Here is a 230686-nt window from a genome sequence, read left to right on the forward strand (position 1 = left end):
GGCCGAGGTCGACGTATTCGTCGCGGCTGATCGCGCGGCGTGGGAAACGGTTCCACTGAGGATCGCGAAGGGTGTCGAGCAACTCGAGACGCCTACTCCGGACGGTCGCAAGAGTCTGGAACTGATTGCCGGACTCGCCACGTTGCGTAAGCCGGTGCAGAGCCCGGACCAGCTCGTGCACGGCGATCTGTTCGGAACAGTCTTGTTCTCGGGCAGTATGGCGCCCGGAATCACCGACATCACGCCGTACTGGCGGCCGGCTGCGTGGGCCGCCGCCGTCGCCGTGGTCGACGCGATCTCGTGGGGCGGGGCCGACGAGGCACTGGTCGGCCGGTGGGAAGATCTCCCCGAGTGGCCGCAGATGCTTCTACGTGCGGTGATGTTCAGGTTGGCAGTTCATGTTCTGCATCCCCGCTCGACGGCGGATGCGTTCCCGGGGTTGGCCCGAACGTCCGACATCGTGCGCTTGCTGCTCTAGATCGGGGCGTCGGTACCGAAGTCCGAGACCAGGCCCTCGAACAATTCGCGTGCGGCGTTCGAGGCGGCCACGGTGTTCCCGTCGACGACAGCGTTGACGAGGTTCGCGTGCTGCGAGTGAAATCCCTCACCGGTCGCGTCGATGTGCTGTTGGATCGTGGTCTCGATGACCGGGAGCAGGGAATCGTAGAACTCCAGGTAGACCTCGTTGTGGCTGGCCGCGACGATAGCTCGGTGCAGGGCGACGTCAGCGGTGGTGGCGGCGTCGACGTCCTGACCCTCCCACGAAGCGGTGCGAAGCGCGAGTAACCGCGTCAGTTCGGCGATGTCGTCTTCGGTTCGCCGTGCGGCGGCGAGGGTGGCCGCGGTGATGTCGAGTGCGCGCCGAAGTTCGAGTACATCCCGCTGGTGGGCGCCGGCAAAGTAGTTCCCCAGAGTGCCGCCGAGGTCGGAGACAGCAACGACGTAGGTGCCCGATCCCTGACGACGTTCCAGCATTCCGGCGTGAACGAGCGCCTGGACCGCCTCGCGCACGGTATTGCGACCGGTGCCGGTCAGCTCCGACAGTTCCGGTTCGGTGGGGATCTTGGAACCGATCGGCCAGGTTCCGCTTCGGATCTCGTTGCGGAGTTGTTCGGTGACCTGCGAGATGAGACTTGCGCGTCGAACGGGTTGCACGTGGTTGTTTCCTCGGGTCCGGGTTAGTGGTGTGAATGTGACGTTAGATTACCGCGCTTGTGCGAGTTCGTCCGGTCATCCTATGATTTGCCGGTGACTGCTCAACTGGAGAGAACCGAAACCCGCTCGTTGATACAAGGCCGTGTGCTCGTCTTCGCAGCGATTGCGATGTCTGCGCTCGTACTTCGACTTGCGGTGACCTCGTTCTCGCCCTTGGCGGCCGAGATTCGCGACGAGATCGGCTTCTCCGCCTCGATCGTCGGTGTCTTCGGCATGGTTCCGACCGCAATGTTCGCCATCTTCGGTCTCATCACTCCCGCCATCGCGAAACGTATCGGGCTCGAGCGAACGGCCCTCGTCGCGATGCTCATGGCCGGCGTCGGAATGCTGTTGCGTGCCATGATGTCTCAGACGTGGTCGTTGTTGGCCCTCTCGGCTCTGGCACTCGCAGGCATGGGAATCGGCAATGTCGTCATCCCGCCGTTGGTCAAGCGGTACTTCTCGGATCGCCTCGCCACCATGAGTTCGGTCTACATCGTGGCCGTGCAGATCGGCACCATCGTCCCGGCGTTCGTCGCAGTCCCGGTTGCCGACGCCTTCGGTTGGCGGTTCTCGATCGGCTGGTGGTCCGCCTTCGGATTCGCCGCAGCAGTGCCGTGGTTGATCACCCTCGCTCGCTCGCGCAAGGCACGCGCGAATGAAGCCGGGACCACCGACAATGCATCGGATTCGGTTGCAGCAGTAGCAGAACAGCCACGTGGTCAGGTCTGGCGTTCGCCCGTGGCCTGGGGTATGGCCGGTATGTTCGGCATGACCTCACTGATCACGTATTCGATGTTCACGTGGATTCCCTCGATCCTTCGTGATGCCGGCGCCAGTGACGCCTTCGGCGGAACGATGGTCGGCATGTTCTCGGTGATCGGACTCGTCGCAGCTTTCGGCGCACCGACGCTGTGCGCCCGCATGGCCAACCCGTTCCCCGTCGTGATCGCGTGCGCCGTCTGTTACCTCGTCGGAATGGGTGGACTCTACTTCGCCCCCATGGCCGCGCCGATCGTGTGGGTTGTGGTCCTGGGCCTCGGTCCGAGCACGTTCCCGATGTCGCTCACGCTGATCAATCTGCGGACGCGTTCGCATATCGGTTCCTCCGCGCTGTCCGGCTTCACCCAGGGCATCGGTTACTCCGTTGCCTGCCTCGGCCCGCTCCTGTTCGGCGTTTTTCACGACGTGTCCGGTGGATACGCTGCGCCGTTCGGCCTGCTCGTCGTTGCTGTGATCGTGGTGCTTCTGGGCGCCTACCAGGCATGTAAGCCTCGGATGCTCGAGGATTCCTGGCACGCACCGGCGAAGAACTAGCTCACACCCGGGTTCGTCACCGGGTGAGGATCAATTGACTTCGCGGTCATCGCGCGCAGCACCGGCGCAATAACCGTTTTCTACCTTTGGGTCTCCAACATATTCAGGAGGCCCTGGTGAGTCATTACATCGAGCATTGGGATGCAGAGGACGTCGACGCCTGGGAATCCGGCGGCAAGGACATCGCGAAGCGGAACCTGATCTGGTCAGTGGTGGCCGAGCACGTCGGCTTCTCGATCTGGTCGATCTGGTCCGTGATGGTGTTGTTCATGCCGACGGATATCTACGGCATCGACGCGGCCGGAAAGTTCTTCCTCGTCGCAGTTCCCACACTTGTCGGGTCGGTCCTCCGTATTCCCTACACGGTTGCCACCGCACGGTTCGGCGGTCGTAACTGGACCGTCATGAGTGCGCTGTTCCTCTTCGTACCAACACTTCTCACGCTCTACCTGATGATGAACCCGGGTGCTTCGTACACCACGTTCATGTTGGTAGCGGCCACGGCCGGTATCGGCGGCGGCAACTTCGCGTCGTCGATGACCAACATCAATGCCTTCTACCCGCAGCGACTCAAGGGCTGGGCGCTCGGTCTCAACGCCGGCGGCGGCAACATCGGTGTGCCGATGATCCAGCTGATCGGTCTGCTGGTGATCGCCACCGTCGGCAACCGCGCTCCGTGGATCGTCTGCGCCGTCTATCTCGTGTTCATCGCGGCCGCTGCCGTCGGTGCTGCGCTGTTCATGGACAACCTGGGTAACCAGAAGTCGGACCTGCGCTCGATGGCCAAGGCACTGAAGTTCTCCGAGTCGTGGGTGATCAGCTTCCTGTACATCGGTACGTTCGGTTCCTTCATCGGATTCAGCTTCGCCTTCGGTCAGGTTCTGCAGATCAACTTCCTCGCCGGTGGTGCAACTCCGGCCGCAGCGGCGCTGCATGCAGCACAGATCGCCTTCATCGGACCGCTCCTCGGTTCGATCGCTCGGCCCCTCGGCGGCAAACTGGCAGACCGCATCGGCGGCGGCAAGATCACGATGTGGACGTTTGTCGCCATGGCATTCGCTGCATCGATCCTCGTGACGGCCGGAACGATGGACGACAACACCGCGGGCGTCGCCAGCGCCGGAATCATGGTGACGTTCGTTCTCGGATTCATTGCCCTGTTCCTGCTCTCCGGGATCGGAAACGGATCCGTCTACAAGATGATCCCGGCGATCTTCGAGGCGAAGGCTCAGAGCTTCGACCACATGGATCGAAGCGAGAAGGCAACGTGGTCGCGCAGTATCTCCGGCGCTCTCATCGGATTTGCCGGTGCGGTAGGTGGTTTGGGTGGCGTCGGCATCAACCTGGTGCTGCGCGCGTCGTACAGCAGCCCCGCGAAGTCGGCGACCATGGCGTTCTGGGTGTTCCTGGCCTTCTACATCGCCTGCATCGCAGTCACCTGGTTCGTCTTCCTACGTAAGCCGTCGACGCTGACCACAGACGTCGACGAGGCGAAGGTCGCAGTCACGGCGTGAGCGGTCCGCGGAATCTCAGAACTATCTCGTACCTCAGGAAGTAGGCGTGATGAGCAAGTCGGTTGTTGTCATCGGACACGGAATGGTCGGACACCGATTCGTCGAGGCACTGCGTTCGCGCGACGAAGCGAACACCTGGTCGGTGACCGTACTCTGCGACGAGCAGTACGCAGCGTACGACCGAGTCGGGCTGTCCTCGTACGTCGGAGCGTGGGACCCCAAGGAATTGGCACTGGCCGGCAACGATTACGTCGGTGACGGCCTGGTCGATCTTCGGGTGGGGGAAGGCGCGCTCTCGATCGACAAAGATGCACGCACCGTCACGACGACCACCGGCGACACGATCTCCTACGACGCTCTGGTGATGGCGACCGGTTCGTATCCGTTCGTGCCTCCCGTGCCGGGACACGACGGCGACGGATGTTTCGTCTACCGCACCCTCGACGACCTCGACGGTATCCGGGCCGCCGCCGAGAAGGCAGGTCCTGGCGCTGTCGGCGTCGTGGTCGGCGGTGGCCTTCTCGGACTCGAGGCCGCAAATGCTCTCTCGCTCATGGGAATGACGGCACACGTCGTCGAGCACAATGCGCGTCTGATGCCGATGCAGGTCGACGAGGGCGGCGGCGCACTGCTCGCTCGGCTCGTCACCGAACTCGGGCTCACTGTTCACACCGGAGTCGGGACGGCGGGAATTTCGCAGGCCGACAACGGAATCGTGGTCGAGCTGTCCGACGGCTCCACCATTGACGCGTCGCTGCTCGTCTTCTCGGCCGGAGTACGTCCGCGTGATCAGTTGGCTCGCGACGCCGGTATCGCTGTGGGTGAGCGCGGCGGCATCCTGACCGACCTCGGCTGTGTGACGTCGGACGAGAACGTCTATGCCGTCGGCGAATGTGCTGCGGTGGAAGGCCGTTGCTACGGTCTGGTCGCTCCCGGTTACACGACGGCCGAGATCGTGGCCGATCGTCTGCTCGGCGGCGCCGCGGATTTCCCGGGCGCCGACATGTCCACCAAACTCAAGCTCATGGGCGTGGACGTCGCCAGTTTCGGTGACGCGATGGCGACCTCACCGGGCGCTCTCGAAGTTGTCCTCAGCGACGCGTCCAAGGGGACGTACGCGAAGCTCGTGGTCTCCGATGACGCGAAGATCCTGCTCGGCGGCATTCTTGTCGGTGACGCATCGGCCTACGCGTCACTGCGCCCGCTGGTCGGTCGCGAACTACCCGGTGACCCGGCGACATTGATCTCGCCTGCGGGGGAGAAGCCGGGTGCAGGCTCGCTGCCCGACGACGCCGAGGTGTGCTCGTGCAACGCGGTGACGAAGGGCGCCATCTGCGGCGCAATCGCGGCCGGTGCCTGCGACATCGCTTCGGTGAAGGCGTGCACCAGTGCCGGAACCACCTGTGGCGGTTGCCTTCCCACCGTCAAGCAGCTGCTGGCTGATTCCGGCGTCGTGATGTCGAAGGCACTGTGCGAGCACTTCGCGCAGTCGAGGGCCGAGCTGTTCCAGATCGTGCAGTCGACGCAGACCAGAACCTTCTCGGCGCTGATCGCCAAGTACGGCAAGGGCGCAGGCTGCGACATCTGCAAGCCCGTAGTCGCGTCGATTCTGGCATCGACGGACTCCGATCACATCCTGCACCGCCAGCAGGCGTCGTTGCAGGACACCAACGATCACTTCCTCGCGAACATCCAGAAGAACGGTACGTACTCCGTGGTGCCTCGGATGCCTGGCGGCGAGGTGACGGGTGAGCAGCTCATCGTCATCGGCGAGGTGGCGCGTGACTTCGGCTTGTACACGAAGGTGACCGGCGGTCAGCGCATCGACCTGTTCGGTGCCCGCGTCGAACAGTTGCCCGCGATCTGGAAGCGTCTTGTCGACGCCGGGATGGAATCAGGCCAGGCGTACGGCAAATCGCTCCGGACGGTCAAGAGCTGTGTCGGTTCGAGTTGGTGCCGCTACGGTGTCCAGGATTCCGTGGGTATGGCCGTCGACCTCGAGAACCGCTACCGCGGTCTGCGCTCGCCGCACAAGATCAAGTTCGGCGTCTCGGGTTGTGCGCGTGAATGCGCCGAAGCGCGAGGCAAGGACGTCGGCGTCATCGCGACGGAGAACGGTTGGAATCTGTACGTAGGCGGCAACGGCGGACAGTCGCCCAAACACGCTCAGCTGCTCGCCGGAGGCCTCGACGACGCGACGTTGGTCAAGTACATCGACCGCTACCTCATGTTCTACATCCGAACCGCCGATCGCCTCCAGCGCACGGCGCCGTGGGTCGAATCACTCGAAGGCGGACTCGATCATCTCAAGGCCGTGATTTGTGAAGACAGCCTGGGAATCGGTGAGGAACTCGAGGCGCTGATGGCCAAGCACGTCGAGGGGTACCAGGACGAATGGGCTGGTGTGCTGGGTGATCCGGAGAAACTGTCGAGGTTCGTCTCGTTCGTCAACGCACCGGAAGAAGCCGACCCGACGGTTGTGTTCGACGAGACCGGAGTGCGCAAGGTTCCGGTCCTGATGGGCATGCCGAGCATCCCCACGCGCCGGTAATAGTCGCGTAACCCGTGGGAAACACGGGATCCGTAGAAACGTAGACAAGAACCCGCGCGACGTTGTCGCCGGATCGACAGGAGGACTTCGATGAGTGTCATCGATGCGCAGATCGCCAAGCTGGATTCGGATCGACTCGAATGGACGTCGGCCTGCCCGCTGAGCCATCTGATCCCTGGGCGCGGGGTCGCCGTGCTTCTTCGCGGCGGCGAGCAGGTGGCACTGTTCCTGCTGGAGGACGGCACACTCCGGGCCGTCAGCAACTTCGATCCGTACGGCCGCGCCGCGGTGATGTCTCGCGGACTCGTCGGCGACCGGGACGGTGAACCGATCGTCGTTTCGCCGCTGCTCAAGCAGGCATTCTCACTGGTCGACGGCAGAGCGCTGGACGACTCCGCGGTCGCCCTGCCGGTTTACGGGGTTCGCGTGTGGGCCGGAGTGGTGCAGGTCCACAGCCTGCAGATGCAGGGCGTTCGCTCGACTGTCCACGATGCAGTCTCGTGAGTGACGACATGCCGTTGGCTGGATTCACGGTAGGTATCACCGCTTCGCGCCGCGCCGAGGAGTTCGCGACGTTGCTGACCCGCCGGGGAGCGGATGTCGTTCACGCTCCGGCGATTCGAATCATCCCGCTCGCCGACGACCGTGAGCTCGAAAGGGTGACACAGCAGATCATCTCGGATCCTCCCGAGGTGGTCGTCGCCACCACCGGCATCGGGTTCCGTGGCTGGTTGGAAGCCGCCGACGGATGGGGCGAAGCCGAAAGTCTCGGCTCTGCGCTCGGTTCGGCTCGTCTGCTCGCGCGTGGGCCGAAGGCCAAGGGAGCAATCCGCGCGGCCGACCTTCGTGAAGAATGGTCACCGGCATCCGAGTCTTCCGCCGAAGTGCTCGAACATCTTCTTGCAGAAGGTGTCTCGGGAAAAAGAATCGCTGTGCAACTGCATGGCGCGACCACCGAGTGGGAGCCGATTCCCGACTTCTGTCAGGTGCTGCGCGAGGCCGGCGCCGAGGTCATCGCGGTTCCTGTCTATCGGTGGGAACCGCCGGAGGACCCTACGCTGCTCGACCGGATGATCGACGCCATCGCGTCAGCCGGAATCGACGCCGTCAGTTTCACGAGTGCGCCGGCCGTTGCGTCGATGCTGATGCGCGCCGACAAGACCGGGGATCTCGGCGACATGCTCGAGGCCATGCGAGGTCCGGTGGCGGCCATGTGCGTCGGCCCGGTCACCTCGGCGCCGCTCGAAGCGTTGAATGTACCGACCACAGCCCCGGCGCGGGCACGCCTGGGAGCGCTCGCGCGGCACATCGTCGACGAACTCCCGCAGCGAGCCAACAAGATTCAAGCCGGTGAACACGAAATCAGTATTCGTGGGGGGTGCGTCGTCGTGGACGGCGAAGTGAAGCAATTGCCCCCCGCTGCGATGTCGTTGATCCGCACACTCGGGGCCAGTCCCGGCCGGGTCGTCTCCCGCGACGAACTCCTTGCCTCCCTTCCCGGTGGCGGCGGAGACACTCACGCCGTCGAGACCGCCGTCGCCCGGTTGCGTGCGTGCCTCGGCGCCCCCAAAGCCGTTCAGACCGTGGTCAAGCGGGGCTATCGACTTGCCCTCGATCCCGGTGACTACATACAGAATCCAGGTGACTATGCAACGCGATGACGATGTCCTCGTACTGGTAGCTCACGGCACGCGTAGTGCACGTGGCGTGGAAATGGTTGCCGCCCTGGCCGAAGCAGTCGGCAAGCGCGTCGGACGCACGCGCGTTGCCTTTGTCGATGTGCTCGGCCCGTCACCTTCGGAAGTCCTCCGGGACACTCCGGGGCGAGCGATTCTCGTACCGGCCTTCTTGGCGTCCGGCTACCACGTCCACACCGATGTTCGACGCGAAGTGGCGATCAGTGAGCACCCGACTGTGACTGTGACGCCCGCCCTCGGACCTGATCCAGCGCTTGCACGCGTGCTGCTCCGACGCTTGACCGAAGCGGGGTGGAATCCGGGTGACGCGATTGTGCTTGCGGCCGCCGGGTCCTCCGATGCGCGGGCGCTGCGAGACGTCGAGCGTGCCGCGCTGATGCTCGCCGAAGCGGCGGAGATCCGGGTGGACATCGGATACATCGCGACCGGGGAACCGAAGGTAGCCGATGTTGTTGCAGCAGCACGCGTTCGCGGCACGAAGCGAGTGTTCGTCGCCTCGTACCTCCTCGCGCACGGACTGTTCCACGAGCGGTTGCACGCGGCAGGAGCCGACGGTGTCACCGAACCACTCGGTGTCGACCAAGGAGTGGTGGACCTTGTCGTGAATCGGTATGAGAGTGCGCGAGGGGAACTAGTATCGCTGCATGACGTCTCACTCCATGACACCGACGTATGCCGACCTGGTCGCAGCAGTTCGTGAATCCGACGTCAAGGCACAGGCTCTCGTCGGTGCACTGACCGAAGAGCAAGCCCGTGAGTCGTCCGGGCTACCCGGTTGGAGCCGGGGACACGTCGTCACACACATGTCGCGCAACGCCGACGCGCTGTGCAGATTTGTTGCCGGTGTGCACAGCGGCGAGTCGGGGGAGATGTACCCCGGGGGACCCGACGCGCGCAATGCCGCAATCGAGGAAGGCGCCGATCGCCCGGCCGAGTTGTTGGCACTCGACTACCGCTTCTCGGGAACGAGGCTGGTCGACGCATTGGCTGACCTGCCGACGGATCGGCTGGACACTCCGGTTGCGTGGCGCAAACCTGTCACCGCATTCGATCTACCGATCCTGCGCTGGAACGAGATCGAGATTCACCTGATCGACCTCGACATCGGTTACACCTGCCACGACTGGCCCGCCGAATTCGTGGAATTCACTCTCGCCAGTCAATTGGGCGCATTGGAGACGGCTGTCCCGGGTGTACGAGTTCCTTCGCTGTCCGACGCGGAGACCTTGGCCTGGTTGGTCGGGAGGCCGACGAGAGTGGGGCTGCCTACCCTCCCGGCCTGGCCGTTCTGACAGTCGTTCCGAGATCCAGCCGTGTCGAGGATTAGAACAGGGTGGGGGAGCTGACGTCGTTGCGTGCTTGGGCCAACCGCGCACTCCACCTTTTCACCAACCACATCTCGACGATCTCGGGTTGGGTGCCGGCCGCATAGGCCCAACTGTCGAGGAGTTCGCAGTACCGGCGGTAGCGGCGTGTCGTGAAGCCGGTGACGGAAGGATCCTCGAGCCAGCCCTCGTGGATGAGCGTCGAGACGCCGTACTGGTCGATCATCTGAGCGCGTCGGCCCTCGTCCTGCACGCCTACCGCCCACATGAAAGCGGCCATCAGCGATACCCCGACACCGGGGGTGAGCGGCCAGCCCGACCAGGTGTCGCGTCGGACTACCGGCATGGACTTGTTTTTCGAACAGTGATCGAGAATGGCTGTGATCTGGGTCAGCGGATCCTCGTCCTCGCGGTGATGCGGATTGAAGACGTTGGGGAATCTCCGCGTGAACCGTCTGCTCTCGTGCGAGCCCTGCCAGGCCGCACAGAGAAACAGCAGTCCGAGACCGTCATGCTCGGCGACGACGAGATCGCTCGACGGGCGAAGGTCGTTGCGTTGAACGATGGCTCGGCCTTCGGTGATCACTTTGCCGTCGAGATCACGCCCGCGCAGGCTGATGGTGTGGCCGGCGTCCTTCAAGTGTGCGTTCCACCAATCCAGGTCGACGGTGGCTTCGTCGTCGAGGACGTGCAGTGGAAAGGTGCGCGAGCGGCACCACTCGACCAATGCGTCCGGCGGTTCGAATCCTTCGTCGACACGATTCATGGCGCGATGATCCCACGAGTCTCCGACAGTAATTCGTGCGACGCGCAGTCCACCGGGATGGAACCGGACACTCGCGGTACGCTCCGCTCATGAAACTCGCGTCCTCGCAGGTGCGGTCGGCGCTGTGGACGGTAGCGATCGCCTTGACGGCCGCGAGTCTGAGCGGGTGTATCGGTGCCGTCGATCGGATGGATTTCGACAACCAGATGCGTGAACGTGGTGGTGGGCTGACGTCGGAGTTGGTGCGGGACGGATTCGACAGCCTCGCACACAGTTACGGTGTCGACGCAGTGTCGGTGACCAGCGTCGACATCAGCCCGATCGAGACGCTCGGGGTCACCGTTCGAGACCCCGGGAAGCCGTCACAGCTCGACCGGTTCTCTTTCGACGGCGTCATTCTCGGCGAGCCGAGTCCCGTGCAAGTCAGCGTCACCGACGACCTCGATGCTCGATCGTTCACGCTGGATCAAGTGCCGGCATTGTCGAATGTCGAGAAGTTGGTCGACGACGCGCTGGCGAGCAGCGGTGTCGACGACGGTGAAGTCACCGGGATCTCGGTCTCTCGCACCGCGGCGATACACGCTTCCGTGATGGTGGAATCCCCACGCTCGCGGGTGCTGGTGGTCTTCGAGCCTGACGGCACACCTTATCTGGTGCAGCCGCTGTGAGCCGCCGTATCGCTCCGTTGCTGATCTCCGTAGTGGTGATCGTGGTCGTGGGAATCTTTGCCGCACTGCTGTCTTCGGTGATCTGGCCCGGCCAGGTGGCTCACCTGGCGCCGATCTTCTGTGAAGATCCCACATCGAGCGCGATGGTCGTCTCGGATACCTTTACCGACGGCGACGGCACGTCCACCAATTTCACGCTGTATTGCGTCGGACCGCGTGGTCAGACCGTCGATGCCGGGTGGCTGCTGCCGTTCTTGGTGCTGTGGGGCGCGTATTCCCTGGTGCTCGCGATAGTTGTCGGCGTGATCGGGATGGCGGAGGTCAACCGGCGTAGGCGCCGAAACGACTGACCCGATCAGCGGGGGAGGACAACCACTTCGGCGAGGGCACCGTCTTGCGCGTGCGCCGGAACGAGAGCAAACGCGGAGCGCCCGATCAACCCCGCCAGGTGTGCAGTACGTACAGAGGGATCGGCGCGCCAGCGGCCGTCGGTGGATTGTGTGACCGGCAACAGGCGTACCGCATCGGAACTCACCGCAGCAGCGTTCTCGATGATGCCGAGCAGTGGCGGAGGCGTCTCGCTCCCGGTCAGGGCGGCCACGACGGTAGGCAGCATCGTCAACAGGGTGGTCACCGCGGCGTACGGGTTGCCGGGGAGGCCGAGAACCACCCGGCCACTGGGCAGGACCGCCGTTATCTGAGATCCGCCCGGGCGCGAGGCGACTCGCCCGACAATCGTGCGAGCGCCGAGTCGATCGAGCGCACTGCGCATTTCGTCGGCAGCGCCGCCACCCGTCGCACCGATGACGACAAGCAGGTCCTGTTCGGTCGCATCAGCCAGTACACGCTCGAAACTGTCGGCCGTGTCGCGCAAGTGCGAATTCGACACGCACCGTACGCCGTTGCGTTCGAGCAGGTAGGGGAGAATCCCGCCTACGGAGTCGCGAGTCTGACCTTCCCGCAGTGGGCCGGTCCGGCGGATCTCGTCGCCGGTGACTACGACGCGTGCCCGGACCGGGCCACGGACGAGGGCGTCGAATACCTCGCCACTGGCAGCAGCGGAGATTACCGCCGGAGTCACCGCGGTACCGGTCGGAGCGATCGTGAATCCGGTGCCCCAGTCTTCTCCTCGTGGGCGAGCGTCGTTGCGGTGCGGCGCATCCGGTAGTCGACGCAGGGTTCGAGACGGTGCGTCGACAGACAGGTACTCGTCACGAATCACCGAGGTAGCGCCGGCAGGTAGGTGAGCTCCCGTGGCAATGCGGATCGCTTCGCCTTCGCGGAGGTCGAGTTGCCCGTCGGCGCCCGCGATGCGGATCTCGGTGCGCACCCGCCACGGACCATCGCCGGAGACGGCGTACCCGTCCATCGCCGAAACGTCTGACCTGGGGAGATCACCCAGGGCGACGAGAGGCTGCGCGAGCGTTGCTCCGAGACTGTCGGCGAGATCGGCCCGGTGCGGGGTTAGCGGAGTCAAGGCATTCGTGATGACGATGCGGGCTTGCTCGATCGTCAGGCGGGGATGGCTTCTCGCGCGATCGATGTCCGCCGGCGTGTCGCAGTCGGTGGTACCCGCCACGCGTAGGGTCGAGAACGGCTCGGTGGCAAGCGCTTTCATCGGTTGATTCTCGAGCCCCGAACTCCGGCGCAGAGCAGCGAGGCGTTGTCGGAGTTCGCGAAGGGTCCACGCGGAGAACAGGAATTGGGTTCGGTTGTTCTCGTCCACCGCACACGTCACCGGATTGTCGGTCGATGTCGCAGCGATCAGCGCGTCGACCGATCCGGCCTCGACGTACGGCAGGTCGGATGCCAGCACCACCACCACGGCGTTCTCGGGTAACCGGGTCGCGGACAACCCGGCCCAGATCGCCTCGACAGGGCCGGCGCCGGCCGGAGATTCCTGGGTCTGGGTGATGTGTGCAGCAAGTTCAGGTCGATGCGGGCCGACCACGACGACGGCGTCGAGATGCGCCGTCGCTGACAGCGCGATGTCGAGGAGTCTGCGGCCGTGCACGATCAGGCCGGGTTTGTCGACGCCGCCCATTCGGGTCCCGCGACCACCCGCCAGAATGACGGCGGCGGTGGGCGGCGTGGTGGTCATGTCTCCATGCTGCCCCATGGCATGGGCGACGACGACCGGTGACACGGGATCAGAAGTGATACCGAGCTTTCTTCAGGTCGATTCGACCGTCCTTGATCGGTACTCCTTCGAGTTCGAGCTTGGCGATCTGACGATGAGCCAGGTGTGCCGACGGTTTACCGGAGGCGCCGAGCACCCGGTGCCACGGCAAGTCGGCAGAGTCCGTCCGCATGATCCACCCGACCGTGCGAGCGCTGGAAAGTCCTGCGGCTTCGGCTATGTCGCCGTACGTCGCCACGAAACCGGCGGGAATCGAGGCGATGAGCCGCCTCACCTCTTCGATCTGCTCTTCCGTGGTGGTTGCCATCGTTGCCTCGTCAGAGCACTGTTCGGACGAGGTCTGCCACCTCGTCGGCCCGCACGTGCGGGACCATGTGGTCGCAGTCGAATTCGACGCTGGTGAGATTTTCACCGAGGTGTTCGGTCAAGGCTGCTCGGAACTCGTCGGTGACGTACGGCGGCTGAACCTTCATCGCCTGAACCAGCACGGTGGGCATCGACGACGGGGGCAGCACGATCGGGCGGGCAAGTTCTCCCCACGCGGTGACGACGGCCGGTGTGGACAGGCGCCAGTTGACGCGCCCGTTGCCCAGTCGGATCAGGTGCTCGGCCATCTCGACGTCGAGGTCCTGGGTGGGAACCTCACCCCACGAGCCGTGAATCTTCTCCGAGTACGCCTCGGCGGCATCGGTGTAATCCGGTGAGCCGATTGTGAGTTCGGCCACTTCCTGCATGAAATTCGGATCCAAGCCGATCGCCGGATCGAGCAGGACGAGACCACGAACGCGTTCCGGTGCGGTGGCAGCGAGGTGCAGCGCCAGCATTCCGCCGAACGAATGCGCGAGAATCACCACCGGTCCGGTGGCATGTTCGTCGAGTGTCTCCAGCAAGCTCGCCACGTGGGATTCGAGGTTCCACGGGGGAGCCCAGGTCGAGCGCCCGTGACCGCGTAGATCGGGCGAGATCCAGCGTGCTTCGGGCAGTTGGTTCTCGGCCATCGACTGCCATCGTCGACCGTGACCCGTCAGGCCGTGCAGCGAGAGGATCTCAGGCGCCCCGGCGGGTCCGTAGAGATACGTATGGAGTGCAGACACACGAGCAATCATGCCGGATGCAGGCGATGTGTGAGTTGTCGGTGCGCTCTGGTGGAATGCCTGGGTGAGTGAGACGGCAACACGCAGCAAAGTGACCATTCCGCGGGCGCGGTTGGTGCACCGAACTGCGCCGTCTCGGACACCCCGAACATGGGACGAAGGGACGGCCCGGCTGTTCGCGCCGCCGTCCGAGGATCCGTTCCAGCTCGCGTTCGGCCCTGCTTCATTCGGCTCGGCGGACGCCTGGAATCCCTGGCAGGTACTCGGCAGCCCCGGAACCGGCAAGACGTCCCTTCTCGTGGATCTGGCGGTGCAGAGGATCTCCGGTGGCGAAGACCCCGAATCGGTCCTGGTGCTGACGCAATCCCGTCGGGCTGCGACGCAGGTTCGTGAGCAGATCACAGCCGGATTGCTGGGGTACGAACAGGAACGCGGACCGCAGGCAACCCGTGAGCCGCTGGTACGCACCGTTCACTCCTACGCCTTTGCCGTGCTGCGGCTCCAAGCCGCCGCACACGGCAACGCGCCGCCACGATTGATCACCGGTGCCGAGCAGGACTCGGTACTGCGCGAGATGTTGCGTGGGGACATCGAGGACGGCGCACTGCGCTGGCCCGAGCGCCTGCGTCCTGCGCTGGGTTTGAACGGTTTTGCCGTCGAACTCAGAGACTTGATGCTGCGCGCCAACGAGCGCGGGCTCGGTCCCGAAGATCTGGTCAAGCTCGGCAAGAAGCGCGGCCGCCCCGAGTGGGTGGCGGCCGGCCGCTTCGCCGAGGCTTACGAGCAGGGTGTGCTGCTGCGTGGCAGCGTGGGCGTCGAGGCCCCGGAGGCCACGGCGCCGGCACTCGACGCGGCTGAGTTGATCGGTGCGGCGTTGACGGCGTTCGCCACCGATCCCGAGCTCCTTCGCTCCGAGCGCGCCCGTATCCGGCACCTCTTGGTCGACGATGCACAGCATCTGGATCCGCAGGCGGCGCAACTGGTTCGACTGATCGGCACCGGCACTGCGGGCACGGTCGTAGCCGGCGATCCCGATCAGTCGGTCTTCGGATTCCGCGGTGCTGATTCGGCTTTTCTACTCGAACTCGCCGAGCGCGGAGACGAGCGCCAAGTCATCCTGCCCACCACGTTTCGCAACAATGCCGACGTCGCGTCGATTGCGGCCAAGATCGCTGCGCGACTGCCCGGCAACCTCGCTCACCGCATCGCGGTTCCGTCCGATCTCACCGATGAGGACCCGGGACGGGCGTCGGTGCGTGTTCTCGGTACGACGGCCAAGGAAGCGGCAGTCGTCGCAGATACCTTGCGCCGGGCGCATCTGCTGGACGGGATTGCGTGGTCCGACATGGCGGTTGTCGTGCGCTCGGTCCCACGCACCCTTGCCCCGCTACGGCGAGCTCTGCTCGCAGCGGGGGTACCCGTGACGACTGCTGCCACCGAGTTGCCGCTCGCCCGGCAACACGGAGTGTCCGGCCTGCTGCTGGTCCTCCGGGCGCTCGGCGGCGATCACTTCACCGGCGACGACGCCCTGGCCCTGATGGCCGGCCCCATCGGCGGCGCCGAACCGGTCACCCTGCGCCGGCTGCGTCGTGGTCTGCGCCGCGTCGAGTTGGCGTCGGGAAGTGATCGGGATTCGTCGGAGTTGTTGCGGCTCATCCTGATCGACGAGGATCGCGCGCAGTCCAAGCGGCTCATGGGCAAACTGACGGACGTCGAGGCTGCTGCGCTGAATCGCGTGCTGTCGGTCCTTCGCAAGGCCCGAGTACCGCTCGAGCGAGGTCTCGGGGTCGAGGAAGTTCTGTGGGCTGCCTGGCAGGCGACGGGCCTCGAACGGCGCTGGGCGGCTGCGTCGGCGCGCGGGGGATCGATCGGCTCACAAGCCGATCGCGACCTCGACGCCGTAGTCGCGCTCTTCGACGCCGCGGCCAACTACGTCGACCGGCTGCCGCGTTCGCAACTCGCCGGCTTCGTCGACTACTTGACCAGCCAGGAGATACCGACCGACTCGCGGAGCCGATCGGTCATCGCTCCCGACGCCGTCACCGTGGTCAGCGCTCACGCCGCAGCGGGGCGCGAATGGGCGGTCGTGGCGGTGGCGGGTGTGCAGGAGGGGCTCTGGCCGAGTTTGCGGGCACGCGGCTCGCTGCTGCGTACTGAAGCACTGATCGACCTGGTCAACGGAGTCTCTGACGGCAGTGACTCGGCCGCCGAACGACTCTCTCGAACCGCGCCGCTGCTGGCCGAGGAACGCCGGTTGTTCCTTGTCGCCTGTAGCCGTGCTCGTCGCCGCCTGCTGATCACCGCGGTCGAGTCGGCTTCGGGTGACACCGATCTGGTGCCTTCGCGTTTCGTGGACGAGTTGATCCGTGGCGACGCGTATTCGGATGATCCGACGTCCGATCTCGACGTCGTTGCACCCGAGACCGGGGATACCCGGGTTCTGTCGCTGCCCGCGCTGGTCGCACAGCTTCGCAGTGTGGTGTGTGATCCCGACATCGCGCATTTCGACCCCGAGAAGCATTCCCGTGCAGCTCGCCAGTTGGCGCGTCTGGCTGCCGCCGGAGTACGAGGCGCGCATCCGGATCAGTGGTATGGCACAGCAGAGCCGAGCACCGCGGCTCCCATGTGGCAACCCGAGGACGGACCGGTGTCACTCTCGCCGTCCACCATCGAGCTTCTCGAAACATGCCCGCTCCGATGGGTGTTCGAGCGTCATGGCGGCAGCGACGGAGACAATACTCACGCGATCGCCGGCACTCTCGTCCATACCCTGGTCCAGGCGCTGGCCGGTAGGATTCCGCCGGACCAGGTCGAGAAGGCACTCGAAAATGCTTGGGAATCGATAGACCTGGGATCGCAGTGGTATTCGCGCCGCGAGCTCAATCGAACTCGGGAGATGCTGGCGACGTTCACCGCCTGGATGAATGCAACTCGCGGTGAACTGACCGAAGTCGGCGTCGAGGTCGCGGTCGAGGGGGTCCTCGAACCGCGCGAAGAAGGAGCGCCCGCGGTCAAGCTTCGCGGCCGGATCGACCGGCTCGAGCGCGACACCGAAGGTCGTCCGGTGGTTGTCGACGTCAAGACTGCGCGAAACCCCGTCAGTAACGAGGCCGCGCAATCTCACGCGCAGTTGGCGGCGTACCAGGTCGCAGCGGCCGAAGGTGCGATTGCAGGCGAACCGGCTACACAACCCGGCGGTGCACGCCTGGTATTCGTGGCCAAGTCCAACAAGAAAGACGGTGCGGCGCAGCGAGTTCAGCCGCCGCTGACTGCCGAGGCCGTCGAGATGTGGCGAGACGTCATTCACAATGCTGCGGCAGCGACGCAGGGACCCGAATACCTGGCCCGCGTCAACGACGGATGTAGACATTGCCCGGTGCGGTCGAGTTGCCCGGCACACGACGAGGGACGACAGGTGAGTAACTAAGTGGCTGCCGCAACGCCCAAGGCACGCCGACCGAAGATCGACCCTGTCGACCTGGCGGTTGCGCTCGGTCAGCACCCGCCGACGCCCGAGCAGGCGGCAGTGATCGCCGCACCGCTCGGTCCGACGTTGGTGGTCGCCGGTGCCGGTGCCGGTAAGACCGAAACGATGGCTGCTCGCGTCGTGTGGCTGGTGGCCAACGGATTCGTCGATCCCGAGGCGGTTCTGGGCCTCACCTTCACGCGTAAAGCGGCGCAACAGCTCACCTCGCGAATCCGCAAGCGCTTGGCGCGGCTGGCGGGTTCGGACGTTCTGCGGGCACTCGACCCCACCGGCGGAGTGCGTTCCCGGATTCTGGCCGGCGAACCCGAAGTCAGTACCTACCACGCGTACGCGGGACGGTTGCTGTCCGAACACGGACTCCTCTTGCCCATCGAGCCCTCGGCGACGCTGTTGTCGGAGACCGAACTGTGGCAGGTTGCGCACCGCGTCGTGAGCGGTTGGGACAGCGATCTGGACACCGACAAGAATCCTGGGTCCATCACCGAAACCGTCCTGGCCCTTTCCGGTCAGTTGGCGGAGCATCTGGTCGATCCCGAGCAGCTGCTCGAGGCACACACCGAGTTGGACAAGCTGATCCACACTCTGCCTGCCGGCCCGAAACAGCGGGGTGGACCGAGCAAAGAGCTCTTGAATTACCTTGACGTGCAACATAAGCGCATCGAGCTGTTGCCTCTCGTCGCCCGGCTGGCTGAGACGCTGCGGCGTGAAGGCGCTTTGGATTTCGGCAGCCAGATGTCACTGTCGGCCCGGGTCGCCTCCGAACATCCGGAGGTCGGGCAGACCGAGCGTGAGCGCTTTCGGGTAGTTCTTCTCGACGAGTACCAGGACACCGGTCACGCGCAGCGAGTGTTGTTGTCCTCGTTGTTCGGTGGGGGAGCCGACGGCCGCTTGGCGTTGACGGCCGTCGGTGATCCGATGCAGTCGATCTACGGTTGGCGCGGCGCGTCGGCGGCCAACCTGCCGCGGTTCGCAACCGACTTCCCGCTTGCCAACGGAAAACCGGCTCCGACACTCGAACTGCTCACCAGTTGGCGTAACCCGCCGGAGGCTCTCGAGCTGGCCAACCTGTCTTCGGCGCCGTTGCGTCGACGCGGCGTGGCTGTCAGCACTCTTCGTGCGCGGCCCGGAGCCGTCGCCGGAGACGTTCGACTGGCGTTGCTGGGCGACGTCGAACAGGAACGCCAGTGGGTGGCGGAGAAGATCGCCGAAGAATACGAGGCGGCACGTGCCGAAGACCGCCCGACGCCCACGGCGGCTGTGTTGATCCGCCGGAATGCCGATGCTGCCCCGCTGGCCGAGGCCTTGCGGTCCAAGGGTCTGCCGGTCGAAGTGGTCGGACTCGGTGGGCTCCTGCATACACCCGAGGTGGCTGACGTGATCGCCATGCTCCGGGTGGTCGCCGATCCGCTCGCGGGCAGCGCTGCCGTTCGGCTGCTCACCGGCGCGCGATGGCAGCTCGGCGCGAAAGACCTCGCGGCACTCTCTGAACGCTCCCGCGAACTTGCCATCTCCGCGGGATACGGAACGGCGGGTGCGGTCACCGACGCCGAGGCGCTCACCTCGGCGGTCCACGATGCTCTGCCCGGGGAGAACGCCGAGCAAGCAGGATTGGTCGACTCGATCTCCGATCCAGGCCCGGCAGAACGCTATTCGGCTCTCGGGTACACACGCATCAACGCGATAGCGGCAGAGTTGGCGTCGTTGCGCGAACGTATCGGCCAGCCGCTCACCGAATTGGTGGCGGAGGTCGAGCGGGTGCTCGGGATCGGAATCGAGGCGGGCGCGCGGACCCGAGTCGGCGTCGTCGGGACCGCGGGCCGCGAGCATCTCGACGCATTTGCCGACGTTGTCGCTAACTACGCGACGCGTCCAACGGCCAATCTGACCGGGATGCTGGCTTTCTTCGCGGCAGCCGAACAGATCGAAAAGGGCCTCACGCCAGGCGAAGTGGAGGTGGCGCCGGATCGGGTCCAGATCTTGACCGTGCACTCGGCGAAAGGGCTCGAATGGGAAGTGGTGGCGATCCCGCATGTCAGCGACGGGGTTTTCCCCTCGTCCACAGCGTCCGGATCATGGCTCGGGGCGCTCGCCGAACTGCCACCGTCGTTGCGCGGTGACCGGGCCGTCGACGCGGATTCGGCGGACGGTGTGCCCGTGCTCGACCTCGAAGAGCTGTACAACCGCAAGGACCTCGAGAACGCCATCACGGCGCACAAGAAGGCGCTGTCCAACCGTCGACTGGACGAGGATCGGCGGTTGTTCTACGTCGCGCTGACCAGAACCGAACGGGCGCTGTTCATCTCGGCTCACCACTGGGCGGAATCCGGTTCGGAACCGAAGGGGCCTTCGGAGTTCCTGGACGAGCTGCAGCAGATGGTCACTGCCGAAAACGATCCCGCTGAGGAAGACTCGCACCGTGCGATCGGCGTCGTGGAGGAATGGGCACCGGCCCCGGAACCCGACACCGAGAACCCGTTGGCCTCCACGCCCCGAACCGCGCAGTGGCCGCCAGATCCGCTGGGTGCGCGCCGCGGCGCCGTCGAGGCCGGAGCCGCGAGCGTCCTGTCCGCTCTCGCATCGCTGCCGAACGACAGCGAGGAGACGGAAGAACCGGAGGACGATCCGGAGAACTGGGCCTCGGACGTCGACGTGCTCCTGGCCGAGCGTGAAGCCCGGGCGAACGCGCGTGCCGAAGTGATTCTCCCGGCGCAGCTTTCGGTGACTCAACTCGTCGACCTCAAGGCAGATCCGGACGAACTCGCGGCACGGCTTCGTAGGCCACTGCCGTACCCACCGAATCCGCTCGCTCGGCGAGGCACGGCTTTTCACGCCTGGATCGAGCGAAGGTTCGGTGCGACCCGGCTGTTGGATCTCGACGAGCTACCAGGCGCCGCGGATACCGGCGCGGGGCCCGAGACCGATCTGGTGAAGCTTCAGGATGCGTTCCTGCGGTCCCCGTGGGCCAATCGCAGTCCGATCGAAGTGGAGGTTCCCTTCGAAACATCCATTGCCGGAACGGTTTTGCGAGGTCGGATCGATGCGGTGTTCGCCGATCCCGACGGCGGGTGGACGGTGATCGACTGGAAGACCGGTGCCGAACCGTCGGCCGCCAACGAGGACGCTGTTGTGATGCAGTTGGCCGCGTACCGGGTGGCCTGGGCCGAATTGATGTCGGCCAGAGCTCGTTCGGCCGGGCGCAACGAACAGTTTCCGGCCGACAAGGTGCGGGCGGCGTTTCACTACGTTCGATCGGGTCGCACCATCGCCCCCGAGAACCTGCCGGACGGTGAGGCTCTCGCTCGCCTCATCCGAACGGCAGGCGCGCAAGATTAGCTTGCGTTTCGACGAGCCTTGAGTGCTTCGGTCACCAGCGGAACCTGCAGGGGGAGACGTGCGATCGAACCGATCTTCTGCGGTGTGGACGTCTTCGGGCTTCGGCACCAGTCGATCGCCATCTGGATGTTGGCGGGGAACACGGCAACAAAGAGCGCGGCGGCAAGGCCCGCGCCGAGCTTGCGGGTCTTCGGCACGGCCAAGGCAGCGCCGATCGCCAGTTCCGCGACGCCCGACACCTGGGTGTAGGTGCGCGCTTGGCCGGGAAGCTGGCGGGGAACGGTGCTGTCGAAGAAGGAAGGCGCTACGAAATGCATGGTGCCGGCGCCGAGTAGGAGGGCCGACAAGCGAAGAGCTGCTGCTTGGCCGGGAGTGGACGTCGAACTGGTGAAAGGCATTTGCCCAGCCTGCCTCACGGTGGACCTTCTTGCCAGTATCGGCGCCCACAACCGGTGCGCTAATGGGCGCCCGAGTTCCGAAGTCGATCTTCGAGGGTTACGCTGCCTGCCGATGTCCGTGTAGGTATTTCGTAAATTCGAGTGAGAGAGTCGATGTATGGCCGGTAAGCTCCGGGCGCGTTTGACCAGGTCGGAAGCATTGACCGATCAGCCTGACTTCGCCCTTGTCGGGGTGCTGCGCATTCCCCAGCTACAGACCAGCCCGGCGCGGGCCATCTACAAGCGAGTTCTCATCGCTCTCGGTGCTCTCGCCGCCGCCGTCTTGATCGTGTACATCGATCGCGCCGGATACCGCGACGCGCAGGACAACGAGCTTTCGCTGCTCGACTGCATCTACTATGCGACGGTTTCGCTTTCGACCACCGGCTACGGCGACATCACTCCGTTCACGCCGTCGGCGCGCCTGGTCAACGTCCTGTTGATCACGCCACTTCGAATCTTCTTCTTGATCGTGTTGGTCGGAACCACACTTTCAGCTCTGACCGAGAGTTCGCGTCAGGCGTTCAAAATTCAGCGTTGGAGGCAGCACGTGCGTAATCACACCGTCGTCGTCGGATACGGGACCAAGGGGCGGACGGCAATCGAAGCAATGCTCGGTGACGGAGTACCGGCGTCGGAGATCGTGGTCGTGGACACCGATCAGACCGTCCTCGATTCCGCGGCGAGCAAGGGCCTGGTGACGGTGTTCGGTTCGGCGACGAAATCGGACGTACTTCGCTTGGCCGGCGCACAGAACGCGTCGTCGATCATCGTGGCCACGAATCGTGACGACACCGCCGTTCTGGTAACCCTGACTGCGAGGGAAATCGCACCCAAAGCGAAGATTGCCGCGGCCATCCGTGAAGCCGACAACGCGCATCTGCTGCGTCAGTCCGGTGCGGACTCCGTCGTCGTCTCCTCGGAGACGGCAGGTCGGCTCCTCGGCATCGCGACCACGACGCCGACTGTCGTGGAGATGATCGAAGACCTTCTGACTCCGGAAGCCGGATTCGCGATCGCCGAGCGCGCAGTCGAGCGCGACGAGGTCGGCGGCTCTCCGCGTCATCTCTCCGACATCGTGCTCGGCGTCGTTCGCGACGGCCGCCTGGTTCGCGTCGGTTCGCCCGAGGTGGACGCTGTCGAGGAGAACGATCGCCTGCTGTACATCCGCCGCGTCACGAACTGAGTGTTACCGAGCTTCGTGCGCGCAGTAATGTCGTGAGCGTGAACGACTTCCAGCTGACCGAAACACCGCTGCTCTCACGCTCGAGCGTCGGCCGCGCCGAGGAATTGCGGTCGGACGCCGCTGCACTGACGACGGGTTGGGCGGATGCGCTGCTCCTTCGTGTGAATTCACGGGGGCAGGTCAAGGTGTCGCCGGAAGGTCAATTGGTCTTCGCCGAGGCAACCGAGTTGGGGCCCGAGCCGGTGCGCGGCGCGGTGTTCCTGGGAATTCGGGAGAATCGCCACGTCTGGGCGGTGCGAGTGTCGCTGCTGGCCGGCACGTTGTCCGAACTGCGGATGCTCGGCGGAACACTCGACGACGCGGACGCCGGCTTGTTGACCGGTGCCGTCGCGATCCTCAACTGGCACGACAGTGCCGGATTCAGCGCTATCGACGGCGCACCGAGTGAACCCACCATGTCCGGTTGGTCACGCATTTCCACGTCCACCGGTCACGAGGAGTTTCCCCGAACGGATCCGGCGGTCATCTGCCTGGTGCACGACGGCGGCGATCGAGTTCTACTCGCGCGTCAGCCGACCTGGCCGCAGCGACGTTTCTCGATTCTCGCGGGATTCGTCGAGGCCGGTGAGTCTCTCGAAACCTGCGTTGTCCGCGAGATCAAGGAAGAAGTCGGTATCGACGTGCACAGCGTGCGATACCTCGGGAGCCAGCCCTGGCCGTTCCCTCGATCAGTCATGTTGGGCTTCGCCGCAATCGGCGACCCCGCCGCTCCGCTTCTGTTCGCGGACGGCGAGATCGCCGAGGGCACCTGGTTCACGAAGGACGAGGTGCGTTCCGCTCTCGAACTCGGCGACTGGGGTTCGGAAGCGGACGCGCCACTGCTGCTGCCCGGGTCGATCTCCATCGCTCGCGGAATGCTCGAGAGCTGGGTCAAGTAAGAGCCGGGTCAAGTAGCAGCCGGAGAAGATCTACAGACCCAGGGCCTGCTTGACCTGGTTGAGCGACGGGTTGGTCGCGACGCTGCCGTCTCCGTACTTCACGGTCGGAACGACGTGATTGCCACCGTTGACGCTGCCGACGAAATCGGCTGCCGCCGGATCGTTCTCGATGTCGATCTCGGTGTACTCGATCCCCGACGCATTGAGCTGCGTCTTGAGGCGGCGGCAGTAGCCGCACCACGTGGTCGAGTAGATGGTCAGGGCAGGCGCATTTTCGGTAGAAGTCACGGCCGATATAACACCACGACCGTGAGCGTTGTTCCGTATCGGGCCGTGTTCTCTTGCCCACATACCGTCGGGCGCGGCGTTCGGAGTGTCGGAACGTCCTGCCATGATGGTCCCCATGCCTGCGGACACCGGACTGGATCCAGAACAATCGGCCGCCGTGCTCGCGCCACGCGGCCCGGTGTGCGTCCTCGCGGGCGCTGGAACAGGCAAAACCCGAACAATCACGCGCCGGATCGCTCATCTGGTTGCCGACGGTCATGTGTCGGCCGGGCAGGTGCTTGCCGTGACATTCACCGCGCGTGCGGCCGGGGAAATGCGCGGGCGTCTTCGTGAGCTCGGCGTCGGTGGGAGTGGGCCGCAGGTGCAGGCTCGTACCTTCCACGCGGCCGCCCTCCGGCAACTGAAGTACTTCTGGCCGCAGGTGGTCGGCGACACGCCGTGGCGTCTGCTCGATCGAAAGTTCGCGGTCGTGAGCAGTGCCGCGGCCCGGGTGGGACTGTCCACCAGCACGGAAAGCGTCCGCGACCTCGCCAGTGAAATCGAATGGTCCAAGGCGTCGCTGATCGCGCCGGAGGACTACCCACGCGCGATAGCCAAGATTCGTCGCGAGGCGCCGGTCGATGCTGCCAAGGTGGCCCAGGTCTACGCGGCATACGAAGAACTGAAGGCTCGCGGCCAGGACGGCATGCTCCTCGATTTCGACGATCTCCTCCTTCACACAGCGGCTGCGCTCGAAGAGCATTCGACGGTTGCCGACGAGTTCCGCGAGCGGTATCGATGCTTCGTGGTCGACGAGTATCAGGACGTCACCCCGCTGCAGCAGCGCGTGCTCGACGCGTGGCTGGGGGACCGCGACGACCTGACCGTGGTGGGCGATGCAAATCAGACCATCTACTCCTTCACCGGCGCCACCCCGAACTATCTGTTGGACTTCTCCCGGAAGTTCCCCGAAGCGACCGTCGTTCGGCTCGAACGGGACTACCGCTCCACCCCTGAGGTCGTGTCGTTGGCCAACCGTGTGATCGGTGCGGCGCGCGGGCGGATCGCCGGGACGCGCCTGCAGTTGATCGGGCAACGAGCACCGGGCCCTGAACCGGAGTTCATGGAGTTCGACGACGAGCCGGCCGAGGCACTCGGGGTTGCGCGGGCGATCAAACGGCTGATCGCGGCAGGCACCCCCGCCGCCGAGATCGCTGTTCTGTACCGGATCAATGCTCAGTCCGAGGCGCACGAGCAGGCACTCACCAAGCTCGGCATCCCGTTCCAGGTGCGTGGCGGCGAGGGCTTCTTCACTCGCACCGAGGTTCGTCAGGCGGTGGCGGCGCTGCGTCAGGCTGCCGGACGAGACGACCTCCCCGAAGGCGCAGACAACGGCGAAGCACTGGTTTCACTGGTTCGTGCTGTACTCGCACCACTCGGTCTGACCAATGAAGAACCTTCGGGCACCCAGGCCCGCGAGCGCTGGGCGTCGCTCTCGGCTCTCGTGGCGCTGACCGAAGAACAACTCGTCCACGAACCCGAACTGTCGCTCACCGGGCTTCTACAAGAGCTCACAGCCCGAGCCGAGGCGCGGCACCCACCGACCGTGCAGGGCGTGACGTTGGCTTCGCTTCACGCCGCCAAGGGCCTCGAATGGGATGCGGTGTTCCTGGTCGGCCTCAATGACGGCACGCTGCCGATCCAACACGTTCTCGGCGACGCCAATTCGGGCGCCGACGACGTCGCCGTGGAGGAGGAGCGCCGGCTTCTGTACGTGGGGGTTACTCGCGCCCGCGAGCATCTGCAGTTGTCGTGGGCATTGGCTCGCAACGAGGGTGGCCGCAAGTCCCGTCGCCGGTCGAGGTTCCTCAACGGGCTCATTCCCGAGGACTCACCGGCTTCACGCGTAGCCGCGCCGTCATCGGGGAACAAGAAGCGTCCGCGTTGCCGAGTCTGCGGCAAACCGTTGATCGGGACGTCGGCGACAATGCTCGGACGCTGCGAGAAGTGCCCGTCCAATGTCGACCTGGAATTGCTCGAACATCTCAAGGCTTGGCGTCTGGACAAATCCCGAGAACTCAAAGTTCCGGCTTATGTCGTCTTCAGCGACAACACGCTGATGGCTATTGCCGAACAACGACCACAAGACAATCGTGGACTGGTCTCGATTCCCGGAATCGGGCCGAAGAAACTCGACAATTTCGGCGAAGACGTACTAGCTGTCATTCGCGGTGAACTGCGAGCGGCAACACTCGATATCTGACAACACATCCGAATCGACAACCGTGAGTTGCATAACCGCAGGTCAAAAATAGGTTGTGCAGATTCGACGGATTCTCTACTCTGGTTTTCAGTGTTACGGGGCAACCTGTGCGCAGAAACTATCCGGACCGACACGAAATGGAGGTGGCAAAAAAATGACGAACTTGATCTCTTACGAAGCGTGCGCAAGCGCAAAGTTCGCTGTTGCCGCCCCCATGCTGCCGCGTGCAGCGGGATGGGCGCAGCATGCGTTCCGCCTGCGCCCTCAAGCAGCAGCAAAGAAAGCAGCTGTCGAGTCCGTGTTCTTAAGCCATCGAGGTATTCCTCGGTAGGACACATCCGTTCACTTACGGCCACGGACCCGCAGCCCCTGCGGACCGTGGCCTTTGTGTTGGATACTCCTCTTGATCTGGTTTCCGACTCGGCTCAGGTTCGCACCCATCGAACCCATATCGTGCGACACAGTTTCGCATCCGAGCACTAGGAGACCGAGTTGTCTGCCCAGACAATCCGCGTGGAATCCGAAAACTCCACCACTGCAGTAACTTCCACCGACGTCACTTCGGCTGCAGTCACGTTCATCGAGGCCGCGTCCACCCGCCGCGACCTGCCGTGCCGGGCATCCAACCCCGATCTCTGGTTCGCCGAAGCTCCGGCCGAACTCGAGCAGGCCAAGGCACTGTGCGCGCAGTGCCCCATCCGTTCCCGTTGTCTCAGTGCGGCTCTCGACCGCGCCGAGCCATGGGGGGTGTGGGGAGGCGAGATCCTCGATCAGGGGGCCGTCATAGCGCGCAAGAGACCGAGAGGGCGCCCACGCAAGCAACTTGTGTGCGCGTGAGAGCCCTGTTCGGCGGAGCCGGTGTCTTATTCGGCGGAGCCGGTTTCATCCAGAACCGGCTCCGCGAACCCTGGCAACCAGCGAGTCAGGATTTCCATGTACGGGGCATATGCGTCCAACTGGGCGCATATGCCGACCGAACCGAGAAGAACACGAAAGATCATCAAATACTCGGCCGGAAGGTTGAGTGCACGGGCCGTTCGGAACTGCGCACTGTTGAAGTCAGTGGCAGTTCCGGCGGCCTTTTGCAGCCACGCTCGAGTGAAGTGAAATGACTCGGTCTGGATCGGGTCGGTGAATGGTCGCAGGTAATCCGCGATCTCCTTGTCGGTCACTGTGCGTCCAGGAATCACGAAACCGTTGGCGCGCAACAACTCCGTCAATTCGTCGAATTGTTCCTCGACCGCCAAGCGCACCATCGTGCCGAGAACCCGCGGCAGCCCGTTCGGGAACGGCGCAGCAGCACCGAAGTCGATGACGCCGAGTCGACCGTCTTCGAGAAGCATGAAGTTGCCGGGGTGCGGGTCACAGTGGAGCAAGCCGACACGGGCCGGAGACGCGAAGTGGAATTCGGCGAGCAGTGCACCGGCAGCATTGCGCTGCTCCGGCGTTCCGCTCTCGATGATTCTGGTCAGCGGGGTTGCCGTCATCCATTCGGTCACGACCACTTTCGGCGCGCTCGCCACGACGTGCGGGATCACGAACTGCGGATCGCCGTCGAACTCTTTGGCAAAAGCTCGCTGATTGTTCGCCTCGATCCGATAGTCGAGTTCTTCCTCCGTGCGAGCGGTGAACTCCTCGATCACGGGCCGCACATCGACCCCCGGCATGACCGAACCGAACAGGCCGGCAAATCTGCCCAAGGTCTTGAGATCGGCGCGCAGAGCTTCGTCGGCGCCGGGGTACTGAACCTTCACGGCCACGTCGCGGCCGTCGGCCCAGACCGCTCGGTGAACCTGCCCGATGCTGGCCGACGCAGTCGGTTCGTCGTCGAACGACTGGAATCGGTCACGCCACTTGGTTCCGAGTTGCTGGTCGAGCATCTTGTGTACTTGCTTTGTCGGCAGTGGCGGGGCGGCGGCCTGAAGCTTGTTCAGCGACTCGCGGTACGGCTCCGCGAATTCCTCCGGAATTGCCGCCTCCATGACGCTGAGCGCTTGGCCCAGCTTCATCGCGCCGCCCTTGAGTTCGCCCAGCACCGCGAACAGTTGCTCGGCGGCCTTCGCGCTCAACTGCGCGTCGATCTCGCCTTTGTCGCCGCCGGCGAGCTTGCGTCCGAAGCCCATGGCGGCGCGACCAGCCATCCCCAAGGGGATGCTCGCGAGTTTGGCAGTACGGGCAGAACTCTTGCGTGGGATCTCGGACACCACACCATCATGTCTGACTGGGGCGTCCTTTGCCCGAAACAGGTGCCAGGTATTGGCAACTGCAGGATATTTGCCGAGGCCAGCGCCTCGTTGTGATCCGATACGGACGCAGCGCGATCTCGAGCGTCGACGACAGACTGGCCGCAGTAGCCGCACTGGGCAGGTCCTCGACACCGGGTAGGTCCAGGGCACCGAGAGTCGCGTCGATCTCGGCCAGGGCGAGCGCGACACTTGCATGGATCATCGCTGATTCCGCGTGACCCGCGCTGCCGAGTAGCTGCGCGGACAGATGAAGCCAATGAGGGTCGAGTTCGGATCGGATTATGTCGGCACACCGCAGGCAACTCGACCGACCAGGCAGGACCAGAGGGCCGACCACGCCGTTACCGTCCCGGATGCGGACGGAAAGGTGGGGGAGTCCGCAGCGAACGAGATCGCTCACCAAACGTGGATCGGTGACGACGTCGTCGGCCAGGACCACCAGTTGCTCGTTCCACGAGCGCACGACATCGGTGTTGCGATACCCGCGCGAGCGGCGCGTGCTGACCCCGCCGCTGACCAGTGCGCGCTCGACGGCGTCCGAGAGTGGACCGACGCCGTGGATCCGGACCGTCGCGGTGTTTCTGCGGGCAGTGTGGACGAAACCGGAATCGGCGAGTTGCGCGAGAAACTGCTCCGTCACCGACGTGGGAATCCCGCGCCTCGACGCTTCCCAGAGGATGGCCGCGCGGGATTTCGAGCCGTCCATCGTGCGCAGGATCGACTTCACCGCGCGAGCATCGACCCCGGCAGGCAGCGTCAGCAGGACGGCACGTCCGGGTGTCCATCCCAGCTGCAGTCGCCCGTCCGGGCGCGACAGAACAGCGATCCGCGGGTCCCATCGGGGTCCCGCGGATCGCTGTGAAGTGCTGTTCTGTGTGGCGTCTTGTTGCCTGTCACCGGTCATCGTTCGATGCTGGCATGGCGTACGTCCCGCGAGTCTGCCTCAGCGGCAGTTATCCACAGGCCGTCATCGTGGCTGATCTGCGAAAATGTGTCACGAAGAGATTACTTGTCTTCGTCGTCCTCGCGGGTCTTGTCCATCGCTTCCTCGGCCGCACGCTCTTTTGCCAGGACGGCTTCGAGCTGGGCGATCGGGTCGTCGAAATTGCCGGTGTCGCCGCCGCCGAGGACACGGGCGACAAACCCGTCCGGTGCGTCGAGATCGCTCGAATCAGGCATCAGGTCGGGATGTGACCAGACGCCGTCGCGAGTATCCATACCGGCTTCCGCGGTGAGCTTCTGCCACAATCCGGCCGCTTCGCGGACCTTGCGAGGACGAAGTTCGAGTCCGACCAGTGTCGCAAAGGTCTGTTCGGCGGGGCCGCCGGTGGCACGGCGACGACGCAACGTCTCGCTCATCGCGGCAACACCGGGCAGTCGCTCGCCGAGTGCGGCGGTGACGACCGTCTCGACCCAGCCCTCGACCAGCGCAAGCAGTGTCTCGAGACGTTCGAGAGCAGCCTTCTGCTCCGGAGTGTTCTGCGGCTCGAACGTGCCCTGCTGCATCAGCGCCTCGAGCTTGCTCGGATCGGTGAGAGCAGACGGGTCGAGGTCCTTGGCAAACTCTTCCATCGCCGAGAAGTCCATCGTGATCCCGCGGGCGTACTCCTCGACTGTGGCGAGAACACGCTGGCGCAGCCACGGAACGTGACTGTAGAGGCGCTGATGGGCCGCTTCACGTGCGGCGAGGAACACGAGAACTTCCTGATGCGGCTGTTCGAGACCCTCACTGAACGCCTGAACCGCAGCGGGGAGAAGGGCCGCGGTGCCTTCGGGTCCGAGGGGCAAGCCGATGTCAGTGGAGGAGAGCACCTCGGTGGACAGTTGGCCGAGCGCCTGGCCCAATTGCGAGCCGAACGCGAGTCCACCCATCTGGCCGAGCATCCCCAGCATCGGGCCCGCCATCTGCTGCGCTTCGGCGGGAAGTCCTTGGACCCACATGCCCGCTACCTTCTCGGCCACCGGATCGCAGAGTCGCTTCCACGTGTCGATCGTGTTGTCGAGCCAGTCGTTGGGAGTCCAGGCGAGAGTGCGGCTCGCTCCGGCCGGGAGCGTTGTCGCGGCGTCCAGCCACATCTCGGCCAGGTGCGCGGCGTCGGCGATCGCCTTGACGTTGCCCTCGGTGATCGGTGTGACCGATCCGATCTGTTGGCGTGCCAGCTTCTTGGCGATGTCGTAGTTGACCGGGCCGGACGTACCGCCCTGGCCCATCGACGAGCCCATTCCACTCAGCATCTGCCCGAACTGGGTGAGCATCTGGCCGAGTTGAGCCGGATCGAATCCCTCACCGCCCGCGCCGAACCCGAACGGCATGTCACCACCCCCGAACGGATTGCCACCCGCCGCGTTCTTGTCGCGATCGGGATCGTCGTCGGAGTTGGAGAAGCCGAACGGCATATTGCTCATACCTCAACGGTACAAGGCTCGAGCGGTCGGAGTCGCCCTCCGAGTCACGCTGACGGCGAACACGCGCGGCGCTCAGGCGGTGCGATCGGTGCTCCGGTGCCTTCGCGCTTTACTCTGGATCAGGTGAATCGACGGATAGTGACGCTCTTGGCCGCACTCGCACCCATCGTCGTGTTGGGAGTCGTCGGAACAATGGTCACTGTTCCTTATGTCGCACTCGGTCCGGGCCCCACCTTCAACACGCTCGGCGACGTCGACGGTAAGCCCGTCGTCGACATCCAGGGGACCGAGGTCGATCCCACCGACGGCAACCTCAACATGACAACGGTGTCGGTTCGCGACGGCCTCAACATCTTCGAAGCGTTCGGGCTGTGGGCGAGTGGCAGCAACGGACTCGTCCCACGCTCGGAGATCTATCCGCCCGAGAAGTCGAAGGAAGAGATCCAGCAGGCCAACACCGCCGATTTCCAGCAGTCCGAGGACAGTGCCGAGTTGGCTGCACTGCACTTTCTCGGCAAGCCGGTGGCACTCACTGTGTCCAAGGTGACTCCGGACGGCCCCGCTGCGGGTGCCCTGCAAGAGGGCGACGTCCTGGTCAAGATCGGCGACACTCCGGTATCCACCATCACCGGCGTTCAGGACACGGTCGGTGAGATCGCGCCCGGCACCGCGATCGATGTCACTGTCCTTCGTGAGGGTGTGGAGACCGTTGTGCCGGTCACGGTCGGGGCGCGGCCCAACAAGCCCGAATCGGGTTACCTCGGCGTCACGCCGAACGAGGTCCCGGACGTTCCCTTCACCGTGCAGTTCAATCTCGCCGACATCGGCGGTCCCTCTGCCGGACTGATGTTCACACTCGCCTTGGTCGACAAGCTGACTCCGGGGGAGCTCAACGGCGGAAAGTTCGTGGCCGGGACGGGCACCATCGACTCCGCCGGCGAAGTCGGTCCGATCGGCGGCATTCGGTACAAGTTGATCGCCGCCTCCGAAGCCGGTGCGGAGACCTTCCTCGTACCGGCCCAGAACTGTGACGAGGCGAAACAGAATGCGCCGGACGGGCTTCGACTCGTCAAGGTCGACAACCTGCCCGGCGCAGTGGACTCACTCGAGAGTCTCAACACGGGCGGCGACGCACCCCGCTGCTGAAAGCTGTTTGCAGAAGAGAGAGTCCGTCAGTCTTCTTCGACCTCGTCGAGCGTCGCGTACAGCGCGTGCACGAGGTGAGGTGCAAGACCGTCGTAGGTGAGCAGTTCCAAGTCGCCGTACGGTTCCGCATCCTCGTCGGGACGCATCTGTAGAAGCGACAGCGAAGGACCGTCACGCAGCACGCCGACGAACAGTCGCGCTTCGCGTCGATCGGGATGCGCGTTGGCAGTCAGTCGAGCGACCTCGTCCGCCGCGTGCTGATCGGTCAACACCGGCGCTGTCGCGTGATCGAGATCCGATTCCGCCTCGGGCGGCAGGACGACGATCTCCTGCACCAGGATGCAGCCCTGCACCGACTCGGGCCAATGCGTCGTAGCCAGAAACTCGTCGAGTGCGCGAGAACCGCCGATGATGTCCTCGGGAAGCGATTCCTGTTCGATCGGTGTGTATTCGGCGCCCTCGGCGAGTTGGTCGAGCAGTCCGGGCTCGGCCGCGGCGAGCATCTCGGTGGGCACCAACGCGTACAGCTTCGGCGGTTGATCCCAGCCTTCGGCGTCGATGTGGTCGACAACTTCATGAACGCACCGGGCGAGGGCACTCGGTGATCTGCTCATATTCTCTTCACTCACACGTTCATCCTCCCACCTTCTGTCCGGGTCCCCGCTCTCCGTGTTGTCAACCCGTGACCGTTGTTACGTAGAGTGGTCGGAAACGGCCAAGTCCACTCGGGCGTGGCCGCAGTGATCGATGCAATCGGTTGCGACGCCACGGCGTCGCCAAATCTTGGAGCGTGGCACGTGGGCATGCGGCCCCCCGCAGGTTTACCCTCTCTGTCCAGACGCAGTCGAATCTTGTTGGTGGTGGCTGTCGTAGTGGCGGCCTTGCTGCTCGTGGGGCCGCGACTGATCGGCATGTACACGGACTGGTTGTGGTTCGGTGAAGTCGGCTTCCGTGGTGTGTTCACCAAGGTTCTGCTGACGCGATTCGTTCTCTTCCTCGTCGTCGGAATTGTCGTCGGAGCCATCGTGTGGCTCGCGATGCTTCTCGCGTACCGCGCGCGTCCGGTGTTCGTCCCGGTTTCCGGACCCAATGATCCGATCGCGCGCTACCGCACCACCGTCATGTCGCGGCTTCGTCTGTTCGGCGTGATCATTCCGGTGGCGATCGGCGTCTTGTCCGGTCTCATCGCGCAGGCAAACTGGGTCACCATCCAGTTGTTCCTCAACGGCCAGGCTTTCGGTATCACCGATCCGCAGTTCAACATGGACGTCAGCTTCTACACGTTCGATCTGCCGTTCTACCGTTTCGTGTTGAACTGGTTGTTCGTCTCGATCCTGCTGGCCTTCGTGGCAAATCTGATCACCCACTACGTTTTCGGTGGAATCAAATTGGCCGGACGGGCGGGGACGTTCACGACCGCCGCTCGTGTGCAGTTGGCCATCCTGGCGGGAACTTTCGTACTGCTCAAGGCCGTCGCCTACTGGCTCGATCGCTACTCGTTGCTTTCCAGCGGCCGTAAAGAGCCCACGTTCACCGGCCCGGGTTACACGGACATCATGGCTGTGCTCCCGGCAAAGCTGATATTGATGTCCATCGCGATCATCTGTGCCTTGGCGTTCTTTGCGGCGATCTTCACCCGCGACCTCCGTATCCCGGCTATGGCTGTTGCTCTGCTGGTTCTCTCGTCGGTGCTCGTCGGCGCAGTCTGGCCGATGATCGTCGAGCAGTTCTCCGTCAAGCCCAACGCGGCGGACAAGGAGAGCACGTACATCGAGCGGAACATCGCGGCTACCAGGCAGGCCTATGGAATCACGGACGACAAGGTCACCTATCAGCCTTACTCAGGTGACGGTGACGCGGTTCCGCGCGAAGTGCCGGCAGATGTCACCACTATTGCCAATGCTCGACTTCTCGACCCGAACATTCTGTCGCCCACCTTCACTCAGCAGCAACAGCGTCAGAACTTCTACGGGTTCCCACCCTCGCTCGACATCGATCGTTACGACATCGACGGAGAGATGCGCGACTACATCGTGGCGGCGCGTGAGATCTCACCGAACAACCTGCAGGGAAACCAGACGGACTGGATCAACAAGCACACCGTTTATACGCACGGTGACGGCTTGGTGGCCGCTCCGGCGAACAAGATCACTGCGCCGGTCCTCGACCCGACGAAGGACAACGCCAACAACAACAATGCGGGCTACCCGATCTACACGGTCAGCGACATCGCCTCGCAGGACGCGGGAACACAGGTCATCAAGGTCGATCAGCCGCGCATTTACTACGGCGAGGTCATCGGTCAAGGCGCTGACGATTACGCAATCGTCGGTGGTGCGGGTGGTTCGGAAGCTCGCGAGTACGACACCGAGCAGACCAAGTACACCTACACCGGTTCCGGTGGCGTCTCGATCGGAAACTGGGTCAATCGTCTGGCTTTCGCGGCGAAGTACACGGAGAGGAACATTCTCTTCTCGGGTGCCGTCGGTTCGGATTCCAAGATCATCTACAACCGTGATCCTCGCGATCGCGTCGGTCAGGTTGCTCCGTGGTTGACCACTGACGGAGATGCCTACCCGGCAGCAGTCGACGGCAAGATCGTCTGGATCGTCGATGCGTACACCACACTGGAGAACTATCCGTACGCACAGCGCAGTTCACTGGACGGACTGGTCGCGGACAGTGTGGATGCGACGACCGGCCGCTTGCTGCCTAAGAAGGAAGTGTCGTACATCCGCAACTCGGTCAAGGCAACCGTTGATGCCTACGACGGCACCGTGACGCTCTATCAGGTCGACGACAACGACCCGGTTCTCAATGCGTGGAAGGGCGTGTTCCCGGACACGGTCAAGCCACAGAGTGACATCTCGGACGATCTGCGGGCACACTTCCGCTACCCAGAAGACCTGTTCAAGGTCCAGCGAGAAATGTTGGCGAAGTACCACGTCGACAATCCGACCGAGTTCTTCACCAACAATGCTTTCTGGTCGGTGCCCAACGAGCCGACGGTCGAGAATTCGAAGGAGAACGAACCGCCTTACTACGTGATGGTGGGGGACCAGGAAACCGGCGCGCCGTCGTTCCGGCTCACAAGTCCGATGGTGGGATTCCAGCGAGACTTCCTGTCGGCCTACATCACCGTGAATTCGGATCCGAAGGACTACGGCAAGATCACTGTCCTGCAGTTGCCCGTCAACAAACAGACGCAGGGTCCGTCACAGTCGCAGAACTCGATGATCTCGGATGCTCGTGTGGGCTCGGAGAAGGCACTGCTGGAGAGAACCAACACGATTCGATACGGCAACCAGTTGGCCCTGCCGATCGCTGAGGGTGGAATTCTCTACGTCGAACCCATGTATACCGAGCGAAGTAACACGACGACCTCGTTCCCACAGCTCTCCCGAGTCCTCGTGAGTTACCAGGAGTCTGCGAAGGCAGGCAGCAGGGTTCGTGTCGGATACGCATCCACGTTGGCCGAGGCACTTGATCAGGTCTTCGACAATGGTGGAGCCGCCGGCGCTGCCACGGCACCGGGTGGAACTGCCACGACGGAACCGCCGGCGGGAACCGAGACCACCCCCGCACCGACGGCGCCGACGACGCCTACAGGTCCGGCATCATCGGAAGATGTGTCGAAGGCTCTGGCAGAGGTCAACGCTGCCATGGATGCGCTGAAGTCCGCGCAACAGAACGGTGACTTCAGTGGTTACGGAGCTGCGCTGGATCGTCTGCAGAAGGCGGTAGACGCTTACCAGGCGCTGCCGCCCAGCTAGTCGACATCGTTCGTGAGTCACAGAAGGCCCACCATCCGATCGGATGGTGGGCCTTCTTGTGTGCTCAGGGTGAAGCTGTGCGAGCTGAATCAGCGCAGTGCAGCAACGATCGGTGCGTTGGCATCGGCGAGCTGCTGGAACTGTGCGGCGAAGCCGTACTGGCCGGCGAGGTCACGAGCGGTGTCGTAAGCCTGCTGTGCGGCGGGCTTGAGCTCGGCCGGAATCTCGATGGCGGGAGCAACTGCTGGTGCCTCGGCGACGGGAGCCGGTGCTGCGGCGGGAGCCTCTTCGACTGCAGGCTCGCTCGCGACGGTCAGACGCTGGCCGCAGACGGGCCATGCGCCGGGGCCCTGGCTCTGCAGGGTGTTCTCGGCGACGCGGATCTGCTCTTCCTTGGAAGCGTTGGCCGGCGAGCCGGTGCCACCGTTGGCGGTCCAGGTGCTCTGCGAGAACTGCAGGCCGCCGTAATAGCCGTTTCCGGTGTTGATGTTCCAGTCGCCACCGCTCTCGCACTGTGCGACGCCGTCCCAGTTGTGGGTGGCTGCGGAAGCGGTGCCGGTGCTCATGGTGAGGGGCACTGCGACAAGTGCGCCGGCTACTGCCAATGTGCCGAATGCACGCTTGCTGATGCTGGTGTACGTCATGTCGGGGTAAATCCTCTCCGCGCTTGCTGACATCGGCGGGCCTGCGGGTCGCGGTGATGCTGACTTCCCGGGCGCTTGTCTCTCCGTGCCTCTGCCCCTCGAAGGTTTCGGGGGTTCCGATCCCGCGGGGCAGAGTCGAGCAGCGGCGGGTCGGCGTTCGCCCGGTTGATTCGGGCCGGGACCGACCGTACGGGAGCGCTGAACGAGGGTCGATTCGCGATTTTCCGGACTGCCCGGTCGGCTCTTGTAGGCGAATTTTGCAGTTTGCGCTGGTAGGGCCGTTCCGATGCGGTTTCGAGGTGTGTTCGTTACATACCTGTTATGTGTTGATCCTCACGAGTATTTTGTGAACCCAGTCACTCGAATTTGTGACTTTCAGGCGTGTATTTCGCTCCAGCGCAGGCGATTTGCGTTCCGTTCATCTGCTCGTGTAACTTTGTCCATGCATCGCGGGGTGGAGCAGCTCGGTAGCTCGCTGGGCTCATAACCCAGAGGTCGCAGGTTCAAATCCTGTCCCCGCTACTAGAAAAGGACCGCCGCACTGGATTCCAGTGCGGCGGTCCTTTTTTGCGTGCGTCCGTCGTAGGGTTGCGACGTGCGATTTTCGACGGTGCCCGTGTCTTCGGCAGTGACCGCTTTTCTCGTGACGGCTGCGTTGGTGCTCTCTGGTGGCATTGCCACCGCCGGTGGAGGGGGCGCGACAGGGAAACGCGTGGTCTTCATCGTTCCGGGCCAGCAGCTGTACAGCTCAGGCGAGGCACATCAGGCGCCTTACCGCGCCCTCGACGGGGCACTGAAGGATGCGGGCTACGAGACGCACTTCGTCGATGCTCCCGGCAAAACGATTGCCGCAGATGCCGAACTGATAGCCGAGGCGATTCGTACCTACGCCGCTGACGCCACATATGTCGGCGTGGTCGCGCACAGCGCCGGCGGACTGAGTGCCCGGTACTACGCGAAGTTCCTCGGTGGCTCCGACACCGTGGATTCATTGGTCGCTATCGGAGCGCCGCAATACGGCAGCCCCGGTGGCTGCGTGCAAGGCCCTGTCGACGGTTACGACACCTGCATGTTCTCCGAGGTTCTGACCAAGCTGAACTCAGGTGAGGACACTCCTGGTTCCGCCTACTATTCGGTGGTACAGAGCTCGGGTGAGTGGGCGGACGGTCGGTTGGACGGGGGCCAGTGCCGGGTGTACATCGATGGCGTTCCCGGTGCCGGAACCGGAGCAGACCACCTCACCGAACTCGAGCATCCAGAGGTGCTCTCGGGAACGATCAGTGCGCTGGGACGCGACTGTGTCGGTTCGTTCGTGGACGAGAGCGACGGCGACATCGCCTGGCCGGACACGTTGTTCCCGTCATTTCGGTGAGGCTTCAGGTCCGGGTTGTTCGGACGAGTAGCCCGGCTACGTGTGCGCTCGCGGCAGTTCTGGCTCCCAAGGCGTCACCCGATTCGATGGCCGCGACTATACGAGCGTGCTCGGTGACAGCGATCCGCCGATTGAGCTCGAGGCTCCACATGTCCGAACGGAAGAGATGTGATTGTCCGTCCAGGCGGTGAAGGGCTTCACTGAGCGGGTGATTGCACGCAGTCTCACGAATCAAGGTGTGGAACTCGAGGTCCAGCTTCGAATCCCGACGCTGATCCGGCGGGCTCTCGAGAAGTTCGCGTTGCTCCTGCACCATCTTGTTCAGCTGTGACACGGTTTCGTGGGTGGCATTGGCAGTCGCGTTGAACGCCGCGAGACCGTCGAGAACCTCACGCACCTCGAAGACCGCGCGCAGCGACTCTGCGTCCAGTGAATCAACTTTTGCACCCGCATTTCGGGTGTGGACGGCGATGCCCTCGTAGATCAACTGCTGCACGGCCTCGCGGACCGGCGTTCGACTGACATTGAGTTTGCTCGCCAGTGCGGGAACACTCAGTGGTGTCCCCGGCGCCAACTCTCCCGAAAAGATCAGTTCGCGAAGCGTTTCGTGCACGGACTCGGTGAGTAAAGCTCGTTCGGTGGTGGTCATCTTGTCCTCATTTCGATCCTGCACGATCTCGACCGTACCCGGGAGCGCTATCCAGCGGCGCGCACTCGGTCAGCGCTGCGACTGTCGACCTCGGACTTCATCGCGCCTTTCAGTCCGGCCACTTTGGCCGCGATGTTCTCAGCGATCGTGATCGGCGGGTATCCCACTTCGCCCGGTGCGAGAGTCCCTGGCAGTGCTTCGATGACGGCGTCGTGGTTTCCGTCGAAAAAGAATGCAGCAGAGCGACGTCGGATGATCTGACCATCGACGACAGGTGGATCGACTCGGTGCACCGTCGAGCGCCATCGGTCGTTCGTCCAGCGTGCCATCGCGTCGCCGAGGTTGATCAAGAGTGCGCCGTCGGCAGGTTGGACGTCGTGCCATACGCCATCGGCACTCAGAACTTGAAGGCCCGGAACTTGATCTGCCCACAGGATGGTCAAGATTCCGAAGTCGGTGTGAGCGCCCATTCCCGTCATGTCGCCGGAGATGCGGATCTCACCCTCGGGCAGTGCGTAGTTGTTCATCTTCATCGCGTCGATCGAATGGTCGAGCATCGAATCGAAGTACCCGGGCTGCAATCCGAGGGTGTCGGTAAAGGCGCACATCAGGATTCGTGCCAAGCCCTGTGCATGACGGAAATACTCTTCGATGGCCGGTCGGAATCCGGGCGCGGCCACGGGCCAGGTGTTGGCGGCGTAGCTGGACTCGGGCAGGTCGACGCCCGGATAGTCGCTCACCTGCGTGCCCACGACTATCGCTTCGTAGAAATCGTTCATCTGGTTCGCAGAGGCGACGCCCAGGCTCATGCTGAGTGATTCCGACTTCGGTGGTGAGTAGCCACGGTTCTCGGACGAGGGACGGCGATAGTTGTTCTTCACCGTCAGTGGGAGAGCAAAGAATTCGTCGAGAGCGTCGGCCAGTCCGTCGGTCACCGATCGTGGAATGCCGTGTCCGACAATCTGTATGAATCCGACCTCCCGGCACGCACGATCGAGTTGGGCTGCGACCTCCGCGCAGGCAGTGCTGTTGGTTGCGTTCGCAACCGCTGCCTCGCCGCGGAGGTACGGGGTGATATCGATCGTAGGAATGTCGAAGACAGGAATTTCGTGGGTCATTTAAAGTCCTTGCGGCCGGACGTGTGCCACTTGCCGACGAGCACACGTGAGAGGAATCCAAAGGCAGAGAAGACGAGGACGCCGAACACCGACGCGATCACGATCGCGGCGATCAGATCCTCGGACTGAAGGCGGCTTCGGTAGACGTCGAGCAGGGTTCCGATCCCGGGTTGTCCTTTGGCGAAGAACATGTCGCCGATGATGGCACCGACCACAACGAGGCCGGAGGCGGTGCGAATGCCGGTGAGAATGGCCGGCATTGCCGCTCGCAGTTCGAGTTTCACCAGTCGATCCCACCGTGACGCTCGTCCGAGGGTGAAGAGTTCGTGCAATCCGCGATCGACCGACTGTAATCCGAAGTGTGTGTTGGTGATGATCGGGAAGGCTGCGATGAGAACACACACCAGAGTACGAGCGGTCATGCCGTAGCCGAACCAGAGGCCGATGAGGGGCACGATGGCAAGGATGGGAATGACTTGCAGAACAACGGCGTACGGATAGACGATCCGCTCGATCCACTTGGCTTGGCTCATCAACACGCCGGTTCCGACGCCGACTGCCACTGCGACGACGAAGCCGACCAGTGCAACCTGCGCCGTCACGGCGAGGGCTTCGAGCATGGGAGAGAGATGTTTCCAGTCGAGCAGCGACTTGGTCAGCACCTGACTCGGGGGCGGGAGGAGAAACCGGCGTTCGGGGGAGAGGACAAGGTAGCTGACGATCGACCACGCTGCGACCGCGCCGGCAAGTGAGAGCAACGGATAGAGCACCAGGGCGCCGAGCGCTCTCATTCGAGAGGACCGTCGAGGCTGTACCTCGGCTTGGCTCGTTGTCGCAGAATCGGGGCGAACAACGGTAGGGCGTGTGGCGTTTTCTCGTTGAACTGCAAGAACTTCGGTCATCGTAGGCTCCCGTGCAGACTGGCCGAGATCTCGGCGACGTATTCGGTGTATCGGGCGTCGTAGCGCAGTTCCGGGCTACGCGGGTACGGGAAATCGATGTCCACGACCGAATGGATTCGTCCAGGCCGGGCGGTCATGACGACCACCTTGTTTGCGAGGTAGACGGCCTCGGATACCGAGTGCGTGATGAACATCGAGGTGAATCCCTTTTCGGTGTAGAGCCTTTGGAGCTCTACCTGCATCTCCAGTCGTGTCATTTCGTCGAGCGCACCAAAAGGTTCGTCGAGCAGCATCACAGCAGGTGCGAGAGTGAGCGCTCGCGCCAAAGAGACGCGCATCTTCATTCCGCCTGACAACGCATTGGGCAGTTGTTTCGCGAAGTCCGCAAGTCCCACTGCGCGAATTGCCTCGTCGGCGCGCAATTTTCGCGCTGCTTTGTCGCCGCCACCGAGTTCGGCGGATAGTTCGACGTTGGCCTGCACGGTTCGCCAGGGGAGGAGAGTCGGCTCCTGGAAGATGAAGCCAACTGATTCGGTGTCGAGGGCAACCGCTCCGCTGGTCGGTCGCTCGAGGCCGGCCGCCATGCGCAACAAAGTCGACTTGCCACAGCCGGAGGGCCCGACCACGGCGACGAAGTCTCCTCGCTCCACGTCCAGATCGATGCCGTCCAGCGCGACAGTGCCGGTATCGAACTTCTTGACGACGTCGGAAAAGACCATCTGCATCGGCGCGGTGAGCTTGCGAGCGTCGGCATCCTGCATCGTGTTCGCGAGTTCCATCTGAGCCTCCGGTTCGATAATGCATGCAAAAGTTCTTCAAGTTGTAGGAACTATCTTGAATTGCATGTATGTCGCCTAGATTGCTGAATGTAAATGTGAGGTGACATTGCAGGTGAAGGTCGAACTACGGCGTGCGTTACCTGATGGAAACAACAAGTGCATTGCATGTAATCCAAGTGCTGCAGAGTGTGCTCATCGGATCACCCTGCTTGGTTCGCCCACATCCCAATTGTTTTCACGAAGGAGACGCTGTGTGTTCAAACCGCAAGATGCATTCCAATCGCAGAAGTGTGGGAGCGGCGGGCGCGGCACTGGCCTTGTGTGCAGCCATCGGATTGACTGCGTGCAGCTCCAGTGAGGCTGAGACGGCCAAGGCTGAATCTCTCGAACCAGCTGCTGAGGCTCAGAACCTGGCGGGTCTCTGTCCGGAAAACGTTGTGGTTCAACTCCAATGGCAGCCACAGTCGGATATGGGAGCGCTCTTCGAGATGCTCGGTCCCGGCTATTCGGTCGACACCGACGACAAGTCCGTCAGTGGGACTCTCGTCGCCGAAGGGAAGGACACCGGAGTCGGCCTGACCTTGCGGGCCGGGGGACCGGCAATCGGGTTCCAATCCGTCAGCTCCCAGATGTACGTCGACGATTCCATCACTCTCGGCTTGGTGCACGGCGATCAGGTGATCGCGGCCGCGGCAAGTCAGCCCGTTGTTGCCGTCACGCCATTGCTCAAATACAGTCCGGCAATCCTCATGTGGGACAAAGAGTCGCATCCGGACTGGACGAGTGTTGCCGACATCGGCAAGTCCGACGCGAGTGTCGTCGTTTCCAAAGAGCAACTCTTTCCGCAGTGGCTCGTTGCGAAAGGACTACTGAAGCAGTCTCAGCTCGACACGAGCTACGACGGAGCTCCCTCACGATTTGTCGGTGACCCGACCATCGCTCAGCAAGGATTCGCGAATTCGGAACCGTACACGTACGAGAAGGAGACGCCGGCGTGGGAGAAGCCGGTTTCCTATGACCTGCTGAAAGATTCGGGTTTCGACATCTACGCGTCCAATGTTTCCGTTCGTGCCGACAAGGTCGAGACACTCTCGCCGTGTTTGAGCAAGCTGGTTCCGATCATTCAGCAGGCCACCGCGGACTACATCACTGCGCCGGATACGGCGAATGCTGCCATTGTCGACGTCGTCTCGCAGGACGTGTCGTTCTCTCCCTACACCGAGGGTGAAGCAGCGTTCAGTGCCCAGCTCCTGAAAGAGAAAGGCCTGATCGCGAACGAGGCAGACGGATCTGTCGGCACGTTCGACATGACGCGAGTCGCCCACACCGTCGAAGAACTGAAGCCCATCCTGAACTCCGGGGGTGCGGCGATACCGCAGTCACTGACTGCTGAAGAGATCTACACCGACAAATTCACCGATCGGTCCATCGGAATCCGCTGAAGGAGCTGACAGCAAATGACGTACGACATGACAGAACTCAACCGCGAGACTCGCATGGGTGGCCTGGGCACGGAGACCACCGACCGCGAGGTCCGAAGAATCGATCTCTCGGATTTCGAGAACCGGCGAAGCGAGATCGCCGAGGAGTTGTGGTCGGCAGCGACCGACATCGGATTCTTTCAAATCGTCAATCACGGAATCGATCTGGACCAGGTCCGCGAGGCTTTCGCGGCGGCCGAGCGATTCTTTGCACTGCCCACTGAGGTCAAAGCGCAGTATCCGCTCAAGAAGGGTTTCAACTCCGGCTGGGAGAGCATGACGCAGGTGCGTCCCTCCATCGGAACACCTGATCAGAAAGAGTCCTACCAGGTGACCCGCCCGCATATGGGTGATCTGTGGCCCACTGCAGACGAATTGGGCGGATTCCGCGAAACGATCCTGGACTTCGAAGCCAAGTGCTGGGGCATTGCGATGGACCTGCTCTCGTGCTTCGCCGAGAAGCTGGGATTCGAACGAGACTTCTTCACCAGGGCACATGACCCGTCGGTGGACACCTACCAGAGCACACTGCGACTACTCCACTACTTCCCCCTTGCCGCCGACGCAGATGTCGAAGGGATGTGGCGTGCCGGAGCACACACCGATTTCGATTGCCTGACATTGCTTTTCCAGCGTGACGGTCAGGGCGGGTTGCAACTGTGCCCGGGCAAGGAGATGGACACCCAGGAATGGACGTCGGTGGTGCCGGCCGAGGAAGCGATCACCTGCAACATCGGCGACATGCTGATGAGATGGAGTGATGACGTCCTGCCGTCGAATTTTCATCGAGTCAAGAGTCCCGGAGTCACCGACTATCGGGGAGCCCGCTACAGCCTCGCGTTCTTCGCTCAGGCGAACCGCGACGTGACCATCGAGGGCCCAGCGGGCAAGTACCCGCCGATCACTGCCGAGAACTACATCGACCAGCGAGTACGCGCGAACTTCGCGCGTTGATCCGTATCCGTTCCGTCACACACTTTCAGGAGAACTGGCGATGACTACCGTGCCCAAGAACATGACCGACGCGATCATCCGGGACGTGACGTTGTACAGCGGCGGGCAATGGCTGACCGGCCGTGACGTCGTCGTCTCGAATGGGGTGGTCGAATCGATCGAGAAGTCGACCGGCACTGCCACACCTGGAGGTGTGGACGGATCGGGGGCGTATCTGATCCCTGGGTTCGTCAACACCCATACGCACCTTCAGCAGTCACTGATGCGTGGCATAGCCGAAGGGACACCGCTTCTCGAATGGCTACTCGCGGTCGCAGAAGAGTCGGTTCAGATCACGCCGGAGCGCGCATACGCGGCATCTGTCGCAGCCTCGCTGGAGGCATTGCGCAGCGGTACGACGACCCTGGTCGAACACATGTGGCCGCACCCGTCCAGCGAGGTTCACGATGCCGTGATCCGGGCGTTGCACGACACCGGAATTCGAGCCGTGCTGGGACGCGGAACCGCAGACCGGGCGGACAAGACGAGGAAGTGGGGCTTCGATCCGCGGCTCATGCAACCACTCGGAGATGTTCTCGCACATACGGATCAGATGATGCGCGACGTTGCCGGTTCCCGCGTCGACGTGGCGGTCGCGGTACCGAACCCGCGTTCGCTGACCCCGGAGGGGATGTCGGAAGTGCGTGAGTTCGCGCAGGCTCGCGACCTGACGGTCTCGATTCACCTGCTCGAGACGCAGACCGACAACACGATGTGTACCGAACACGCGGGCGTGAACGCGGTCGACTACCTGGATTCCCATGGGTTTTTGTGGGACCGGGTGCTGGCGGTCCACTGCGTGGAACTAGACGACCGTGGTCAGAAGGTGCTGGCGGAGCGCGGCGTCGGAGTGTCGTACAACCCCGTCAGCAACATGCGCCTCGGTAGCGGAATCGCGCCCGTCCCGAGTTTCCTCGACGCGGGGATCGCGGTGGGGTTGGGTGTGGACGGCGCAGCCAGCAACGACACTCAGGACATGCTCGAGACGCTGCGCACCGGTGCCTATGTCCAGCGAGCCGCGCGCGGCCGCGCCGACCTGTTCGGCTTCGAGGCCATGATCGACATCGCATCCGGCGGTGCAAACGCAGCACTCGGTCTGCCGGCCAGGTCTGGCGGGATCTCCGTGGGCGATCCCGCCGACCTCACCATGATTCGGTTCGAACGTGACTTCGGCTGCCTCCCGGTGCGAGATCCGGGCGCGTCCATTCTCACGACGGGCAGTCGTCAGATCGTGGACACGGTGTTCGTTGCAGGCGAGGTCGTGCTCCGCGACGGGCACTCCACGCGCGTCGACGAGGCGGAATTGATCCGGACGCTCAGCGCTATGTGACCGTGCTCAGCCTTCGCTGATCTCCATCTCGATCAGGACGCGGCGCAACAGCTTTCCGGTGGCGTTGCGGGGAAGCTCGTCGATGAAGACGATCTCGCGGGGAACCTTGTAGCGCGCCAGATTCGACCGGACGTGATCCTTCAATTCCTCGGAGTTCTGGTCGGCGCCGTGAGCGACGACGACAAACGCTCGCAGGCGGTGACCGAAGTCGGCGTCCTCGACTCCGATGACTGCCGCTTCCAGGACGTCCTCGCGGTCGGCGAGCAAGTTCTCGACTTCGAGCGGGTAGACGTTCTCGCCACCGGAAACGATCATGTCGTCGTCGCGGCCGTCGACGAAGAGGAGGCCGTTGGCGTCGAAATGTCCGACGTCGCCGGTCGAGAGGAGTCCGTCGATACGTTCCTTGTCACGCCCGTCGGTGTATCCCTCGAAGCTCAGTCCGCTCGCGACGAAGATCCTGCCGATCGTGTGTGGGGTGGTGATCTTCTTGTTGTTCTCGTCGAAAAGTTCGACGTGGCACGTCACCGGGGCTCGACCGGCGGTTCCCGGAGCGATGGTCAGATCCTCGGGTGTTGCGACCGTGGCCACTGCGACCTCGGTGGATCCGTACAGGTTGTAGAGGACGTACCCGAACGAGGCCGTGACTCGCTTGCACAGGTCGGGTGAGAGTGACGACCCTGCCGAGAAGATGATCTTCAGGTTCGACGTGTCGTACTGGGACAGCACTTCGGGACCGAGGTCGATGATGCGAGTGAGCATCGTCGGGACCACGACCAGACTGTCGCACTTGTACTGGGCGACAAGCTTGATCGTGTTCTCCGGATCGAACTTTCGATGCATGACGACGGTCTGGCCGAGTGCCAATGCGAGAGCGAACTGCGAGACGCCGGTTCCGTGGAAGGCGGGGGCCGCCATCATCATGGTTTGTCCGCGGCGCAACGGCACGCGGTCGAGGAATTGCGCCGACGCGAGAGGGGAGGTGTGGCCACGCGGCGCACCCTTGGGAGTTCCCGTAGTCCCGCTGGTGAGGAGGACGAAACCACCGTTCTTCTCGGGTGCCGGCACCGACGACGTGGTGCGTCCGGCGATGGCCTCGTCGAGAGTCGCTGCCGTGGAACCGTCAGCGGCCGTGCCCTCTGGCCAGGAACGATAGACGACGACGTCGTCCGGCAAGGCATCGGCGATGTCCGCGAACTCGTCGTCGTAGACGAAGGCGACCACCTTCTCCCGCGCGGCGACGTCCACGAGTTGGGGCCGTGCGAAGCCCGTGTTCATGAGAACGAGCTTTGTTCCGTTCTTCGCTGCCGCCAGCATGGTCAGGACCAAGCCTCGATGGTTACGGCACATCGCACCCATGACGGAGTCGGACGTGATGCCGTCGGCCTGCCACGCCCGGACCAACGCGTTGCTCTGACGCTCGAGCTCGGCATAGGTGATGGGTCCGCGTTCGTCGATGATAGCCACCGCGTCGTAGCCGCTCTCGGCGTGTGCATGGACCGGCCCGGCAAAGGGTCCGTACTTGTCCACGGCTGCAATGGATTTGAGCCCGCGATCGAGGCGAGGGAACGGGACGAGTCCAGCTCGGATCATGACCCCCGCCGCGCCGATGGTGTCAGTGACCTTGGTGACCAATCCGGGCATACGTGAACCTCTTCCGAGCGTCGTTGTAGGACTGATTACACACTAATGGGCAATCAGGTTTCGGTGGTGAAGTTTCACGATGGCGACCGAGCAGTCCGCCCCGCCACCTCGAAAGGTGGCGGGGCGGAGTGTGTCGGGATCGGGTCTGTGCGACCGTCACTTCAATTCGACCGTCACTTCAGTTCGGCGGACGACTTTCCGAGCAGGCGGCGTGCGACGATCAGCTGCTGGATCTGCTGGGTGCCCTCGAAGATGTCGAGAATCTTCGAGTCGCGGCCCCACTTCTCGAGCAACGGGCGTTGCGAGTAGCCGTAGGTGCCGGCCAACTCGACTGCCTTGAGCGTCACGTCGGTGCCGGTGCGGCCGGCCTTCGCCTTGGACATGGACGCTTCGAGCGAGTTCGGCTTCTTGTTGTCCGCCATCCACGCCGCGCGCAGAGACAGCAGGTACGCGGCCTCCCAATCGGCTTCCAAACGGATGAACTCGGCTGCAGCTGCATGCTGGTTGTAGACCGGTGTGTCGTAGGAGATCTCGACACCGGCTTCGGTCAGGATGCCGCGCAGTTCTTCGAGAGCTGCGCGTCCGACGCCGACAGCCATGGCTGCAACGAGGGGCCGGGTGTTGTCGAACGTCTGCATGACGCCGGCAAAGCCCTGCTCCACGTTGACCTCCGGGCTGCCGAGGATGTTGTCCGCGGGAATGCGGCAATCCTGGAGCAGGAGTACTGCGGTGTCGGAGGCCTTGATGCCCAGCTTGTGCTCGAGACGAGCAACGCTCAGGCCCGGTGCGTCACGCGGAACGACGAACGACTTGATGGCCGCTCGACCCTTCGACTTGTCGACCGACGCCCACACGACGATGTGCGTCGAACGCTCACCGGCGGTGACGAAGATCTTCTCGCCGTTGAGAACCCACTCGTCGCCGTCGAGAACGGCGGTGGTGGTCACTGCGGCGGAGTCGGAACCGAAACTCGGTTCGGTGATGGCCATCGAGGCCCACACCTTGCCGAAACGTTCGAGCTGTTCGTCGGTGGACACTGCGGCGATAGCGGCGTTGCCGAGCCCCTGGTAGGGGATCGAGAGCATGAGTCCTACGTCGCCCCAAGATGTTTCGAGCGAGTTGAGGAGCGCAGACATGTTGCCGCCGTTGGCGTTGCCGCCCTTGGCGCTCGCGTCTGACCGTCCGCCGCTGGCACCGCCGATGTCTCCACCGGAATCGGAGAGACCTTCGACCATGGCGGCCATGGTGTCGAGCTCGACGGGGTACTCGTGCTCAGCAAGATCGTACTTACGTGAGATGGGTCGGAAGATCTGCGCCGCGACCTGATGTGCCTGGTTCGCTGATGCTTTGAGCTTCTTGGGAAGTTCGAGGTTGATCATCGTGGTTCTCCTGGAAGTTCAGCGGCGTCAGATGAGGACGATGCCCTCGGCAACGCCGATGGCACGGAGGTCGCGGTACCAGCGCTCGACCGGGTGTTCCTTGGTGAACCCGTGTCCACCGAGGAGTTGCACACCGTCGAGGCCGATCTGCATGCCCTTCTCGGAAGCCAGCTTCCGGGCCAGAGCGGATTCGCGAGCGAAGGACAAGCCCTGCTCGGCGCGGGAAGCGCCGCGAAGCGTGACCAGACGCAGTCCGTCGAGTTCGATGCCGATGTTCGCGACCATGAAGGCCACGGCCTGGCGGTGGCTGATCGGCTCGCCGAACGCTTCGCGCTCGTTGACGTACGGAATCACGTAGTCGAGAACTGCCTGGCTGGTTCCGACGGCCATGGACGCCCAACCGAGGCGGGCCAGGCGAATCGCGTCGGCGTATTCGGCCTTGCGCTGCTCGGCGTCACCGTCGCCGAGCAGTGCGGACTCCGACACAGCGACATCGGTGAGGATCAGGCGACCCAGGCCTGCGGCGCGCAGTCCCATGCTGGGATCTGCTTCGACGACGAGTCCCTTGGTGTCGGATTCGACGATGAAGAAGGACGGCTTGCCGTCGAGTTCTGCGGCGATGACGAAGAGTTCGGACGTAGCGGCGGCGGGCACCAAGCTCTTGACGCCGTTGAGCTTGTAGCCGCTGGGGGAGCGCACTGCCTTGGTCTGCAGGGCAAACGGATCGAACAGTGCGCGTGGTTCGTTGACCACCACTGCTGCGCCGGGGACCTGCTCGCCGGTGAAGGCCGGAAGGTAGGTCTTCTGCTGCGCGTCGGTGCCCCACTGCGTCAGTGCGACTGCCACACCGCTCGGTGCGAGGATCGGAAGTGCAAGTCCCATGTCTCCGTGCGCAAGTGCCTCGGCAACAAGAGAATTGGTGACTGCGCCGCGATCGGCGGCTGCTCCGTCGAGTTCTTCGGGAACGTTGATCAGCGTGATACCGAGCTCGGCCGCGCGCTTGGAGAGATCGGCGGGGGCCTGCGCTGCGCCGTCGGCGTCGTGCGCTGCGGGACGCAGGATCTCGGCCGCGAACTCGCGCACGGTCTCGACGATCATCTTCTGGTCGTCGTCGGGGGTCAGATCGAAGTAGTCGGCGTTCTTGCTCGGGTTGTCGGGCAGGCGCTTGGGTGCGCCGTTGCCCGAGACCTTCTGGAATCCTCGAGTGGCGGCACCCAGGGTTTTGAAGCCCGTCTTGGTGCCCTCGTAGGTCACGCGATCGATGGTCTGACGCAGATTGAACTTCTCGGCCAGTTCCGAACCGGTGATCTTGGTAAGCACACGCATGGCTGCGCCCATGGCGTCGCGTTTGATCGGGTTCAGGCCGACGGCGGACGTGTCGCGGGGCGCACCCTTGGCGCCGCCGCGCTGCGCGCCCGATTCGCTGCGCTGAGCGCTCTTGTCGGGGGCAACACTGTCTTGCTTGGTCATGATCACCAGCTGTTTCTCGGTGTTGGGGCGTTGGACGATCCCTATCTTACTCATCAGTAAGGTCTGTTGTCGAGAAACCGCGAAATGATGCGCGTCATAGGCTCGAGGGGTGAACCGGACAGAGGTGCCAGATCGGATACAGCGGTACGTGCGCTACACGCCGTTGGTGGTGGTCCCGTGCCTGTTGATCGCCAGCACGTATCCGGGGGAGTATCGAGTTCCCCTCACCTACTGGATTCTGTCGATGCTGTCGGCGCTCGCCTTCGCTGTCGGCCGTCGATGGCCGGTCTTCGCGTCCCTGGTCATCTCGGCGCTCGCCGTTCCGATGTTCGTCGCCGACGCCTGGGGGCTGTCCGAGCTTGTTCCGTATCTCGGGGCGGTCGCCGTCGTCGACGTCACGATGCGGGCCGAGCGTAGAGAAATGGTTGCCGTATCGGCAGCAGGATGGTGCGGTTCGGTGCTCGCGGGGATCTGGTTCGAATCTCACGAAGCGTTCTGGTCTGTCACGACGGCTGTGAAAGTGCTTGCGTACGTGGGGTTGCCACTGCTGCTCGGGCTGTATCTACGCTCGCAGCGTGAATTGGCCGCGAACAATCTTGCGCAGACCCGCGCTGCGGAGCGCAGTGCGCTCGCCCGCGAACTGCACGACCTGGTTGCGCACCACATGGCATCGATCGTCCTGAGAATCGGCGTGGCTCAACATGTCTTGGCGCCCCAGGACGAGGCCGTGCGTGAGGTCCTCGCGGATGTGCGTGGGACTGCGTCCGATGCGCTGGCCGATATCCGTCGCCTCCTGGTCGCACTTCGTGATCCTTCGCTCGGTGAGGTCGCTCTGGTCGAGCCGGATGCCGTCGAGGCGGAAATCGAGGCGGCGATAGATCGTGTGCGTGCGGCGGGTTTCGAGGTGCAGGCAGTCTTCGATGCCCAGGAGAATGTCGAGTCAGGCGCAGCCGATCTCGACGCGATCGGGAGGCTGACGTTGTTGCGGGTGATTCAGGAATCACTGACCAACGTCATGAAGCACGGCGACAAGAAGGGGCTGGTATCGGTCTCGGTCGGTCGCGAAGACAACCGGGTGCATGTCAGGGTTGTCAACGACGTCGAGGGATCGCCTCGGAGTGCAGGTCATGGCCTGGTGGGAATGCAGGAGCGTGCGGAGTTGGTCGGCGGCGAGATGACCGCCGGCACCAACAGTGACGGGAAATGGGAAGTGCACGTGAGTATTCCACTCGTTGTCTCGGGCGATGTCTCGTGATCAGCGTGCTGATCGTCGACGACCAGCGACTTGTGCGCGCCGGTTTGCGGATGCTGTGCGCGGCAGCCGAGGACATGACCGTGGCCGGTGAGGCGTCGAACGGCGTCGAGGCGGTAGCGCTCGCTGCAGAATTGGATCCCGACGTGATTCTGATGGACTTGAGAATGCCCGGGCTGGACGGGATCGGCGCCACGCAGCAGATCGTCAAGGCCGGTCGTCGAGCGCGCATTCTCGTGCTGACCACCTTCGACGACGACGATCATCTGTATCCCGCACTCGCCGCGGGGGCTTCGGGATTCTTCGTCAAGGACACCGAACCCGCCGAGTTGCTCGGTGCCATTCGGCGGATCGCCGAGGGCGAGATGGTGTTCACTCCGGAACTTCTCCGCCGCGTTGTGGATCGAGCGGTGATCGGTGGTATCGCAGACACTGCTGTGACGGACAAGGTTCCGTTGACCGATCGCGAATCGCAGGTCCTCGCACTGGTGGCAGAAGGGAAGAGCAATCAGGAGATCGCGGACACGCTGCATCTCGGTGTGACCACGGTGAAGACGCACGTGGCGAACCTGATGTCGAAGACCGGTTGCGACAATCGGGTTCGCCTCGCCGTGTACCACTTGCAGAACTTTCAGTGACCGGAGTGCGAACCAGACGAAGGCATCGGCATGTCCATCGGCATGTCCATCTGCATCGGAGCCGCCTTCTGCCCCGGTTCGAGGACGAGGAATTGGCCCATCATCCCTTGGTCCTCGTGCATCAGCAGGTGGCAGTGGAACATGTACGGGAAGGTGGGATCGGTGTACTCGGACCACTGCAGCGCGACGCGAATCCTACTGCCCGGTGGTGTGTAAACAGTGTCCTTGAGTCCTCGTAAGTGAGGCGGAGGAGTGCGACCGTCGACGTCGAGGATCTGGAACTGTACGTCGTGGACATGGAAATTGTGTGGCCAGTTGTCCTTGTTGGTGATCGTCCACACCTCGGTCGCGCCGACCTCGGCCTCGAAGTCGATGCGGTTCATGTCCATTCGTTGCCCGTTGATCATGTACCACTGCAGATCGAAGGTTCGGGAAACGCTTGCCTTCGACGGATCGAGACGCGGCAGGGCGGCCAACTGAGCCGGGAGACTCGACCGTGACGCGCGGCTGGCGACCCCCCGCAGCTCGACGATGTCGAAGCGGTCGTTCATGCCGAAGTTCTCTGCGTCGGAGGCGCTCACGCCGCCGCCGTCCTCGATCGGGAACGACACAAGTGTGGTCGTCGCGCCGGGGTCGACGCGAACCACGATCTCGGCTCGTTCGCCGGGGCTGAGCTGAATCCGCTTGATCGGAATCGGTGATTCGAGCAGTCCGCCGTCGGTGGCGATCAGATCGAACGTCCGGTCGTCGGGGAACCCCAGGTTGTAGAGACGGCCGGAGGAGCCGTTCAGAATGCGCAACCGGACGACCCCGGTGGTGACGTCGAGGTAGGCGTCGGAGATGCCGTTGGTGACGATCGTGTCGCCGAGCAGGCCGATGTCGGTCGGATCTGATTCGTCGAAATTGCCGTCGGCGAGGAATCGACGGTCCTGGATTATCAGCGGAACATCGTCGACACCATAGGTTTTGGGGATGTCCAATGCCCGCGTGTCGGCATCGTCGATCAGGAACAGTCCGGCGAGACCGCGCTGCACGTGCCGCTCGGTGGATCCGTGCGGGTGTGGGTGATACCAGAGCGTCGACGCCGGCTGACCGATCGTCCACGCCGGTTCCCAGCGTCCGCCGGCTTCGATGGTCTGGTGCGGGCCACCGTCGTATCTGGCGGGCAGATGCATGCCGTGCCAATGGACGGTCGTGGGCTCTGCCAGTGTGTTGTCGATCGTGAATGCGACAGATTCTCCGCGTTCGGCGCGGACGGTCGGCCCCAGAATGGATCCGTTGAAACCCCAAGTGTCGGTGAGTTTTCCCGCGACGATCTCGGTGGTTCCGGTACCGGCACGAAGTGTGAAATGGCGAACACCTGCGTCGTCGACGGTGGATTCGGCAAGCGGCGGAATCGGTAGCGGACGCGAAGTTCCGGCCACCGCCAGCGTGACGCTCTTCGCTGCCGGGTCGGCGCCGCAGCCCACCGCGAGCCCGAGGGGCGCGGCGGCCAGACCGAACAGAATCGTGCGCCTGGAAATCCGGTTCATCGTTCTCCTGGAAGTAGTGCGTGATCAACTACTTCCAGTCAACGGGTCGAGATGTCGTGCCGAATCCTGCCGACGGGCCTGACGGGACTCCTCCCCCGGACCCTTGCGACGGGTGGGATGTTCTGGTACGCGGTTGGTTACCTCAGGCGAGCAAGTACGTCCTCGTGCAGCAGTCCGTTGGTGGCGACCGCGCTCCCGCCGTGCGGACCCGCGCCGCCGTCCAGATCGGTGAACGCGCCGCCGGCCTCACGGACCAATACGTCGAGCGCTGCCAGATCCCACAGGGAAACCTCGGGTTCGGCAGCAATGTCGACGGCACCCTCGGCCACGAGGCAGTAGGAGAAGAAGTCCCCATAACCGCGCACGCGCCACACATGGTCGGTGAGTTCGACGAACTGATCGCGAATTCCGCGGTCCTTCCACCCGGAGAGGCTCGAGAAGCTCAGGCTCGCTGATTCGCTACGGTCGACGGCGGATACCCGGATCGCCCGCGCGTCACCGTCCCCGAAGGACGTGTGAGCGCCCAAACCTGTTGCCGCCCACCATCGCCGATTCAGTGCGGGTGCGCTCACGACGCCCACAACCGGGACACCGTCCTCGAGCAAGCTGATCAGCGTGGCCCACACCGGCACGTTGCGGACGAAGTTCTTGGTCCCGTCGATGGGGTCGACGACCCACTGCCTGCCCTCGAAGACTGCGTCGCCGCCGAATTCTTCCCCCAGAACGGAATCTGCAGGGCGATGCTCACCGAGCGTCGCGCGCACTGCTCGCTCGACAGCCAGGTCGGCGTCGGAGACGGGGGTGAGGTCCGGCTTGTCGTCCACTCGAAGATCGAGTGCGCCGAAGCGGGCGCGAGTGATCGCGTCAGCCTCGTCGGCGATACGGAGGGCGAGTGCGAGGTCAGATGCGCGATCGGTCACGGGTACACAACCTACCGGCTCAATCGGGGAGAACCTCGTTCAGCTTTCCGGTGGCGACGTCGAAGACGAATCCGCGTAGGGAGGTCGTCGCGGTGACGAACGGACTGTTCTCGATACGCTTCAAAGACTGACGAACGTCCTCGTCGATGTCCGGGAACGATTCGGCAGCCCAGTTGGGTTTGATGCCGATCTCGTCCTGGATGGATCGCTTGAAGTCGTCGTCGGTGAACGTCAGCATCCCGCAGTCGGTGTGGTGGATGAGGATGATCTCGGTGGTTCCCAGCAGACGCTGGCTGATGGCCAGGGAGCGGATTTCGTCGTCGGTGACGACTCCACCCGCATTGCGGATGACGTGCGATTCACCTTCCTTGATTCCCAGCACCCGATAGACGTCGAGACGGGCGTCCATGCACGCGAGAACGGCAACGTGTCGGCTGGGTGGGAGGGGGAGCGGTCCGGTGAACTGCTCGGCGTAGGCGGCGTTGTTCTGCAGGTATTCGTCGGTGACAGTCATCGTTCCAGTAGGTTCCCTCGGAGGGACGTTGGCAAGGCTTCCAGTCCCGGTGATCCCAATACGTGACGGACGGGGCGAGCCGAGAGGGTGACGCACGGCAGAGCCCAGGTCGGCACCCGGTAGCCTTGAGAACCGTGCATCCCGACGTAATTGCAGACCTGAACGCCCTCGACACCACCCTTCGCACCTGCGAATCGGTTGTGGACGTCGAGGAGCTGCGCCGACGCATCGACGAGCTCGAGCACCAGGCAGCCGACCCGGGTCTGTGGAACGACCAGGAACACGCCCAGCAGGTCACCAGCCAGCTCTCCCACGCTCAGGCCGAACTGCGCCGGATCGTGGCACTGCGCGAGCGACTCGACGAGATGCCGATCCTCTACGAACTGGCAGAAGACGAGGGCCCTGACGCAGTGGCCGATGCCGACGCCGAACGGGCCAGCCTGCGTGACGACATCGCGGCGATGGAAGTCAAGACCATGCTCTCGGGCGAGTACGACGAGCGCGACGCACTCATCAACATCCGCTCGGGTGCCGGCGGTATCGACGCTGCCGACTGGGCCGAGATGCTCATGCGTATGTACATCCGCTGGGCGGAGAAGCACGACTACGGCGTCGAGGTCTACGACACGTCGTACGCCGAAGAGGCCGGACTCAAGAGCGCGACGTTCGCGATCAAGGGCCCGTACACGTACGGCACGCTGTCCGTCGAGATGGGCACCCACCGGCTCGTTCGCATCAGCCCCTTCGACAACCAGGGGCGTCGCCAGACGTCGTTCGCCGAGGTCGAGGTCCTGCCGGTCGTCGAGACCACCGACCACATCGAGATCAACGAGAACGACATCCGCGTCGACGTCTACCGCTCGTCCGGTCCCGGTGGACAGTCCGTGAACACGACGGACTCCGCTGTTCGACTCACACACATCCCGACCGGAATCGTCGTCACCTGTCAGAACGAGAAGTCGCAGCTCCAGAACAAGGTGTCGGCGATGCGCGTCCTGCAGGCCAAGCTGCTCGCGGTCAAGCGTCAGGAAGAGCGCGCCGAGATGGATGCGCTCAAGGGCGACAGCGGCAGCTCGTGGGGTAACCAGATGCGCTCCTACGTTCTGCATCCGTACCAGATGGTCAAGGACCTGCGTACCGAGTACGAGGTCAACAACCCGTCGGCAGTGCTCGACGGCGACATCGACGGGTTCCTCGAGGCCGGCATCCGCTGGCGCATGAGCGAGAACCAGTCCGCATAGCGTTCGGATACCGAAAGGCACGATGACTTTACTTCGACCTGGGCAGAACCTGCTCGATTGGCTTCAAACCACCGGTTTGTCAGTCCTCATGACCGTGCTCGGCGCGATGATTCTCGCCCGGCTGGTCAGTTGGGGAGGCAACAAGGTCACCGACCAGATCGACTCCAACTATCAGTTGGGCGATGCGCTGGTTCGCTCCGAGGCGACCAAGCATCGTCACTCGGTCGCGCAGGTGATCACCTGGGTGGTGATCACGTTCATCTACGTGATCGCGACGCTGAAGGTTCTCGACCAACTGAACCTGCCGATCGGAAGTCTCGTGGCGCCGGCAACTGTTCTCGGTGCGGCGCTCGGTTTCGGTGCTCAACGCGTCGTGCAGGACATCCTTGCCGGCTTCTTCATCATCACCGAACGCCAGTACGGTTTCGGTGACACCGTCCGGCTTGCGATCACCGGCTCCTCCGACGACGCCGAAGGCGTTATCGAGGACGTGACCCTGCGCGTGACGCGGATGCGAAACTCCGACGGCGAGGTCATCACCGTTCCCAACGGCCAGATCGTGAAAGCGACCAACCTGTCCAAGGATTGGGCACGCGCCGTCATCGACGTGCCGGTTCCGGCGACCGCGGACCTCACCCGAGTCAACGAGGTGCTTCGCCAGGTCGGAGTCGACGCGATGGCCGACCGTGGACTCAAGAAACTTCTGCTCGACGAGCCCACCGTCATGGGCGTCGAAAGCCTCGAGGTCGATCAGGTCAACGTGCGGATGGTCGCGCGAACGCTCCCTGGCAAACAGTTCCAGGTCGGACGCGCTCTTCGTGTCCGCGTCGCCGCGGCACTGCGACGTCAGGGGATCACGGTGTCACCAGATCTGCACACCGCACGGACCGAGGAGGCGAGCGAATGACCGATCAGGAACCGCGCCGCGGACTCGACCGACTGTTTCACCTGGACTGGCTTCCGTCACGGCTCTTCGGTGGCCGGATGCGAACGTCGACCTTCATCCTCGTCGTGGCGTGGCTGGCGACGTATCTGTTGCATACGTACCTCAATCCTGAGGAACAGCCCGCAGCCACACCGCCGCCCAGCGTGGACACGTCGCAGACCGAGCCGTACGTCGCTCCGTCGGTCAAACCGTCGACGACGACCCCCGTGCCGTCCTCGACCGAGCCGACGACCACATCCGAGACTCCGTCCTCGGAATCGAGCACGGGCAGTTCCGGTTCGCCGACGCCGACGTCGGGTCCCGCCCCGGCTCCGGGAAACGCCGAACAGTCCGCAACCACAGTGCCGACCACTCCGGCGACAACGACCGTCCCGCAACCTGGCGCGGCAATGCAGGCACCGACATCGGTGCCGCAGTCACCTGAGACCACCGGTACCGGATAAGGACGAGGCTCGTCGCGCGTGGCGCCAAGGTCACCGTTAGATAACGGCTAGACTGGCTAGTTGTGATCAGCATGAAGAATGTGTCGAAGTCCTACAAGGCCTCCACCAGGCCGGCGCTCGACAAAGTCAGTGTGGAGGTGGAGAAGGGGGAGTTCGTCTTCCTCATCGGCCCCTCCGGCTCTGGCAAGTCGACGTTCATGCGATTGCTGCTCAAGATGGAGTCGCCCACGTCCGGCGATATCGAGGTCGCGGATTTCCACGTCAACAAGCTGGCGGCTCGCCGTGTGCCGAAGCTTCGTCAGAGCATGGGCTGTGTGTTCCAGGACTTCCGGTTGCTTCAGCAGAAGACGGTCTCCGAGAACGTGGCCTTCGCCCTAGAGGTCATCGGCAAACCCCGCAACGTCATCGCGCGCACTGTGCCCGAGGTCCTCGACATGGTCGGGCTGGCCGGAAAAGCCGATCGACTGCCCACCGAACTTTCCGGCGGTGAACAACAGCGCGTCGCCATCGCCCGCGCATTCGTGAACCGCCCGCTCGTGCTGCTCGCCGACGAGCCCACCGGCAACCTGGACCCCGAAACGAGCCAGGACATCATGCTGCTGCTCGAGCGGATCAACCGCACGGGTACCACCGTCGTGATGGCGACCCACGACCACCACATCGTCGACTCCATGCGTCGACGCGTCATCGAACTCGATCTCGGCAAGGTGACCAGAGACGAAGCGCGGGGTGTGTACGGCGTCGGCAGGTAGCGCCGACTACGACCACACGTCTCGTACGCCCACCGGTTGTCGTGAAACAACCGGCCTCTCGAAAAGGAATCGGATTCCCCGATGCGCGCCAGCTTTATTTTCAGTGAAGTCCTGACCGGCCTACGCCGCAACATCACGATGACCATCGCCATGATCTTGACGACGGCGATCTCCCTCGGCCTCTTCGGCGGTGGTCTGCTGGTCGTGCAGATGGCAGGCAAGACCCAGCAGATCTTCCTCGAACGCGTCGAGGTGCAGATCTTCCTGACCGACGACATCTCCTCTGCCGATCCCGGTTGCGAGCAGGAGATCTGCAGTTCGTTGCGCAAGGAACTCGAGCAGACGCCGTCCGTCGTCGCCGTTCAGTACCTCAACCGCGAAGACGCCGTGAAGGACGCCACCGAGCGCGTGTTCAAGGACCAGCCCGAGCTGGCAGCGCTGGTGAGCCCGGACAGCTTCCCGGCGTCGTTCAAGGTCAAGCTCAGTGACCCGGAGCGATTCGGCGTCATCAACGACACCTTCGGTTCGCGGCCCGGCGTCGAGAGTGTGCTCAATCAGCGCGAGTTGGTGGACCGACTCTTCAGCGTGCTGGGCGGAGTGCGCAACGCAGCGTTCGCGATCGCGATCGTCCAGGCGATCGCGGCCATCCTGCTGATCGCCAACATGGTCCAGATCGCGGCGTTCACGCGTCGTACCGAGGTCAACATCATGCGATTGGTCGGCGCGACGCGTTGGTACACCCAGCTTCCGTTCCTCCTCGAAGCCGTCGTTGCGGCCTTGATCGGTGCGGTGCTCGCCATCGCCGGACTGTTCACGGCGAAGAACGTCTTCATCGACGGGGTCCTGTCCGACGTCTACGAAGCCAACATCGTGGCGCGGATCTCCAACAGTGACGTGCTGTTCGTCTCGCCGATCCTCGTGCTTGCCGGTGTCGGTATGGCAGCGGTGACGGCGTACGTGACGCTGCGTCTGTACGTCCGCGAATAATCGGTTTGCACGAGCTTCTATGCTGGAACTGTATTTGACGGTAAGACAGTATTCGACAGCAAGACAGCGGACTGAGAGGCCCGGACAGTGAAGGAAAAGGGCCGCAAGGTCATTGCGACCAATCGCAAAGCACGTCACAACTACACGATCATCGACACCTACGAGGCCGGTATCGCGCTCGTCGGGACCGAGGTCAAGAGTCTGCGCGAAGGCAAGGCGTCGCTCGTCGACGCGTTCGCCACCGTGGACAATGGCGAAGTGTGGTTGCGCTCGTTGCACATTCCCGAGTACACGCAAGGCACGTGGAACAACCATTCGCCGCGTCGTACCCGAAAGCTCCTGCTGCACAAGCGTGAGATCGAGCACCTCGTCGGCAAGACCCGCGAGGGAAACCAGACACTGGTCCCGCTGTCGATGTACTTCAACGACGGCAAGGTCAAGGTCGAACTCGCACTGGCAAAGGGTAAGCAGGACTACGACAAGCGCCAGGACATGGCCAAGCGCACCGCCGAGCGCGAGGTGACCCGCGAGCTCGGTCGTCGTATCAAGGGCATGCGCTGACCTCCATCCTGCTTGCCCTCGTGGCGGCAGTTGCCTACGGAGTCAGCGACTTCGTCGGCGGAGTTGCGTCACGACGAGTTGCCGCACTCCGTGTGGTGATCGTCTCGTATCCGCTCTCGCTCGTCATCGTTCTGATCGCAGCACCTTTCGTTTCCGGCACGCTGACGCTGAACGGTTTGATCTGGGGCGCGATCGCGGGCGTCACGAGTGGTCTGGCGGTGTGGTGGTTCTATCTCGCCTTGGCGACCGGACCTATGTCTGTGGTCTCACCGCTGACAGCTGTTCTGGTGGCGGGTATTCCGGTGCTAGTCGGATTCGCCTTCGGCGAGCGGCCGGGGCTGATCGCGTACCTGGGTATCGCCGTCGCGCTGGTCGCCGTCGTCCTGGTCAGCCGCGAGTCGCCTGACGACACCGCGGGTGAGGTTGCCGGCGGAATCACTCTCCGCTTCACCAGACAGGTGGCGCTTCTGACGGTTGGAAGCGGTGGTGCATTTGCACTCTCGTTCATCGCACTTCACCAGATCGGCGAGGGCAGCGGGCTGTGGGCGTTGGCCGTGTCGCGGGGCGCCGCGACCGTCGTGGTGTGGTTGGTCGCGCTGGCGGCCGGTCACTTCGTTCTCCCACGAGGCGAGCCACTCAAGCTCGCGGTGTACGTCAGCGTCCTCGACGTCGTCGCGAACGGGACGATGATCTACGCCTTCCAAGGTGGAATGCTTTCACTGGTCAGTGTGATCGGTTCGCTGTATCCGGCTGCGACGGTTCTGCTCGCCATGGTGATGCTGGGCGAGCGGGTAAGCCGCGTGCAACAAGCGGGAATGCTGTTGGCGCTGGCGGCAGTCGGCATGATTGCCGTTGCGGGCGCCTGACTCGGTCCTGGCAGTTCAACCGCGTCTGTCGGCCGGCGCTGCGCGTAGGTGAACACGCTCGCCCTGCTTCCCGAAGAGACTGATCGCCTCGGCAGGTCGGCCGTCGGCAGCGCTGATGCGGTGCGGAATGTGGGTGTCGAACTCGGCGGCCTCGCCTGCCCCCATGATGAAATCGCGGTCGCCGAGTTGGAGTCTGATGCGCCCTGACAGAACGTAGACCCACTCGTAGCCCTCGTGGGATCCCGGCTCGCGATCGTCGTCGGTGGGGGAGATGATCATCTTGTAGGCCTGGAGGTTGCCGGGCTGACTCGTCAGCGGAATGACCGTCATGCATCCGACCGTTCGCGGTTCTTCTCGAACGCGGGGGTCTTCGATCTTGCTGTTCACCAGGTCGTCCAACGGGACGCCGTGTGCCTTGGCGATCGGCAGTAGAAGCTCCAAGTTGGCTCGGCGAGTGCCGGATTCGAGTCTCGACAGTGTGCTGACGCTGATGTCGGTGGTCTCCGACAGGTCGGCCAGGGTCATGTCGGACTGCTGGCGCAACGCACGTAGGCGAGGGCCGATGCCGGCTAGAACGGCTTCGAACGATGTTTCGGTCATTCATCTATTTTGCCAAAGTGGCAACAGTGTTTGTCAAGACTGTGATCTCTTGTCATTCTGGATTCATGACGCAGAACTCATTCGACGTAGCAGTAATCGGAGCCGGCGCGGCAGGGCTGAACGCCGCACTCATCCTTGGTCAGGCACGCAGGTCCGTGATCGTCTTCGACAACGGCTCACCACGGAACGCGGCCGCCGATCACATGAACGGATTCCTCTCCCGCGACGGCATGAACCCCGCCGAATTGCTGACCATCGGCCGAGGTGAAGTCCGCAAATTCGGCGGCGAGTTCCATGACGGCACAGTCGTCTCCGTGACACGGGACAGTGAGGATCTTTCGGCCGATTTCTCCGTCGAACTCGCTGACGGCAGCAAGATCCAGGTGCGCAAAGTCCTTGTTGCCACAGGTCTGACGGACCGTCTGCCGGTCGAGCTCGAAGTCTTCGGCGAGCGTTGGGGCCGCGATGTGTTGCACTGCCCGTACTGCCACGGGTACAGCGTGCGTGATCAGCCGCTTGGCGTGATCGCCAAGAGTGCGGAATTTGCGATGCACCAGGCACTCATGGTTCGCCAGTGGTCCGACGACGTGGTTCTCTTTCTCCATCGAATCACCGAACTGGATTCCGAGGACCGGGGAAAGCTTGCAGCTCGCGGTATTTCGATCGTCGAGGGTGAGGTCGCCGGTCCCGTCGTCGAGGACGATCGGTTGGTGGGCGTGCGTTTGGCCGACAGCACTGTGGTCGCGCGTTCGGCGGTCTTTGTCGGTGGCGCCCTCACGATGGACCCCAACGATGCGATCTTGCGCGCATTCGGCGCATCGCGCGCCGAGACGATGATGGGCGATTTCGTGACGGTCGACATGATGGGGGCCACAAGCGTGCCCGGGGTGTTCGCCGCGGGCAACGTCGTCGACCCAGGTGCCCAGGTCATCATGGCCGCGGCCGCCGGGGCGAAGGCCGGAGCGGGCATCAACATGATGTTGACCAACGACGACCTCGAGGTTGCACTCGCGCTTCGCAGTTGAATTCTGCGTAGCGTGGGGTGATGGACGCAGTGAGAGTGTTGATCACGGGTGCGACCGGATACATCGGCGGCCGTCTTGCCCCTCGCCTGGTCGAAGAGGGCCATCATGTGCGTGTGGTGGTGAGAAGCCCCGAGAAACTACGCGATGTGCCCTGGCATGATTCGGTGGAGATCACGCGTGGGGATCTGACCGACAGTGATTCCCTCTCAGGTGTTTTCGACGATATCGACGTGGTCTACTACCTCGTTCATGCCATGGGTGGAGGAGGCTCGTTCTCCGATATCGACAAGCAGAGCGCGCAGAACGTGGCCGCCGCTGCGCGCGATGCGGGGGTGCGCCGGATCGTCTACTTGGGCGGGCTTCATCCGTCCGATCGGGAGCTGTCGACTCACCTGCAGTCTCGGCTCGAAGTTGGTCGGATCCTGCTCGACTCCGACGTTCCGACGGTTGTGTTCCAGGCCGGCGTGGTGATCGGATCGGGTTCGGCGTCCTTCGAAATGGTGCGCCACTTGACCAATCGACTTCCGGTGATGACCACACCCAAATGGGTGCACAACAACATTCAGCCGATCGCCGTGCGTGACGTACTCCACTACTTGATCGCAGCCGCGGCGACGACGCCGGAGGTCAACCGCGCCTTCGACATCGGTGGGCCCGATGTCATGCAGTACGGCGAGATGATGAACACCTACGCCGACGTCGCAGGACTGGTACGCCGACGCATCCTCGTCCTGCCCGTCCTCACCCCGCGTCTGGCCGGTCACTGGGTGGGATTGGTCACGCCGATCCCGCGAGGTCTGGCGATGCCGCTGATCGAATCACTGCAGAACGACGCGGTGATGCACGACCACGACATCGACGACTTCATCCCGCCTCCGGCCGGTGGCCTCACGCCGTACCGGGAAGCAGTGCGTTTGGCGCTTCGCAAGATCGAGACCGGTGAGGTGGAGACGGCGTGGTCCGGTGCAACGATCGCGGGCGCTCCATCCGACCCTCTTCCATCCGACCCGGATTGGGCCGGCGAAGCCGTCTACGTCGATCATCGCGAACGTGACTGCTCGGCGGATCCGAAAACCCTGTGGTCGGTGGTCGAGTCGATCGGCGGCGAGAATGGTTGGTATTCATTCCCTTTGGCGTGGGCCATCCGGGGGTGGATGGACCGGGCGGTCGGCGGGGTCGGACTGCGCCGGGGTAGACGGGATCCACGTCGGCTCAACACCGGTGAAGCCCTGGACTTCTGGCGGGTCGAAGAAATCGATCGAGGTAAGTTGCTCCGATTGCGCGCCGAGATGAAGGTCCCGGGCGGAGCATGGTTGGAGTTGCGAGTGTCGGAAGGTCCGGCGGGTGCGGATGGACGGCCGGTGGGTTCACATCTCGATCAGCGTGCGGTCTTCTTCCCTCGCGGGCTGGCCGGCCGGGCGTACTGGTACTCGATCCTGCCTTTCCACGGAGTCGTCTTCCAGGGGATGATCACCAACATCACCGGTGCTGCCGAGCGTGAGATGGCTGCGGTGCAGGAAACGGCTGGGCTGCAGGACACGGCTGGGGTGCAGGACACGGAAAGTGCCGCCGATTAATTGGTATGACTTCCGAACTTCGGCGCGTTATAGTGAATAGCCCCACGAAAGACGCGGGGCACACACGGGGCTGAACGGTTTCGACTGCGTGTGTTGAGTTAGGGGAAGCGTGTCGGTGCAGGCAAGAGACCACCGTAAGCGTCGCTGCAAACCTATAAGCGCCGATTCCAATCAGCGCGACTACGCTCTCGCTGCCTAAGTAGCGAAGCGTGTCTGTCAGCCCGGGGTTGCCCTCGACCCGGTTCCTGGCATCAGCTAGAGGGCTTTACTGTTCGGCTCGGTCACGGAGTCGGATGGGACATCAAACAGTGACTGGGATCGTCATCCTGGCTTGTTCGCGAGACTGGGAGATCCAAGTAGAGACTTAGCGAACTGCACACGGAGAAGCCCTAGCGATTCAACGTAGGACCCGGGTTCAATTCCCGGCAGCTCCACAAAGAGGCAGGTCAGACACTCGAAACAGGGTGTTGGGCCTGCCTCATTTTTTGTGTCCGAAACAGGTCACTGTCCACTTACGCTCCACTTTCGCGCCCCGGCTTCTTCCCTGAAACCGCAGCATCCAGCGCGTCCGCAGCAGCAGTATGCACCTTCCCTCGACCGAGTACACGTCCTGCGTCATGCTGACCTGAGCGTGCCCGAGCTGGTCCGCAGCCTGCCGGGCAGTTAAGCCTTTCTCGTCGAGGATCGTCGCGACGCTCTTGCGGAAGGTGTGTGAGGTGACCCATTCCAAGTCCACGGCGGCCCGGATCTGACGCCACCGACGACCGACCGTCTCCGGATCCAGAATTGTGCCCGCCAAGGACTCGAATACGTACACCGGTTCTTGACGGCGTCCGCGAAGCATGGTTATAGCGAACGCTGGCAGCGGAAGGTCTCGGTCGTCGCCGGCCTCCGACTTCGTCCGGTCCTGTCGCACCAGTCCTTCGCCGCGGATCCGGACGATCTGGCCTGTCACTGCGACTGTCTTTGTGTCGAGGTTGATGTCTTGCCAGCGGATCTCGAGTAGTTCACCGATGCGGCAGCCGGTAGCAGCGAACATTGTGATGATGTCGGCCATGTCGTTCTACGCACAAAACTTCGCAACAGTCGGGATGTCAGTGGAAGAAGTTTTCTGCCCGCGAGCGAGCTGGAGCGGCGCCAAGATGACGGGGCACGGCACATCTGAGGTACGAAGGTCCCGAAGTAGCGCAGCCAACGATTCGGGGTCCAATGGCCGTGCCCGCTTCTTTCGTTTCCCTGCGATCGAGGTGAGCTCGCGGATCGGGTTGACCGGGATTGCGTTGTAGCGGACAGCGATCTTGAACATGCCGAGCAGGATGGTGCGGTTCTTCCTGGTGGTCGGCACACCACGTTTGACAGCCACGTCCTGAACGAACGAGTCGAGCGCTTGGGTGGTGACTTCCCGGATCTGTAAGTCGCCTAGGCGTTGAAGGACGTGCTTGGACTGTCGCCGGTAGTCCTTCAACGTGTTCTCGGCTTTGCCTTGGGTGATGAGTTGTGTTTCTAATTCGGTCCACAGGTAGTGGACTGAGCTGGTTCCGGTGATTTGGCCGGCGGCTTGGACGTGTCGGGTTTTGAGTGATTCGAGCAGGGTGCGTTCGGCGACGGCGCCGTGTTCGTCGCGGATGCCGAAGGGTGTTTGTTTGGTGGCTTGGCGGCGTTTGCCGTCTTCGTCACGTACCCAGCATGTGGCGACCCACCGCCCGTCTGGGAGTTCTCGGCGGCTGATCTTCCCGTGCTCACCCACAGATAGTCGGGGCCGAGGCATCAGTTTCCGCCAGAGACGTTTCGGTTGATGACGCTGACCATGATGCAGTCGGATACAGCAGATCCGAACTCGTCGCCTGCGCTGATGTCGAGCAGCTTTCGTCCATCAGGTAGGGCAGTACGTCTGCGTGCGTCACTCGATAGCGAGAAGAGCATGCCGTCGCTTTGCGCCCATATGTCAGCGCTCGACACTCGGGTGCCTGCGGAGTCCACGATGTTCGCGCCGATGTAGGCGACATCTTTGCGGCCGTAGACCATGAACACATTTTCAAGGTGTCTGTCGGCTTCGATAAAGGACGCATCGATCTGGTCAATTACCGATTGCGCTGGAGTCTTGCATGTGGCCGGCAGTGGCTTCGAGGTTTGCGCGGCGACGGGCAGGGTGGTCGAACTGGGTACTGCGGATGTCGTTAGCGGGGTGGCCGCAGCACCAGCGGTTGTCGTACGGGCTGTTGTGGTTGTGCGAGCTGCCTGCGTGGTCGTTGTTTCGGCTGCTGCGGTTTCAGTGTCGTCGCTGCTGAAGTCGATGCTCTTGAAGATGGCGATGCTCGCTACCGCAGCGATGATGATGCCAATGGCGACGAGCTGACGCTTTCGATCTTTCTTCTGCTCGGGCGTTTCCAGTGTCGGGGTCTGCGCGGCGGGCATGGGTTGTGTCGCGCTGGTCCATTGTTGACCGTCCCAGTAGCGGAGCTGCCTATTGTCTTCGGGGTCGGGATGCCAGCCGGCCGGGGGAGTGCTCATTGTGTGGGCCTTTCAGTTGGTGGATGCGATGCGTCGTTGGATGTATGCGTGTTCTTCGCGGCGGTAGTCGTTCGATACGTGATTTGAACACAGGCAGTGTGACCCAGAAGGCTTAGGCGGCGTGATCGGTGATCCGCTGTTCATGCTCGATGAGTGCTAGCGCAGGATTGTGCCACTGGCATTAGACGCTGAGCGGTTCGGAGTCGGTGGCGCGATGGTTGCAGGCGCCGGTCGAGCTGGAGTCCGCTCCGGGGCCAGCGTTCGATGCATTCGATTCTTTTCGAGGTTCACGAACTCCGTTTTTAGGTTTGCGAGGTGGGCTCTGAGGTCCTGCCACGGAGTCAGGCGCGTCATGGTAGTGGATTGTGAGGTAAGGCATCTATAAAAACAGAATAATTGACAAATCTGAGGCGTCACCTTGAGACTCGCGGCCGGCGGCGCCGGTCCCACTCTGGCAGGCACAATCACCGTCGCTTGATCAAGCCCATCCATTCCGGGTAGTCGTTGATCGGCCCGCAAAGGACTCAATGTAAATTGGCTCGGCATGCACCGACTCGGTGAAACTACGGCGAAATGAGTTCTGAGTGTCAGACGTGAATGGCACCGTTGCAATTGTCGTGGGTGTTGTAGCTGCAGCCTCGTCGATAGTTGTGGGGTTGATTGGTGCGCGACAGAATCGGCGTGACGACCGAGACAACATTCGGTGAGATGTCGAACTGTTGGCATTGCTCCCAGAGGACCTTCCGGCGCACCTGATGATGAAGGATGAAATAGACAGAGCAGTCCGAGAGTTGGTGTCCAAACACAACTTGGCGTATCACCGATTCATGTCACTCTTCAGCCTGTCCTTGGGAGCGGGAGCGATGGCCGCCTTAGCAGTTATCAGTGTGGCCAAACAACCCGATGGCATAGAGGATGTGCTGGCTGGCGTTGCAATTGTGTGCATTTTCGTTGCTGTATTTAATATTGCAGCGCGAGGAAGGCAACTGAATAAGGAGGAACAACGGCTGGCAGCGAAGTACCCGCAGCCATCTAATTCTTCAAGTTCCTAGTGTCCGGCATTGGTGATCTCCTTTCTATTGCTATCCAGGTCTAATATTGTCGCCGATATGAAGAACCAAACCTGCCTGCACTGCGATAAGCGCGGGGGAAGTGCGCCGTGACGGATCCGAGTGGACTAATGACAGAACTCGTCCTTGGAAGTTCTTCGAGCACGAACTCGAAGACCGACGTGGGGATTCCTACATCCGGACGGGCTGCCCAGGCTCGGGATGAAAATAATTGGGTGCCACGAGAAGATTGTAATGTTGTAAACTGAGATTCCTCACTATAGAACCCCCGCCGCTTTGCAAGGGTTCTTAGTACCCGTAGAAAGGTGGGGAGATCCGAACGCCCGAACGCGCCGGAGTTGACCCGCAAACCGACCGCCGGCACAACCGCAAGTAATCGATCGATCGTGCGAGGATTGTAGTTAAGTAGTCACAGCTACTCACCACTGTAGGATCCGGGTTTAATTCCCTGCAGCTCCACAACAGGTCGGGCCGGAGAGCACACGCTCTCCGGCCCGACCTTTTTGCTGTCTTGCTGCGGCACTCTGCTGAGCGCCCGCGACTTTTTGCGATCAGGAGCCGAAGAATCCCAGGTCGGCCGAGCCGACGAAGCCGGGAGCTTCCTTGGCCAGCGGCTTACCGTCCAGATCGGCAGGCAATGCGACCCCCAGGCTCTGGAGGATGGTCGGAGTGATGTCGGCGATCGTGTACGAGTCGGTAGTCTTACCGGCTGCGTATCCCGCACCACGCGCGATGACGAATGTCGTTGCTTCCGCCGGTGTCTGACCTCCATGTCCGCCGGCGGGCTTGTGGCCGTGATCCGCAGTGACCAGAACGGTCCATTTCTCACCGGTCTTCGCAGCGCGCTGATCAACAGCATCGATGATCTTGCCTACCTGGGCGTCGACGGAGGCGATCGACTCTTCGTACGCAGCGCCGTTGGTGCCGCCGCTGTGCCCCGCGCCGTCCACCTGATCGAGTTGGGTGAAGATCAGGTCAGGTCCCTTGTCGGTGATGTCGCGGGCGACGGCGTCAGCCGTCGCAGCATCGGTGGCCGCTCCGGAGCCTGCATCGGTAGTGGTGACGACAACGTCGGCTTTCGGCGTGCCGCTGGAGGCGATGTTGTCGATGCCACCCCAGGTGGAGATCGACTCGGTGAGCAGAGATGGCTGTGCTGTTTCCAACCGTGTGAACACGCTCGGGTAGAGATCGAAGCGGGCACCCGCGTACGTGTTGTCCTTGACGCCGTGCTTGGTGTCCCAGACTCCGGTCAGGATGGTCGACCACGACGGTCCGGAGATGGTGGTGTGGCCGAGGATGGAAGATTCTCCACTGGTTCCTTCGGCGATGAGCTTCTGGAGACGGGGAGCATCGGCGGTCTTGATGTGGCTGAGCATAGTGCCGTCGAGCCCGATGACAACTGTCTTCTCGGCGGCCGACGGATTGAGGTCGGACGATCCGGGAATTGCTGCGGCAGTAGCGGTTCCGGCAGCAACAGCGCCGGCGAGGAGGAGTGTGATAGCTGCTGAGGTGCGTGCGATTTTCTTGGTCACGCTAAAGATATTGCGATAGGACTAGACCAATTGCACTATCTGAATGCGAGGGTTGTCCGATTGTTCACGACGGATTCAGATTGGACTAGACCAATGTTTGCTCACGCGGCCCAGCCGTCGAGGATGACGCTGACCGCGTGATCGAGGTGGAGGGGCTCTCCGCCCCACGCCGGCACGATCGCGTCGTCGGGCATGTCCCCGCGCAATAGGTCATCGGCGAACCCCTCGGTTGGCGGTGCTGGGTCGATGACGCCGCCGCCGGCATAGCGAAACTCGAACTTCTGCTCGCCGAGTGCAGTGATCGTGAACTGGCCGTCGTGCAGCGCGCGGTGGCAGGTGCCGCAAAGCATGATCAGGTTGTCCAAGTCCGTATTGCCGCCGCGTCCCCAGAATTTCACGTGATGTGCGTGCAGGAAGCGGGTCCGTCCGCATCCTGGTGTGCGGCAGCATCCGTCGCGGTAATTCAATGCCAACATCTGTTTGGCACTGACGACGCGGGTCCGCCGGCCCAGATTCAGAACGCATCCATCCTTTGTTGTTCCCAGGCGAAGCTTGGCATTGCAGAGCACTTCCTCGGCATCGTTTTCGGAGAGGGCGGGCCCGCTAGGAATGCGGACAGAGTCCGCTTCGTGGAAGAACACAACTTCGTTCGCGGCGGCCTTGGATGTGCGGTCTGCGGCCGCGGCGGTGGCGAGCTCAGCCATTGCGACGAGGCCCGGCCCGATGTTTCCGACGGGGTTCTTGGTGGCTGTCTCGTCGGCGGGGACGGTGGCGGTGGTTCGAGTGCGTTCACGTTCCGCCAGAGCTAACGCTGCGAGGATTCGTGCGCCGTCCTGCGCAGGCAGGCGTCCTTTGACGACGAACTCGCCCGTATCCGAGTCCCAATGCCAGCGGACTTGAAGATGTTCGGGCGCTTTGGTTTTGCCGGATTCGTTGTCGGTTGCTTTACGCAGGCCGGCAGCGAGACGATCGATCTGGGCTGCGGGCGCCTCGCAGCCGAACCGAACCATCTGCTTCTCGTTCGAAGGTGTCGTGACTCGCGTGAGTGCGCGAACCTTCGAGTACGACAGGCGGCCTTGTTCGAACGCCTTCCGCATCTCTGGCAATGATCGGAGTGCTTTGGCGACGCGAACATATTCGCGGCCGGTGTGCAGGCTCATTCCGCACTTCCATGACTGCCAGTGGGCGCAGGAGTGAAGTCCAGGGCCGGTCCAGCCGCGGTCTTCGTCGAATTTTGCGAGGAGGGTGAGGAATCGGGCGGTGGCTGCAGCGATCTGGCCGGCGAGCGCGCAGATTTCCGTGCCGAGTTGCTCCACGCCGTCTCGGGTAGAACTCCGAGTTTCTTCGTCGATCAGTGTTGCGTTCATGACTTGCCCCCCGGCCTGTCTCCGACGTCAATTCGAATGTACGTTCGATATTAGAGGTGGGCACCGACACACACTTCCGAACGGGGTCCGAAAGCGTCCCCGCGGGGACGTCTAACCGCTGCCGATCGAGTACTCGGTGTAGGTGCCGACGTCCTCGAAGCCGAGGTTTCGATAGAGCTGTGCGCCGTCGCTGGACCCCTGAAGTACGGCGGTTCGGGCACCTCGCTCGCGGGCGATGTCGAGTGCGGCAAGGGTGACCGCCGAGCCGAATCCGCGTCGGCGAGCCGTTTCGAGCGTGACGACGCCGTACAGTCCGGCGACGCCGGCCGCAAAATGGACCTCGGCTCCAGCGACGGGCTGGGAGTTCGCGTACCCCACGACGAATGAACTCCGCGAACGCTCATCGAGAGCGGCATCGGCGGTGTCTTCGAAGAAACCGATAACTGCGGCTGAGGGCGGCGACCAATTGGCGGCCATCACGGCGGCATAGTCGGCGAGCTGGGTACGAGTAGTCACCCGATGAACGGAGAGTTCTGGGACAGGCGTCGGATGAGGGACGACGTCAAGGTCCGCCGTCATCGCTCGTTCTTCCTCGGAGCGCAGACAGCCGAGGGCGGACAGGCGAGCCCCGAGGTCAGAGGGATTGTCGCGGGGTCCGGTCCACCAGGAGAACGGACGTCCGGTTGCTCGAATCGAGGCGAGGATGTCGATCAGTCGCCGATCTTCGGGCCCGTCGGCAGGTACGGCGAAGCGAGCACCAGCGATGATGTTGAACGTGTCGTCGGCGAGGCCGCTGTCTGCGACGACAACATCTGCAGTGACCGTGACCGATGCAGTCGGCAAGTGTTCATGCAGGTGGCAGGCATGGGAAACCAAGTTGGCGTCCATGGCGTCGAGGACGTCACCGACGAGTGCTTCATGATTCACAAAAGAAATTCTACGAACCCCATCCAAATGGTTTTCGGCTCCGAATGCCATGCATGACGCCCAACCGACGGCAACAGCAGGACGGTGACCAGCACCTGGTGGTGCTCGTGCTGCCTGGAGGTAAGGTCTCGAGCCATCGCCCGGCCAGGGCCTGGCATCTGTCCAACCTTCGGATGCGCCCGTTCACCGCTCAGCTTCGCCGCTCCGGTGTGAAAGCGGTGCAGGCTCGCTATCGGGTTCGTGGTTGGAATGGTGCCGAGCGCAGTCCGGTCGCCGACGCTCGCGCCGCACTCGACGCGATAACGAAACGTAATTCACAAGCTCAGGTGATTTTGCTGGGGCACTCGATGGGCGGGCGGGTCGCCGCCGATCTGAGTGGCGATCCGGCGGTGGTCGGTGTGGTTGCGCTGGCGCCGTGGTGGCCCGATGGAACGTCGGTGAATCTGCGTTCGGACACACCACTGGTTGTGCTCCACGGCACGGCCGACTCATGGACCGATCCGGCAGCGTCTCGTCGGAAAGTTGACGGACTGCAGAAGTCGGGTAAGTGCGCTGAATGGATCGGCATCGACGGCGCAGGCCACTTCATGTTCCGCCGCGTGGCGACCTGGCATCGCCTCGTCGCCGAGGCAGTCGCAGAAATCAGTCGCGGGGTAACCGCAACGAAGACGGGAGAACGACGATGAGTTCGGACAAGCGCAAGGTGGCCGTCGTCGGTAGTGGGGTCGCAGGTCTGACAGCGGCGTGGGTGCTGAGTAAGGACAGTGACGTCACCCTCTACGAAGCGGATTCACGGCTCGGTGGGCACGCGGACACCCATTCGGTCACCGACCCGGAAGGGCGAAGCCTCGCCATCGACACGGGGTTCATCGTCCACAACGATCGCACCTACCCGACATTGTTGCGATTGTTCGCAGAACTCGATGTGCCTACGCAGGAATCGGATATGAGCATGTCGGTCAGGTGTGGGGGTTGCGGGCTCGAGTACTCGGGAGGCCAAGGGTTGCGCGGCGTTCTGCCGACGCCGGGGCTGCTGGTGAATGGCAGTTTTCTGTCGATGTTGATGGAGGTCAAGCGCTTTCATCGCCGTGCCCGCGCCTTGCTCGACAACACGGATCCGTCGACACCCGACCAGACACTGGGAGTGTTCCTGCGCAGTGGACGGTTCTCGGACTACTTCACCGCTCACTTCATGACTCCGCTCGTGTCGGCAGTCTGGTCGTGTGATCCCGGCTCGGCGCTGAAATATCCCGCGCGATACCTGTTCTCCTTCCTCGATCACCACGGAATGCTGAGCGTCACCGGATCGCCGACCTGGCGAACAGTCACCGGTGGATCGGGCGAATACGTTCGCCTCGTTGCCAAGAGCATCGGCGATATCCGTCTGAACACGCCGGTTCGCGCCATCCACCGATTCGACGATCGCGTCGACATCCGCGACGGCGACGACCAGATCCAGACCTTCGACACAGTTGTCGTCGCAACGCATCCGCAGCAAGCGCTGAAGATCTTGGCCGAGCCGACGGCTGCCGAATCCCAGGTCCTCGGCGCGATGCCGTACTCCGTCAACCACACCCAACTTCACACGGACGAAAATGTGCTGCCCGGCAATACCAATGCGCGCGCGTCGTGGAACTACTACATCCCTGAATGCAACGCGAAGCCAGATCACGTTCTCGTCAGCTATGACATGACGAGGTTGCAGCGGCTGCCGGAGACCGGTCGGCGCTACATAGTGACGTTGGGGGGAGACGAGATGGTGTCCCCGGAGTCGGTGATCGATCAGATGACCTACGAGCATCCGCAGTACACACCCACCTCCGTTGCCGCTCAAGCGCGGCTTTCCGAGTTGGACTCGGACGTGCTCGCGTTTGCCGGTGCGTACCACGGATGGGGCTTCCACGAGGACGGTGCACTGTCCGGCCTGCGCGCCGCCGAACGCGTCGGAGGTCGGTGGCCGTGACCACACCCCTGGCCCCGCCCACACCCATCACGCCGTCCATCGTTCATACGAGCATCCGTCACGTACGAACGGAGCCGTTGCACAACGAGTTCGAGTACCGAAGCTACAGCTGGCTCGTCGACGTCGACGATTTGCCCGAGCTCCCGAAGGCTCTGCGACCCTTGGCGACATTCGACGCCGGGGATCACCTCGGCGACCCCACTCGATCGATTCGTGCCAACGTCGAGACGTTTCTGGCAACCAACGGAGTGGAGTTCGCAGGCGGCCGCATCCTCATGCTTGCGAACGCACGTGTTCTCGGCCATGTGTTCAACCCGCTGAGTGTGTTCTGGTGTCTGAACGACGACGGCACTCAGCGGTGCGTCGTGGCAGAGGTTCACAACACCTACGGCGAGCGACACTGCTACCTGCTCGAAACCGATGAACGTGGCGGGGCTCGCACGTCCAAAGAGTTCTACGTCTCTCCGTTCAACGATCTGGACGGCGAGTACCGGATGCGACTTCCGCTACCCGACACCGCGCTCGCGCTCTCGATAGTTCTGGCCCGTGACGGCAAGGCTCCATTCGTGGCCACGGTGTCCGGTCGTTGTGTGCCGGCGACGACGCGCGAGATCGTCCGCAGTGCGCTCGCCATCCCGCTGGCTCCGCTCCGAGTCGCCGCGCAGATCAGATTTCAAGGAATCCGCCTGTGGGCCAGGCGCTTACCCATCGTTCCCCGACCGCAACATCACCCGCAGGAGGCAGTGCAATGACCACAACCACTCTCGGCACCGAACCTTCCGCTCACACGATCGAAACCGAGCGGTGGCCGGGCGTCGCCACAGTGCCGAGCGGGCTCAAAGTGCGGGTTGCATCACCGGTTGCCCGCGCCCTGTTCCACAAGGCGGTAGCGCGTTTGCCACTGCGCGTCCAGATGCCCAACGGTGAGTTCTCCGGTGGCGGTAGCCCCGATTCGCCGTTGATGGTCATTCACCGCCCGGACGACTTCGCTGCTCGCGTGGGTGACAGTGGTTTGATCGGATTCGGCGAGTCGTACATGGCGGGCGATTGGGAAGCCTCCGACCTCACCGCGGTCCTGGAAGTCTTCGCCTCCCGTGTGGCGACGCTGATTCCTGACTTCCTGCAGCGGCTACGAGGCCTCTACATTCCGAAGCAGCCTCGCAGTGAGCGGAATTCGACGCAGAACACGCGCTCGAACATCTCCAGGCACTACGACCTCTCGAACGAGATGTTCGAGCTGTTCCTCGACGACACCATGACGTATTCCAGTGCGCTCTTCGAGGATCTGTCGGTAGGAGCTACCCCGTCGTGGGACGTGTTCGCAGCGGCCCAGCATCGGAAGATCGATCGCCTGCTGGACGGCGCGGGTGTCGGTCCAGGTTCGCGAGTGCTCGAAATCGGCACAGGCTGGGGAGAATTGGCGATACGAGCAGCCCAGCGCGGAGCAACGGTGCGCTCGGTGACACTGTCGGTCGAACAGCAGGAATTGGCAGCGAAACGCATAAGCGCTGCGGGACTGGCAGATCGCGTTCAGGTCGACCTTCTCGACTATCGGCAAGTACAGGGGGAGTACGACGCCGTCGTATCGGTCGAGATGATCGAGGCTGTCGGCCACCAGTACTGGGGAAGCTACTTCCAGACGATCGACGCCCTGCTGGCGCCGGGTGGGCGCGCAGCGATCCAAGCGATCACCATGCCGCACGATCGAATGCTCGCGACCCGCAACACCTACACCTGGGTGCACAAGTACATCTTCCCCGGCGGATTTCTCCCGTCGGTGCGGGCGATCGAGGATGTGACAGAACGCATGACGACCCTCCGGGTGCGTGAGCGGATGTCGATGGGCGATCACTACGCGCAGACGTTGCGACTGTGGGACGAGCGTTTCAGTGCTCGCACCGACGAGGCGTCCGCGCTCGGATTCGATGCGGTGTTCGCGCGCATGTGGCATTTCTATCTCTGCTATTCCGAGGCGGGTTTCCGCTCGGGTTATCTCGACGTCCAGCAAATTGTTCTCGATCGGAGGAACCAGCGATGACTGCCACGATGGATCGAACGACGCACGGTACCGGCGTTGCGGGTCGTCTCTCGGACATCCTCAGTCCACTTGTCGGCGGCGAGCTTCCGGTGCGGTTGACTGCATGGGACGGCAGCACAGCAGGTCCGGACGATGCTCCGAAAGTGACGCTCTACAGCCCGAACGTGTTGCGACGCTTGCTCTGGAATCCCGGCGAGTTGGGGGCAGCGCAGGCATATGTGCTCGGTGAACTCGACGTCGAAGGCGATCTCGGCGATGCGCTGACGCATGTGTGGAAGGTGGCTGCCGAGCGGGGACTCGGGTCGATCACCCCCACACCGTCGCTCGTCCTGGCTGCAGTCAAGGCTGCGCGGTCCTTCGGTGCTTTCGGGAGACCTCTGGCTCCACCGGCGTCGCAGGCTCAGGTGAAGGGTCGCTTGCACAGTCTCGCGCGCGACCGCGCGGCAATCGGGCACCACTACGATTTGTCGAACGATTTCTACCAACTGATCCTCGATGACAACATGGCCTACTCCTCGGGCTATTGGACTTCCGATGCACCGGACTACACACTCGAAGATTCACAGACGGACAAGCTGGACCTGGTGTGCCGCAAGGTCGGTCTCGATCGAGCGCGAGGCTTGCGGTTTCTCGATGTCGGCTGTGGCTGGGGCTCGCTGAGCCTGCACGCGGCGCGGGAGTACGGCGCTCGGGTCGTCGGTATCACGATCTCGGCGGAGCAGAAGGCTTTTGTCGACGCGAAGATCCGCGCACTCGGTTTGGAAGACTGGGTCGAGATCCGGCTCCAAGATTATCGAGAGATTCCCGACGGTCCTTTCGATGCGGTCGCGTCGATCGAGATGGGTGAGCACGTCGGGGAGGGTAACTATCCGATGTACGTGAAAGCGCTCCACGACAACGTGATTGCCGGTGGCCGTGTGCTGATTCAACAGATGTCACGCACCGGCGCGCACCCCGGTGGAGGCCCGTTCATCGAGTCGTTCATCGCGCCGGACATGTACATGAGACCGGTGGGCCGCACCGTTGCGATGATCGAGGAAGGTGGACTCGAAGTCCGTGACGTCCAAGCCCTGCGTGAGCACTACGTGCGGACCGTGGACGCGTGGATCGAGACCTTCGAATCGAACTGGGATCGCGTCGTGGATCTCGTCGGCGTCGAGGTCGCTCGGGTGTGGCGCCTCTACCTCGTCGGCGGCGGAATGGCATTTCGGGACGGCCGGATGGGCGTCGATCAGATTCTGTCGGTCCGGCCGCACGGTGATGGTCGATCGGGTATGGATTCGGTTCGGCCGCAGTGGGTGTCGCGGCGATGAACGGATTCGACTGGGGCGCATTCGGAGTGGTCACGCTCACGAGTCTGCTGGCGATCGCCGTCGGAATGGCAGTGACAGCGACGATCGGTGTACGGATCGGGCGCCACAATGTCGTCGACGTGTCGTGGGGCGCCGGCTTCGTTCTGATTGCGCTCGTGTCCGCGATAGTTGGAACCGGCGACCTCTGGCGCCGGTTGCTCATGCTTGCGCTGGTGGCGATCTGGGGTCTGCGGTTGGCGACGCACATGGCGATCCGATCGCGAGGCAAGGGTGAAGATCCGCGGTACGAAGAAATGCTCGGACGAGCGACGGGTAGCCGAACGCTGTATGCGCTCCGCAAAATCTATCTCACGCAGGGTATTTCGTTGTGGTTCGTCTCCCTGCCGATCCAGGTCGCGGCAGTATCGAACGGCAGCTTCGGACTTCTTGTCGTACTCGGTATCGCGCTGTGGATAGTAGGCGTCACGTTCGAGACGGTTGGCGACCGACAGATGGAGGAGTTCAAATCCGATCCGGGCAGCCGCGGCCACATCATGGATCAAGGTTTGTGGGCGTGGACACGGCATCCCAATTATTTCGGCGACGCGTGCGTCTGGTGGGGGATCTTCCTCGTATCAGCGTCCGTGTGGCCGGGGGTGTTGACCGTTCTCTCTCCGATCGCCATGACGTACTTCCTGGTCTTCGCCACCGGAGCGCGGTTGCTCGAGCGACACATGGAACAGCGTCCGGGCTATCGCGAGTATCAGCAGCGGACAAGCTACTTCATTCCTCGCCCGCCGAAAGCCCGCTCCGGGACGTAGGCTCTTTCGCGTGAGGCCAGAGCATGGGTGATCTGAAACTGCCGGCTGCGGTAGGCGCGGTTGCCGTCGGCGGAGCGTTGGGTGCGCTCAGCCGCTTCGGTTTGGGGGAGCTCTTTCCTCACATCTGGACGACGCTGGTCATCAACGTCGTCGGCTCGTTCGTGCTCGGCGTTCTCGCGGCCCTCCTCGTGCACAACAAGGCTGGGTACCTCTTTCTCGGCACCGGGTTCTGCGGCGGCTTCACTACCTTCTCGTCATTTGCGGTTCACGCGGTGACGGAGAGTCCATGGCGATCGATTCTCTATGTACTCGGGACGCTTATCCCCGCGATCCTCGCCGCAGCATTGGGCAAAGGGCTCGGTGAGCGTTGGATCCGCACGCGGGACGGAGCGTCGGCATGACAGTTCTCCTGGTGGCGCTCGGCGGCGGCGCGGGTGCGAGTGGACGGTACCTGTTGGCGCGGTATGTGCCCGCGTACAAGGGATTCCCGGCTGCGACGTTCGCCGCGAACGTGATCGGCTGCTTCCTCCTCGGATTGTTCACCGGAGCAGCTCTTTCCACCGAGATGGCCGCTCTCCTGGCGACAGGCTTCTGTGGTGGCCTGTCCACCTATTCGACCTTCGCGACGGAGAACGTGGGCATGGTCGAGCGGCGCCAGACGACGCTTTCGCTGATCTACATCGTCGTCAGTCTGATCGTCGGCTTGTCCGCTGCGTGGGTGGGGATCCAGCTCACGAATTGACCGATCCGGCGCCGAGCGTGCACGCCACGCAGCCAGGGTAGACAATTGTCCACAGTCGCGTCGACACAGTGGTCGACCACCGGGCCGAGGGGGATTCGTGGCGCACGAACGAGCAGGACAAGTGGCTCTGCCAGAGGATCTGATCGACGTTCCTCATCTGGTTTCCGCGTATTACACGCGCACCCCGGATCCCGAGAACCCGATGCAGCAGGTACTTTTCGGCACCTCCGGACATCGCGGTTCCAGCCTCGATTCCGCCTTCAACGAAGCCCACATCCTGGCCACGACCCAGGCGATCGTCGAGTACCGCGCCTCGCAAGGTATCGACGGGCCGCTGTTCATCGGCCGGGACACACATGCGCTGTCCGAACCCGCCTGGCTGTCCGCGTTGGAAGTCCTCGTTGCCAACGACGTCGTCGTGCTTGTCGACTCACGCGACGCCTACACGCCCACCCCCGCTGTGAGCCACGCGATCTTGCGATACAACTCGACGGGGCCGGAAGCCAAGGCCGACGGCATCGTCGTGACGCCTTCGCACAACCCGCCGCGCGACGGTGGCTTCAAATACAACCCGCCACACGGTGGGCCCGCGGACAACGACGCGACGTCGGTCATCGCCGATCGAGCGAACGAGCTACTGCGCAAGGGGCTTTCCGGGGTACGGCGTGTCACGGCGGCGCAGGCACTGGACCGCGTCGAACGCTACGACTTCCTTCGCTACTACGTCGAAGACCTTCCCTCGGTCCTCAACCTCGATGCGATCCGCGACGCCGGAATCCGGATCGGTGCAGACCCACTCGGCGGTGCAAGCGTCGACTACTGGGGCGCGATTGCCGAAACTCATCGACTCGATCTCGAAGTGGTGAATCCTCTCGTCGATCCGACCTGGCGGTTCATGACGCTCGACACCGACGGCAAGATTCGCATGGATTGCTCGTCGCCCGACGCGATGGCCTCGCTTATCGGGATTCGGGATCGCTACGACATCGCGACCGGAAACGACGCAGACTCCGACCGCCACGGCATCGTCACGCCCGACGGCGGTTTGATGAACCCGAATCACTATCTCGCGGTTGCCATCGAGTATCTGTTCGCGAACCGACCAGGGTGGGGTGCAGATACCAAGGTGGGCAAGACACTCGTGAGTTCCTCGATGATCGATCGCGTGGTCAGCAGTTTGGGTCGCGAATTGCTCGAGGTTCCAGTCGGTTTCAAGTGGTTCGTTCCCGGTCTGCTCGACGGGTCTGTGGGATTCGGCGGCGAGGAAAGCGCCGGAGCGTCCTTCCTCCGCCATGACGGTTCCGTCTGGACGACGGACAAGGACGGCATCATCCTGGCGTTGCTCGCGTCGGAAATTACCGCGGTGACAGGAAAGTCTCCGTCGGCGCACTACGACGCGTTGGCCGAGAAGTTCGGGAGCCCGGCCTACGCACGGATCGATGCGCCGGCGACACGCGCACAGAAGGCAGTCTTGGCAAAACTGTCTCCAGATCAGGTGAGTGCGACCGAACTGGCGGGTGAACCGATCACTGCGACACTGACCGCGGCGCCCGGAAACGGCGCGGCGATCGGTGGTCTCAAGGTGACGACGGAGAGTGCATGGTTTGCAGCGAGGCCGTCCGGCACGGAGGACGTGTACAAGATCTATGCCGAGTCGATGAAGGGTGCCGATCATCTGGCGCAGGTTCAGGCAGCGGCCAAGGACTTGGTGTCCGGCGTCTTGAAGGCGAACTAGCTCGCGGAGCGTTCGTGTCGCCCGGCTAGAATCCCGGGCGACATGAAAACTCGTGCAGCCAAGCTGCCACAGGAAATTTGGGTACTGGTCGCCGCCAGCTTCGTCATCGCCCTCGGATTCGGATTGGTCGCTCCGGCGCTACCGCAGTTCGCGCGCAGCTTTGACGTATCGGTCACCGCCGCCACGATCGTGATCTCGTCTTTCGCATTCATGCGACTGGTGTTCGCGCCGATGAGCGGCACTTTGGTACAAAAGCTCGGTGAACGGCCGGTCTACATCGTCGGCCTTCTGATCGTCGCGGTGTCGACCGGTGCGTGCGCCTTCGCGGGGGAGTACTGGCAACTTCTGCTGTTCCGATCGTTGGGCGGCATCGGGTCGACCATGTTCACCGTGTCGGCCCTCGGGTTGATCATTCGCATGTCACCGCCGGACAGCCGTGGACGCGTGTCCGGCCTGTACGCGACAAGCTTTCTCATGGGTTCGATCGGCGGCCCGCTGGTCGGTGGTGCGCTGTTGCAGTTCGGTCTGCGGATGCCGTTCATCATCTACGCAGTTGCGCTGGTGATCGCCGCGCTCGTGGTCTTCGTGAGCCTGCGCGGGTCGCACCTGGCGTCACCGGACAAGGCCGTCGATGTGAAGTCGATGACTCTCACCGAAGGCCTCCAGTCGCCGGTGTACCGGGCCGCCCTCGGATCGAATCTCGCTTTCGGCGGTGTGATCTTCGGAGTTCGCGTTGCCATGGTTCCCCTGTTCGTCGTCGAGTTCCTCGACCGGGACCCGTCGGTTGCCGCCTACGCTCTCACGATCTTTGCCGTCGGAAATGCGTTGGTGTTGATCGTTTCCGGACGACTCTCGGACCGCTTCGGGCGTAAGCCCTTCGTCGTGAGCGGTCTGCTCATTTGTGGTCTGGGAACCATCGCAATGGGATTCACGGACAACCTCGTGCTGTTCTTTGCCATCGCTGCTGTGACGGGCGTCGGCTCCGGGCTCATGAGTCCGGCTCAGCAGGCAGCGGTTGCCGATGTCGTCGGGTCGACTGCCCGCGGCGGACCCGTTCTGGCGGTATTCCAGATGATGTCGGACATCGGCGGCGTAGTGGCACCGATTTGTGCCGGTCTGATCGCTCAGCATGTGTCGTACTCGGCAGCATTCGCCGTGATGGGGGCCGTAGTCGTCGTGTCGGCGACGGGCTGGTTGTTCGTCCCGTCGCGAACGAAGCCTGTCGAGTCCGTCGTCGAAGATCTGACCGATGTGACGGCGCTGACGGATACTCCTGCGCGGACAAACCTGGACTGACCGGGCATTCTGTACTCTCGATCGGGTGGCAATTCGTATCGTGAGTCTTGTAGCCCGATTGGGTTTGGCGGCCGTCTGGCTGATTTCCGGGGGGCTCAAATTCCTTGATCCCGTGCAGACGAAGATCGCGGTGCGTGCCTATCAACTCTTGCCCGAGTCACTGGTCGGTCCGGTGGCAACGGCGCTTCCCCTCGTCGAAATAGTCCTTGGTCTGCTCATCCTCGTCGGGCTGGCGGTGCGAGTATCCGCCGCAGTCTCGGTGGTGATTTTGACGGTTCTCATTGCGGTGATCATTTCGGTGTGGGCCAGAGGATTGTCCATCGACTGTGGATGTTTCGGCGGCGGAGGTGCAGCCGACGTCGGCGCTTGGGACTATTTGAAGGAGATTCTCCGGGACCTGGGCTTCTTGGCACTTGCCGTCTGGCTGCTCGTGTTCCCGCGTTCGCCGCTCGCATTGGGGCCGGGATCACGTGCGCCGTTCTCAGTGGATACTCAGTCTTCAGTGGCAAGGTAAGCAATCGGTAAATCGTTTCGACGCACGAAGGACTGCATCAGCGTGAGCACCAAGAGCAGCAAGAACAAATATTCGCCGGAACCGGTCTCGAGCCGCTCCACCTACATCATCGGTGGCCTCGCGGTGCTCGTGATCGCGGCTCTCGTCATCGGCGGTGTCTTGTGGACGAACAGCAAGAACAAGCCGCAGAACGACGGCTACGGCTCCGTGCAGAATTCCGAAGTTGCCGTCACGGTGCAGGACAACGGCGTGGTGCTGTTGGGCAAGCCCTCCGCCGCGACGACCATCGATCTCTTCGAGGATCCGCTGTGCCCGGCCTGCGCTGCGCTCGAGCACCTCAGTGGCCAGGCTCTCGCGGCCGCCGTCGACAACGGTGACGTCGCTGTTCGTTACCACATGCTGAACTTCCTCAACCGGGCGTCGGGCAGCGGTGACTACTCCACCCGGGCCGGCGCGGCGCTGCTGTGCGTCGCTCAGAGTGGCGATGCAATCGCGTACTCCGCATTCCACACAAAGCTTTTCGCTACCGACACGCAGCCTGCCGAGGGGGGCAGCAGCGACCACACCAACGACGAACTCGCCCAGATCGCTCGTGATGCGGGCGCATCCGACGACGTGGCAACCTGCATCTCTTCCGGTACCAACGTCGAAGCCGCCGCGGCCAACGCCGCAGCTGCCAGCCAGGCGCTCAAGGATGTCGGGTCCAACGGCACCCCCACGGTCGTGGCGAACGGCAAGATCGTTGACACGGGCAGCAGCGACTGGGTTTCCAAGCTCTCCTCCTGAGCGGAAGCGGCCGCTCCGGCGAGGAGCGGCCGCCTCGCTCTGACCAGGCGATTTGTTGCCCAGGAGTCAAGTGGTGTAACTTTCTTCCAGCAAGCGGAAAGCAGTAAAGCCGCTGCGAGTTCGACTGTTAGAGTGAATTGAATACGGGGCTATGGCGCAGCTGGTAGCGCACCACACTGGCAGTGTGGGGGTCAGGGGTTCGAGTCCCCTTAGCTCCACCAAAAAAGACCAGGTCTGAGGATTTTCCTCAGGCCTGGTCTTTTTGGATTCGGGAATGTTGTCCTAACTCTGTCTTACGGCATCAGAAAGTGCGGCCGAAGCGGCAACTAACCGATCGTCCGACACTCGCCCGTAGACCGCCTGAGTCATCCGTTCCGAGTGGCCGTGCCAGGCAGCGACTACGTCGGCGGGAACTCCGGCTGCGCGCATACGTGACACCGACGAATGCCGGAGGTTCCGCAGCGTGATCTTCGACAGTCCGGCCTCGCGGCGCTGCTGTGCGAACATTCGCGAATACTCCTTAACTGGCAATCCTTGGACCTGACGCCGATGAAATCGTGGGCGGTTTCCTGACCGATCTCGGTCAACCACTCGACAACCTGCACGACGACATCGCCGCTCAGCGTGTGGTCGGGGAATTGCTCGACGTACTGCACGATCTGGAGGTAGTCGCGCGGCGAGCACGCCGTCAGATCGACAAGGCTGAGCAGCGGCGAGCAGCGTTTCACCAGCGGATCACACACCGCGATGATGCGGCTGACCGTGAGGCAGCCGAGCGGGAGCAGCGCTGCGCCGAGGAATCGGCAGCGCGTAAAGCGCTGGAGGACAGGATCTCTCGGGTCAGACTGTGTGCCGAACAGCACGGCTTGATCCTGGAGAAGGTTCCGAATTACGACGCCGTCGGTGTGGAGCGGTGGCGACTGGTCACCTCCGAACGAGGTAACCGACTGCTTCCGCACCGCTTCGATGATCCAACCGCCTGGCGCGCCCTGGAAGTCTTTGTCCGAGGTGGACGGCAATTCGTGGTGCTACCTGAAAGCGAGGGACCACTCCGACACGTCGAGCAATGGCTCACCCATCACTGTGGGTTGCGGGGGATGTAGCCAGCTGTTCAGGTGAGCGGCGACCCTTTCACCTGAACAGCGTTGTTCGCTAACCGGGTGAAATGTGAAATGTAGTCTGTGAACCGTGCCCAAACGGACAAACGAGTTCCAGGAAATCGTCGCAATCATTCATTCCCATCTCAGTGCGGGTGCGACAGTCACGGAGTCGAAGATGCTCAGAGATCTGGACTCTGGGAACTTTAGGGAAGTAGATACGTGCATCGAAAGCGTGACTGCTGGACATCCGGTCATAGTGAGCATCGAGTGCCGAGCCCATAAGCGCCCGCAAACAGTCAGTTGGGTGGAAGAAATGCATAGCAAGCATCTGAGGCTTCCCACAAATGTCTTAGTTCTCGTTTCGTCGTCCGGGTTCACCCGCTCAGCGATCGAGAAAGCTCGACAATTCGGGATCACTACCGCAGTTCCTGGAGAAATCGAACCGGGAAGGTTCGGCACCGAGGTGGTGGGGAAACTCGACGCGATCTGGATGAAATCCTTCACTCTGACCGTGGGGAAGGTGCGCCTGTGGGTCGAGGAAAGCGCTGACCGCCCGGCCGAAATCGTGGTGCCCTTTCTTGATACCTCACTCTTCTTCGAGGATGGGGACTTCGCGATGTCGGCACAAGATCTTGCGCAAGGATTCATGAGCTCGGTCGACCTGGAGAACGATGCGATGCGCGATGCGCTTGGTGACGAGGAGTTTTTCACCATCGGACGCGATCCGGCTACGGCAATAGAGCCGGAGTCGGGTGAAGCAGTCGATCTCTACCTGAAGAAGGAGGAGCCGACCGGAAACTACTTGCGCAAGATCACCCGTATTGAGATCACCGGTTCGGCGGAAGTCACTGTCGCAGAGATCCCTCTCACTCATCGTGAACTCAACGGAACCGGCTATTCGGCTGGAGCTGCAAAGCTCGGTGATCGGGCGGTGTTGGTAGTCGCGACAGAGACACCAAGCGGCGAAACAAGCCTCACCGCACGATTCGACGCTCCCTAACTAGCTGTCTCGGCTTACTCCATCCCAGGTAGGAAACTGTTCAGGCCTTGTGCGGTCCGTCGAAACAACCTTCCATCGTCCTAACGGCTTGGGCACGCCGCCGCCGCCGAACTTAAATCGAGTTTGTCTCTGCCACCATTTCCGAGCGGAACTCAACCGGTACCACTGCCAGACCTGCACGTTCGGCTCGACGAGATTGGACCGTACAAACTCGCTGCGAACGTGGTCCCGCGCGAACAGCCCCCGTACCTGGGACTCGTTGTGTCCGATGCCAAACCACACTCGGCCGGAATCGTCGTCGTAGACCTCAATCTCACAACGCAGCGGCTCGCTGGTGTTATCGAATCGGTCGGCCGACTGGCTGAGGTCCTTCCATTTCGGCTCCACTTGATCGTCCACCCACAAGTAGGTCCGAACGTCGTATCGAGTACCGAAACCGGAAGCATGAACCGACGGCTCGAACTTCCGCAAACCTCGGTCGCCGTTGATATGTGTCACCACCCCTGACCTGTTGCTCTGAAACATCAGCGCTTGAACGTCCGCTGTCCGGTTTCGTCGGTGCTCTCTGGTGTCCCGCAACAAAGCCACGAGCGCCACGAGGAGCGCCAGAACTGCGATCAGTATTGTCACCATCTCAGTTCGCCATCGATCCGCCTTGGAGGCACTCAGCCGCGTAGTCCATAGACCCGTCGCTGTAAATGCCGGTGCCCGGCTGGTAGAGCGAAGCATCAGCGCACCCGACGAGTTCGCTACCGCCAGTTCCTGTGGCTCTGCCTTCGGAATCAATCGAATTGGGGTACGGGTTCGGCAGCTTATCGACTGGATTCGTCGTCGGTACGGATTGCGGAGCTTCTGTCGTGGGCTTCGGTGCCGAGGCGGTGCTTTCAGCTGTGGCGGTGACCAGCGTTCCCTCCGGCACCCGCCACTCGATCCGAACATCTTGCCCGCTGAGATTGGACTGATAGCCGATGAACCGCGCCGTGTGCGGAATGTCGAGTGTCACCGCGCCGTCGGCGGAAGAATTGGCGGGTAGGTCGATGAACTTGCTACTCCCCGGGCTCGAACAGGGATTCGCGTCAGACAACGCGATATTCTTGACGACTTTGCCGCCAGCGTCGACGTAGTAGAAATCGGAAGGCCACAGCCACTCAGTGCTTGGCGCAGCACCGATCTCAATGAATGCGGAGAATCGATTCTTGCTGACGAGTCCAGGATGCTCACTGTTGAGCGGACAGCCCTCGATCGAGAGAGCTGTGTCGGACACGGCGAGCAAGAGCGCGCCGGTTTCATCCTTCACCTCAGCTCGCTGGCCGAGGTCGACCTCGACAGCCCCACGCTTGTTCGTTAGATCGGCTGAGGCCGTGACGGACTGCGATGACGCTTCGGGGCGCGCCGCGCCGTCGTCGGTCGATGAACAAGATGTAGCGAGGACGCTCGCCGCGATGGCACTCAACAACAGTGCAGGTACACGAGGATTCATGCTCAGATCAAACCAGACCAACTGGACGCATTGTCTCAAGAGGTGCGATCGACGTCGGCAGTCAGGACCATCGAGGCGCGGGCGTCATCGCCTGAGCGTGTCCTACTACTGTCCTAGGACACCTGACTACTGCGGCACACGTACTAGACACATCAGACGGAAAAGACTGAAAGCGTGGACGTTTCGGAACGCACTGAACGCACGCTTACAGGTCGATTCACACTGGCAGTGTGGGGGTCAGGGGTTCGAGTCCCCTTAGCTCCACCCGAACAAATGCTCTGCACCAATCGGTGCAGAGCATTTGTTGTTTCGTGCGCAATACTGTCCGCGGTGAGGCTTGATCATCCCGTGCATTCTCGGCATGGGGACCGTCGGCGGAACGGAGAACCATGAGTGCACACGTGGCGATAATCGGGGCAGGATATGCGGGCGTCATGGCAGCGAAGCGACTGCTGCGAACTCGGTCGGACATCACGGTGAGCGTCGTGAATCCGCGCCCACACTTCGTGCAAAGAATCAGGCTCCATCAGATGATCGCAGCTGGCTACGACGCGACGGTCTCGTTCGACAGCGCATTACCGCGTACGGCACACCGAGTATTCGGAACGGTGACGGACATCGACGCCGCGGTCAGCAGGCTTACCCTCGACAACGGCATCGTGATCGACTACGACTACTTGGTCTACGCAGTCGGAAGTAGGCAATTGCCCAGCACGATCGTCGGGGCGGCAGAGCATGGGTACAGCGTCGCCGAATTCGAAGACGCGACCCGACTCGAATCCAGGCTGTCGACCCTCGACGAGAAGGCTGCCATCTGCGTTGTCGGCGGCGGTCTCACCGGAATCGAGACAGCCGCAGAATTGGCTGAGCAGCGAAGCAACCGAATCACTTTGGTGACGGGTGGAATCGTGGCCCCGGACCTGTCCGAGCGTGCGCGATCGGCAATTCTCAGAACGCTGACCGATCTCGGGGTCGATATCGTCAGCGAATCGCGGGTGACGCGGATCGACGGTTCGTCGTGCGAGCTCGCGGGAAGTATGCGGGTGAAGGCCGAGTGCACGATTCTCGCAACAGAATTCGGTGTACCGGAGCTCGCCCGTCGAAGTGGCCTCCCCGTCGACGATCTCGGCCGCCTGAAACTGAACGACCGACTCGAATGCCCGTCCCACCCCGACATCGTCGGTGCGGGTGATGCGGTCACAGTCGGTGAGAACTCACTGAGAATGAGTTGTCAGGCCGCGATCCCCTTGGGAGTTCATGCGGCAGAAACGATCCTGCATCGACTCGACGGTTCCGCGCCGCACCCGGTGACTCCGAAGTTCGCAGGCAAGTGCATCAGTCTTGGTAGGCGGTACGGGGTGTTCCAGCGGACGACTCGCGTCGACGAGGCAACGAGGATGTTCATTGCAAGCAGGGCAGGTGCATTCGTCAAGGAAAGAGTCTGTTCGTCAACGACCGACTGGGCCGTCACCCCGCGCCGCTCTCTCTTCTACAGCTGGACATGAGCAGCGCTGGTCACGCTCGATCACAGACCCGATCGATGATCGCTGCAGTCTTGCGGACGTACGGTTGACGGACGACGTCTTCGTGACACGCGTCGACATCGTCGAAATCGAGTGAGCCCGTGGCGATGAGTGACCAGATCTCGCGTCCACGGTTGTTGGTGGCTCCACGGATCACCGTGACCGGCGCGGCGCATGCTCGTATCCGATGCTTCCGGAGCGCCTGGCCTCCGATGTAGAGGAACACAGTCCACTGGGTGGCCGGCGGGTACTGCAGAATACCGGCGAAGAGTGTGCGGATCCACATAGCGGCGACGGTGCGTCTGGCCGGCTTCCATCGGGTATTGGTGGATGGCTGTGGGGCAAGGTCGACGATCGACGGATCCAAACTGATTCCGGCTCGGGTGGCCAGTCGGGTGGCAGTTTCGGTGGAGATTCTGGTGTCGAGAACGGTGACGTGCTCGACGGTGTCACCTGATTCGGACAGCTGTGTTGCCATTTCCAGCGCCACGTAGCCGCCGTACGAGTATCCGGCCAGGAGGTATGGCCCGGTGGGCTGGATCTTCTTGATTTCGAAAATGAAACGGCGTGCGCTTGCTTTCACCGACCGATCGGGCAGTCCGCGAGATTCGAAGCCGTGTGGCTGAAGTGCGTAGACCGGGCGATCGGTGTGGAGCGCTTTCGCCAGGGTGGACAGGGTCGTCGAGGGGCACCCCGCTCCGTTCATGATGAACAGCGGTCGCCCAGTCCCTTCGAGCTTCAGCGGAACCATCGTGTTGTGACAGACGCGATCATCGGGATCGATTCTGCACCGATCTACCAGCGCCGCAAGTTCTTTGACGGTGCTCGCGGCCGCGAACTCCGCCGTCGTGATCCGGATCCGGAACATGTCGTGAATCTTTGCCACCACTTCGGTGGAAGCGAGCGAATCTCCGCCGAGTTCGAAGAAGTCGTCCTCACGGTCGACGGAATCGATGCCGAGAATCGACTCCCAGATCGAGGACAGCCACAATTCGGCGGGCCCGGCGAGAGTCGGTGGAGTGGAACGCACCTCGACGGACGGCAGCGTCGTTCGATCGACCTTTCCCCTCTCGTTGCGGGGCAACGCTGCCATCGGAACAAAATGTCGGGGAAGCATCCAGGCCGGCAGATTTCTCGCCAATTCGCGCCGCATCTCGGCGCCCGACCGTGCCATCACGGCTTTGTTCTGGACTACGTACGCAACGATCTCCGGTCGATCGTTCTCGAGAACTGCACCCACGAAAACATCGGCGATGCCGGGGATTCGACGAATGTGCGACTCGACCTCCGTCGGCTCTACCAGGTATCCCCGAATCTTGACGGCGTCGTCGACGCGTCCTCGGAGTTGTAGTTCGCCGCGTTCGTCGATACGGCCTCGGTCACCGGTCCGGTAGATACCGACTCCGTCGCCGAGACGAGTGAATCGTGTTGCAGTGCGCTCGGGGTCGTTGTGGTAACCGTCGGCAAGATCGGTCGAGACAACCTGTATCTCGCCGATCTCTCCGTCGGGGAGAGGCACGCCGTTCACGTCGACGATCTGTACGTCCTTGCCGTCGCGGGCCCGTCCGGCCGGAACCACTCCGGCGGGTAGTTCGGAATGTGGCGGGAACTCGTTGTATGCGATGACACCTGTCTCGGTGGTGGCCAGCCAGTTGACGTACGTGACGCGAGCGAAGCCGTGACTGCGATGGCGCGCATAGTCTTCGCCGTGGACTGCTTCTCCGTACGTCACGACGACGCGCAGGGAACCGATCGAATCATCTTTTGCTTCCTCGCCTTCGAGATCCGACCACACCCGAAGAAAGGATGGTGCACAGTGCGCAGTCGTGATCGAATTCTCGATCAGCCAGTCGTCGATGCCCGAGACGCCGTCGATACGTGGATCCCAGCAGAAGACCGTGACTCCGTTCATCAGCCCCATGATCAGTGCCGTGATTCCGGCGCCGAAACTGACGGGCAACAGGTTCCCGATGTGATCGTCGGGTCGCAGGTCGATTGCCGCGGCAAGTTCGTCGGCCTTGTTCAGGCACATGGAGTGGCTCAGGACGACTCCCTTGGGCGTCCCACTGGTGCCTGACGTGAACGCGATCATGGCAGGGTCGGAACTGGACGGTTCGAGCGCGTTGTCGAAACGGAATCCGGTCGCCGCTGATTCGTCGAGGATCGATTGCAGCGAGACGGCCCCTGAGGTGCCCATGATGTGTGCGCGCCTGGCGTCGGGGAGTTGTGGGTCGATCATCACCAACGGTCGGCCGGAAATCAGAGTAGCGAGGATGGCGGGCACCGATTCGGCGGTTGGTTCGAGATCGACTGCAACCGGGCAGGCCCCTTGTGACCCGCGCAACCGAAGTTCGCGGACCAAAGCGTCGGTTCGAAGTTCGAGTTCGGCGAAAGTGATTCGGTCGCGCGGAGTCACGACGGCAACGGCGTCGTGCTGCATCGAGGTGACTCTGCGCCACCTCGACTCGATCGTCTCGTCGATGACTGCATAGCGAGTGCGTTCTAGACCTAAGTCGACAACCTTCATCACAGTAGCTCCGTCCGACTTTCAACTATCTTTTAGCAAAGACTACATAAGGTTTGTGAAGGAGGTCCATAACAAACCGAAAGTAGTTTTCCATACGTCCCCATCCTTCAGGCCGACTGCTCCGAATACTTTGAGGAACCAATGCCGATCGAGCGTTGCGCAGACGAGGAGCAGTGACATGAAGTGGTCGGGGCGAAGTGCGATTGCGATTGCGGGAGTGTGTGCCGCAGTAACGATGTTTTCGGGAACCGCGCAGGCGGACCCACTCTGGGAACCCCTGCGGCCGGTGCCGAATCTGGACGCCGCGCGCTACGTAGGGGAGTGGAACCAGGTGGCGGCGATTCCTCAGCCGTTCAACCTCGCGTGCGCGAAGGACACCCGGGCGAGTTACGGGCTGGTCGATTCCTCGAACGTGAGCGTGAAGAACACATGTACGACGTGGACCGGCCAAGCCAACGAGATCGTCGGGAATGCCCGAGTTACCGATCCAGCAACGGGTGCTCAGTTGCATGTGAGCTTCCCGGGGGTGCCCTCTCAGGAAAGCTTGGACGGTCCGCCCAACTACATCGTCACGTACATCGCCGACGACTATTCGTGGGCACTGGTGGGTGATCCACTCCGGCTTTCCGGATTCGTGCTCTCACGGTCCCCGATTGTCGACGCGGCAGGCTGGAGCGAGATCCGCCGGGTCGCCGAATCCCGTGGTTACAACGCGTGCACGATCTTGACGTCGCCGACCACCGAGGGTACGTCGGACATCCGTCCGCTCTGCACGGTGTGAGCCTGCCGTCAGCGTGAGCCTTCCGAAGCCACACTCCACTACGATCACTGATCGGTAGGTGTGGTTTCGGAAGGTTGTGTGGTGGCGAAGAAGCAGATTCCCGTAATTGTCGTCGCAGGCTTTCTCGGTTCGGGCAAGACGACGCTGCTCAACCATCTTCTGCGCAACAACGACGGCGTACGCATCGGCGTGATCGTCAACGACTTCGGCTCCGTCAACATCGATTCGATGATGGTCGCCGGTCAAGTCGATTCGATGGTCTCTCTCAGCAACGGCTGTCTGTGCTGCGCTGTCGACGTCTCCGACATGGACGAGATGCTGAACAAGCTGGCGCACCGGCAATCCGGGATCGACGTGATTGTCATCGAGGCCAGCGGGTTGGCCGAGCCGCGGAACATGATTCGACTCGTCCTCGGAAGTGAGAACCCGTCCGTCGTCTACGGCGGCCTGGTGGTGGTGGTCGACGGAGCCAATTTTTCCACCGTTCGCAGCGAGCATCCCGAACTCGATCAACATGTCCGTCTGGCAGACCTGGTGGTAGTCAACAAGATCGACAGTGTTCCGGTCTCCGAGCGCGAGCGATTCACGGTCGGAATCCGTGAGTTGAATCCGCGAGCGCCGATTGTGGAAACATCACATTCGCGGATAGACCCTGCTCTGCTGTTCGATACCGGAGAGGTGACCCCTCCGGCTCCGGGCGACCAATTGAGCCTGGATGAACTCCTGCGTGACGAGCGCGAGCACGAGCACGGGCACGAAGACGGCTCGTGTCGTCACGATCACCTGCACCACCGTTACGAGTCGGTTGATTTCACATCGGAGGCGGCTCTCGACGCCAGGGCCCTGACGCATTTCCTCGAGAATCAACCGCCGGGCGTGTACCGCATCAAGGGATTCGTGAACTTCGAGATTCCTGGTTACACAGGGAAATTCGAGATCCAATCGGTGGGCGATCATGTTCGGATCACGCCGCTGCGGTGGAAGTCCGGCGAGACTCGAACCACGCAACTGGTTGTGATCGGCACCGGGATGGACACGGGAGCGGTCGGCAGTGCGCTCCGCAACTGCGTGCGCGACGAAACGGTCGAACCGCACCCCGACGCCATGCTGGGATTGCACCGCTATACCGTCGGGGCGTGAGTGAATCAGCTGTATCCGTGTACGAAGCGATTCGGCGACGCCGAGACGTTCGCGCCGAGTTCTCGGGAGAGATCGTCCCCGACGAAACTCTGATGCGTATTCTCGACGCCGCTCATCGCGCGCCGAGCGTGGGAAACACGCAGCCGTGGGATTTTGTCGTCGTTCGGAATCCGGAGACGCTCGACACCTTCGCGGCACACGTCGCCGAAGCCCGGCTGAATTTCGCGCAGTCTTTGCCCGAGGATCGCCGCTCGACGTTCGACCCCATCAAGATCGAGGGAATCGCCGAGAGCGGTACCGGCATCGTCGTCACTTACGACCCGTCACGCGGTGGCCCCAACATCCTCGGCCGCCACACCGTCGACGACACCGGACTGTTCTCGGCGGTACTCGCAATTCAGAATTTGTGGCTCGCTGCGGTAGCCGAGGAGATCGGGATCGGCTGGGTCTCGTTCTACGACGAGAAGTACCTCACCGAACTCATGCGCATTCCGTCACCCGTTCGCCCCATTGCGTGGCTGTGCGTCGGGAAGGTGACTGAGTTTCAACAGGTTCCGGATCTCGAGCGTTTCGGATGGCGACAGCGCCGGCCATTGGCCGACGCTGTCCATTACGAAACCTATTGAGTTGTGTGGGGCGGCCTAGCGAGCGGGGCGGCCACCGGTGGAGCCTGCGGTGCGAGCGCCGCCGCCCGTGCGGGGACGGCGAGCGCCGCCGCCTGCATGTTCTTGACGGGCAGCTCCGCCGGTGCGAGCGCCGCGTGACTGACCGCCCTGTCCGGAGCGAGCCTGACCCGACCGTGCTGCGCCGCCGCGTCCACCCTGGCCGGCGGGACGCTGTCCGCGTCCACCGTTCGGCTGGGCCGGAGCCTTCGGAGCGGGTGTGACGTGCGGAGCGATGTCGCCGACCAACTTGACGACGTGCTCGGAGTTGGCAGTCGAACGAACCGGTGTCACCTTGATGGCTGCCTTCCGCATGAGGATCGCGAGATCCTTACGCTGCTCGGGCAGGACCACGGTGACCACGTCGCCGGCGCTGCCTGCGCGAGCGGTGCGACCACTGCGGTGCAGGTACGCCTTGTGCTCGGCGGGCGGATCGACGTGGACGACCAGTTCGACGTCGTCGACGTGGACGCCGCGTGCTGCGACGTCAGTGGCGACGAGGACGCGCGCTTCACCGGCGGAGAATGCTGCCAGGTTACGGTCGCGAGCAGCCTGCGAGAGGTTGCCGTGCAGGTCGACGGACGGGATACCCGACTCTGTGAGCTGTCGAGCCAACTTACGAGCCTGATGCTTGGTGCGCATGAACAGGATGCGACGACCGGTACCGGAAGCGAGCTTCTCGACCAGAGCCTTCTTGGCTTCGACGCCGTCGACGTCGAACACGTGGTGCGTCATCGCGGCGACGGGGGAGTTGGCCTCGTCGACCGAATGCATGACCTCGTTCTTGAGGAAACGCTTGACGAGCTTGTCGACGCCGTTGTCCAGCGTTGCCGAGAACAGAAGGCGCTGCCCGTCCTGCGGGGTGGACGAGAGGATGCGGGTGACGACGGGCAGGAAGCCGAGGTCGGCCATGTGGTCGGCCTCGTCGAGCACGGTGATCTCGACGGCGTCGAGGCTGACGAACTTCTGCTTCATGAGGTCTTCGAGGCGCCCGGGGCAGGCGACGACGATGTCGACTCCGGCCTTGAGGGCCTGAACCTGGCGGTGCTGCGAGACGCCACCGAAGATCGTCGTCACGCGCAAGTCGTATGCCGCGGCCAACGGTTCGAGGGTTGCGGTGATCTGGGTGGCGAGCTCACGTGTGGGTGCGAGCACCAAGCCGAGCGGTCGACCCGGACGACGCTTTCCTCCGGACAGTTCGCCGGCGAGGCGGGAGACCATGGGGATGGAGAACGCGAGCGTCTTACCGCTTCCGGTCTTTCCACGACCCAGGACGTCGCGCCCCGAGAGAGTGTCGGGGAGGGTGTCGATCTGGATCGGGAACGGAGAAGTGATTCCGCCGTCTTCGAGAGCTTTCACCAGCGGTGCGCGCACACCGAGGGCTGCGAAGGTGGTAGCGGGCGTAGAGATGTCAGACAAGTGTGTTCAGAGCCTTTCGGGCACGTGTTCGTGCCCGGATGCCGACACGGGAATTAACCGGTCGAACAATCAAGCACAGTGGTGGCGGCGCTGCCGGTCGGCAGGCTTCTTCGCCGTAAGAAGAGCGGGTGCATTGAGCACTCAGCAAGAAAATTTGCGTTCTACGACGCTGGATGCCCGATTTCAGGCACCTAGTGATCGTAACTCTACCTTCTCGGAGCGTTCGACCTACAACCCGACCCATTCGGAGACGCCGTTCGCGAAGTGTTGCCGCTTCCAGATCGGTACCTCGTGCTTGATGCGCTCCACCAGTTCGGCGCACGCGGCGAACGCCTCCGCTCGATGCGGGGCGGCGACGGCGGCGACCAGTGCGAGGTCACCGATCTCTAGGTGGCCGACGCGATGGATCGCGGCAACCGGCAGGCCGGTCGAGGCTGCAACCTCTTGGCAGCACGTCTCGAGAAAGCGTTCCGCGTCCGGGTGTGCCTGGTACTCCAACGCTGAAACTGCTTGACCTCCATCGTGATTGCGCACCGTTCCCGTGAACACCACAACAGCGCCGTTCTTCGGACCGGCAACGGCGGCGTCGACGGTGTCTGCGTGAATCGGTTGCTCGGAGATCCGAGCCAGTAGCTCACTCATCGTGTGCTCCTCCGCCTGCGACCTGCGCGAGCAGGTGATCGATGATGGGTTCGAGGACGGCGAGACCGTCCTTCACTCCACCGGGAGAACCCGGAAGATTGACGATGACCGTCGTACCTGTGAGACCTGCCACACCACGGCTCAGTGACGCGTGCGGGGTCTTCTCGAGGCCCTTGGTTCGGATCGCTTCTGCGACCCCGGGCAACTCACGGGTCAAGACTGCCCGGGTAGCTTCCGGGGTTGCATCCGTGGGTGAAGCACCGGTGCCGCCGGTGCTGATGACAAGCGACGGGGAGCCCTCCTTGGCGTCAGCGATGCCCGCCGCGATGTCTGCGTCGGCGTACACAAGCGGTCCACGCACCTCGAAGTCCCGCTCGCGTAGCCAGGCTGCGATCGTCGGACCGGTGGTGTCGGGTCTGGTGCCGTTCGCGCCACCGGTCGAAGCGACCAGCACGGTTGCGGATCGTGGCGACGTGAAGGCGTGCGCCGGAGATGTCTGTGAGTTCTGAGTGTCGCGGGTCCAATGTCCGTGTTTACCACCGTCTTTGGTGAGCAGGCGAACACCGTTCATAGTGGCTCCGGGATCGACCGCTTTGACCATGTCGTGCAAGGTCAGGCCGGCTACCGCGACGGCGGTGAGTGCTTCCATCTCGACGCCGGTCTGTCCGCGAGTCTTTGCCGTCGCTTCGACGGTGATCGAGGTTTCGGTGAACCCGAATTCCACCTTGACCGACGAAAGCGCGAGCTGATGACACAACGGGATCAGCTCGGACGTCTTTTTTGCACCGGCGATTCCGGCAATGCGCGCGGTGGTGAGGACATCGGCCTTGGGCATGCCGTCGGCGCGGACGAGGCGAACTACCTCGGCGGTCGTGACGAGTTCACCGGCAGCGACGGCGATGCGCGTCGTCTCGGCCTTGGCGCTGACGTCGACCATGCGCGCTCGGCCTTCGCTGTCGACGTGTGTCAATTCGGTCATGAGTGTCCTTTGAATCAGATCGAGTGAATCAAATCGAGGAAGTCGAGAGCGGGACGACGTCGACGAGATCGCCCGCGCCGAGTTCGGTCACGGCAGCGGGGATGTCGATCAGGACGTCGGCCCACGCCATTGCTGCAACGAGGTGCGAGCCGGGTCCGGCCACGAGTTCGATACCGTCCGCAGTTCTACGCGCGCGCAGGAACTGGCGCTTGCCATCCACCGAACGTAGCGGTGCAGTCAGTGGCAGCCGTTCGCGCGGGATCTCGGGCAGACCCGCGGCCCGGCGCAGTTCGCCGCGGGCGAAGACCTCGAACGAGACCATCGTGCTGACCGGGTTGCCTGGGAAACTCAGTACCGGCACTTCGTTCACCACGGCGGTGCCTTGCGGGCCACCAGGTTGCATTGCGACGTGGCCGAAGTGTGCACCCAGAGGGGTGAGAGTTTCCTTCACCACCTCGAAGTCCCCCATGGACACCCCACCGGAGGTGAAAACCAGATCGGCGACCGAGGTTGCGTACGAGAGTAATTCGCGGAACTCGGCCGGGTCGTCGCTGCTTCGGGCGACGGATACGACATCGGCGCCGTTGGCTTCGGCCAATGTTGCCAAAGCTGGTCCGTTGGAATCGTAGATCTCGCCGGGTTCGAGAGTTGTTCCGGCACTTTTCAGTTCGGCGCCCGTCGTGATTATCGCGACCCGTGGCTTCGTGTACGTGTCGAGCGAGGCCAGGCCCACAGCGCTCAGCGCGGCGATATGGCGAGGTTCCAAGTGTGTTCCGGCCGTGACCAGTAGCATTCCGGCAGTGATGTCGCTGCCACGTTCGCGAACGAATTCGCCTACAGACCTGCCCCGTTCGATGGTGACCACGTGTTCGGTGACGCCCGTCGTGTCCTCGACGGGAACGACGGCGTCGGCACCCTCGGGGAGCGGCGCACCGGTCATGATGCGAAATGCCGATCCTGGAAGGTGTTTCGGTGGTTTTCCGCTCCCGGCGGCGATCACGCCTCGAACCGTCAGAGTGGTGGGAACCGACGCCACAGAGGCGGCGTCGACTGCGTACCCGTCCATCTGGGAGTTGCGAAAGAGCGGGAGGTCCACGGGTGACGAGATGTCCGAGCACGTTATGCGCCCCAACGCTTCTGCCGCCGGCACCGCTGTCGGAGCGAGGGTGTGCAGGCCCGTGAGCAATCCGGAGATGTGCGCCGCGTGTTCCTCGACCGAACGCGCGCTCATGACAGTAACCTCGACAACCTCGACATGTTTTGATCCTAGGCGGTGTGGTCCGTCCGACACACGGAGTACGGCTTTCGGTCATACTGGAGCAATACGGAAGTTGGTGAAGTGATGACAGTGGTCTCGATGGGAATTCCCACCGTGCGGTTTGACGCCGCCGCCCTCACCGGCCGTCCCGAGACCGACCTCCTCGTCGACAGGTTCGGGCGTGTTGCCCGAGATCTGCGAGTGTCGATCACCGAGAAGTGTTCACTTCGCTGTACGTATTGCATGCCCGAAGAGGGCCTGCCGGCCATTGCTACGGAAGACCTTCTGAGTCCCGAAGAGATCATTCGAGTGGTCGGAATCGGTGTCGAACGAGTCGGTATTCGTGAAGTGAGATTCACCGGCGGGGAACCACTCATGCGCAGTGACCTCGAAAAGATCATCGGCGGGTGCGCGGCTCGCGTGCCGGGCATTCCACTTTCCATGACTACCAACGCCGTTGGGCTCGAACATCGTGCCGCGAAGCTGGCTGCAGCGGGCCTGACCCGCGTCAACGTGTCTCTGGATTCCGTCGATCGTGCCCATTTTGCGGAATTGACGCGTCGAGACAGGTTGCCGTCCGTTCTCGCGGGAATTCGAGCGGCAGCTGCGGCCGGACTCGCGCCACTGAAGATCAATGCTGTGCTGATGCGTGAAACGCTCCACGGCGCGGCGGATCTTTTGCAGTGGTGCCTCGAAGCCGGCGTCGAATTACGCTTTATCGAACAAATGCCTCTGGATGCAGACCATGCATGGGCGCGCGAGAACATGGTGACCGCGGCTGAATTGTTGTCCGTATTGGGAAGCCGTTTCGAATTGGAAGCTATCGGCCGCGAAGATCCGTCGGCTCCTGCCGAAGAATGGCGTGTCGACGGGACCGCGATGACGGTTGGAATCATCGCTTCCGTGACCCGCTCGTTCTGCAGTGAATGCGACCGGACCCGAATGACTGCCGAGGGAACAATTCGGTCATGTCTGTTCAGCGACCGCGAAGTCGATCTGCGTGCCGCGCTCAGGTCCGGAGCAAGTGACGACCAACTAGCGGATCTGTGGCGCGGTGCGATGTGGAACAAGTGGGCAGGGCACGGCATCGACGCCGCGGACTTCGTTCCGCCGGAAAGAAGTATGGGAGCGATTGGTGGCTGATCCGCATTCGATCTCGGTTCGTTACTTTGCTGCTGCAGCGGATGTATCCGGTTGCCGTAGCGAGGTAGTCGCCATTTCGCCCGACAACACACTTGCCGAGTTGGTGGCGGTTTTGGTCGGGCGATACGGACCGGAGATGGAGCGAGTGCTGTCGGTCTCGGCTTTCCTCGTCGGTGACGAGTTGACCCGCGACGTCTCTCGAGCCTCCGGTAGCGCTGTCGATATTCTTCCGCCTTTCGCTGGAGGCTAGTCCGAGAATTGCCGGCGTAGCTATTTGTGGGCTGCCGTCGTATTGTCCTTTTTCGGTTTCCCGGTCCAAATATTTATATCTTGATCACTCCAGCTCGAGTGGCATCTATCTCCGTTTTCTCCATTGTTGGTCAATTGTCCAGCATTGGTCGTTTTGTTTAGTTTCTCCTACTTTTGGGGGAGTAAATGCACTTCTAATTGCCCAGGTGAATTGTCATCTGTTTGGATGACAAAAGAAATACCTTCGCTGTTGGTAATTGTCGACATGTGTTAATTTTGGCGCAATTCCACTCGGGATATGTGAAAGGTATTTCAATGTCGATTAATTCCACGCGCCGTGTCGGAGTCGTCGTAGCGCTCCTCGGGGCAGCTGCACTCACCGCTCCGGCAATTGCTACTGCGCTTCCGTCCACCGGTTCTCTCGGCTCCGCTGCGCCGGAAGCCTCGTGCTCGACCCTGTCCACCGAAGCGACGCCGAACGGGTGGGGCATCCCGTTCACCGACGAGAAGGATCAGACCGCGTCGTACTCGGCCGACAACGTTCTCGACAAGGACGGTTCACTGAAGCTGGCCGTCGACGGTACCGGCGATCGTTCGGTTTCCTACCATTCGGCCGGCGGTATCAAGCTGTCCGACGCAGTCGGCAAGGCGATCGGTTTCGCCGAGCGCGCCGCCACGCCGACTGCGGCGTTCCAGCTCCGCCTCACCGGAACCACCGGCGGAAAGTTCGAGAACGGATTCACCACCTTGGTGTGGGTCCCGGGACCGGACGCGACGCCGACGGCTGACGGCGGCGTTCACGCGGATCTCCAGAAGGGCGTGTGGTGGAGCACTCAGAACATCGACGGCGCCAAGGACCGCGTGTCAGTGCCTTTGGCTGACATCGTCGCCGCGAACCCGAAAGCGGTAGTCGACCACTACGGCGTCAGTGTCGGGACCGGCTCCGCTGCCACCTCGACGCTGGTCGATGCGGTGCAGTTCAACGGATGCACCACCAACTTCGCGAAGAAGGATCCGGCTTCGGGAACGGGTTCGCTGGGCGACGTCTTCGGCAGCCTGTTCGGTAGCTAGTCGCTGGTAAGAGTTACTTCCACCAGTCATCCAGGGGTGTGACCGGCACCGTGCGCTTGTGACGAGTGTTGGCGAACATCTTCTCGAGCTTTTCGGCTACCTCGGAGGAAACGTCCTTTCCTTCGAGGTAGTCGTCTATCTGTGAGTACGTGACGCCGAGGGCAACTTCGTCGGGCAGCGCGGGTCGGTCGTCCTCGAGGTCGGCGGTCGGCACCTTGCGCCACGTGCTCTCGGGTGCGCCCAATTCCTGCAGTAGCGCAGCGCCCTGACGTTTGCTCAGGCCGGTGAGCGGCGTGATGTCGACGCCGCCGTCACCGAATTTCGTGAAGAAGCCGGTAATCGCTTCTGCGGCGTGGTCGGTACCGATCACCAAGTAGCCGAGCTGACCGGCAATCGCATATTGAATGACCATTCGTTCGCGCGCCTTGATGTTGCCACGGACGAAGTCGCGTAGTTCGCCGTTCCCCAACGCCTCGGAGGCCTCACGGGCTGTGGCGTCGGCACCTGGCTTGACGTTGACCGTGAGAGAGCGGTCCGGCTTGATGAAGCCGAGTGCGATCTGAGCATCGGACTCGTCGGCCTGCGCGCCATAGGGGAGTCGAACAGCGACGAACTCGGCCTCGTGGCCTTCTTCGCGGAGTTCGGTGACCGCACGTTGGGCGAGGGCGCCGGCGAGCGTGCTGTCCTGACCGCCGCTGATTCCCAGAACGAATCCTTTGGCGGGGGTCGAGCGCACGTAGTCCTTCAGGAACTGGACTCGCGCGCGAACCTCCGCTGCGGCGTCGATTGTCGGCTTTGCGCCGAGTTCTTCGATGATGCTTTCACGCAGTGTGGCCATGAATGGACTCTAGCGATGTGAGCAGGCGCGCGCAGTGCCACCACAACGTGGGCGGTACGGTCGCGCACATGAGTGCGAACAACGTTCTGGTGGTCAGTGCGACGAAGTCGGAAGCGGCCTATGTGCCGCAAGGATACGAACTGCTGATCACAGGTATTGGAAAGGTCAGTGCTGCAACAGCAGTCGCCTCTGCTCTGGCGCGGTACGAGCGGGAAGATCTGCCACTGGTCGTCAACATCGGGACCGCCGGTGCGCTGCACGCGCACCACGGCGGCCTCTATGTTCCCGGCGTCGTCATCAATCACGACATCAGCAGCACCGCGATCCGAGCGCTGGGGCACGACGTCGCGGACCGTTTGGTGCTCGCCGACGGAGACGACTCCGTGCTGGCGACCGGCGACGCATTCATTGCAGACGCTGCGACCCGGGACGCCCTCGCTCAGCGAGCCGATCTGGTCGACATGGAGGGTTTTGCCATCGCCTTCGCCGCGCAGGCCGCGGGTGCCACCTGCCGGCTCGTCAAACACGTCAGCGACCATGCGGACGACTCGGCCCTGGACTGGCCCGCGATGATCGATGCCAGCGCCCGCGAATTGGGACGCTGGCTGGTAAACAACGTCTGATCAACCTGCAGCGTCCGATCAAGCCTGCGCAGTCAGTATCAAGCCGGTGTTGTCGGGCTTGCGCAGGGTCAGCGTGTCGGCGTCGACGGTGTAGCTCACTTCACCGTCGAGTACTGCCAGGATCTGGCGCTCGATGTCCATGTTCTCCTCGGGGCAAGCCATACGCGTGGTTGCCATCGGCGTGAACGTGACTGTGGTGTCGGATACCTGGGCGCTTCCGGTCATGCGATTGCATCCGGTGGTCCCGCTGACCGAACCGTCTGCGGCAATCGTGAGTTCAGGAGCTGACGTCTCCAGAGCAAGGCTCGTACTGATCGCGTCGGGGCTGATGAGTGACGTAACGGTCCACGTCGTGCCCTGGAGCGGTCGATCCGGCGTGACGATCTTCTTGTCCTGCAGGGTCACTGTGGCGTCGTCCGACGTCAGGGTGAGGGTGTCGCCGTCGAGGCTCCACGTCGGCGTGGAGGTCAGCAATGTTGTTGTCCAGGTGTCGGATTCGGCGATGCCGGGAGGGCAGCCCATCATCGTCGACGCCATGGTGCCGGTGGTCAGTGTGCCGTCGGTGAACTCGACCGAGCCGTTTGACGTGTTGCATCCGGCGCTCGCGGACACTCGGCCGGGTTGGCTGAAGTCGAGAGTCAGGGGGCCGCCGCCGGGAATTTGGGTTCCGTCGACGGACGTCGAGATGAACACACGGCCGGAGGGGTCCGTCTTGTCCTCGGGGGAGTCGGACGAAGCGGAGCAACCGCTTACCGCGGCGACGGTCAGGAGGCCGATGACGGCAGCAGCGATGCGCATGGGCTCACATTAAGTGGTGGGACGGATCTGGGGAGTCAACATCGAGTAACGCGTCGGGCGAGTTCTTCCCAGCCGGCGGCCAGACGCTCGGTGGTCATCCCGAGATCGCGCACCTGATGAAGGACAAGCGACGCTTCGAGCGGTGCCAACAGTGCTGACGCGAGCAGATCGAGGTCGCCCTCGACGCCGGCTCCTCGAAGAAGTCCGATGACGTGAGCGATGCCGAGCGCCCGGGCCGGACCGCCGAAGCGGTATTCGGGAGCGTTCTCCGCAGCACGGAGGACTTCGCCCTGTACTTCCACCATGGCGATGCGGGCTCGTCCGAACGCGATGAGGCGCTCGATCGGCGGTGCGCCTGGGCCCAGTGGTGGGGGACCGAACATGAATGCCTGCTGCAGTTCTCGCTCGGTGTGATCGAGCAGTGCCTGCATCAGTCCCGATCGATTGCCGAAGCGTCGAAAAACTGTGCCCTTGCCCACACCTGCTCGGCAAGCGACGGCATCCATGGTGACCGCGTCGACACCTCGTTCGGCGACGAGGAGTGCTGCTGCGTCGAGCAGAAGTACGCGGTTACGTGCTGCGTCGCCGCGCTCGACGGGTACGGCGCCGATCTGGGGGAGGGGGATTGCGCTCACGGGATCAGGTTACAGGGCCGGGGAATGTAAGTGGACCGCGGTCCGTTTAGTTGATATAACTTTCAACCGGAGCCACCAACCGCACCACTCTCGAAGGAATCTCGTTATGTCACAGACCAATGTTCTCGTTCTCGTCGGCAGCTTGCGCGCCGGATCCGTCAATCGCCAGCTTGCCGAGACGGCTGTGTCCGCCGCACCCGAGGGTGCCACGCTGACGGTCTTCGAAGGCCTCGCCGACGTCCCCTTCTACAACGAAGACATCGACGTCGAGGGTGCTTCCATTCCCGCTGTCGACGCATTGCGCTCCGCTGCGAGCGACGCTGACGCGTTCCTGCTCGTCACCCCCGAGTACAACGGCACCATCCCCGCAGTTCTGAAGAACGCCATCGACTGGATCTCGCGTCCGTACGGTGTCGGTGCAGTCAAGGACAAGGCTGTCGCAGTCATCAGCGCTTCGCCCAGCGGCAACGGCGCCAAGTGGGCTCACGAAGACACCACCAAGGCAGTCCGCATCGCCGGCGGCAAGGTCGTCGAGGACACCGCACTGAGCATCGGTGGAACCGGCGCACTGTTCGGTGAGTTGCACCCGCGTGAGAACGCAGAGGTGCTCGCTCAGGTCTCCAAGGTCGTCTCCGACCTCGTCGACGCCGGCAAGCAGCTCGTCAACGCGTAAACCGTTTCTCGAGTGAGGGCCATGCCGGAAGGTATGGCCCTCACTCGTATGCGAGCGAGGGCCATACGTCCGCTAGAGCCCTTCGCGTTCCATCGCGTCGTCGACGGCGTCGCGAACCGACTCGAAATCCTTGCCGGCCAACATCGCTTCGCCCATCGCGGCATCGATACGGTCGGCGACGACTGCGTACCGACGCTCCCAGTTCTCCTTGTCCTCCCGCCAGTAACCCATCACGTGCATGCGGGTTGCCGGGATTTCCCATGTTCGACGCAGATGGGCGCGGATGCGTCTGGCGGTCGCGGCCTCGACTGCGCACCAGATGTAGCCCTCGCCGGGAGGCATGCGAACGCCGGCCAATTCGGCGAGCAGTGAGTCTGCTTCGTCGATCCATCGGTAGTGAGCGTCGGCGCGCGTCGTGAACGTCTGCTGTTCGCTCGGCGCGGGCACTTGTGCAATGACGTGGATCGGTAGATCGTCGGGTGCTTCTTCCAAGATCCGCCCGATCGCGGGCAGGGCGGCGTGATCGGCGACGAGTAGCAGCCAGTCGCACTCTGCCGGCGGCGTGAACCACCCGCTCGCAGTCGAGAGATGGACGGTCTCGCCCGGTTGCGCATTCTCGGCCCAGAGTGCCGCTCCGCCGTGGCCGTGGAGAACGAAGTCGATCTCCAGTTCGTTCTTCGACGGCTGCCAGCGTCGGACCGTGTAACTACGGGCGTGAGGGGGGTCGAGGGGGAATCTGACGAGCACCCGTTCGTCGGGGCTCCCGCTCGTCTCGAAGTCGCTCAGGCCCGCGCCGCCGAAGGTGATTTTGCGCATCAGTGGTGTCACCTGCTGCGTTCTCGTCACGGTTGCCTGGTGGCGCGGAGCTTCGTCCTTCGGAGGTGTTTCCACGACGCTCATGGTAGGTCCGAGAAGTGGTTTTCAGATGCTGTCGAGCCTGCGACCGAAATGTGACGCGCGACACGCCGACGCGCCGGAGGTTGGGTGCGCTGAACAGGGGCGACCTGGGAATTTCAACGATGTGACTCACAACATCTCGCGTTATGTGTTTCTGTCGGCCACTAGGTGTAGTGTCTTGAGCACTGAGAGACCACAACGCGGAACGCCTCGAGCGAGACTCCGGCAATCGGTCGAATCGGTGCTGAACATCACTACATCGGCCTTTGTTGGCTAAGCGAAAGAGGGACTCTCATGAGCATCACCGTCTACACCAAGCCCGCTTGCGTTCAGTGCAATGCCACCTACCGCGCCCTCGACAAGGCCGGTCTCGAATACAACGTCATCGACATCACCGAGGATGCCGAAGCCCGCGACTACGTCATGGCTCTCGGGTACCTCCAGGCACCCATCGTGGTTGCCGGTGAAGATCACTGGTCGGGCTTCCGTCCCGATCGCATCAAGACCCTGACCGTCGCTGCTTGAAGCGCCGCAGTGTCGGCGGTGGAGACCTCCGCCGACACATCTGAGTAGTTCCGGGCACCGTACAAGAAAATGGTGACAACCGATGGCTTCGCTGGTCTATTTTTCCAGCGTGTCGGAGAACACCCACCGATTCGTTCAACGTCTCGGCCTGCCTGCGACACGTATACCCATCCATGACCGTGACGGCTCATTTCGCGTAGACGAGCCCTATGTGCTGATTCTGCCCACCTATGGTGGCGGCGTCACCGTGACAGGGCGCGACACCAGTTATGTGCCGAAGCCGGTCATTCGTTTTTTGAACAATCCACACAACAGGTCGTTGATCAGAGCAGTGATCGCGGCGGGAAACACCAATTTCGGTGAGTCCTTTTGCTATGCAGGAAACATCATTTCCCAGAAATGCCACGTTCCTTTTCTGTACCGGTTCGAACTCATGGGCACTGCCGAAGATGTCGACCGAGTACGAGAAGGCTTGGGGGAGTTCTGGAATCATCTCGAAACAGAGAAGGAGCACGGGCAGTGGCGCCAACCATCACTGACACGATCGCGGCAGGAAGCGTAGAGCGTGATGCACGCGGCGGCGATTCCACCAACGGTCTCGACTACCACGCACTCAATGCCATGCTCAACCTGTACGGCGCCAACGGCGAGATCCAGTTCGAGATGGATGTCGCTGCAGCCCGTCAGTACTTCTTGCAGCACGTCAACCAGAACACCGTGTTCTTCCACAATCTGGACGAGAAGCTGGACTACCTCGTCGAGGAAAACTACTACGAGCCAGAGGTTCTCGATCAGTACTCACGTACTTTCGTGAAGTTCCTGATCGATCACGCGTACGCCAAGAAGTTCCGCTTCCCGACGTTCCTGGGTGCGTTCAAGTACTACACCTCCTACACGCTCAAGACCTTCGACGGTAAGCGCTACCTCGAGCGTTTCGAAGATCGCGTGTGCATGGTTGCGCTCACCCTTGCTGCAGGCAACGAAGACCTGGCCGTCGAACTCGTCGACGAGATCATCGCCGGACGCTTCCAGCCCGCCACCCCGACGTTCCTGAACTCGGGCAAGAAGCAGCGCGGCGAGCCCGTGTCCTGCTTCCTTCTTCGTATCGAAGACAACATGGAGTCCATCGGTCGCTCCATCAACTCGGCACTGCAGCTGTCCAAGCGCGGTGGCGGTGTTGCCTTGCTGCTCACCAACGTTCGTGAGCACGGCGCACCGATCAAGAAGATCGAGAACCAGAGCTCGGGTGTCATCCCGATCATGAAGCTTCTCGAGGACTCGTTCTCCTACGCCAACCAATTGGGTGCGCGTCAGGGCGCCGGTGCTGTGTACCTGCATGCGCACCACCCCGACATCTACCGTTTCCTCGACACCAAGCGTGAGAACGCGGACGAGAAGATCCGCATCAAGACGCTCTCACTCGGCGTCGTGATCCCGGACATCACGTTCGAGCTCGCGAAGAAGAACGAGGACATGTACCTGTTCTCGCCGTACGACGTCGAGCGCATCTACGGAGTTCCGTTCTCCGACATCAACGTCTCCGAGAAGTACTACGAGATGGTCGACGACAAGCGAATTCGCAAGTCCAAGATCAAGGCTCGCGAGTTTTTTCAGACCGTCGCCGAATTGCAGTTCGAATCGGGCTACCCCTACATCATGTTCGAGGACACGGTGAACCGGGCCAACCCGATCGAAGGCAAGATCACGCACTCGAACCTGTGCTCGGAGATCCTGCAGGTTTCGACGCCTTCACTGTTCAACGACGACCTGTCCTACTCGAAGGTCGGCAAGGACATCTCCTGCAACCTGGGTTCGCTGAATATCGCGAAGACCATGGACTCGCCCGACTTCGCCAAGACGATCGAAGTGTCGATCCGCGGATTGACGGCGGTGTCCGACCAGACGCACATCTACTCGGTGCCGTCGATCGAGCAGGGCAACAACGACTCCCACGCCATCGGCCTCGGTCAGATGAACCTGCACGGATACCTCGCTCGTGAGCGGATCTTCTACGGCAGCGAAGAAGGCATCGACTTCACGAACATCTACTTCTACACCGTGCTGTTCCACGCACTGCGTGCGTCGAACAAGATCGCCATCGAGCGCGGCTCGTACTTCAAGGGTTTCCCGGAGTCGAAGTACGCCTCGGGAGAATTCTTCGACAAGTACACCGACCAGGCCTGGGAGCCGGCAACCGACAAGGTTCGCGGACTCTTCGCCGATGCGAAGCTGCACATCCCCACCCAGGACGACTGGCGTGAGCTGAAGGCTTCCATCCAGAAGCACGGTATCTACAACCAGAACCTTCAGGCCGTCCCGCCGACCGGCTCGATCTCGTACATCAACTACTCCACCAGCTCCATCCACCCGGTGGCGTCGAAGATCGAGATCCGCAAGGAAGGCAAGATCGGTCGCGTCTACTACCCGGCGCCCTACCTGACCAACGACAACCTGGAGTACTACCAGGATGCCTACGAAATCGGGTACGAGAAGATCGTCGACACCTATGCTGCCGCAACGCAACACGTCGACCAGGGCCTGTCGCTGACACTGTTCTTCAAGGACACCGCCACCACGCGCGACATCAACAAGGCGCAGATCTACGCGTGGCGTAAGGGCATCAAGACGCTGTACTACATCCGTCTGCGTCAGATGGCACTCGAAGGCACCGAGGTCGAGGGCTGCGTTTCCTGCATGCTGTAAAGGGCTTCGCCCCCGTGGACCTTTTCGGTAGTGACTGCTACCGAAAGGCTCACGGGGGCAGCTTGCTTTTCAGGCTTGCTCGTCAAGCCGGCGGACGGCCTGGACCGTGCATCTTGCCGGCATTCTTCGGCATTCGACCGTGCTCGGTGAGTGCGCGCCGAAGGAGAAACTCGATCTGGGCGTTGGTACTTCGGAGATCGTCGGCGGCCCAGCGGGCAAGCGCGTCGTGCACCGCTGGGTCCAACCGAAGCAGGATCTTCTTACGCTCCGATCTCGGAGCTGGATCCGTGGCCATGTGGCCTTTCCTTTACTGGTAGAGCGAACCGGTGTTCAGCACCGGTTGTGCGTCGCGGTCGCCGCACAGCACGACCAGAAGGTTACTGATCATTGTGGCCTTGCGTTCCTCGTCGAGTTCGACGACGTGCTTTTCCTCGAGCTGCTTGAGTGCCATGTCGACCATGGACACCGCACCTTCGACGATCTGCTGACGGGCGGCGATGACAGCGCCCGCCTGCTGGCGCCGAAGCATTGCGCTGGCGATCTCCGGTGCATACGAGAGCCGGTTGATGCGCGTCTCGATAACTTCGACACCCGCCGCACGCACGCGGGCGTGAACCTCCTCCGACAAGGTGGTCGTGATGATATCGGCGTTCTCGCGCAACGAGACTCGGCCTTCGGCGTCGTACGGATAGCTGCCGGCGATATGGCGGACGGCCGCCTCGGTCTGCACCGAGACGAACTCCTCGTAGTCGTCCACCTGGAACGAGGCGAGCGCTGTGTCGGCCACCTGCCAGACGACCACCGCCGAGATCTCGATGGGATTTCCGTCGGCGTCGTTCACCTTCGCCTGACCGGTCTCGTGGTTTCGGATACGCGTCGAGATCGATCGACGGACCGTCAGCGGATTTGTCCACCGCAGGCCCGGCGTGCGCAGGGTGCCGCTGTACGAGCTTCCCAGGAGTTGAAGAACTCGGGCTTGATTCGGTTGCACCAAGGTCAGGCCCATCAGCAAGGGGAGTGACGCGATGAACAGCACCACTCCGACCGGAATCAGGGCGAAGAGTCCCAGAACTCCGCCAACGACGGACAGTGCGATTCCGGCCAGGAAGAGAAGTACGCCGCCGAGGAGCATCCAGCTGCCGGACAGGTCCCAGCCTGGGCGTTCGGCGATCGTTGTGGTGGCGACACCGGTCGGTTTCTCGGCCACGGTGGGTGTGCTGGTCATGCGAGACTCGCTTTCCATCGGTAAGTGATATTTAATTGATATCACATTTTTGGTACTCGTGGAGGGGCGCGTGCGACACATGTTGTTGTGTTGGCATCGCGGACCCGACACAACGGGTAGTGTTCAGGCAAGCCAACATTCGGCAGTATCTCTCTCGCTAGGTAGGAATTATGGTCAAGCTGGTCAGTCGCGTTTCCGCCATCAACTGGAATCGCGTCCAGGACGAGAAGGACGCCGAGGTGTGGGATCGCCTCGTCAGCAACTTCTGGCTGCCCGAAAAGGTGCCGGTCTCCAACGACATCCCGTCCTGGGGAACGCTGACCGCGCAGGAGCAGCAGCTCACCATGCGCGTCTTCACGGGCCTGACGTTGCTCGACACCATTCAGGGAACCGTCGGCGCCGTCAGCCTCATCCCGGACGCGATCACCCCCCACGAAGAAGCGGTCTACACCAACATCGCCTTCATGGAATCGGTGCACGCCAAGAGCTACAGCTCGATCTTCTCGACGCTGTGCTCCACCCCCGACATCGACGACGCGTTCCGCTGGTCGGAGGAGAACCCGAACCTGCAGCGCAAGGCGCAGATCGTTCTCGACTACTACAACGGCGAGTCGCCGCTCAAGCGCAAGGTCGCCTCGACGCTCCTCGAGAGCTTCCTCTTCTACTCCGGCTTCTACCTGCCGATGTACTGGTCCTCACGCGCCAAGCTCACCAACACCGCAGACCTCATCCGCCTGATCATCCGCGACGAGGCCGTGCACGGGTACTACATCGGCTACAAGTACCAGAAGGGCCTCGAACAGCTCACCGAGGCCGAGCGTGAAGAGCTCAAGAACTACACGTTCGAGTTGCTCTTCGAGCTCTACGAGAACGAGGTCGACTACACCCAGGACCTCTACGACGGCGTCGGCCTGACCGAGGATGTCAAGAAGTTCCTGCGCTACAACGCCAACAAGGCGCTCAACAACCTCGGTTACGAAGGCCTCTTCCCGAAGGACGAGACGGACGTCAATCCGGCTATCCTGTCGGCACTTTCGCCGAATGCGGACGAGAATCACGACTTCTTCTCCGGCTCGGGTAGCTCCTACGTCATCGGCAAGGCCGTCAACACCGAAGACGACGACTGGGATTTCTAGAGCGACCCTGCACCCAACGAAGCCCGACTCCTGCACACGCAGGAATCGGGCTTCGGTCATGTGTGGGGGAGTGGACTACCGCTGAAACCACGCTTCAGGCTTGTCCAGCAACGCTTTTGCGAGGCGCAGACGCGAGGTTTCCGTCATGTCCGACGGCAGTTCGCTCGGCGCGAACCACGCGACCTCGAGGTTTTCGTCGTCCGCCACGTGTGCATCTCCGCCGGTCCACCTGGCCAGGAAGCAGACGTCGAGGTACTGAGTCACATCACCGTTGGGGTACGTAATGGGCTCTGTGACATCGACACTCGTGATCCGAATCAATTCGGCGTCGACGCCGGTTTCTTCCTTCGCCTCGCGCACCGCCGCCGACGACGGTTCCTCGCCAGGCTCGAGAACGCCGGACACAACGGCCCACTGACCGTTGTCGGCGCGGCGGGTGAGCAGGATCCGGCCGTTGTCGTCGCGGATCACGACGCTCACTCCGGACAGCCAGAGCGGCGCATGACCGACCTTCTCGCGCAGTGCGACAATGAATTCGGGAATCGGCATGATCAGAACCCGAACATCACAGTTGCGGCGAGCCGCCTCGAAGGTGGGAGTAGTCGTTCGTTCCGGTCAGCTCGCATATCCGTTCAAGGTTCCCTTCAAGTCCGCCAGTACGGCCCGGGCGGCAGTCATCCCGTTTCCGTTCCAGATGTCGTCTTCAGCGACGAACACACGCCGGTCGGTGGCAGCGGCGAGGTCCTGCCACTGGTCGCTCTTCATAATCTCGGTGCCGTAGGTCCGACCGTTCGGCCCGTCGAAGAGTACGTAGATCAAGTCACCTTCGGCGGCGCTGAGATCGTCGGCCGGAATCGGTGCTGTGGTCGCATCGGTCAATCGCTGCGCCGGTGGGCGCCGGACGCCGACGTCGCTGAGGATCTGTCCGGCGAAGGATGCGGGTCCCTCGATCTGCAGGTCCTTCGAACCGAACCGAACCACTGATGCCTGCGTCTGCGATGCATTCAATGCGTCGCCGAGCTGCACGACGTCCTGCTGGTAGCGGTCGAGCTCCGTCGCAGCTGCGGACGAACGGCCCAGCGCCTGGCCGGCGAGCGCGAACTGCGCTTTCCAGAACACGGGATCGGAACCGGCGAACACGGTTGGGGCGATGGCGTCGAGTTGCCCGTACACACCGTCGGACGCCGGACTGGACCCGAGGATCAAGTCCGGCGCGGCGGCCTTCACGGCGTTGACGTCGGGTGCGCTCACGGGGCCGACGCTCGGAATCTCCGATATACCGAAACCGAGGTACGACGGCTGGGGCGAGTCGACGCCGGTCGCGGCGCCGACTACCCGCTCCCACAGACCGAGGGCGCACACGGCGTCCATCGAGACGCTGTCGAGGACCACGATCCGTTGGGGGTCGGAAGGAACCTCGGTTTCGCCCGCAGTGTGTACGACTCGACGCTTCACCTCAGGGCCGGCACCCGGGTCGGCCTGCGTCGACGTCGGGCACGCGGTGGCGGTGTCGCGTTCGATGCCCATCACGCCGGCACCGGCGATCGACGTAGTGGTCCGGACGATGGTGCTCGCGGGATCGTCCGACGAGTCGGACGAGCAACCGCCGAGGACGAGCATCGTGGCGGCGATCCCCAGGATCGAGACACGACGAACGGACGTGCGGGCGATCGTGCGTGAGAGAACAGACGTGCGCGAGAGAACGGACGTGCGTGAGAGAACAGACAAGTCGACGGCTTCCTGTGTGAGCGGGCGCCGTTCAGGTTAGCCGTTCGACTCAGCTGTTCTGCTTGTCCACCTCGAACGTGTCCGAGAGGTCGTCGAGGATCATGTGGGCGCCCTGGATGCTGACCGGCGACATCCACCGTGAATCGTCCACGTCGACCTTGCGTCCTCGAAGGGTCTGCCACAGCGGGCTCTCGAGGAACGGCTTCGCAGCTTCGGCGCTCTTGCCCTCGGCGTCCTGCCAGGTGCTGATGAAGATGACGTCCGCGTCGGCTTCGTTGATCAGCTCGGGGCTGATCTTCATCATGATGTTGCCGGCATCGGCGGGGTCGGGCCCCTGGTTGTCCGGGCGCTTCAATCCGGCGTCCTGAAGGACGATGCCGCTGAACGAAGTGGTGCGGTAGAGGCGAGCCGTCGGTTCACCGGCGAATCGGACCACCGAGATGACCGGGTTGTTCGCCTTCTCGTTGATTTCCTTGCCGACTGCAGTCGCTCGAGTTTCGTATTCGGTGATTTTCGCCTCGGCCAGCGATTCCTTGCCCAACGCTTCACCGACCAGGCGGATGTTGTCCTTCCACGTCGGACCGGTCGTCTGGGTGAAGACAGTGGGCGCGATCGCGGACAGTTGGTCGTAGTTCTTCCCGTCGCGGACCTCGGCGGAGATGATGAGGTCCGGTTGCAGTGCGGCGATCTTCTCGAGGCTCGCGCTGCTGACAGTGCCGACCGAGACGGCGTCCGCGGCGAATTCGTCCCTGGACGATCCGAGGTAGTCGGGCAGACCGGGCTCGCGGTAGTCGACGTAGCCGACGAGCGGGGATTCGAGGAGGAGGACGGCGTCGGTGAAGCTGTTGTCGAGCGCGACGATCCGCTGGGGTGCGGCCGGGATTTCGGCGCTTCCACGGAAGTGCTCGACAGTGCGGGGGAATGCGCCCGACTCGGTCGAGGTGGTGGCTGCAGCGGGCTCGTCGTTACTCGAGCAGGCTGGAACGACCAAGGCGATCGAGGCTGCGACCGCTACCAGCGCGGCCCGGCGGGGAAAGAATTTCACTGATTGACTCCTGAGATGAGTTAGGCGAGGGTGACCTTATCAGTGGCGGAGTTGGCCGAAAACGGACACCGGCCGAATTCTTCGACGGGTACGACACGCCGATTCGGAAGTGGGTTCGGACTCCCGAGGGAACATAAACCGCAGGTCGTTCGTTCGGTGCCGTGAAAAACGGATGCTCGAGTACGACGCAGAGTAGGACCGGGTCGCGGTGCCTCGGAGTCACGGTCTACGATTCGATGAGCGCAAGCCAGAAGCCGTTGTCCGCAGCCCGGGCGACGGACCCTGCGGGCGCAACCAAGGGCTCTTTGACGGAGTCTGCGGAGCGACCAAAGGCACATTCAGGAGGATCAGTGACTGCCGTAGCGCCCCAGCCAGTCCCCACGATAGCGCCGGCCAGGCCTTACCCGCCGCGGCAGGGACCCAAGGGCTCATTCATTTTCAAGATGATCACGACCACCGATCCCAAGGTGCTCGGAATCATGTACTTGGCGACTTCCATCGCCTTCTTCCTCATCGGTGGCCTCATGGCACTGATGATGCGTGCCGAACTTGCTGTACCCGGTATGCAGTTCCTTTCCAACGAACAGTTCAACCAGCTGTTCACCATGCACGGCACGATCATGCTGCTGCTGTACGCGACCCCGATCGTCTTCGGTTTCGCGAACTACATTCTTCCGCTCCAGATCGGTGCACCCGACGTCGCCTTCCCGCGTCTGAACGCGTTCAGCTACTGGCTGTACCTGTTCGGCGCGATCATCACGACGGCCGGATTCGTCACGCCCGGTGGCGCAGCAGACTTCGGTTGGACGGCATACACGCCGCTGACCAGCGCGCTGCACAGCCCCGGCGTCGGCGCCGACCTGTGGGTCTTGGGTCTGGCTGTCGCCGGCCTCGGCACCATCCTCGGTGGCGTCAACATGGTCACCACCGTGATCTGCCTGCGCGCACCCGGTATGACCATGTTCCGCATGCCGATCTTCACCTGGAACATCTTCATCACCAGCATCCTGATCCTGCTGGCGTTCCCGCTGCTGACCGCTGCATTCATGGGCCTGTTCGTCGACCGCCATCTCGGTGGACACATCTTCGACCCGGCAACGGGCGGTGTGCTCCTGTGGCAGCACCTGTTCTGGTTCTTCGGTCACCCCGAGGTGTACATCATCGCGCTGCCGTTCTTCGGCATCGTTTCGGAGATCTTCCCGGTCTTCAGCCGTAAGCCGATCTTCGGCTACAGCGGTCTGGTGTACGCAACGTTGGCCATTGCCGCTCTCTCGATCGCTGTGTGGGCTCACCACATGTACGCAACCGGCGCTGTCCTCCTGCCGTACTTCTCGTTCATGACGTTCCTGATCGCCGTGCCGACAGGCGTGAAGATCTTCAACTGGATCGGAACGATGTGGAAGGGGCAATTGACCTTCGAATCGCCGATGCTGTTCTCGATCGGCTTCCTGATCACCTTCCTCTTCGGTGGTCTGTCGGGTGTCATCCTCGCGAGCCCGCCGCTCGACTTCCACGTCACCGACAGCTACTTCGTCGTCGCCCACTTCCACTACGTGGTCTTCGGTACGGTCGTGTTCGCCACGTACGCCGGTATCTACTTCTGGTTCCCGAAGATGACCGGTCGCATGATGGACGAGCGCCTCGGCAAGTGGCACTTCTGGACCACGTTCGTCGGTTTCCACGGCACGTTCCTCGTTCAGCACTGGCTCGGTGCCGAAGGTATGCCGCGTCGGTACGCCGACTACCTGCCCTCGGACGGATTCACGGTTCTGAACTCGGTGTCCACGATCTTCGCCTTCGTACTCGGTGCCTCGACGCTGCCGTTCATCTGGAACGTCTTCAAGAGTTACCGCTACGGCGAAGTGGTCACCGTCGACGATCCGTGGGGTTACGGAAACTCGTTGGAGTGGGCGACCACCTGCCCGCCGCCGCGTCACAACTTCACCGAGTTGCCGCGCATCCGTAGCGAGCGTCCGGCGTTCGAGCTGCACTACCCGCACATGGTGGAGCGGATGCGCGCAGAAGCGCACGTCGGCCCCGGTCACGGCGGGAAGAACGCCAGCACCGTGCTCGAAGATGCTCGTCACGAGCCGCTGACAGTCGGGGACGAAGGCGACCCCGGCACCGACAGCCGCTCCTGAGCGAAGTAACACACTGAAGTAATCAGCGAAGGCCCCGCCCGAGTAACGGGTGGGGCCTTTCGCTTGGCACAATAGTGACGATCAAGACGCGAACGAAGAAACGATCGGAGTTTTCGGTGGGTGCCTCTGACACCACTGTTCTGGTGACTGTGACCGGGCCGGACCGCCCTGGCGTCACCTCGGTACTGTTCGCGGCGCTGTCGCGGCACGATGTGCGTCTGCTCGACGTGGAGCAGGTGGTGATTCGAGGTCGACTGACACTCGGGGTCATGGTGGCCTGCCCGAACGATCCCGAAGCTCTTCAGGAAGAGCTCGAACAGGCGATGGCGACGGTCGGAATGAACGTCGACATCGAAATCGGTGCCGATCCCGGGCGACCTGCAGTGTCCACACACGCAGTCGTTGTTCTCGGCAGCCCGGTCAATGCTCGCGCCATGCGCTCGGTAGCACGCGAACTCGCGAAGCAGGGCGCCAACATCGACTCCATCCGTGGTGTCGCCGATTATCCGGTCACCGGCCTCGAACTCAGCGTCAGCGCAGCCGATACTGTCGACGGCGACGCGAAACTGCGTACCGGACTCGCCGAGGTCGCCGCTCTCGAAAACGTCGACATCGCAGTCGAGCGCGCAGGTCTCGCTCGCCGAGCCAAGCGTCTGATCGTGTTCGACGTGGACTCGACGCTCGTTCAGGGCGAGGTCATCGAGATGCTCGCCGCCAAGGCCGGAGTCGAGGACGAGGTCCGCGCCGTCACCGAAGCTGCGATGCGCGGCGAGATCGACTTCACCGAATCACTGCACCAGCGTGTGGCGACACTCGCCGGACTCGACGCCTCCGTCATCGACGAGGTGGCAGAGAGCATCGAACTGACGCCGGGAGCGCGCACCACGATTCGCACGCTGCGCCGCCTCGGATTCCACTGCGGCGTGGTGTCCGGCGGTTTCCGCCAGGTCATCGAAGGCCTCGCACACGAACTCGAACTGGACTTCGTGCACGCCAACACCCTCGAGATCGTCGACGGCAAGCTGACCGGACGTGTGATCGGTGAAATCGTCGACCGCGCTGCGAAGGCCGTCGCGCTGCGCAAGTTCGCCGATCAGGTCGGTGTTCCGATGGAACAGACCGTCGCTGTCGGTGACGGTGCCAACGACATCGACATGCTCAACGCCGCGGGCCTGGGTGTGGCGTTCAACGCCAAGCCTGCGTTGCGGGAGGTCGCGGACGCGGCTTTGTCGCATCCCTTCCTCGATGCCGTGCTGTTCATTCTCGGTGTGACCCGCGACGAGGTCGAGGCTGCGGACGCCGTCGACGGTGGCGTACGACGCGTACCGATTCCATGAGTTCCGATCCAGCTTTCAGTTCCGATCCAGCTTTCAGTTCCGATCCAGCTTTCAGTTCCGATCCAGCAGTCAGTTCCGATCCAGCTGTGATGTCCGGCCCCGATTCTCGCTGGCGCGAGCGCCACGCGGTGTTGGCTGCCGGCTACGGAGGGCGAGACGACCCCGCGGATCCGGCGCTGGTGCTGGCCATGCCGATCGTTCTCCACATTCCGAAGGCAGATCCGCCCAAGCGCACCGCACTGCTCGAGGCTGCCGCAACGGCGGCAGTGGCGCTGTGTCTGGACGAACGCGTCGGGTTCACCGAAGACGGGGAGCCCGGCCCGTGGCACGAGGACTATTCGGCGTGGGTGGGTGCCCGGATCCGGAAAGTGTCTCGCCGAGCGCGTGGAGCCCAGTGGCTCGCCGCGCAAGAGGTACCGGGAATCACCGTCGACGTGGATGGCGCCCAGGCGAGGGCTCTGGTTCCCGGGCCGGTCGGAGAACTGGACCCGCGAATCAAGAAGTTGCAGATCGGTGGCACCGACCTCGAGCACGACGAGCCTGGCGAGCCCGAGCCTGGCATTCCGGTGCTGTGGATCGACTCGGCGCTCGAGATGACGGTAGGCAAGGCGTCGGCACAGGTCGGGCATGCCTCGATGTTGTTGGCAGCGGCCATGTCCGAGAAACAGTGCTGGGCATGGGCGCAGAACGACTTCCGTTGCTCGGTACGCGACGCAAGTCCGAAACAGTGGGCCGAGGCAGTAGGACGATTGAAGAGGTCGGAGGCCGTCGCGGTGCGCGATGCGGGGTTCACGGAAGTGGCACCAGGCTCCATGACAGTCATCGCTGTTCCGTAGAGACCTCACCCGACCAGTCCAGTGTCGGCAACTTGGCTATGGATGAACAGTCCAGTGACCTTCAAGATGGTCGAGTGCTGATACGGAGATTCGCCTCGCTGTTCGTCGGTCTGTGGTTGTACGGCTTCTCGATGGCCATGATGATCACTGCCGGCCTCGGACTGGACCCCTGGGATGTGTTTCATCAGGGTGTGGCCGAGCATGTTTCGCTCAGTTTCGGCGTGATCACTGCTATTACCGGTGCGGTGGTACTGCTGCTCTGGATTCCGATCCGTCAGCGGCCAGGATTCGGCACGGTCGCGAATGTCGTTGTCATTGCAATCTCGGTGGATACTTCACTGGCCTTCTTGCCGGTCTTCGATTCCATGCCAGTTCGTGCCGCGATCATGGTCGCGGGCATCCTCCTCAATGGTCTGGCCAGCGTTCTCTACATCGGCGCAGGCATGGGGCCGGGTCCCCGCGACGGGTTGATGACAGGACTGGTCGCGCGCACCGGCTTGTCGGTCAGGCTCGTGCGTACCAGCATCGAAATCGCGGTCCTCGCTACCGGATGGCTTCTCGGTGGAACCGTTGGCGTCGGAACCGTGTTGTACGCCTTCGGGATCGGGCCGACCATTCAATTCCTGATCAAGGTGCTGCCGGATTCCATGACAGCAGCGGTTACCGGCGGACGTGACACCGAACGTAAGGCCAAGACCGTGGGTCCGGTCAACGAGATCTCGGTGCCGACGGGAACTTCCGCCGTGGAGGCAGGTTCGCCGGTCGGTGACGCCGAATCGAACGATGCAGTCAAGGTGCCGTCGAACCATTCCGGAGTGCCGACCGTGACCTGAACCGGTCCGCCGGAATGCAGAATCAGGAGCCAACTGTCGTCACCGAGCGGGCGCCCGGTCCGAGTGTGAGACCGAACGTCGGCTCCGTCGATCCAGGCCTGCAGCGTTCGGTGACTCTCGTCGTACCATGCGGTGTCGTCGAACTCGATGCCGGCAGAGTCGAACCAGACGAGGTCCGGGTGCTCCAGTCTCCTTCTGCCTTCGAAGAATTCGGGCTGACGCAACGCCGGTGCCGCTCGGCGTAACCCGAACGCTCGGGAGACGAACTGCACCAACGACTGATCGGCCCTCGCCCAGTCCAGTGCCCACGAATCGGCTGGGGAGGCAAGTGTGGGAACACAATACGCGTTGTTGTTTCCGCCCAGGCTGTGGCCGAACTCGTCTCCGGCGGTGAGCATCGGTGTGCCTGTCGACAGCACGAGTGTGGCCAGTAGCGCCCGTACGTGACGTGCCCTGGCGTCCTGAATCTCGGGATCGGTGCTCGGGCCTTCGATTCCGTGGTTGAACGAATCGTTGTGATCGGCGCCGTCACGATTGTCTTCACCGTTGGCCTCGTTGTGCTTGTGGTTGTATGCCACGAGATCGGCGGCGGTGAACCCGTCGTGCGCCGTGACGAAGTTGATCGACGCCCAGGGGCGACGGCCGCTGCCGGAAAGATGTCCTCGGAACCGGCGAGGCGCGACGCGACCTTCCGAACGCTGGAGCCGCCGTTCCAGAACTGGCGAATGGTGCTGCGGTACTTGTCGTTCCATTCCGACCACTGGAGTCCGAAGTTTCCGACCTGGTAACCGTCGGCCGTCGCATCCCACGGTTCGGCGATGAGCTTGCACCGAGTCAGGACCGGATCGGAGGAGATGGCGGACAGGGTGGACGCGCGCTGGTCGAAGGCCCCGCCGCGCGGCCGACCCAACGCGCTCGCGAGATCGAATCGGAAGCCGTCGACACCCATTTCGGTGGCCCAGTAACGGAGGCTGTCCGTGATCATGCGGACGGCGATGGGGGAGCAGGCGTCGACCGTGTTGCCGCACCCGGTCAGATCGATGTCGCGGCCGTTGCCGTCGAGAAGGTAGTAGCCAGGGCCGTCCAAACCTCGCCAGCTGACACTGATTCCGTCGACGCTCTGCTCGCAGGTGTGGTTGTAGACGACGTCGAGGATGACCTCGATGCCTGCCGCGTGGAGTGCGTCGACCATGATCCGGAACTCGGTGACTTCGCCGCCCGGAGTCGCCGCGTATCCGGGATGTGGGGCGAAGTACGACGCCGTCGAGTATCCCCAGTGATTGCGCATCCCTCGCTCGCGGACGCTGTGTTCGGTCAGAAACGCCTGTACGGGAAGCAGTTCCACGGCGGTGACGCCGAGTGCGACGAGGTGATCGATCACAGCCGGTGCCGTCAGGCCGAGGTACGTTCCGCGGTGGGCGGCGGGAACTCCTGGATGGGCGGCGGTGTATGCGCCGACATGCAGTTCGTAGATCACGCTTTCCTCCCACGGCGTCTCGAGGCGGGCCGAGGCGGGAGCGAGGCCGGGAGTCACCACGGACAGCGGCACGTGGCCGAGCGAGTCGAGCGTCGACGGGTCGCCGAAAGGATCGTCGGCGTACGAGAGGAGGGCGCGGTGGTCACCGAGTTCCCCTTCGATGCGGCGCGCCGACGGATCGATGAGCAGCTTGTGTGGATTCAGTCTCAGTCCGGCACGCGGATTCCACGGGCCGCTCGCCCGAATTCCGTACCGCTGCCCCGCGCCGATCCCGGCGATGATCCCGTGCCAGATTCCGTACGTGTGTTGCCGGAGTTCGACGCGATCTTCGTTTCCGTCCTGGTCGATCAGGCAGATCTGGACGCTCGACGCAGCTGGTGCGTGGACCGCGAACTGGGTTCCGGAGTCCACGATGTGGGCGCCGAGTGGGAATGGAGACCCGGGCGTCGGGGCGGGAGTTTCGATGAGAGGCGACACGCAAGATGATCCTGCCGTGAACGGCCGGAGAATGTGCGGGAAGATGTTCGGGTGCCGCTACCTGATCCAGATCTGCTCATCGATTTCGACAACGTACTCATCCGCCGGGGAGGGTCCACTCTCGTGGGGCCCGTCACCTGGAAAGTGGAGCTGGACGAGCGATGGGTGGTGCTCGGACCCAACGGTGCCGGCAAGACGTCGCTGCTGCGAATCGCAGCCGGTGAAACTTTCCCGACCAGCGGTTCTGCCCACCTCCTCGGTGAAGTTCTCGGCAAGGTCGACGTCAACGAGTTGCGCCCGCGAATCGGACTGTCCTCGTCGTCGTTGGCGAACCGGGTGCCCGGCGACGAGAAGGTCAGCGACCTCGTCGTGTCGGCCGGCTACGCCGTCCTCGGTCGGTGGCGCGAGGAGTACGAATCCATGGACACCTCGCGTGCTGTGGAGATGCTCGAAAGCCTCGGCGCCGAGCACCTGGCGGATCGGACGTACGGGACGCTTTCCGAAGGCGAGCGCAAGCGAGTCCTCATCGCGCGAGCCCTGATGACCGATCCCGAACTTCTACTTCTGGACGAGCCCGCCGCTGGGCTCGACCTCGGTGGCCGTGAGGAACTCGTGGCCAGACTCGCAGAACTGGCTGCCGATCCGGACGCCCCGGCTACCGTTCTGATCACCCATCACGTCGAGGAAATCCCGCCGGGCTTCACGCACGCACTCCTTCTCAAGGAAGGTGAGGTCGTCTCCCAGGGTCTTCTGGACGACGTGATCACCGCCGAAAATCTGAGCGCGGCATTCAGCCAGTCCATCAGCCTCGACAAGGCGGACGGCCGATACTTCGCGCGACGTGCGAGGCCGTCCGGAGCTCATCGCGCGTGAGCGTCAGTGGGACCTGAAATGCGGCCCAGATCACAGATCGCGTAGGTTCGCGAAGCATGGCTAACGAGAATGCAAACGCTGTCCCCGAGCCCAAGGATGCGTCGACCGTCATCTTGGTGCGCGATGCCGAATCCGGTATCGAGATCTTCCTGCTTCAACGAGTGCAGGGGATGGCGTTCGCCGGTGGCATGACGGTCTTCCCCGGCGGCGGCGTCGACAAGTCAGATGCGACGGCCGAGGTCGAGTGGGCCGGCCCTTCCGTCGAGTGGTGGGCCGAGCGATTCAGCACGGATGTGGCTCGGGCGAAGGCTCTGGTCTTGGCTGCGGTGCGGGAAACTTTCGAGGAGTGCGGCGTCCTGCTCGCCGGACCGACCGCGGACACTGTCGTCGCGGACACGGCCGGCTACGCACAGGACCGCGTTGCTCTCGAAAAGCACGAGCTGTCGTTCAGCGATTTCCTGAAGAAGGAGAACTTGGTCCTGCGAACGGATCTGCTGCGGCCGTGGGCGAACTGGATCACGCCGGTGGGCGAGACACGCCGCTACGACACCCGATTCTTCGTCGCAGCGTCACCGACCGGACAGATCGCGGACGGGGTCACCTCCGAGGCCGCCGAGGTGCGTTGGCAGAGCCCGCAGGACGCGCTGGCGCACTGGCGGGAGGGTGGCAGCATCCTGTTGCCGCCGACGTGGAGCCAGCTGACCGAATTGGCCAAGTTCAGCTCGGTGGCGGAGATACTCGCAGCCGAGCCGGAGATCCCCGTCATCCTGCCGACGCTGATCACCGACGAGGAAACGCTGCGCGTCGAATTCCCGAACCAGGACGGTTACTACACCGCCGGACCGCATCCGTGGTCGATCAAGGTGGCAAAGTAGATTCTCGATCATGGCTGAATTTGTGACTCTCGAAGTTTCCGAAGGCATCGGCACCATCCGTCTGGCGCGCCCGCCCATGAACGCGCTGAACCGTCAGGTCCAGGACGAGTTGGCTGCTGCTGCGCACGCCGCGACCGTCGACAAGGCAGTCAAGGCAGTCATCGTCTACGGCGGCGAGAAGGTTTTTGCTGCCGGCGCCGACGTCAAGGAAATGGCCGAGATGGACTACGGCCAGATCCGTGACGCGATCGGCGGCATGCAGGCAGGACTCGGCGCCGTGGCGTCCATCCCGAAGCCGACCGTCGCCGCGATCACCGGATACGCACTCGGTGGCGGTCTCGAAGTTGCACTGTCGGCCGATCGCCGGATCGTCGGAGACAACGCCAAGCTCGGAGTTCCGGAGATTCTGCTCGGAATCATTCCCGGTGGCGGCGGAACGCAGCGCCTCGCTCGGCTGATCGGTCCGGCCAAGGCCAAGGATCTGGTCTTCAGCGGCCGTTTCGTCGGGGCCGACGAGGCGTTGGCCATCGGTTTGGTCGACGAGGTCGTCGCTCCCGACGACGTCTACACCGCGGCCCGGACATGGGCCTCGCAGTTTGTCGGGGGAGCGTCACGCGCGTTGGCTGCTGCCAAGGCAGCCATCGACGAAGGTCTGAACACCGACCTGGAATCCGGCCTCAAGATCGAGCAGCATCTGTTCGCCGGATTGTTCGCGACCAAGGATCAGACGATCGGCATGGAGTCGTTCATCGCCAACGGTCCGGGCAAGGCCGAGTTCACGGGCGAGTAGGCTCCCCTAAACTAGAACTTGTTCATCTCTTACCAGCGAGTAGGATAGCCGCCATGACAGCCAGCCCGAATGACGACGCAACCGTCACGCCGCCCGCCGCTACCGACACCTCGGTAGTCGACCCCGCGCCGCGGCCGCACGCCACGGCCGAAGAGGTCGAGGCCGCTCGTAAGGACACCAAGCTCGCTCAGGTGCTCTACCACGACTGGGAAGCCGAAACCTACGACGACAAGTGGTCCATCTCGTACGACGAGCGCTGCATCGACTACGCACGTGGTCGTTTCGACGCCGTCGCGGGCGACCAGCCGCTCCCGTACGAGCGCGCCCTCGAACTGGGTTGCGGCACCGGATTCTTCCTCCTGAACCTGATGCAGGGTGGAGTCGCCAAGACCGGTTCGGTCACCGACCTCTCGCCCGGCATGGTCAAGGTCGCACTGCGCAATGCCGAAAGCCTCGGCCTGCCGGTCGACGGCCGTGTTGCCGATGCCGAGACCATTCCGTACGAGGACAACACCTTCGACCTGGTGGTCGGCCACGCCGTGCTGCACCACATCCCGGACGTGGAGAAGTCGCTGCGCGAGGTCCTCCGTGTTCTCAAGCCCGGCGGTCGTTTCGTCTTCGCCGGTGAGCCCACGACTGTCGGCAACTTCTACGCCCGCTGGCTCGGCCGCGCGACGTGGGAAGCAACCACACGCGTGACCAAGCTGCCGTTCCTGGCAGATTGGCGTCGCCCGCAGGAAGAGCTCGACGAGTCTTCTCGAGCAGCAGCTCTCGAGGCTGTCGTCGACATCCACACGTTCGACCCCACGGACCTCGAGAACATGGCGAAGTCCGCCGGCGCCGATCAGGTCCACGCTGCCACCGAGGAATTCGCCGCGGCGCTGCTCGGCTGGCCGGTCCGTACCTTCGAGGCGGCTGTTCCGCCGGAGAAGCTCGGTTGGGGCTGGGGGCGTTTCGCTTTCGGTGGTTGGAAGACGCTCAGCTGGGTCGACGAGAAGGTGCTCCGCCACGTCGTTCCTCGCGGATTCTTCTACAACGTCATGATCACCGGCGTGAAGCCCGGCAACTGAATTGGGTTATGACTTCACCCTCGGCGACGTCGACTATCTCGGAAGTGATTCCGGCGTAGCTGCCTTGGCCGAGGTGGATCAGCTCGAACTGTCCACGCGTACGCGTCTGGCCGACATCGGCCGGGCGCGTACGCGTTTCGGTGATCACATGCCTGCGCTCGTGGACACCGTTCTGCTTCGACGCAAAGCCGCTGCGAAACTGCCCGGCAGCGATCAGTGGCTGTTCACGGACGACGCGATGCAGCAGGCCACTCCCGGCGTCGTGGCGGCGCACCGCGCGCAGCGTCTGATCGGGCGCGACGTCCACGACGTGACGTGCTCGATCGGCGCCGAACTGCACGCCTTGACCGGAGTTGCGCATCGCGTGATCGGCAGCGACATCGATTCCGTTCGGCTGGCGATGGCGCATCGCAATGTACCGAGCGCAGCGTTGTTGCGTGCCGACGCACTCCGCCCGACGACACGCGAGACCGTCGTACTGGCGGACCCGGCGCGGCGATCGGGCGGTCGTCGCACTCACGATCCCGCAGCCCTGATGCCGCCGCTACCGGACCTCATCGAGGCGTACTCCGGCCGTGATCTCGCCGTGAAGTGCGCTCCCGGACTCGATTTCGACAACCTCGGCTGGGCCGGCGAAGTCGAGGTCGTCTCGCTCGACGGCGGAGTCAAGGAAGCCTGCCTGTGGTCGACGGGACTGGCCGAGTCCGGCGTCACGCGTCGAGCTTCGGTGCTTCGCTCCGACGGGAGCGGGTGGGCGATCACCGACGCCGAGGACGACGTTATTCCGGAGCGGGCTCCGGGGGAGTGGATCATCGACCCGGACGGAGCGGTAGTGCGCGCAGGCCTGGTGCGCCACTACGCGGCCAGACACGGCCTGTGGCAGCTCGATCCGCGGATCGCCTATCTGACCGGCGACAGCGTCCCTGAGGGAGTTCGAGGATTCCGAATCCTCGAGCAGATCAAGTACTCGGAGAAACTGCTCAAACAGACGCTGTCCAAGAGGGACTGCGGTGTGGCCGAAATTTTGGTGCGAGGAGTCGACGTCGATCCGGCAGTGCTGCGTCCACGGCTCAAGCTCAAGGGCTCGCTTGCGCTGAGCGTCGTGATCGTGCGGATCGGACGATCGGCGTCGGCCTTCATCTGTGAGGCGTCCCGCTAGCTCACTTGAAGACGAACAGCTCACCGATTGCGCTGGGCGTCAACACTTCACCCTTCGGACCGATGGAGGTGCCGACGGTGAAGCCGACCGCTCCGGGCAGCGTGTCCTGATCCACCGTCTCACCTGTCTCGGTGTCGAAGGTGATCAGGCTCAGTCCGTTCTCACCCTCGCGGACGACGGTGTAGCCGGTGTTGCCGGCGGTCTGCGCCGGAACGCCCAATTGCAGAAGGTCTTTGCGTTCCCAGGCGAGTTCGGCGTGATCTCCCTCGTCGCGCACGGCAAGGAGGTGACCCTTGTCGCCGCCGGCGGGGATGATCAAACCGTCGTCGGACGTCGAGGCACTACCGGCCGAGTTGAAGCCGATGTCGTAACTCCATCTGGTGTCACCGGTTTCGGCGTCCACCGCCCACAGCGACCCGTTGTTGTCGGTGGCGTACACGGTCTTGCCGTCCTTCGACAGGTCCGGGCTCGACGCCGTCCCACCGGGAAGCGCGTCGGTGGACCACTCGCGGGTGATGGACGGATTGTCACCGCCCGTGTACTTCATGGCGACCAGATCGGCTGCCTGAGAACTGGGTCCGTAGAAGGTGAAGTAGAACTTGCCGGTGCCCAGGTCGACTGCCGGCGTATTGGCCACCGGGCAGCCGGCGGTACCGAGGAAGCACTCGTTCAAACCCTTGTTGTCGGGAATGAGTTCTGCATTCGAGCCCTGGTCGATCGACGGCGGCGGGATCAGGTCGAACGACGGAAGAACCTTTGCGCCGGTCTGCGGGTTGAGCACGTTGATCTGACCCAGCTGGGTGATGAACAACAGGTTTCCGTCGCCGGTGAACTGCGACGAGAGGGGAGTGCCCACAACGAGCGTGCGCCAACGCAATTGACCCGTTTCGGTGAAGGACATCATCGCGCCGCTCTCGCCGACGTAGACATTGGTGGCCGTGTCGACGATGGGCGTCGAGGCGACTACTCCGTCGTTGAGTCGAGCGCACCACTTCTTGCGACCCGAATCCATCTGGAAAGAAAAGAGATTGCAGCCGTTCTCGGTGCGGGCGGTGACGAAACTCTGGCCGTTCGCGGCCACCGACGCGTACGCGGCAACCGGACCGCCGAGGGGGCGTGACCATGCGAACTCGACATCGCGTGAACCGGTGACCGGGCTCGTGTCGCTGTTGCGGGCGTCGGCGTGCATGGCCGGCCAACCCGCCGACGCGTACCGGTCCACCCGTCCGTCGTCGCTGCCGCAACCGGCGATCAGGACCGCAACGATCGCCGTCGACACCATCACGGACGACCGTAGGACCCGCCGCATCACAATCTCCCTGCCTTCACTTCGTCAAGAGCCTTCGGTAACTGCACAAGCCCGGAGCAGAGACTATCCCGACCGGGGCAACGTGACGGGGCACACCCCGAGGGTCGGTGAGTCGGCCCCACGTAGGCTGAACACTCATGACGAGCATGTGGGGCGCACCGTTGCGCACTCGATGGCGGGGATCACGCCGCAACGACAGCGATCAGGCCAAGTTCTTGACCGTCGATTCCCTCAAATGGGTTCTGGCGAACAAGGCGTACACACCCTGGTACCTGGTGCGGTACTACCGTCTCGCCAAGTTCAAGATGGCCAACCCGCACGTGATCCTGCGCGGCATGGTGTTCCTCGGCAAGAACGTCGAAATCCATTCCACCCCCGATCTGTCCCGCCTCGAGATCGGGCGCTGGGTACACATCGGCGACGGCAACGCGATCCGTTGCCACGAAGGTTCGCTGCGCATCGGCGACAAGGTCGTCTTCGGCAAGGACAACGTCGTCAACACCTATCTCGACATCGAAATCGGTGCGTCGACGCTCGTAGCCGACTGGTGCTACATCTGCGACTTCGACCACCGCATGGACGACATCAACACACCGATCAAGGACCAGGGCATCGTCAAGGGCCCCGTCCGCATCGGCCCGGACACCTGGGTGGCAGCGAAGGTCACCGTGCTGCGAAATACCCGCGTCGGACGCGGTTGTGTTCTCGGTGCGCACGCCGTCGTCAAGGGAGACATCCCGGATTACAGCATCGCCGTCGGCTCGCCCGCAAAGGCGGTCAAGAACCGCAAGTCCGATTGGGAAGCCGGCGCTGCCGATCGTGCGAAGTACATCGCGGCACTCGAGGACATCGCACGCAAGAAGGCTGCTGCGGACGCTGCCGACGCGTCGTCGACGCCTTAGCTCACGTTCTGACAGCACCAGCGATTACTTTCGGCGCCGCCACCGGTCTGTATCGGTATCGGCGCCGAAAGTCTGCGCCGGTGAAAGGAGTGCCGACATGAGCGAACAGACACCCGAATGGGTCGTGGCGCAGCGCCGCGAACTGGTGGGATTTCTCGAAGGCCTGAGCACGGAGCAGTGGAACGCGCCGACCCTGTGCGACGGGTGGCGGGTCCGCGAAGTGATCGCGCACATCACCATGCCCTACCGATACTCGGCGCCGCGATTCGTCGTGGAAATGGTCAAGTCACGCGGAAACTTCAACAAGATGTCGAATCGGCGAGCGCTCGCCGACGCGTCGGAAGTCGGTGAGCAACAATTGCTTGCCTCGCTTCGCGACAACGTTGCACACCCGTGGAAGCCGCCGGGTGGTGGCTTCGAGGGTGCACTCTCGCACGACGTGATCCACGGTCAGGACATTCGCGTGGCACTCGGCGACGATTACGTGGTGCCAGAAGACCGGCTCACTCGCGTGCTCAGCGGACTCTCGCCCAAAACCGTGAAGTATTTCGGGACGGACCTCGACGGCGCTCGGTTGCGCGCCGACGACCGAGACTGGACGTACGGTGCCGGCGCCGAGGTCCACGGAGCGGCGCAGGATCTGCTGCTGGTGCTGTGCGGCCGGATGTTGCCACCCGGCCATCTGCTCGGGGACGCGAGTTCTCGCTTCACCGCGCCACTCCCGATCCGCTGAGGTCAGCGCTTCACCGGCCGGGTAGCGGACGCTCGGGGATCTGCGGACGAGCCAACGGCTGCCGCACCCGACGCTTTGCGCCCGCGTAGACGTGCGCAGTCTCCTCGGCGACCTGATGCCAGTCGAAGTCCGATGTCAGGCGTGCGCGGGCGGCCACTGCCCGTTCCTGCGCCCCGGCGGGATCGTCGAGAACCTCGCGGACAGCCGAGGTGAGCCCGGCGATGTCGCCCGGTTGGAAGGACATCCCCGTCACCCCGTCGACGACGGCTTCGCCCAGTCCGCCTGCGGTGGAAGTGATCAGCGGAGTGCCGGCTGCCGCCGCTTCGAGGGCGATGATCCCGAAGGGCTCGTAGCGGGACGGCAGGACGATGGCGTCCGCTCCGTGCAGCCAGCTGAGCAGTTCGGTGTGATCGAGGTTGCCGAGAAAGTCCACTGCCCGCGCGACGCGATGAGTCCGCGCCTGTTGGTAGAGCCAGGTGAACTGGGTGCCTTCGCCCGCGATCGCGAGGGTCGTGCCGGGGTGGCTACGACGGATTCGGGGGAGAGCCGCGATGGCGTCCTGCACGCCCTTCTCGTATTCCAGGCGGCCGACGAAGAGGAGTTTCGGCGGTCCGGACCGCGGTCCACGTTCGCGAAAGTTCCACGTGGTCACGTCGATTCCGTTGCGGATGACGGTGATCGGCGGAAGCGTCGGGCCGTAGAGCTCGGTCACTTCTTCCTGCATGGACGCCGAACAGGTTATGAGAGAGTCGGATTCGTTTGCCAGCCACCACTCGACGGAGTGGACCTGGCGGTTGATGCGTCCGGAGATCCAGCCGCTGTGGCGACCCGCCTCGGTGGCGTGAAGTGTGGAAACCAGTGGGACGTCATAGAATTCGGCCAGGGCGATAGCCGGATGTGCGACCAGCCAATCGTGCGCGTGTACGACGTCCGGCTGCCAGCCCTCGCCCACTCCTGGCTTGTGCAGCGCCATCCCGGCGCGGACCATCGCGTGACCCATCGCGAGGGTCCACGCGAGCATGTCCTCACCGAAGACGAAGTGAGCGGGGTCCTCGGCCACCGCGACGACAAGGACGCCTTCGGAGATGTGCGTGACCGTCGGGTGCGTGGACGCATCGGTGCCGGACGGTCGCCGTGAGAGGACCACAACCTCGTGGCCTGCAGCCGCAAGCTCGGTGGCGAGATGGTGGACGTGGCGACCGAGCCCGCCCACGACGACCGGTGGGTACTCCCACGAGACGATGAGAATCTTCACGACGCACTCCCGTTCGCCAGTTCTGTGTCGGGCAGACGGCGTGCATCCAGACCTGGGAACAATCCGTCGGCACGATTCCAGCCTTCGGCAAGGCGCTCGGCGACGGTGTCGCGGCCGGAAACCACCGCTTCGGAGATTTCCCTGGTCGCGTGGGCGTGCTTGTGTGCGCGTTCGCGGGCGTACCCCGCGGCCGAATCCTTGCTCACCATGAATGCCCAATCGCTCGAAACTGTCATCAGTGTCTCGCGAAGTACCTGATCGTTGACGCGGTTTCGCAGTTCCGGGCGGCCGGGAGCGTTGTCGCGTCCGCGAGACTTGTCCACGGTGGTGAGGGCAGTCTCGACTACTTCGGAGTTCAGTTGCACGAGGTCGGACACCTGATCGCCGGCCCACACGCGCCAGTCCTTGCCCGATCCCCAGGACGAATCCTCGAGTTGAACGGGTTCGCCGACGTATCCCGATGCCTTGGCGTCAGCGAGGGTCCCGACGCGAATTCCGGCCTCGGGGAGCGCGCGCAGGAGCTTTTCGAGCCACTGCGGACCTTCGTGCCACCAGTGCCCGAACAGTTCCGTGTCGAAAGCCGCGACCACGAGGGCGTCGCGGCCGATACGGGCGGACTCACTGCGCAGACGCGCCCGAACGGTTTCGACGAAGTCGGCAACATGCTTGTCGACGGCGGCGGCAGCGAGTTCGGGGTCGTACGGCAACTTGTCGGCGGAGTCGACGGTCCGTCCGGTGACCCGCGACGGCTTGAGGCCCGTCTCGTGGTCGTAGGTGTGGAAGTCGCGGTAAGCAGCGTGACCCGGGTATCCGGATTTCGGGGACCAGACGCGGTAGCTGACCTGCAGGTCGCGGCCGAAGGCAACCACGTCGGATTCACGAACCGGGCGGCCGAGGGACGTGTCGCCGCGCAAGGCGGGACCGTCGACCATGAAGTGGGTGACGCCCGCTTCGGCGTACCCGCGCTCCATACCCGGTGTGTACCCGCACTCGGGTCCCCAGATCCCGGTCGGAGTGTGGCTCCACCGGGCATGCGCGTCGGCGAGACCCTCGCGGAGAGAGAAGGCCCGCAAGCGAGGATCGAGCAGGGGTTGGAACGGGTGGGCCAGCGGCCCGCCGAGAAGCTCGAAGGCCTCGCGATCGATGAGGTCCCGGAACACCGGGGAAGCGCCGTGCTGCCAGTGAGTCTCGAAATCCTCCAGAGCGGCGGCTGACGCCCGGTGTTCGCGCGCGCCGAGTTCGCGGTGCGCCGCGTCCGGCATCCCGGCGGCTTCGTGGGCACGGATCTGCCAGTTGCCGAGCCAGTGATGCATCCCGGCGAGGCAGTGGGGATCGTCCAACTGAGCCGCGAGCACCGGCGTGATTCCCAGTGTCAGCAGGTGCGATCGGCCCTCGTCGGCGAGGCGTCGAAGCGCGGCGGCAAGCGGAATGTACGACGCAGCCCAGGACTGGTAGATCCATTCCTCGCCGACGGGCCATCTGCCGTGGTTGGCGAGCCACGGCAGATGGGAGTGCAGAACCAGGGCGAACATCCCCGGTTCGGTGACGGGTGTTGCGTTACTCACTCGCCGGTTTCCTTCACGGCGGTGTCCTTCACGGCGATGGCGACAAGGTCGAGGCTGTCGTCGATGTCGGGTTCGCTGATGCTGAAGTCGTCGACGGTGATGCCCTCGACGTCGCGGGTGAGATCGTCCGGCCAGGGCTCGCCGGCCAACGCGCGGTCGATCTGCGCGTTGATGAACGATCCGCCGTGCTTCGCGTCGAGTTCCTTCAGACGCGAACCGTGGTGGACGCCGGTCATCAACTGAACGCGGAATCCGGCGTCTTCGAGCAATTCGGTCATTTCGGCGGCGTTGAGCTCACGAGTGTGGAAAGGGTTGAGCGGCGTGTCGCGGCCGGGGGAGAAGGTGATCCGGTTGGGGGTACTGATGAGAAGTTCACCGCCGGGAGCGAGAACGCGGAAGCACTCGCGCAGGAACTGACCCTGATCCCACAGGTGCTCGATCACCTGGAAATTGACGACGACGTCAACCGAGTTGTCGGCCAGTGGAAGCTCGGCGAGATTGCCGTGGAGCATCTCGACGCGAGGGTAGCGCGCACGGACGTGTTCGACCGCGGAGATGTCGTAGTCCAGGCCCGTAACCTTCGTTGCGACGTCCGCAATCATGTTGGCGCCGTAGCCTTCTCCGGAGCCGGCCTCGAGAACTCGGCGGTCCGTGCAGCGCTCCAGAAGTGCGCGGTACACCACTTCGTGGCGCCGGAACCAGTAGTTCTCCTCGGGGATTCCTGGCACGGTTCGTTCGCCCGTCAAGGGCAGGGGTGCGTCCTCGTGGTTGCTGACACTCGTTTCACTCACCCGTGCGAGATTAGTGCCATCCGAGTAGAACGTGTTCGCCGTGGTCCAGATCACTGCTGTCAATTCCTGTTCGTGCCGTTATGGTGGACGAGGTTCCACGTTAAGTTACCCACCGGTAACTTAACGTGGGGTAATCTAACGCACAGCCGACGTGAACCGAGAAATCCGCCCGTGGGGAGACCTGTCGGACTCTCTTTTCGGACGCTCGGACTGCGCGAGCACCACAGACGATTTATCAGGTGAATTACACACAGGAGGTCGACGAAGACCCATGACGAATATCGTTGTTTTGATCAAGCAGGTCCCCGACACATGGTCCGAGCGCAAGCTGACCGACGGCGACTACACGCTTGACCGTGAAGCCGCCGACGCAGTCCTCGACGAGATCAACGAGCGCTCCGTCGAAGAAGCACTCCTCATCAAGGAAGCTCAGGGCGGTGAGGTAACGGTGCTGTCCGCAGGTCCCGACCGCGCCACCGACGCTATCCGCAAGGCTCTGTCGATGGGCGCCGACAAGGCCGTCCACATCAACGACCCGGCACTGCACGGCTCCGACGCGATCCAGACCGCATGGACGCTCGCTGCTGCTCTCGGACAGATCACCTTCGAGAACGACGAGCCTGCCGACCTGATCATCGCCGGCAACGAGGCCACCGACGGCCGCGTCGGCGCTGTTCCGGCCATCATCGCCGAGTACCTGGGCATCCCGCAGCTCACGCAGCTGCGCAAGGTCGTCGTCGCCGACGGCAAGATCACCGGTGAGCGCGAGACCGACGAGGGCGTCTTCGGCCTCGAGGCTTCGCTGCCCGCGATCGTCTCGGTCACCGAGAAGATCAACGAGCCGCGCTTCCCGTCCTTCAAGGGCATCATGGCCGCGAAGAAGAAGGAAGTTCTCGTCTACACGCTGGCCGACCTCGGAGTCGATCCGGAGACCGTCGGTGTTGCGAACGCCGGCACCACCGTGACGTCCTCCACCCCGAAGCCCCCCCGTACCGCTGGTGAGCGCATCGTCGACGAGGGAGACGGTGGCACCAAGATTGCCGCTTACCTCGTCAGCAACAAGGTCATCTGACCGCGCCCTTCTAGACATCCAGCAGAAGAACTCAGGGAGAGTTAAGTCATGGCAGAAGTACTTGTGCTCGTAGAGCACGCAGAGGGTGCGCTGAAGAAGGTCAGCACCGAACTCATCACCGCTGCACGCGCACTCGGTGAGCCGTCGGCAGTTGTCGCCGGCCCCGCGGGTACCGCAGCAAAGCTCGCCGACGCTCTGGCAGCAGCCGGCGCCGAGAAGATCTACGTCGCCGAGTCCGACGACATCGACGGCTACCTCGTCACCCCCAAGGTCGACGTTCTCGCCGCTCTGGTCGAGTCCACCAGCCCGGCAGCGGTCATCACCGCGGCCGGCACCGAGGGCAAAGAGGTTGCCGGTCGTCTGGCCGCACGTCTGGGCTCCGGACTGCTGACCGACGTCATCGAGATCAAGGCTGACGGCACCGGCGTCCACTCCATCTTCGGTGGCGCGTTCACCGTCGAGGCCAAGGCCAACGGCGACGTTCCCGTCTACTCGGTTCGCCCGGGTGCAGTCGAGGCTGCTCCGCAGGCCGGCGCAGGCGAGCAGATCACCGTCGAGGTTCCGGCTCAGGACGAGAGTGCCGTCAAGGTCACCTCGCGTGAGCCCATCGTCGGCGGCGACCGCCCCGAGCTCACCGAGGCGTCGGTTGTCGTCTCCGGTGGACGTGGCGTCGGCAGCGCGGACAAGTTCTCCGTCGTCGAAGAGCTGGCCGATTCCCTCGGCGCTGCAGTCGGTGCTTCGCGTGCTGCTGTGGACTCGGGTTACTACCCCGGACAGTTCCAGGTCGGTCAGACCGGTAAGACGGTCTCGCCGCAGCTGTACATCGCGCTCGGCATTTCCGGTGCCATCCAGCACCGTGCCGGCATGCAGACGTCCAAGACCATCGTCGCGGTCAACAAGGACGAAGAGGCACCCATCTTCGAGATCGCCGACTTCGGCATCGTGGGCGACCTGTTCAACGTCGCACCGCAGCTCACCGAAGCTGTGAAGTCCCACAAGGGCTAAAAAGCACGAACTGCTGTGCGCCTTTATCAACCCCCCGCGGTTGATAAAGGCGCACAGTGCTTTATTCACCCGGCCTGCATCGGCATGTCACTTCGTCGATACCGAGACGCCGTTCGCGCTCGATAAACCTTGCGCATGACAATTACGTCAGTCCTTCGCTCCGCGAGTGACAATCTCGGCCGTGAGGTCGCCCAGCCGAGATATTCCCTGATCGTCTCCTCCGACCGCGAGCATCGTGTCGCAGCGCAGCGCCTTCGATACCGAGTGTTCGCCTCCGAGCCAGGCTTCTCCCTCCCGGCCTCGGCCGGCGTGTTCGAGCTCGACGCCGACGCCTTCGACGAATTCTGTGATCATCTTCTCGTTCGCGACAACATCACCGAGGAGTACGTCGGCTGCTACCGAATGCTGCCGCCGGATTCCGCTGCGGCCGCGGGTGGGTATTACACCGCAACGGAATTCGACATCTCCGCGCTCGATCCGGTGGCGAACAGAATCGTCGAAATGGGTCGCGCGTGCGTCGATCCCGCTCACCGCACCGGATCCGTCCTCAGCCTGATGTGGTCAGGCATCCTGCACTACCTCGAATTGACCGGATACGAGTGGGTGATGGGCTGCGTCTCCGTGCCCGTCCTCCCGAGCCCCGATTCAATCGCCGGCGCCGATGTCCGCGGCGTCCGTGACTTCGTGATGAACAAACACGCCAGTCCGGCGTCACGACGGGTGACGCCGCGAAACCCGGTGGTCCTCGGCGGTCTGACGCTCGACGAGATTGCCGCACCGGAACGCGTCACGATGCCGCCGTTGCTACGTGGCTACTTGCGGATGGGCGCGATGATCTGCGGGGAACCTGCTCACGATCCCGAGTTCGGTGTGGCCGATTTTGTTGCGCTGCAAGGCCTTCACTCCGCCAACAAGCGCTACCTCGAACGGCTGCGATCGGCGGCCGCCGCGCACGAATCGGGGATCGGCTGATGACCGCGACGTTGCCGTACTGGGTGCCGACGAGCCCCTGCGGCGACGGGTGCCTACCCGCGGACGCACCCCGTGTGTCGAGTATCACCGTGGTGGCCCGCGGGGTCATGGTCGGCGCCGCACTGGTGACTGCGCCGGTGCTTTCGGCCGGTTGGCTGCTCCCGCGCGCCTGGCGTACGGAGATGCAGCGCGGATACTCGCGGGCGCTGCTGCGTTGCCTGGGGATGAAGCTCACGGTCGACGATCAGCGGTTGGGGCGCGCCGAACCGGCGGGCGTGATGGTTGTCGCCGGCCACGTGTCGTGGACCGACGTCCTCGTCGCGAGTGCCGTTGCCCCGGCCAACTTCGTCGCCCGTGCCGACTTGCTCGACTGGGCAGTGCTCGGTGGTCTCGCGCGCCGGATGCGCGTCGTCCCCATCGATCGCGCTCGACTGCGTGAACTTCCCGGAACCGTCGACGTCGTTCGCGAGCGCCTGCAGCGAGGTGTCCGTGTGATGGTGTTTCCCGAGGGAACGACCTGGTGCGGCCGGGCGAACGGCGGTTTTCGCCCGGCGATGTTCCAAGCTGCCGTCGACGCCGAATGCCCGGTTCAGCCCATGGCGATCCGCTACGAGAACGCCGACGGTTCCCTGTGCACCGGACCGTGCTTTGTCGGCACCGAAACGATCGGTCAGTCCATCCGCCGGATCCTGCGTCAGAAGAACGTCGAGGTGAAGGTCAGGCTGGCTCCACTCGAGGAGGCAGGGGAGTGTCGAATCGACCTCGCACAGCGATGCGAGAGAGCTGTACGAGGCGTCGAAACCATCGATCTGGCAGCTCACGACATCTTCGACCCCGCGCCGGAACTCGTGACACAAGCCGTGGGACAAATCGATCCCTCCCCGGCGATGACCGCGTAGCCTCCTGAGCGAGGCTGGGCGAACTCTCGTGCTGGGCTATCCTTGTCAAGCCATGACTCTGCCTGCACACAGTGCCCACGCCGGATTTCCGGTGTACCTCGATCATGCCGCCACGACTCCGATGTCGGCAGCCGCTATCGAGGCGATGACCGATACCTTCAAAACCGTGGGCAACGCGTCCTCGCTGCACGGCTCCGGCCGTGCGGCCCGGCGCCGCGTCGAGGAATCGCGCGAGTCGATCGCCGCGAGCCTGGGTGCGCGGCCGTCGGAGGTCATCTTCACCTCCGGAGGAACCGAGAGCGACAATCTCGCGGTCAAGGGCATCTACTGGGCTCGCCGTGACGCTGATCCGCGACGCACTCGAATTCTGGCCAGCTCCGTCGAGCATCATGCGGTGCTCGACGCCGTCGAGTGGCTCGAGCAGCACGAGGGCGCGCGTGTGACGTGGTTGCCGGTCGACGAGAACGGTGTCGTCGACCCGAAGACGTTGCGCGACGAGCTGTCCGTCCACGCCGACGAGGTGGCACTCGTGACGGTGATGTGGGCCAACAACGAGGTCGGCTCGATCATGCCGATCATGGAGTTGGCAGAGGTCGCGGCAGAGTTCGAGATTCCGATGCACAGCGACGCGGTCCAGGCCGTTGCGCAATTGCCCGTCGATTTCGCGGCGAGCAAGTTGTCCGCGCTGAGCATCGCGGCACATAAGTTCGGTGGTCCGCACGGCGTCGGCGCACTGCTGCTCGGACGCCAGGTTCCCTGTGTGCCGCTCCTTCACGGCGGCGGACACGAACGTGATCTGCGTTCGGGCACTCCGGATACTGCGGGTGTTGTCGGGATGGCTGCTGCGCTGCGCGCGAATGTCGAGAACTTCGATTCCAGCACAAGGGAATTGGCGCAGTTGCGCGATCGGTTGATAGATGGAGTCCTGGAGATCCTTCCCGAGTCGGTACTCAACGGCCCGACCGGATCCGATCGGCTTCCCGGTAACGCGCACTTCACCTTTCCCGGTTGCGAGGGCGATTCGCTGTTGATGCTCCTCGACGCGGCCGGTATCGAATGTTCCACCGGTTCGGCCTGCACCGCTGGTGTGGCCCGGGCCAGCCACGTATTGATCGCGATGGGCGTCGAATCGTCTGTCGCGCGTGGCTCCCTGAGATTTTCGCTCGGACATACGTCGAGTGTCACCGATGTGGACGCGCTGATCGCTGCGCTTCCACAAGTAGTAGAGCGCGCTCGGGCCGCCGGTCTTGCCGGCGCCGGTTCGCGTGGAGGGGATCGCTGATGCGAGTACTCGCAGCCATGAGCGGAGGCGTCGACTCCGCTGTCGCCGCCGCCCGCGCCGTTGCCGCCGGACATGACGTCGTCGGTGTTCATCTTGCGCTGTCCACGGCGCCGGGCGCATTGCGGACGGGTTCGCGTGGTTGCTGCTCGAAGGAAGACGCCGGCGACGCCAGGCGCGCTGCCGACGTCCTCGGAATACCCTTCTACGTCTGGGATTTCGCCGATCGTTTCAAGGAAGACGTGATCGACGACTTCGTGGCGTCGTACGCAGCGGGTGAGACCCCCAATCCGTGCCTGCGGTGCAACGAGAAGATCAAATTCACCGCACTGGCCGATCGTGCGGTCGCTCTCGGTTTCGATGCCGTGGCGACGGGTCACTACGCGCGCCTCGAAGACGGCGTCCTGCGCCGGGCGGTTGATGCGGACAAGGATCAGTCGTACGTCCTCGGTGTGCTGACTGCTGATCAGCTTTCGCGGGCGATGTTCCCGATCGGTGACACACCGAAGGAACAGATCCGCGAGGAAGCCGCCGAACGAGGCCTGGCTGTGGCGAACAAGCCTGACAGCCATGACATCTGCTTCATCCCGACCGGCGATACTCGAGCATTCCTGGGCGCGCGGATCGGCGTTCGTCCCGGAAGCGTCGTCGACGCCGATTCGGGTGAGGTCCTCGCTGCGCACGACGGCGTACACGGTTTCACGATCGGACAGCGCAAGGGGCTCGGCGTCGAAGGTCCCGCGGGTGACGGCCGTCCGCGGTACGTGACTGCGATCGAGCCCGAAACCGGAACGGTACGGGTCGGTTCGGCCAAGAATCTCGACGTCTGGGCCATCTCGGCCCAGCGCGCGATCTGGACTTCGGGCCAAGCGCCCGAAGGCCCCGTCGAGTGCATGGTGCAGGTTCGTGCGCACGGCGGATTGGCGCAGGCCGTTGCGGAGGCCGTCGATGACGGTACTTCAACCGGCGGTATCGCGATTTCGTTGCGCGAACCACTGACCGGCGTCGCGAAGGGCCAGGCCGTCGTGTTGTATCGCCCCGACAGCGAACTGGGCGACCAGGTACTCGGCAGTGGCACCATCTCCGGCACCGAATCCGAGCCGAACGCACTGTGACACAGCAGGTTTCCATCGGTGGCCTCGTCACCGGAATCGGATCCTGGCCGGGCACGGACGCCCGCGAAAGTGCCGCAACCATCCTCGGTGAACTGGGCGGTTTCCCACACCTGGTGGAGTTGCCGGGTCGCGGTCTCGGCGCTGACATGGTCGGCCGGGCGGGGGCCATTTTGGTCGACATCAACCTCGACGCCTCGACGCGTGCCTATCGCGTCGTGCCGCGGAGGGGCAACGTCGCGAAGCGCGCCGAGGACTTCCTGAACCAGGATCTCGACGCACTCGAGGAAGCCTGGGAATCGGCCCGCCTCGTCGGCGGAGACCACGTCGTCAAGCTCCAAGCTGCCGGCCCGCTGACACTCGGCGCCGAGATCGAGGTCGCGAACGGTTCGCGAGTTCTCGTCGACCGCGGGGCGCTGCGTGACATCGCCGAATCACTGGGTGAGGGTCTCGCGCGACACGCGGCCGAGGTCACACGCCGGACCGGCGCCAAGGTCGTGATCCAGTTGGACGAGCCGCAGATCGCGGCAGTTCTGGCCGGTTCGCTGCCCGGGCGCACCAAGATGGAAAGCGTTCCGGCTCTGCCGGAACCCGAGGCGCTGGCGGTGCTCGACTCGACGATCAGCGGTTGCGGGCTGCCGACGATCGTTCACAGCTGCGCTGCCGACATGCCGTGGGATCTACTGAGGCGAAGCCAGGCGTTCGGCGTGAGCTTGGACATGTCGCTCGTCGGTTCTCGTGATCTCGACGGCATCGGCCAGTTGTTCGACGCCGGCAAGGAATTGGCGCTCGGTCTGGTTCCTTCCGCCCCGCCGGAAAAGCCGGTGACGTGGAAAGAGTGCGCGATGCCCGCCGTCACCCTGATCGATCGTCTCGGCTTCTCGCGCGAACTCCTGCAGACCCAGGTCGCGGTAACCCCAAGCTGTGGTCTTGCGGGTGCGAGCCTCGAGTGGAGTCGCGCCGCCCTTCGGCTGTGCACTGACGTCGGTAAGGCATTGGTGGACGATCCGTCGGCATTCTGATGTGTGGAGTCATGGGGTGTGTCGGTGTGAACCGATATTCTCCTAGCTGTGACTGAAACCGCGGATGCAATGCAGCCAGCGCCCAACGAGGCGCGCGAGCAGTGGACGGAGCTGGCCGAAGAGGTACGCCAGCATCAGTTCCGCTACTACGTTCGTGATGCGCCCGTCATTTCGGACGGTGCATTCGACACATTGCTCGGGCAGCTCAATGCTCTCGAAGAGCGGTACCCGGATCTGCGGACTCCCGACTCGCCGACGCAATTGGTCGGAGGCGGATTCGCGACGGACTTCACGTCCGTCGATCATCTCGAGCGGATGCTCAGTCTCGACAACGTCTTCGACGAGTCCGAACTCCGCGGGTGGATCGCGAAGGTAGAGCAGGAAACCGGCCCGGAACTGCACTATCTGTGTGAAGTGAAAATCGACGGTGTCGCGCTCAACCTCGTCTACGAAAACGGCAAACTCGTGCGCGCCGCAACCCGCGGCGACGGCCGCACAGGCGAGTTGGTCACACTCAACGCCCTGACGATCAACGACATCCCGGAGCGGCTCACCGCCACGGACGAGTACCCGATCCCGAGCCTGCTCGAGGTACGCGGTGAGGTGTTCTTCCGCCTCGAGGACTTCGCGGCACTCAACGCCTCCCTGGTCGAGGAGGGCAAGGCGCCGTTCGCCAATCCGCGCAACTCCGCGGCGGGATCCCTGCGTCAGAAGAATCCAGCTGTCACCGCGCGTCGTCGTCTCGGCATGATCTGCCACGGGCTCGGGCGCATGGAAGGTTTCGAGCCGGCGTCGCAATACGACGCTTACGTGGCCCTCTCAGCGTGGGGTCTTCCGGTGTCCACGCACACCTCGCGGGTGGTCGGCGCCGACGCGGTGGTCGAGAAGATGAAGTACTGGGGAGAACATCGCCACGACGTCGAGCACGAGATCGACGGCCTGGTGGTCAAGGTCGACGAGATGTCGTTGCATCGTCGCCTGGGGACCACGTCACGCGCACCACGGTGGGCGATCGCGTACAAGTACCCACCGGAGGAGGTAACGACCAAGCTCCTCGACATCCGGGTCAGCGTCGGTCGCACGGGTCGTGTGACGCCGTTCGCATACATGGAACCCGTCACGGTGGCGGGATCCACTGTGTCCTTGGCCACGCTGCACAACGGATCCGAGGTCAAGCGCAAGGGTGTGCTGATCGGCGACACCGTGGTGTTGCGCAAGGCCGGTGACGTCATCCCGGAGGTTCTCGGTCCCGTGGCCGACGTACGCGACGGTACCGAGCGCGAGTTCGTGATGCCGACGCACTGCCCCGAGTGCGGCACGTTGTTGGCACCCGCGAAAGAGGGCGACGTCGACGTGCGGTGCCCCAATCAGCAGTACTGCCCGGCGCAGTTGCGCGAGCGCGTGTTCCACGTCTCGGGGCGCGGTGCATTCGACATCGAGGTGCTCGGTTACGAGGCCGCGACCGGGCTGTTGGAGGCGAAGGTCATCGGTGACGAGGGTGATCTCTTCTCACTCGACGCCGAGAAACTGATCGAGGTTCCGATCTTCCGCACCAATGCGGGAGCCCTGTCCGCAAACGGAAAACGCTTGCTGGCCAACCTGGATTCGGCCAAGGACAAGCCGCTGTGGAGAGTGCTTGTGGCACTGTCGATTCGGCACGTCGGCCCCACTGCCGCGAGGGCGTTGGCCGGCGAATTCGGCTCGCTGCAACGCATTCGGGAAGCGTCGGTCGACGAGTTGGCTGCAGTCGACGGCGTCGGATCCACAATCGCCGCCGCTGTTGTGGAGTGGTTCTCCGTCGACTGGCACCAGCAGATCGTCGACAAGTGGGCTTCGGCGGGAGTGCGCATGGAGGACGAACGAGACGACTCGATTCCGCGCAATCTCGAGGGCCTCTCGATCGTCGTCACCGGTTCGCTCGAGACGTACTCGCGAGATCAGGCGAAGGAAGCGATTTTGGTGCGCGGGGGCAAGGCCGCGGGTTCGGTGTCGAAGAAGACTGCGTTTGTCGTCGTGGGTGAAGCGCCCGGTTCCAAGCACGACAAAGCAGTCGAATTGGGTGTGCCGGTGCTCGACGAAGACGGCTTCCGGCGGTTGCTCGAAGATGGCCCGGATGCGGTCGCGCCCACCGAATTGGACGAATCAGAGTGACTTTGTCCGATTTCTGAGATTGGCGTGCAGGGTGCGATAGTGACGCCATGATCCAGATTCGTGAAGTTCTACCGGCTGAGTTCGAGACCGTCGGTGAACTGACTGTGCAGTCGTACGTGGGTGGCGGATTCGTCGCCGACGGATCCCCGTACGCGGAGCGCCTGCGCGACACCGCAACTCGGGTGGAGCAGGGACGGGTACTGGTTGCCGTTCTCGGCGACGAGGTCGTTGGCTCGTTGACGATCGCCGAACCCGGCACGCCCTTCGCGGATGTTGCGCAGAAGGGCGAACTCGAGTTCCGCATGCTCGCGGTCTCGCCGCAAGCTCGGGGATCGGGCGCCGGAACGGCATTGGTTCGCGCCGTGATCGCCGAGGCCTACGACCGCGGCGATCACTCGGTGGTCATCTCGACGCAACCCGAGATGGTCGATGCGCGTCGCATCTACGACCGCAACGGTTTCGTCCCTGATCCCGAGCGGGCGTGGGAGCCGATTCGCGGTATGGAACTGACCGTCATGGTTCGCGGTCTCGCCTGATTACCCAGCCTGGTCAACCCAGGACCGTCGCCACGATTCCCGCGAGATAGCCGAGGCGGGCTATCTCCGAAGGGCGGAATTCAGGCCCACCAGGACGACCGAGCATGAGGACTCGATTGCCGGAGCCGAGAGGTGCGGCAGCGAGGCTGGTGTTCATGTCGCGCCATACGTCCGGAACCCAGTCGGCCTCGCCGTCGAGGGCGGTGGGCTTGTCCAGTGGCATCCACGGAATGTCGGTGGCATGGGTTTCCGGCGCGCCGGCGCTACCGACGACGCGGTACGCACCGTGCTTGCCGATGTCCGCGACGACGCACCAACCGACTCGCAGTACACGCGGAGCGCCGTCGACGAGGACCTGTAGTCGATCGTTTCGGGCCGTCGCAACGGAATCGATGAGTTCGAGCTCACGGTGAGTGTCGAGAATCCCGGCGTAGGGGCGGATCGAATCGACCAGCACGTCCGGTAGGTGCTCGGCAGCGGTGATCAAAGTGTCGGGCAGCGCGCCCGGTTCGACGTCGACCACGAGGTCGTCGATGGCAAAACCGTCGCCTCGTTCCACGACGTCGAGGGAGAGGATGTCTGCGCCCACCGAACCGAGCGCTACGGCGAGAGCGCCGAGGCTGCCGGGTCGATCGGGCAGTTGGACGCGAAGCAGGTACGACACGTGCGTGCCTTTCGCTGATCGGTTCTCGCCCGGATCACGTCGACCCGGGTCTGACTCATCTTTGCACTTGCTCAACCTGCGATGGTGGGCGCCGCGGCGGCGTCACGCCAGATGCACATGCTTGTCACACGAGCGAAACACACCGCCGGAATCCGGCGTGGCGATCGACACAGTGAGCGTGCTCGTCGTTCGGTACTGCAGGCGTGCTTACAGGTCTGCCGCGGCGAGCAACTAGGCTGGACCGGCAATGTTCACGTCCTCTTCCGAAAGGGGCCCCGCGGTGCCTGCCATCTCCCGTGACGAGGTCGCGCACCTCGCGCGGCTGTCCAGACTCGCCCTGTCCGATGCCGAACTCGACGAGTTCGCCGGTCAGTTGGATTCGATTCTCAACCACGTCAAGGTGGTCACCGAGGTCGCGGCCGACGACGTCCCGCCCATGGCGAACCCCAATGCCGTCACCAACGTGACGCGCCCCGACGTGATCGTGCCCGGATTGACCCCCGAGCAGGCATTGTCCGGAGCACCCGCAGTCGAACAGGATCGCTTTGCGGTTCCGCAGATCCTTGGAGAGGGCGAATGACCGATCTGACCACGCTGGACGCCGCTGAGCTGGCCGGCAAGATCCACTCTCGTGAGGTGTCCTCGGTAGAGGTCACGCAGGCGCATCTCGACCGCATCGCTGCTGTCGACACCGAGTACCACGCGTTCCTGCACGTTGCAGGCGAACAGGCTCTCGAAGCCGCCGCAGCAGTGGACAACTCGCTCGCAGGCGGAAACGAACCCGCTTCGGCACTCGCCGGTGTTCCGATCGCGTTGAAGGACATCTTCACCACGACGGACATGCCGACCACCTGTGCGTCGAAGATTCTCGAAGGCTGGGTCGCGCCGTACGACGCGACTCTGACCTCGAAGCTGCGCGCGGCCGGCATCCCGATCCTCGGCAAGACGAACCTCGACGAGTTCGCGATGGGCTCTTCGACCGAGAACTCGGCCTTCGGCCCGACGCGCAACCCGTGGGACGTCACCCGCATCCCCGGTGGTTCGGGCGGCGGTAGCGCAGCGGCGCTCGCGTCCCGTCAGGCCCCGCTGGCCATCGGCACCGACACCGGTGGTTCGATCCGTCAGCCCGCTGCGGTCACCGCGACGGTCGGAACCAAGCCGACGTACGGGACTGTCTCACGCTTCGGACTCGTCGCGTGCGCCTCCTCGCTCGATCAGGGCGGCCCCTGTGGTCGCACCGTGCTCGACACCGCTCTGCTGCACGAGGTCATCGCCGGGCACGATCCGCGTGACTCCACGTCCATCGACGCCCCCGTGCGTCCGGTGGTCGCTGCGGCACGTGAAGGTGCGGCCGGCGACCTGCGCGGCGTCAAGGTCGGTGTGGTCAAGGAACTTCACTCCGACAGCTACCAGCCCGGCGTCATCGCTTCCTTCGACGCTGCTGTCGAGCAACTCAAGGCTTTGGGCGCCGAAGTTGTCGAGGTTTCGTGCCCGAGCTTCGAGCATGCGCTCGCGTCGTACTACCTGGTGCTGCCCAGTGAGGTCTCGTCCAACCTGGCCCGCTTCGACGCCATGCGCTACGGACTGCGCGTCGACGAAGGCAACATGAGTGCCGACCAGGTCATGGCGGCAACCCGCGCCGCCGGTTTCGGCCCGGAGGTCAAGCGCCGCATCATGATCGGCACTTACGCACTGTCCTCGGGCTACTACGACGCCTACTACGGTTCGGCGCTCAAGGTTCGTACCCTCATCGCACGCGATTTCGACAAAGCCTACGAGAAGGTAGACGTACTGGTCTCGCCGACCAGCCCGTTCACTCCGTGGAAGTTGGGGGAGAAGGTCGGCGACCCGCTGGCCATGTATCTCTCCGACCTGTGCACGTTGCCGACCAACCTGGCCGGACACTGCGCGATGTCGGTGCCCTCGGGGCTGTCGGCGGACGACAACCTGCCGGTGGGCCTGCAGATCATGGCGCCCGCCATGGCTGACGAGCGCCTCTACCGCGTCGGTGCCGCCTACGAAGCTGCTCGCGGCCCGATTGCAACTGCAGTCTGACCTGTTTGCTGTGCGCCTTTATTAACCCCCCGCGGTTAATAAAGGCGCACAGCAGTTTCAGGAGCACGTCCCCAAAGCTGTTCCCTGATCGGTTCCGTAGCGATGGCCGTGGCCGGCGGGGACACCGAGCGAACCGAGCATGTCGACGGTGGTCTGCAGGAACGTGACGCCCGGGATCCACTGAGGAATCGGTGCATCCTGGGCCGCTCGGCTCAGATCCGGCTTCTGTGTCGCGAGGGCGGGCGACCACCACACCACCGGGTCGGACGTGTTCGCGAGGACGGTTGCGCCGTCCGTTCGTGTCGCGCCGGCCGGGGGACCGGCCCACAACACGTCGCACGGGACTATGGGACTGCCCTCGGACAAAGCCTCGGTCAGTGCGGCGCTGCCCCCGACGGCGCCGAGGCTCTGTCCGTAGAGGAACAGGTCCGGTCGATCCTCGGCGGGCATCGCGGCGATGTGGCTGCCGACAGCCGTGAACAGGGCGGTGGCTGATTCTTCGGCGTCGTCGCGGCTGAACAGGAATGTCGCCCAGCTGGGTGCGTCGGAGTATTGCTGTCCGACGATCGCGACGTCCCCGCCGAACCGTTGCTCGATACCGTCGACGGCGTGGGTGTCGATCCACCCCGAGCCGGTCGGAACGGCCACCACGACGCTGTTGCGGGCAAAGCCGCCGACGCGATCGAGTTCGCTCACCGCGAGAGCGGCACGTGATGTGGCGTCGGGTGCGGAATCCAGACCGGCATAGACGCGCACCGAGTCTTCGCCGGCAGCGACGAACTTGCGTCCCTCCGCCCCCATCGACGTCCACGAGATCAGAGAATCGGGGCCGCCTGACCCGGACGCCGAAAGTGGCTGTGTCAGAGCGCTGTCGATGTACGAGTTGGACTTGTCGAACGAATCGGCGAGACCGTTCCAGACGGCAGGGCCGACGACCAACTGCACTCCGAGGACTCCCATGACCAGGGCGCCCACACCCCGCGCGAAACCCATCCACCGCAGCGCCTTCGACATCCCGACCCCGATGCCCCAGAGGCCAAGGGCGGTCAGCGCGGCAATGCAACCCGCCTCCACCCAGTGGAGCAGTCCGGCAGGCGGTGCCCCCATCGCTGCTCGCAACGAACTCTGCCAACCGGTGGCGGCGAACATCGCTACGGCGGTGGCGGCCGTCGACAGTCCGAACGCGCAGATGCGCCAATGACGTTCGTCGAATCGGTCCTTGACGCGATCGGGCACGAGTGGACGGGCGATCGCGGAGAACACCCACACCGTCAGCAGCCCGACCGCGACGAGCAGTCCGCTGAACACACCCTGGAGTGCGGCTGATCTCGGCAGCAGTCCGGGGGCCAGCGAGATGGCGGACATCGCTGCCACGGCGACACTCGTGGACACTCGAGGGACCGCCAGCGCCCCGACTCGGGCTAGGACGGGGGTCCGTGACGCATTCAGAACGCTCATGCTGCAATCGCTTTCGGGGAGATGGAGAACTCGTTCGACGGGGCGAGGCGCCGCGACCGCATGAGGGTGAAGCCGAGGGCGGAAACAGCAAGAACTCCGGCCGTGCCGTAACCGAATCCAGATTCCGTGACCGGTGTCAGATAGCTTTGGCGCCAGGAGTTTCCGTTCACCGCCGTGACGGCTACATCGGCCATCGCGAAGCAATACCCACGTGAGAGAAAGGACGTACGGTCTTCGCAGGCCGCATGCATTCGCTCGTCGAGCTGACCGTCGAGGACCTGCCGGGCCCACGGCCCCAGTTCCGTTCCGTGTGAATGCGCGTAGCGGAGTAGGTCGTACCCGAGATCGTGTGCTTTGCAGGCCGAGTCGAATTCGTCGGGCAGTGGGACCGGGGACGAGCAGTCGCCGTGGGGATTGGCGAGGTATCCGTCGACCACAGTGGGGGTGTAGCCGGCAAATGCGGCGAAATCTGCCGGGATGGTGGTCGCAGCGTCAGAGGCATTCGCGGTAGTCACGGTGGCGATGGCCCTGGATGCGTTCGAATTCTCGGTGCGCGGCGACTCGGCGCCGCTCGCTCCGGCGGTGACGGTAATCGCTGCCGTTGCAGCCAAGGCCAAGGCAGCCCAGGTACCGCCGCTTCGAGAGAGGTCTTTCACTCGTGTGATCCGCATGCCGTTCACGCTATGAACGGACAATCCTGGCGGTCATCGCTCTGTGGAGGGGTTCTCCGGCGCGCGATCGGGTGAGAATTCCCTCCCCTGTGATACCTCGGAGGTAGGGGGATCTCACTCTGCAGTATGAGGACTTTCGGGGTTCACCTTCATAGGCTTGACGAGTGATCAAGGTCCGAAGGAAGAACAGGGGCGCACCGGATGTGTCCGCGCCGACATACGCCACTGCTGGGTCGATGCTGTCCGGCCTCGACGGGGCGGTAGTACATTCGGAGAAGGTTCGCCGCGCAACCAGTTTCGTGGCGCGCGGTCAGTTCTGGAACATCGTCATCGTCGTGATCACTCTGATCCTCTATTCGATTGCCTGGCCGACACTGCAACTGACGCATCATGTTTCGCCGCCGATCATGCCCTTCGTCGCCGCGTTGGCGGCATTTCCGTTCGTCCTGATCCGGATCAACGCTCCGTTGGGTTGGGCGGTGTCGGCGGTCTCGGCGCTGATCATCCCGTTGGTGTTCGACAACACTCCCGGTTACGACTATCCGTGGCAGGTCGTCCACATCATCGTGCTGATGTCGTTGCTGGCCGCGGTGAGTCTGCGGGCGCCCATTCAGGTTGTCGGTGTCGCCTGGATCGCCACGGTGTTGCTCTTCCTCGGCAACGCGCCGGGAAGCGACGGAGCCGGTTGGGCCGTCGGGCTGAGCGCGCTGGTCGTCTTCTGCCTGTTGATCCGCTGGTTGGTTCTCTCGCGCCGCCAGTTGGCCAAGCAGGAGGAAGTCAGTGAACTCGAACGCACTCGGCGCACGATCCTCGAGGAGAAGGCGCGGATCGCCCGCGACTTGCACGACATCGTGGCCCATCACATGTCGATGGTGGTCGTGCAAGCGCAGAGCGCGCCCTACCGGCTCGATGCAGTCACCCCGGAGATCCGAACGGAATTCGAATCGATAAGTGAGACAGGGCGAGCAGCGCTCAACGAGATCCGCGGCCTCCTCGGAGTCCTGCGCAGCGACGGGGACACCGTGGTGAAGGCTCCGCAACCGGGCGTCGACCAGTTGGACGAACTGTTGCTCGGCAGTACCCGTGCCGGACTTCCGGTGTCGTGGCGAGTCGACGGCGATCGAGCGTCGGTCTCGGAATCCACGGGCCTTGCGCTCTACCGGATCATTCAGGAGTCGATCACCAACGCGGCCAGGCATTCACCCGGCGGACCCATCGAGGTCGCCGTGGCCTTCGGTCCGCAATCGGTGAGCGCGTACGTGAACAACGGACCTTCGCCATCGGGCGGCAATCAGCACTCGGCGTCGGAAACCACTGGTGGCAACGGAATCCGCGGAATGCGTGAGCGGGCTTCGGCGGTGGGCGGCATGCTGCTGGCAAACCGGCGAGAGGATGGAGGGTTCGAGGTCCGGGCCGAGTTGCCGTCGATGCCCGCCTAGGCTGTCCGAGTGCCCATCACAGTATTCATCGCAGACGACCAGGCGATGGTTCGACAAGGGTTCGGAGCCCTACTCTCCGCCCAGCCCGACATCAGCGTGATCGGCGATGCGCCGGACGGCAAGATCGCCGTCGCCGAGGTTGCGCGTCTGCGCCCGGATGTGGTGTTGATGGATGTTCGTATGCCCGAGATGAACGGACTCGACGCTGCCCGCCAGATTCTGTCCGCCGGGTGGGAACCACCGGTGCGAGTTCTCATGCTCACCACTTTCGACATCGACGACTACGTCTACGAGGCACTGAGCGTCGGGGCGAGCGGGTTCATGCTCAAGGACGCACCGGCCGAGGAACTGATTCGGGCGGTACGCGTCGTCGCCGAAGGGCAGGCCTTGTTGGCCCCGACGGTGACGCGGCGTCTGATCGCCGATGTGACGAGTCGCCGGGCGGCCCCGCGCGCACGACCCGCAGCGCTCGACGCGTTGACCCCGCGTGAGCGTGAGGTCCTCGAACTGATCGCCCGCGGGCTGTCCAACGTCGAGATCGCCGAGCGTTTGTTCGTCGCCGAACAAACGGTCAAGACCCATGTCGGGAAGGTGCTGTCCAAGCTCGATCTGCGCGATCGTGCCCAGGCAGTCGTGTTGGCCTACGAAAGCGGGCTCGTCACGCCGGGCTAGTGCTCTCGCTCGGCGCGGCGTTGCGGCTCGGCAACGCCGCTATCCTGCGGCAATACGGTGACTGGGGGAAGATGGACATCAAGATCCACAATCCGGTCACGAGAGGTGCTGCACTATGCGAATCGGAATCCTCACGGGCGGCGGCGACTGCCCGGGCTTGAACGCGGTCATCCGCGCCGTCGTACGTACGTCGGCCGGTCGTTACGGCAGTACCGTGGTCGGATTCCGGGACGGTTGGCGAGGACTGCTCGAGGACCGCAAGGTGCCACTCGACTCCGACGACCGCATCAATCGCATCCTCACTCGCGGCGGCACGATCCTCGGCACAGCTCGCGTGAACCCCGACAAACTCCGCGCGGGCCTCGATCAGATCAAACAGACCCTCGACGACAACGGGATCGACGTCCTGATCCCGATCGGTGGCGAAGGCACACTGACCGCGGCCAGTTGGCTCTCCGAGAGCGGCGTGCCCGTGATCGGCGTGCCCAAGACGATCGACAACGACATCGACTGCACCGACGTGACTTTCGGCTTCGACACCGCCTTGGCCGTCGCGACCGACGCCATCGACAGGCTCCACACCACGGCCGAATCTCACCAGCGCGTCATGCTCGTCGAGGTCATGGGCCGGCACGCGGGCTGGATCGCGCTGCAAGCCGGACTGGCGTCGGGGGCACACCTGACTCTGGTTCCGGAACAGCCGTTCGACGTCGACGAGGTGTGCGCGATGGTCAAGAAGCGCTTCCAGCGTGGCGACTCCCACTTCATCTGCGTCGTGGCTGAAGGTGCGATGCCCGATCCCGCGTCGATGACTTTGCGTGAGGGCGGCATCGACGAGTTCGGCCACAAGATCTTCACCGGCGTCGCGCAGCAGCTCGGCAACGAGATCGAGCGCCGCATCGGCAAGGAAGTTCGCACCACAGTCCTCGGACACATTCAGCGCGGCGGCACCCCGACGCCGCACGACCGCATCCTCGCCACTCGCTTCGGAGTTCACGCCACCGACGCAGCTCACCGCGGAGATTTCGGTCAGATGGTCGCGTTGCACGGAACGTCCATCGACCTCGTTCCACTCGCCGAGGCGACACGCAAGCTCAAGACGGTGCCCAAGGAGCGCTACGAGGAGGCAGCCGCATTCTTCGGCTGAGCCGCGGACGCATAAACTGATCACCATGACTGCTGTCGATGCGCCCGACATCCTCGATTACGACGAAGTACTGACCAAGTACGAGCCTGTGATGGGTATGGAGGTGCACGTAGAACTCGGCACCGCGACCAAGATGTTCTGCCCGTGCCCCACCGAGTTCGGTGCCGAACCCAATACCCAGGTGTGCCCGGTCTGTCTGGGCATGCCCGGTTCGTTGCCGGTGGTGAACGCAGCCGCTGTCGAGTCCGCGATCCGGATCGGCCTTGCGCTCAACTGCTCCATCACGCCGTGGGGCCGATTCGCGCGCAAGAACTACTTCTACCCGGATCAGCCGAAGAACTACCAGATCTCCCAGTACGACGAGCCGATCGCCACCGAGGGCTACCTCGACGTGATCCTCGACGACGGCACGACGTGGCGCGTGGAGATCGAACGTGCGCACATGGAGGAGGACACCGGTAAGTCCCTCCACGTCGGTGGCGCTACCGGCCGTATCCACGGTGCGAGCCACTCACTGCTCGACTACAACCGTGCGGGTGTGCCGCTGGTCGAGATCGTCACCAAGACCATCCACGGTGCCGGTGAGCGCGCTCCCGAGGTTGCTCGTGCGTACGTGACGGCGCTTCGTGATCTGCTCAAATCACTCGACGTCTCCGACGTGCGCATGGATCAGGGATCTATGCGCTGCGACGCCAACATCTCGCTGATGCCGATCGGCGCCAAGGAACTCGGAACGCGTACCGAGACCAAGAACGTCAACTCCCTCAAGAGCGTCGAGGTCGCAGTTCGCTACGAAATGCGCCGTCAGGCAGCAGTTCTCGACGCCGGTGGTGAGGTCATCCAGGAGACCCGCCACTTCCAGGAGGCCGACGGCACCACCGCTGCCGGACGCCGCAAGGAAACGGCCGAGGACTACCGCTACTTCCCGGAACCGGATCTCGAGCCCGTCGCTCCGAGCGCCGAGTGGGTCGAAGAACTGCGTGGCACCTTGCCGGAGCTTCCCTGGATTCGCCGCGCGCGGATCCAGAAGGACTGGGGAATCTCCGACGAGGTCATGCGTGACCTCGTCAACGCCGGCGCCATCGATCTGGTGATTGCGACCACCGAGGCCGGTGCTTCGCCCGAGGCAGCGCGTTCGTGGTGGCTGTCTTACCTCTCGCAGCAGGCGAACACCCGCGGCGTCGAACTCGGTGCTCTGCCGATCACCCCGGCGCAGGTTGCGCAGGTCGTAGCTCTCATCGACAGCGGCAAGCTCAACAACAAGGTCGCTCGCCAGGTCGTCGATCACGTCCTCGACGGTGAGGGCGATCCGGAGCAGGTTGTCGCGGCCCACCCGGAATTGGTCGTCGAACGTGACGAAACCAAGCTCAAGGCGGCCGTCGACGAAGCACTCGCAGCCAACCCCGACATCGCCGACAAGATCCGCAGTGGCAAGGTCCAGGCCGCCGGAAAGATCGTCGGCGACGTCATGAAGGCCACTCGTGGGCAGGCAGACGCGGCTCGTGTGAAGGAACTTGTCATCGAGGCGTGCAGCTAGTCCTCGGTAGCGAACGCTGATGCCCGGCCGAAACGAATTCGGCCGGGCATCAGTGTTTTCCGCTGTGGTTCTTACCGCAGTCGTTCTGCCACTGTCGATCTACAGACCAGGGACCACAACCGCGCGGCCGCTGAGCGTTCCGGCGGCCAGTCGTCGATACGCTTCGGCTCCGTTGTCGAGGCTGAAGGTCTCCACCGCGATGTCGAAGATGCCGGCGTGCGCCAGGTCGATCAATTCGATCAGCTCGTTGCGGGCACCCCAGTACGGAACTGTCACCGAAGCCTCGTAAGGACTCTGGAAGAACCCGACCTTGGCGTGGGCCTGACCGTCACCGATCCCGACGATGGTGACGTCGGATCCGACACCGGCGACGGCCATCGCGGTGTCGATGGTGGGCTGATAGCCCACGAAGTCGAGAACCAGTGCGGCGCCCTGACTTCCGGTGATCTTGCGGACGTTCTCCGCCGCGTCCTTGTCGGACAGAACCACTTCGTGAGCGCCTACCTTGGTTGCCAGTTCGAGCTTGTCCGCGCTCACGTCGAGTGCGATGACAGTTGCTGCCGAGAGGTGGCGGAGGAGTTGGATGGCGACGTGGCCGAGACCACCGGTTCCGATGACAACTGCGTACGAGCCTCCGCGAAGTTTCGGCAGTGAACGCTTGATCGCGTGGTACGGCGTCAGGCCGGCGTCGGTCAGTGGCACTGTCTTGATCGGGTCGAGGTCGCCGATCGGGACGAGATGGCGAGGTGAATCGACGATCATGAACTCGGCCAACGCGCCGGGGGCGCCGAGTCCGGGAGGATTGATGCCGAGTTCTTGTGCGCGAGAACAGTAGTTTTCCAGTCCCTGCGAGCAGTGCCAACAGTTGCCGCAACCCCAAGGCCCGTAGACGACGACGTTGGTTCCGATGTCGAGTCCTTCGACACCGTCGCCGACGGCCGCGACCTTGCCCGCGCCTTCGTGACCGAGCGTGAGCGGAAGGCCGTAGGTGTACTGCTCTTCCGGCAGGCTCATGATGAAGTCGTCCGAATGGCAGACGCCGGCAGCGGTCACTTCCAGGAGCACTTCACCTGGACCGGGCTCGGGTTTGGGAATCTCCGTGAGTTCGGGTTCTGCGCCGATTCTCGTGTACTGGATTGCCTTCATACCGACTCCTTTGTCGTGGTTGGCCAACCGGTCCTGGCAAATGCGTGGTGTTTAGCCCCGCTAACAAAAGAGTACGCATCTGTGCATGTTCGGTCACGGGATCCGTGACCGAACAGACATGGCGCTCGGCGATCGCGGCTCAGTCGATCCCGCCGCTGCCACTCGGCATCGGGATCTTGACCACCTTGTCGTCTTTCGGTCCCGGCTCGCCCGCGGTCTTGTTGATCGTGCTCGCCCACATCAAACCGTCGGATCCGAGCGCCAAACCGCCCAGTTGGCCGTACGTGTCTTTCGCCACTGCCGACGGTGCGGTCGTGACTGCTCCTGTTCCCGGATCGGCCGCCAGCGCCGAGATCGCTTTGCCGGCCCCCAGCGCGACAGCTACCACTCCCTGCGCTGCGATGCACCCACCGACTCCGGGTCGGTCGGGCCACGTCCACGCGGGAGATGTCACCGTGCCGTCGGCGCCGACGCGTTGGAGGCGATCTTCGAGAGTGGTTCGGTCGGTGACCCACGTCGCGATGCCTGGATCGACACATACGCCGCCGCCGTTTCCGATTCCGGACAGCACAACTTCCGGGCGAGGCGGCGCAGCGTTGGGCGTCAACGATCGGACTCGCAACAGCTTCCCCGCCAACGAGCCGGGATCCTGAGCAACCGCAGGGTTGCCGGTATCGCCAGTCAGGACCATGAGCTGATCGGCTGCCGCGAATTCCAGCGATCCACCGTTGCCACTCGCGCCGCGCGGAATTCCGCCGAGGACCTCCTTGGCGGTGTCACCGGGAGCAATACGGACCACCCGGTTGTCGGTTCCGGTGGTGACGTAGGCGTAGATCAGGTTGTCTTCGACAAATGTGGGGGAGAGGGCGATATCGAGCAGTCCGCCGTCGCCGCTGCCGTCGACGTCGATTTTGGCAACCTCGACCGGTGTCGTGTTGGGCGCTACCTGCATGATCCGGCCGGTCCGCCGTTCGGCGACCAGTCCGGAATTCCCATCCGGGAGTGTGACGAGCCCACCGGTGGTGTCGAGACAGGTTGCGATCACGGCGGTGTCGGCGTCCTGACACGGCCCGAGAGGGCCGGTCCGCGGCGCCGGCGGCGTGGTCGACGGCGGCGGGTTCTCCGGCTGTACTTCGGCGCTGGCCTGGTTGGTCGGTTCGGGTGTGAACGGCGAGGCAGTCGATTCGTCGAAGTCGGCGCAACCTGCGAGCAACGATGTCCCGAGCATCAGAGCCAGTGCGCCCAGCGCTGCATGCCTACCCGTAGTCATGCCCAAGACGTTACGTAACGCACGGCAGATGCCGCCACGCCGGACCAAGGTTCCCCGTCGAGTTCGTGAATCGGTCATAGGCTCACCTACGTGACTGACGAGCGAAAAGATCCCAGCGAGTTGTCGGATGCGGACAAGCCGACGGGCAATGTGTCCAGTCCGTATGATTCGCCCACCGAACAATTTCCGACGGTGAGCGCCAAGAATCCGTTGCCGCGAACCGACGACGATCTCGATTTCGGTTCCACGAACGCCAATTCCCTGACCGAGCAGATACCGACGTACCGAGCACCGGGTGCGGATCAGCCGACAGTAGCTCTCGAGCGCGAGACGGCGTACGACGCTCCGATCGCTGCCGTCCCCACCGCCGAAGCGGTGGCAGGTACCACCGAGACTCCGCGGGGCCGAGGCACTCTCGATCTCGGCCTGCTTGCACTGCGGTTGGCCGTCGGCGGAACCGCGCTGGTGCACGGTCTGCAGAAGTTGACCGGTATCTGGAACGGGCCGGGTCTCGGCGGGTTCGAGACGATGCTGGCCGACGCCGGGTTCCAGCAGGCGAAATGGATGGCGATACTCGGTGCCGTCGGTGAGGTCGCCGGTGGTGCGCTCCTCATCCTCGGGCTGCTGACTCCCGTTGCGGCGGCGTCGGTTCTTGCGGTGATGATCAACGCGTGGGCGCTGCGTCAGGCCAGTGCCCCCGGCCTCGAGTACTTTGCCCCTGACGGCACCGAATACGAGATGCTGCTCGGAATCTGTGCGGGCGTCATCATTTTGACGGGCCCGGGTCGTATTGCGCTCGACGGTCGTCGTGGCTGGGCAACCCGCCCGTTTGTCGGATCGCTCGTGGTCTTGATCCTCGGTATCGCTGCCGGTGTCTGCACCTGGATCTTCCTGAACGGCGCCAATCCGCTCATCTGAAACTCGCGTCGTCGAACAAACGAACCGCCGCTCTCCGAATCGGAGAGCGGCGGTTCGTTTGTGAAGGATCAGTCCTTGACGAGTACCGGGTCGGCGTTCGCGGACGGGATGGCTGTTCCGTCCTTGAGCTTGCGACCGAGGACCGACTTGCGGTGACCGTAGGCGAAGTACACGACAACACCGATGGCCATCCAGACGAGGAACCGGATCCAGGTCTCGACCGAGAGGTTGAGCATCAGCCAACCGCAGGCGAGCACGGCGACGATCGGAACGAACGGCACCAGTGGGACGCGGAATCCGCGCGGCAGGTCGGGGCGGGTGCGGCGCAGGACGATGACGCCGACACAAACCAGGACGAAAGCGAACAGCGTTCCGATGTTGACCATCTCTTCGAGTGTGCCCATCGGGAAGAAGGCTGCCAGGACGGCGACGATGCCACCGACGATCAACGTGATGCGCATCGGGATGCCCTTGGCGTTGGTCTTGGCCAGGCTGCGCGGCATGAGGCCGTCACGGGACATCGCGAAGAGGACGCGGGTCTGGCCGAGCATCATGACCATGACAACTGTTGTGAGGCCGGCCAGGCCACCGAAGTTGATGGCGGTTTGTGCCCAACCGATTCCGTTGGCCTCGAATGCGGTTGCGAGGGTGGCGCTGGAATCGCCGACGAGAGGACTGCCGTCCTTGAGTTCGGTGTACTTGACCATGCCGGTGAGGACGAGTGTGACGGCAACGTAGAGAACGGTGACGATGGCGAGCGAGCCGAAGATTCCGCGCGGCAACGACTTCTGTGGGTTCTTGGTTTCCTCGGCCGTGGTGGCGACGACGTCGAAGCCGATGAAGGCAAAGAACACGAGGCTGGCTGCTGCGAGCAAACCGTAAGCGCCGTAGCTACTTCCGCCTGCACCGGTCAGCCAGGAGAACAAGGTCTGATGGATTCCGCTTGCAGAGCTCTCGGTTCCTTCGGACGGCGGGATGAAGGGGGAGTAGTTCTCCTTCTTGATGTAGAAGGCACCCACGACGATGACGAGCAGAACTACTGCGATCTTGATCGCGGTGATGATTGCGGAGACTCGCGAGGAAACCTTGGTGCCGATCGCGAGGATCAGAGTGATCGCGCCGATGATGAGCAGCGCGCCCCAGTCGAAGCTGATCGAACCGATGTGGGCGGTGGTGCTGCCGCTGGCCCCGATGACATTGCCGAGGTAGAGCGACCAACCCTTGCCGACGACTGCGGAGGCGAGAGCGAACTCGAGGATGAGGTCCCAGCCGATGATCCAGGCGGCGAACTCACCGAACGTCGCGTAGGAGAACGTGTATGCGCTGCCTGCGACGGGAACGGTGGAGGCGAACTCCGCGTAACACAGCGCGGCAAGGCCACAGGCGATCGCAGCGAGAACGAATGCCAGTGAAATCGAGGGTCCTGCGACATTGCCTGCGGTTCGAGCAGTCAGCGTGAAGATGCCTGCACCGATGACGACGGCGACTCCGAATACCGTGAGGTCCTTCGGGGTCAGTTCCTTCTTGAGCTTTGTCTCAGGCTCGTCGGTGTCCGCGATCGATTGCTCGACGGATTTGGTGCGCCATATGCCGACTCCGGGCATGTATTGCTCCTTGGTTGTTTCCCGTCGACCTTGTGGGTGACGGGCGGTGGCTGACTGTCGTCGTTGTGATGTGCGTCTCAGCGACCTGATGAGGGAACCACTGGTGAGCGCTGTGTGCAAGTCGGCTCGCTCGAACTGACCGAAATGATCACCTGACTGAAAGTCTTCCCCCCTCATGTATCTGAATTGATCAGCTGGTGTCTGGAACCCTACGTCCAAGTGAATTCGCTCACGAGCCGGACGCGCGATTCGGTCTGAAATGTCTGATAGCTCATATCGTTCCGGTCGTGCTCCGCGTGTCGCCCGGTTGTTCGGTACCTGTCGGTCGGTCTTGCTGTCGACGAGTTGCATCAACCCATCCCGTTTTGTGAAGTGCGGTGCGGGTTCTGCAAACTGTTCACCCGTATCGGGGCGACAGGCGGGATGGGGACCCCGACTCTGTCGATCCTCTGCAGTCGCCCGTTTGCGAGCATCTCGTGGAGCTGAGTTGGTTGCCGCGCGTCCGACTGCCCGAAAACCTTGTGTGACTGTCACATCGGCTACGCGCATCTCGAGCCGCGCGCTGACAGAAAAGATCCCCGGCCGAAAAACGGCCGGGGATCTTTTTTCGATTCGTGGCAGAACTTACGGAACGTAGCGAACCGCGCCCCTGTCGGCGGACGTTGCCAGAGCGGCGTAGGCGCGCAGTGCTGTCGTCACGGTGCGCTGACGATCGACCGGCTGCCACGGGCGCTCGGAGGCGTCCATCTTGGCACGTCGCTCGGCGAGGACGTCGTCGTCGACAAGGATCTCGAGCGTGCGCGAGGCGACGTCGATGCGAACCTGATCGCCGTTCTGGACGAGTCCGATGACTCCGCCTGCGGCAGCTTCGGGGGAGATGTGGCCGATGGACAGCCCGGAAGTTCCGCCCGAGAAACGACCGTCGGTGATCAGTGCGCATTCCTTACCGAGGCCTGCGCCCTTGAGGAAGGCAGTGGGGTGCAGCATTTCCTGCATGCCGGGGCCGCCCTTGGGGCCTTCGTAACGCACGACGAGAACGTCACCGGCCTTGATCTTCTTCTGCAGGATGACCGAGACGGCTTCTTCTTGGGATTCGACGACGAGCGCCGGGCCCTGGAAGGTGAACAGTTCCTCGTCGATGCCGGCCGTCTTGAGGATTGCGCCGTCGAGTGCGATGTTGCCGCGCAGGACAACCAGGCCACCTTCCACGGTGTAAGCATTCTCGACGTCGCGGATGCAGCCGCCGGCCGCATCGGTGTCGAGGGCGGACCAACGGTTGTCCGTGGAGAACGGTTCGATGGTGCGCACGCCACCGGGAGCCGCGTGGAAAAGTTCGATCGCCTCGTCGGTTGCCTTGCCGGAGCGGATGTCCCAGTCGTCGAGCCACTGGTCGAAGCTCTTGGTATGGACGGTGGACACATCGGTTTCGAGGAGTCCGCCGCGGCGAAGCTCACCGAGCAGCGCGGGGATTCCGCCGGCACGGTGGACGTCCTCCATGTGGTAATCCGAGTTGGGGGAGACCTTGGACAAGCACGGCACCTTGCGGCTGATCGCGTCGATGGTGTCGAGGTCGAAGTCGACCTCGCCCTCCTGTGCCGCAGCCAGCGTGTGCAGGACGGTGTTGGTGGAACCGCCCATGGCGACGTCGAGAGCCATTGCGTTGCGGAACGCTGCCGGGGTCGCGATGTTGCGCGGCAGCACCGACTCGTCGCCGTCGCGGTAGTACTTGAGTGCAGCCTCGACCACGGTGGTGCCCGCACGAGAGAAGAGTGCGTGACGAGCCTTGTGAGTTGCCAGCGTGGAGCCGTTGCCCGGCAATGCGAGGCCGAGGGCTTCGGTCAGGCAGTTCATGGAGTTGGCGGTGAACATGCCCGAGCACGAGCCGCACGTCGGGCACGCGCTGCGCTCGACCTCGTCGAGGCCTTCGTCGGACACGGCATCGTTGGCAGAGGCGGAGATCGCGGTGATGAGGTCGGTGGGGGCTTGGGCCACGCCGCCGACGACCACTGCCTTACCGGCCTCCATCGGACCACCGGAGACGAAGACAGTCGGGATGTTCAGACGCATCGCGGCGTTGAGCATGCCGGGAGTGATCTTGTCGCAGTTCGAGATACACACCAGTGCGTCGGCCGTGTGGGCGTTTGCCATGTACTCGACCGAGTCGGCGATGATCTCGCGGCTCGGGAGCGAGTAGAGCATTCCGCCGTGGCCCATTGCGATGCCGTCGTCGACTGCGATGGTGTGGAACTCACGAGCGACGCCGCCGGCCGCGCTGATGGCCTCGGCAACGATCTCGCCCACGTTCTTGAGATGCACGTGGCCGGGTACGAACTGGGTGTACGAGTTCGCTACGGCAACGATCGGCTTACCGAAGTCGGAATCCGTCATTCCTGTGGCGCGCCACAGGGATCGGGCTCCGGCAGCATTACGTCCGATGGTGGTGGTGCGTGACCTCAACGGGGGCATGGGCGTGTTCCTTATGTGATCGTTGCTGGTCCACTCAAATAGAAGCGAGGGCCTTTCAACGCTACTCGCGTGCTACTGGCGCTTCTCTTCGGGCTGGACCGAACCGTTGTCGGCGTTGTCGGACTCGACCCCGGATTCTGCTTCCGATTCTGCCGCTGCTTCTTCTTCGGCTTCCTTGGCGGCGAAGGCTTCTGCCGCCGATGCGTAGGGATCGGTGATGCGGCCGCCGCTGGCGATCGCGATCTCGGGAAGTCTGACGAAGCTGACCGCAGGCAGGGTCACCTCGGTTCCGTCGGTGAGTTCCGCGCGCGCCCAGCTGCGCTTCGGGAAGCGGAAACCCTTGACGTCGTCCCAGGCGAGGGTGCGCTTGGAGAATGTCGAGCGGACCTCGAGGCCGACGGGGCTGACGGTGGTGCGCAGTCGCGCGACGAGATAGACGGCGATGATCGGAAGGATCAGCAACCAGCTGAAGGCGACGGGCCACCCGAAGATCGGGAAGCTGACCGCGAACAGAAGGAATGCGCACGCCATGTAAGCGAGCTGCGAAATGCGGATGACGTGCCGAAGTGGTTTCGGCGTGTGGGATGATTGAGCCGGTGGCACGGGCTGCTGCGAAGTTGACACCTCTACATCTTCGCATTGCAGCCGATGTATCTCAGATTCTGGGACGGTCGACTCACCAAGTTTGCCGTTCGCGACTAGCGCCTCTACTGTCGAGTGCGTGAAACAGAATGAGTTGCTCGTAATCGGCCGGCGCGTCGTCGCCTGAGTCGATTTTTCAACTCACCAGATAACGACGCGCCACCCTCGCTCAGCAGATGCTGACGGGGGTTTTTTGTTGCCCGGAGCCAGAATCAGAGGATTTCCCAGTGAGCGCACCAACAGCACGGCCTCAACCCACGCCGCGCAAGTCAGGGACACCGAGCCCGACAACCGCGGCTGCCGCAACCCAGACGGCCAACCGTCGCCAGCTCCCGCCTGAGCGGGTAACCGGCGCCCAGTCTGTGGTTCGCGCCCTCGAAGAGCTCGAGGTCGACACGGTATTCGGCATTCCCGGCGGTGCCGTGCTCCCGGTCTACGACCCACTCTTCGATTCGGTCAAGGTCCGCCACGTGCTCGTGCGCCACGAGCAGGGTGCAGGCCACGCTGCCACCGGCTACGCCCAGGCGACCGGCAAGGTCGGCGTGTGCATGGCCACCTCGGGTCCCGGTGCGACCAACCTGGTCACGCCACTGGCCGACGCGCAGATGGACTCCGTTCCGATCGTCGCGATCACCGGACAGGTGGCGCGCTCGCTGATCGGTACCGACGGCTTCCAGGAAGCCGACATCTCAGGCATCACGATGCCGGTCACCAAGCACAACTTCCTGATCACCGACGCGATCGACATCCCGCGCATCATGGCCGAGGCCTTCTACCTCGCGGCCAGTGGTCGCCCCGGCGCCGTCCTGGTCGATATCCCCAAGGACATCCTGCAGTCGCAGACCACGTTCTCGTGGCCGCCGGAGATGCGTCTGCCGGGCTACCGCCCGGTCACCAAGCCGCACGGCAAGCAGGTTCGCGAAGCTGCGCGTCTGATCGCCGACGCCAAGTCGCCGGTTCTGTACGTCGGTGGCGGCGTCATCAAGTCCGACTCCTCGCCGGAGCTGCTCGAATTGGCCGAGCTGACGGGTATCCCCGTCGTCACCACGCTGATGGCCCGCGGCGCGTTCCCGGACAGTCACGACCTCAACTGCGGTATGCCCGGAATGCACGGCACCGTCGCCGCGGTCGCCGCTCTGCAGCGTAGCGATCTCCTGATCACCCTCGGTGCGCGTTTCGACGACCGCGTCACCGGTCAGCTGAATTCCTTCGCGCCCGACGCCAAGGTCATCCATGCCGACATCGACCCGGCCGAGATCGGCAAGAACCGTTACGCCGACGTCCCGATCGTGGGCGACTGCAAAGAGGTCATCACCGAACTCATCGAGGCGATCCGTGCCGACATGGCCACGGGTACCACGTTCGACCTCACCGAGTGGTGGGCGTACCTGAACGACATCCGTCGTACGTACCCGCTGAGCTACGACCGCCCCACCGACGGTCAGCTGAGCCCGGAGTACGTCATCCAGACCGTCGGCAAGCTCGCCGGACCGGATGCCATCTACTGCGCCGGCGTCGGTCAGCACCAGATGTGGGCCGCGCAGTTCGTCGGTTACGAGAAGCCGCGCACGTGGCTCAACTCGGGCGGACTGGGCACCATGGGGTACGCGGTTCCCGCAGCCATGGGCGCCAAGATGGGCATGCCCGACACCGAGGTGTGGGCGATCGACGGCGACGGCTGCTTCCAGATGACCAATCAGGAACTCGCAACCTGCGCACTCGAAGGTATCCCGATCAAGGTTGCCCTCATCAACAACGGCAACCTCGGCATGGTGCGTCAGTGGCAGACACTCTTCTACGAAGAGCGCTACTCCAACACCAACCTCGGAACGCACGGCGCCATCCGCATCCCCGACTTCGTGAAGCTCGCAGAAGCATTGGGCTGCCACGGAATTCGTGTCGAACGTGAAGAAGATGTCGAAGCTGCGATCCGTGAGGCGCAGTCCATCAACGACAAGCCTGTCGTGATCGACTTCATCGTCACCGCCGACGCACAGGTGTGGCCGATGGTCGCTGCCGGAACGAGCAACGACGAAATCATGGCGGCCCGGGGCATCCGGCCGCTGTTCGACGACGACGAGGCAGTTGCCGAGCCCGCCGTCATCCACGAAGCCATGTCACGCGAGCAAGCCGGACCCGCCGCGGGCACAGGGGAGGATCAGAAGTGAGCACCAGTCACACCCTCAGTGTTCTCGTCGAGGACAAGCCAGGCGTGCTGGCTCGCGTCTCCGCACTTTTCTCCCGCCGCGGATTCAACATCGAATCCCTCGCGGTGGGCGGAACCGAGATCCCCGAGATCTCACGAATGACCATCGTCGTCACGGTCGACGAGTTCCCTCTCGAGCAGGTGACGAAGCAGCTCAACAAGCTGATCAACGTCATCAAGATCGTCGAGCAGGACGGTGAAGCATCCGTCGCTCGCGAGCTCGTGCTCATCAAGGTGCGCGCAGATGCAAGCGTGCGCACGCAGGTCATCGAAACGGTGAACCTGTTCCGCGCCAAGGTGATCGACGTCTCCCCGGAGTCCGTCACCATCGAGGCGACCGGTACTCGGTCCAAGCTGGATGCCCTGCTGCGGATGCTTGATCCGTACGGTATCCGGGAGATCGTTCAGTCCGGGGTCGTGGCAGTCGGTCGAGGGCCGAAGTCGATCACGGCCACCCGCTAGTACTTTTAGACACGTAAAAATCCAAGGAGAGGTTGAGAACTGTGGCAGTCGAGATGTTCTACGACGACGATGCCGATCTGTCGATCATTCAGGGCCGCAAGGTTGCTGTGATCGGCTACGGAAGCCAGGGCCACGCCCATTCGCTGAGCCTGCGCGACTCGGGCGTCGATGTGCGCATCGGCCTCAAGGAGGGCTCCAAGTCCCGCGAAAAGGCACAGGAGCAGGGACTGACGGTCGGTACGCCGGCCGAGGTTTCCGAGTGGGCCGACGTCATCATGGTGCTCGCACCTGACACCGCTCAGGCGAGCATTTTCACAAACGACATCGAGCCGAACCTCAAGGACGGCGACGCGCTGTTCTTCGGTCACGGCCTGAACATTCACTTCGACCTGATCAAGGCTCCGGAGTTCGTCACCGTCGGTATGGTCGCCCCCAAGGGACCCGGCCACCTGGTGCGTCGTCAGTTCGTCGACGGCAAGGGCGTTCCCGCGCTCATCGCCATCGACCAGGATCCCAAGGGTGAAGGCCAGGCTCTCGCTCTGTCCTACGCCAAGGGCATCGGCGGAACCCGCGCAGGCGTCATCAAGACCACGTTCAAGGAAGAGACCGAGACGGACCTCTTCGGCGAGCAGGCTGTGCTGTGCGGCGGCACCGAGGAACTGGTCAAGACCGGTTTCGAGGTCATGGTCGAGGCCGGCTACGCACCCGAGATGGCGTACTTCGAGGTTCTGCACGAGCTCAAGCTCATCGTCGACCTCATGTACGAGGGTGGCATCGCCCGCATGAACTACTCGGTGTCCGACACCGCTGAGTTCGGTGGATACCTCTCCGGCCCGCGCGTCATCGACGCCGACACCAAGGAGCGCATGAAGGCGATCCTGGCCGACATCCAGTCCGGCGAGTTCACCCGTCGTCTGGTTGCCAACGTCGAGAACGGCAACACCGAGCTCGAGGGCCTGCGCAAGGCCAACGCCGAGCACCCCATCGAGGTCACCGGCAAGAAGTTGCGCGACCTGATGAGCTGGGTCGATCGTCCGATCACCGAAACCGCGTAATTCGTCGTTTCACGCTCCACGTCTCCACTGGCCTGATGTCGCGCCGGTTCAATTACGTTGAACCAGCGCGGCATTGGGCCGGAGTCGTTTTCCGGGCCGGTTGAGCCCGGATTCATATTCCATCGAGAATTTGCCCGCGAAAGTGTCCACTATGTGGTATTGCCTACCGCGTTGTGGATTCGAAGTCAGCGCGCACTAAACTATCGGTGGTTAAACCACCTTCACACCCACCTAATCAGGGAGTTTGCACGTGAGCCAGCCTGGCCGTCCCGTTGTTCTGATCGCCGACAAGCTCGCGCCGTCCACAGTCGAGGCGCTCGGTGACGGTGTGGAGGTGCGTTGGGTCGACGGACCTGACCGCCCGGCGCTGCTCGCCGCGGTACCCGAGGCCGACGCGATTCTCGTTCGTTCCGCCACCACCGTCGACGCCGAGGTTCTGGCCGCCGGCACCAAGCTGAAGATCATCGGCCGCGCCGGTGTCGGCCTGGACAACGTCGAGATCCCCGCAGCCACCGAGCGCGGCGTGATGGTCGTCAATGCACCGACCTCCAACATTCACTCCGCTGCCGAGCACGCTGTCGCGCTCCTCATGTCGACCGCTCGCCAGATTCCCGCAGCAGACAAGACCCTGCGTGAGAACACCTGGAAGCGAAGCAAGTTCAACGGTGTCGAGATCCTCGGTAAGACCGTCGGTGTCGTCGGACTCGGCCGTATCGGCCAGCTCTTCGCGCAGCGTCTCGCCGCGTTCGAGACCACCATCATCGCGTACGACCCCTACCTGCCCGCAGCGCGCGCAGCGCAGCTCGGCATCGAACTGGTCACCATCGACGAGCTCGTCGAGCGCGCCGACTTCATCTCCGTGCACCTGCCCAAGACCAAGGAAACGGCCGGCCTGATCAACGCCGAGCGCCTGGCCAAGGCCAAGGACGGCGTCATCATCGTCAACGCCGCCCGCGGTGGTCTGATCGACGAAGATGCGCTTTACGACGCACTGGTCTCCGGCAAGGTTCGCGGCGCCGGCCTCGACGTGTTCAGCACCGAGCCGTGCACCGATTCCAAGCTCTTCGAGCTCGACAACGTCGTTGTCACCCCGCACCTCGGCGCATCGACGTCCGAGGCTCAGGACCGCGCAGGCATCGACGTGGCCAAGAGCGTTCTCCTCGCTCTGGCAGGCGAATTCGTTCCCGAGGCTGTCAACGTCTCCGGCGGACCCGTCGGCGAAGAAGTTGCTCCGTGGCTCGAGCTGGTCCGCAAGCTCGGTCTCCTCGCGGCGACGCTGTCGCCTGAAGCTGTCCAGACCGTGCAGGTTGTCGCCACCGGCGAGCTGTCGGCCGAAACCGTCGACATCCTCGGCCTGGCTGCACTGCGCGGCGTGTTCTCCGCCAGCAGCGACGAGGCCGTCACGTTCGTCAACGCTCCGGCACTTGCCGAGCAGCGTGGCGTGACCGTGTCGGTCGAGAAGCACTCCGAGGCACTGGCTCATCGCAGCGCGGTCGAGGTTCGTGCAGTTGCGGCTGACGGCACGGTCACGTCGGTCACGGGCGCACTCACCGGCCTGCAGCAGGTCGAGAAGATCGTCAACATCAACGGACGCAGCTTCGACCTGCGCGCCGAGGGTCACAACATCGTCGTCCACTACAGCGATCGCCCGGGCGTTCTCGGTGTGCTCGGTACCGTTCTCGGTAACGCCGGCGTCGACATCCTGGCTGCAGCACTGAGCCAGGACGCCGAAGGCGAAGGCGCAACGGTCATCCTGCGTGTCGACCGCGTCGTCGGTGACACCGAGGTCGAGGCAATCGTCTCGCAGCTCGACGCTCGCGTCGCCCAGGTCGACCTTTCCTGATTGTTTTTGCTGTGCGCCTTTATTAACCGCCCGCGGTTAATAAAGGCGCACAGTTCTACTGAGATGAGGACTCCATGAAGCTTGCGGTCATTCCGGGCGACGGAATCGGTGTCGAGGTCACAGCCGAAGCACTCAAGGTGCTCGGCAAGTTGGTTCCGGATCTGGAAACCACCGAATACGATCTCGGTGCCCGTCGCTACAACGCCACCGGCGAATTGCTCCCGGCGGACGAGCTGGACCAGATCCGTCAACACGACGCAATCCTGTTGGGCGCCATCGGTGACCCGCGGATCGTCGCGCCTGGCATCCTCGAGCGTGGTCTGCTGCTGAACATGCGTTTCCAGCTCGATCATCACGTGAATCTTCGCCCCGCTCAGCTGTATCCGGGTGCGCTGTCGCCGTTGGCGGCCCAGCCTGAGATCGACTTCGTCGTGGTTCGTGAAGGCACCGAAGGCCCGTACACCGGTAACGGTGGCGCCATCCGCGTCGGCACCGATCACGAGATCGCGACCGAGGTGTCGATCAACACGTGGTTCGGAGCCGAGCGTGTTGTTCGTTATGCATTTGCGCTGGCGCAGACACGTTCCAAGCACCTCACACTGATCCACAAGACCAACGTGCTTTCCAACGCGGGCGCGATCTGGACACGTGCGATCGAAACCGTCGGAGCCGAGTACCCGGACGTCGAAACCGCGTACTGCCACATCGATGCCGCCACCATCTACATGGTCACCGACCCGTCGCGCTTCGACGTCATCGTCACGGACAACCTCTTCGGTGACATCATCACGGACCTCGCCGGCGCGGTGACCGGTGGAATCGGTTTGGCCGCAAGCGGAAACATCGACGCGTCGGGTACCAACCCCTCGATGTTCGAGCCCGTTCACGGCAGTGCTCCGGACATCGCCGGCAAGGGAATCGCAGATCCCACCGCCGCGATCCTCTCGGCCGCACTGCTTCTTCGCCATCTCGGACGCGAGGACGACGCCGCTCGGGTCGAGGCTGTGGTCGCTGCTGACCTGGCTACCCGCGGCGAAGGCCCCATCTCCACGACGGAGATCGGCGACCGGATCACCGCAGCGCTGTAAGGATTTATTTCACGAGACTGACGCGCGTAAGCCTTTCGGCTTGCGCGCGTCAGTCGTTTCCGACACCCCGATAGACTGGCCGGCATGCGTCTTGGTCGAATTGCCAGTCCCGATGGTGTTGCGTTCGTCAGTATCGAAGGTGAAGAGGATGCCCTCGTCGCCAAGGAAATTGCGGAGCACCCGTTCGGGAACCCCACATTTACCGGTCGAAGTTGGCCGCTCGCCGATGTTCGTCTGCTGGCTCCGATTCTCGCCAGCAAGGTGATCTGCATCGGCAAGAATTATGCAGATCACATTGCGGAGATGGGCGGCGAAGCCCCCGCGGATCCCGTGATCTTCCTCAAGCCCAATACGTCCATCGTCGGCCCGGGCGCCCCGATCGTCTTGCCTCCCACCTCCAACGAGGTGCACTTCGAGGGTGAACTCGCGGTAGTCATCGGTCAACCGTGCAAGGACGTTCCGGCGGCAAAGGCGTTGAGCGTGGTTCTCGGCTACACGATCGCCAACGACGTGTCGGCACGAGATCATCAGCGTCACGACGGGCAGTGGACGCGCGCGAAGGGGCACGACACCTTCTGCCCACTCGGTCCGTGGATCGAGACCAGCCTGGATGCGTCCGACGTCGACATCAAGACCGAGGTGAACGGTCAGGTCAAGCAGGACAGCAGCACCGCATTCCTACTTCACGACATTCCGAAGATCATCGAGTGGATCTCGGCGGTGATGACCCTCCTGCCCGGCGACGTCATCCTCACCGGCACTCCCGCCGGAGTGGGCCCGATCGTCGACGGTGATTCGGTGTCGGTCACGGTCTCGGGGATCGGCACGCTCACCAACCCGGTGACCGCCAAGAAGTGATCTGACCCGGTTCTTTCAGTCATGTGACTACGGAGGCCCCATCCCAACTGGATGGGGCCTCCGTCGTGGTGTGAGTCGAGAGGTGTTTGTCGAATAAAAGTTGCAAGATAGTAACTATCGCCGGGGGATTGATGGGGATTACCTTTCGGATCGAGGTGATCAGGCCCTGGGACTGACCTGCGAGTTTTGTGAGCCAGGCGAAGCTTCGCCACTGATCCTCCTGGCGTTATGTCTGAATTGATCAGGTTGGGAGGGTTCGCCCCTCGGTTTGCTGCCACGGCCCGTAACAGACCAAATTCCCTGAAATGTAACGCTGAGCAGTAGGGTGACCGATAACTGGATAGAAGCCGATGGGGCAATCGAGTGGATTGCGCAGAAACGTGGTGATACATGACGACCTTCGCGGAAGCCTCCCGGTCAGCGACAGGGGAAGCACGAAACGGGCAGCGGCCCGTGTGGCGAGACAAGAAGCGCTACCTGTGGCCGTTGGGTTTGCTGGTTCCTCTCAGTCCGTTCGCTGCGTGGTTCCTGGTCGACAAATTCAGCCTTGGGCTCTTCTGGGCCATCGGGGCCTGGCTCATCGTGATCGTCATTCCCCTCATAGATCTCCTGGCCGGCGAAGACGGGAACAGCCCGCCGGACGAAGCGATTCCGCATCTGCAGGAGGATCGTTTCTACCGCTGGTGCACGTATCTGTTCCTGCCCCTCCAATACGTCGGTCTCGTGTTCGTCGCCTGGTGCTGGGTGAACGCGCCGATGGCGGCGGGGGAGAAGTTCGCGCTCGCGATGACCGCCGGCGTGGTTGCGGGTGTGGGGATCAACGCGGCACATGAATTGGGGCACAAGAGCGAAAAGCTCGAGAAGTGGCTCGCGAAAGTAGCGCTGGCGCAGTCCTTCTACGGCCATTTCTACGTCGAGCACAACCATGGTCACCACGTCCGTGTTGCGACGCCGGAGGATCCTGCCAGTTCGCGATACAAGGAGAATTTCTGGTTCTTCTTGCCGCGCAGTGTCATCGGCGGCCTGCGCTCGGGATGGCGGATCGAAAGCGCTCGTCTGAAGCGTCAAGGGAGGCGGACCTGGAGTTACCGTAACAACATCCTGAACGCGTGGGCGATGAGTGTCGTGTTGTTCGGCAGTTTGATCGCAGTGTTCGGGTGGGAAATCGCACCGTGGTTGGCCGTTCAGGCTATTGCCGGTTTCACATTCCTCGAGACCGCGAACTATCTAGAGCATTACGGATTGCTTCGTGCCAAGAGGCCTGACGGCTCGTACGTTCGCTGCTCTCCTGAGGACAGTTGGAACAGCGACCACGTCGTCAGCAACCTTTTCCTCTATCAACTTCAGCGTCACAGCGACCATCACGCGAATCCGCGTCTGCGGTACCAGAGCCTGCGAAGTGCGGCCGAAGCTCCGCAACTTCCAGCGGGTTACGCGGTCATGATCGTGTGCGCCTGGGTGCCGCCGCTGTGGCGAAAGGTGATGGACAAGCGCCTACTTGCCTACTACGACGGTGACATGACGCGAATCAACGTCCTACCGGGTAGGTGATCGGGGGCGTGGAGGAAGCGCTACCGGACTAACCTGTAGTACGACCATCCATCATCGCCGAGCCAAGTGAGCCATGACCAACAGCGAAGTACGCGTCCGTTTCTGCCCGTCACCCACCGGAACCCCGCACGTAGGTTTGGTGCGCACAGCCTTGTTCAACTGGGCGTTCGCACGACACCACGGCGGCACATTCGTGTTCCGTATCGAAGACACCGATGCGCAGCGCGACAGTGAAGAGTCCTACCAGGCCATCCTCGACGCCCTCCGCTGGTTGGGGCTCAACTGGGACGAGGGCCCGGAGGTCGGTGGACCGCACGCGCCGTATCGCCAGTCCGAGCGTCGTGACCTGCATCTCGACGTCGTGGCCAAGTTGCTGGCCGCGGGTGAGGCATACGAGTCCTTCTCGACAAACGAGGAAGTCGAAGCGCGGCACAAGGCTGCCGGCCGCGACCCGAAGCTCGGATACGACAACTTCGATCGCGACCTGAGCGACGAGCAGCGCGCTGCGTACGTCGCCGAGGGACGCAAGCCCGTCGTCCGACTCCGCATGCCCGATCACGATCTGACCTGGAACGACTTGGTGCGCGGCGAGACCACGTTCAAGGCCGGCACCGTTCCGGACTTCGCGCTGACTCGCGGTAACGGTATTCCGCTGTACACGTTGGTCAACCCGGTCGACGACGCGTTGATGAAGATCACCCATGTACTGCGCGGCGAAGATCTGTTGTCCTCGACTCCGCGTCAGCTCGCGTTGTACGAGGCATTGATCCGCATCGGTGTTGCCGATTTCACACCGTCGTTCGGGCACTTGCCTTTCGTGATGGGTCAGGGCAACAAGAAGCTGTCCAAGCGCGATCCCGAGTCGAACCTCTTCATCCACCGCGATCGCGGCTTCATCCCCGAGGGATTGCTGAACTACCTGGCTCTGCTCGGGTGGAGCATCGCTGACGATCACGACGTCTTCTCACTCGACGAGATGGTTGCGGCCTTCGACGTCTCCAAGGTCAACTCCAACCCCGCGCGCTTCGACCAGAAGAAGGCCGACGCGATCAATGCCGAGCACATTCGCCTGCTCGAGCCGGCCGACTTCGCGGGCCGCCTGAAGTCGTTCCTGGTGGAACACGGCCATATCGGCGCCGACGTCGACGAAGCGACGTTCACTGTTGCGGCGGACCTCGTGCAGACGCGCATCGTCGTCCTGTCCGACGCGTGGGATCTGCTGAAATTCCTGTTCGTCGACGAAGGGTCGTTTGCTCTCGATCCGGCCGCGGCGGCAAAGAACCTGAAGGAAGATGCCGGTCCGGTTCTGGACGCGTCTCTTGCGGCGCTCGATGCCACTTCGGAGTGGACGGCGGCCAGTATCGAGGAAGCACTCAAGAAGGCCCTCATCGAGGATCTGGAGCTCAAACCGCGTAAGGCCTTCGCTCCGGTTCGGGTCGCGATCACGGGCTCTCACATCAGCCCTCCGCTGTACGAGTCGATGGAATTGCTCGGTCGTGAGGTCTCGCTTGCTCGGTTGCGCGCGGGTAGGGCAGCGGTAACCGCCTAGATCGGACGGTCCTCCGGCCGAAAATGAAGCAAAAACCTCCTGTGACCATACGATTTGGTATTTGGGGCAGGGGTACTGGTAATCTTCTTTTCGGCCGGAGACGAGCCGCCGAGCACAACAGCGAAGCGGATCGGGCAAGGCTGGTGAGCAAGACCTTGGGGTATGGTGTAATTGGCAACACAGCGGTTTCTGGTACCGCCATTCTAGGTTCGAGTCCTGGTACCCCAGCGGAAATCCGGTCGATTTTGTGGCCGGACTCAGACAAGCTAAGCTTGCTGAGCATCCAAGAGCAAGACTGAATACCACGTTTAAAAGCGTGTCCTGGCCCCGTCGTCTAGCGGCCTAGGACGCCGCCCTCTCAAGGCGGTAGCGCGGGTTCGAATCCCGTCGGGGCTACAAAGGAAAGACCCTCCGATCATTGATCGGAGGGTCTTTTCGTTTGTGTGGAAATGTTTGCCTGCCATGCGAAAAACGATCACCCCCAGTCGAATTCGACTGGGGGTGATCGTCATCTCACTCTGTTGTCCTCGATCGGCTATCCGCTCTTACGGCGGAACTCTCGCTTGTGATCGGCCGGGCCATGCGTGTTGTGGACCTTGGACTGTCCGTCGCGATGGTCAGTCGATTTGGCGTTCTGATGATTCTTCCGTTCGAGGGCCTCACGGAACTTTCGTTTGGTCTCCTCCGATTGGGATTCGGATTCGGACGGGGTATTGCTGTCGAGATCGCTCATATGCTCACTCCTTGTTGTTGGGCCTGTTGGTGAAACTACGCCGGCCCGAATTCGAAAGCTCGTGAATTTTCGCTTCACGAATCTCGGGCTCTACGACGGTGGTGCAGTAGAACCGGAAAGCGGGATCGCGGGCATCCCGAGCTTGCGGTGATCCCACGAACGAGTTCGATCGGGAACGAACCGCACCGCGACGCGTTTGTGGAGCATTGCGTCTACGGCCGGGCGGAGATCCTCGGTGTACGGGCCGGTGTATCGCTCCCAGACGCTGATTCCCACGGCGAAGAGGGCTTCGGGATCCTCGACGATCATTCCGGTGCCCTCCATCGATACGCCTCGGAGTGTGTCGTACGTCAGACCGTCTTCGATCAGGACGGACATACGGGAGTCCCGGCGAAGGTTGACCGCCTTCTGCGACTTGGCTTTGGTCTCGAACCAGATTTCGCCGTCGACTATTGCGAACCACATCGCGATCAGGTGAGGCATTCCGTCGGCGCTCAACGTCGCCATCGTTGCCGTACGGCTCTTTTCGACGAAGCTCGAAATTTCGGCCTCGGTCATCGTGATCTGACTACGCTGTTTTCCTGCCATGGTCGCGTCGTACTCCTACGTGCTCGAGGATCTGAAGACCTTACTGTGTCACGAATTACAGACGCTTGTGGAGCGCTTCGGCAGCTGCGAGAAGGTCGGCCGCCCAGCGGGCTCCCGGTCGTCGACCCATCCGATCGATGGGGCCGGAGACCGAAATCGCGGCAATGACAGCGCCTGCCGAGTCTCGGACGGGAGCCGCGACGCTGGCGACACCGGGCTCACGTTCGGCCGCGCTCTGAGCCCAGCCGCGCCGGCGAACCTCGAGGAGCACTCGTTCGCCGAACGACGCATCAGCGAGGACGGTCCGTTGGGTTTGTGGATCTGCCCATGCGAGAAGGACCTTGGCGCCGGAACCGGCATTCATCGGCAGTCGGGCTCCGACGAGCACCGTGTCACGCAGGCCGGTCGGCGGTTCCATCGACGCGACGCAGATGCGTTGGGTGCCTTCCCGACGGTACAGCTGGACGCTTTCGCCGGTGATTTCGCGAAGGCGGGGGAGGATGAGTCCGGCCGCTGCAATGAGTGGATCATTAGCGGTGGCAGCGAGTTCGGCGAGCCCGGGCCCTGGGCACCACTGACCGTCCGAATCGCGAGTGAGGAGTCGATGGACTTCGAGACCGACGGCGAGTCTGTGGGCGGTCGCGCGCGGCAAACCGGTTCGTGCACAGAGTTCGGTGAGGCTGCACGGTTCCTCAGCTACTGCATGAAGCACGCCCATTGCTTTGTCCAGGACGCCGATGCCGCTATGCTGTCTCATAGGTCGATACCAGTTTCTCGCATAGTGGGATGATAGCGCATTTCTTGGTGGGCTAGCGCATTTCAGGATGAGCTAGCGCATTTCCTCGGAGGTGGCGCAAGTGCCGAAAGGGACAGTCTGAATCTGCTGCGGAGGCTGGGGACCTACTTCACGCGCGGCGGGCCAGCCCGTAGTCCGCCGACGCGAGGCTACGTACAGAGGTGGAAGACATGGCACAGAAAGCACGCACTCTCGCCGAGAAGGTGTGGGACGACCACGTTGTCGTGAAAGGGGAGGGGCAGGATCCCGACCTCATCTACATCGATCTCCACCTCGTTCACGAAGTGACGAGCCCGCAGGCATTCGACGGACTTCGCTTGGCGGGTCGCCAGTTGCGCCGCCCTGACCTGACGATCGCCACCGAGGACCACAACGTCCCGACGATCGACATCGACAAGCCCATTGCCGATCCCGTGTCCAAGACTCAGGTCGACACCTTGCGCCGAAATTGTGAGGAGTTCGGAGTTCGCTTGCACCGCATGGGCGATCTCGATCAGGGCATCGTGCATGTGGTCGGACCGCAGCTCGGCCTGACTCAGCCCGGAACCACCGTGGTGTGCGGTGACAGTCATACGTCGACGCACGGCGCATTCGGTGCGCTCGCAATGGGAATCGGCACGAGCGAGGTCGAGCACGTGATGGCGACGCAGACATTGTCGTTGCGCCCCTTCAAGACCATGGCGATCACGGTCGACGGCGAGCTGCCTCCCGGTGTCACGAGTAAGGACTTGATCCTCGCCGTCATCGCCAAGATCGGCACCGGCGGCGGCCAGGGCTACGTCCTGGAGTACCGCGGTGAGGCCATTCGCAAACTGTCGATGGAAGCTCGTATGACCATCTGCAACATGTCGATCGAGGCCGGAGCCCGTGCGGGCATGATCGCACCGGACGAGACCACATACGAGTTCATCAAGGGCCGTCCGCATGCACCGTCGGGCGCAGAGTGGGACGAAGCCGTCGCCGCGTGGGAGCTGCTCAAGACCGACGAGGGTGCGGAATTCGACAACGAGGTCCACATCGACGCAAGCGCATTGACGCCTTTCGTCACCTGGGGAACCAATCCGGGACAGGGTGCGCCACTCGGTGACCGTGTGCCCGATCCCGAACTCATCGTCGACGAGAGCGAGCGTCAGGCAGCTGAGAAGGCGCTCACCTACATGGGTCTCGACGCCGGCATGCCGCTTCGGGATGTTGCTGTCGACACCGTGTTCGTCGGTTCGTGCACCAACGGACGGATCGAAGATCTGCGCGCAGTAGCCGAGGTGCTCGAAGGTCGCCATGTGGCAGAGGGCGTTCGGATGCTCATCGTTCCCGGTTCGATGCGGGTGCGTGCTCAAGCCGAAAGTGAAGGTCTCGGTGAGATCTTCACAGCGGCAGGGGCGGAATGGCGTCAGGCCGGTTGTTCGATGTGCTTGGGAATGAACCCTGACCAGCTTGCTCCCGGCGAGCGCTCGGCATCGACGTCCAACCGGAATTTCGAAGGCCGACAGGGTAAAGGCGGTCGGACCCATCTGGTTTCCCCGCTCGTCGCGGCGGCCACGGCGGTCCGCGGAACGCTCTCGGCACCGGCCGATCTGGTCTGACCCACTTACCTTCTCTAGGAGAATTTCGATGGAATCCTTTACCACGCACAAGGGTATCGGCGTCCCGCTGCGACGCTCGAATGTCGATACCGATCAGATCATCCCCGCCGTGTACCTGAAACGGGTGACGCGCACGGGATTCGAGGACGGGCTGTTTGCAGGCTGGCGTACCGACCCCAACTTCATTCTCAATCTGGCTCCGTACGACAAGGGAAGTGTCCTCGTAGCCGGCCCCGATTTCGGCACGGGCTCTTCGCGTGAGCACGCCGTGTGGGCTCTCTCGGACTTCGGATTTCGAGTCGTCATCGCTTCCCGGTTCGCCGACATCTTCCGCGGGAACGCCGGAAAAGCCGGTCTCGTGGCGGCACAGGTCGAGCAGAGCGACGTCGAATTGCTCTGGAAGTTGCTCGAAGAGCAGCCCGGACTGGAATTGGCAGTAGATCTCGAGAATCGGACCGTGAGCGCCGGAACTACGGTGGTGCCGTTCAATATTGACGACTACACACGGTGGCGTCTGCTGGAGGGTCTCGACGACATCGGACTGACATTGCGGCAGGTAGAAGCGATTTCCGAGTTCGAAAAGTCAAGGCCTTCATGGAAACCGACTACCCTTCCAGCCCGAATTTCGCAGGGCTGAACCGAAATCCGCGACTCCGCGCGGGAAGAGAAATAGGTCACCATTTCGCAGTCACGTTGAATGAGAATTGGCGTGGCACATAGACTCTTGCCGTTATCAGGTTTACCGTGGTTCTCAGTCGGTCCGACGGTGGACCACAATTAGCGGAGGAATTTCAATGAACAAGGCAGAGCTCATCGATGTTCTGACTGAAAAGCTGGGTTCGGACAGGCGCACAGCGACCGACGCAGTGGAGCACGTCGTGGACACCATCGTCCGCGCCGTCCACCGTGGCGAGAGCGTGACCATCACCGGCTTCGGAGTCTTCGAGCAGCGTCGTCGTGCAGCACGTGTTGCACGCAACCCGCGTACGGGCGAGACCGTCAAGGTCAAGCCGACGTCGGTTCCGGCTTTCCGTCCGGGTGCGCAGTTCAAGGCTGTTATCGCTGGTGGACAGAAGCTTCCGGCCACCGGCCCGGCAGTCAAGCGTGGCGTAGCAGCACCGGCCACCAAGGCTGCAGCCAAGAAGGCTGCTGCCAAGAAGACCGCAGCCAAGAAGGCTCCGGCAAAGAAGGCTCCGGCCAAGACCGCAGCCAAGAAGACGGTTGCCGCGAAGGCTCCCGCCAAGAAGGCTCCGGCCAAGACCGCAGCCAAGAAGACGGTTGCCACCAAGGCTCCCGCCAAGAAGGCTCCGGCCAAGACCGCAGCCAAGAAGACGGTTGCCACCAAGGCTCCCGCCAAGAAGGCTCCCGCCAAGACCGCAGCCAAGGCTCCGGCCAAGAAGGCTCCGGCCAAGAAGGCTCCCGCCAAGACCGCAGCCAAGAAGGCTCCGGCCAAGAAGGCTCCGGCCAAGCGCGCAAAGTAGGCGCGTTCGGGTGAAAAACCCGATGCCGTAAGACAAAGAGGTGCAGCCGCAGATCAGATCCGCGGCTGCACCTCTTTTTGCTGCCTGGGAGAAGTGTGAATTCTCCTGTGTTTCAGTGCTTTGCAAAACTACCGACTCGAGTTGGGTGTCGGTTGGTCCAAATCCCTCAGGAGTTGGCGACTTTGGGGAGCGGGCTGTCGAGGTGATCGGCGGCAACCAGACGGCCGTCGAGGAACGAGAGCACCCAAGTGCTCGCCTTACGGTTGCGTGCGGAGGGCAGTGTTACACCGGCCGTATCAGCCCACCAGCGCATCAAATCGGGGATGACGCCTCCTTGGCTGCAGATCACGGGAGTGCCCTCCAACGCGGCGATCTGCAGCGCACGTGCCCTGGCGGCCTCGGGATCGGCCTCGTAACCTTCTTCGGTCAGAAGAGGTTCCGTCGAAACTTCGACACCCAATGCCTCCGCCAATGGCATTACGGTGTCGACGCAGCGCGTACGGTCAGCCGCGAAAACCGAATCGGCTCCGAAGATTTTCAGCTGTTCGACCAAGGCGGCGGATTGCTCTTTGCCCTTGGCGTCGAGTGGACGCACATTGTCGTCGCCCTTGTACCGCTTACGGCTTCCAGCTTTTGCGTGGCGGACGAGCAATACCGTTTTCGTGTCCGGCCGAATGGAAACGAAGCGGCGAAGAATCATCCGATCCATCGGGTAGGAAAGATGATCGGCGACCTCGGCGACCGGAAGCCAATAGAGAACATCTACTTCGTTGTTCGGCCCGAAATCTCCGTCTACTGCTTCGGCCGACCAGTATTCGACCCGTTTGAGTTTGCGATGTCCCGGGATCGGGTACGTCACGCCACCGAGGTGCCTTCCGAAACGTCCGGTGATCGAGGTCTCTTCGCGGACCTCGCGAACTGCCGCGGTCAAGAAGGTCTCGCCGGGATCGAGCTTTCCTTTGGGGAATGACCAGTCGTCGTACTTCGGTCGATGTACGACGGCGATCTCGATGGCGGAAGGATCCTGGGGAGCCTTCCGCCACAGAACCGCGCCTGCGGCAAAGATGTTGGCTTTGACCGGCTTGTCGCTCATTGTGTGATCCGAGCCCGTCAAGACCCGCTGGCGGTGCGGCTGCGCATCAACGACTGTTGATGCTCACGTACGTCCTCACCGCGTTCGGGGGCAGCGACCCAACTCCCGTCCGGATGCAGTACCCAGCAGCGAGTTCGGGGGTCGAGCGCGGAGTCGAAGATGTCACCGAGCTGCTTCGACAGTTTCGGGTCCTTGACCTGCACCATGACCTCGACGCGGCGATCGAGGTTGCGGTGCATCATGTCTGCGCTGCCGATCCAGAACTCGTCGGCCGAGCGGAAATGGAACATTCGCGAGTGTTCCAGGAAGCGTCCGAGAATGGAACGTACTTCGATGTTTTCGCTGAGGCCGGGAACACCCGGCTTGAGCGCGCAGATTCCGCGGACCACGATCTCGACGGGGATACCGGCCTTGGACGCGCGGTACAACGCGTCGATGACCTGCTCGTCGACCAATGCGTTGGCTTTCAAGCGGATACCGGCCTCGCGGCCTGCGAGCTTGTGCGCGATCTCGTTGTCGATCCGCTCGATGATCCCGCGTCGAACCCCGTACGGCGCAACGAGAAGGTTGCGGTAACTCGTCTTTCGGGAGTATCCGGTCAGCGAGTTGAAGAGGTCGGTGAGGTCCGCACCGATCTCCGGTGCTGCGGTGAGCAATCCGACGTCCTCGTACATACGCGCGGTCTTCGGGTTGTAGTTGCCGGTGCCGATGTGGCAGTAACGACGAATGGTCGAGCCCTCTCGCCTGACGACGAGGCAAGTCTTGCAGTGAGTCTTGAGACCGACCAAACCGTAGACGACGTGAACGCCGGCCTGCTCGAGTTTGCGTGCCCACTTGATGTTGGCCTGCTCGTCGAAGCGCGCCTTGATCTCCACCAGCGCGACAACCTGCTTGCCGGCTTCGGCGGCGTCGATCAGTGCGTTGACGATGGGGGAGTCGCCGGAAGTGCGGTACAGGGTCTGCTTGATCGCGAGTACCTGCGGGTCGGCGGCGGCCTGTTCGATGAAGCGTTGAACGCTTGTGGAAAACGAGTCGTAAGGATGGTGGACGAGCACGTCGCCTTCGCGCAGGGTCGAGAAGACGCTCTTCGGAGTCTCGCGCTCACCGAACGCCGGATGCGTCGCCGGGACGAACGGCGCGTCCTTGAGAGCCGGGCGGTCGACGGCGTAAACCTGCCAGAGGCAGGACAAGTCGAGCAGACCGGAAACCTCGATCACGTCGGCCGGATCGACGTCGAGTTCACGCAGAAGCAGTTCGAGCATGTGCTCGGTCATGTCGTCGGCAACTTCGAGTCGAACGGGTGAACCGAAACGGCGACGCGCCAATTCACGTTCGAGTGCCTGCAGCAGATCCTCGTCCCGATCCTCTTCGACCTCGAAATCGGCGTTGCGTGTGATTCGGAAAGCGTGATGTTCGACGATTTCCATTCCGGGGAACAGCACGTCCAGATGAGCCGAAATCAGTTCTTCCATCGGGAGGAACGAATCGATGGTGGACGAAGACGTCGTGCTCTTGACTCGCACGAACCGGCCGACGTTGTCGGGAACCTTGACGCGAGCGAAGTGTTCGCCGCGGGTGACGGAGTCCTTCACCGTCACGGCGAGGTTGAGGCTCAGTCCGCTGATGTAGGGGAACGGGTGAGCGTGATCAACTGCCAACGGCGTCAGTACCGGGAAGACCTGCTCGTGGAAATGTGCCGAGAGTCGGCCGTGGTCATCGGCGCTGAGATCGGCCCACCGAACGATCGAAATGCCCTCTGCCGCCAGGGCAGGGCGGACCGAGTCGAGAAACACGTGCGCGTGCTTGTCGGCGAGTTCCTGGGTGCGACGCGCGATGAGCGCCAATTGTTCGCGTGGGGAGAGGCCGTCGGCGGACCTGACCGACAGTCCGGTCTCGTCGCGGCGCTTGAGTCCGGCGACCCGGACCATGAAAAATTCGTCGAGATTGGAAGCGAAGATGGCGAGGAACTTTGCGCGTTCGAGCAACGGCAGTGACTCGTCGGCGGCCAATGCGAGAACACGGGCATTGAAATCGAGCCAGCTGAGTTCGCGGTTGAGGTAACGATCCTCGGGGAGCCCGACGAGCAATTCGGGTAGCTCTGCCTTGGTAGCTGCAGGGGGCGCGCCCGGGATGTTGGTGGCGACCGCGACGGCCTGAGATCGCGGCGACGTGGCCGCGCCGTTCTCGTGCCGGCCGGAGCTGTGGTCTCCGTCCGACTGGTCTTCGGAAATACGGTTTTCGAGTGCTTCGCCATTGCTCACTCGTCGATCATCCCCCACAATCGCGCGGTCCGACAATCGATGAAAGAAAATTCATCGGCTGTTCGACGGCGTGGCCTTGAGTCTGGTCAACGAAGCCGATGTCGCGGGGCCTACTCCCAGTGCTCGCACAGTGCTGAGATCGGCATGGGTGTCGACGTCGGTGCGCAGTCCCGGCCATTGGCCGTTGAGTGGACGAGCACCTGAATTAGTATGTCCAAGTGCAGATTCCGGTCCGAATCGAGGGTCGAGCGCACTCTCTCCACACGCAAACAATGCGGAGGTGCCGGTGCCGTGATGATCGACGACGACGGAACGTCCGCCGCTTCGGGCGTCGGCCACGGCCTCCGTCAGTTCGCTTGGTTGCATGGCGGGCAAGTCGGCTTGCAGCACAACGAGGTCGACCACTCCGCGCTTGGCTCGGATATCGGCGGCCGCTGCACTCAGCGCCGCATTGAGGGTTTCCTCCGTGCGCGGTGTTGTGCCGTTGGTTCGGTCGCCGTCGGGAGCTGGATCGGCGTAGACCGTCACGCCGACGGAATATGCAAGGGCGGCAACGGTGGGGTCTGGGGTGACCACTGTGACGCTGTCGATGGCCGAGACGGCTGCGACGGTGGCGAGGGTGTCGTGAAGCATGGCCAACACCAGGTCTGCACGCGCGTCCGAGTCGAGTTCGCCCGCGAGGCGGGACTTGGCCGATCTCAAGGACTTGACGGCCACTATCGCATGCATGGGGCGTTCGATCTCCGTGCGCGCATGCGGTGTCTCCACGACGTGTGGGTACGGGGGTTCCGCGCTGTCCATCCCTCGATCTTGCCAGTCATCACGCTCGGTGTCCGCGGCTGCCCACCGCAGTGCACCACAGGCGATACTCTGTGCAGACGATTTTTCTGGCGGCGACCCGCTTCGCCGGGTAGACGGGGTGAGCGTGTGAGTAAGGCAGCTGTATTGGGCGCAGGTTCGTGGGGAACGGCGTTGGCGAAGGTGATGGCCGAGGCCGGAACCGACGTGACGATGTGGGCCAGGCGTGAAGAGGTCGCGAAGCGCATCGACACCACGCACGAGAACAGCGACTATCTGCCAGGCATTGCTTTGCCTTCGTCGATTCGCGCGACCCACCACCACGAGGAGGCGATGGCAGGCGCTGACTTCATCGTGCTGGCGGTTCCCTCGCAGTCGCTACGGGGAAACCTGGAGCAGTGGAAGGGCTCGATCGGACCCGATGCGACTCTGCTGAGTCTGGCCAAGGGAATCGAGACCGGGACGCTCATGCGCATGAGCCAGGTCATCGTGTCGGTGACCGGTGTGGAACCGGGGCGCGTCGCGGTGCTCTCGGGCCCGAATCTTGCACACGAGATCGCCAGCGGGCAGCCCGCGGCGACGGTGATCGCCTGCTCGGATTCCTCGCGTGCCCTCGCTCTCCAGGATGCTTGCGCTACCGGCTATTTCAGGCCGTACACCAATTCCGACGTCATCGGTTGTGAGATCGGCGGTGCGTGCAAGAACGTGATCGCACTGGCCTGTGGCATGGCCGCCGGTAGTGGGTTCGGCGACAACACGGTTGCCAGCATCATCACCCGCGGGCTCGCCGAAACAATCCGGCTCGGTGTTGCGCTCGGAGCCAAGGCGTCGACTCTCGCAGGCTTGGCGGGTGTCGGTGACCTGGTAGCGACCTGCACGTCCGAGTTGTCGCGAAACCGGACGTTCGGAGAGCGGCTCGGACGGGGCGGGTCGATGGAGTCGGCGCAGAAGGCAACCAACGGTCAGGTAGCCGAGGGCGTGAAGTCGTGCACGTCGGTACGCGCACTCGCTGCCGGATACGACGTGGAGATGCCGTTGACCGACGCGGTCCATCGGGTGTGCCACGAAGGCATGGCCGTCAGCGATGCGATCGGTCAGTTGCTCGGACGCCGGACGAAGCCGGAATGAGTGAAATCGGGATGAGTCATCGCGGGGACTACGGGGATTCGACGCGCAGCGTGAGCGCCGTCGCGCGCGAACACGCCGCGGGCAAGCCCATGCAGCTTGGGCCGATATTCGCTGCGCCGTACCAACTTTCGCCCGAGGAAGGCTCCGAGTCCGATACCTACGCTCGTGCATCGAACCCGGGTTGGCGCGGACTCGAATCAGCGCTCGCGGCGCTCGAAGGAGCGGACTACGCCCTCGTCATGGGATCGGGAATGTCCGCGATCACCGCGACCTTGCGCAGCGTGCTCGTCACCGGAGATACCGTCGTCGTGCCCTCGGACGGGTACTACCAGGTGCGGTTGTACGCGAACGAGCGCCTCGCGCCGTTGGGGATCACGGTTCGCGAAGTTTCGACTCTGCAGATGGGCGACGCGAGCTTCGCGGATCTGCTCGCCGCGTCGCCGGGCCGCGTGGTCGTCGTCGCCGAGACGCCGTCCAACCCGGTGCTGGACGTGGTCGACCTTCGCGTGCTCGCCGACGTGTGCCACCGATCGGGCGCGCTGCTGATCGTCGACAACACGACTGCGACACCGCTGGGGCAGTGCCCGCTCGAATTGGGTGCCGACATCGTCGTGGCCAGCGGTACCAAGGCCCTCAGCGGGCACAGTGACCTCCTGATGGGTTACGTCGCCACCTCCGATGCGGCTGTGAGTCAGCGAATCGAGCGTGAGCGACTTCTTTCGGGAACAGTGCTCGGCCCCTTCGAGACGTGGCTTGCGCACCGCAGTCTCGGCACGGCAGGCCTGCGATTCGGACGTCAGTGCGACAACGCGCTGGCCCTGGCCGAGATGTTGGCGGGACACAAAGCGGTCCGGTCCGTTCGTTACCCGGGCCTTCGCGGTGACCCGTCCTTCGCAACGGCATCCGGTCAGATGAATCGATTCGGCGGACTGGTGAGCGTCGAACTGGATTCGGCTCAGGCATTCCACTCGTTCGTCGAAGCGAGCGCGCTCGTCACGGCCGCCACCAGCTTCGGCGGGATCCACACGACGGCGGATCGCCGTGCGCGCTGGGGCGATCCGGTCAGTGCGGGTTTTGTCCGAATCGCTTGTGGCATCGAGGACACCGCCGATCTTCTGGTCGACATCGAGCGTGCGCTCGACGCGTGAGCGGACCACGTCGATGATTTCGGGTCCGGCCCGATCGCGTGCCGAAGTCGATTCGGCGGTACGGTTTGACGCGTGAACAGCAGCCGTACCCGCGTGGCCGTGATCTTCGGTGGCCGGAGCAATGAGCATTCAGTGTCCTGTGTTTCCGCCGGAAGCGTCCTGAGCAACCTCGACCCCGATCGGTACGACGTCGTACCGATCGGCATCACCGTCGACGGTTCCTGGGTGCTCGGTTCGAGCGACCCCAACTCCCTCGCGATCAGCGGGCGCGCACTGCCGTCGGTCGACAAGGACGGAACGTCGGTGGTCCTCAGCCCGGACCCCACCCGCGAGGGCGAAGTCATCTCCTTCGACGGGTCGGACGCCGGTGCTGTGCTCGCGTCGGTCGACGTCGTGTTCCCCGTTCTGCATGGGGCTTACGGCGAAGACGGCACCATTCAGGGTCTGCTCGAACTTGCCGGGGTTCCGTACGTCGGACCCGGAGTCCTGGCCAGCGCCGCCGGCATGGACAAAGAGTTCACGAAGAAGCTTCTTGCTGCTGAAGGACTTCCCGTCGGAGTGCAGGTCGTGCTTCGACCGGGAACCGCAACGCTCACCGAAGAGCAGAAGGCTGAGTTAGGCCTTCCGGTTTTCGTGAAGCCCGCTCGTGGAGGCTCGTCCATCGGCATCACTCGGGTGAGCAATTGGGACGGTCTGGACGGGGCGATTGCTCATGCACGCCTGCACGATCCCAAGGTGATCGTCGAAGGCGCGATTATCGGCCGCGAGGTGGAATGCGGCGTCCTCGAATTCCCGAACGGCGACGTCAAGGCGAGTGTGGTCGCCGAGATCCGGATGCCGGATTCCGACGCCGATTCGGACGCGTTCTACGACTTCGACACCAAGTACCTCGACGACGTCTGTGAATTCGACATCCCTGCGAAACTCGACGAGTCGGTGAGCGACCAGATCAGGGAGCTTGCAGTCCGCGCGTTCAAGGCCCTCGATTGCCAAGGACTCTCGCGAGTCGACTTCTTCGTCACGGCCGACGGTCCGGTGATCAACGAGATCAACACGATGCCCGGGTTCACCTCCATCTCGATGTACCCGAAGATGTGGAACGCCACCGGAATCGATTACCGCACTTTGATTTCGACACTGGTCGACACCGCCATCGCTCGAGGCACCGGCCTTCGCTGATCAGGGAACCGCGACCGGTGCCGGGTCGAGAGGCTTCTGTTCGAGAGTCGCCGTGATGGTGTCGGAGATCTCCTGAATCGGCGTCGGGCCGGTCCCGTCGGGGATAGTGATACCGATGTACTCGCCACGGTCTACGGCAAACCACGTGCTCGCCGCCAGACCGATGTCGGTTCCCGAGACCTGGAACCACTGCACGCCGTTGACGACCTGTAGCGCTGCCGCCTGATCGAACTCGGACGGACGGTCTAATCCGCAGCGCAGCACGATCGGCTCACCTTCGCTGCGCTGCCAAGCGGCGGCTCCGACCGGAGCAGGCTCCACCAACTCGGCTTTCGTGAAGTCGTCGATCTTGTCGGGAAGCGCATCGAGAAGGGAAACGCAGGCCTCCGACTCTGCAGCCGGTGCCGGCACGGGACCGAGCGCCACGGGCGAGAGTTCGGGGTTGTTTCCCGCGACGACGGCTGCGATCACCACTCCGACGATCAGGGCCACCGGGAGCGCGATGGCGGTCGCGATCAGTGCCGGACTGCGGCGCTCGGACGGATCGTCGTCGCCGTCGGGGTCGATGTCGGTGTTGTCTGCGGTGGAAGTGTTTTCTGCCATGCTCAGTTCTTCGCTCGGGTCCTGGTCCAGTCGATCGGCGGTCTTGTCACTTCTGAGGACACGGCGGTGAATCGGTAGGATTGCCGACACACGCGTGAGCTTGCAGAAGCATTCACGACCACAGCTAGAAGGTACCGCAGGCCGCTTACGAGCGAATTGCGTCGGCATTGGAGACACTCATCGCATCATCGGAGTTCGCTGCATCATCGGAGTTCGGGTCAGAGCACACCGTCGAACAGGTGGGGGAGTTCGACGTGATCGCGCGCTCTCTCGTCGGCCGAATCCAACCGGTCACCACTGAATTGGGGCCGGGGGACGATGCCGCGATCGTGACCTCCGGTGACGGTCGCGTCGTCGTCTCGTCCGACATGCTGGTCGAAGGTCGACATTTCCGAATGGACTGGTCTTCGCCGCGGGACATCGGCCGCAAGGCGGTGGCCCAGAACGCTGCCGACGTGGTGTCGATGGGAGCGAGGCCGACGGCATTCACCGTGTCTCTGGGGTGCCCACCGTCGACTCCCGTCGACGTGGTCGACGGGATCTCGGCCGGGATCTGGGACGCGGCAACCGATCTGGGAGCCGGTGTAGTCGGCGGAGACCTCGTCCAATCACCGGTGATCGTCGTGTCGGTGACCGTCCTCGGCGATCTGGGCGGCCGTCCGGCAGTGCTGCGGTCGGGAGCGAAGGTCGGTGACAGGATCGCGGTCGCCGGGTTGTTCGGTTGCTCGGCAGCGGGTTTGGCCCTACTTCTCGACGAAGCGGAAGGTTTTCCGGATTTGCTTGCTTCTCATCGGATTCCGAATCCGCCCTATGAATCGGCTTGGGCGGCGGCAGGATCAGCACATTCGATGACCGACGTATCCGACGGATTGATCGCGGATCTCCGACATCTTGCAGAGGCATCGGACGTGCGGTTCGACATCTTCTCGGCGACGGTTCCGACCTCACCCGACGTCGCGTCGGCGTCCGAGGTCCTCGACGTCGATCCGCTGGACTGGATCCTCTCCGGTGGTGAAGATCACGGATTTGCAGCAACTTTCGGGCCGGAAGTCGAGATTCCTTCGGGGTGGACTGTGATCGGTGAGGTCGTCGGCGGGTCCGGTGTGACGGTCGACGGTTCCCTCCGCGAGAGCGGCGGAGGTTGGCACAGCTTTTCGACCACCGGCACCACCGCGGTATAGGTTGCTTTCATGGCTGTATATGCACTTGGAGACAGAGTTCCGGACATCCATCCGGACGCGTACGTCCACCCGGACGCGGTGGTGATCGGCGCCGTGACTCTCGCGGCGGGAACCTCTATCTGGCCGCAAGCGGTATTGCGTGGTGACTACGGAACCATTTCGGTGGGAATCGGATCCAACATCCAGGACGGAACTGTCATCCACTGCACCGCCATCGATGCAACCGTCATCGGCTCCGGTTGCGTCGTTGGCCACAACGCGCACATCGAGGGGTCGACCATCGAGGACCACTGCCTGATCGCATCGGGGTCAGTTGTTCTCAACGGTACGGTGATCGGGACGGGGTCGATCGTCGCCGCTGGTGCGGTGGTGGCCAACAAGATGCAGGTTCCGCCGCGCAGCATGGCACTCGGTGTGCCGGCCAAGGTCCGTGCGGGATACGAGGTTCCGCTCGGTCACCTCGACGGGAACGTCAAGATGTACGCAGCCAATGCGGCGTACTACCGCGACGCGTTGCGCAGGCTCGACTGATGGCGCCGCTTGCAGAGATCGTCGATCCAGGGTGGGCGCGGGCACTCGAACCGGTCTCGGAGCAGATCTCCGCGATGGGTAAGTTCTTGCGCGACGAGATCGCTGCGGGACGGGAGTATCTGCCTGCGGGAGAGAAAGTCTTGCGTGCATTCACGAACCCGTTCGACGACGTTCGGGTGCTGATCGTCGGTCAAGACCCCTATCCGACGCCCGGTCATGCTGTCGGGTTGAGCTTTTCGGTTGCCCCGGACGTGCGGCCGGTTCCGCGAAGCCTCGGCAACATCTACAAGGAGTATCACCAGGATCTCGGGTTGCCGATACCGCCGAACGGCGATCTGACGCCGTGGTCGAAACAAGGTGTGCTGCTTCTCAATCGCGTTCTCACCGTGCAGCCTGGGCAAGCCGCTTCTCATCGCAAGAAGGGCTGGGAACCGGTCACCGAGCAGGCTATCCGCGCTCTGGTCGCGCGGTCGTCGCCGATGGTGGCGATCTTGTGGGGTCGGGACGCGGCCACCCTCGCGCCGATGCTCGGCGACACACCGATCATCGAATCCGCGCACCCGTCACCGCTTTCGGCCTCGCGCGGTTTCTTCGGTTCGCGCCCGTTCAGTCGTGCGAACGAACTCTTGACCGGACTGGGAGCCGATCCGGTCGACTGGAATCTGGGCTGATCGAACTGCGTCTGCACTCACCTGGCATGCCGAACGTCGTGGCGCGACGTTCGGCATGCCGCTGACTTACGCCTGCTTTGCGGAAGTGAAATCGGGGCGACGCTTTTCGACGAATGCGTCGACACCTTCGCGGCCGATCGGGCTGTTCGCCGCGAGGGCGATGGACGCAGCTTCGGCGTCGAGTTGCTCGGCAAGCGAGTTCGTCCGTGACGAACGCAGCAGCGCTTTGATTCCCGAGTACGACGTGCTCGGCCCGTTGGCCAAGGCGCGGGCGAGGCGAGCCGCCTCTTCCTGAACCTCGTCGTCGCCGACGAGTCGCGTGAGAATCCCCAGGCGGACGGCTTCGTCGCCACCGATCACCGAATCGTTGAGAAGAATCTCGCGAGCGCGTGCCGCACCGACGATGCGGGGGAGTGTCCATGACATCCCGCCGTCCGGGGTGAAACCGATGGAGGGGTAGGCAGGGCGAAGCTTGGTGCCGGTTCCGCCGATCGCGACGTCCGCGAGGCAGACCAGGCTCATTCCGGCGCCGGCCGCCCATCCGTGGACTCCGGCGACCACCGGAGCGGTCGCGGCGTCGAGCGCGCGTACGAACACGTGGAAGACGCGGGCAACTTCGGCCACGTACTCGCCGCGGTCGGGGGCTGCTGCGAATGCACGGACGTTGCCGCCGGCACAGAAGTTTGCGCCCTCGCCGACCAGAAGGATGCTCCCGATGTCGTTTCCGACTGTCTCGAGCGCCTGCGCGCCCTGAACCAGTCCTTCGTCGTCGAGTGAGGTGCCGTTGGCGGCGGTGGAAATGGTGATGCGGAGTACGCCCTCGTCGAGGGTCACTTTGCTCAGGTCATCGATAGAAGTCACTCAACGCACATTACGGGTGCCTGACAGCCAAACGAAACACGGGGACACATAGATACAGCTCTGCCCCCGTCACCGAAGTGACGGGGGCAGAGCCTGCAATAGTTTGTGCTCGGGCAATCAGCCCCGAGCGACCTTGCCTGCCTTCAGGCAGGAGGTGCACACGTTGACCTTACGGGTGTTACCCGGGGCAACCTCGGTACGAACAGACTGAATGTTCGGGTTCCAGCGACGATTGGTACGCCGGTGCGAGTGCGAGACCGACTTACCGAAGCCGGGCCCCTTGGCGCATACGTCGCAGACGGCAGCCATAGTCGCGAACTCCTTGTTAGAAATGAATATTGAAGTGGTTACCCTACACGGTAGGGCAGCCAGAATTACAATCCGAATATACTCGACTTCGAACCGATCCTTGACCGCTCACTGTGCAGTCGAACGTGAAAACAGTCAATCAGCAACAAACAATGTGCAGCATTATTTCGTGTAGCCCGTTCGAGGCAACCGTGTAAGAGTAACCGCTTCCGGCCCGAATGGCCAAACCGCCCGGTAGTCACGGTTGCGCCGAAGCGTCGGACTACCCTCGACTGCACCGATCGCCGATCTCGTTTCGTCGCGGTCAGTCAGTCGTCAGTCTTTCCGTCGTGGAAGGGAACCGTCAGTGGGGGAAGTGCAACGCGTCGCCGATGAAGTGGAATCCGTCGCGGACGGCCATCTGCTGCGGCGCTGGGCCCGTCGGGCGGTCGACAGCCTCCAGAAACGTCGTGGAGAGATCAACAGCCTCAACGTCTTTCCCATCCCTGATTCGGATACCGGCACCAACCTGTTGTTCACGATGCGAGCTGCCCTCGATTCCGCCGAGACGATCGAGGACGACGTCCGCAGTGCCGGTCGCGTCGCCAACGCTCTGGCTCGGGGCGCGGTATCGGGTGCCAGGGGCAATTCCGGAGTGATCTTGTCCCAGGTGATCCGGGGCATTGCCGAGAGCGTCCACGGCGAGCACATCGACGGCCGCAGCTTTGCGAACTCGCTGACAACGGCGACGGCGCTGGCCTCTCGGGCTGTCTCCGATCTGGTGGAAGGCACCATCGTCACGGTTTTGCGCGCGTCGGGGGAGGCGGCGCAGGAGTGCGTCGACACCAGGACGCCGAGTGGCGAGGACCTTGCTTCCGTGGTTGCCGCCGCTGCCGATGCGGCTGCGGTCGCGTTGAACAAGACCCCGGAGCAACTGGACGTTCTGGCCTCCGCCGGAGTGGTCGATGCCGGGGGATTCGGACTCGTTCTGATTCTCGACGCATTTGTCGAGGTGGTGACCGGGAAAGCGCAGGTTCGCGAGGATCTGGGGACGCCGGACCCGAAGTCGAGCGCAGTTGTCGACGTCAGCGCTTTCGATCACGATTGGGCTCACAAGAGCCCGATCGAATGTGGTGATCACTCGGAACAGGATTTCGAGGTCATGTACCTCGTCGACGACTCGGACGACGATCGCATGACGGCGCTGCGCACGCGGCTGTCCGTCCTCGGGGATTCGACGGTCATCGTCAGCGACGGCTTCGGTGGCTGGTCGGTGCACGTGCATTGCTGCGATGCCGGCGCTGCCGTCGAGGCAGGTCTCGAGGCCGGGAAGGTCCACGGCATTCGCATCAGCAGTTTTCTCGTCGACGAACGAGACCAGCTGGTGGCACGGGCGGAGAGGCGATTCCCCGGCGCCGGCGCGCGCGGCGTATTGGCTGTCGTTGCCGGTGACAGTGCGGCGGCGTTGTTCGAGAGTGAGGGCGCGACGGTTCTTCGGTGCGACGACGCGCCGGTGACACGCGCGCAACTGCTCGGCCGCATCCGTCAGATGGAGCGAAGCGAAGTTCTGGTGCTTCCGAACGGAGCTTTGACCGCTCAGGAACTGGTCGCAGTCAGTGCCGCTGCCCGCGATCCGCTTCACCAGGTTCTGCTGCTGTCGACATCGTCGATGGTCCAGGGCCTGGCGGCCCTCGCCGTTCACGACGCTCAGCGCAACGTCGCCGACGACGGCTTCACGATGTCCGAGGCCGCAGCTGCGACTCGGTGGGGATCGCTGCGCATTGCCGTCGAACGCTCCCTGACGTACGTCGGGACCTGTGACCCGGGTGACGCGATCGGTCTGATGGGGCACGAGGTGGTGCTCATCGGACCCGACGTCGCGGAGTCGAGTGCGCGACTGGTCGACCTTGCGCTCGGATCCGGTGGCGAACTCGTGACCCTACTCATGGGTGCGGACGCGCCGGACGACCTGGCCGGGCAACTCGAGGCACACGTGATCGCGCATCACCCGGGCGTCGACGTGCTCGTCTATCAGGGTGATCAGCCGGGTGACCTGTTCCAGTTGGGTGTGGAGTGATCGAACCGGGTCTGTCGGTGACTACTGATATACGAACACATGTGCTTACCGCGACACTGTGCTGGAGGAACTGATGGCGACGCTCGCCGACCCGCTCGATCGGCTGCTGGGAAAGAAGACCGCGGACGCGCTCGACGAGGCATTCGAGATCCGGACGGTCGAGGACCTGCTGCGTCACTACCCACATCGGTACGCGTCGGCAGGCAAGGAACTTGCCGAGAAGGAGCCGCCCGAGGGTGAGCACATCACCATCATCGCGCGGGTGGCGTCGGCGGCCGTCGTGAAGATGAAGAACCGTCCGGGGCAGATGTTGCGAGTATCGCTGGCCACTGATTCGCAGACCGTCGACGTCACGTTCTTCAACCCGCAGAAGGTGCGGCACGTCATCAAGCCCGGCGTGCGGGCGATGTTCTCCGGGACGGTGAAGTACTTCCGCGGCAAGTGGTCTCTCACTCATCCGAGTTACCTGATCCTGCCGGAACCTCGTGTCGGCGAGGAGGATTCGGTGGTTCCCTTGGCGTCTATCAAGGGAGCCGGTGACCTTGCGGGCCTGGCTCGCGCAAATCAGGATCCCGGCGCGGAACTCGATCTGTCCGTCTTCGACCGCGCATTGATCCCGCTGTATCCGGCGACCCGCGAGGTCGAGAGTTGGACCATCATGCGGTGCGTGCGGCAAGTACTCGACCAACTCGATCCGATCGAGGAGCCGTTACCTGACGAGACCAGGGCGGAACACGGATTCATCGGTTTGGACGAGGCGCTGCGTACCGTTCACCTCCCGGATACCAAGGAAGACATCGAACGAGCACAGGATCGTCTGCGTTTCGACGAGGCGCTGTCTCTGCAGTTGGTCCTCGCGATGCGTCGTCACGACAACTCCGAGCGTGTGGCTCCGGCCTGCGCTCCGGTTGCCGGCGGGATCGCGGATCAGTTCGAGGAGATGCTCCCGTTCACTCTGACGGAGGGACAGCAAGCAGTCGCCGAGGAGATCTCCGGCGACCTCGCCCGCCCACACCCGATGAGCCGGCTTCTCCAAGGCGAGGTCGGGTCAGGCAAGACGATCGTGGCTCTGCGCGCGATGCTGCAGGTCGTCGATGCGGGGTATCAGTGCGCGTTGCTCGCACCCACCGAGGTCCTGGCAAATCAGCACGCGCGATCACTGCGCAAGATGATGGGCCCGCTGGCCGCAGGCGGTGAGCTCGGTTCGGCCGAACATTCCACCCGGATCGCCCTTTTGACCGGCTCGCTGCCTGTGGCTGCCAAGCGCGCAGCGCTGCTCGAAGCCGTGACCGGCGACGCCGGGATCGTCATCGGTACCCATGCACTCATTCAGGACAACGTGGAGTTCTTCAACCTCGGCATGGTTGTGGTCGACGAGCAGCACCGCTTCGGTGTCGAGCAACGTGATCAATTGCGATCACGTGCCCGCGAAGGACTGAGTCCGCATCTGCTGGTGATGACGGCAACGCCGATTCCGCGGACCATCGCCATGACGGTGCTCGGCGACCTCGAGGTATCGACCCTGCGAGAGCTTCCGCGTGGGCGAACCCCGATCAAGAGCAGTGTCGTGCCCGCGAAGCAGAAGCCGCAGTGGGTGGATCGGGCATGGGAACGAATCCGTGAGGACGTCGCGGACGGTCGTCAGGCGTATGTCGTGTGCTCGCGGATCGGCGACGGTGAGCAGGGTGCCGGTGAGGACCAGTTCACCGAGGAGAAGCAGCCGGAGACCAAGTCGGCGGTCGACGTCTTCGAGGAGCTGTCGAGCGGCCCGCTGGCCGACCTGCGAGTGGGGTTACTGCACGGTCGACTGCCTTCCGACGAAAAAGACGTCGTGATGAGCGCGTTCAACGTCGGTGACATAGACGTCCTTGTCTGTACGACCGTTGTCGAAGTCGGTGTCGACGTTCCGAACGCGACGGTGATGGTGATCGTCGACGCCGAGCGGTTCGGCGTCAGTCAGCTCCATCAGCTGCGCGGACGAGTCGGTCGAGGCAAACACCAGGGACTGTGCATCCTCGTCACCGGAAGCAATCCCGGCGGACCGGCGTACGAGCGGCTCTCGGCGGTGGCAGCGACCAACGACGGGTTCGAACTGGCTCAACTCGACCTCGCGACCAGACGTGAAGGAGACATCCTCGGTGCGGCGCAGTCGGGCACAACCTCGAATCTGCGACTGCTTTCCCTCATGGCCCACGGGGACATCCTCGAGTCCGCCAGGGAGTTCGCTCAGGGAATCGTCGACTCCGATCCGTCGCTCGAGGGTCATCCCGCCCTCGCTTCCATGGTTACCGCTGCCCTGGACTCCGACCGGATCGAGTACCTCGAGAAGTCGTGACGGGTATGACGACAAGCTGAAATCGAATAGCACGAGGACCGCCGGGTTGGTTTCTCGATTCAGTCCGAAATATGAGACTCCGCATGTAGACGCAAGATGAAATCGGGGTAGTTTTCTCGAATGTTCTCCAAAGTGCTCGTCGCGAACCGCGGCGAAATTGCGATCCGTGCCTTCCGCGCCGCCTACGAACTAGGTGCCGGAACCGTCGCGGTGTTCCCGTACGAGGATCGGAACTCGATCCACCGTCTCAAGGCAGACGAGAGCTACCAGATCGGGGAGAAGGGTCACCCCGTTCGCGCCTATCTCTCGGTCGAGGAAATCGTCGCCGCCGCCAAGAGCGCCGGAGCCGACGCCATCTACCCCGGTTACGGCTTCCTCTCCGAGAACCCGGATCTGTCGGCGGCGTGCGCCGAGGCAGGCATCAAGTTCGTCGGCCCGTCCGCCGAGATCCTCGAGTTGACTGGTAACAAGGCTCGGGCCATCGCAGCGGCAAAGGCTGCCGGCCTGCCGGTGCTCGCGTCCTCGGAGCCGTCAGCGGACATCGACGAGTTGCTCGCGGCCGCCGAGGACATGACCTTCCCGATCTTCGTCAAGGCTGTCGCAGGCGGCGGTGGACGCGGAATGCGCCGCGTTGCGGAGCGCTCACAACTCAAGGAAGCGATCGAAGCCGCAGCGCGCGAAGCGGAATCGGCCTTCGGCGATTCGACGGTCTTCCTCGAGCAGGCCGTCATCGACCCCCGGCACATCGAAGTGCAGATCCTCGCCGACGAGCAGGGCAACGTCATCCACCTCTTCGAGCGTGACTGCTCGCTGCAGCGTCGCCACCAGAAGGTGATCGAGCTTGCTCCGGCGCCCAATCTCTCAGAAGAGTTGCGCGCCAAGATCTGTGCCGACGCCGTCGCCTTCGCGAAGGAGATCGGGTACACGTGCGCAGGCACCGTCGAGTTCCTCCTCGACAAGCGCGGCAATCACGTGTTCATCGAGATGAACCCGCGAATTCAGGTGGAGCACACCGTCACCGAAGAAGTGACGGACGTAGACCTCGTCCAGTCGCAGCTCAAGATCGCGTCCGGTTCGACGCTTGCAGAACTTGGTCTGTCACAGGACACGATCAAGCTCCGCGGCGCCGCACTGCAGTGCCGCATCACGACCGAGGATCCGGCCAACGGATTCCGCCCCGACACGGGCCGCATCACCGCGTACCGCACCCCGGGCGGAGCCGGTATCCGACTCGACGGCGGCGCCACGCTCGGAGCCGAGGTCGGAGCGTACTTCGACTCGATGCTGGTCAAGCTCACCTGCCGTGGTCGCGACCTCGAAGCCGCTGTCGCGAGGGCTCGCCGCGCGGTCACCGAGTTCCGCATTCGTGGCGTCTCGACCAACATTCCGTTCCTGCAGGCGGTTCTCGACGACCCGGACTTCCGTGCCGGACGCGTGACGACCTCCTTCATCGAGGAACGTCCGCAGCTGCTGACCCTGCGTTCCTCCGCCGACCGAGGCACCAAGATCCTGACCTACCTCGCCGACGTGACGGTCAACAAGCCGCACGGTGAGCGACCCTCGGCGGTGTACCCGCAGGACAAGCTGCCCAAGATCGATCTTTCGACGCCTCCTCCTGCCGGTAGCCGTCAGCGCCTGCTCGAACTCGGACCCGAAGGTTTCGCGAAGGCACTGCGCGAACAGAAGGCCGTGGGCGTCACCGACACCACCTTCCGCGACGCGCACCAGTCGTTGTTGGCCACGCGAGTTCGAACCAGCGGACTGCTCGGAGTTGCCGGGCACGTGGCCCGGCTGACTCCGGAACTGCTCTCGATCGAAGCCTGGGGCGGCGCCACTTACGATGTGGGACTTCGCTTCCTGCACGAGGATCCGTGGTACCGGCTCGCCGCACTGCGCGAGGCGATTCCCAACATCTGCCTCCAGATGCTTCTTCGCGGTCGAAACACGGTGGGCTACACGCCATATCCCGAAAAGGTCACGCGCGCATTCGTTCAGGAAGCCACAGACACCGGCATCGACATCTTCCGAATCTTCGACGCGCTCAACAACGTCGACCAGATGCGCCCTGCCATCGACGCGGTGCGTGAGACCGGAACGGCCCTCGCCGAGGTGGCGTTGAGCTACACCGGTGATCTGTCGGATCCGAACGAAACTCTGTACACGCTCGACTACTACCTGAAGCTGGCCGAAGAGATCGTCGACGCCGGTGCTCACGTGCTCGCGATCAAGGACATGGCAGGCCTGCTGCGTGCTCCGGCGGCTACCAAGCTGGTGACGGCTCTACGCAGCAACTTCGATCTGCCGGTTCACGTTCACACACACGACACTCCCGGTGGACAGTTGGCCACGTACTTCGCAGCATGGCAGGCGGGCGCCGACGCGGTCGACGGTGCTTCCGCGGCACTGGCCGGAACCACCAGCCAGCCTGCTCTCTCGGCCATCGTTGCCGCCGCTGCGCACTCCGAGTTCGACACCGGACTGAACCTGCAGAACGTGTGCGACCTCGAGCCGTACTGGGAGGCGCTGCGAAAGGTGTACGCGCCGTTCGAATCCGGACTGCCGGCTCCGACGGGACGCGTGTACACGCACGAGATTCCGGGCGGCCAACTCTCCAATCTCCGGACCCAGGCCGTTGCTCTCGGTCTCGGCGACCGGTTCGAAGAGGTCGAAGCCAAGTACGCCGACGCAGACCGCATGCTCGGACATCTTGTGAAGGTGACGCCGTCGTCGAAGGTCGTCGGCGACCTCGCGCTCCATCTTGTCGGCGCCGGCGTGCCTTCGGAGGAGTTCGCCGCAGATCCGGCGAAGTTCGACATCCCCGACTCCGTGGTGGGCTTCCTGCGCGGTGAACTCGGTACGCCTCCCGGTGGCTGGCCGGAACCGTTCCGCAGCAAGGCCCTCGAAGGACGTGGCCAGGCCAAGCCGGAAGCGACGCTCTCCGCCGAGGACGAGGTGCTGCTCGAGGGCTCGTCGAAGGACCGTCAGGCGACGCTGAACCGTCTGCTGTTCCCCGGCCCGACAAAGGAATTCCTCGAGCACCGTGAGAAGTACGGTGACACGTCGCGGCTTTCGGCAAACCAGTTCTTCTACGGGTTGCGGCGCGGCGACGAGCACCGCGTCGAGTTGGCTCCCGGCGTGGAGCTGATCATCGGTCTCGAAGCGATCTCCGAGCCCGACGAGCGCGGCTATCGCACTGTCATGTGCATCCTGAACGGCCAGTTGCGCCCGGTCTCGATCCGTGATCGCTCCATTGCCAGTGACGTGCCGGTGGCGGAGAAGGCCGACAAGAACAATCCGGGCCACGTGGCGGCACCGTTCGCGGGTGTCGTGACGCTCGCGGTGAAGGAAGGCCAGAAGATCGAGGCCGGCGACACCGTGGCCACGATCGAAGCGATGAAGATGGAAGCGGCGATCACCTCGCCGCGCGCCGGCGTCGTATCGCGGATCGCGATCAGCGCCGTCCAACAGGTCGAGGGCGGAGACCTGCTGGTAGTCGTCTCGACGGGGGAGAGCGCCGCAGAGTGACACGCATCATCTCGGGACTCGCGGGCGGTCGACGCCTGCGAGTCCCGCCGAGCGGCACCCGTCCCACGTCGGATCGGGTTCGCGAGGCGCTGTTCAGTGCTCTCGAAGCGCGCATCGATCTCGAAGGGTGCGCGGTTCTCGACCTCTTCGCTGGTTCGGGTGCTCTGGGCCTCGAAGCGCTTTCGCGGGGGGCCGAGCACGTCGTTCTCGTGGAATCGGATGCCAAGGCTGCTGCCGTCATCAAGGCGAACATCGGCACTGTCGCGTTGCCGGGAGCGACGGTTCGCGCCGCTCCGGTCGCGGCCGTGGTCTCCGGTCCGAGCGCGCGCGAATACGACATCGTGATCGCGGACCCGCCGTACGCGGTGACCGACGATGCCGTCGTGTCCATGCTCACTGATCTGCATGCCAACAAATGGGTGGGGGAGGGCACGATCGTCGTACTCGAACGTTCGTCGCGCTCGCCGGAGACCGTGTGGCCGCAGGGCTACGAGCCGATCAAGGCCAAAAACTACGGTGAAGCCCGCATCGAGCTGGCCACCTGCTACGGTCTGGACTCATGACTGGCGCCGTCTGCCCCGGATCCTTCGACCCCGTGACCAACGGTCACCTCGACGTAATCGGAAGAGTTGCTGCGCAATTCGACGAGGTCGTGGTCACCGTGCTGATCAACAAGAGCAAGCGTGGCATGTTCACGATCGACGAGCGGATCGAGATGCTCGAAGACGCGACGAGTCACCTGCCCAACGTTCGCGTCACGTCGTGGCACGGACTGCTGGTCGACTATGCGAAACAAGAAGGCCTCAGCGCGATAGTCAAGGGTCTGCGCGGCGCGAACGACTTCGATTACGAGCTGCAGATGGCTCAGATGAATCAGAAGCTCACGGGCGTCGACACACTGTTCGTCGCCACGAATCCGACGTACAGCTACCTGTCGAGTTCTCTGGTGAAGGAAGTCGCGACCTTCGGCGGCGACGTCTCCGACATGCTGCCTGCCAAGGTGCATTCTCGGCTACTCGCGCGTATCGCCGAGCGAGCAGCCGAAAACAGCTGATCCCCGACACACCGACCACGACGACACCCCGTTGGCTGTTCTTCCGGCAAACTTGGACAGGAACGGGCACAGGTCCGAGTGGACCGGTGACGATGTGGGCCGATTTCGGCCGGTAGAGATTGGGGTTGCTTGTGTACCGCGTATTCGAGGCACTGGACGAACTGGTCGCAATTGTCGAAGAGGCGCGCGGTGTTCCCATGACCGCGGGGTGTGTGGTGCCTCGCGGTGACGTACTCGAGCTGCTCGACGACGTCCGGGACGCAATTCCGAGCGAGCTGGACGACGCTCAGGACGTCCTCGATCATCGGGACAAATTGGTCGGTGACGCGCGAGCAACCGCCGAGAAGACGGTCAGCAGCGCCAACGCCGAGGCGACGTCGACGGTGGAGAACGCACGCGACGATGCCGACCGGATTCTGTCCGATGCCAAGGCTCAGGCCGATCGCATGGTTGCCGAAGCACGTGCACACGCCGATCAGTTGGTCGAGGACGCCGAGGCAGAAGCGGAACGGACCGTCACCGACGGCCGTCGTGAGTACGAGGCCGTCACCGGACGGGCGCGTGCCGAGGCCGATCGGATGATCGAGTCCGGCCAGGCCTCGTACGAACATTCGGTGGCGGAGGGAACGGCAGAGCAGGCTCGTCTGGTGTCGCAGACCGAGGTTGTCCAGTCCGCTCACGCGGAATCCGCGCGAGTGATCGACGCCGCTCACGCGGAGTCCGACAGGATGCGTTCGGAGTGTGACCTGTATGTCGACACCAAATTGGCCGAATTCGAAGAGTTCCTCACCGGAACCGTTCGATCGGTCGGGCGTGGTCGCCAACAGCTTCGTACGGGTTCGGGAGTTCCCGATTACCAGGACGACGATCGTCGTTCGGAGCGTCGTCGCTAGAGCGAACGAGACAGTCGAAGGTGGGTCGTCCGATATGGGGCGGCCCACTTTTTCGTGGACGGAATTGGGATTTGCCTCGTCGCTGCCGTATTGTGGAGTGGTTGCCCATACCAGTTTCAACAGTTAGGTGAGTTCTCTTTGTCAACGCATCGTCGTAGTTCGTCGCATCAGTCAAGTGATGCGGGATTTTTGCTGGACACGGTCAAGCTCGGTCGTCGTCCAGGGTCGATGCGTACCGTCGAGAGAACAATTCAGTCCCCGAACCGTATCGGTCTCGATCTGATCGCGATCGAAGCGGGCGCGGACATAGATCTCGATCTTCGTCTCGAAGCAGTGTCCGAAGGTGTTCTCGTCACCGGAAACGTGCATGCACCCACCAAGGGTGAATGCTCGCGGTGCCTCGAACCTTTCACCGACACCGTGGACATCTATCTCACGGAGTTGTTCGCTTACCCGGACAGCACCACCGAGGAGACGACGGAAGAGGGAGAGGTCTACGCGGTCGAAGACGACGAAATCGACCTCGAACCGGTCATCGTCGATGCAGTCGGGCTGGCGCTTCCGCTCCAGCCTCTGTGCAGTGACGATTGCCTGGGATTGTGCTCAGAATGTGGCATTCGCCTGGCGATTGCGGAATCTGGGCATGGGCATGACATACTTGATCCTCGCTGGGCTGGTCTCGCGGCCAAATTTGGCGTGGAATCAAACACCAGCGAAAATCTTGTGATCACCGAAGCCGAGGAGAAGTAGAAGTGGCTGTCCCCAAGCGCAAAATGTCGCGATCCAACACGCGGTCGCGTCGTAGCCAGTGGAAGACCACTGTGCCCACCCTCGTTACCTGCCCCAACCGTGGCTGTGGCGAGCAGACCCTTCCCCACATCGCATGCCCGTCATGCGGTACTTACAAGGGCCGCCAGGTAACCGCTGCTGTCTAGTTCTCCCCGGAGAAAGACTATGACGAGCGAAAATACAGTTTCAGCCGCCGGCGGCGAGGGCAATCACGACAAGCTCCTCGCCGCTGTCGGCGTAGATATAGAGCCCGGTCTTCTGACCCTGGCTCTCACGCACCGCTCGTACGCGTACGAGAACGGCGGACTGCCCACGAACGAGCGCCTCGAGTTTCTCGGGGATTCCGTTCTCGGCGTCACGGTGACCGAAAATCTCTATCTGTCCCACCCGGACAAATCCGAAGGTGATCTGGCGAAGATTCGTGCGAGCGTGGTCAACATGCATGCACTCGCCGAGGTTGCGAGGACTCTGGGTGAAGGTGGACTCGGAGCGCACCTGCTGCTGGGTAAGGGTGAGGAAATGACGGGCGGCCGTGACAAGCCGTCCATCCTCGCCGACGGTATGGAGTCGATTCTCGGCGCCATCCACCTGCAGCACGGCATCGAGACCGCGCGACGCGTTGTTCTCGATCTGTTCGACGATCTACTCACTCGCGCACCGCTTCTGGGCGCGGGTCTGGATTGGAAGACGAGTCTGCAGGAACTGACCGCAGAACACGGTGCCGGAGTTCCCGTCTACGAGATCACCGCTACCGGACCCGATCACGACAAGGAATTCACGGCCACCGTTCTCATCAGTGGCAAGCCCTTGGGCGTCGGTGTCGGTCGTTCCAAGAAGGAAGCCGAGCAGAAGGCAGCAAGTTCGGCATGGAAGACGATGTCGGAGAATGCCGCTGCAACCGCAGTCGCTGCTGACGGCCCGTCTGATCTCGCCGGCTGAGTTCACTCTTGCCTGAACTTCCCGAAGTCGAAGTCGTTCGCCGCGGCCTACAGTCTCATGCTGTAGGTGCGGCGATCGAGGCCGTCGAGGTACTCCATCCCCGCGCGATCAGGCGCCACATTCTCGGTTCCGATGACTTGATCGGCCAACTCACCGGGCAGACCATCGCTTCGGCAGAGCGTCGCGGCAAGTATCTGTGGCTGGTTCTCGAGCCTGCCGGTGTCGGACTGGTGGTTCATCTCGGGATGAGCGGACAGATGTTGGTCCAGCCCCCGACAGTCGACTGGGAAAAGCACCTACGCATTCGGTTGGCCCTCGATTCCGGGGCTGATCTCCGATTCGTCGATCAGCGAACCTTCGGTGGCTGGTCGATTTCCCCCCTCGTCGAGGTCGACGGAACGATGCTGCCCGAGTCGGTGGCGCACATCGCTCGCGATCCCATGGATGCTGCGTTCGATCTCGAATCCGTCGTGAAAGTCCTGCGGGGCAAGCACACCGAGATCAAGCGCGCGATTCTCGACCAGACGGTGGTCTCCGGAATCGGAAACATCTACGCCGACGAATCATTGTGGCGAGCAAAGATTCACGGCAACCGAATCGCCGAAACCCTCACCAGGCCCAAACTTCGAGAACTGTTGACCGCGGCGCGCTCGGTGATGGGCGAAGCGCTCGATCAGGGCGGTACGTCCTTCGACGCGCTGTACGTGAACGTCAACGGGGAGTCCGGCTACTTCGACAGGTCACTGTCGGCGTACGGGCAGGAGAATCTTCCGTGCCCGCGATGCGGCGCGCCGATCAAGCGTGAGAAGTTCATGAATCGATCGTCGTTCAGCTGCCCGCGGTGTCAGCCGACCCCGAGGGCACGGCGAATCGCCTAGGTCTCCCGCCCCGTCGGTTCGGCGGAGTGGCAAGATTGCGTCATGGCTGAACAGACTGCTGACAACGCTGCAACCGCCCCGGCTCACACGGAACTATGGGTCGAGCGCACCGGAACCCGCCTCTACACCGGCAAGAGTTCGCGCGGCGCAGAGGTTCTCATCGGCTCCGAATCGGTGCCAGGAGTGTTCACACCCGGGGAACTTCTCAAGATCGCTCTGGCTGCCTGCACCGGTATGAGCTCCGACTTCCCGATCTCTCGGCGCCTCGGTGACAACTACGACGCGACGGTCCGAGTGTCCGGTGCCGCCGATCGTGACAACGAGGTCTATCCGCAGCTCGACGAGGTTCTCGAACTCGACCTCAGCGAGTTGGATGCCGAAGCGCAGCAGCGCCTCATCACTCTCGTCGAGCGTTCCGTCGACAAGGTGTGCACGGTCGGGCGCACTCTCAAGGCCGGAACCAAGGTCACACTGTCGTTCGACACGGAAGCCTGATGTTCCGCGCGGGCAGCGTTGTCGCTGCGATCGCACTGGGTTCCGTTGTGGCGGTGAGTGCTCCGGCGCAGGCCTCGGTGCCGGCCGGCGGCTCACCCGGAGGTTGCGGTTCGTGGACGTCGAGCGTCGTGACGAGTGGTGCGGGCATGCTCGAGAATCTCGAGTTCGACGGCGACGGTTCGATGGTGTTGTCGCAGTCCGCTCTGATCGGGCCGGGTGCACTGCTGAAAGTGGCGCCGGACGGAACACGGACACCTTTGGTCGGTGACGTCACAGGGCCTGGCGGACTGGTCGCGCGTGACGGTTCCGTGTACTTCACCACGGGTAACTCGACTGTCTCGGGGCTGTTCGGAGTCGCCGACGGCAGCCTCCGCAAGGTCGACGTGGCAGACGGATCGGTGACAACGATTGCCGACGGACTGGTGATGCCGAACGGGCTTGTGCCGCTGGACGATAACCGCTTCCTCACTGCTCGCACACTCACCAGGCCGGGGCTCACGGTCGTCAACGGTGACGGAACGAGTTCGATCGTTCGTGAAGACCTCGGCACCGTCGACGGCCTCGCACGCTCCGGTTCGACGATCTACGTGACGACGACCTTCGACATGGTGACTGCCGTCCACGTCCTCGACGCAGACGATCTGGGCGGGCCGGTGCGAACGATCACGCTCCCCGGATTCGGTCCGGCAAACATGGCTGACGATCTGACCGTCGGACCGGACGGCGCGCTGTACGTCGCATTCAATGCCGGCGGCAAAGTTGTTCGCGTCGATCCGAATTCGGGATCTTCGTGTGAGATCGCCTCAGGTCTTCCGTTCACGTCCGCGGTGAAGTTCGGCGCCGGCCCGGGCTGGGATCCCAACTCGCTCTACACCACCGGTTTCTTGGGTGAGGTTCACCGTCTCGAACGTGTGGCGGGCTGAACGTCGTGACTGAGACACCGCCTGTGCGACTGACGGCGTGGGTTCACGGATACGTTCAAGGCGTCGGGTTTCGCTGGTGGACCAGGGCTCGCGCTCTCGAACTCGGGTTGATCGGATATGCGTCGAACCAACGCGACGGTCGAGTGCTCGTCGTGGCAGAAGGCGAACGCACGCAACTCGAGCGTTTGTTGGAGTTGCTGCGCTCGGGAACCACCCCGGGCACGGTGGATCTCGTGGTCGACAGCTGGGACCCCGCAAGGGGTGACCTGACAGGGTTCGTCGAACGCTGACCTGTTTGGCGGTAAAGTTTCCCCCCATGCACCTCAAGAGTCTGACACTCAAGGGATTCAAATCCTTTGCGTCGGCAACGACTCTTCGGTTCGAGCCGGGGATCACCTGTGTCGTCGGCCCGAACGGCTCGGGTAAATCCAACGTCGTCGATGCGTTGACGTGGGTGATGGGCGAGCAGGGCGCGAAAGCGCTGCGCGGCGGCAAGATGGAAGACGTCATCTTTGCCGGCACCTCCGGTCGAGCACCGCTGGGCCGCGCCGAAGTGACCCTGACCATCGACAACGCCGACGGCGCGCTCCCGATCGAGTACTCCGAGGTGTCGATCACGCGCCGTATGTTTCGCGACGGCGCGGGGGAGTACGAGATCAATGGTTCGTCCTGCCGCCTGATGGACGTTCAGGAACTGCTCAGCGACTCGGGTATCGGCCGCGAAATGCATGTCATCGTCGGGCAGGGACGGCTCGCCGCGATCCTCGAATCCCGCCCCGAGGATCGACGCGCCTTCATCGAAGAAGCCGCGGGAGTTCTCAAACATCGCCGCCGCAAGGAAAAAGCGGTGCGCAAGCTCGATTCCATGCAGGCCAATCTCGCTCGACTCAGTGACCTCACCGCGGAACTGCGTCGGCAACTCAAACCGCTGGGGCGCCAAGCCGAGGTTGCTCGGCGAGCACAGACGGTCCAGGCTGACCTGCGTGATGCAAAGATGCGGCTGGCCGCTGACGACTTGGTGACCCGTCGAACTCAACTGAACGACCAGGCGCAGGACGAGAAAGCGGCCCGTGAACAGCACAACCAGGTGGCGGCCGCGCTCGACGAGGCCAACCTCGAACTCGGGCGTCAGGAGCAAGCTCTCGCTCGACTGACTCCGGGATCGGAAGCCGCCGCGCAGAGTTGGTTCCAACTCTCTGCGCTTGCCGAACGAGTCAACGCCACCGTGCGCATCGCCCGCGAGCGTGCACGCCATCTCGACTCCGAACCCGTCGGCAACCGCGGCCAGGACCCGGAAGAGATGGAAGCGCGAGCCGAACGTCTTGCGGCCGAGGAGGCCGAACTCCTCGAAGGCGTAGAAATCGCGCGAGCGGCGGCGGAAGCTGCTCGGGACCAGCTGGCAGCCACCGAAGATGCTGCAGCAGAAGCGGAACGGGCGCACATGGCGGAAGTTCGTGCCGTCGCCGACCGCCGTGAAGGACTTGCTCGACTCTCCGGCCAGGTCGACACTCTGCGTACCCGCGTCGAATCCGTCGACGCGGAAGTTTCTCGACTGACCGAGGCGATCGACGAGGCCCGTCTGCGTGGGGATGCCGCACAAGCCGAGTTCGACACGGTGCAGGAAAGCATCGGGGACCTCGACGCCGGTGAAGTCGGCCTCGACACCAATCATGAACGGGCAGTCGAAGCTCTCGAGATGATCGACGCACGCGTCGAAGAACTTCGCGAGGAAGAAAAGACGAGCGGGCAACGCATCGCTTCGCTCCGTGCGCGAATCGAAGCGCTGTCGATGGGCTTGCAGCGCAAGGACGGTGGCGGCTGGCTGCTCGAACACCGGCGCGGCGACGGCATCACCTCGCTGGTCGGATTGATTCACGTCGAACCCGGCTACGAAGCTGCGATCGCTGCCGCGATGGGGCCGGCAGCGGACGCCGTCGTGGCGCAGTCGTTGGATTCGGCTCGCTCGGCTGTTGCGGCACTGGCCGATCAGGACGGTGGGCGTGCGTCACTGATCGTGAGCGGTGAACCGGCGATCGAACGCGAGAGCGAGATCGCACCGGGCAGCCGTCATGCCGTCGACGTCATCGACTGCCCTGACGAGTTGCGTGCCGGATTGACCGCAATCCTCGATGGCGTCGTCCTCGTCGAAACTCTCGATGACGCGATTCGAGTTGTCGCTGACCACAAGGGAATGCGTGCAGTGACGCGTTCCGGCGATCTGCATGGCCCGGGGTGGATGATCGGCGGGTCGGATCGGCAGCCGAGCACGCTGGAGGTCCAGGCGGCGATCGACGCGTCAACGGCGGAGTTGACGGCCACGGAAAGCCGATCCGAAGAACTCGACGCTGCGCTGTCCGGTGCGCTGGCCGAACAGGCTGCTCGACGCGAGACCGCGGAGCAGACCTTGGCCGCGCTCAACGAATCGGACGCTGCCATGTCCGCCATCTACGAGCAGTTGGGCAGATTGGGGCAAGCCGCGCGCGTGGCCCACGCGGAATCCGAGCGATTGACCGCCCAGCGAGTGCGTGCCGAGGAGGGCCGCGGTGAGTCTCTGACGAAGCTGGCAGACCTGGAGGAACGACTCCGTCTCGCCGAAACCGACGGCAGTGCACCGGGGCGCGGCGCGGAATCGACCGCTGCCGATCGTGAAATGGCCGCAGCCGCGTTGGCGGAAGTACGCATCGTCGAAATGGATGCCCGCCTTGCCGTGCGCACCGCCGAAGAGCGCGCGGAATCCGTACGCGGAAAGGCTGATTCGCTTCGCCGCGCCGCTGCTGCCGAACGAGAGGCGCGGATTCGTGCCGAACGGGCTCTGCGCGCCAGAGCGCACGCTGCGGAAGTTGCAGCTGCTGTCGCCGAATCGGGACAGCGTGTGGCGGCCGAACTCGAGACCGTCGTTGCCGCAGCTCTTGCTCACCGCGACGAGTTGGCTCGGGCACGCTCCGAGTGCACGGCCAAGCTGGATCAGGTCCGAGAGGTCGTCCGGGCACTGACCGGACAGCTCGCTTCACTCACCGACGCCGTCCATCGCGACGAGGTTGCGAAGGCTCAGGCGGCGCTGCGCATCGAACAACTCGAGGAGTCGATCCTCGATCAGTACGGTATCGGCCTCGACGATCTGATCGCCGAGTACGGCCCCGACGTCGAACTGCCGCCGACCGCCCTCGAAATCGAGGAGTACGAGCAGGCCAAGGAGCGCGGGGAGCAGGTCACCGCCCCCGCTCCGCTTCCGTACGACCGTGCGACTCAGGAACGGCGCGCCAAGCGGGCGGAGAAGGACCTCGCCACCCTCGGCAAGGTCAATCCGCTGGCGCTCGAGGAATTCGCAGCGCTCGAGGAGCGGTACACCTTCCTCTCCACTCAGCTCGAAGATGTCAAGACCGCACGCAAGGACCTTCTCGCCGTGGTCGCAGACGTGGACGCACGAATTCTGCAGGTGTTCACCGAGGCCTATGCCGACGTCGAGCGGGAGTTCGTGGGCGTGTTCGAGAAACTGTTTCCCGGGGGAGAAGGACGACTGGTTCTCACCGATCCGTCGGACATGCTCACCACAGGCATCGAGGTCGAAGCGCGTCCGCCCGGGAAGAAGGTCAAGCGGTTGTCGTTGCTGTCGGGCGGCGAGAAGTCGTTGACCGCGGTGGCCATGCTGGTCGCGATCTTCCGGGCACGCCCGTCCCCGTTTTACGTCATGGACGAGGTCGAGGCGGCGTTGGACGACACCAACCTGCGGCGGCTGATCGGACTCTTCGAACAATTGCGGGAGAAGTCGCAGTTGATCGTGATCACCCACCAGAAACCGACGATGGAAATCGCCGACGCGCTGTACGGCGTCAGCATGCGCGGCGACGGCATCACCACCGTGATTTCGCAGCGACTTCGCGGTCAAGACATGGCCTCTACGTAAGCCCTGCTCACTTTCCGGGTCGGAGCCTGAAACAATGGGCCGGTGACTACCCAGGCTTGGATCATCATCGCGGCTGTAGCGGCCGTACTACTCGTCGTTCTCGTTGCCGGATTCCTGCGCTACCGCAAGGGGCAGGTTTCGCTGAAGGCGCCCGAGACGAAGCCGGAGCTCGGCGCCCCCGAGAGGGACAAGTCAGGCGGCTACAAGGCCGGCGGCGGGTTCAACTTCAGTCAGGGGTCGACGGCAACGGCGCCACCTCCGGTGGTTCCGGCACCTCCGGTGGCGGAGAAGCCGCCCGTCGTCGAAAAGCCGGTCGTCGATGAACCGGTCGTCGAAGAACCGGTTATCGAGGAACCAGCTGTCGCGGAACCGGTTGTCGAAGAACCTGTTGCGGAGAAGCCGGCCGTCGTCGAGGAGCCGGTTGTCGAGGAGCCGGTTGTAGAAGAGGCACCGGTAGCAGAACCGGTTGTCGAAGAACCTGTTGTCGTTCCCGAGCCTGTTGTCGTTCCCGAACCTGTTGTCGTTCCCGAGCCCGTTGTCGTTCCCGAAACCGTCGAGCCAGCACCGCGCGTACTGGACGAGATCGACCCGACGGAGGGTCGGCTGGACCGACTGCGCGGGCGCCTCTCTCGCTCGCAGTCGGCAGTCGGCAAGAGCTTGCTGGGTCTGCTCGGTGGCGGCGATCTGGACGAGGATTCGTGGGAAGAAGTCGAGGACACCCTCCTCATCGCGGACCTCGGTTCCGCGACAACGGAAAAGGTCGTCACGAAGCTTCGTGAGCAGATGGCGGCCCGCAGCGTCCGGACCGAGGCTGCCGCCCGCGCCCTGCTGCGTGAGGTGTTGATCGCCGAACTGCGTCCCGAGCTGGACCGCTCCATTCGCGCGTTGCCGCACGACGATCACCCGGCTGTTCTGCTCGTCGTCGGCGTCAACGGGACGGGAAAGACCACCACAACCGGCAAGCTGGCTCGCGTGCTCGTCGCCGACGGTCGTCGCGTCGTGCTCGGTGCCGCGGACACGTTCCGCGCCGCCGCTGCTGATCAGCTCCAGACGTGGGCCGAGCGTGTCGGCGCTGAAGTTGTTCGTGGCAAGGAGGGTGGAGATCCCGCTGCGATTGCCTTCGACGCGGTCTCACGGGGCATCGCGGACGGCGTCGACGTGGTCCTCATCGACACCGCCGGCCGCCTTCACACCAAGACCGGTCTGATGGACGAGCTCGGCAAGGTCAAGCGGGTCATCGAGAAGAAGGCCTCGGTCGACGACGTTCTGCTGGTTCTCGATGCGACGGTCGGCCAGAACGGACTCGCGCAGGCACGAGTGTTCGCGGAGGTCGTGGACATCACCGGCGTCGTACTGACCAAGCTGGACGGAACTGCCAAGGGCGGAATCGTCTTCCAGGTTCAGCATGAACTGGGTGTGCCGGTGAAGTTGGTCGGTCTCGGTGAAGGCGCCGACGATCTGGCGCCGTTCGAGCCGGGTGCGTTCGTCGACGCCCTGCTGGGCTGACGCCGCGGTGCGCCTTTTCGGAAGCGCGAACCACCGAAAAGGCGCACTGGGGGCGTAGAACCCCCTGGCGAAACCTGTTTGCAACAAAGTTGGGCAATTGGTTCACGTCTGCGAAACGCGACAGCGCCATGGACGAAACACCAGCCCAGCACTCTTCTCCTTAACGACGTGCTGCCCGGCACGTGCGACTAGGAGGTAGTAAGTGAGTACCGACGATTTGTTGGCGAACTCCGGTAACGCCGCATGGATGCTGATGGCTGCATCTCTGGTCTTGCTGATGACACCCGGCCTCGCTTTCTTCTACGGCGGGATGTCTCGGTCCAAGTCCGTCCTGAACATGATGATGATGTCCTTCGGGGCAATGGCCGTCATCGGCGTCATCTACGTTCTGTGGGGATGGTCGATGTCCTACGGCACCGAGAACATCGGGGGCATTTTTGCCAACCCGTTCGAGTTCTTCGGTCTCAAGAACAGCATCACCGATGCTGACGGCAACTTCATCGCCGGCGCCTGGGGCTACCCCAACGTCATCGACATCGCGTTCCAGGTGACGTTCGCGATCATCACCACCGCCCTCATCAGTGGCGCCCTGGCCGAGCGAGTCAAGTTCGGCACCTGGCTCCTGTTCTCGGGTATCTGGGTCACCGTCGTCTACTTCCCCCTCGCACACATGGTGTGGGGCGGCGGACTCCTTTCGGGCTCCGAGGACGGCATCGCGGCAAAGCTCTTCGGCACCACGGTCAACGACGACGGAGTCACCGTCGCCAACGTCGCTCCGATCGACTTCGCCGGTGGCACAGTCGTTCACATCAACGCGGGTATGGCCGGTCTGGTCCTCGCTCTCATCGTCGGCAAGCGTCTCGGCTTCGGCAAGACCGCCTTCCGTCCGCACAACCTGCCCTTCGTGATGCTCGGCGCCGCACTGCTCTGGTTCGGTTGGTTCGGCTTCAACGCCGGCTCGGCATTCGCCGCCGACGGAAACGCCGGTCTCGCCTGGGTCAACACGACCACCGCGACGTGTGCCGCAGTCCTGGCCTGGCTCGCCACCGAGCGTATTCGTGACGGTCACGCCACCAGCCTCGGCGCAGCTTCCGGTGCGGTCGCCGGTCTGGTCGCCATCACCCCTGCTGCCGGTGCGCTCAACCCGGTCGGTTCCATCTTCCTCGGCGCCGTAGCCGGCATCCTGTCCGCTCTCGCAGTCGGCCTGAAGTTCCGCTTCGGCTTCGACGACTCGCTCGACGTCGTCGGCGTTCACCTCGTCTCCGGCCTGTGGGGCACGATCGGTATCGGATTCTTCGGCACCGCAACCGGCCTCTTCTACGGCGGCGACTACAAGCAACTGGTGGTTCAGATCGTGATCGCACTCGCAGCACTCGTCTTCACCGGCGTCCTGACGACGATCATCGGCTTCGCACTCAAGCCCCTGGGCTGGCGAATCTCGGCCGAGGACGAGGCACGCGGCATCGATGAGACCGAACACGCAGAGACCGCATACGACCTCGCGTGATCAGCACGTGATTAAAGTGAATTCAGGCACTTCAGAGTTTGGAAAGGGATGAGCACATGAAGCTGATCACAGCAATCGTCAAGCCGTTCACGCTCGAGGACGTCAAGACCGGACTCGAGCAGGCCGGAGTGCTGGGAATGACAGTCAGCGAAGTTCAGGGCTACGGCCGACAGAAGGGTCACACCGAGGTGTACCGAGGCGCGGAGTACTCCGTGGACTTCGTACCCAAGGTCCGGGTGGAGGTCGTCGTCGACGACGCGGCCGTGGACAAGGTGGTCGAGGTGATCGTCGAGGCCGCTCGAACCGGCAAGATCGGCGACGGCAAGGTGTGGGTCTCGCCAGTCGAGTCGGTCATCCGGGTTCGCACCGGGGAACGCGGTGGCGATGCACTCTGACCCGAAAGGGTCCGAGAACTTCGGCCCTGGTTCCGTCGCGAAAGCGACGGGGCCAGGGCCGGTCTCGTCAGGGGGATCCGACGAAGCTGCGGACCTGGCCCGCGCACGCAAGGCCCTACTCACCGGAGGCGTCAAGAACAGGAGGCTCGACGCCCCCTCGCTGCGACATGCACTGGTCGATCTGCACGAATTCTGGTTGACCACCAAGGGGACCGAACTGGGCATCAAACCGGATTGTGGGTTCGCCATCGTCGCCGTGGGTGGTCTGGGCCGACGCGAACTGTTGCCGTATTCCGATCTCGATCTGATTTTGCTGCACGACGACATGGACCCAGCGGTCGTGGCCCAGGTCGCGGACAGCCTGTGGTACCCGCTGTGGGACGCGCACATCAAACTCGACCACAGCGTGCGGACGCTTCCGCAGGCGCTTCAGGTTGCGGCTACCGACATGACGGCGGCACTCGGAATGCTCGAAGCACGCCACATTGCCGGCGATGTGGAACTGAGCAACCTGTTGATCAGTGGTGTCCGTCGACAGTGGCGAATGGACATCCGCAGCCGATTCGACGAACTGATCACCCAGACCCGTACGAGGTGGGAGCGCAGCGGCGAGATCGCCCATCGCGCCGAACCCGATCTCAAGAGCGGACGTGGCGGACTGCGTGACGTCCAACTGCTCAACGCCCTGTCCATCGCGCAATTGACCGACGGGATGCCGGGGCTGGGACCCAATTCGCCCGGCGGCGGTCTGGCACTTGCGCACAGGCGGTTGCTCGACGTGCGCACCGAACTTCACCGCGTTGCCGGTCGCGCCCGCGATCAACTGCGAGCGCAGGACGCCGACGAAATCGGTGCGGCGCTGCGGATCGGTGATCGATTCGACCTGGCACGCCTTCTCAGCGAATCGGCGCGCACCATCAGCTATTCGGTGGACGTCGGTATCCGTACCGCCGGAAACTCCTTGCCCCGGCGTGGTTTGTCGCGGCTGCGTCGCGCGCCGGTGCGGCGGCCGCTGGACGAGGGGGTCGTCGAGCATGCCGGCGAAGTTGTTCTGGCGCGCGATGCGAGACCGAAGAAGGATCCCGGTCTGGTGATGCGGGTCGCGGCAGCGGCGGCCACCAACGGCATGCCCATCTCCGCGTCGACTCTCAACCGCCTGGCCGACAATGCCCCGGAATTGCGCGAGCCGTGGCCGAAGAATGCGGTCAACGATCTCCTGGTCGTGCTCGGTTCGGGATCGCGTGCCGTTCCGGTGATCGAGGCGATGGACCGGACCGGGCTCTGGGGTCGACTACTGCCGGAGTGGGGCACCATTCGCGATCTTCCGCCGCGCGACGCCGTCCATACGTGGACGGTGGATCGCCACCTCGTCGAAACTGCCGCTTATGCAAGCGGATTCACCACGCGCGTCGCCCGGCCGGACCTGCTCATGCTCGGTGCGTTGATCCACGACATCGGCAAGGGGCGAGGGGGAGACCACAGCGTCGTCGGCGCCGAATTGGCCACCGCGATCGGAAATCGTTTGGGGCTCTGGCCTTCCGACGTCGCGACGTTGACGGCGATGGTGCGCTATCACTTGCTGCTGCCGGAAACCGCGACCCGTCGCGACCTCGACGATCCGGCAACCGTGCAGCGAGTGGTCGACGCACTCGAAGGGGACGGGACGCTCCTCGATCTCCTGCATTCGTTGGCTGAGGCGGATTCGCTGGCCACCGGGCCTGGCGTCTGGGGCGACTGGAAGTCGTCGCTGATCGGTGAGCTCGTGCGTCGATGCCGTTTGCTGATGGCGGGGGAGGACCTCCCACAACCCGATCCACTCGCTCCCGAGCAGTTGGCCATCGCCGAGGAGGGCGGGGTTCACGTCTCGCTCGTGCCGGCCGAGAATCCGCACACCTACGTCGTGACGGTCATCGCGCCCGACGCTCCCGGACTGCTGTCTCGGGCTGCCGGAGTTCTGGCGCTGCAGTCGTTGCGGGTGCATTCCGCATCGCTGGGGTCGCATGCGGGTTCGGCGGTCAACTCGTTTGTCGTCACGCCGAGATTCGGCACACCTCCGCAGGCGGTGTTGCTCAGGCAGGAATTGATCCGGGCTTCGGCCGGAGAGCTGAATCTGCTCGAACTTCTCGACGCCAAGGACGAGGAGGCACGGGCGGAGCAGTGGGACGACCCGATCCAGACCAACAAGGATTCGGCGGTTCCGGTGCTCTATTCGCAGGCGCCGCCGCGGGTCATCTGGTTCGACGCGCCCGGTGACGGTCACGCGATCCTCGAATTGCGTACCGAGGACCGCGTCGGCCTGCTCTGCCGACTGGCCGCAGCACTCGAACACAGTGGTGCCGACATCCGATGGGCGAAGGTCGCCACGTTGGGTTCCTCGGTGGTCGACGCGTTCTGCCTCGACTTCGGTGAGGCAGATACCCGCGCCGCGCGAGAGCGCGTCGAGGAGGCAGTGCTGGCGGTGGTTCCGGTGCCACAACCGAAGAAGAAAGAGGATTGACGGACCGGTTTCGGCAGTTACGCCCGCATCGGCTGGGATCGGTGCGGGCGTAGCGGCTAGGCTGGTGCCCGAGAATATCCACGGCTAACTCGCACGACCTTCAGGAGCGCACTCGGTGTTCGAATCCCTTTCCGACAGATTGACCGGATCTCTCAAGGATCTGCGTGGCAAGGGTCGTCTGTCCGGCGCCGATATCGACGCTACGGCCCGCGAGATCCGCCTTGCCCTGCTCGAGGCCGACGTCGCGCTTCCCGTAGTGCGTAGCTTCATCGCCAAGATCAAGGAACGCGCCAAGGGCGCCGAGGTCTCGGGTGCACTGAACCCGGCGCAGCAGGTCGTCAAGATCGTCAACGAAGAGCTGGTCGAGGTTCTCGGCGGCGAAACCCGTCGACTCCAGTTCGCCAAGACTCCGCCGACGGTCATCATGTTGGCCGGTCTGCAGGGTTCCGGTAAGACCACGCTGGCCGGAAAGTTGGCCAAGTGGCTCAAGGATCAGGGGCACACACCCCTTCTCGTTGCCTGCGACCTTCAGCGTCCCGGCGCCGTCACTCAGCTCCAGATCGTCGGTGAGCGTGCAGGCGCTGCGGTCTTCGCGCCGCATCCCGGCACCTCCATCGGCGGTGGCGAGAACGCACTGGGCGTTTCCGCAGCCGACCCCGTCGAGGTCGCCCGCGCCGGTGTCGAGGAAGCCCGCAACAAGCATTACGACGTCGTGATCGTCGACACCGCCGGTCGTCTCGGCATCGACTCGGAGTTGATGGCGCAGGCCGCCGGTATCCGTGACGCCGTCAACCCGGACGAGACCATCTTCGTTCTCGACGCCATGATCGGTCAGGACGCGGTCAGCACTGCCGACGCTTTCCGTGAGGGAGTCGGCATCACCGGCGTCGTCCTCACCAAGCTCGACGGCGATGCCCGCGGTGGCGCCGCACTGAGCGTGCGCGAGGTCACCGGCCAGCCGATCCTCTTCGCGTCCACCGGCGAGAAGCTCGAAGACTTCGACGTCTTCCACCCCGATCGCATGGCCAGCCGGATCCTCGGCATGGGCGACGTCCTGAGCCTCATCGAGCAGGCCGAGCAGGTTTTCGACGCCGATCAGGCCGAAGCGACCGCAGCCAAGATCGGTTCCGGCCAGCTCACCCTCGAAGACTTCCTCGATCAGATGATGGCCGTCCGCAAGATGGGCCCGATCGGCAACCTCCTCGGTATGTTGCCGGGTGCCGGCGGCATGAAGGACGCGCTTGCCAACGTCGACGAGAAGCAACTCGATCGCATTCAGGCAATCATCCGCGGTATGACGCCCGCCGAGCGCGACGATCCGAAGATCATCAACGCCTCACGCCGACTACGCATCGCGAACGGTTCGGGCGTCAAGGTTTCCGACGTCAACCAGCTGGTGGATCGCTTCTTCGAAGCCCGCAAGATGATGGCTGCCATGGCCGGCCGCATGGGCATGCCCGGCGCACGCAAGCAGGTTCGCAGCAAGAAGGGCAAGAAGGGCAAGAAGGGCGGCAAGGGCCCGACGCAGCCCAAGATGCGCGGAGGATTCCCCGGTATGGGCGGATTCCCGGGGATGCCCGGCGGAATGCCGGCCGGTATGCCCGACCTGTCGAACATGCCCAAGGGTCTCGATCAGTTGCCGCCCGGACTGGAAGGCATCGATCTCTCCCAGCTCAAGCTGCCCAAGAAGTAGTCGGTGGCTGCGCTTCATCTCCGGGGTATCGGTCTGCCCGATGCCGAGCCGATCGAATTGTGGATCGTCGACGGGCTGATTTCCTTCGAGCCGATGTCCGGTGCGGAGACGATCGTCGAATCGGGTTGGATCACAGCGGGTCTCGTGGATGCGCATTGTCACGTCGGTATCCGCTACGGCGGTGGCGGCGGCGAAACCGTCGACGGCTTGCTGGGGCAGGCGAAGACCGAACGTGACGCGGGTGTGCTGTTGCTCCGCGACGCCGGATCACCGGTCGACACCAGGTTCGTCGACGAGCGCCTCGACCTGCCGCGGATTATTCGCGCAGGCCAGCACATCGCGGCACCCAAGCGATACATCCCGGGCCTGCCGGTCGACCTGGACGACGAATCTCAGCTGCCGGCCGAGGTAGTGCGTCAGGCACGCGCCGGTGATGGTTGGGTCAAGCTCGTCGGGGACTGGATCGACCGTTCCATCGGTGACCTCGCCCCGTTGTGGAGCGACGAGATCCTGGTCGAGGCCATCGCTGCCGCCCATGCCGAGGGCGCAAAGGTCACCGCTCACGTCTTTGCCGAAGACGCCCTGCCCGGCCTGATCAACGCCGGCATCGACTGCATCGAGCACGGAACCGGATTGACGGACGCGACCATCGAGTTGATGGTCGCTCACGGCACGGCCCTGGTTCCGACGCTGATCAACATCGCTACTTTCCCCGAGATCGCGGACTCCGCCACGCGGTATCCGATCTACGCCGCGCACATGCGCGATCTGCACGCTCGTCGACACCAGACGATCGGTGCCGCTCACGAGGCCGGGATTCCGATCTATGCCGGAACGGACGCAGGCGGATCGATCAGGCACGGGCGGATCGCCGACGAGATCGCCGAACTCGAAGTTGCCGGATTGACAGCTCACCAGGCGTTGGGCGCAGCGAGCTGGGACGCGCGGAGTTGGTTGGGTGCGCAGTGCATCGAGGAAGGAGCGCCCGCCGACCTGGTGGTTTACTCCGAAGATCCGCGCGGAAACCCCGATGTGCTCGCGAAGCCGACGCGTGTCATCCTCCGCGGCACCCCCGTGAGTGGTTAGGGAGTCCCCGCACTCTCGAAGCGCGCACAGGGTGGTTTCCGAACGAGCCCACCCATCTGGCACAATGGACCATTGTTCGTCGCAACCGGTTACGTACCGCTGCGACGGTCACAGGATAGAGGCAAAACCGGGCTCACAAATCGTGTGGGTCGCTGAATTGCACGTGACATGCGCAGCACTGTTGTGCGCGCTGAAGGAGAACTGCAGCTGTGGCTGTCAAAATCAAGCTCACCCGCCTCGGCAAGATCCGCAACGCTCAGTACCGCGTTGTCATCGCCGACTCGCGCACCCGTCGTGACGGCCGTGCGATCGAGACCATCGGCAAGTACCACCCCAAGGAAGAGCCCTCGCTGATCGACATCGATTCCGAGCGCGCTCAGTACTGGCTGTCCGTGGGCGCACAGCCCACCGAGCCCGTCGAGGCACTCCTCAAGATCACCGGTGACTGGCAGAAGTTCAAGGGCCTGCCAGGCACCGAAGGCACCCTGCGCGTCAAGGAAGCCAAGCCCACCAAGCTCGAGCTCTTCCAGGCTGCGCTCGCGCAGGCCGAGAACGAGCCGGTTGCAGAAGCAATCACCCCCAAGAAGAAGAAGGCTGCAAAGGCTGACGAGGCCAAGGCAGAAGATACCGCGGCTGACGCCGAGGCTCCCGCTGCAGACGCCGAGGCTGCTGACAAGTGAGTGCCGTCGTCGCTGATGCGGTAGAGCATCTCGTGCGTGGCATCGTCGCCAATCCCGACGATGTGCGTGTCGAGCTGATCACCGGACGTCGGGGACGGACCGTCGAGGTGCACGTGCACCCCGACGATCTCGGCAAGGTCATCGGTCGGGGTGGTCGCACGGCGACCGCTCTGCGGACCTTGGTCTCCGGCATCGGTGGCCGCGGTATCCGTGTTGATGTCGTCGACACCGATCAGTAGACGGCAGTAAACAGGTGGAACTCGTAGTCGGTCGTGTCGCGAAGTCGCATGGCATCAAAGGTGAATTGGTAGTCGAGGTTCGTACAGACGAGCCCGAGGATCGTTTTGCCGTAGGTTCCGTGCTGCGTGGGCGCAAGCCGCGCGAGTCCACACTGAAGTCGTACACAGTGGAAGCCGCCCGGGATCATTCCGGGCGGCTTTTGCTGCGCCTCGAAGGCGTCAGTGACCGCGGCGACGCAGATGCGTTGCGCGGCACACTGTTCGTCATCGACAGCTCCGAACTCGAGCCTTCGGATGATCCGGACGAGTTCTACGATCACGAACTCGAAGGGTTGAAGGTCGTCCTCACCGACGGTACCGAGGTCGGTTCGGTCATCGAGGTATTGCATTCCGCGGCAGGCGAATTGCTTTCGATTCGCCGTACCGGTGAGACGTCCGGTGAATTGCTGATCCCGTTTGTCGCCGCCATCGTCACCTCGGTGTCGATTGCCGACGGCGTCGTGGTGATCGACCCTCCCGAGGGACTGCTCGACCCGGATTTCGGCGACAAGTCGAACAGTGACAATTCGAACTCAGACAACGACTGATCGTTTGTCATGCGTCTCGACGTCGTCACCATTTTTCCCGAGTATCTCGAACCGCTTCGTGCTGCCTTGCTGGGCAAGGCAATCGAACGTGGCTTGATCTCGGTCGACGTCCACGATCTTCGGTCGTGGACCCATGACGTACACAAAGCCGTGGACGATTCTCCGTACGGCGGCGGACCCGGCATGGTCATGAAACCCACCGTCTGGGGTCCGGCACTGGACGACGTGATCGGGCGCTCCGATTCTTCCGGCCCGGATGATGCCGAGACCATTCTGGTGGTGCCCACTCCCGCCGGCGTTCCGTTCACCCAGGAGACCGCGCACCGCTGGTCCACCGCCAAGCACCTTGTCTTCGCCTGTGGCCGATACGAAGGTATCGATCAACGGGTTTTCGACGACGCCGCCAAGCGGGTCAGGGTCGAAGAAGTCAGCATCGGTGATTACGTCCTGATCGGCGGTGAAGCAGCCGTGCTGGTGATGGTCGAGGCTGTTGTGCGACTGATGCCCGGCGTTCTCGGCAATCAGCTGTCACACCAAGAGGATTCGTTCTCCGACGGTCTTCTCGAAGGGCCTAGTTACACTCGCCCGGCTGTGTGGCGCGACCTCGAAGTTCCGCCGGTTCTGCTTTCCGGTGATCACGCGAAGATCAAGGCTTGGCGCCATGAGCAGTCGCTGCAGCGCACGGCCGAGCGTCGACCGGATCTTCTTCCTTAGGTATTTCGCTTCAACCAGGTGATGCTTGCGCCGTCGTCGAGCGATTCGGTTGCAGTCGGTGTGAACAGTGTCGGCGCGTAGTCACCTCTGATCATCGGTATGCCTGCGCCGGCGACGACCGGATACCTCTTGATGATCAACTCGTCGATCTCCGGTAGTAGTTCGCCGGCGAGAGTTCCGCCTCCGCACAGCCAGATATCTTGTCCTTCTTCCTCTTTGAGGGATCTGACGACCGCACGTGGATCGGTGCGAACGATGGTGACCGCGTGATCCTCGGCGTCAGGGAGGGTGCTGGAGACGACGAACTGGCGCAGGTGTGCGAAGGGGTTTCTCACGCCGGCGGTCAGCCCGGGCTCGTAAGAGCCGCGGCCCATGATGACCGTATCGAAGGTTCTGTTGGGCGCGTCCTCGATTCCGAGAGCGGTCCGCACATGCGTTGGTACGGTCTCGGGATATCGATCGCGTATCCAGGCCGTGATCTGTTCGGATACCGGAAAGAAATCGAATTCGCCGTCTGGTCCCGCGATGTAGCCGTCGAGAGAAGCTCCCACGTAGTACACAAGCTTTCGCATCTTGACGCTCCGTTCGTAGTACTATGTTTGTAGTGGTTCAACTTAGGGTCGTGTCAGGAGTGATGTCAAGTGCGAAAGAACCCGGAACGTCGGCTTGCCCTGATCGACGCGGCAATCGAGGTGCTGGCCCGAGAGGGTGCTCGAGGCTTGACTTTTCGAGCCGTCGACACCCAGGCGGCCGTGCCGAACGGGACAGCGTCGAACTACTTTTCCAATCGCGACGACCTGCTCACCCAAGCGGGTGGCCGGATCTACGAGCGACTGATTCCGGACGACCTCGCAGGGATGATCGATCCCGTCAACGGCACCGATCGTGAGCGCCTGGTGACGCTCATGCTCGACGTGGTCGAGCGGGTCACCTCGTTCGGAACGGGTTTCCTCGCGCTCATGGAGTTGCGACTGGAGGCGACGCGTCGACCGGACCTGCGAGCGGTCTTGACCGTCCGCATCCGAGAAGACTTCGACCTCAATGTCGCCAATCACCTGGCATCCGGGGTGCCCGGCGATGGGATGACCGTTCGCCTGCTCTATTTGTCGCTGAACTGGCTCGTACTGGATCGACTCACATTGCCGAACCTGTTCGGGGAGGAAGATATTCGTACGATCGTCGAGGCGGCGGTGGATCGAGCGTTACCCCGCGAATCGTAGGAGGTCAGTGCCGTTCGGCAGGTTTGCGGCGGAACGAGAAGTATCGATGACCGAAGAAGCTCACACCGGCGACGATCAACATGACAACCGCTTGGGCGGGAAGCGGAGGGGCATGAAGAATCGACACCGCGATTGTTCCGAGTATCAGATTCAGCACCAGGCCACCGGAATTGACGACGATGAACGCGCCCAGGTCGCGTGCGACATGTCCGCGGACGCGGAAAACCAGAGTCCGATGCAGAACGAAAGCGATGAGCACGCTGATCGAGTACGCGCCGATCACAGCCACTTGATACAGATCCTTGTTGTCGAGGATCAGTGACCAGATCACGAAGAGCACGTAGCCGATCGCCGTATTGGCCACTCCGACAATGGCAAACGCGATGGGCTGATGCTTGACCACCCGCAGCAGTGGACCGGGGCTCTCGGGTGATGCGATGTCTTCGGTCATGAAGACTCGGTTTTCACGATCTCGATCCGGTCCTTGCGCCGGGTCCGCAGATACATCCACTCGAGCACGCCGAGGCCGAGGATTCCGGCGACCATCGAAGCGCCGCCGACCTTCCAACCCGGCGGGCGCCACGTCAGGACAAGCTCTGCATCCTTCGTCCCGGCGGGAATGTCCACGGTGACAAAGGACTTCGCGACGACGTCGATCGGGACAGACTGACCGCCCAGGCTCGCCCGATATCCGGGCCAGCCGAGCCGTGCGAACACAACCCTGCCGCCGGTCTCCGAACTGACACGAAGGGTGCTCGACATGTTCGTTTCCCCGGTCGAAACAGCCTCGACGGCTTGGGCGTCGGCGATGCGTCCGTTGCGTGTCGAGACGGGGCCGTCGACGCGTTCGAGCACCGAGATGTAGTTCTCGTGGCCGGGGTAGTCGACCCATGTCCATCCGTCGGGAGCCGGGTTCTTGCGTGCATCGGGGTAGAGGGCGTTCTGAAGTACGACGCGGTCCACGTTCATCAGGTCGACGATGGTGCGGCCAGTGGTGGGTTCGACGGTGAATGCACGTCGGAAGGCGTCGGGGCAGACGCTCATGTCCCAGCGCATGCAGAGCAGATCACCGAAGTAGAAGTGCCCGTTGGGGGTGTAGCCGCTGGTGTAGGTCAGTTCGAGGTCTTTGGGGTAGTTGCCGAAGGCCAGGGAACCGTACGCTCCGTCGAGGGTCTTGTCCCCGGGAGCGATGAGCGCACGGTCGCCCAGTTGCAGTGTCGTGCCGTCGAAGTCGGGGAAGGCCTCTTTCATCTCCGAGCGGGATTCGGGCAGGTTCCAGCTCATCGGGGTCGGTTGCGCGGCTCGAACCTGGGCGTAAGCGATGGGGGAGACCGCGGCGATTGCCAACAGACATGCGAGCGCGGTGCCCTTCGTACGGCCCAGCCAGACCATCGCGGCGCCCAGTGCGACAACGACCAGGGCTGAGATTACGTGCCATTTCGCGAGCCCGGGGGCTGCCGAGGCGGACCTGATCAGAAGCAGGCCGACGAGGATTCCCGCTGCAACGGCGCGCCCGCGCAACTTGTCGGTCGTGGCGTAACGCCCGAGCAGGATGCACACCAGAAGCAGGAGTCCGATGGCCACCATCGGAAGAACGCGCGCGGGCCACCGAAGTGGGCCGATCGTGCTCGGCCCGGCCGTCCACATGAGGACGGCGACCGTGAAGATCCCGACGGCGGTCAATTCGCGTGCCGCGGCGCGTGCCTTGCCCCAGTCTATGAACGCCAGGGCGGGTATGAGGAACCAGGCGATGTAGACCATGGGCATGGTCTGGATGTATCCCCACCACGAGGAGAATGCAGGCATGGTGCTCGGCAGGCTCGCGTTCAGCGATTCCGACCAGGGAACGGCGAGGAAAGCGTCGTTCTTGACTTCGGATGCGCCGCGCCAGGTGACGTCGGCGGTGAGCAGGCTCGGTAGATACGTCGCGAGACCGGCGAGGGCGGCACAGGCAGACACCGCCAGAAGCCGCAGCGACGGCAACCAACGCCGTTGATAGACAACTTCGCCGATTGCGACCGCGCCGATCATCAAGCCGGATTCGACTGCGGGGAAAACATATTGGACCGACATCGCGAGATACAAGAACACGAAGGTCGGGATCGGACCGCTCTTACCGCGGGCGTAGCGGATTGCCGACGCCCATGCCTGAACCATCCATGCGGTGCCGGTGAAGGCTGTCATCCAACTGGCGGAGTCGAAGAACAGGAGGAACCCGGTGAACGGAATGGAGACTCCGGCGACTGCAGCCCACGTGGGCTTCGAGCCGTACTCCAGGCAGATTCGATAGACGCCCAGCGCAAGGATGATCGCGAAGATCAACTTCACGATCGTCGCGTACAGCGCGAGGTTGTCGAAGGACGGTGCGATCAGGTCGATCAGAAGTTGCGGCGGATTGAGAAGGCCCGCTTCCTCGATCGCGTAGTTGCCCGCCATCCAGTTCTCGGGGACGAGTACCGGCAGGTGGCCGTCCCGCAGGCTACGGCCGAGCATGACCCACAGCGGCGCGTACTGGGACTCGGTGTCGTCGGTGTAGAAGTGACGAGCGTTCGCGAGCACCACGGCCAGGTAGCCGGCGATGACACCGACCGCCGTGACGGCGCCCCACTTGTACACGTCTGCCCGGGCGAGAGTGCGAGTTTCCACCACGAGTTCCAGACCTTAACAGGGCAGGTGGGGCGCACGGAGACGTGAGCGCGTCACGCGCCGTCGGCATCCGAAGTCCGGACACCTCTGCGTGTTAAAGTTCGCGACGGTGTGGGCCCGATCGTGCCTGTCTCTCGGCGCCAGTCGAGCCCCCTGAAGGGAGTGGAAGCGAGTGCACTCGATTTCCGTCGTAGTGCCCGTTTATCAGGGCGAAAAGACGATCACGGCGCTCGTCGAGGAGTTGGACGGCCTGTGCGCGCCGAGTTCGACGCCCGGTGGTGCGCAGTTCACCGTCGACGAGATCGTTCTGGTCCACGACAACGGCCCGGACCGTTCCGACGTCGTGTTGCTCGAATTGGAGCGCCGTTTCGATCAGGTGCGTGTCGTGTGGCTCAGTCGCAACTACGGCCAGGACGCGGCGACTATCGCCGGTATGGCCGCTGCCCGTGGACAGTGGATCGTGACGATGGACGAGGACGGCCAGCACGACCCGGTGCATATCGGGGCTTTCCTCGACACGGCGCTGACGGAGCGATCCGATCTCGTGTATTCCAAACCCACGAACACTCGCCCGCATGGATTCTTGCGGAACCTGACATCGCGCGGCGCAAAGATCGTCTTGGCGACGGTGTTCGCGTTCCCTGATTCGACGAGATTCGAAAGTTACCGCCTGATCCGAGGTGACATCGGCCGACAGTTGGCCGGCGTCGCCGCCAATGGCGTGTACCTGGACGTCGCGCTGACGTGGGTGGTCGGCAACACGGCCACGGCGCCGGTGACTCTTCGAGCCGAAGGCCGCGAGGAATCCGGGTACAACTATCGGCGTTTGTTCTCGTTGTTCTGGAAGATGGTGTTGTGTAGCGGAACCCGCGGTCTGCGGTTGGTGAGTCTGCTCGGAGTCACTCTGGCGTCGGCCGGTGTGATCATGGCCGCGGTGATCTTCATCCAAGCCATGACCGGTGACAACAACGACCCGGAAGGATGGGCGTCGATCATCATGGCGCTGCTGGTCTGTTCGGGTGCGATCCTGTTTTCGCTCGGTCTCATCGCCGAATACCTCGGTGTTGCACTGCACGTCCTTGTCGGAAAGCCGCTGTATCTGACTGTCGATTCACCGCGGCCCGGAACCTCGATCGATCGGCATAGTCGTGAGCACTGATCGCATCATCTTCTCCCGCCCCTATCGGGCATCGAACGAATTGTCGAATCTGGCAACGGTTCTGGAGTCCGATCACATTCACGGTGACGGACGCTTCACCAAGTCCGCGACCGCTGCGCTCAAGGCGATCACCGGATCCACGCATGCTCTGCTGACGACCTCGTGCACTCATGCACTCGAATTGGGTGCGCTGCTCCTCGAATTGGGACCTGGCGACGAGGTGATCGTTCCGAGCTTCGCGTTCAGTTCGGCGGCGACTGCCGTCGCGTTGCGCGGTGCCACTGTTGTGTTCGTCGACATCGATCCGAGTACCGGCAATATCGATCCCGACTGCGTCGCAGCGGCGATCACGGAGCGCACCAAAGCTGTACTGGTCATGCATTACGGCGGAGTCGCCGCCGACATGGAACCTCTCCTCGACGTCGCAAAACTCCACGGCGTCGCGTTGATCGAAGACAACGCCCATGGCCTCGGCGGAAAGTGGCGTGGGCGGGCGCTCGGCACCATCGGAACTATCGGTACGCAGAGTTTTCACGACACCAAGAACGTTCATTGCGGCGAGGGTGGCGCGCTGTTGCTCTCCGACGATCAGCTGATGACCCGCGCCGAAATCATCCGTGAGAAGGGAACCGACCGTGCGCGTTTCCTACGCGGCCAGGTCGACAAGTATTCGTGGCAGGACATCGGGTCGAGTTATCTGCCCAGTGAACTCAATGCCGCTGTCCTCGACGCACAACTCTCGGAGTTCGACGCGATTCAAGCGGCCAGGCATCGCGTCTGGGATGCCTACAGCGTGAGTCTGGGCGAGTGGGCGTCCGAGAACGGTGTCGTTCCCATGTCGGTCCCCGATGATCGTGAGCACACCGCGCACCTGTTCTATCTCAAGATGCCGACCGAAGAGAGTCGAGACGGGTTGATCCGACATCTTGCCGCTGACGGAATCGTGGCGCCGTTTCACTACGTCCCGCTCGATACGAGTGCGGCCGGTGTGCGCTACGGACGAACACCGGAGCCGTGTGTGCGTAGTGCCGAGTTCTCCGCGTCGATCCTTCGCCTGCCGCTGTGGCCCATGCTCACGTCCGAACAACAGGAACGGGTCATCGGTTCGGTCCTCGACTACAAGCAGGCTTGAGGACGAACACGACCGCGCGGATCGAATCAGGGCCCGGAAGCTTCGGGCATCACCGAGTCCGCGGTCGTGGATGCCGCCGCCCAGTCGTCGATGCTTCCGCTCGGGAAGAGGATCTGCGTGACGCCGGTGACCGTGTCGCGAGCGTGCAGTGCGCTCTCGTCGTCGACGGCATCGGTGAACGAGGTGTCGGGATAGAAGCTGTCCTCGTCGGTGTACTGGACGTCTTCTCGTGAACCGATCGCGATGATGTATCGGTTGTCGTCGCCGACGATGCCGGTGGACAGATGGATCCACTTGTCCTCGACACAGCACATCCAGCCTTGTTTGACTCCGATGACCGGCTCGCCGAACAAGGCCTCGGGCAGGCCGAACCTCTGGTCGTAGCCGTCGGTTCCTTCGGGAGTGGATTGCCGCAGGTACTCGACGAACTGCTCGACCCGTTCAGGTCCGAGTTGGTCGGAGTCGTCGAGGATCCCGCTGTAGAAGGTGACCAGGTCACGTGTCGTGGTTTCGGTGTTCCACCACATACCGTCCCACGGCGGCGTCGTCGCGGTCAGTGCGTAACGCTCGGCGACGCGGCTGATCACCTCTTGGCCGCCGACCTCGTCCCAGAGGAGGTTGGCTGCGGTGTCGTCGGAGGATTCGAGCATCGCCGCCATGAGGGTGCGATCGTCGTCCGTGATGGGCCGCTCGCCGCGAGCGTCCTGATGGAGTAGATCCTCGGCGATGAAAAGTTTTGCGACTGAGGCAGTTTCGATTTGCTGGTCGCCGGCAACATCGAGGTACTTGTCCGAGGATCGATCGAGGACGGCGATGGAGACGTCCGCACCACGCCCGAGCGCCGCCACCTGAGCTTGCGCCAGTCGGCCGTCGAGAGTCTCCGCGACCGGAACATTGGTGTCGGGGAAGGCGGGGGTCTGCATCGAATCATCCGGGTTCTGTCCGCCGCTGCACGAAGCCGCAAAAGTAACTGCGGCCGCCATTGCGGCAATCCGGACGTACCGCGTACTCATCTGTTTCCCCCGGTAGCCCTGACACGGCACTGTTGCCGATCTTCTTGTCTCAGGATAGCGGTAGGGTCGGATCTCGTGATTCTCAAGACCGTGAACCAGCGCATTGCCGAGGAACTCGACGTCCGCGAAGGCCAGGTTGCAGCAGCAGTCGACCTTCTCGACGGCGGAGCCACGGTGCCCTTCATCGCCCGGTACCGCAAGGAAGTCACCGGCACGCTCGACGACGCCCAGCTGCGACTCCTGGACGAGCGGCTGCGGTATCTCCGCGAGCTCGACGACCGTCGTGACGCCGTGCTCACGGAGATCGACTCTCAGGGCAAACTCGACGACCAACTGCGCGGTCAGATCATGCTGGCCGAGACGAAAGCGCGGCTGGAGGACATCTACCTGCCCTTCAAGCCGAAGCGGCGCACCAAGGCGCAGATCGCCCGCGAAGCCGGCCACGAGCCCGTCGCGGATGCTCTCATCGGAGATCCCACCACCGATCCCGCGCAGTATTCGGACGAACAACTCGACGGCGCCCGGTCGATCCTCGTGGAGCGCTTCGCCGAGGACGCCGATCTGGTCGGTGAATTGCGCGAGCTGATGTGGAATCGCGGCCAGGTCGTCTCCTCGGTCCGCAAGGGCAAGGAAACCGATGGCTCGAAGTTTGCTGACTACTTCGAGTTCTCGGAACCGTTCTCCAAATTGCCCTCGCACCGCATCCTCGCCGTCCTGCGCGGCGAGAAGGAAGAGGTGCTGTCGCTCAACATGGCGGCCGACACCGAAGAACTCGCGGCGGGGGAGCGCACGGTCTACGAAGGCCGCATCGCGTCGCGGTTCGAGATCGCCGACCGTGGTCGGGCCGCCGACGGGTGGCTTCTCGACACCGTCAAGTGGGCCTGGAAGACGAAGTTCGCCGTCACGCTCGGTATCGACACTCGGATGCGTCTGCGGCAGTCGGCCGAAAAGGACGCCGTCGACGTTTTCGCCACCAACCTCAAGGATCTACTCCTCGCAGCTCCCGCCGGCGCCCGACCCACCATGGGACTCGACCCCGGATTCCGCACCGGAACGAAGGTTGCCGTCGTCGACGGAACCGGCAAAGTTGTTGCCTACGAGACGATTTACCCGCACCAGCCGCAGAACAAGTGGGACGCGGCTCTTGCGACGCTTGCCGGGCTGGTAGCCAAGCACGGCGTCGAACTGATCGCCATCGGCAACGGCACGGCCTCACGTGAGACCGACACGCTCGCTACCGAACTGATCAAGAAGACCGGCGCGCCCAACCTGACCAAGATCGTCGTCTCCGAGGCAGGCGCATCGGTGTACTCGGCTTCGGCCTACGCGTCGCAGGAACTTCCCGACCTCGACGTCTCGATTCGCGGTGCGGTGTCCATTGCGCGTCGCCTGCAGGATCCGTTGGCGGAGTTGGTCAAGATCGATCCCAAGTCCATCGGTGTCGGTCAGTACCAGCACGACATCACCGAATCGCTGCTCTCACGTTCCCTCGACGCCGTCGTCGAGGATGCCGTCAACTCGGTCGGCGTCGACGTCAACACCGCGTCCGTGCCGCTGCTCGCTCGGGTGTCCGGAATCGCGGGTTCTCTCGCGGAGAGCATCGTTGCGCATCGGGACCAGAACGGTCCGTTCAAATCCCGCAAGGGACTCAAGGACGTCTCCCGCCTGGGGCCCAAGGCTTTCGAACAGTGCGCAGGCTTCCTGCGGATCACCGACGGTGACGACCCGCTCGACGCGTCGAGCGTCCACCCGGAGGCATATCCGGTGGTTCGCAAGATCGTTGCGAGTGCGGGCGGGGACGTGCGCACCGTGATCGGAAACTCGCAGGCACTTCGATCGGTCAAGCCGTCCGACTACGTCGACGAGCGATTCGGACTACCGACCGTCACCGACATCATCTCCGAGTTGGAGAAGCCGGGACGAGATCCACGACCTGAATTCAAGACCGCGACCTTTGCCGCAGGCATCGAGAAGGTAGCGCATCTCAAGCCAGGTATGACTCTCGAAGGCGTGGTCACCAACGTCGCAGCCTTCGGCGCCTTCGTCGACATCGGAGTTCATCAGGACGGTCTGGTTCACGTCTCCGCGATGTCACACAACTTCGTCAAGGACCCACGCGAGGTCGTCAAATCCGGTGACGTCGTCAAGGTGAAGGTTCTCGAAGTGGACGAGGCACGCCAACGCATCGGGCTGACGCTTCGTCTCGACGACGAGGTGGGTGCGCCCCGCAAGTCCGAAGGCCCGCGTGGTGGGCAACCTCAGCGTCAGGGCCAGCCGCAGGGTCAGCGTCAGGGACAGGGTCAGCAACGAGGAAATGGCGGACGCCAGGGTGGACGCGAGCAGCGACCGGACAACCGCGCGCCTGCTGCCGGGTCGATGGCCGACGCTCTGCGCAAGGCGGGCTTCGGCAAGTAAATCCGTCCGCCGGGTTTTCGAAGTCCGTATCGTCACAATCGAGTCGGTTGGCGGTATGAATCCGATCAGGGTCGGATCATGAATTCGGTGAAGGGAGGACAGCGATGCGAGAGTGGCTCGAGCGCGAGATCATCGCCCATGGCCGATTGCCGTTGCTGTTCTTCCTGCTCGGGTTCCTGTCCGCGTTCCTTTTCATCCGCCTCAGCGTTCGGATGATTCGCGCGCAAGTGAAATGGTGGCCGGGCAACATCGCGCCCGGAGGTCAGCATGTGCATCACGTCGTGTTCGGTGTGATCGCCATGATGATCTCCGGTGGTGCGTTGATCGCGGTCTACGTCGATGGTTCGCAGACCACCGGCGCCGTCCTGGCGGCGATCTTCGGTATGGGTGCGGCGTTGGTGCTCGACGAGTTCGCACTGATCTTCTATCTGAAGGATGTGTACTGGTCCGAACAAGGTCGGACCTCGGTGGATGCGGTCTTCGTCGCGATCGCCGTGACCGGTCTGGTGCTGCTGGGTTTCCGCCCCCTCGAACTGCTCGACGTCGCCGGATTCCGTGAAGAACGAGATCCGTGGATCAAATTGGTCTTCGTTTTCGTCGCGTTGATCAACTTCGCCTTGGCGGCAATCGTGATTCTCAAGGGGAAGATCTGGACGGGGCTCGTCGGTCTATTCGTCTTTCCGCTGCTGGTAATCGGAGCGGTTCGCTTGAGCCGGCCGGGTGCACCGTGGGCTCGCTGGCGGTACACGCGCAAGCCGAAACGGATGAACCGCGCGCTCGAGCGTGAACGGAAGTGGCGTCGACCGGTCATCCGGGCCAAGATCTATGTCCAGGATCTGATTGCCGGATCACCGAGCGTCGAGCATGCGATGACCGCGGCCGAGCAGGAACTGGACCACACCATCCACGCGGCTCCGCCACCGCCGATTTCCCCGCTGGTGTCCGCGTCTGGCACAATGGACGGGTTGCCTGGACCAGGCAGCAGCACTTGATCTGGGCACGAACCAGACGAGCGCCGTTTCGGGAGACCGAAACGCGTGCCGCTCGGTTCCTCTGCTCCTGCGAAATACAAGGATGACATATGAACACCCTGGACTTCCTGGACAAAAAGTCGCTCCGCGACGACATCCCCGAGTTCCGTCCCGGCGACACGCTCAACGTGAACGTCAAGGTTATCGAAGGCTCCAAGGAGCGCGTGCAGGTCTTCAAGGGCGTCGTTATTCGTCGCCAGGGCGGCGGCGTTCGCGAGACCTTCACCGTCCGTAAGGTCTCCTTCGGCGTCGGCGTCGAGCGCACCTTCCCGGTTCACAGCCCCACGCTGGCCTCCATCGAGGTTCTGACCCGCGGTGACGTCCGTCGCGCCAAGCTGTACTACCTCCGTGAGCTTCGTGGCAAGAAGGCGAAGATCAAGGAAAAGCGCTGATCTTTCCGATGAGCCCGGCACCGCGTACGCGCGGTGTCGGGCTAATCTGGTTTCTGTGGCAGATTCTTCGAAGGAGCAGGCATTGTCGTCCGGACCCGAGAATCACGAGGGATCAAGCGGTTCCGCGGAACCGACCTCACATCGGCCGCAGAAGAAACAGCGATCGTTCCTGCGAGAGCTCCCTGTTCTGATCGGCGTAGCGCTGGTACTCAGCATCGTCCTTCAGGCATTTGTCTTCAGAGTTTTTCTCATCCCATCCGAGTCGATGGAACCGACACTGCACGGCTGTGCAGGATGTACCGGTGACCGCATCGTGGTGGAGAAGATCGGATACCGCTTCGGCGATCCGGAACCCGGCGACGTCGTCGTCTTCAAGGGACCCGATTCGTGGAACACGAAATATGTGTCCAATCGGTCCGACAACGTTGTAGTCCGCGGCATTCAAGAAGTCGGTTCGTGGGTCGGCCTCGTTCCGCCGGACGAGAACGACTTGGTCAAGCGAGTGATCGCAACAGGTGGCCAGACCGTCGAATGCTGTGACGACCAGGGCCGAGTCCTGGTCGACGGCAAACCGCTGAACGAGCCGTACATCAAGATGGATTTCCCGTTCACTCCGGGAACACAAACGTGTGACACCGAAGTGAAGTCGGGCCGATGCTTCGGACCGATCACCGTTCCCGAGGGCCACGTGTGGGTCATGGGCGACAACCGCAGCAATTCCGCCGACTCGCGCTACCACGTGGATGACGAGTTCCAGGGAACAGTCCCGATCGACAACATCATCGGTCAAGCTCGATTCATCGTCCTTCCCCCGTCGCGAATGGGCGGCATCGATGCGCCTGATATTCAGGGCAACTGAGTTGTCGGACCGCACACATGGATTCGCGTAGTTCCGAGTAGGCAGAGACAGTGAGTAGTTGGCCCCCTCGCGTTGTCATTCGCAGATCGGCAGGTCTGCGGACGATGGAGTCTGCGTTGGCGCGAACCGGACTCGGTCCGGTCGCCGGCGTCGACGAAGCCGGGCGCGGAGCGTGCGCTGGTCCACTCGTCATTGCCGCGTGTGTCCTGGCGCCGAAACCGCAAGCGGCACTGGCGCGGCTCGACGATTCGAAAAAGTTGACCGAACGCGCGCGCGAGGAGCTCTTCCCGGCCATCAAGCGTTTGGCGTTGGCGTGGAGTGTTATTTCGGTACCCGCTGCGGAAGTCGATCAGATCGGTATCCACGTCGCCAACATCGAGGGGATGCGACGAGCAGTTGCGGGCCTCGACCTCGAACCGGGCTACGTCCTCACCGACGGGTTCCGGGTTCCGGGTTTGACGGCTCCCTCGCTGCCGGTCATCGGCGGTGACGGCGCCGCTGCATGTATCGCCGCGGCCAGCGTTCTCGCGAAGGTCACCCGAGATCGTGTGATGACGGAGATGGACAGCACTCATCCCGGATACGGTTTCGCGATTCACAAGGGATACAGCACGCCCCTGCACATGGACGCTCTCGAAGACCTGGGGCCGTGCCCCGAACACCGCATGACCTATGCCAACGTGGTGGCTGCGGGAGTCCGGTTGGAACAACGTGCAGGCCGTACGGGATGATGGAAGTTCAGACGAACTGGGAGGACTGGCTAAACCGATGAGTGCCGAGGATCTCGAGAAGTACGAAACCGAGATGGAGCTGTCGCTCTACCGTGAATACCGGGACATCGTCGGACAGTTCTCCTACGTCGTGGAGACCGAACGACGTTTCTACCTGGCCAACACGGTCGAGTTGCTGCCCCACAATTCCGACGGGGAAATCTACTTCGAGCTGCGGATGTCCGACGCCTGGGTGTGGGACATGTACCGCCCGGCGCGATTCGTGAAGTACGTGCGCGTCGTGACGTTCAAGGACGTCAACATCGAAGAGTTGGACAAGCCGGATCTGCGCCTTCCTGACTGACCTGTGCGTGCTGCACAGATCTCGACGACGAAGTGCCCCGCCGATATTGGCGGGGCACTTCGTATTTCGCTGCTTTGTGCCGGATCAGTTGCCCTTTACGTTCACGATCTGACGCAGGGTGTGTCGAATCTCGACCAAGTCCTTCGCGTCGTCCATCACGACGTCGATGTCCTTGTACGCACCCGGGATCTCGTCGAGGAACGCCGCGGAGCGCTTGTATTCGATGCCGACCATCGCCTTGTCGAGATCTTCGATGGTGAAGGTCTTGCGTGCCTGGTTACGTCCGTACACCCGACCCGCGCCGTGGGGGCTGGACTTGAACGAGGGCACGTTTCCCTTGCCGACGACGACGTAACTCGCGGTTCCCATCGAACCGGGGATGAGCCCGGGCGTGCCCTCGTCTGCCTTGATCGCACCCTTACGGCTCAACCACACACCGCGACCCATGTGGAACTCCTTCTGGGTGAAGTTGTGGTGGCAGTTGATCCGCTCGAGCTCGTCGATGATCGCGGGTTTGCCGTCACCCATGAAATGCGCGAAGTCCTTCACGACGCGGTCCATCATCTCTTCTCGGTTGAGCAGGGCGAAATGCTGAGCCCAGTTGAGATCGGTGATGTACGAGTCGAATTCGGGTGTCTTCTCGACCAGGTAGGCAAGATCCGGATCGGGAAGGTCGATGTACCACCGCTCGCACAAGTCCTTGGCGATCTTGATGTGATGCTGCGCGAGCTTGTTTCCGATACCGCGGCTTCCCGAGTGCAGGAAAAGCCAGACGCCGTCGCTTTCGTCGAGCGTCACCTCGATGAAGTGGTTACCCGAACCAAGCGTTCCGAGCTGAAACCTCCAGTTGTTCTTGAACTTGTCGTAGAAGGCCAGACGATCGCCCGCCATCGCCTCGAGTTCTGCGATGCGGATGTGCGCCGTGTCGCTCAGCGTCGTGTTGTAGACACCTGCCGAGAGCGGGACGGAGCGTTCGATGCTGTGGCGAAGAACGCCCAGGTCGCGGCCTTGAAGGTCGCGTGCGCTGAACTGGGTTTTGACCGCGATCATTCCGCAGCCGATATCGACTCCGACGGCGGCGGGCATGATTGCGCCTTCCGTCGGAATGACCGAACCCACCGTCGCACCCGCACCGAGGTGCGCATCCGGCATCAATGCCAGATGTGGACGGACAAAAGGCATCTGGGACGTGCGCAGCGCTTGCTCACGAGTGTTCTCGTCGAGTATCGATGCCCAGTTCCACAGCCTTTTGGTGATCTTCTCCATCAGATTTCTCCCACATAGTTCACAGCCGAACCGATCGGTCCGACGTGTGTCGTGCAGGATGACCATGCGCTTCGTCCGTGGTTGTGTGCAACCCCTTTTCAGGTGCGCAGGCCGTCTGCGAGTTCGTAGATTCGCCCGACATACTTCTCCTGGAAGGCTTTTCGGGCAGCATCTGCCTGTTGCCGAGCGCCCATTCGGGAGTAGAGGTACTCGAGGTGAACCAAGCTCTCGCCGATGTCGACGCGTCGCTGGTCGAGAACCGTCAGCTCGTCGACCAGTCGAGCCAGATCTAACGCGGTGTCCGGTACCTCGTCCATGGCGGTCCTCGATGTTCGTGGGTGCTTCCTGGGATTGAGGCTAACACTCTTCGAACATATTTTCGATACCTGGTCCTGTTGTCTACTTCGACAAGGTAGCTGTCAGCTGGTCGATGGCATAGGGGATTCCGCGTGGGTCGTGCGACGAGAACACGTATCCCTCGGGAGTGTCGAGGTTGACGATCGTCGCGGTTTGCCCGGCGAATTCCGGGTGCGCAGCGCGAGCGGTGGCAAACGCGTTTTCGGTATCCGTGATCAATTGTCGAGCTTGTGGTTCTTTGCCGAGGGCGCGCCCGGCGGTGACCGTCATGTCGGTCCACGGCGTTGTGTATGCGTCGTAGTCCTTGCTCTGCGCGACGGTCGGCGCAATCGAGGTCAGCTTCTTGTAGGTGTCCGTGTCGATGTCGGCGTACAGCGCGAGGATCAGATCTGGTGCGAGGGAGGCGATTTGCTCGAAGTTGAAGTCTCCGCCGCTGTTGATGTACGTCGGAGTTTTCCCCTTCCAGTAGTCCTTCGTCCACGGCCAGCTTTCATCCATGCCGGACCCCCACCATTCGGCCATGCCGACGGGTTCGACTCCCAAGGCAAGCAGTGGTTCGTGATCGGTCTAGCCGAGTGTGACGACGCGCTGTGGTTCGGCGTCGATTGTCGTCGAACCCAGGGCGTGCTCGATCGTCACGGGGAATGCGTCGTTGCTCTGGGTCGCTGATGTGGTGTCGACGCCTTGCGAGGTTCCGCAGGCGGTCGAGAACCCGATGATCGCGGCCGTCGTGAGTAGGGCGGCGAGGATTCGGGTGCTACGTGAGGGCACGTACATGCTCCTTCGAAGTGGTGGGCGAGTGATCTGAGTTCCGCAGGAAAGTGCTGAACTGGTCGCATCAGCAATAAAGTGAGGCTAACCTTTGCAGAATTGTCGGTCCATCCTTCCGGATGGACTCGGATACGCCCAGGAAGACGCAAAATGTCCACTCTCGAGTACTCGACTCGCCCAAACTCCTTGCTAGCGCTCCCCGATAGTCGCGGACGGACATTCAAAGATTTTCAGGTTTACGCCAACATCGTCGACGGCGTGACCGCGTACGGAGCTCATCGACACCCGGAGCATCAGATCGCCTGGATGAGTGAAGGCACGATGCAGATCGCTGCCGGGGGCAATGTGTGGCACCTGCACAGCGAACACTTGGTCTGGCTGCCGGGCACCGTCCTCCATGACATGACTCTTCTGACGGAGGGATGCATGATCGCGGCCTATGCGCGTCCGGATCTACGCCCTGCCGGGCCGCGGTGGACTCAGCCACGTGTTCTCGAAGTCGATGCTCTGTCCGCTCAATTGCTGCGGCACCTCGCCGACCGGACCATCGACGATGCTCGGCGTTTGATGAGTCAGGAGTTGCTCTACGACATTCTTGCTTCAGCACCCGAACGGCACGACGTCCTCGCGGTTCCTCGCAACGCTGCGGCGAGTTCGGTTTCAGCCCGGATCCTCGCTGATCCGGCGGACTCACGGAGGCTGGGGGAGTGGGCGGGCGAACTCGGGGTCAGTTCCAAGACCTTGATGCGAGCCTTTGTCGCCAATACCGGGATTACCCTCGGGCAGTGGAGAACTCGGGCACGCATGTACGCATCACTCGAGATGCTCGCGCGGGGTGAGGGTGTCAATGACGTTGCCCCGCAGGTGGGTTACCGGACCAATAGTGGGTTCATCGCCGCATTTCGGGAAACCTTCGGTACGACGCCGGCCCGGTACGGTGCGAAAGCTGATGCAGTGAGTCGCTGACGACCTTGACGAAATTCGTTGATGGCCAAACTTGTTTCGAAAACGTAGAAATGGGCCGAGCTGCCAGCATGTGCTGGTGGCCCGGCCCATTTACTAAACCGAACTGAGTCAGCTCATGTTGCCGAGCACATTGCCCAAGACGCCGCTGATGACATTGGTCATCGACCCCTGCGGGTCGGTCAGGGAGCCGAATACCTGGCCCGATCCGGAGTTGAGTGAG

At 63.2% G+C, this 230686-nt stretch carries 214 protein-coding genes, 4 tRNA genes and 1 other RNA gene (2 of these 219 running past the window's edge); 143 read left to right on the forward strand and 76 right to left on the reverse strand.

Annotated elements, in window-relative coordinates; translation table 11 throughout:
* Positions 1-478, forward strand: the 3' portion of a protein-coding gene (locus tag V3587_RS17065; protein WP_007731227.1) for a TIGR02569 family protein. Its footprint begins 377 nt before the window's first position; the window shows 478 of its 855 coding nt (coding positions 378-855); its start codon lies beyond the left edge, outside the window; it ends in the stop codon at positions 476-478.
* Here V3587_RS17065 and V3587_RS17070 read toward each other — a convergent pair.
* Entirely contained in the window at positions 475-1155 is a 681-nt protein-coding gene (locus V3587_RS17070) for a FadR/GntR family transcriptional regulator (RefSeq protein ID WP_283377008.1), read from the reverse strand. The genes V3587_RS17065 and V3587_RS17070 overlap by 4 nt on opposite strands.
* A 93-nt stretch (positions 1156-1248) precedes the next feature.
* Here V3587_RS17070 and V3587_RS17075 point away from each other — a divergent pair, with 93 nt between their 5' ends.
* The 7 genes from V3587_RS17075 to V3587_RS17105 all read left to right on the forward strand — a co-directional run bounded on the left by V3587_RS17075 (position 1249) and on the right by V3587_RS17105 (position 9565).
* Positions 1249-2511 carry a CynX/NimT family MFS transporter gene (locus tag V3587_RS17075; RefSeq protein ID WP_166809755.1) on the forward strand — a complete coding sequence of 421 codons (1263 nt, stop codon included), beginning with the start codon at positions 1249-1251 and terminating at the stop codon, positions 2509-2511.
* A gap of 113 nt (positions 2512-2624) precedes the next feature.
* The gene (locus tag V3587_RS17080) at positions 2625-4025 is read left to right on the forward strand and encodes an MFS transporter (RefSeq protein WP_085989607.1); all 1401 of its coding nucleotides are present in this window, start codon (positions 2625-2627) and stop codon (positions 4023-4025) included.
* Positions 4026-4071: 46 nt separating this feature from the next.
* Positions 4072-6576 (forward strand): nitrite reductase large subunit NirB, encoded by a 2505-nt coding sequence (gene nirB / locus V3587_RS17085; protein ID WP_095969116.1) that lies wholly within the window; start codon positions 4072-4074, stop codon positions 6574-6576.
* A gap of 90 nt (positions 6577-6666) precedes the next feature.
* Positions 6667-7080: a nitrite reductase small subunit NirD gene (gene nirD / locus V3587_RS17090; protein ID WP_095969117.1), complete on the forward strand. Its 414-nt coding sequence runs from the start codon at positions 6667-6669 to the stop codon at positions 7078-7080.
* On the forward strand, positions 7077-8237 hold the full coding sequence (locus tag V3587_RS17095) for a uroporphyrinogen-III synthase (protein ID WP_095969118.1): 1161 nt from the start codon (positions 7077-7079) through the stop codon (positions 8235-8237). The genes nirD and V3587_RS17095 overlap by 4 nt, the downstream gene beginning before the upstream one ends.
* Complete coding sequence (locus V3587_RS17100; RefSeq protein ID WP_283377088.1) at positions 8224-8973, forward strand: sirohydrochlorin chelatase; 750 nt, start codon at positions 8224-8226, stop codon at positions 8971-8973. The genes V3587_RS17095 and V3587_RS17100 overlap by 14 nt, the downstream gene beginning before the upstream one ends.
* The gene (locus tag V3587_RS17105; protein WP_283377009.1) at positions 8918-9565 is read left to right on the forward strand and encodes a maleylpyruvate isomerase family mycothiol-dependent enzyme; all 648 of its coding nucleotides are present in this window, start codon (positions 8918-8920) and stop codon (positions 9563-9565) included. Before V3587_RS17100 ends, V3587_RS17105 begins: the two co-directional genes overlap by 56 nt.
* A gap of 31 nt (positions 9566-9596) precedes the next feature.
* On the opposite strand, the gene V3587_RS17110 is transcribed toward V3587_RS17105, so the two are convergent.
* Positions 9597-10364 carry an 8-oxoguanine DNA glycosylase OGG fold protein gene (locus tag V3587_RS17110; protein ID WP_095969121.1) on the reverse strand — a complete coding sequence of 256 codons (768 nt, stop codon included), beginning with the start codon at positions 10362-10364 and terminating at the stop codon, positions 9597-9599.
* Positions 10365-10453: 89 nt separating this feature from the next.
* Here V3587_RS17110 and V3587_RS17115 point away from each other — a divergent pair, with 89 nt between their 5' ends.
* Together V3587_RS17115 and V3587_RS17120 are read left to right on the forward strand one after the other, a co-directional pair.
* On the forward strand, positions 10454-11032 hold the full coding sequence (locus V3587_RS17115; RefSeq protein WP_283377010.1) for a hypothetical protein: 579 nt from the start codon (positions 10454-10456) through the stop codon (positions 11030-11032).
* Positions 11029-11382: a hypothetical protein gene (locus V3587_RS17120; protein ID WP_095969123.1), complete on the forward strand. Its 354-nt coding sequence runs from the start codon at positions 11029-11031 to the stop codon at positions 11380-11382. Before V3587_RS17115 ends, V3587_RS17120 begins: the two co-directional genes overlap by 4 nt.
* 5 nt (positions 11383-11387) lie before the next feature.
* On the opposite strand, the gene V3587_RS17125 is transcribed toward V3587_RS17120, so the two are convergent.
* Genes V3587_RS17125 through V3587_RS17135 form a run of 3 tightly spaced genes read right to left on the reverse strand, consistent with a single transcriptional unit; the run spans position 11388 to position 14278 of the window.
* On the reverse strand, positions 11388-13133 hold the full coding sequence (locus V3587_RS17125; protein ID WP_124566387.1) for an NTP transferase domain-containing protein: 1746 nt from the start codon (positions 13131-13133) through the stop codon (positions 11388-11390).
* Between the two features lie 49 nt (positions 13134-13182).
* Complete coding sequence (locus V3587_RS17130; RefSeq protein WP_095969124.1) at positions 13183-13479, reverse strand: MGMT family protein; 297 nt, start codon at positions 13477-13479, stop codon at positions 13183-13185.
* A 10-nt stretch (positions 13480-13489) separates the two neighbouring features.
* Entirely contained in the window at positions 13490-14278 is a 789-nt protein-coding gene (locus V3587_RS17135; RefSeq protein WP_095969125.1) for an alpha/beta hydrolase, read from the reverse strand.
* Positions 14279-14330: 52 nt separating this feature from the next.
* Here V3587_RS17135 and V3587_RS17140 point away from each other — a divergent pair, with 52 nt between their 5' ends.
* Both V3587_RS17140 and V3587_RS17145 read left to right on the forward strand, forming a co-directional pair.
* Positions 14331-17693, forward strand: a complete 3363-nt coding sequence (locus V3587_RS17140; RefSeq protein WP_283377011.1) for an ATP-dependent helicase — start codon at positions 14331-14333, stop codon at positions 17691-17693.
* Complete coding sequence (locus V3587_RS17145; RefSeq protein WP_283377012.1) at positions 17694-21086, forward strand: ATP-dependent helicase; 3393 nt, start codon at positions 17694-17696, stop codon at positions 21084-21086.
* Here V3587_RS17145 and V3587_RS17150 read toward each other — a convergent pair.
* Positions 21083-21484 carry a DoxX family protein gene (locus tag V3587_RS17150; RefSeq protein ID WP_200315481.1) on the reverse strand — a complete coding sequence of 134 codons (402 nt, stop codon included), beginning with the start codon at positions 21482-21484 and terminating at the stop codon, positions 21083-21085. The two genes, V3587_RS17145 and V3587_RS17150, sit on opposite strands and share 4 nt — an antisense overlap.
* Before the next feature lie 157 nt (positions 21485-21641).
* Between V3587_RS17150 and V3587_RS17155 the strand changes: the two genes are divergently transcribed.
* Positions 21642-22709 (forward strand): potassium channel family protein, encoded by a 1068-nt coding sequence (locus V3587_RS17155; RefSeq protein WP_095969129.1) that lies wholly within the window; start codon positions 21642-21644, stop codon positions 22707-22709.
* 38 nt (positions 22710-22747) lie between these two features.
* Positions 22748-23647 (forward strand): NAD(+) diphosphatase, encoded by a 900-nt coding sequence (gene nudC / locus V3587_RS17160; RefSeq protein ID WP_200315479.1) that lies wholly within the window; start codon positions 22748-22750, stop codon positions 23645-23647.
* Between the two features lie 30 nt (positions 23648-23677).
* Here the strand turns inward: nudC and V3587_RS17165 are convergent, their stop codons facing one another.
* Complete coding sequence (locus tag V3587_RS17165; protein ID WP_003942350.1) at positions 23678-23935, reverse strand: mycoredoxin; 258 nt, start codon at positions 23933-23935, stop codon at positions 23678-23680.
* Between the two features lie 103 nt (positions 23936-24038).
* On the opposite strand from V3587_RS17165, the gene V3587_RS17170 reads away from it, so the two are divergent.
* Positions 24039-26177 (forward strand): ATP-dependent DNA helicase UvrD2, encoded by a 2139-nt coding sequence (locus tag V3587_RS17170; RefSeq protein ID WP_124566383.1) that lies wholly within the window; start codon positions 24039-24041, stop codon positions 26175-26177.
* A gap of 513 nt (positions 26178-26690) precedes the next feature.
* Positions 26691-27014, forward strand: a complete 324-nt coding sequence (locus V3587_RS17175; protein ID WP_095969131.1) for a WhiB family transcriptional regulator — start codon at positions 26691-26693, stop codon at positions 27012-27014.
* Positions 27015-27040: 26 nt separating this feature from the next.
* On the opposite strand, the gene V3587_RS17180 is transcribed toward V3587_RS17175, so the two are convergent.
* The 3 genes from V3587_RS17180 to V3587_RS17190 all read right to left on the reverse strand — a co-directional run bounded on the left by V3587_RS17180 (position 27041) and on the right by V3587_RS17190 (position 30829).
* Positions 27041-28384 carry an ABC1 kinase family protein gene (locus tag V3587_RS17180; protein ID WP_200315477.1) on the reverse strand — a complete coding sequence of 448 codons (1344 nt, stop codon included), beginning with the start codon at positions 28382-28384 and terminating at the stop codon, positions 27041-27043.
* Positions 28385-28388: 4 nt separating this feature from the next.
* Entirely contained in the window at positions 28389-29327 is a 939-nt protein-coding gene (locus tag V3587_RS17185) for a hypothetical protein (RefSeq protein WP_283377013.1), read from the reverse strand.
* A 101-nt stretch (positions 29328-29428) separates the two neighbouring features.
* Positions 29429-30829, reverse strand: a complete 1401-nt coding sequence (locus tag V3587_RS17190; protein WP_095969133.1) for a zinc-dependent metalloprotease — start codon at positions 30827-30829, stop codon at positions 29429-29431.
* Between the two features lie 123 nt (positions 30830-30952).
* Here V3587_RS17190 and V3587_RS17195 point away from each other — a divergent pair, with 123 nt between their 5' ends.
* Complete coding sequence (locus tag V3587_RS17195; protein ID WP_283377014.1) at positions 30953-31975, forward strand: YlbL family protein; 1023 nt, start codon at positions 30953-30955, stop codon at positions 31973-31975.
* 26 nt (positions 31976-32001) lie between these two features.
* On the opposite strand, the gene V3587_RS17200 is transcribed toward V3587_RS17195, so the two are convergent.
* On the reverse strand, positions 32002-32589 hold the full coding sequence (locus tag V3587_RS17200) for a PPA1309 family protein (RefSeq protein WP_283377089.1): 588 nt from the start codon (positions 32587-32589) through the stop codon (positions 32002-32004).
* Positions 32590-32772: 183 nt separating this feature from the next.
* Between V3587_RS17200 and V3587_RS17205 the strand changes: the two genes are divergently transcribed.
* Positions 32773-35748, forward strand: coding sequence for a UPF0182 family protein (locus V3587_RS17205; RefSeq protein WP_166809744.1), 2976 nt, complete (start codon positions 32773-32775; stop codon positions 35746-35748).
* 89 nt (positions 35749-35837) lie between these two features.
* On the opposite strand, the gene V3587_RS17210 is transcribed toward V3587_RS17205, so the two are convergent.
* Positions 35838-36392 carry a transglycosylase family protein gene (locus V3587_RS17210; protein WP_166809743.1) on the reverse strand — a complete coding sequence of 185 codons (555 nt, stop codon included), beginning with the start codon at positions 36390-36392 and terminating at the stop codon, positions 35838-35840.
* A 448-nt stretch (positions 36393-36840) separates the two neighbouring features.
* On the opposite strand from V3587_RS17210, the gene V3587_RS17215 reads away from it, so the two are divergent.
* Together V3587_RS17215 and V3587_RS17220 are read left to right on the forward strand one after the other, a co-directional pair.
* Positions 36841-36914, forward strand: a tRNA-Met gene (locus tag V3587_RS17215).
* Positions 36915-36987: 73 nt separating this feature from the next.
* On the forward strand, positions 36988-37764 hold the full coding sequence (locus tag V3587_RS17220) for an esterase/lipase family protein (protein WP_124566379.1): 777 nt from the start codon (positions 36988-36990) through the stop codon (positions 37762-37764).
* 4 nt (positions 37765-37768) lie between these two features.
* Here the strand turns inward: V3587_RS17220 and V3587_RS17225 are convergent, their stop codons facing one another.
* The 4 genes from V3587_RS17225 to V3587_RS17240 are packed head-to-tail and all read right to left on the reverse strand — an operon-like array spanning position 37769 to position 41212.
* On the reverse strand, positions 37769-38413 hold the full coding sequence (locus V3587_RS17225) for a GntR family transcriptional regulator (protein ID WP_283377090.1): 645 nt from the start codon (positions 38411-38413) through the stop codon (positions 37769-37771).
* 47 nt (positions 38414-38460) lie between these two features.
* Positions 38461-39531, reverse strand: coding sequence for an isopenicillin N synthase family dioxygenase (locus tag V3587_RS17230; RefSeq protein ID WP_283377015.1), 1071 nt, complete (start codon positions 39529-39531; stop codon positions 38461-38463).
* Positions 39528-40433: an ABC transporter permease gene (locus V3587_RS17235; RefSeq protein ID WP_283377016.1), complete on the reverse strand. Its 906-nt coding sequence runs from the start codon at positions 40431-40433 to the stop codon at positions 39528-39530. Before V3587_RS17235 ends, V3587_RS17230 begins: the two co-directional genes overlap by 4 nt.
* On the reverse strand, positions 40430-41212 hold the full coding sequence (locus V3587_RS17240) for an ABC transporter ATP-binding protein (protein WP_200315465.1): 783 nt from the start codon (positions 41210-41212) through the stop codon (positions 40430-40432). Before V3587_RS17240 ends, V3587_RS17235 begins: the two co-directional genes overlap by 4 nt.
* 269 nt (positions 41213-41481) lie before the next feature.
* On the opposite strand from V3587_RS17240, the gene V3587_RS17245 reads away from it, so the two are divergent.
* Genes V3587_RS17245 through V3587_RS17255 form a run of 3 tightly spaced genes read left to right on the forward strand, consistent with a single transcriptional unit; the run spans position 41482 to position 45016 of the window.
* Entirely contained in the window at positions 41482-42654 is a 1173-nt protein-coding gene (locus V3587_RS17245) for a nitrate ABC transporter substrate-binding protein (protein ID WP_283377091.1), read from the forward strand.
* Between the two features lie 15 nt (positions 42655-42669).
* Entirely contained in the window at positions 42670-43647 is a 978-nt protein-coding gene (locus tag V3587_RS17250; RefSeq protein WP_283377017.1) for an isopenicillin N synthase family dioxygenase, read from the forward strand.
* Positions 43648-43687: 40 nt separating this feature from the next.
* Positions 43688-45016, forward strand: a complete 1329-nt coding sequence (locus V3587_RS17255) for an amidohydrolase family protein (protein ID WP_283377018.1) — start codon at positions 43688-43690, stop codon at positions 45014-45016.
* A 6-nt stretch (positions 45017-45022) separates the two neighbouring features.
* On the opposite strand, the gene V3587_RS17260 is transcribed toward V3587_RS17255, so the two are convergent.
* The 3 genes from V3587_RS17260 to V3587_RS17270 all read right to left on the reverse strand — a co-directional run bounded on the left by V3587_RS17260 (position 45023) and on the right by V3587_RS17270 (position 49512).
* Positions 45023-46657: an acyl-CoA synthetase gene (locus V3587_RS17260; protein WP_095969144.1), complete on the reverse strand. Its 1635-nt coding sequence runs from the start codon at positions 46655-46657 to the stop codon at positions 45023-45025.
* A gap of 173 nt (positions 46658-46830) precedes the next feature.
* Entirely contained in the window at positions 46831-48036 is a 1206-nt protein-coding gene (locus tag V3587_RS17265; protein ID WP_003942363.1) for an acyl-CoA dehydrogenase family protein, read from the reverse strand.
* A gap of 27 nt (positions 48037-48063) precedes the next feature.
* Entirely contained in the window at positions 48064-49512 is a 1449-nt protein-coding gene (locus tag V3587_RS17270; protein WP_003942317.1) for an acyl-CoA dehydrogenase family protein, read from the reverse strand.
* A gap of 103 nt (positions 49513-49615) precedes the next feature.
* Here V3587_RS17270 and V3587_RS17275 point away from each other — a divergent pair, with 103 nt between their 5' ends.
* A complete protein-coding gene (locus tag V3587_RS17275) occupies positions 49616-50761 on the forward strand; it encodes a sensor histidine kinase (RefSeq protein WP_047271658.1) in 1146 nt (381 codons plus the stop codon).
* Complete coding sequence (locus V3587_RS17280) at positions 50758-51396, forward strand: response regulator (RefSeq protein WP_030534984.1); 639 nt, start codon at positions 50758-50760, stop codon at positions 51394-51396. The genes V3587_RS17275 and V3587_RS17280 overlap by 4 nt, the downstream gene beginning before the upstream one ends.
* Here the strand turns inward: V3587_RS17280 and V3587_RS17285 are convergent.
* The 3 genes from V3587_RS17285 to V3587_RS17295 form a co-directional block, all read right to left on the reverse strand.
* Complete coding sequence (locus V3587_RS17285; RefSeq protein WP_283377019.1) at positions 51390-52928, reverse strand: multicopper oxidase family protein; 1539 nt, start codon at positions 52926-52928, stop codon at positions 51390-51392. The two genes, V3587_RS17280 and V3587_RS17285, sit on opposite strands and share 7 nt — an antisense overlap.
* 137 nt (positions 52929-53065) lie before the next feature.
* Complete coding sequence (gene hisN, locus V3587_RS17290; RefSeq protein ID WP_200315447.1) at positions 53066-53848, reverse strand: histidinol-phosphatase; 783 nt, start codon at positions 53846-53848, stop codon at positions 53066-53068.
* 19 nt (positions 53849-53867) lie between these two features.
* Positions 53868-54362 carry a beta-class carbonic anhydrase gene (locus V3587_RS17295; RefSeq protein WP_095969149.1) on the reverse strand — a complete coding sequence of 165 codons (495 nt, stop codon included), beginning with the start codon at positions 54360-54362 and terminating at the stop codon, positions 53868-53870.
* Between the two features lie 134 nt (positions 54363-54496).
* Here V3587_RS17295 and prfB point away from each other — a divergent pair, with 134 nt between their 5' ends.
* The 7 genes from prfB (at position 54497) to V3587_RS17330 (ending at position 60158) form a co-directional block, all read left to right on the forward strand.
* Complete coding sequence (gene prfB / locus V3587_RS17300) at positions 54497-55603, forward strand: peptide chain release factor 2 (RefSeq protein WP_003942364.1); 1107 nt, start codon at positions 54497-54499, stop codon at positions 55601-55603.
* Positions 55604-55625: 22 nt separating this feature from the next.
* Positions 55626-56510, forward strand: a complete 885-nt coding sequence (locus tag V3587_RS17305) for a mechanosensitive ion channel family protein (RefSeq protein ID WP_019747849.1) — start codon at positions 55626-55628, stop codon at positions 56508-56510.
* Positions 56507-56992: a hypothetical protein gene (locus V3587_RS17310; RefSeq protein ID WP_235171924.1), complete on the forward strand. Its 486-nt coding sequence runs from the start codon at positions 56507-56509 to the stop codon at positions 56990-56992. The genes V3587_RS17305 and V3587_RS17310 overlap by 4 nt, the downstream gene beginning before the upstream one ends.
* A 71-nt stretch (positions 56993-57063) precedes the next feature.
* The gene (gene ftsE / locus V3587_RS17315) at positions 57064-57744 is read left to right on the forward strand and encodes a cell division ATP-binding protein FtsE (protein WP_020969258.1); all 681 of its coding nucleotides are present in this window, start codon (positions 57064-57066) and stop codon (positions 57742-57744) included.
* A gap of 81 nt (positions 57745-57825) precedes the next feature.
* Positions 57826-58731 carry a permease-like cell division protein FtsX gene (gene ftsX, locus V3587_RS17320; RefSeq protein ID WP_003942367.1) on the forward strand — a complete coding sequence of 302 codons (906 nt, stop codon included), beginning with the start codon at positions 57826-57828 and terminating at the stop codon, positions 58729-58731.
* 87 nt (positions 58732-58818) lie between these two features.
* Positions 58819-59292 (forward strand): SsrA-binding protein SmpB, encoded by a 474-nt coding sequence (smpB, locus tag V3587_RS17325; protein ID WP_003942330.1) that lies wholly within the window; start codon positions 58819-58821, stop codon positions 59290-59292.
* Positions 59293-59300: 8 nt separating this feature from the next.
* Complete coding sequence (locus tag V3587_RS17330) at positions 59301-60158, forward strand: DMT family transporter (RefSeq protein ID WP_075832889.1); 858 nt, start codon at positions 59301-59303, stop codon at positions 60156-60158.
* 15 nt (positions 60159-60173) lie between these two features.
* Here V3587_RS17330 and V3587_RS17335 read toward each other — a convergent pair whose 3' ends face one another.
* Positions 60174-60758 carry a helix-turn-helix domain-containing protein gene (locus V3587_RS17335; protein WP_283377020.1) on the reverse strand — a complete coding sequence of 195 codons (585 nt, stop codon included), beginning with the start codon at positions 60756-60758 and terminating at the stop codon, positions 60174-60176.
* A gap of 65 nt (positions 60759-60823) precedes the next feature.
* On the opposite strand from V3587_RS17335, the gene V3587_RS17340 reads away from it, so the two are divergent.
* The 3 genes from V3587_RS17340 (at position 60824) to ssrA (ending at position 63797) form a co-directional block, all read left to right on the forward strand.
* On the forward strand, positions 60824-61783 hold the full coding sequence (locus tag V3587_RS17340; RefSeq protein ID WP_283377021.1) for an NAD(P)/FAD-dependent oxidoreductase: 960 nt from the start codon (positions 60824-60826) through the stop codon (positions 61781-61783).
* A 20-nt stretch (positions 61784-61803) separates the two neighbouring features.
* Positions 61804-63360 carry an SDR family oxidoreductase gene (locus tag V3587_RS17345; protein ID WP_283377022.1) on the forward strand — a complete coding sequence of 519 codons (1557 nt, stop codon included), beginning with the start codon at positions 61804-61806 and terminating at the stop codon, positions 63358-63360.
* Between the two features lie 66 nt (positions 63361-63426).
* Positions 63427-63797: a transfer-messenger RNA gene (gene ssrA, locus V3587_RS17350) on the forward strand.
* Between the two features lie 41 nt (positions 63798-63838).
* Here the strand turns inward: ssrA and V3587_RS17355 are convergent.
* From V3587_RS17355 to V3587_RS17380, 6 genes are all read right to left on the reverse strand, one after another.
* Positions 63839-64417, reverse strand: a complete 579-nt coding sequence (locus V3587_RS17355) for a site-specific integrase (protein WP_283377023.1) — start codon at positions 64415-64417, stop codon at positions 63839-63841.
* A gap of 6 nt (positions 64418-64423) precedes the next feature.
* Positions 64424-65128 carry a hypothetical protein gene (locus tag V3587_RS17360; RefSeq protein WP_331702165.1) on the reverse strand — a complete coding sequence of 235 codons (705 nt, stop codon included), beginning with the start codon at positions 65126-65128 and terminating at the stop codon, positions 64424-64426.
* Positions 65128-65871, reverse strand: coding sequence for a DUF2510 domain-containing protein (locus V3587_RS17365; protein ID WP_124566368.1), 744 nt, complete (start codon positions 65869-65871; stop codon positions 65128-65130). Before V3587_RS17365 ends, V3587_RS17360 begins: the two co-directional genes overlap by 1 nt.
* Before the next feature lie 1621 nt (positions 65872-67492).
* On the reverse strand, positions 67493-68473 hold the full coding sequence (locus V3587_RS17370; RefSeq protein ID WP_283377025.1) for an alkaline phosphatase family protein: 981 nt from the start codon (positions 68471-68473) through the stop codon (positions 67493-67495).
* Positions 68474-68574: 101 nt separating this feature from the next.
* Positions 68575-69840 carry an HNH endonuclease signature motif containing protein gene (locus V3587_RS17375; protein WP_283377026.1) on the reverse strand — a complete coding sequence of 422 codons (1266 nt, stop codon included), beginning with the start codon at positions 69838-69840 and terminating at the stop codon, positions 68575-68577.
* Positions 69841-69951: 111 nt separating this feature from the next.
* Entirely contained in the window at positions 69952-70767 is an 816-nt protein-coding gene (locus V3587_RS17380; protein ID WP_283377027.1) for a GNAT family N-acetyltransferase, read from the reverse strand.
* A gap of 53 nt (positions 70768-70820) precedes the next feature.
* Here V3587_RS17380 and V3587_RS17385 point away from each other — a divergent pair, with 53 nt between their 5' ends.
* The 13 genes from V3587_RS17385 (at position 70821) to V3587_RS17445 (ending at position 82175) form a co-directional block, all read left to right on the forward strand.
* Positions 70821-71453, forward strand: a complete 633-nt coding sequence (locus tag V3587_RS17385) for an alpha/beta hydrolase (RefSeq protein WP_283377028.1) — start codon at positions 70821-70823, stop codon at positions 71451-71453.
* On the forward strand, positions 71450-72730 hold the full coding sequence (locus V3587_RS17390; protein WP_283377029.1) for an NAD(P)/FAD-dependent oxidoreductase: 1281 nt from the start codon (positions 71450-71452) through the stop codon (positions 72728-72730). Before V3587_RS17385 ends, V3587_RS17390 begins: the two co-directional genes overlap by 4 nt.
* Before the next feature lie 8 nt (positions 72731-72738).
* Positions 72739-73482, forward strand: coding sequence for a DUF1365 domain-containing protein (locus V3587_RS17395; protein WP_283377092.1), 744 nt, complete (start codon positions 72739-72741; stop codon positions 73480-73482).
* Entirely contained in the window at positions 73479-74768 is a 1290-nt protein-coding gene (locus V3587_RS17400; RefSeq protein ID WP_007731299.1) for an SAM-dependent methyltransferase, read from the forward strand. The genes V3587_RS17395 and V3587_RS17400 overlap by 4 nt, the downstream gene beginning before the upstream one ends.
* On the forward strand, positions 74765-76081 hold the full coding sequence (locus V3587_RS17405) for an SAM-dependent methyltransferase (protein WP_283377030.1): 1317 nt from the start codon (positions 74765-74767) through the stop codon (positions 76079-76081). The genes V3587_RS17400 and V3587_RS17405 overlap by 4 nt, the downstream gene beginning before the upstream one ends.
* Positions 76078-76881, forward strand: a complete 804-nt coding sequence (locus tag V3587_RS17410; protein WP_166809723.1) for a DUF1295 domain-containing protein — start codon at positions 76078-76080, stop codon at positions 76879-76881. Before V3587_RS17405 ends, V3587_RS17410 begins: the two co-directional genes overlap by 4 nt.
* Before the next feature lie 23 nt (positions 76882-76904).
* On the forward strand, positions 76905-77282 hold the full coding sequence (locus V3587_RS17415) for a fluoride efflux transporter FluC (protein WP_095969158.1): 378 nt from the start codon (positions 76905-76907) through the stop codon (positions 77280-77282).
* Positions 77279-77623 (forward strand): fluoride efflux transporter CrcB, encoded by a 345-nt coding sequence (gene crcB, locus V3587_RS17420; protein WP_020907219.1) that lies wholly within the window; start codon positions 77279-77281, stop codon positions 77621-77623. Before V3587_RS17415 ends, crcB begins: the two co-directional genes overlap by 4 nt.
* 97 nt (positions 77624-77720) lie before the next feature.
* On the forward strand, positions 77721-79358 hold the full coding sequence (gene pgm / locus V3587_RS17425) for a phosphoglucomutase (alpha-D-glucose-1,6-bisphosphate-dependent) (protein WP_283377031.1): 1638 nt from the start codon (positions 77721-77723) through the stop codon (positions 79356-79358).
* A gap of 42 nt (positions 79359-79400) precedes the next feature.
* A complete protein-coding gene (locus V3587_RS17430; protein WP_283377032.1) occupies positions 79401-80654 on the forward strand; it encodes an MFS transporter in 1254 nt (417 codons plus the stop codon).
* 25 nt (positions 80655-80679) lie between these two features.
* Positions 80680-81168, forward strand: coding sequence for a MauE/DoxX family redox-associated membrane protein (locus tag V3587_RS17435; protein ID WP_095969162.1), 489 nt, complete (start codon positions 80680-80682; stop codon positions 81166-81168).
* A 42-nt stretch (positions 81169-81210) separates the two neighbouring features.
* The gene (locus V3587_RS17440; protein WP_095969163.1) at positions 81211-81954 is read left to right on the forward strand and encodes a DsbA family protein; all 744 of its coding nucleotides are present in this window, start codon (positions 81211-81213) and stop codon (positions 81952-81954) included.
* Positions 81955-82099: 145 nt separating this feature from the next.
* Positions 82100-82175, forward strand: a tRNA-Ala gene (locus V3587_RS17445).
* A 61-nt stretch (positions 82176-82236) separates the two neighbouring features.
* Here V3587_RS17445 and V3587_RS17450 read toward each other — a convergent pair.
* Entirely contained in the window at positions 82237-82545 is a 309-nt protein-coding gene (locus V3587_RS17450; protein WP_283377033.1) for a tyrosine-type recombinase/integrase, read from the reverse strand.
* On the opposite strand from V3587_RS17450, the gene V3587_RS17455 reads away from it, so the two are divergent.
* Together V3587_RS17455 and V3587_RS17460 are read left to right on the forward strand one after the other, a co-directional pair.
* On the forward strand, positions 82512-83057 hold the full coding sequence (locus V3587_RS17455) for a hypothetical protein (protein ID WP_283377034.1): 546 nt from the start codon (positions 82512-82514) through the stop codon (positions 83055-83057). The two genes, V3587_RS17450 and V3587_RS17455, sit on opposite strands and share 34 nt — an antisense overlap.
* 310 nt (positions 83058-83367) lie before the next feature.
* Complete coding sequence (locus V3587_RS17460; RefSeq protein WP_331702180.1) at positions 83368-84054, forward strand: hypothetical protein; 687 nt, start codon at positions 83368-83370, stop codon at positions 84052-84054.
* A gap of 634 nt (positions 84055-84688) precedes the next feature.
* Here V3587_RS17460 and V3587_RS17465 read toward each other — a convergent pair.
* Positions 84689-85534: a hypothetical protein gene (locus V3587_RS17465; RefSeq protein WP_042951463.1), complete on the reverse strand. Its 846-nt coding sequence runs from the start codon at positions 85532-85534 to the stop codon at positions 84689-84691.
* Between the two features lie 389 nt (positions 85535-85923).
* On the opposite strand from V3587_RS17465, the gene V3587_RS17470 reads away from it, so the two are divergent.
* Entirely contained in the window at positions 85924-87039 is a 1116-nt protein-coding gene (locus tag V3587_RS17470) for an NAD(P)/FAD-dependent oxidoreductase (RefSeq protein ID WP_283377037.1), read from the forward strand.
* A 10-nt stretch (positions 87040-87049) separates the two neighbouring features.
* On the opposite strand, the gene V3587_RS17475 is transcribed toward V3587_RS17470, so the two are convergent.
* Positions 87050-89584 carry an alpha/beta fold hydrolase gene (locus V3587_RS17475; protein ID WP_283377038.1) on the reverse strand — a complete coding sequence of 845 codons (2535 nt, stop codon included), beginning with the start codon at positions 89582-89584 and terminating at the stop codon, positions 87050-87052.
* Positions 89585-89762: 178 nt separating this feature from the next.
* On the opposite strand from V3587_RS17475, the gene V3587_RS17480 reads away from it, so the two are divergent.
* From V3587_RS17480 to bluB, 3 genes are all read left to right on the forward strand, one after another.
* Positions 89763-90365 carry a lipocalin family protein gene (locus tag V3587_RS17480; RefSeq protein ID WP_283377039.1) on the forward strand — a complete coding sequence of 201 codons (603 nt, stop codon included), beginning with the start codon at positions 89763-89765 and terminating at the stop codon, positions 90363-90365.
* 81 nt (positions 90366-90446) lie between these two features.
* Positions 90447-91505 carry a CobW family GTP-binding protein gene (locus V3587_RS17485; protein WP_283377040.1) on the forward strand — a complete coding sequence of 353 codons (1059 nt, stop codon included), beginning with the start codon at positions 90447-90449 and terminating at the stop codon, positions 91503-91505.
* Positions 91502-92131 (forward strand): 5,6-dimethylbenzimidazole synthase, encoded by a 630-nt coding sequence (gene bluB, locus V3587_RS17490; protein ID WP_095969167.1) that lies wholly within the window; start codon positions 91502-91504, stop codon positions 92129-92131. The genes V3587_RS17485 and bluB overlap by 4 nt, the downstream gene beginning before the upstream one ends.
* A 15-nt stretch (positions 92132-92146) precedes the next feature.
* Here the strand turns inward: bluB and V3587_RS17495 are convergent, their stop codons facing one another.
* The 4 genes from V3587_RS17495 to V3587_RS17510 all read right to left on the reverse strand — a co-directional run bounded on the left by V3587_RS17495 (position 92147) and on the right by V3587_RS17510 (position 96438).
* A complete protein-coding gene (locus tag V3587_RS17495; protein ID WP_042450056.1) occupies positions 92147-93586 on the reverse strand; it encodes a DEAD/DEAH box helicase in 1440 nt (479 codons plus the stop codon).
* 228 nt (positions 93587-93814) lie between these two features.
* Positions 93815-94228: a molybdenum cofactor biosynthesis protein MoaE gene (locus V3587_RS17500; RefSeq protein WP_003944730.1), complete on the reverse strand. Its 414-nt coding sequence runs from the start codon at positions 94226-94228 to the stop codon at positions 93815-93817.
* Complete coding sequence (gene moaCB / locus V3587_RS17505; protein WP_070796202.1) at positions 94221-95207, reverse strand: bifunctional molybdenum cofactor biosynthesis protein MoaC/MoaB; 987 nt, start codon at positions 95205-95207, stop codon at positions 94221-94223. The genes V3587_RS17500 and moaCB overlap by 8 nt, the downstream gene beginning before the upstream one ends.
* A gap of 28 nt (positions 95208-95235) precedes the next feature.
* The gene (locus V3587_RS17510; RefSeq protein WP_283377041.1) at positions 95236-96438 is read right to left on the reverse strand and encodes a molybdopterin molybdotransferase MoeA; all 1203 of its coding nucleotides are present in this window, start codon (positions 96436-96438) and stop codon (positions 95236-95238) included.
* Between the two features lie 111 nt (positions 96439-96549).
* On the opposite strand from V3587_RS17510, the gene moaA reads away from it, so the two are divergent.
* The 3 genes from moaA to V3587_RS17525 all read left to right on the forward strand — a co-directional run bounded on the left by moaA (position 96550) and on the right by V3587_RS17525 (position 98928).
* Positions 96550-97608 carry a GTP 3',8-cyclase MoaA gene (gene moaA / locus V3587_RS17515; protein WP_283377042.1) on the forward strand — a complete coding sequence of 353 codons (1059 nt, stop codon included), beginning with the start codon at positions 96550-96552 and terminating at the stop codon, positions 97606-97608.
* The gene (locus tag V3587_RS17520) at positions 97601-97858 is read left to right on the forward strand and encodes a MoaD/ThiS family protein (RefSeq protein ID WP_003944706.1); all 258 of its coding nucleotides are present in this window, start codon (positions 97601-97603) and stop codon (positions 97856-97858) included. Before moaA ends, V3587_RS17520 begins: the two co-directional genes overlap by 8 nt.
* Positions 97859-98172: 314 nt before the next feature.
* Positions 98173-98928, forward strand: a complete 756-nt coding sequence (locus V3587_RS17525) for a hypothetical protein (protein WP_283377043.1) — start codon at positions 98173-98175, stop codon at positions 98926-98928.
* A 13-nt stretch (positions 98929-98941) separates the two neighbouring features.
* Here V3587_RS17525 and nadE read toward each other — a convergent pair whose 3' ends face one another.
* Positions 98942-99766 (reverse strand): ammonia-dependent NAD(+) synthetase, encoded by an 825-nt coding sequence (gene nadE / locus V3587_RS17530; protein ID WP_124566346.1) that lies wholly within the window; start codon positions 99764-99766, stop codon positions 98942-98944.
* 68 nt (positions 99767-99834) lie between these two features.
* Between nadE and V3587_RS17535 the strand changes: the two genes are divergently transcribed.
* Complete coding sequence (locus V3587_RS17535) at positions 99835-100389, forward strand: nucleosidase (RefSeq protein WP_095969294.1); 555 nt, start codon at positions 99835-99837, stop codon at positions 100387-100389.
* Between the two features lie 18 nt (positions 100390-100407).
* Here V3587_RS17535 and V3587_RS17540 read toward each other — a convergent pair whose 3' ends face one another.
* Both V3587_RS17540 and V3587_RS17545 read right to left on the reverse strand, forming a co-directional pair.
* Positions 100408-101187 carry an META domain-containing protein gene (locus V3587_RS17540; RefSeq protein ID WP_283377044.1) on the reverse strand — a complete coding sequence of 260 codons (780 nt, stop codon included), beginning with the start codon at positions 101185-101187 and terminating at the stop codon, positions 100408-100410.
* 35 nt (positions 101188-101222) lie between these two features.
* Positions 101223-101822 carry a TetR/AcrR family transcriptional regulator gene (locus V3587_RS17545; RefSeq protein ID WP_283377045.1) on the reverse strand — a complete coding sequence of 200 codons (600 nt, stop codon included), beginning with the start codon at positions 101820-101822 and terminating at the stop codon, positions 101223-101225.
* Positions 101823-101928: 106 nt separating this feature from the next.
* Between V3587_RS17545 and V3587_RS17550 the strand changes: the two genes are divergently transcribed.
* Positions 101929-102495 (forward strand): NAD(P)H-dependent oxidoreductase, encoded by a 567-nt coding sequence (locus tag V3587_RS17550; protein ID WP_030534957.1) that lies wholly within the window; start codon positions 101929-101931, stop codon positions 102493-102495.
* Positions 102496-102567: 72 nt separating this feature from the next.
* On the opposite strand, the gene V3587_RS17555 is transcribed toward V3587_RS17550, so the two are convergent.
* Positions 102568-103395, reverse strand: a complete 828-nt coding sequence (locus V3587_RS17555; protein WP_283377046.1) for a siderophore-interacting protein — start codon at positions 103393-103395, stop codon at positions 102568-102570.
* A 291-nt stretch (positions 103396-103686) separates the two neighbouring features.
* Between V3587_RS17555 and nrdH the strand changes: the two genes are divergently transcribed.
* The 3 genes from nrdH to nrdE all read left to right on the forward strand — a co-directional run bounded on the left by nrdH (position 103687) and on the right by nrdE (position 106620).
* The gene (gene nrdH, locus V3587_RS17560; protein ID WP_003944717.1) at positions 103687-103917 is read left to right on the forward strand and encodes a glutaredoxin-like protein NrdH; all 231 of its coding nucleotides are present in this window, start codon (positions 103687-103689) and stop codon (positions 103915-103917) included.
* 82 nt (positions 103918-103999) lie between these two features.
* Positions 104000-104479: a class Ib ribonucleoside-diphosphate reductase assembly flavoprotein NrdI gene (gene nrdI / locus V3587_RS17565; RefSeq protein WP_283377047.1), complete on the forward strand. Its 480-nt coding sequence runs from the start codon at positions 104000-104002 to the stop codon at positions 104477-104479.
* Positions 104437-106620 carry a class 1b ribonucleoside-diphosphate reductase subunit alpha gene (gene nrdE / locus V3587_RS17570; protein ID WP_378374083.1) on the forward strand — a complete coding sequence of 728 codons (2184 nt, stop codon included), beginning with the start codon at positions 104437-104439 and terminating at the stop codon, positions 106618-106620. The genes nrdI and nrdE overlap by 43 nt, the downstream gene beginning before the upstream one ends.
* An 82-nt stretch (positions 106621-106702) precedes the next feature.
* Here nrdE and V3587_RS17575 read toward each other — a convergent pair whose 3' ends face one another.
* Both V3587_RS17575 and V3587_RS17580 read right to left on the reverse strand, forming a co-directional pair.
* Positions 106703-106915, reverse strand: coding sequence for a hypothetical protein (locus V3587_RS17575; RefSeq protein ID WP_003944723.1), 213 nt, complete (start codon positions 106913-106915; stop codon positions 106703-106705).
* A gap of 12 nt (positions 106916-106927) precedes the next feature.
* Positions 106928-107845, reverse strand: a complete 918-nt coding sequence (locus tag V3587_RS17580; protein ID WP_172436491.1) for an SPFH domain-containing protein — start codon at positions 107843-107845, stop codon at positions 106928-106930.
* 170 nt (positions 107846-108015) lie between these two features.
* Between V3587_RS17580 and nrdF the strand changes: the two genes are divergently transcribed.
* On the forward strand, positions 108016-108981 hold the full coding sequence (nrdF, locus tag V3587_RS17585; protein WP_003944744.1) for a class 1b ribonucleoside-diphosphate reductase subunit beta: 966 nt from the start codon (positions 108016-108018) through the stop codon (positions 108979-108981).
* A gap of 75 nt (positions 108982-109056) precedes the next feature.
* Here nrdF and V3587_RS17590 read toward each other — a convergent pair whose 3' ends face one another.
* The 3 genes from V3587_RS17590 to V3587_RS17600 all read right to left on the reverse strand — a co-directional run bounded on the left by V3587_RS17590 (position 109057) and on the right by V3587_RS17600 (position 111754).
* Positions 109057-109530, reverse strand: a complete 474-nt coding sequence (locus tag V3587_RS17590) for an NUDIX hydrolase (RefSeq protein ID WP_166809705.1) — start codon at positions 109528-109530, stop codon at positions 109057-109059.
* A gap of 66 nt (positions 109531-109596) precedes the next feature.
* A complete protein-coding gene (locus V3587_RS17595; protein WP_283377093.1) occupies positions 109597-110601 on the reverse strand; it encodes an iron-siderophore ABC transporter substrate-binding protein in 1005 nt (334 codons plus the stop codon).
* A gap of 157 nt (positions 110602-110758) precedes the next feature.
* On the reverse strand, positions 110759-111754 hold the full coding sequence (locus V3587_RS17600; RefSeq protein ID WP_283377048.1) for an ABC transporter substrate-binding protein: 996 nt from the start codon (positions 111752-111754) through the stop codon (positions 110759-110761).
* Between the two features lie 350 nt (positions 111755-112104).
* Between V3587_RS17600 and ctaD the strand changes: the two genes are divergently transcribed.
* The 4 genes from ctaD (at position 112105) to yczE (ending at position 116901) form a co-directional block, all read left to right on the forward strand.
* The gene (gene ctaD / locus V3587_RS17605) at positions 112105-113895 is read left to right on the forward strand and encodes an aa3-type cytochrome oxidase subunit I (protein WP_020907234.1); all 1791 of its coding nucleotides are present in this window, start codon (positions 112105-112107) and stop codon (positions 113893-113895) included.
* 116 nt (positions 113896-114011) lie between these two features.
* Positions 114012-115232: a phosphoserine phosphatase SerB gene (serB, locus tag V3587_RS17610; protein WP_020969288.1), complete on the forward strand. Its 1221-nt coding sequence runs from the start codon at positions 114012-114014 to the stop codon at positions 115230-115232.
* A gap of 89 nt (positions 115233-115321) precedes the next feature.
* On the forward strand, positions 115322-116068 hold the full coding sequence (locus tag V3587_RS17615; RefSeq protein ID WP_283377049.1) for a peptidyl-tRNA hydrolase: 747 nt from the start codon (positions 115322-115324) through the stop codon (positions 116066-116068).
* A 38-nt stretch (positions 116069-116106) separates the two neighbouring features.
* Positions 116107-116901, forward strand: a complete 795-nt coding sequence (yczE, locus tag V3587_RS17620; protein WP_251012080.1) for a membrane protein YczE — start codon at positions 116107-116109, stop codon at positions 116899-116901.
* Positions 116902-116923: 22 nt separating this feature from the next.
* Here the strand turns inward: yczE and V3587_RS17625 are convergent, their stop codons facing one another.
* A complete protein-coding gene (locus V3587_RS17625) occupies positions 116924-118855 on the reverse strand; it encodes a glycogen debranching protein (RefSeq protein ID WP_283377050.1) in 1932 nt (643 codons plus the stop codon).
* Positions 118856-118906: 51 nt separating this feature from the next.
* On the opposite strand from V3587_RS17625, the gene V3587_RS17630 reads away from it, so the two are divergent.
* The 5 genes from V3587_RS17630 to V3587_RS17650 are packed head-to-tail and all read left to right on the forward strand — an operon-like array spanning position 118907 to position 123622.
* Complete coding sequence (locus tag V3587_RS17630; protein WP_003944728.1) at positions 118907-119728, forward strand: ABC transporter ATP-binding protein; 822 nt, start codon at positions 118907-118909, stop codon at positions 119726-119728.
* 56 nt (positions 119729-119784) lie between these two features.
* Positions 119785-120603, forward strand: coding sequence for an NUDIX hydrolase (locus tag V3587_RS17635; protein WP_095969181.1), 819 nt, complete (start codon positions 119785-119787; stop codon positions 120601-120603).
* Positions 120604-120613: 10 nt separating this feature from the next.
* Positions 120614-121393, forward strand: coding sequence for an enoyl-CoA hydratase/isomerase family protein (locus V3587_RS17640; RefSeq protein ID WP_095969182.1), 780 nt, complete (start codon positions 120614-120616; stop codon positions 121391-121393).
* 53 nt (positions 121394-121446) lie between these two features.
* Positions 121447-122463: a class I SAM-dependent methyltransferase gene (locus V3587_RS17645; RefSeq protein ID WP_003944733.1), complete on the forward strand. Its 1017-nt coding sequence runs from the start codon at positions 121447-121449 to the stop codon at positions 122461-122463.
* Position 122464: 1 nt separating this feature from the next.
* On the forward strand, positions 122465-123622 hold the full coding sequence (locus V3587_RS17650; protein ID WP_283377051.1) for a THUMP-like domain-containing protein: 1158 nt from the start codon (positions 122465-122467) through the stop codon (positions 123620-123622).
* A 1-nt stretch (position 123623) separates the two neighbouring features.
* Here V3587_RS17650 and V3587_RS17655 read toward each other — a convergent pair whose 3' ends face one another.
* Positions 123624-124931: an outer membrane protein assembly factor BamB family protein gene (locus tag V3587_RS17655; protein ID WP_124566336.1), complete on the reverse strand. Its 1308-nt coding sequence runs from the start codon at positions 124929-124931 to the stop codon at positions 123624-123626.
* A gap of 137 nt (positions 124932-125068) precedes the next feature.
* On the opposite strand from V3587_RS17655, the gene V3587_RS17660 reads away from it, so the two are divergent.
* Positions 125069-125833 (forward strand): acyltransferase, encoded by a 765-nt coding sequence (locus V3587_RS17660; protein WP_095969185.1) that lies wholly within the window; start codon positions 125069-125071, stop codon positions 125831-125833.
* Between the two features lie 97 nt (positions 125834-125930).
* Positions 125931-126566, forward strand: coding sequence for a maleylpyruvate isomerase family mycothiol-dependent enzyme (locus V3587_RS17665; protein WP_095969186.1), 636 nt, complete (start codon positions 125931-125933; stop codon positions 126564-126566).
* Positions 126567-126576: 10 nt separating this feature from the next.
* On the opposite strand, the gene V3587_RS17670 is transcribed toward V3587_RS17665, so the two are convergent.
* The 3 genes from V3587_RS17670 to V3587_RS17680 are packed head-to-tail and all read right to left on the reverse strand — an operon-like array spanning position 126577 to position 130177.
* Entirely contained in the window at positions 126577-127821 is a 1245-nt protein-coding gene (locus V3587_RS17670) for a glycosyltransferase family 4 protein (protein ID WP_020907242.1), read from the reverse strand.
* Positions 127818-129353 (reverse strand): 1,4-alpha-glucan branching protein domain-containing protein, encoded by a 1536-nt coding sequence (locus tag V3587_RS17675; protein ID WP_095969298.1) that lies wholly within the window; start codon positions 129351-129353, stop codon positions 127818-127820. Before V3587_RS17675 ends, V3587_RS17670 begins: the two co-directional genes overlap by 4 nt.
* Before the next feature lie 29 nt (positions 129354-129382).
* The gene (locus tag V3587_RS17680; protein ID WP_283377052.1) at positions 129383-130177 is read right to left on the reverse strand and encodes a class I SAM-dependent methyltransferase; all 795 of its coding nucleotides are present in this window, start codon (positions 130175-130177) and stop codon (positions 129383-129385) included.
* A gap of 271 nt (positions 130178-130448) precedes the next feature.
* Between V3587_RS17680 and V3587_RS17685 the strand changes: the two genes are divergently transcribed.
* From V3587_RS17685 to V3587_RS17725, 9 genes are all read left to right on the forward strand, one after another.
* A complete protein-coding gene (locus V3587_RS17685) occupies positions 130449-131249 on the forward strand; it encodes an electron transfer flavoprotein subunit beta/FixA family protein (RefSeq protein ID WP_003944754.1) in 801 nt (266 codons plus the stop codon).
* A 48-nt stretch (positions 131250-131297) separates the two neighbouring features.
* Positions 131298-132254, forward strand: coding sequence for an electron transfer flavoprotein subunit alpha/FixB family protein (locus tag V3587_RS17690; RefSeq protein ID WP_003944698.1), 957 nt, complete (start codon positions 131298-131300; stop codon positions 132252-132254).
* A gap of 135 nt (positions 132255-132389) precedes the next feature.
* A complete protein-coding gene (locus V3587_RS17695; RefSeq protein WP_283377053.1) occupies positions 132390-133226 on the forward strand; it encodes a GNAT family N-acetyltransferase in 837 nt (278 codons plus the stop codon).
* A complete protein-coding gene (locus V3587_RS17700) occupies positions 133226-134125 on the forward strand; it encodes a lysophospholipid acyltransferase family protein (protein ID WP_283377054.1) in 900 nt (299 codons plus the stop codon). Before V3587_RS17695 ends, V3587_RS17700 begins: the two co-directional genes overlap by 1 nt.
* A gap of 52 nt (positions 134126-134177) precedes the next feature.
* Positions 134178-135407 (forward strand): cysteine desulfurase family protein, encoded by a 1230-nt coding sequence (locus V3587_RS17705; protein ID WP_095969190.1) that lies wholly within the window; start codon positions 134178-134180, stop codon positions 135405-135407.
* On the forward strand, positions 135407-136519 hold the full coding sequence (gene mnmA, locus V3587_RS17710; protein ID WP_124566332.1) for a tRNA 2-thiouridine(34) synthase MnmA: 1113 nt from the start codon (positions 135407-135409) through the stop codon (positions 136517-136519). The genes V3587_RS17705 and mnmA overlap by 1 nt, the downstream gene beginning before the upstream one ends.
* Entirely contained in the window at positions 136516-137538 is a 1023-nt protein-coding gene (locus V3587_RS17715) for a methionine synthase (protein WP_235171956.1), read from the forward strand. The genes mnmA and V3587_RS17715 overlap by 4 nt, the downstream gene beginning before the upstream one ends.
* Positions 137539-137607: 69 nt before the next feature.
* Positions 137608-139689, forward strand: coding sequence for an NAD-dependent DNA ligase LigA (gene ligA, locus V3587_RS17720; protein WP_206029077.1), 2082 nt, complete (start codon positions 137608-137610; stop codon positions 139687-139689).
* 47 nt (positions 139690-139736) lie between these two features.
* Positions 139737-140225, forward strand: a complete 489-nt coding sequence (locus V3587_RS17725) for a GNAT family N-acetyltransferase (protein WP_283377055.1) — start codon at positions 139737-139739, stop codon at positions 140223-140225.
* A 13-nt stretch (positions 140226-140238) separates the two neighbouring features.
* Here the strand turns inward: V3587_RS17725 and V3587_RS17730 are convergent, their stop codons facing one another.
* Entirely contained in the window at positions 140239-140889 is a 651-nt protein-coding gene (locus tag V3587_RS17730) for an amino acid-binding protein (protein ID WP_003944719.1), read from the reverse strand.
* Positions 140890-141169: 280 nt separating this feature from the next.
* Between V3587_RS17730 and gatC the strand changes: the two genes are divergently transcribed.
* Positions 141170-141469 carry an Asp-tRNA(Asn)/Glu-tRNA(Gln) amidotransferase subunit GatC gene (gatC, locus tag V3587_RS17735; protein ID WP_003944747.1) on the forward strand — a complete coding sequence of 100 codons (300 nt, stop codon included), beginning with the start codon at positions 141170-141172 and terminating at the stop codon, positions 141467-141469.
* Entirely contained in the window at positions 141466-142944 is a 1479-nt protein-coding gene (gatA, locus tag V3587_RS17740) for an Asp-tRNA(Asn)/Glu-tRNA(Gln) amidotransferase subunit GatA (protein ID WP_020907250.1), read from the forward strand. Before gatC ends, gatA begins: the two co-directional genes overlap by 4 nt.
* A 57-nt stretch (positions 142945-143001) precedes the next feature.
* Here gatA and V3587_RS17745 read toward each other — a convergent pair whose 3' ends face one another.
* Both V3587_RS17745 and V3587_RS17750 read right to left on the reverse strand, forming a co-directional pair.
* Positions 143002-144402, reverse strand: coding sequence for an alpha/beta-hydrolase family protein (locus V3587_RS17745; protein ID WP_283377056.1), 1401 nt, complete (start codon positions 144400-144402; stop codon positions 143002-143004).
* On the reverse strand, positions 144399-145073 hold the full coding sequence (locus V3587_RS17750) for a hypothetical protein (protein WP_095969299.1): 675 nt from the start codon (positions 145071-145073) through the stop codon (positions 144399-144401). The genes V3587_RS17745 and V3587_RS17750 overlap by 4 nt, the downstream gene beginning before the upstream one ends.
* Before the next feature lie 164 nt (positions 145074-145237).
* Here V3587_RS17750 and V3587_RS17755 point away from each other — a divergent pair, with 164 nt between their 5' ends.
* The 4 genes from V3587_RS17755 to gatB all read left to right on the forward strand — a co-directional run bounded on the left by V3587_RS17755 (position 145238) and on the right by gatB (position 149868).
* On the forward strand, positions 145238-146512 hold the full coding sequence (locus V3587_RS17755; RefSeq protein WP_283377057.1) for a sensor histidine kinase: 1275 nt from the start codon (positions 145238-145240) through the stop codon (positions 146510-146512).
* Between the two features lie 9 nt (positions 146513-146521).
* Positions 146522-147184: a response regulator gene (locus V3587_RS17760; protein ID WP_007729374.1), complete on the forward strand. Its 663-nt coding sequence runs from the start codon at positions 146522-146524 to the stop codon at positions 147182-147184.
* Between the two features lie 115 nt (positions 147185-147299).
* Positions 147300-148331 carry an ATP-dependent 6-phosphofructokinase gene (locus V3587_RS17765; RefSeq protein ID WP_019747919.1) on the forward strand — a complete coding sequence of 344 codons (1032 nt, stop codon included), beginning with the start codon at positions 147300-147302 and terminating at the stop codon, positions 148329-148331.
* 25 nt (positions 148332-148356) lie between these two features.
* Positions 148357-149868 carry an Asp-tRNA(Asn)/Glu-tRNA(Gln) amidotransferase subunit GatB gene (gene gatB, locus V3587_RS17770; protein WP_095969199.1) on the forward strand — a complete coding sequence of 504 codons (1512 nt, stop codon included), beginning with the start codon at positions 148357-148359 and terminating at the stop codon, positions 149866-149868.
* Positions 149869-149967: 99 nt separating this feature from the next.
* Here the strand turns inward: gatB and V3587_RS17775 are convergent, their stop codons facing one another.
* Entirely contained in the window at positions 149968-151014 is a 1047-nt protein-coding gene (locus V3587_RS17775; RefSeq protein ID WP_095969200.1) for an NAD(P)-dependent alcohol dehydrogenase, read from the reverse strand.
* Positions 151015-151153: 139 nt separating this feature from the next.
* Positions 151154-152284: a PQQ-dependent sugar dehydrogenase gene (locus tag V3587_RS17780; RefSeq protein ID WP_283377058.1), complete on the reverse strand. Its 1131-nt coding sequence runs from the start codon at positions 152282-152284 to the stop codon at positions 151154-151156.
* A 90-nt stretch (positions 152285-152374) separates the two neighbouring features.
* On the opposite strand from V3587_RS17780, the gene V3587_RS17785 reads away from it, so the two are divergent.
* Complete coding sequence (locus tag V3587_RS17785) at positions 152375-153202, forward strand: DoxX family protein (protein ID WP_095969202.1); 828 nt, start codon at positions 152375-152377, stop codon at positions 153200-153202.
* Between the two features lie 68 nt (positions 153203-153270).
* Here V3587_RS17785 and V3587_RS17790 read toward each other — a convergent pair whose 3' ends face one another.
* The 3 genes from V3587_RS17790 to V3587_RS17800 form a co-directional block, all read right to left on the reverse strand.
* The gene (locus V3587_RS17790) at positions 153271-154806 is read right to left on the reverse strand and encodes an amino acid permease (protein WP_331702219.1); all 1536 of its coding nucleotides are present in this window, start codon (positions 154804-154806) and stop codon (positions 153271-153273) included.
* 624 nt (positions 154807-155430) lie between these two features.
* Positions 155431-157272 (reverse strand): dihydroxy-acid dehydratase, encoded by a 1842-nt coding sequence (gene ilvD / locus V3587_RS17795; RefSeq protein ID WP_283377059.1) that lies wholly within the window; start codon positions 157270-157272, stop codon positions 155431-155433.
* Positions 157273-157344: 72 nt separating this feature from the next.
* A complete protein-coding gene (locus tag V3587_RS17800; RefSeq protein WP_283377094.1) occupies positions 157345-157875 on the reverse strand; it encodes a PH domain-containing protein in 531 nt (176 codons plus the stop codon).
* A gap of 266 nt (positions 157876-158141) precedes the next feature.
* Here V3587_RS17800 and V3587_RS17805 point away from each other — a divergent pair, with 266 nt between their 5' ends.
* From V3587_RS17805 to V3587_RS17850, 10 genes are all read left to right on the forward strand, one after another.
* Positions 158142-160082: an acetolactate synthase large subunit gene (locus tag V3587_RS17805; protein ID WP_030535411.1), complete on the forward strand. Its 1941-nt coding sequence runs from the start codon at positions 158142-158144 to the stop codon at positions 160080-160082.
* Complete coding sequence (gene ilvN, locus V3587_RS17810; protein WP_003944718.1) at positions 160079-160582, forward strand: acetolactate synthase small subunit; 504 nt, start codon at positions 160079-160081, stop codon at positions 160580-160582. The genes V3587_RS17805 and ilvN overlap by 4 nt, the downstream gene beginning before the upstream one ends.
* A gap of 53 nt (positions 160583-160635) precedes the next feature.
* A complete protein-coding gene (gene ilvC, locus V3587_RS17815; RefSeq protein WP_172436500.1) occupies positions 160636-161637 on the forward strand; it encodes a ketol-acid reductoisomerase in 1002 nt (333 codons plus the stop codon).
* A gap of 250 nt (positions 161638-161887) precedes the next feature.
* Entirely contained in the window at positions 161888-163480 is a 1593-nt protein-coding gene (gene serA, locus V3587_RS17820; RefSeq protein ID WP_124566328.1) for a phosphoglycerate dehydrogenase, read from the forward strand.
* Positions 163481-163554: 74 nt separating this feature from the next.
* The gene (locus V3587_RS17825) at positions 163555-164568 is read left to right on the forward strand and encodes a 3-isopropylmalate dehydrogenase (protein WP_020907259.1); all 1014 of its coding nucleotides are present in this window, start codon (positions 163555-163557) and stop codon (positions 164566-164568) included.
* Between the two features lie 84 nt (positions 164569-164652).
* Positions 164653-165426: a fumarylacetoacetate hydrolase family protein gene (locus V3587_RS17830; protein WP_095969206.1), complete on the forward strand. Its 774-nt coding sequence runs from the start codon at positions 164653-164655 to the stop codon at positions 165424-165426.
* Positions 165427-165816: 390 nt separating this feature from the next.
* Positions 165817-166977 (forward strand): alkane 1-monooxygenase, encoded by a 1161-nt coding sequence (locus tag V3587_RS17835; protein ID WP_095969207.1) that lies wholly within the window; start codon positions 165817-165819, stop codon positions 166975-166977.
* A gap of 73 nt (positions 166978-167050) precedes the next feature.
* A complete protein-coding gene (gltX, locus tag V3587_RS17840) occupies positions 167051-168526 on the forward strand; it encodes a glutamate--tRNA ligase (protein ID WP_095969208.1) in 1476 nt (491 codons plus the stop codon).
* A gap of 156 nt (positions 168527-168682) precedes the next feature.
* Positions 168683-168754 (forward strand) — tRNA-Gln (locus tag V3587_RS17845).
* A gap of 95 nt (positions 168755-168849) precedes the next feature.
* A tRNA-Glu gene (locus tag V3587_RS17850) sits at positions 168850-168922 on the forward strand.
* Positions 168923-169061: 139 nt separating this feature from the next.
* Here V3587_RS17850 and V3587_RS17855 read toward each other — a convergent pair.
* The 3 genes from V3587_RS17855 to V3587_RS17865 form a co-directional block, all read right to left on the reverse strand.
* Entirely contained in the window at positions 169062-169259 is a 198-nt protein-coding gene (locus V3587_RS17855; RefSeq protein ID WP_095969209.1) for a DUF5302 domain-containing protein, read from the reverse strand.
* Between the two features lie 90 nt (positions 169260-169349).
* Positions 169350-169847: a pyridoxamine 5'-phosphate oxidase family protein gene (locus V3587_RS17860; RefSeq protein WP_095969210.1), complete on the reverse strand. Its 498-nt coding sequence runs from the start codon at positions 169845-169847 to the stop codon at positions 169350-169352.
* Positions 169848-169902: 55 nt separating this feature from the next.
* Complete coding sequence (locus V3587_RS17865) at positions 169903-170604, reverse strand: IclR family transcriptional regulator (RefSeq protein WP_007729342.1); 702 nt, start codon at positions 170602-170604, stop codon at positions 169903-169905.
* 200 nt (positions 170605-170804) lie between these two features.
* Here V3587_RS17865 and leuC point away from each other — a divergent pair, with 200 nt between their 5' ends.
* The 3 genes from leuC to V3587_RS17880 all read left to right on the forward strand — a co-directional run bounded on the left by leuC (position 170805) and on the right by V3587_RS17880 (position 173707).
* Positions 170805-172226, forward strand: a complete 1422-nt coding sequence (gene leuC / locus V3587_RS17870; RefSeq protein ID WP_124566326.1) for a 3-isopropylmalate dehydratase large subunit — start codon at positions 170805-170807, stop codon at positions 172224-172226.
* 28 nt (positions 172227-172254) lie between these two features.
* Positions 172255-172863 (forward strand): 3-isopropylmalate dehydratase small subunit, encoded by a 609-nt coding sequence (gene leuD / locus V3587_RS17875; RefSeq protein ID WP_095969213.1) that lies wholly within the window; start codon positions 172255-172257, stop codon positions 172861-172863.
* 157 nt (positions 172864-173020) lie between these two features.
* On the forward strand, positions 173021-173707 hold the full coding sequence (locus tag V3587_RS17880; protein WP_047271271.1) for an HU family DNA-binding protein: 687 nt from the start codon (positions 173021-173023) through the stop codon (positions 173705-173707).
* 166 nt (positions 173708-173873) lie between these two features.
* On the opposite strand, the gene V3587_RS17885 is transcribed toward V3587_RS17880, so the two are convergent.
* From V3587_RS17885 to cofC, 3 genes are read right to left on the reverse strand one after another with little or no spacing between them, the layout of a single operon-like run.
* Positions 173874-174800, reverse strand: a complete 927-nt coding sequence (locus V3587_RS17885) for an NUDIX hydrolase (protein WP_095969214.1) — start codon at positions 174798-174800, stop codon at positions 173874-173876.
* Positions 174801-174817: 17 nt separating this feature from the next.
* Complete coding sequence (locus tag V3587_RS17890) at positions 174818-177061, reverse strand: RNA degradosome polyphosphate kinase (protein WP_095969215.1); 2244 nt, start codon at positions 177059-177061, stop codon at positions 174818-174820.
* Positions 177062-177112: 51 nt separating this feature from the next.
* Entirely contained in the window at positions 177113-177862 is a 750-nt protein-coding gene (gene cofC / locus V3587_RS17895; protein ID WP_095969216.1) for a 2-phospho-L-lactate guanylyltransferase, read from the reverse strand.
* Between the two features lie 126 nt (positions 177863-177988).
* On the opposite strand from cofC, the gene V3587_RS17900 reads away from it, so the two are divergent.
* The 3 genes from V3587_RS17900 to V3587_RS17910 all read left to right on the forward strand — a co-directional run bounded on the left by V3587_RS17900 (position 177989) and on the right by V3587_RS17910 (position 181314).
* Complete coding sequence (locus V3587_RS17900) at positions 177989-178987, forward strand: NAD(P)H-dependent glycerol-3-phosphate dehydrogenase (protein WP_019747941.1); 999 nt, start codon at positions 177989-177991, stop codon at positions 178985-178987.
* Positions 178984-180135 (forward strand): cystathionine gamma-lyase, encoded by a 1152-nt coding sequence (locus tag V3587_RS17905; RefSeq protein ID WP_283377060.1) that lies wholly within the window; start codon positions 178984-178986, stop codon positions 180133-180135. Before V3587_RS17900 ends, V3587_RS17905 begins: the two co-directional genes overlap by 4 nt.
* A 72-nt stretch (positions 180136-180207) precedes the next feature.
* Positions 180208-181314: a D-alanine--D-alanine ligase family protein gene (locus tag V3587_RS17910; RefSeq protein WP_283377061.1), complete on the forward strand. Its 1107-nt coding sequence runs from the start codon at positions 180208-180210 to the stop codon at positions 181312-181314.
* On the opposite strand, the gene V3587_RS17915 is transcribed toward V3587_RS17910, so the two are convergent.
* Positions 181315-182007, reverse strand: a complete 693-nt coding sequence (locus tag V3587_RS17915) for a DUF3515 domain-containing protein (protein ID WP_095969219.1) — start codon at positions 182005-182007, stop codon at positions 181315-181317. It abuts the gene before it with no gap.
* 77 nt (positions 182008-182084) lie between these two features.
* Here V3587_RS17915 and V3587_RS17920 point away from each other — a divergent pair, with 77 nt between their 5' ends.
* Genes V3587_RS17920 through V3587_RS17930 form a run of 3 tightly spaced genes read left to right on the forward strand, consistent with a single transcriptional unit; the run spans position 182085 to position 184300 of the window.
* Positions 182085-183098 carry a thiamine-phosphate kinase gene (locus V3587_RS17920; protein ID WP_283377062.1) on the forward strand — a complete coding sequence of 338 codons (1014 nt, stop codon included), beginning with the start codon at positions 182085-182087 and terminating at the stop codon, positions 183096-183098.
* A 9-nt stretch (positions 183099-183107) separates the two neighbouring features.
* Positions 183108-183629: a gamma carbonic anhydrase family protein gene (locus V3587_RS17925; protein ID WP_007729328.1), complete on the forward strand. Its 522-nt coding sequence runs from the start codon at positions 183108-183110 to the stop codon at positions 183627-183629.
* Complete coding sequence (locus V3587_RS17930; protein WP_283377063.1) at positions 183629-184300, forward strand: uracil-DNA glycosylase; 672 nt, start codon at positions 183629-183631, stop codon at positions 184298-184300. Before V3587_RS17925 ends, V3587_RS17930 begins: the two co-directional genes overlap by 1 nt.
* Before the next feature lie 66 nt (positions 184301-184366).
* On the opposite strand, the gene V3587_RS17935 is transcribed toward V3587_RS17930, so the two are convergent.
* Positions 184367-185161: an enoyl-CoA hydratase-related protein gene (locus V3587_RS17935; RefSeq protein ID WP_124566322.1), complete on the reverse strand. Its 795-nt coding sequence runs from the start codon at positions 185159-185161 to the stop codon at positions 184367-184369.
* Between the two features lie 117 nt (positions 185162-185278).
* Complete coding sequence (rpmB, locus tag V3587_RS17940) at positions 185279-185470, reverse strand: 50S ribosomal protein L28 (protein ID WP_003942669.1); 192 nt, start codon at positions 185468-185470, stop codon at positions 185279-185281.
* Positions 185471-185816: 346 nt separating this feature from the next.
* Between rpmB and V3587_RS17945 the strand changes: the two genes are divergently transcribed.
* The 24 genes from V3587_RS17945 to trmD all read left to right on the forward strand — a co-directional run bounded on the left by V3587_RS17945 (position 185817) and on the right by trmD (position 214165).
* Positions 185817-187526 carry a DAK2 domain-containing protein gene (locus V3587_RS17945; protein ID WP_124566321.1) on the forward strand — a complete coding sequence of 570 codons (1710 nt, stop codon included), beginning with the start codon at positions 185817-185819 and terminating at the stop codon, positions 187524-187526.
* A gap of 73 nt (positions 187527-187599) precedes the next feature.
* Positions 187600-189861 carry an ATP-dependent DNA helicase RecG gene (recG, locus tag V3587_RS17950; protein WP_095969302.1) on the forward strand — a complete coding sequence of 754 codons (2262 nt, stop codon included), beginning with the start codon at positions 187600-187602 and terminating at the stop codon, positions 189859-189861.
* Positions 189862-189981: 120 nt separating this feature from the next.
* Positions 189982-193386 carry a pyruvate carboxylase gene (locus tag V3587_RS17955; RefSeq protein ID WP_095969223.1) on the forward strand — a complete coding sequence of 1135 codons (3405 nt, stop codon included), beginning with the start codon at positions 189982-189984 and terminating at the stop codon, positions 193384-193386.
* A complete protein-coding gene (gene rsmD / locus V3587_RS17960; RefSeq protein WP_283377064.1) occupies positions 193383-193949 on the forward strand; it encodes a 16S rRNA (guanine(966)-N(2))-methyltransferase RsmD in 567 nt (188 codons plus the stop codon). The genes V3587_RS17955 and rsmD overlap by 4 nt, the downstream gene beginning before the upstream one ends.
* Entirely contained in the window at positions 193946-194440 is a 495-nt protein-coding gene (coaD, locus tag V3587_RS17965) for a pantetheine-phosphate adenylyltransferase (RefSeq protein ID WP_003942776.1), read from the forward strand. Before rsmD ends, coaD begins: the two co-directional genes overlap by 4 nt.
* A gap of 131 nt (positions 194441-194571) precedes the next feature.
* On the forward strand, positions 194572-195333 hold the full coding sequence (locus tag V3587_RS17970; protein WP_095969225.1) for a DivIVA domain-containing protein: 762 nt from the start codon (positions 194572-194574) through the stop codon (positions 195331-195333).
* A gap of 189 nt (positions 195334-195522) precedes the next feature.
* Positions 195523-196083: a YceD family protein gene (locus V3587_RS17975; RefSeq protein WP_007729319.1), complete on the forward strand. Its 561-nt coding sequence runs from the start codon at positions 195523-195525 to the stop codon at positions 196081-196083.
* 2 nt (positions 196084-196085) lie between these two features.
* Positions 196086-196268 carry a 50S ribosomal protein L32 gene (gene rpmF, locus V3587_RS17980; RefSeq protein ID WP_007729318.1) on the forward strand — a complete coding sequence of 61 codons (183 nt, stop codon included), beginning with the start codon at positions 196086-196088 and terminating at the stop codon, positions 196266-196268.
* 19 nt (positions 196269-196287) lie between these two features.
* Positions 196288-197061, forward strand: coding sequence for a ribonuclease III (rnc, locus tag V3587_RS17985; RefSeq protein ID WP_124566320.1), 774 nt, complete (start codon positions 196288-196290; stop codon positions 197059-197061).
* An 8-nt stretch (positions 197062-197069) separates the two neighbouring features.
* On the forward strand, positions 197070-197939 hold the full coding sequence (mutM, locus tag V3587_RS17990; protein WP_283377065.1) for a bifunctional DNA-formamidopyrimidine glycosylase/DNA-(apurinic or apyrimidinic site) lyase: 870 nt from the start codon (positions 197070-197072) through the stop codon (positions 197937-197939).
* Between the two features lie 42 nt (positions 197940-197981).
* Complete coding sequence (locus V3587_RS17995; RefSeq protein ID WP_095969228.1) at positions 197982-198434, forward strand: OsmC family protein; 453 nt, start codon at positions 197982-197984, stop codon at positions 198432-198434.
* Positions 198434-199357, forward strand: coding sequence for an SMP-30/gluconolactonase/LRE family protein (locus tag V3587_RS18000; RefSeq protein ID WP_095969229.1), 924 nt, complete (start codon positions 198434-198436; stop codon positions 199355-199357). Before V3587_RS17995 ends, V3587_RS18000 begins: the two co-directional genes overlap by 1 nt.
* Before the next feature lie 5 nt (positions 199358-199362).
* Positions 199363-199647: an acylphosphatase gene (locus tag V3587_RS18005; RefSeq protein WP_019747956.1), complete on the forward strand. Its 285-nt coding sequence runs from the start codon at positions 199363-199365 to the stop codon at positions 199645-199647.
* A gap of 26 nt (positions 199648-199673) precedes the next feature.
* Positions 199674-203261: a chromosome segregation protein SMC gene (smc, locus tag V3587_RS18010; protein ID WP_283377066.1), complete on the forward strand. Its 3588-nt coding sequence runs from the start codon at positions 199674-199676 to the stop codon at positions 203259-203261.
* A 42-nt stretch (positions 203262-203303) separates the two neighbouring features.
* Positions 203304-204767 carry a signal recognition particle-docking protein FtsY gene (ftsY, locus tag V3587_RS18015; protein ID WP_283377067.1) on the forward strand — a complete coding sequence of 488 codons (1464 nt, stop codon included), beginning with the start codon at positions 203304-203306 and terminating at the stop codon, positions 204765-204767.
* A 247-nt stretch (positions 204768-205014) separates the two neighbouring features.
* Positions 205015-206274: an ammonium transporter gene (locus V3587_RS18020; RefSeq protein ID WP_042450902.1), complete on the forward strand. Its 1260-nt coding sequence runs from the start codon at positions 205015-205017 to the stop codon at positions 206272-206274.
* A 56-nt stretch (positions 206275-206330) separates the two neighbouring features.
* Positions 206331-206669 (forward strand): P-II family nitrogen regulator, encoded by a 339-nt coding sequence (locus tag V3587_RS18025; RefSeq protein ID WP_003942772.1) that lies wholly within the window; start codon positions 206331-206333, stop codon positions 206667-206669.
* Positions 206659-209166 carry a [protein-PII] uridylyltransferase gene (locus V3587_RS18030; RefSeq protein ID WP_095969233.1) on the forward strand — a complete coding sequence of 836 codons (2508 nt, stop codon included), beginning with the start codon at positions 206659-206661 and terminating at the stop codon, positions 209164-209166. Before V3587_RS18025 ends, V3587_RS18030 begins: the two co-directional genes overlap by 11 nt.
* A gap of 115 nt (positions 209167-209281) precedes the next feature.
* Complete coding sequence (gene ffh, locus V3587_RS18035) at positions 209282-210859, forward strand: signal recognition particle protein (protein ID WP_003942713.1); 1578 nt, start codon at positions 209282-209284, stop codon at positions 210857-210859.
* A 3-nt stretch (positions 210860-210862) separates the two neighbouring features.
* The gene (locus tag V3587_RS18040; RefSeq protein ID WP_283377068.1) at positions 210863-211945 is read left to right on the forward strand and encodes an amidohydrolase family protein; all 1083 of its coding nucleotides are present in this window, start codon (positions 210863-210865) and stop codon (positions 211943-211945) included.
* Positions 211946-212154: 209 nt separating this feature from the next.
* The gene (gene rpsP, locus V3587_RS18045; protein WP_003942818.1) at positions 212155-212625 is read left to right on the forward strand and encodes a 30S ribosomal protein S16; all 471 of its coding nucleotides are present in this window, start codon (positions 212155-212157) and stop codon (positions 212623-212625) included.
* Positions 212622-212864 (forward strand): RNA-binding protein, encoded by a 243-nt coding sequence (locus V3587_RS18050; RefSeq protein ID WP_003939023.1) that lies wholly within the window; start codon positions 212622-212624, stop codon positions 212862-212864. Before rpsP ends, V3587_RS18050 begins: the two co-directional genes overlap by 4 nt.
* Before the next feature lie 14 nt (positions 212865-212878).
* Entirely contained in the window at positions 212879-213451 is a 573-nt protein-coding gene (rimM, locus tag V3587_RS18055) for a ribosome maturation factor RimM (RefSeq protein WP_283377069.1), read from the forward strand.
* 9 nt (positions 213452-213460) lie between these two features.
* Positions 213461-214165: a tRNA (guanosine(37)-N1)-methyltransferase TrmD gene (trmD, locus tag V3587_RS18060; RefSeq protein WP_095969235.1), complete on the forward strand. Its 705-nt coding sequence runs from the start codon at positions 213461-213463 to the stop codon at positions 214163-214165.
* Here the strand turns inward: trmD and V3587_RS18065 are convergent.
* A complete protein-coding gene (locus V3587_RS18065) occupies positions 214162-214737 on the reverse strand; it encodes a dihydrofolate reductase family protein (RefSeq protein ID WP_283377070.1) in 576 nt (191 codons plus the stop codon). The two genes, trmD and V3587_RS18065, sit on opposite strands and share 4 nt — an antisense overlap.
* Positions 214738-214806: 69 nt before the next feature.
* Here V3587_RS18065 and V3587_RS18070 point away from each other — a divergent pair, with 69 nt between their 5' ends.
* Positions 214807-215385: a TetR/AcrR family transcriptional regulator gene (locus V3587_RS18070; RefSeq protein WP_283377071.1), complete on the forward strand. Its 579-nt coding sequence runs from the start codon at positions 214807-214809 to the stop codon at positions 215383-215385.
* A gap of 4 nt (positions 215386-215389) precedes the next feature.
* Here the strand turns inward: V3587_RS18070 and V3587_RS18075 are convergent, their stop codons facing one another.
* Together V3587_RS18075 and V3587_RS18080 are read right to left on the reverse strand one after the other, a co-directional pair.
* Positions 215390-215836: a GtrA family protein gene (locus V3587_RS18075; protein WP_283377072.1), complete on the reverse strand. Its 447-nt coding sequence runs from the start codon at positions 215834-215836 to the stop codon at positions 215390-215392.
* On the reverse strand, positions 215833-218031 hold the full coding sequence (locus V3587_RS18080; protein ID WP_283377073.1) for a hypothetical protein: 2199 nt from the start codon (positions 218029-218031) through the stop codon (positions 215833-215835). Before V3587_RS18080 ends, V3587_RS18075 begins: the two co-directional genes overlap by 4 nt.
* A 172-nt stretch (positions 218032-218203) precedes the next feature.
* On the opposite strand from V3587_RS18080, the gene V3587_RS18085 reads away from it, so the two are divergent.
* Positions 218204-219190, forward strand: coding sequence for a glycosyltransferase (locus V3587_RS18085; protein WP_124566309.1), 987 nt, complete (start codon positions 218204-218206; stop codon positions 219188-219190).
* On the forward strand, positions 219180-220322 hold the full coding sequence (gene rffA / locus V3587_RS18090) for a dTDP-4-amino-4,6-dideoxygalactose transaminase (RefSeq protein WP_235171979.1): 1143 nt from the start codon (positions 219180-219182) through the stop codon (positions 220320-220322). The genes V3587_RS18085 and rffA overlap by 11 nt, the downstream gene beginning before the upstream one ends.
* A gap of 26 nt (positions 220323-220348) precedes the next feature.
* Here rffA and V3587_RS18095 read toward each other — a convergent pair whose 3' ends face one another.
* Positions 220349-221335 carry a serine hydrolase gene (locus tag V3587_RS18095; protein ID WP_283377074.1) on the reverse strand — a complete coding sequence of 329 codons (987 nt, stop codon included), beginning with the start codon at positions 221333-221335 and terminating at the stop codon, positions 220349-220351.
* 75 nt (positions 221336-221410) lie between these two features.
* On the opposite strand from V3587_RS18095, the gene V3587_RS18100 reads away from it, so the two are divergent.
* The 6 genes from V3587_RS18100 (at position 221411) to V3587_RS18125 (ending at position 227106) form a co-directional block, all read left to right on the forward strand.
* Positions 221411-223750, forward strand: coding sequence for a Tex family protein (locus tag V3587_RS18100; protein ID WP_283377075.1), 2340 nt, complete (start codon positions 221411-221413; stop codon positions 223748-223750).
* A 104-nt stretch (positions 223751-223854) separates the two neighbouring features.
* Complete coding sequence (locus V3587_RS18105) at positions 223855-224742, forward strand: hypothetical protein (protein ID WP_003942742.1); 888 nt, start codon at positions 223855-223857, stop codon at positions 224740-224742.
* 89 nt (positions 224743-224831) lie between these two features.
* A complete protein-coding gene (gene rplS / locus V3587_RS18110) occupies positions 224832-225173 on the forward strand; it encodes a 50S ribosomal protein L19 (RefSeq protein ID WP_003942791.1) in 342 nt (113 codons plus the stop codon).
* Between the two features lie 55 nt (positions 225174-225228).
* Complete coding sequence (lepB, locus tag V3587_RS18115; protein WP_200315319.1) at positions 225229-226032, forward strand: signal peptidase I; 804 nt, start codon at positions 225229-225231, stop codon at positions 226030-226032.
* Positions 226033-226082: 50 nt separating this feature from the next.
* Entirely contained in the window at positions 226083-226763 is a 681-nt protein-coding gene (locus V3587_RS18120) for a ribonuclease HII (protein WP_095969243.1), read from the forward strand.
* Positions 226764-226800: 37 nt separating this feature from the next.
* Positions 226801-227106: a DUF2469 domain-containing protein gene (locus tag V3587_RS18125; RefSeq protein WP_003942715.1), complete on the forward strand. Its 306-nt coding sequence runs from the start codon at positions 226801-226803 to the stop codon at positions 227104-227106.
* Positions 227107-227190: 84 nt separating this feature from the next.
* Here V3587_RS18125 and V3587_RS18130 read toward each other — a convergent pair whose 3' ends face one another.
* The 4 genes from V3587_RS18130 to V3587_RS18145 form a co-directional block, all read right to left on the reverse strand.
* A complete protein-coding gene (locus tag V3587_RS18130) occupies positions 227191-228372 on the reverse strand; it encodes an RtcB family protein (protein WP_095969244.1) in 1182 nt (393 codons plus the stop codon).
* A 98-nt stretch (positions 228373-228470) separates the two neighbouring features.
* A complete protein-coding gene (locus V3587_RS18135) occupies positions 228471-228689 on the reverse strand; it encodes a hypothetical protein (RefSeq protein ID WP_124566304.1) in 219 nt (72 codons plus the stop codon).
* Between the two features lie 82 nt (positions 228690-228771).
* Positions 228772-229227 (reverse strand): ABC transporter substrate-binding protein, encoded by a 456-nt coding sequence (locus V3587_RS18140; RefSeq protein WP_283377076.1) that lies wholly within the window; start codon positions 229225-229227, stop codon positions 228772-228774.
* Between the two features lie 69 nt (positions 229228-229296).
* The gene (locus V3587_RS18145) at positions 229297-229500 is read right to left on the reverse strand and encodes a hypothetical protein (protein ID WP_283377077.1); all 204 of its coding nucleotides are present in this window, start codon (positions 229498-229500) and stop codon (positions 229297-229299) included.
* A gap of 150 nt (positions 229501-229650) precedes the next feature.
* On the opposite strand from V3587_RS18145, the gene V3587_RS18150 reads away from it, so the two are divergent.
* A complete protein-coding gene (locus tag V3587_RS18150; protein ID WP_283377078.1) occupies positions 229651-230466 on the forward strand; it encodes a helix-turn-helix transcriptional regulator in 816 nt (271 codons plus the stop codon).
* A 108-nt stretch (positions 230467-230574) separates the two neighbouring features.
* On the opposite strand, the gene V3587_RS18155 is transcribed toward V3587_RS18150, so the two are convergent.
* A protein-coding gene (locus V3587_RS18155) for a hypothetical protein (RefSeq protein ID WP_003942731.1) crosses the window boundary here: on the reverse strand, positions 230575-230686 show its final stretch. The gene runs 623 nt beyond the window's last position; the window shows 112 of its 735 coding nt (coding positions 624-735); its start codon lies beyond the right edge, outside the window; it ends in the stop codon at positions 230575-230577.

This window comes from Rhodococcus sp. IEGM 1306 (assembly GCF_036541985.1).
In the GTDB taxonomy this organism is placed as follows: Bacteria; Actinomycetota; Actinomycetes; order Mycobacteriales; family Mycobacteriaceae; genus Rhodococcus_F; species Rhodococcus_F qingshengii.

Bases quoted from the DNA above. Each gene is read 5' to 3' on its own strand.
- nirD (WP_095969117.1), top strand. From the start codon at position 6,667: ATGAGTGTCATCGATGCGCAGATCGCCAAGCTGGATTCGGATCGACTC.
- V3587_RS17100 (WP_283377088.1), top strand. From the start codon at position 8,224: ATGCAACGCGATGACGATGTCCTCGTACTGGTAGCTCACGGCACGCGT.
- V3587_RS17105 (WP_283377009.1), top strand. From the start codon at position 8,918: ATGACGTCTCACTCCATGACACCGACGTATGCCGACCTGGTCGCAGCA.
- V3587_RS17110 (WP_095969121.1), bottom strand. From the start codon at position 10,364: ATGAATCGTGTCGACGAAGGATTCGAACCGCCGGACGCATTGGTCGAG.
- V3587_RS17115 (WP_283377010.1), top strand. From the start codon at position 10,454: ATGAAACTCGCGTCCTCGCAGGTGCGGTCGGCGCTGTGGACGGTAGCG.
- V3587_RS17125 (WP_124566387.1), bottom strand. From the start codon at position 13,133: ATGACCACCACGCCGCCCACCGCCGCCGTCATTCTGGCGGGTGGTCGC.
- V3587_RS17130 (WP_095969124.1), bottom strand. From the start codon at position 13,479: ATGGCAACCACCACGGAAGAGCAGATCGAAGAGGTGAGGCGGCTCATC.
- V3587_RS17135 (WP_095969125.1), bottom strand. From the start codon at position 14,278: ATGATTGCTCGTGTGTCTGCACTCCATACGTATCTCTACGGACCCGCC.
- V3587_RS17150 (WP_200315481.1), bottom strand. From the start codon at position 21,484: ATGCCTTTCACCAGTTCGACGTCCACTCCCGGCCAAGCAGCAGCTCTT.
- V3587_RS17155 (WP_095969129.1), top strand. From the start codon at position 21,642: ATGGCCGGTAAGCTCCGGGCGCGTTTGACCAGGTCGGAAGCATTGACC.
- V3587_RS17170 (WP_124566383.1), top strand. From the start codon at position 24,039: ATGATGGTCCCCATGCCTGCGGACACCGGACTGGATCCAGAACAATCG.
- V3587_RS17185 (WP_283377013.1), bottom strand. From the start codon at position 29,327: ATGACCGGTGACAGGCAACAAGACGCCACACAGAACAGCACTTCACAG.
- V3587_RS17190 (WP_095969133.1), bottom strand. From the start codon at position 30,829: ATGAGCAATATGCCGTTCGGCTTCTCCAACTCCGACGACGATCCCGAT.
- V3587_RS17200 (WP_283377089.1), bottom strand. From the start codon at position 32,589: ATGAGCAGATCACCGAGTGCCCTCGCCCGGTGCGTTCATGAAGTTGTC.
- V3587_RS17210 (WP_166809743.1), bottom strand. From the start codon at position 36,392: ATGACGTACACCAGCATCAGCAAGCGTGCATTCGGCACATTGGCAGTA.
- V3587_RS17225 (WP_283377090.1), bottom strand. From the start codon at position 38,413: ATGACCACCACCGAACGAGCTTTACTCACCGAGTCCGTGCACGAAACG.
- V3587_RS17230 (WP_283377015.1), bottom strand. From the start codon at position 39,531: ATGACCCACGAAATTCCTGTCTTCGACATTCCTACGATCGATATCACC.
- V3587_RS17235 (WP_283377016.1), bottom strand. From the start codon at position 40,433: ATGACCGAAGTTCTTGCAGTTCAACGAGAAAACGCCACACGCCCTACC.
- V3587_RS17240 (WP_200315465.1), bottom strand. From the start codon at position 41,212: ATGGAACTCGCGAACACGATGCAGGATGCCGACGCTCGCAAGCTCACC.
- V3587_RS17245 (WP_283377091.1), top strand. From the start codon at position 41,482: ATGCATTCCAATCGCAGAAGTGTGGGAGCGGCGGGCGCGGCACTGGCC.
- V3587_RS17250 (WP_283377017.1), top strand. From the start codon at position 42,670: ATGACGTACGACATGACAGAACTCAACCGCGAGACTCGCATGGGTGGC.
- V3587_RS17255 (WP_283377018.1), top strand. From the start codon at position 43,688: ATGACTACCGTGCCCAAGAACATGACCGACGCGATCATCCGGGACGTG.
- V3587_RS17260 (WP_095969144.1), bottom strand. From the start codon at position 46,657: ATGCCCGGATTGGTCACCAAGGTCACTGACACCATCGGCGCGGCGGGG.
- V3587_RS17265 (WP_003942363.1), bottom strand. From the start codon at position 48,036: ATGATCAACCTCGAACTTCCCAAGAAGCTCAAAGCATCAGCGAACCAG.
- V3587_RS17285 (WP_283377019.1), bottom strand. From the start codon at position 52,928: ATGAACCGGATTTCCAGGCGCACGATTCTGTTCGGTCTGGCCGCCGCG.
- V3587_RS17295 (WP_095969149.1), bottom strand. From the start codon at position 54,362: ATGACTGTCACCGACGAATACCTGCAGAACAACGCCGCCTACGCCGAG.
- V3587_RS17305 (WP_019747849.1), top strand. From the start codon at position 55,626: ATGACTTTACTTCGACCTGGGCAGAACCTGCTCGATTGGCTTCAAACC.
- V3587_RS17310 (WP_235171924.1), top strand. From the start codon at position 56,507: ATGACCGATCAGGAACCGCGCCGCGGACTCGACCGACTGTTTCACCTG.
- ftsE (WP_020969258.1), top strand. From the start codon at position 57,064: ATGAAGAATGTGTCGAAGTCCTACAAGGCCTCCACCAGGCCGGCGCTC.
- ftsX (WP_003942367.1), top strand. From the start codon at position 57,826: ATGCGCGCCAGCTTTATTTTCAGTGAAGTCCTGACCGGCCTACGCCGC.
- V3587_RS17335 (WP_283377020.1), bottom strand. From the start codon at position 60,758: ATGACCGAAACATCGTTCGAAGCCGTTCTAGCCGGCATCGGCCCTCGC.
- V3587_RS17340 (WP_283377021.1), top strand. From the start codon at position 60,824: ATGACGCAGAACTCATTCGACGTAGCAGTAATCGGAGCCGGCGCGGCA.
- V3587_RS17345 (WP_283377022.1), top strand. From the start codon at position 61,804: ATGGACGCAGTGAGAGTGTTGATCACGGGTGCGACCGGATACATCGGC.
- V3587_RS17355 (WP_283377023.1), bottom strand. From the start codon at position 64,417: ATGGCCGACATCATCACAATGTTCGCTGCTACCGGCTGCCGCATCGGT.
- V3587_RS17360 (WP_331702165.1), bottom strand. From the start codon at position 65,128: ATGCCTCGGCCCCGACTATCTGTGGGTGAGCACGGGAAGATCAGCCGC.
- V3587_RS17365 (WP_124566368.1), bottom strand. From the start codon at position 65,871: ATGAGCACTCCCCCGGCCGGCTGGCATCCCGACCCCGAAGACAATAGG.
- V3587_RS17375 (WP_283377026.1), bottom strand. From the start codon at position 69,840: ATGAACGCAACACTGATCGACGAAGAAACTCGGAGTTCTACCCGAGAC.
- V3587_RS17385 (WP_283377028.1), top strand. From the start codon at position 70,821: ATGACGCCCAACCGACGGCAACAGCAGGACGGTGACCAGCACCTGGTG.
- V3587_RS17390 (WP_283377029.1), top strand. From the start codon at position 71,450: ATGAGTTCGGACAAGCGCAAGGTGGCCGTCGTCGGTAGTGGGGTCGCA.
- V3587_RS17400 (WP_007731299.1), top strand. From the start codon at position 73,479: ATGACCACAACCACTCTCGGCACCGAACCTTCCGCTCACACGATCGAA.
- V3587_RS17405 (WP_283377030.1), top strand. From the start codon at position 74,765: ATGACTGCCACGATGGATCGAACGACGCACGGTACCGGCGTTGCGGGT.
- V3587_RS17410 (WP_166809723.1), top strand. From the start codon at position 76,078: ATGAACGGATTCGACTGGGGCGCATTCGGAGTGGTCACGCTCACGAGT.
- V3587_RS17415 (WP_095969158.1), top strand. From the start codon at position 76,905: ATGGGTGATCTGAAACTGCCGGCTGCGGTAGGCGCGGTTGCCGTCGGC.
- crcB (WP_020907219.1), top strand. From the start codon at position 77,279: ATGACAGTTCTCCTGGTGGCGCTCGGCGGCGGCGCGGGTGCGAGTGGA.
- V3587_RS17430 (WP_283377032.1), top strand. From the start codon at position 79,401: ATGAAAACTCGTGCAGCCAAGCTGCCACAGGAAATTTGGGTACTGGTC.
- V3587_RS17460 (WP_331702180.1), top strand. From the start codon at position 83,368: ATGCATAGCAAGCATCTGAGGCTTCCCACAAATGTCTTAGTTCTCGTT.
- V3587_RS17465 (WP_042951463.1), bottom strand. From the start codon at position 85,534: ATGAATCCTCGTGTACCTGCACTGTTGTTGAGTGCCATCGCGGCGAGC.
- V3587_RS17470 (WP_283377037.1), top strand. From the start codon at position 85,924: ATGAGTGCACACGTGGCGATAATCGGGGCAGGATATGCGGGCGTCATG.
- V3587_RS17475 (WP_283377038.1), bottom strand. From the start codon at position 89,584: ATGAAGGTTGTCGACTTAGGTCTAGAACGCACTCGCTATGCAGTCATC.
- V3587_RS17480 (WP_283377039.1), top strand. From the start codon at position 89,763: ATGAAGTGGTCGGGGCGAAGTGCGATTGCGATTGCGGGAGTGTGTGCC.
- V3587_RS17500 (WP_003944730.1), bottom strand. From the start codon at position 94,228: ATGAGTGAGCTACTGGCTCGGATCTCCGAGCAACCGATTCACGCAGAC.
- moaCB (WP_070796202.1), bottom strand. From the start codon at position 95,207: ATGACCGAATTGACACACGTCGACAGCGAAGGCCGAGCGCGCATGGTC.
- V3587_RS17510 (WP_283377041.1), bottom strand. From the start codon at position 96,438: ATGAGCGCGCGTTCGGTCGAGGAACACGCGGCGCACATCTCCGGATTG.
- moaA (WP_283377042.1), top strand. From the start codon at position 96,550: ATGACAGTGGTCTCGATGGGAATTCCCACCGTGCGGTTTGACGCCGCC.
- V3587_RS17525 (WP_283377043.1), top strand. From the start codon at position 98,173: ATGTCGATTAATTCCACGCGCCGTGTCGGAGTCGTCGTAGCGCTCCTC.
- nadE (WP_124566346.1), bottom strand. From the start codon at position 99,766: ATGGCCACACTGCGTGAAAGCATCATCGAAGAACTCGGCGCAAAGCCG.
- V3587_RS17535 (WP_095969294.1), top strand. From the start codon at position 99,835: ATGAGTGCGAACAACGTTCTGGTGGTCAGTGCGACGAAGTCGGAAGCG.
- V3587_RS17540 (WP_283377044.1), bottom strand. From the start codon at position 101,187: ATGCGCATCGCTGCTGCCGTCATCGGCCTCCTGACCGTCGCCGCGGTA.
- V3587_RS17550 (WP_030534957.1), top strand. From the start codon at position 101,929: ATGTCACAGACCAATGTTCTCGTTCTCGTCGGCAGCTTGCGCGCCGGA.
- V3587_RS17555 (WP_283377046.1), bottom strand. From the start codon at position 103,395: ATGAGCGTCGTGGAAACACCTCCGAAGGACGAAGCTCCGCGCCACCAG.
- nrdH (WP_003944717.1), top strand. From the start codon at position 103,687: ATGAGCATCACCGTCTACACCAAGCCCGCTTGCGTTCAGTGCAATGCC.
- nrdI (WP_283377047.1), top strand. From the start codon at position 104,000: ATGGCTTCGCTGGTCTATTTTTCCAGCGTGTCGGAGAACACCCACCGA.
- V3587_RS17575 (WP_003944723.1), bottom strand. From the start codon at position 106,915: ATGGCCACGGATCCAGCTCCGAGATCGGAGCGTAAGAAGATCCTGCTT.
- V3587_RS17580 (WP_172436491.1), bottom strand. From the start codon at position 107,845: ATGACCAGCACACCCACCGTGGCCGAGAAACCGACCGGTGTCGCCACC.
- nrdF (WP_003944744.1), top strand. From the start codon at position 108,016: ATGGTCAAGCTGGTCAGTCGCGTTTCCGCCATCAACTGGAATCGCGTC.
- V3587_RS17590 (WP_166809705.1), bottom strand. From the start codon at position 109,530: ATGCCGATTCCCGAATTCATTGTCGCACTGCGCGAGAAGGTCGGTCAT.
- V3587_RS17595 (WP_283377093.1), bottom strand. From the start codon at position 110,601: ATGCTCGTCCTCGGCGGTTGCTCGTCCGACTCGTCGGACGATCCCGCG.
- V3587_RS17615 (WP_283377049.1), top strand. From the start codon at position 115,322: ATGTCCGGCCCCGATTCTCGCTGGCGCGAGCGCCACGCGGTGTTGGCT.
- yczE (WP_251012080.1), top strand. From the start codon at position 116,107: ATGGATGAACAGTCCAGTGACCTTCAAGATGGTCGAGTGCTGATACGG.
- V3587_RS17635 (WP_095969181.1), top strand. From the start codon at position 119,785: ATGGCTAACGAGAATGCAAACGCTGTCCCCGAGCCCAAGGATGCGTCG.
- V3587_RS17640 (WP_095969182.1), top strand. From the start codon at position 120,614: ATGGCTGAATTTGTGACTCTCGAAGTTTCCGAAGGCATCGGCACCATC.
- V3587_RS17645 (WP_003944733.1), top strand. From the start codon at position 121,447: ATGACAGCCAGCCCGAATGACGACGCAACCGTCACGCCGCCCGCCGCT.
- V3587_RS17655 (WP_124566336.1), bottom strand. From the start codon at position 124,931: ATGCGGCGGGTCCTACGGTCGTCCGTGATGGTGTCGACGGCGATCGTT.
- V3587_RS17660 (WP_095969185.1), top strand. From the start codon at position 125,069: ATGACGAGCATGTGGGGCGCACCGTTGCGCACTCGATGGCGGGGATCA.
- V3587_RS17665 (WP_095969186.1), top strand. From the start codon at position 125,931: ATGAGCGAACAGACACCCGAATGGGTCGTGGCGCAGCGCCGCGAACTG.
- V3587_RS17675 (WP_095969298.1), bottom strand. From the start codon at position 129,353: ATGTTCGCCCTGGTTCTGCACTCCCATCTGCCGTGGCTCGCCAACCAC.
- V3587_RS17685 (WP_003944754.1), top strand. From the start codon at position 130,449: ATGACGAATATCGTTGTTTTGATCAAGCAGGTCCCCGACACATGGTCC.
- V3587_RS17690 (WP_003944698.1), top strand. From the start codon at position 131,298: ATGGCAGAAGTACTTGTGCTCGTAGAGCACGCAGAGGGTGCGCTGAAG.
- V3587_RS17695 (WP_283377053.1), top strand. From the start codon at position 132,390: ATGACAATTACGTCAGTCCTTCGCTCCGCGAGTGACAATCTCGGCCGT.
- V3587_RS17700 (WP_283377054.1), top strand. From the start codon at position 133,226: ATGACCGCGACGTTGCCGTACTGGGTGCCGACGAGCCCCTGCGGCGAC.
- V3587_RS17705 (WP_095969190.1), top strand. From the start codon at position 134,178: ATGACTCTGCCTGCACACAGTGCCCACGCCGGATTTCCGGTGTACCTC.
- mnmA (WP_124566332.1), top strand. From the start codon at position 135,407: ATGCGAGTACTCGCAGCCATGAGCGGAGGCGTCGACTCCGCTGTCGCC.
- ligA (WP_206029077.1), top strand. From the start codon at position 137,608: ATGCAGCCAGCGCCCAACGAGGCGCGCGAGCAGTGGACGGAGCTGGCC.
- V3587_RS17725 (WP_283377055.1), top strand. From the start codon at position 139,737: ATGATCCAGATTCGTGAAGTTCTACCGGCTGAGTTCGAGACCGTCGGT.
- gatA (WP_020907250.1), top strand. From the start codon at position 141,466: ATGACCGATCTGACCACGCTGGACGCCGCTGAGCTGGCCGGCAAGATC.
- V3587_RS17745 (WP_283377056.1), bottom strand. From the start codon at position 144,402: ATGAGCGTTCTGAATGCGTCACGGACCCCCGTCCTAGCCCGAGTCGGG.
- V3587_RS17750 (WP_095969299.1), bottom strand. From the start codon at position 145,073: ATGCGGATCACACGAGTGAAAGACCTCTCTCGAAGCGGCGGTACCTGG.
- V3587_RS17765 (WP_019747919.1), top strand. From the start codon at position 147,300: ATGCGAATCGGAATCCTCACGGGCGGCGGCGACTGCCCGGGCTTGAAC.
- gatB (WP_095969199.1), top strand. From the start codon at position 148,357: ATGACTGCTGTCGATGCGCCCGACATCCTCGATTACGACGAAGTACTG.
- V3587_RS17775 (WP_095969200.1), bottom strand. From the start codon at position 151,014: ATGAAGGCAATCCAGTACACGAGAATCGGCGCAGAACCCGAACTCACG.
- V3587_RS17780 (WP_283377058.1), bottom strand. From the start codon at position 152,284: ATGACTACGGGTAGGCATGCAGCGCTGGGCGCACTGGCTCTGATGCTC.
- V3587_RS17790 (WP_331702219.1), bottom strand. From the start codon at position 154,806: ATGCCCGGAGTCGGCATATGGCGCACCAAATCCGTCGAGCAATCGATC.
- ilvD (WP_283377059.1), bottom strand. From the start codon at position 157,272: ATGCCCCCGTTGAGGTCACGCACCACCACCATCGGACGTAATGCTGCC.
- ilvC (WP_172436500.1), top strand. From the start codon at position 160,636: ATGTTCTACGACGACGATGCCGATCTGTCGATCATTCAGGGCCGCAAG.
- V3587_RS17825 (WP_020907259.1), top strand. From the start codon at position 163,555: ATGAAGCTTGCGGTCATTCCGGGCGACGGAATCGGTGTCGAGGTCACA.
- V3587_RS17830 (WP_095969206.1), top strand. From the start codon at position 164,653: ATGCGTCTTGGTCGAATTGCCAGTCCCGATGGTGTTGCGTTCGTCAGT.
- V3587_RS17835 (WP_095969207.1), top strand. From the start codon at position 165,817: ATGACGACCTTCGCGGAAGCCTCCCGGTCAGCGACAGGGGAAGCACGA.
- gltX (WP_095969208.1), top strand. From the start codon at position 167,051: ATGACCAACAGCGAAGTACGCGTCCGTTTCTGCCCGTCACCCACCGGA.
- V3587_RS17855 (WP_095969209.1), bottom strand. From the start codon at position 169,259: ATGAGCGATCTCGACAGCAATACCCCGTCCGAATCCGAATCCCAATCG.
- V3587_RS17860 (WP_095969210.1), bottom strand. From the start codon at position 169,847: ATGGCAGGAAAACAGCGTAGTCAGATCACGATGACCGAGGCCGAAATT.
- V3587_RS17865 (WP_007729342.1), bottom strand. From the start codon at position 170,604: ATGAGACAGCATAGCGGCATCGGCGTCCTGGACAAAGCAATGGGCGTG.
- leuD (WP_095969213.1), top strand. From the start codon at position 172,255: ATGGAATCCTTTACCACGCACAAGGGTATCGGCGTCCCGCTGCGACGC.
- V3587_RS17880 (WP_047271271.1), top strand. From the start codon at position 173,021: ATGAACAAGGCAGAGCTCATCGATGTTCTGACTGAAAAGCTGGGTTCG.
- V3587_RS17885 (WP_095969214.1), bottom strand. From the start codon at position 174,800: ATGAGCGACAAGCCGGTCAAAGCCAACATCTTTGCCGCAGGCGCGGTT.
- cofC (WP_095969216.1), bottom strand. From the start codon at position 177,862: ATGGACAGCGCGGAACCCCCGTACCCACACGTCGTGGAGACACCGCAT.
- V3587_RS17905 (WP_283377060.1), top strand. From the start codon at position 178,984: ATGAGTGAAATCGGGATGAGTCATCGCGGGGACTACGGGGATTCGACG.
- V3587_RS17925 (WP_007729328.1), top strand. From the start codon at position 183,108: ATGGCTGTATATGCACTTGGAGACAGAGTTCCGGACATCCATCCGGAC.
- V3587_RS17930 (WP_283377063.1), top strand. From the start codon at position 183,629: ATGGCGCCGCTTGCAGAGATCGTCGATCCAGGGTGGGCGCGGGCACTC.
- rpmB (WP_003942669.1), bottom strand. From the start codon at position 185,470: ATGGCTGCCGTCTGCGACGTATGCGCCAAGGGGCCCGGCTTCGGTAAG.
- recG (WP_095969302.1), top strand. From the start codon at position 187,600: ATGGCGACGCTCGCCGACCCGCTCGATCGGCTGCTGGGAAAGAAGACC.
- V3587_RS17955 (WP_095969223.1), top strand. From the start codon at position 189,982: ATGTTCTCCAAAGTGCTCGTCGCGAACCGCGGCGAAATTGCGATCCGT.
- coaD (WP_003942776.1), top strand. From the start codon at position 193,946: ATGACTGGCGCCGTCTGCCCCGGATCCTTCGACCCCGTGACCAACGGT.
- rnc (WP_124566320.1), top strand. From the start codon at position 196,288: ATGACGAGCGAAAATACAGTTTCAGCCGCCGGCGGCGAGGGCAATCAC.
- V3587_RS17995 (WP_095969228.1), top strand. From the start codon at position 197,982: ATGGCTGAACAGACTGCTGACAACGCTGCAACCGCCCCGGCTCACACG.
- V3587_RS18000 (WP_095969229.1), top strand. From the start codon at position 198,434: ATGTTCCGCGCGGGCAGCGTTGTCGCTGCGATCGCACTGGGTTCCGTT.
- smc (WP_283377066.1), top strand. From the start codon at position 199,674: ATGCACCTCAAGAGTCTGACACTCAAGGGATTCAAATCCTTTGCGTCG.
- V3587_RS18020 (WP_042450902.1), top strand. From the start codon at position 205,015: ATGCTGATGGCTGCATCTCTGGTCTTGCTGATGACACCCGGCCTCGCT.
- V3587_RS18025 (WP_003942772.1), top strand. From the start codon at position 206,331: ATGAAGCTGATCACAGCAATCGTCAAGCCGTTCACGCTCGAGGACGTC.
- V3587_RS18030 (WP_095969233.1), top strand. From the start codon at position 206,659: ATGCACTCTGACCCGAAAGGGTCCGAGAACTTCGGCCCTGGTTCCGTC.
- trmD (WP_095969235.1), top strand. From the start codon at position 213,461: ATGCGTCTCGACGTCGTCACCATTTTTCCCGAGTATCTCGAACCGCTT.
- V3587_RS18065 (WP_283377070.1), bottom strand. From the start codon at position 214,737: ATGCGAAAGCTTGTGTACTACGTGGGAGCTTCTCTCGACGGCTACATC.
- V3587_RS18075 (WP_283377072.1), bottom strand. From the start codon at position 215,836: ATGACCGAAGACATCGCATCACCCGAGAGCCCCGGTCCACTGCTGCGG.
- V3587_RS18095 (WP_283377074.1), bottom strand. From the start codon at position 221,335: ATGAGTACGCGGTACGTCCGGATTGCCGCAATGGCGGCCGCAGTTACT.
- V3587_RS18105 (WP_003942742.1), top strand. From the start codon at position 223,855: ATGCGAGAGTGGCTCGAGCGCGAGATCATCGCCCATGGCCGATTGCCG.
- rplS (WP_003942791.1), top strand. From the start codon at position 224,832: ATGAACACCCTGGACTTCCTGGACAAAAAGTCGCTCCGCGACGACATC.
- V3587_RS18125 (WP_003942715.1), top strand. From the start codon at position 226,801: ATGAGTGCCGAGGATCTCGAGAAGTACGAAACCGAGATGGAGCTGTCG.
- V3587_RS18130 (WP_095969244.1), bottom strand. From the start codon at position 228,372: ATGGAGAAGATCACCAAAAGGCTGTGGAACTGGGCATCGATACTCGAC.
- V3587_RS18135 (WP_124566304.1), bottom strand. From the start codon at position 228,689: ATGGACGAGGTACCGGACACCGCGTTAGATCTGGCTCGACTGGTCGAC.
- V3587_RS18140 (WP_283377076.1), bottom strand. From the start codon at position 229,227: ATGGATGAAAGCTGGCCGTGGACGAAGGACTACTGGAAGGGGAAAACT.
- V3587_RS18150 (WP_283377078.1), top strand. From the start codon at position 229,651: ATGTCCACTCTCGAGTACTCGACTCGCCCAAACTCCTTGCTAGCGCTC.